Source organism: Chromobacterium sp. HL1 (assembly GCF_057418835.1).
On record NZ_CP162399.1, the window covers coordinates 1,002,389 to 1,226,765 of the forward strand.

Annotated in this window: 201 protein-coding genes, 7 tRNA genes, 3 rRNA genes, 2 pseudogenes and 3 riboswitches (2 of these 216 cut by a window edge); of the genes and pseudogenes, 120 read left to right on the forward strand and 93 right to left on the reverse strand. The window is 63.7% G+C overall.

Features of this window, described 5'->3' with window-relative positions:
* The 4 genes in view from cheZ to AB1Z25_RS04795 are tightly spaced (at most 51 nt apart) and all read right to left on the reverse strand, a layout consistent with a single transcriptional unit that may run on beyond the window.
* Positions 1-252, reverse strand: partial view of a protein phosphatase CheZ gene (gene cheZ, locus AB1Z25_RS04780; protein WP_107798333.1) — the 5' portion only. It extends 507 nt beyond the left edge of the window; only the first 252 of its 759 coding nucleotides appear in the window; it begins with the start codon at positions 250-252; its stop codon lies off the left edge, out of view.
* 45 nt (positions 253-297) lie between these two features.
* Positions 298-693, reverse strand: coding sequence for a chemotaxis response regulator CheY (gene cheY / locus AB1Z25_RS04785; protein ID WP_048410525.1), 396 nt, complete (start codon positions 691-693; stop codon positions 298-300).
* Between the two features lie 51 nt (positions 694-744).
* Positions 745-1,683: a chemotaxis protein gene (locus AB1Z25_RS04790; protein WP_107798334.1), complete on the reverse strand. Its 939-nt coding sequence runs from the start codon at positions 1,681-1,683 to the stop codon at positions 745-747.
* Positions 1,684-1,722: 39 nt separating this feature from the next.
* Positions 1,723-2,676 (reverse strand): chemotaxis protein, encoded by a 954-nt coding sequence (locus AB1Z25_RS04795; RefSeq protein WP_081546080.1) that lies wholly within the window; start codon positions 2,674-2,676, stop codon positions 1,723-1,725.
* Positions 2,677-2,855: 179 nt separating this feature from the next.
* Between AB1Z25_RS04795 and AB1Z25_RS04800 the strand changes: the two genes are divergently transcribed.
* The 10 genes from AB1Z25_RS04800 to cheD all read left to right on the forward strand — a co-directional run bounded on the left by AB1Z25_RS04800 (position 2,856) and on the right by cheD (position 13,581).
* Positions 2,856-4,013, forward strand: coding sequence for a sensor histidine kinase (locus tag AB1Z25_RS04800; protein ID WP_107798335.1), 1,158 nt, complete (start codon positions 2,856-2,858; stop codon positions 4,011-4,013).
* A gap of 40 nt (positions 4,014-4,053) precedes the next feature.
* Entirely contained in the window at positions 4,054-4,359 is a 306-nt protein-coding gene (locus AB1Z25_RS04805; protein WP_039754785.1) for an STAS domain-containing protein, read from the forward strand.
* Between the two features lie 80 nt (positions 4,360-4,439).
* Positions 4,440-5,438 carry a SpoIIE family protein phosphatase gene (locus AB1Z25_RS04810; protein ID WP_253315198.1) on the forward strand — a complete coding sequence of 333 codons (999 nt, stop codon included), beginning with the start codon at positions 4,440-4,442 and terminating at the stop codon, positions 5,436-5,438.
* 228 nt (positions 5,439-5,666) lie between these two features.
* Entirely contained in the window at positions 5,667-6,032 is a 366-nt protein-coding gene (locus AB1Z25_RS04815) for a response regulator (protein WP_043635932.1), read from the forward strand.
* Positions 6,033-6,079: 47 nt separating this feature from the next.
* Positions 6,080-8,089 carry a chemotaxis protein CheW gene (locus AB1Z25_RS04820; protein ID WP_486636699.1) on the forward strand — a complete coding sequence of 670 codons (2,010 nt, stop codon included), beginning with the start codon at positions 6,080-6,082 and terminating at the stop codon, positions 8,087-8,089.
* Positions 8,090-8,107: 18 nt separating this feature from the next.
* Positions 8,108-8,614, forward strand: a complete 507-nt coding sequence (locus tag AB1Z25_RS04825; protein WP_227107169.1) for a chemotaxis protein CheW — start codon at positions 8,108-8,110, stop codon at positions 8,612-8,614.
* Positions 8,615-8,624: 10 nt separating this feature from the next.
* Positions 8,625-10,973 carry a methyl-accepting chemotaxis protein gene (locus AB1Z25_RS04830; protein ID WP_486636700.1) on the forward strand — a complete coding sequence of 783 codons (2,349 nt, stop codon included), beginning with the start codon at positions 8,625-8,627 and terminating at the stop codon, positions 10,971-10,973.
* Between the two features lie 20 nt (positions 10,974-10,993).
* Positions 10,994-11,827: a CheR family methyltransferase gene (locus tag AB1Z25_RS04835; protein WP_227107171.1), complete on the forward strand. Its 834-nt coding sequence runs from the start codon at positions 10,994-10,996 to the stop codon at positions 11,825-11,827.
* Between the two features lie 75 nt (positions 11,828-11,902).
* Complete coding sequence (locus AB1Z25_RS04840; RefSeq protein ID WP_486636701.1) at positions 11,903-12,976, forward strand: protein-glutamate methylesterase/protein-glutamine glutaminase; 1,074 nt, start codon at positions 11,903-11,905, stop codon at positions 12,974-12,976.
* Entirely contained in the window at positions 12,973-13,581 is a 609-nt protein-coding gene (cheD, locus tag AB1Z25_RS04845; protein ID WP_107798341.1) for a chemoreceptor glutamine deamidase CheD, read from the forward strand. The genes AB1Z25_RS04840 and cheD overlap by 4 nt, the downstream gene beginning before the upstream one ends.
* Before the next feature lie 103 nt (positions 13,582-13,684).
* On the opposite strand, the gene fdxA is transcribed toward cheD, so the two are convergent.
* Positions 13,685-14,008, reverse strand: a complete 324-nt coding sequence (fdxA, locus tag AB1Z25_RS04850) for a ferredoxin FdxA (protein WP_107798342.1) — start codon at positions 14,006-14,008, stop codon at positions 13,685-13,687.
* 137 nt (positions 14,009-14,145) lie between these two features.
* Between fdxA and gluQRS the strand changes: the two genes are divergently transcribed.
* The 3 genes from gluQRS (at position 14,146) to AB1Z25_RS04865 (ending at position 17,691) form a co-directional block, all read left to right on the forward strand.
* Entirely contained in the window at positions 14,146-15,033 is an 888-nt protein-coding gene (gluQRS, locus tag AB1Z25_RS04855) for a tRNA glutamyl-Q(34) synthetase GluQRS (protein WP_486636702.1), read from the forward strand.
* Positions 15,034-15,456: 423 nt separating this feature from the next.
* The gene (locus tag AB1Z25_RS04860) at positions 15,457-16,797 is read left to right on the forward strand and encodes an amino acid permease (RefSeq protein WP_486636703.1); all 1,341 of its coding nucleotides are present in this window, start codon (positions 15,457-15,459) and stop codon (positions 16,795-16,797) included.
* 141 nt (positions 16,798-16,938) lie between these two features.
* Positions 16,939-17,691, forward strand: a complete 753-nt coding sequence (locus AB1Z25_RS04865; RefSeq protein WP_486636704.1) for a M15 family metallopeptidase — start codon at positions 16,939-16,941, stop codon at positions 17,689-17,691.
* Positions 17,692-17,734: 43 nt separating this feature from the next.
* Here AB1Z25_RS04865 and AB1Z25_RS04870 read toward each other — a convergent pair whose 3' ends face one another.
* Positions 17,735-19,417, reverse strand: a complete 1,683-nt coding sequence (locus tag AB1Z25_RS04870) for a dihydroxyacetone kinase family protein (protein ID WP_486636705.1) — start codon at positions 19,415-19,417, stop codon at positions 17,735-17,737.
* A gap of 245 nt (positions 19,418-19,662) precedes the next feature.
* A riboswitch (glycine riboswitch) is annotated at positions 19,663-19,754 on the forward strand.
* A gap of 14 nt (positions 19,755-19,768) precedes the next feature.
* Positions 19,769-19,865: riboswitch (glycine riboswitch) on the forward strand.
* A gap of 41 nt (positions 19,866-19,906) precedes the next feature.
* Here AB1Z25_RS04870 and gcvT point away from each other — a divergent pair.
* The 4 genes from gcvT to AB1Z25_RS04890 all read left to right on the forward strand — a co-directional run bounded on the left by gcvT (position 19,907) and on the right by AB1Z25_RS04890 (position 28,048).
* The gene (gcvT, locus tag AB1Z25_RS04875) at positions 19,907-20,995 is read left to right on the forward strand and encodes a glycine cleavage system aminomethyltransferase GcvT (RefSeq protein WP_227107183.1); all 1,089 of its coding nucleotides are present in this window, start codon (positions 19,907-19,909) and stop codon (positions 20,993-20,995) included.
* 73 nt (positions 20,996-21,068) lie between these two features.
* Positions 21,069-21,455 carry a glycine cleavage system protein GcvH gene (gene gcvH / locus AB1Z25_RS04880; RefSeq protein WP_107798347.1) on the forward strand — a complete coding sequence of 129 codons (387 nt, stop codon included), beginning with the start codon at positions 21,069-21,071 and terminating at the stop codon, positions 21,453-21,455.
* Positions 21,456-21,578: 123 nt separating this feature from the next.
* Positions 21,579-24,431: an aminomethyl-transferring glycine dehydrogenase gene (gene gcvP, locus AB1Z25_RS04885; RefSeq protein ID WP_107798348.1), complete on the forward strand. Its 2,853-nt coding sequence runs from the start codon at positions 21,579-21,581 to the stop codon at positions 24,429-24,431.
* Positions 24,432-24,607: 176 nt separating this feature from the next.
* On the forward strand, positions 24,608-28,048 hold the full coding sequence (locus tag AB1Z25_RS04890) for an EAL domain-containing protein (protein ID WP_486636706.1): 3,441 nt from the start codon (positions 24,608-24,610) through the stop codon (positions 28,046-28,048).
* Here the strand turns inward: AB1Z25_RS04890 and AB1Z25_RS04895 are convergent.
* The gene (locus AB1Z25_RS04895) at positions 28,029-28,805 is read right to left on the reverse strand and encodes a substrate-binding periplasmic protein (RefSeq protein WP_227107189.1); all 777 of its coding nucleotides are present in this window, start codon (positions 28,803-28,805) and stop codon (positions 28,029-28,031) included. The two genes, AB1Z25_RS04890 and AB1Z25_RS04895, sit on opposite strands and share 20 nt — an antisense overlap.
* A 187-nt stretch (positions 28,806-28,992) precedes the next feature.
* Between AB1Z25_RS04895 and AB1Z25_RS04900 the strand changes: the two genes are divergently transcribed.
* Both AB1Z25_RS04900 and AB1Z25_RS04905 read left to right on the forward strand, forming a co-directional pair.
* Positions 28,993-30,576 carry an ABC transporter substrate-binding protein gene (locus tag AB1Z25_RS04900; protein ID WP_486636707.1) on the forward strand — a complete coding sequence of 528 codons (1,584 nt, stop codon included), beginning with the start codon at positions 28,993-28,995 and terminating at the stop codon, positions 30,574-30,576.
* Positions 30,577-31,223: 647 nt separating this feature from the next.
* Positions 31,224-31,874 (forward strand): TetR/AcrR family transcriptional regulator, encoded by a 651-nt coding sequence (locus tag AB1Z25_RS04905; RefSeq protein WP_107798352.1) that lies wholly within the window; start codon positions 31,224-31,226, stop codon positions 31,872-31,874.
* Positions 31,875-32,012: 138 nt separating this feature from the next.
* Here the strand turns inward: AB1Z25_RS04905 and AB1Z25_RS04910 are convergent, their stop codons facing one another.
* Together AB1Z25_RS04910 and AB1Z25_RS04915 are read right to left on the reverse strand one after the other, a co-directional pair.
* Entirely contained in the window at positions 32,013-33,434 is a 1,422-nt protein-coding gene (locus AB1Z25_RS04910; RefSeq protein ID WP_486636708.1) for a sensor histidine kinase N-terminal domain-containing protein, read from the reverse strand.
* Complete coding sequence (locus AB1Z25_RS04915; RefSeq protein ID WP_227107195.1) at positions 33,435-34,100, reverse strand: response regulator; 666 nt, start codon at positions 34,098-34,100, stop codon at positions 33,435-33,437.
* A gap of 123 nt (positions 34,101-34,223) precedes the next feature.
* Here AB1Z25_RS04915 and AB1Z25_RS04920 point away from each other — a divergent pair, with 123 nt between their 5' ends.
* The 3 genes from AB1Z25_RS04920 to AB1Z25_RS04930 all read left to right on the forward strand — a co-directional run bounded on the left by AB1Z25_RS04920 (position 34,224) and on the right by AB1Z25_RS04930 (position 38,225).
* Positions 34,224-35,315, forward strand: a complete 1,092-nt coding sequence (locus AB1Z25_RS04920; RefSeq protein WP_107798355.1) for an ABC transporter substrate-binding protein — start codon at positions 34,224-34,226, stop codon at positions 35,313-35,315.
* A gap of 101 nt (positions 35,316-35,416) precedes the next feature.
* On the forward strand, positions 35,417-37,162 hold the full coding sequence (locus AB1Z25_RS04925; protein WP_486636709.1) for an ABC transporter permease: 1,746 nt from the start codon (positions 35,417-35,419) through the stop codon (positions 37,160-37,162).
* Positions 37,155-38,225 (forward strand): ABC transporter ATP-binding protein, encoded by a 1,071-nt coding sequence (locus AB1Z25_RS04930; RefSeq protein WP_486636710.1) that lies wholly within the window; start codon positions 37,155-37,157, stop codon positions 38,223-38,225. Before AB1Z25_RS04925 ends, AB1Z25_RS04930 begins: the two co-directional genes overlap by 8 nt.
* 294 nt (positions 38,226-38,519) lie before the next feature.
* Here the strand turns inward: AB1Z25_RS04930 and AB1Z25_RS04935 are convergent, their stop codons facing one another.
* The gene (locus AB1Z25_RS04935; RefSeq protein ID WP_486636711.1) at positions 38,520-39,662 is read right to left on the reverse strand and encodes a porin; all 1,143 of its coding nucleotides are present in this window, start codon (positions 39,660-39,662) and stop codon (positions 38,520-38,522) included.
* 677 nt (positions 39,663-40,339) lie between these two features.
* Between AB1Z25_RS04935 and AB1Z25_RS04940 the strand changes: the two genes are divergently transcribed.
* Positions 40,340-41,617, forward strand: coding sequence for an O-acetylhomoserine aminocarboxypropyltransferase/cysteine synthase family protein (locus AB1Z25_RS04940; RefSeq protein ID WP_486636712.1), 1,278 nt, complete (start codon positions 40,340-40,342; stop codon positions 41,615-41,617).
* A 47-nt stretch (positions 41,618-41,664) separates the two neighbouring features.
* On the opposite strand, the gene AB1Z25_RS04945 is transcribed toward AB1Z25_RS04940, so the two are convergent.
* From AB1Z25_RS04945 to AB1Z25_RS04955, 3 genes are read right to left on the reverse strand one after another with little or no spacing between them, the layout of a single operon-like run.
* A complete protein-coding gene (locus AB1Z25_RS04945; RefSeq protein ID WP_227107205.1) occupies positions 41,665-42,117 on the reverse strand; it encodes a BLUF domain-containing protein in 453 nt (150 codons plus the stop codon).
* Positions 42,118-42,163: 46 nt separating this feature from the next.
* Positions 42,164-43,093: a hypothetical protein gene (locus tag AB1Z25_RS04950; protein ID WP_486636713.1), complete on the reverse strand. Its 930-nt coding sequence runs from the start codon at positions 43,091-43,093 to the stop codon at positions 42,164-42,166.
* 1 nt (position 43,094) lies between these two features.
* Positions 43,095-43,667 carry a LemA family protein gene (locus tag AB1Z25_RS04955; RefSeq protein ID WP_486636714.1) on the reverse strand — a complete coding sequence of 191 codons (573 nt, stop codon included), beginning with the start codon at positions 43,665-43,667 and terminating at the stop codon, positions 43,095-43,097.
* A 129-nt stretch (positions 43,668-43,796) separates the two neighbouring features.
* On the opposite strand from AB1Z25_RS04955, the gene AB1Z25_RS04960 reads away from it, so the two are divergent.
* Positions 43,797-44,669: a Rossmann-like and DUF2520 domain-containing protein gene (locus tag AB1Z25_RS04960; protein ID WP_486636715.1), complete on the forward strand. Its 873-nt coding sequence runs from the start codon at positions 43,797-43,799 to the stop codon at positions 44,667-44,669.
* Here AB1Z25_RS04960 and pncB read toward each other — a convergent pair.
* The 3 genes from pncB to AB1Z25_RS04975 are packed head-to-tail and all read right to left on the reverse strand — an operon-like array spanning position 44,658 to position 47,156.
* Positions 44,658-45,857 (reverse strand): nicotinate phosphoribosyltransferase, encoded by a 1,200-nt coding sequence (gene pncB, locus AB1Z25_RS04965; RefSeq protein WP_486637342.1) that lies wholly within the window; start codon positions 45,855-45,857, stop codon positions 44,658-44,660. The genes AB1Z25_RS04960 and pncB overlap by 12 nt on opposite strands.
* Positions 45,858-45,873: 16 nt before the next feature.
* The gene (locus AB1Z25_RS04970; RefSeq protein ID WP_486636716.1) at positions 45,874-46,578 is read right to left on the reverse strand and encodes an SAM-dependent methyltransferase; all 705 of its coding nucleotides are present in this window, start codon (positions 46,576-46,578) and stop codon (positions 45,874-45,876) included.
* Positions 46,575-47,156: a Maf family protein gene (locus AB1Z25_RS04975; protein WP_227107222.1), complete on the reverse strand. Its 582-nt coding sequence runs from the start codon at positions 47,154-47,156 to the stop codon at positions 46,575-46,577. Before AB1Z25_RS04975 ends, AB1Z25_RS04970 begins: the two co-directional genes overlap by 4 nt.
* A gap of 107 nt (positions 47,157-47,263) precedes the next feature.
* Between AB1Z25_RS04975 and AB1Z25_RS04980 the strand changes: the two genes are divergently transcribed.
* From AB1Z25_RS04980 to AB1Z25_RS05035, 12 genes are all read left to right on the forward strand, one after another.
* Positions 47,264-47,767, forward strand: a complete 504-nt coding sequence (locus tag AB1Z25_RS04980; RefSeq protein ID WP_107798365.1) for a YceD family protein — start codon at positions 47,264-47,266, stop codon at positions 47,765-47,767.
* A 46-nt stretch (positions 47,768-47,813) separates the two neighbouring features.
* The gene (gene rpmF, locus AB1Z25_RS04985; protein ID WP_011136965.1) at positions 47,814-47,993 is read left to right on the forward strand and encodes a 50S ribosomal protein L32; all 180 of its coding nucleotides are present in this window, start codon (positions 47,814-47,816) and stop codon (positions 47,991-47,993) included.
* 57 nt (positions 47,994-48,050) lie between these two features.
* The gene (gene plsX, locus AB1Z25_RS04990) at positions 48,051-49,088 is read left to right on the forward strand and encodes a phosphate acyltransferase PlsX (RefSeq protein WP_107798366.1); all 1,038 of its coding nucleotides are present in this window, start codon (positions 48,051-48,053) and stop codon (positions 49,086-49,088) included.
* A gap of 5 nt (positions 49,089-49,093) precedes the next feature.
* Entirely contained in the window at positions 49,094-50,053 is a 960-nt protein-coding gene (locus AB1Z25_RS04995; RefSeq protein WP_107798367.1) for a beta-ketoacyl-ACP synthase III, read from the forward strand.
* A gap of 130 nt (positions 50,054-50,183) precedes the next feature.
* On the forward strand, positions 50,184-51,113 hold the full coding sequence (gene fabD, locus AB1Z25_RS05000) for an ACP S-malonyltransferase (protein WP_107798368.1): 930 nt from the start codon (positions 50,184-50,186) through the stop codon (positions 51,111-51,113).
* A 52-nt stretch (positions 51,114-51,165) separates the two neighbouring features.
* Entirely contained in the window at positions 51,166-51,903 is a 738-nt protein-coding gene (gene fabG / locus AB1Z25_RS05005; RefSeq protein ID WP_107798369.1) for a 3-oxoacyl-ACP reductase FabG, read from the forward strand.
* Positions 51,904-52,009: 106 nt separating this feature from the next.
* Positions 52,010-52,249 (forward strand): acyl carrier protein, encoded by a 240-nt coding sequence (gene acpP, locus AB1Z25_RS05010; protein ID WP_019103041.1) that lies wholly within the window; start codon positions 52,010-52,012, stop codon positions 52,247-52,249.
* A 177-nt stretch (positions 52,250-52,426) separates the two neighbouring features.
* Positions 52,427-53,668: a beta-ketoacyl-ACP synthase II gene (gene fabF / locus AB1Z25_RS05015; RefSeq protein ID WP_107798370.1), complete on the forward strand. Its 1,242-nt coding sequence runs from the start codon at positions 52,427-52,429 to the stop codon at positions 53,666-53,668.
* A gap of 126 nt (positions 53,669-53,794) precedes the next feature.
* Positions 53,795-55,087 carry an aminodeoxychorismate synthase component I gene (locus AB1Z25_RS05020; RefSeq protein WP_486636717.1) on the forward strand — a complete coding sequence of 431 codons (1,293 nt, stop codon included), beginning with the start codon at positions 53,795-53,797 and terminating at the stop codon, positions 55,085-55,087.
* Positions 55,087-55,899, forward strand: coding sequence for an aminodeoxychorismate lyase (pabC, locus tag AB1Z25_RS05025; RefSeq protein WP_474455866.1), 813 nt, complete (start codon positions 55,087-55,089; stop codon positions 55,897-55,899). Before AB1Z25_RS05020 ends, pabC begins: the two co-directional genes overlap by 1 nt.
* A 198-nt stretch (positions 55,900-56,097) precedes the next feature.
* On the forward strand, positions 56,098-57,279 hold the full coding sequence (locus AB1Z25_RS05030; RefSeq protein WP_107798373.1) for a dicarboxylate/amino acid:cation symporter: 1,182 nt from the start codon (positions 56,098-56,100) through the stop codon (positions 57,277-57,279).
* A gap of 258 nt (positions 57,280-57,537) precedes the next feature.
* Complete coding sequence (locus AB1Z25_RS05035; protein WP_107798374.1) at positions 57,538-58,410, forward strand: EAL domain-containing protein; 873 nt, start codon at positions 57,538-57,540, stop codon at positions 58,408-58,410.
* Between the two features lie 132 nt (positions 58,411-58,542).
* Here the strand turns inward: AB1Z25_RS05035 and AB1Z25_RS05040 are convergent, their stop codons facing one another.
* Positions 58,543-58,812, reverse strand: coding sequence for a DUF4936 family protein (locus AB1Z25_RS05040; RefSeq protein ID WP_486636718.1), 270 nt, complete (start codon positions 58,810-58,812; stop codon positions 58,543-58,545).
* A gap of 93 nt (positions 58,813-58,905) precedes the next feature.
* Between AB1Z25_RS05040 and AB1Z25_RS05045 the strand changes: the two genes are divergently transcribed.
* Together AB1Z25_RS05045 and AB1Z25_RS05050 are read left to right on the forward strand one after the other, a co-directional pair.
* Positions 58,906-59,808 (forward strand): prephenate dehydrogenase, encoded by a 903-nt coding sequence (locus AB1Z25_RS05045; RefSeq protein ID WP_486636719.1) that lies wholly within the window; start codon positions 58,906-58,908, stop codon positions 59,806-59,808.
* A 3-nt stretch (positions 59,809-59,811) separates the two neighbouring features.
* Positions 59,812-60,564 (forward strand): SDR family oxidoreductase, encoded by a 753-nt coding sequence (locus AB1Z25_RS05050; RefSeq protein WP_486636720.1) that lies wholly within the window; start codon positions 59,812-59,814, stop codon positions 60,562-60,564.
* Here the strand turns inward: AB1Z25_RS05050 and AB1Z25_RS05055 are convergent.
* The gene (locus tag AB1Z25_RS05055) at positions 60,548-61,450 is read right to left on the reverse strand and encodes a LysR family transcriptional regulator (RefSeq protein WP_486636721.1); all 903 of its coding nucleotides are present in this window, start codon (positions 61,448-61,450) and stop codon (positions 60,548-60,550) included. The genes AB1Z25_RS05050 and AB1Z25_RS05055 overlap by 17 nt on opposite strands.
* Positions 61,451-61,551: 101 nt before the next feature.
* Here AB1Z25_RS05055 and AB1Z25_RS05060 point away from each other — a divergent pair, with 101 nt between their 5' ends.
* Complete coding sequence (locus AB1Z25_RS05060; protein ID WP_486636722.1) at positions 61,552-62,814, forward strand: MFS transporter; 1,263 nt, start codon at positions 61,552-61,554, stop codon at positions 62,812-62,814.
* Positions 62,815-62,985: 171 nt separating this feature from the next.
* On the opposite strand, the gene mnmA is transcribed toward AB1Z25_RS05060, so the two are convergent.
* The 3 genes from mnmA to AB1Z25_RS05075 are packed head-to-tail and all read right to left on the reverse strand — an operon-like array spanning position 62,986 to position 65,088.
* Entirely contained in the window at positions 62,986-64,062 is a 1,077-nt protein-coding gene (mnmA, locus tag AB1Z25_RS05065; protein WP_107798379.1) for a tRNA 2-thiouridine(34) synthase MnmA, read from the reverse strand.
* On the reverse strand, positions 64,059-64,607 hold the full coding sequence (locus AB1Z25_RS05070; protein ID WP_486636723.1) for a hypothetical protein: 549 nt from the start codon (positions 64,605-64,607) through the stop codon (positions 64,059-64,061). Before AB1Z25_RS05070 ends, mnmA begins: the two co-directional genes overlap by 4 nt.
* Positions 64,608-64,635: 28 nt before the next feature.
* The gene (locus AB1Z25_RS05075) at positions 64,636-65,088 is read right to left on the reverse strand and encodes an NUDIX hydrolase (protein ID WP_107798381.1); all 453 of its coding nucleotides are present in this window, start codon (positions 65,086-65,088) and stop codon (positions 64,636-64,638) included.
* A gap of 107 nt (positions 65,089-65,195) precedes the next feature.
* On the opposite strand from AB1Z25_RS05075, the gene AB1Z25_RS05080 reads away from it, so the two are divergent.
* On the forward strand, positions 65,196-65,396 hold the full coding sequence (locus AB1Z25_RS05080; protein WP_019103980.1) for a bacterioferritin-associated ferredoxin: 201 nt from the start codon (positions 65,196-65,198) through the stop codon (positions 65,394-65,396).
* Between the two features lie 163 nt (positions 65,397-65,559).
* Positions 65,560-66,036: a bacterioferritin gene (bfr, locus tag AB1Z25_RS05085; protein ID WP_107798382.1), complete on the forward strand. Its 477-nt coding sequence runs from the start codon at positions 65,560-65,562 to the stop codon at positions 66,034-66,036.
* Positions 66,037-66,119: 83 nt separating this feature from the next.
* Here bfr and AB1Z25_RS05090 read toward each other — a convergent pair whose 3' ends face one another.
* On the reverse strand, positions 66,120-67,736 hold the full coding sequence (locus tag AB1Z25_RS05090) for a YdgA family protein (protein WP_107798383.1): 1,617 nt from the start codon (positions 67,734-67,736) through the stop codon (positions 66,120-66,122).
* 222 nt (positions 67,737-67,958) lie between these two features.
* Between AB1Z25_RS05090 and AB1Z25_RS05095 the strand changes: the two genes are divergently transcribed.
* The 6 genes from AB1Z25_RS05095 (at position 67,959) to AB1Z25_RS05120 (ending at position 74,624) form a co-directional block, all read left to right on the forward strand.
* The gene (locus AB1Z25_RS05095; RefSeq protein WP_107798384.1) at positions 67,959-69,140 is read left to right on the forward strand and encodes a DesA family fatty acid desaturase; all 1,182 of its coding nucleotides are present in this window, start codon (positions 67,959-67,961) and stop codon (positions 69,138-69,140) included.
* 148 nt (positions 69,141-69,288) lie between these two features.
* Positions 69,289-70,152, forward strand: coding sequence for a class I SAM-dependent methyltransferase (locus AB1Z25_RS05100; RefSeq protein WP_233246648.1), 864 nt, complete (start codon positions 69,289-69,291; stop codon positions 70,150-70,152).
* A 78-nt stretch (positions 70,153-70,230) separates the two neighbouring features.
* A complete protein-coding gene (locus AB1Z25_RS05105; RefSeq protein WP_486636724.1) occupies positions 70,231-71,607 on the forward strand; it encodes a pyridoxal-phosphate dependent enzyme in 1,377 nt (458 codons plus the stop codon).
* 59 nt (positions 71,608-71,666) lie between these two features.
* Complete coding sequence (locus tag AB1Z25_RS05110; protein ID WP_227107242.1) at positions 71,667-72,812, forward strand: trans-sulfuration enzyme family protein; 1,146 nt, start codon at positions 71,667-71,669, stop codon at positions 72,810-72,812.
* A gap of 57 nt (positions 72,813-72,869) precedes the next feature.
* Positions 72,870-73,217 carry a RidA family protein gene (locus AB1Z25_RS05115; protein WP_107798387.1) on the forward strand — a complete coding sequence of 116 codons (348 nt, stop codon included), beginning with the start codon at positions 72,870-72,872 and terminating at the stop codon, positions 73,215-73,217.
* A gap of 189 nt (positions 73,218-73,406) precedes the next feature.
* The gene (locus tag AB1Z25_RS05120; protein WP_235089705.1) at positions 73,407-74,624 is read left to right on the forward strand and encodes a M23 family metallopeptidase; all 1,218 of its coding nucleotides are present in this window, start codon (positions 73,407-73,409) and stop codon (positions 74,622-74,624) included.
* 4 nt (positions 74,625-74,628) lie between these two features.
* On the opposite strand, the gene miaA is transcribed toward AB1Z25_RS05120, so the two are convergent.
* The 4 genes from miaA to AB1Z25_RS05140 form a co-directional block, all read right to left on the reverse strand.
* Positions 74,629-75,606, reverse strand: coding sequence for a tRNA (adenosine(37)-N6)-dimethylallyltransferase MiaA (gene miaA / locus AB1Z25_RS05125; RefSeq protein WP_486636725.1), 978 nt, complete (start codon positions 75,604-75,606; stop codon positions 74,629-74,631).
* A gap of 215 nt (positions 75,607-75,821) precedes the next feature.
* Positions 75,822-76,082 (reverse strand): CBU_0592 family membrane protein, encoded by a 261-nt coding sequence (locus tag AB1Z25_RS05130; RefSeq protein WP_107798390.1) that lies wholly within the window; start codon positions 76,080-76,082, stop codon positions 75,822-75,824.
* 23 nt (positions 76,083-76,105) lie between these two features.
* On the reverse strand, positions 76,106-77,815 hold the full coding sequence (gene betA / locus AB1Z25_RS05135; protein ID WP_486636726.1) for a choline dehydrogenase: 1,710 nt from the start codon (positions 77,813-77,815) through the stop codon (positions 76,106-76,108).
* Between the two features lie 49 nt (positions 77,816-77,864).
* Positions 77,865-79,334 carry an aldehyde dehydrogenase family protein gene (locus tag AB1Z25_RS05140; RefSeq protein WP_486636727.1) on the reverse strand — a complete coding sequence of 490 codons (1,470 nt, stop codon included), beginning with the start codon at positions 79,332-79,334 and terminating at the stop codon, positions 77,865-77,867.
* Positions 79,335-79,752: 418 nt separating this feature from the next.
* On the opposite strand from AB1Z25_RS05140, the gene AB1Z25_RS05145 reads away from it, so the two are divergent.
* The 3 genes from AB1Z25_RS05145 (at position 79,753) to AB1Z25_RS05155 (ending at position 82,954) form a co-directional block, all read left to right on the forward strand.
* On the forward strand, positions 79,753-81,468 hold the full coding sequence (locus AB1Z25_RS05145; protein WP_486636728.1) for a PAS domain-containing protein: 1,716 nt from the start codon (positions 79,753-79,755) through the stop codon (positions 81,466-81,468).
* 170 nt (positions 81,469-81,638) lie between these two features.
* Positions 81,639-82,682 carry a DMT family transporter gene (locus AB1Z25_RS05150; RefSeq protein ID WP_486636729.1) on the forward strand — a complete coding sequence of 348 codons (1,044 nt, stop codon included), beginning with the start codon at positions 81,639-81,641 and terminating at the stop codon, positions 82,680-82,682.
* Positions 82,679-82,954 carry a hypothetical protein gene (locus AB1Z25_RS05155; RefSeq protein WP_486636730.1) on the forward strand — a complete coding sequence of 92 codons (276 nt, stop codon included), beginning with the start codon at positions 82,679-82,681 and terminating at the stop codon, positions 82,952-82,954. Before AB1Z25_RS05150 ends, AB1Z25_RS05155 begins: the two co-directional genes overlap by 4 nt.
* A gap of 364 nt (positions 82,955-83,318) precedes the next feature.
* Here the strand turns inward: AB1Z25_RS05155 and sbcB are convergent, their stop codons facing one another.
* The 3 genes from sbcB to AB1Z25_RS05170 all read right to left on the reverse strand — a co-directional run bounded on the left by sbcB (position 83,319) and on the right by AB1Z25_RS05170 (position 86,423).
* Positions 83,319-84,734, reverse strand: coding sequence for an exodeoxyribonuclease I (gene sbcB / locus AB1Z25_RS05160; RefSeq protein WP_486636731.1), 1,416 nt, complete (start codon positions 84,732-84,734; stop codon positions 83,319-83,321).
* A gap of 81 nt (positions 84,735-84,815) precedes the next feature.
* Positions 84,816-85,604, reverse strand: a complete 789-nt coding sequence (locus tag AB1Z25_RS05165) for an enoyl-CoA hydratase-related protein (RefSeq protein WP_486636732.1) — start codon at positions 85,602-85,604, stop codon at positions 84,816-84,818.
* A 30-nt stretch (positions 85,605-85,634) separates the two neighbouring features.
* Positions 85,635-86,423, reverse strand: coding sequence for an alpha/beta fold hydrolase (locus tag AB1Z25_RS05170; protein ID WP_107798398.1), 789 nt, complete (start codon positions 86,421-86,423; stop codon positions 85,635-85,637).
* A gap of 648 nt (positions 86,424-87,071) precedes the next feature.
* Between AB1Z25_RS05170 and AB1Z25_RS05175 the strand changes: the two genes are divergently transcribed.
* Together AB1Z25_RS05175 and AB1Z25_RS05180 are read left to right on the forward strand one after the other, a co-directional pair.
* Positions 87,072-88,250 carry an ABC transporter ATP-binding protein gene (locus AB1Z25_RS05175; protein ID WP_107798400.1) on the forward strand — a complete coding sequence of 393 codons (1,179 nt, stop codon included), beginning with the start codon at positions 87,072-87,074 and terminating at the stop codon, positions 88,248-88,250.
* Positions 88,251-88,365: 115 nt separating this feature from the next.
* Entirely contained in the window at positions 88,366-89,655 is a 1,290-nt protein-coding gene (locus AB1Z25_RS05180) for an NAD(P)/FAD-dependent oxidoreductase (RefSeq protein ID WP_486636733.1), read from the forward strand.
* A gap of 55 nt (positions 89,656-89,710) precedes the next feature.
* Here the strand turns inward: AB1Z25_RS05180 and AB1Z25_RS05185 are convergent, their stop codons facing one another.
* A complete protein-coding gene (locus AB1Z25_RS05185; RefSeq protein WP_107798402.1) occupies positions 89,711-89,962 on the reverse strand; it encodes a hypothetical protein in 252 nt (83 codons plus the stop codon).
* A 94-nt stretch (positions 89,963-90,056) separates the two neighbouring features.
* Here AB1Z25_RS05185 and AB1Z25_RS05190 point away from each other — a divergent pair, with 94 nt between their 5' ends.
* The 3 genes from AB1Z25_RS05190 (at position 90,057) to AB1Z25_RS05200 (ending at position 93,081) form a co-directional block, all read left to right on the forward strand.
* Positions 90,057-90,446, forward strand: coding sequence for a DUF1289 domain-containing protein (locus AB1Z25_RS05190; protein WP_486636734.1), 390 nt, complete (start codon positions 90,057-90,059; stop codon positions 90,444-90,446).
* A 15-nt stretch (positions 90,447-90,461) separates the two neighbouring features.
* On the forward strand, positions 90,462-91,061 hold the full coding sequence (locus AB1Z25_RS05195; RefSeq protein WP_486636735.1) for a methyltransferase domain-containing protein: 600 nt from the start codon (positions 90,462-90,464) through the stop codon (positions 91,059-91,061).
* 199 nt (positions 91,062-91,260) lie between these two features.
* Complete coding sequence (locus tag AB1Z25_RS05200) at positions 91,261-93,081, forward strand: methyl-accepting chemotaxis protein (RefSeq protein WP_486636736.1); 1,821 nt, start codon at positions 91,261-91,263, stop codon at positions 93,079-93,081.
* A gap of 65 nt (positions 93,082-93,146) precedes the next feature.
* Here the strand turns inward: AB1Z25_RS05200 and AB1Z25_RS05205 are convergent, their stop codons facing one another.
* The 6 genes from AB1Z25_RS05205 to AB1Z25_RS05230 form a co-directional block, all read right to left on the reverse strand.
* Positions 93,147-93,716, reverse strand: coding sequence for a TMEM165/GDT1 family protein (locus tag AB1Z25_RS05205; protein WP_107798406.1), 570 nt, complete (start codon positions 93,714-93,716; stop codon positions 93,147-93,149).
* 1 nt (position 93,717) lies between these two features.
* Positions 93,718-93,900: riboswitch (yybP-ykoY riboswitch) on the reverse strand.
* Positions 93,901-93,938: 38 nt separating this feature from the next.
* Positions 93,939-94,394 (reverse strand): large conductance mechanosensitive channel protein MscL, encoded by a 456-nt coding sequence (mscL, locus tag AB1Z25_RS05210; RefSeq protein WP_107798407.1) that lies wholly within the window; start codon positions 94,392-94,394, stop codon positions 93,939-93,941.
* A 74-nt stretch (positions 94,395-94,468) separates the two neighbouring features.
* Positions 94,469-95,317: a DMT family transporter gene (locus tag AB1Z25_RS05215; protein ID WP_486636737.1), complete on the reverse strand. Its 849-nt coding sequence runs from the start codon at positions 95,315-95,317 to the stop codon at positions 94,469-94,471.
* A gap of 89 nt (positions 95,318-95,406) precedes the next feature.
* Positions 95,407-95,482: transfer RNA gene (locus AB1Z25_RS05220), tRNA-Asn, on the reverse strand.
* A 27-nt stretch (positions 95,483-95,509) separates the two neighbouring features.
* A tRNA-Asn gene (locus AB1Z25_RS05225) sits at positions 95,510-95,585 on the reverse strand.
* Positions 95,586-95,619: 34 nt separating this feature from the next.
* A tRNA-Asn gene (locus AB1Z25_RS05230) sits at positions 95,620-95,695 on the reverse strand.
* A 195-nt stretch (positions 95,696-95,890) separates the two neighbouring features.
* Between AB1Z25_RS05230 and ygfZ the strand changes: the two genes are divergently transcribed.
* The 6 genes from ygfZ to rrf all read left to right on the forward strand — a co-directional run bounded on the left by ygfZ (position 95,891) and on the right by rrf (position 104,560).
* Complete coding sequence (gene ygfZ, locus AB1Z25_RS05235) at positions 95,891-96,928, forward strand: CAF17-like 4Fe-4S cluster assembly/insertion protein YgfZ (protein ID WP_486636738.1); 1,038 nt, start codon at positions 95,891-95,893, stop codon at positions 96,926-96,928.
* Positions 96,929-97,030: 102 nt separating this feature from the next.
* A complete protein-coding gene (locus AB1Z25_RS05240; protein ID WP_048414938.1) occupies positions 97,031-97,336 on the forward strand; it encodes an H-NS histone family protein in 306 nt (101 codons plus the stop codon).
* A gap of 166 nt (positions 97,337-97,502) precedes the next feature.
* Positions 97,503-99,209, forward strand: a complete 1,707-nt coding sequence (locus AB1Z25_RS05245) for a hypothetical protein (protein ID WP_107798410.1) — start codon at positions 97,503-97,505, stop codon at positions 99,207-99,209.
* A 386-nt stretch (positions 99,210-99,595) separates the two neighbouring features.
* Positions 99,596-101,131: ribosomal RNA gene (locus tag AB1Z25_RS05250) — 16S ribosomal RNA — on the forward strand.
* Positions 101,132-101,435: 304 nt separating this feature from the next.
* Positions 101,436-104,324 (forward strand): 23S ribosomal RNA (locus AB1Z25_RS05255).
* A gap of 121 nt (positions 104,325-104,445) precedes the next feature.
* Positions 104,446-104,560 (forward strand): 5S ribosomal RNA (rrf, locus tag AB1Z25_RS05260).
* The 16S, 23S and 5S rRNA genes sit together here, the layout of an rRNA operon.
* A gap of 108 nt (positions 104,561-104,668) precedes the next feature.
* Here rrf and AB1Z25_RS05265 read toward each other — a convergent pair.
* Positions 104,669-104,986 (reverse strand): hypothetical protein, encoded by a 318-nt coding sequence (locus tag AB1Z25_RS05265; RefSeq protein WP_486636739.1) that lies wholly within the window; start codon positions 104,984-104,986, stop codon positions 104,669-104,671.
* Positions 104,987-105,256: 270 nt separating this feature from the next.
* Between AB1Z25_RS05265 and AB1Z25_RS05270 the strand changes: the two genes are divergently transcribed.
* Positions 105,257-106,507: an MFS transporter gene (locus AB1Z25_RS05270; RefSeq protein ID WP_107799993.1), complete on the forward strand. Its 1,251-nt coding sequence runs from the start codon at positions 105,257-105,259 to the stop codon at positions 106,505-106,507.
* Between the two features lie 100 nt (positions 106,508-106,607).
* The gene (locus AB1Z25_RS05275) at positions 106,608-108,005 is read left to right on the forward strand and encodes a NarK family nitrate/nitrite MFS transporter (RefSeq protein ID WP_107799992.1); all 1,398 of its coding nucleotides are present in this window, start codon (positions 106,608-106,610) and stop codon (positions 108,003-108,005) included.
* Positions 108,006-108,131: 126 nt separating this feature from the next.
* On the opposite strand, the gene AB1Z25_RS05280 is transcribed toward AB1Z25_RS05275, so the two are convergent.
* Positions 108,132-109,064: a PAS domain-containing protein gene (locus AB1Z25_RS05280; RefSeq protein WP_107799991.1), complete on the reverse strand. Its 933-nt coding sequence runs from the start codon at positions 109,062-109,064 to the stop codon at positions 108,132-108,134.
* Positions 109,065-109,678: 614 nt separating this feature from the next.
* Between AB1Z25_RS05280 and AB1Z25_RS05285 the strand changes: the two genes are divergently transcribed.
* Complete coding sequence (locus tag AB1Z25_RS05285) at positions 109,679-111,007, forward strand: sodium-dependent transporter (RefSeq protein WP_235089667.1); 1,329 nt, start codon at positions 109,679-109,681, stop codon at positions 111,005-111,007.
* A 186-nt stretch (positions 111,008-111,193) separates the two neighbouring features.
* Positions 111,194-113,038, forward strand: a complete 1,845-nt coding sequence (locus AB1Z25_RS05290) for a methyl-accepting chemotaxis protein (protein WP_227107270.1) — start codon at positions 111,194-111,196, stop codon at positions 113,036-113,038.
* Here the strand turns inward: AB1Z25_RS05290 and AB1Z25_RS05295 are convergent.
* The 4 genes from AB1Z25_RS05295 to AB1Z25_RS05310 all read right to left on the reverse strand — a co-directional run bounded on the left by AB1Z25_RS05295 (position 113,035) and on the right by AB1Z25_RS05310 (position 116,940).
* Positions 113,035-114,039: an ABC transporter ATP-binding protein gene (locus AB1Z25_RS05295; RefSeq protein WP_486636740.1), complete on the reverse strand. Its 1,005-nt coding sequence runs from the start codon at positions 114,037-114,039 to the stop codon at positions 113,035-113,037. The genes AB1Z25_RS05290 and AB1Z25_RS05295 overlap by 4 nt on opposite strands.
* A 12-nt stretch (positions 114,040-114,051) precedes the next feature.
* Positions 114,052-114,870 (reverse strand): ABC transporter permease, encoded by an 819-nt coding sequence (locus tag AB1Z25_RS05300; protein ID WP_107799988.1) that lies wholly within the window; start codon positions 114,868-114,870, stop codon positions 114,052-114,054.
* Complete coding sequence (locus AB1Z25_RS05305; protein WP_107799987.1) at positions 114,867-115,778, reverse strand: ABC transporter permease; 912 nt, start codon at positions 115,776-115,778, stop codon at positions 114,867-114,869. The genes AB1Z25_RS05300 and AB1Z25_RS05305 overlap by 4 nt, the downstream gene beginning before the upstream one ends.
* A 67-nt stretch (positions 115,779-115,845) precedes the next feature.
* Complete coding sequence (locus tag AB1Z25_RS05310; RefSeq protein WP_235089663.1) at positions 115,846-116,940, reverse strand: ABC transporter substrate-binding protein; 1,095 nt, start codon at positions 116,938-116,940, stop codon at positions 115,846-115,848.
* A 209-nt stretch (positions 116,941-117,149) separates the two neighbouring features.
* Here AB1Z25_RS05310 and AB1Z25_RS05315 point away from each other — a divergent pair, with 209 nt between their 5' ends.
* Both AB1Z25_RS05315 and AB1Z25_RS05320 read left to right on the forward strand, forming a co-directional pair.
* Positions 117,150-117,884, forward strand: coding sequence for a UTRA domain-containing protein (locus AB1Z25_RS05315; protein ID WP_107799985.1), 735 nt, complete (start codon positions 117,150-117,152; stop codon positions 117,882-117,884).
* A 40-nt stretch (positions 117,885-117,924) separates the two neighbouring features.
* Positions 117,925-118,923 (forward strand): asparaginase, encoded by a 999-nt coding sequence (locus AB1Z25_RS05320; protein WP_486636741.1) that lies wholly within the window; start codon positions 117,925-117,927, stop codon positions 118,921-118,923.
* 318 nt (positions 118,924-119,241) lie between these two features.
* On the opposite strand, the gene AB1Z25_RS05325 is transcribed toward AB1Z25_RS05320, so the two are convergent.
* Positions 119,242-119,451, reverse strand: a complete 210-nt coding sequence (locus AB1Z25_RS05325; protein ID WP_227107275.1) for a hypothetical protein — start codon at positions 119,449-119,451, stop codon at positions 119,242-119,244.
* On the opposite strand from AB1Z25_RS05325, the gene AB1Z25_RS05330 reads away from it, so the two are divergent.
* The 7 genes from AB1Z25_RS05330 to AB1Z25_RS05360 all read left to right on the forward strand — a co-directional run bounded on the left by AB1Z25_RS05330 (position 119,438) and on the right by AB1Z25_RS05360 (position 124,134).
* Positions 119,438-119,977, forward strand: a complete 540-nt coding sequence (locus tag AB1Z25_RS05330) for an AAA family ATPase (protein WP_235089661.1) — start codon at positions 119,438-119,440, stop codon at positions 119,975-119,977. The genes AB1Z25_RS05325 and AB1Z25_RS05330 overlap by 14 nt on opposite strands.
* A 200-nt stretch (positions 119,978-120,177) precedes the next feature.
* On the forward strand, positions 120,178-120,393 hold the full coding sequence (locus tag AB1Z25_RS05335) for an RNA-binding S4 domain-containing protein (protein ID WP_107799982.1): 216 nt from the start codon (positions 120,178-120,180) through the stop codon (positions 120,391-120,393).
* On the forward strand, positions 120,390-120,578 hold the full coding sequence (locus AB1Z25_RS05340; protein ID WP_019101808.1) for an oxidoreductase-like domain-containing protein: 189 nt from the start codon (positions 120,390-120,392) through the stop codon (positions 120,576-120,578). Before AB1Z25_RS05335 ends, AB1Z25_RS05340 begins: the two co-directional genes overlap by 4 nt.
* 2 nt (positions 120,579-120,580) lie before the next feature.
* Entirely contained in the window at positions 120,581-121,450 is an 870-nt protein-coding gene (locus AB1Z25_RS05345) for a 3',5'-nucleoside bisphosphate phosphatase (RefSeq protein WP_486636742.1), read from the forward strand.
* Positions 121,451-121,455: 5 nt separating this feature from the next.
* The gene (locus AB1Z25_RS05350; protein WP_107799980.1) at positions 121,456-122,076 is read left to right on the forward strand and encodes an L-threonylcarbamoyladenylate synthase; all 621 of its coding nucleotides are present in this window, start codon (positions 121,456-121,458) and stop codon (positions 122,074-122,076) included.
* Positions 122,077-122,123: 47 nt separating this feature from the next.
* On the forward strand, positions 122,124-122,762 hold the full coding sequence (locus AB1Z25_RS05355; protein ID WP_107799979.1) for a site-2 protease family protein: 639 nt from the start codon (positions 122,124-122,126) through the stop codon (positions 122,760-122,762).
* Between the two features lie 175 nt (positions 122,763-122,937).
* Positions 122,938-124,134: a tryptophan--tRNA ligase gene (locus tag AB1Z25_RS05360; protein ID WP_048414603.1), complete on the forward strand. Its 1,197-nt coding sequence runs from the start codon at positions 122,938-122,940 to the stop codon at positions 124,132-124,134.
* Here the strand turns inward: AB1Z25_RS05360 and AB1Z25_RS05365 are convergent.
* The 6 genes from AB1Z25_RS05365 to AB1Z25_RS05390 form a co-directional block, all read right to left on the reverse strand.
* Positions 124,106-125,485 carry an SEL1-like repeat protein gene (locus tag AB1Z25_RS05365; protein WP_486636743.1) on the reverse strand — a complete coding sequence of 460 codons (1,380 nt, stop codon included), beginning with the start codon at positions 125,483-125,485 and terminating at the stop codon, positions 124,106-124,108. The two genes, AB1Z25_RS05360 and AB1Z25_RS05365, sit on opposite strands and share 29 nt — an antisense overlap.
* Positions 125,486-125,763: 278 nt before the next feature.
* Positions 125,764-127,110, reverse strand: coding sequence for an SEL1-like repeat protein (locus tag AB1Z25_RS05370; protein ID WP_486636744.1), 1,347 nt, complete (start codon positions 127,108-127,110; stop codon positions 125,764-125,766).
* 3 nt (positions 127,111-127,113) lie between these two features.
* Positions 127,114-129,276 (reverse strand): phospholipase D-like domain-containing protein, encoded by a 2,163-nt coding sequence (locus AB1Z25_RS05375; protein ID WP_486636745.1) that lies wholly within the window; start codon positions 129,274-129,276, stop codon positions 127,114-127,116.
* A gap of 499 nt (positions 129,277-129,775) precedes the next feature.
* Complete coding sequence (locus tag AB1Z25_RS05380) at positions 129,776-130,243, reverse strand: YbaK/EbsC family protein (protein ID WP_486636746.1); 468 nt, start codon at positions 130,241-130,243, stop codon at positions 129,776-129,778.
* A gap of 72 nt (positions 130,244-130,315) precedes the next feature.
* Positions 130,316-131,443 (reverse strand): methyl-accepting chemotaxis protein, encoded by a 1,128-nt coding sequence (locus tag AB1Z25_RS05385; protein WP_486636747.1) that lies wholly within the window; start codon positions 131,441-131,443, stop codon positions 130,316-130,318.
* Positions 131,444-131,568: 125 nt separating this feature from the next.
* Positions 131,569-132,057: a winged helix-turn-helix transcriptional regulator gene (locus AB1Z25_RS05390; RefSeq protein WP_107799975.1), complete on the reverse strand. Its 489-nt coding sequence runs from the start codon at positions 132,055-132,057 to the stop codon at positions 131,569-131,571.
* Between the two features lie 136 nt (positions 132,058-132,193).
* On the opposite strand from AB1Z25_RS05390, the gene AB1Z25_RS05395 reads away from it, so the two are divergent.
* The 4 genes from AB1Z25_RS05395 to AB1Z25_RS05410 all read left to right on the forward strand — a co-directional run bounded on the left by AB1Z25_RS05395 (position 132,194) and on the right by AB1Z25_RS05410 (position 141,688).
* Entirely contained in the window at positions 132,194-133,501 is a 1,308-nt protein-coding gene (locus AB1Z25_RS05395; RefSeq protein WP_486636748.1) for a D-amino acid dehydrogenase, read from the forward strand.
* 2 nt (positions 133,502-133,503) lie between these two features.
* On the forward strand, positions 133,504-134,571 hold the full coding sequence (gene alr / locus AB1Z25_RS05400; RefSeq protein ID WP_253315671.1) for an alanine racemase: 1,068 nt from the start codon (positions 133,504-133,506) through the stop codon (positions 134,569-134,571).
* A 322-nt stretch (positions 134,572-134,893) separates the two neighbouring features.
* Positions 134,894-136,504: a ShlB/FhaC/HecB family hemolysin secretion/activation protein gene (locus AB1Z25_RS05405; RefSeq protein WP_486636749.1), complete on the forward strand. Its 1,611-nt coding sequence runs from the start codon at positions 134,894-134,896 to the stop codon at positions 136,502-136,504.
* A gap of 246 nt (positions 136,505-136,750) precedes the next feature.
* Positions 136,751-141,688, forward strand: coding sequence for a hemagglutinin repeat-containing protein (locus AB1Z25_RS05410; RefSeq protein ID WP_486636750.1), 4,938 nt, complete (start codon positions 136,751-136,753; stop codon positions 141,686-141,688).
* Positions 141,689-141,755: 67 nt separating this feature from the next.
* Here the strand turns inward: AB1Z25_RS05410 and AB1Z25_RS05415 are convergent, their stop codons facing one another.
* The 7 genes from AB1Z25_RS05415 to AB1Z25_RS05445 all read right to left on the reverse strand — a co-directional run bounded on the left by AB1Z25_RS05415 (position 141,756) and on the right by AB1Z25_RS05445 (position 144,864).
* On the reverse strand, positions 141,756-142,616 hold the full coding sequence (locus tag AB1Z25_RS05415; RefSeq protein WP_486636751.1) for a pirin family protein: 861 nt from the start codon (positions 142,614-142,616) through the stop codon (positions 141,756-141,758).
* Between the two features lie 26 nt (positions 142,617-142,642).
* On the reverse strand, positions 142,643-143,491 hold the full coding sequence (locus AB1Z25_RS05420) for a pirin family protein (RefSeq protein ID WP_486636752.1): 849 nt from the start codon (positions 143,489-143,491) through the stop codon (positions 142,643-142,645).
* A 130-nt stretch (positions 143,492-143,621) separates the two neighbouring features.
* A complete protein-coding gene (locus AB1Z25_RS05425; protein WP_107799968.1) occupies positions 143,622-144,305 on the reverse strand; it encodes a GntR family transcriptional regulator in 684 nt (227 codons plus the stop codon).
* A 145-nt stretch (positions 144,306-144,450) separates the two neighbouring features.
* Positions 144,451-144,526 (reverse strand) — tRNA-His (locus AB1Z25_RS05430).
* 48 nt (positions 144,527-144,574) lie between these two features.
* Positions 144,575-144,650 (reverse strand) — tRNA-His (locus AB1Z25_RS05435).
* A 37-nt stretch (positions 144,651-144,687) separates the two neighbouring features.
* Positions 144,688-144,764, reverse strand: a tRNA-Arg gene (locus tag AB1Z25_RS05440).
* Positions 144,765-144,787: 23 nt separating this feature from the next.
* Positions 144,788-144,864: transfer RNA gene (locus tag AB1Z25_RS05445), tRNA-Pro, on the reverse strand.
* A 229-nt stretch (positions 144,865-145,093) separates the two neighbouring features.
* On the opposite strand from AB1Z25_RS05445, the gene folD reads away from it, so the two are divergent.
* From folD to AB1Z25_RS05460, 3 genes are all read left to right on the forward strand, one after another.
* Entirely contained in the window at positions 145,094-145,945 is an 852-nt protein-coding gene (gene folD / locus AB1Z25_RS05450; RefSeq protein WP_486636753.1) for a bifunctional methylenetetrahydrofolate dehydrogenase/methenyltetrahydrofolate cyclohydrolase FolD, read from the forward strand.
* Positions 145,946-146,107: 162 nt separating this feature from the next.
* Complete coding sequence (gene purU, locus AB1Z25_RS05455; RefSeq protein ID WP_048410466.1) at positions 146,108-146,971, forward strand: formyltetrahydrofolate deformylase; 864 nt, start codon at positions 146,108-146,110, stop codon at positions 146,969-146,971.
* A gap of 8 nt (positions 146,972-146,979) precedes the next feature.
* On the forward strand, positions 146,980-147,561 hold the full coding sequence (locus AB1Z25_RS05460; protein ID WP_107799966.1) for a hypothetical protein: 582 nt from the start codon (positions 146,980-146,982) through the stop codon (positions 147,559-147,561).
* A 79-nt stretch (positions 147,562-147,640) separates the two neighbouring features.
* Here the strand turns inward: AB1Z25_RS05460 and AB1Z25_RS05465 are convergent, their stop codons facing one another.
* The 3 genes from AB1Z25_RS05465 to AB1Z25_RS05475 form a co-directional block, all read right to left on the reverse strand.
* Positions 147,641-148,111 (reverse strand): NUDIX hydrolase, encoded by a 471-nt coding sequence (locus tag AB1Z25_RS05465; RefSeq protein ID WP_048414591.1) that lies wholly within the window; start codon positions 148,109-148,111, stop codon positions 147,641-147,643.
* Positions 148,112-148,284: 173 nt separating this feature from the next.
* Entirely contained in the window at positions 148,285-149,106 is an 822-nt protein-coding gene (locus tag AB1Z25_RS05470) for an undecaprenyl-diphosphate phosphatase (RefSeq protein ID WP_227107330.1), read from the reverse strand.
* Between the two features lie 77 nt (positions 149,107-149,183).
* A complete protein-coding gene (locus AB1Z25_RS05475; RefSeq protein WP_486636754.1) occupies positions 149,184-149,801 on the reverse strand; it encodes a UPF0149 family protein in 618 nt (205 codons plus the stop codon).
* A 153-nt stretch (positions 149,802-149,954) separates the two neighbouring features.
* On the opposite strand from AB1Z25_RS05475, the gene cysS reads away from it, so the two are divergent.
* From cysS to AB1Z25_RS05495, 4 genes are all read left to right on the forward strand, one after another.
* The gene (gene cysS, locus AB1Z25_RS05480; protein ID WP_486636755.1) at positions 149,955-151,328 is read left to right on the forward strand and encodes a cysteine--tRNA ligase; all 1,374 of its coding nucleotides are present in this window, start codon (positions 149,955-149,957) and stop codon (positions 151,326-151,328) included.
* 122 nt (positions 151,329-151,450) lie between these two features.
* Positions 151,451-151,666, forward strand: coding sequence for a 50S ribosomal protein L31 (gene rpmE / locus AB1Z25_RS05485; RefSeq protein WP_043593861.1), 216 nt, complete (start codon positions 151,451-151,453; stop codon positions 151,664-151,666).
* A gap of 134 nt (positions 151,667-151,800) precedes the next feature.
* Positions 151,801-152,727: a hypothetical protein gene (locus tag AB1Z25_RS05490; RefSeq protein ID WP_486636756.1), complete on the forward strand. Its 927-nt coding sequence runs from the start codon at positions 151,801-151,803 to the stop codon at positions 152,725-152,727.
* Between the two features lie 109 nt (positions 152,728-152,836).
* The gene (locus AB1Z25_RS05495) at positions 152,837-154,492 is read left to right on the forward strand and encodes an ArnT family glycosyltransferase (RefSeq protein ID WP_474455917.1); all 1,656 of its coding nucleotides are present in this window, start codon (positions 152,837-152,839) and stop codon (positions 154,490-154,492) included.
* Positions 154,493-154,624: 132 nt separating this feature from the next.
* Here the strand turns inward: AB1Z25_RS05495 and AB1Z25_RS05500 are convergent, their stop codons facing one another.
* The 8 genes from AB1Z25_RS05500 to AB1Z25_RS05535 all read right to left on the reverse strand — a co-directional run bounded on the left by AB1Z25_RS05500 (position 154,625) and on the right by AB1Z25_RS05535 (position 164,552).
* Positions 154,625-156,583, reverse strand: a complete 1,959-nt coding sequence (locus AB1Z25_RS05500) for an acetoacetate--CoA ligase (protein WP_486636757.1) — start codon at positions 156,581-156,583, stop codon at positions 154,625-154,627.
* A 53-nt stretch (positions 156,584-156,636) separates the two neighbouring features.
* Entirely contained in the window at positions 156,637-157,548 is a 912-nt protein-coding gene (locus AB1Z25_RS05505; protein ID WP_253315254.1) for a hydroxymethylglutaryl-CoA lyase, read from the reverse strand.
* Between the two features lie 12 nt (positions 157,549-157,560).
* The gene (locus AB1Z25_RS05510) at positions 157,561-158,073 is read right to left on the reverse strand and encodes a GyrI-like domain-containing protein (protein WP_486636758.1); all 513 of its coding nucleotides are present in this window, start codon (positions 158,071-158,073) and stop codon (positions 157,561-157,563) included.
* Between the two features lie 5 nt (positions 158,074-158,078).
* Positions 158,079-160,043, reverse strand: coding sequence for an acetyl/propionyl/methylcrotonyl-CoA carboxylase subunit alpha (locus AB1Z25_RS05515; protein ID WP_486636759.1), 1,965 nt, complete (start codon positions 160,041-160,043; stop codon positions 158,079-158,081).
* A 403-nt stretch (positions 160,044-160,446) separates the two neighbouring features.
* The gene (locus AB1Z25_RS05520; protein WP_486636760.1) at positions 160,447-161,310 is read right to left on the reverse strand and encodes an enoyl-CoA hydratase/isomerase family protein; all 864 of its coding nucleotides are present in this window, start codon (positions 161,308-161,310) and stop codon (positions 160,447-160,449) included.
* Positions 161,311-161,328: 18 nt separating this feature from the next.
* Positions 161,329-162,927, reverse strand: coding sequence for a carboxyl transferase domain-containing protein (locus tag AB1Z25_RS05525; RefSeq protein ID WP_486636761.1), 1,599 nt, complete (start codon positions 162,925-162,927; stop codon positions 161,329-161,331).
* 8 nt (positions 162,928-162,935) lie between these two features.
* A complete protein-coding gene (locus tag AB1Z25_RS05530) occupies positions 162,936-163,199 on the reverse strand; it encodes a hypothetical protein (protein ID WP_486636762.1) in 264 nt (87 codons plus the stop codon).
* A 183-nt stretch (positions 163,200-163,382) separates the two neighbouring features.
* The gene (locus AB1Z25_RS05535; protein WP_081547845.1) at positions 163,383-164,552 is read right to left on the reverse strand and encodes an isovaleryl-CoA dehydrogenase; all 1,170 of its coding nucleotides are present in this window, start codon (positions 164,550-164,552) and stop codon (positions 163,383-163,385) included.
* A gap of 140 nt (positions 164,553-164,692) precedes the next feature.
* On the opposite strand from AB1Z25_RS05535, the gene AB1Z25_RS05540 reads away from it, so the two are divergent.
* A complete protein-coding gene (locus AB1Z25_RS05540) occupies positions 164,693-165,142 on the forward strand; it encodes a YaiI/YqxD family protein (RefSeq protein WP_043593836.1) in 450 nt (149 codons plus the stop codon).
* Positions 165,143-165,516: 374 nt separating this feature from the next.
* Here AB1Z25_RS05540 and AB1Z25_RS05545 read toward each other — a convergent pair whose 3' ends face one another.
* Entirely contained in the window at positions 165,517-166,038 is a 522-nt protein-coding gene (locus tag AB1Z25_RS05545; protein ID WP_253315259.1) for a hypothetical protein, read from the reverse strand.
* 145 nt (positions 166,039-166,183) lie between these two features.
* On the opposite strand from AB1Z25_RS05545, the gene AB1Z25_RS05550 reads away from it, so the two are divergent.
* Entirely contained in the window at positions 166,184-166,402 is a 219-nt protein-coding gene (locus tag AB1Z25_RS05550; protein WP_227107349.1) for a hypothetical protein, read from the forward strand.
* A 471-nt stretch (positions 166,403-166,873) separates the two neighbouring features.
* Here the strand turns inward: AB1Z25_RS05550 and AB1Z25_RS05555 are convergent, their stop codons facing one another.
* The gene (locus tag AB1Z25_RS05555; RefSeq protein ID WP_048410450.1) at positions 166,874-168,088 is read right to left on the reverse strand and encodes an L-lactate MFS transporter; all 1,215 of its coding nucleotides are present in this window, start codon (positions 168,086-168,088) and stop codon (positions 166,874-166,876) included.
* Positions 168,089-168,298: 210 nt separating this feature from the next.
* Here AB1Z25_RS05555 and AB1Z25_RS05560 point away from each other — a divergent pair, with 210 nt between their 5' ends.
* Entirely contained in the window at positions 168,299-168,637 is a 339-nt protein-coding gene (locus AB1Z25_RS05560; RefSeq protein WP_156183892.1) for a hypothetical protein, read from the forward strand.
* Positions 168,638-168,681: 44 nt separating this feature from the next.
* On the opposite strand, the gene AB1Z25_RS05565 is transcribed toward AB1Z25_RS05560, so the two are convergent.
* From AB1Z25_RS05565 to AB1Z25_RS05575, 3 genes are all read right to left on the reverse strand, one after another.
* Complete coding sequence (locus AB1Z25_RS05565) at positions 168,682-169,410, reverse strand: LytR/AlgR family response regulator transcription factor (protein WP_048410449.1); 729 nt, start codon at positions 169,408-169,410, stop codon at positions 168,682-168,684.
* Positions 169,404-171,074: a LytS/YhcK type 5TM receptor domain-containing protein gene (locus tag AB1Z25_RS05570; RefSeq protein ID WP_486636763.1), complete on the reverse strand. Its 1,671-nt coding sequence runs from the start codon at positions 171,072-171,074 to the stop codon at positions 169,404-169,406. The genes AB1Z25_RS05565 and AB1Z25_RS05570 overlap by 7 nt, the downstream gene beginning before the upstream one ends.
* Positions 171,075-171,178: 104 nt before the next feature.
* Positions 171,179-171,691 carry a MarR family winged helix-turn-helix transcriptional regulator gene (locus AB1Z25_RS05575; protein ID WP_486636764.1) on the reverse strand — a complete coding sequence of 171 codons (513 nt, stop codon included), beginning with the start codon at positions 171,689-171,691 and terminating at the stop codon, positions 171,179-171,181.
* A 129-nt stretch (positions 171,692-171,820) separates the two neighbouring features.
* Here AB1Z25_RS05575 and AB1Z25_RS05580 point away from each other — a divergent pair, with 129 nt between their 5' ends.
* Positions 171,821-172,723, forward strand: a complete 903-nt coding sequence (locus AB1Z25_RS05580) for an EamA family transporter (protein ID WP_486637343.1) — start codon at positions 171,821-171,823, stop codon at positions 172,721-172,723.
* A 45-nt stretch (positions 172,724-172,768) separates the two neighbouring features.
* Positions 172,769-173,386, forward strand: a complete 618-nt coding sequence (locus AB1Z25_RS05585; protein WP_227107356.1) for a nitroreductase family protein — start codon at positions 172,769-172,771, stop codon at positions 173,384-173,386.
* A 119-nt stretch (positions 173,387-173,505) separates the two neighbouring features.
* Here the strand turns inward: AB1Z25_RS05585 and AB1Z25_RS05590 are convergent, their stop codons facing one another.
* Positions 173,506-173,904, reverse strand: a complete 399-nt coding sequence (locus AB1Z25_RS05590) for a MerR family transcriptional regulator (RefSeq protein ID WP_107799948.1) — start codon at positions 173,902-173,904, stop codon at positions 173,506-173,508.
* Positions 173,905-174,051: 147 nt separating this feature from the next.
* Between AB1Z25_RS05590 and AB1Z25_RS05595 the strand changes: the two genes are divergently transcribed.
* Positions 174,052-175,740 carry an AMP-binding protein gene (locus AB1Z25_RS05595; RefSeq protein WP_107799947.1) on the forward strand — a complete coding sequence of 563 codons (1,689 nt, stop codon included), beginning with the start codon at positions 174,052-174,054 and terminating at the stop codon, positions 175,738-175,740.
* A gap of 93 nt (positions 175,741-175,833) precedes the next feature.
* Positions 175,834-176,505, forward strand: a complete 672-nt coding sequence (locus tag AB1Z25_RS05600) for a UPF0149 family protein (protein WP_146176675.1) — start codon at positions 175,834-175,836, stop codon at positions 176,503-176,505.
* Positions 176,506-176,594: 89 nt separating this feature from the next.
* On the opposite strand, the gene AB1Z25_RS05605 is transcribed toward AB1Z25_RS05600, so the two are convergent.
* From AB1Z25_RS05605 to AB1Z25_RS05620, 4 genes are all read right to left on the reverse strand, one after another.
* Positions 176,595-177,017, reverse strand: a complete 423-nt coding sequence (locus AB1Z25_RS05605) for a hypothetical protein (protein WP_146176674.1) — start codon at positions 177,015-177,017, stop codon at positions 176,595-176,597.
* Between the two features lie 433 nt (positions 177,018-177,450).
* Positions 177,451-178,551 carry an N-ethylmaleimide reductase gene (nemA, locus tag AB1Z25_RS05610; protein WP_107799944.1) on the reverse strand — a complete coding sequence of 367 codons (1,101 nt, stop codon included), beginning with the start codon at positions 178,549-178,551 and terminating at the stop codon, positions 177,451-177,453.
* Positions 178,552-178,599: 48 nt separating this feature from the next.
* The gene (locus AB1Z25_RS05615; RefSeq protein ID WP_107799943.1) at positions 178,600-179,340 is read right to left on the reverse strand and encodes an NADPH-dependent oxidoreductase; all 741 of its coding nucleotides are present in this window, start codon (positions 179,338-179,340) and stop codon (positions 178,600-178,602) included.
* Positions 179,341-179,431: 91 nt separating this feature from the next.
* Complete coding sequence (locus AB1Z25_RS05620; RefSeq protein ID WP_107799942.1) at positions 179,432-180,028, reverse strand: TetR/AcrR family transcriptional regulator; 597 nt, start codon at positions 180,026-180,028, stop codon at positions 179,432-179,434.
* A gap of 346 nt (positions 180,029-180,374) precedes the next feature.
* Here AB1Z25_RS05620 and AB1Z25_RS05625 point away from each other — a divergent pair, with 346 nt between their 5' ends.
* The 8 genes from AB1Z25_RS05625 to AB1Z25_RS05660 all read left to right on the forward strand — a co-directional run bounded on the left by AB1Z25_RS05625 (position 180,375) and on the right by AB1Z25_RS05660 (position 189,621).
* Positions 180,375-181,217: a ChaN family lipoprotein gene (locus AB1Z25_RS05625; RefSeq protein ID WP_486636765.1), complete on the forward strand. Its 843-nt coding sequence runs from the start codon at positions 180,375-180,377 to the stop codon at positions 181,215-181,217.
* Between the two features lie 94 nt (positions 181,218-181,311).
* The gene (gene exbB, locus AB1Z25_RS05630) at positions 181,312-182,079 is read left to right on the forward strand and encodes a tonB-system energizer ExbB (RefSeq protein ID WP_474455937.1); all 768 of its coding nucleotides are present in this window, start codon (positions 181,312-181,314) and stop codon (positions 182,077-182,079) included.
* Positions 182,080-182,499 carry a TonB system transport protein ExbD gene (gene exbD / locus AB1Z25_RS05635; protein ID WP_235089616.1) on the forward strand — a complete coding sequence of 140 codons (420 nt, stop codon included), beginning with the start codon at positions 182,080-182,082 and terminating at the stop codon, positions 182,497-182,499.
* A 1-nt stretch (position 182,500) separates the two neighbouring features.
* Positions 182,501-183,265: an energy transducer TonB gene (locus tag AB1Z25_RS05640; protein ID WP_235089615.1), complete on the forward strand. Its 765-nt coding sequence runs from the start codon at positions 182,501-182,503 to the stop codon at positions 183,263-183,265.
* Positions 183,266-183,351: 86 nt separating this feature from the next.
* A complete protein-coding gene (locus AB1Z25_RS05645) occupies positions 183,352-185,487 on the forward strand; it encodes a S9 family peptidase (RefSeq protein WP_486636766.1) in 2,136 nt (711 codons plus the stop codon).
* A 159-nt stretch (positions 185,488-185,646) separates the two neighbouring features.
* Positions 185,647-187,902 (forward strand): TonB-dependent receptor domain-containing protein, encoded by a 2,256-nt coding sequence (locus tag AB1Z25_RS05650; protein WP_486636767.1) that lies wholly within the window; start codon positions 185,647-185,649, stop codon positions 187,900-187,902.
* A 170-nt stretch (positions 187,903-188,072) separates the two neighbouring features.
* On the forward strand, positions 188,073-188,921 hold the full coding sequence (locus AB1Z25_RS05655; RefSeq protein ID WP_486636768.1) for a 5'-nucleotidase, lipoprotein e(P4) family: 849 nt from the start codon (positions 188,073-188,075) through the stop codon (positions 188,919-188,921).
* Between the two features lie 136 nt (positions 188,922-189,057).
* Entirely contained in the window at positions 189,058-189,621 is a 564-nt protein-coding gene (locus AB1Z25_RS05660; protein WP_107799936.1) for a MarR family winged helix-turn-helix transcriptional regulator, read from the forward strand.
* 10 nt (positions 189,622-189,631) lie between these two features.
* Here the strand turns inward: AB1Z25_RS05660 and AB1Z25_RS05665 are convergent, their stop codons facing one another.
* Positions 189,632-190,111, reverse strand: coding sequence for a VOC family protein (locus tag AB1Z25_RS05665; RefSeq protein WP_486636769.1), 480 nt, complete (start codon positions 190,109-190,111; stop codon positions 189,632-189,634).
* A gap of 297 nt (positions 190,112-190,408) precedes the next feature.
* Between AB1Z25_RS05665 and pgaA the strand changes: the two genes are divergently transcribed.
* From pgaA to pgaD, 4 genes are all read left to right on the forward strand, one after another.
* Entirely contained in the window at positions 190,409-192,832 is a 2,424-nt protein-coding gene (pgaA, locus tag AB1Z25_RS05670; protein WP_486636770.1) for a poly-beta-1,6 N-acetyl-D-glucosamine export porin PgaA, read from the forward strand.
* On the forward strand, positions 192,832-194,790 hold the full coding sequence (gene pgaB / locus AB1Z25_RS05675; RefSeq protein WP_227107375.1) for a poly-beta-1,6-N-acetyl-D-glucosamine N-deacetylase PgaB: 1,959 nt from the start codon (positions 192,832-192,834) through the stop codon (positions 194,788-194,790). Before pgaA ends, pgaB begins: the two co-directional genes overlap by 1 nt.
* A gap of 67 nt (positions 194,791-194,857) precedes the next feature.
* Complete coding sequence (gene pgaC, locus AB1Z25_RS05680; protein WP_227107376.1) at positions 194,858-196,105, forward strand: poly-beta-1,6-N-acetyl-D-glucosamine synthase; 1,248 nt, start codon at positions 194,858-194,860, stop codon at positions 196,103-196,105.
* Entirely contained in the window at positions 196,102-196,575 is a 474-nt protein-coding gene (gene pgaD / locus AB1Z25_RS05685) for a poly-beta-1,6-N-acetyl-D-glucosamine biosynthesis protein PgaD (protein WP_107799932.1), read from the forward strand. The genes pgaC and pgaD overlap by 4 nt, the downstream gene beginning before the upstream one ends.
* Before the next feature lies 1 nt (position 196,576).
* On the opposite strand, the gene AB1Z25_RS05690 is transcribed toward pgaD, so the two are convergent.
* A complete protein-coding gene (locus AB1Z25_RS05690; protein ID WP_486636771.1) occupies positions 196,577-197,152 on the reverse strand; it encodes a YIP1 family protein in 576 nt (191 codons plus the stop codon).
* Between the two features lie 82 nt (positions 197,153-197,234).
* Here AB1Z25_RS05690 and AB1Z25_RS05695 point away from each other — a divergent pair, with 82 nt between their 5' ends.
* A complete protein-coding gene (locus tag AB1Z25_RS05695) occupies positions 197,235-197,657 on the forward strand; it encodes a MarR family winged helix-turn-helix transcriptional regulator (protein WP_486636772.1) in 423 nt (140 codons plus the stop codon).
* Between the two features lie 115 nt (positions 197,658-197,772).
* Here the strand turns inward: AB1Z25_RS05695 and AB1Z25_RS05700 are convergent, their stop codons facing one another.
* Together AB1Z25_RS05700 and AB1Z25_RS05705 are read right to left on the reverse strand one after the other, a co-directional pair.
* Entirely contained in the window at positions 197,773-198,525 is a 753-nt protein-coding gene (locus tag AB1Z25_RS05700; protein ID WP_486636773.1) for a substrate-binding periplasmic protein, read from the reverse strand.
* An 80-nt stretch (positions 198,526-198,605) separates the two neighbouring features.
* Positions 198,606-199,211 carry a LysE family transporter gene (locus AB1Z25_RS05705; protein ID WP_486636774.1) on the reverse strand — a complete coding sequence of 202 codons (606 nt, stop codon included), beginning with the start codon at positions 199,209-199,211 and terminating at the stop codon, positions 198,606-198,608.
* A 100-nt stretch (positions 199,212-199,311) separates the two neighbouring features.
* Here AB1Z25_RS05705 and AB1Z25_RS05710 point away from each other — a divergent pair, with 100 nt between their 5' ends.
* Positions 199,312-200,184, forward strand: coding sequence for a LysR substrate-binding domain-containing protein (locus tag AB1Z25_RS05710; protein ID WP_235089603.1), 873 nt, complete (start codon positions 199,312-199,314; stop codon positions 200,182-200,184).
* 141 nt (positions 200,185-200,325) lie between these two features.
* On the opposite strand, the gene AB1Z25_RS05715 is transcribed toward AB1Z25_RS05710, so the two are convergent.
* From AB1Z25_RS05715 to rtcR, 4 genes are all read right to left on the reverse strand, one after another.
* Positions 200,326-200,730, reverse strand: coding sequence for a hemerythrin domain-containing protein (locus AB1Z25_RS05715; RefSeq protein ID WP_227107383.1), 405 nt, complete (start codon positions 200,728-200,730; stop codon positions 200,326-200,328).
* Positions 200,727-201,818: a hypothetical protein gene (locus AB1Z25_RS05720; protein WP_486636775.1), complete on the reverse strand. Its 1,092-nt coding sequence runs from the start codon at positions 201,816-201,818 to the stop codon at positions 200,727-200,729. Before AB1Z25_RS05720 ends, AB1Z25_RS05715 begins: the two co-directional genes overlap by 4 nt.
* Positions 201,815-202,147, reverse strand: coding sequence for a metal-sulfur cluster assembly factor (locus tag AB1Z25_RS05725; RefSeq protein ID WP_107799924.1), 333 nt, complete (start codon positions 202,145-202,147; stop codon positions 201,815-201,817). The genes AB1Z25_RS05720 and AB1Z25_RS05725 overlap by 4 nt, the downstream gene beginning before the upstream one ends.
* 78 nt (positions 202,148-202,225) lie before the next feature.
* Positions 202,226-203,830, reverse strand: a complete 1,605-nt coding sequence (gene rtcR, locus AB1Z25_RS05730; protein ID WP_486636776.1) for an RNA repair transcriptional activator RtcR — start codon at positions 203,828-203,830, stop codon at positions 202,226-202,228.
* Positions 203,831-204,378: 548 nt separating this feature from the next.
* On the opposite strand from rtcR, the gene AB1Z25_RS05735 reads away from it, so the two are divergent.
* The 5 genes from AB1Z25_RS05735 (at position 204,379) to AB1Z25_RS05755 (ending at position 208,809) form a co-directional block, all read left to right on the forward strand.
* Positions 204,379-205,605, forward strand: coding sequence for an RtcB family protein (locus AB1Z25_RS05735; protein WP_486636777.1), 1,227 nt, complete (start codon positions 204,379-204,381; stop codon positions 205,603-205,605).
* Positions 205,606-205,749: 144 nt separating this feature from the next.
* The gene (locus AB1Z25_RS05740; RefSeq protein ID WP_486636778.1) at positions 205,750-206,574 is read left to right on the forward strand and encodes a nucleotidyltransferase domain-containing protein; all 825 of its coding nucleotides are present in this window, start codon (positions 205,750-205,752) and stop codon (positions 206,572-206,574) included.
* Between the two features lie 104 nt (positions 206,575-206,678).
* On the forward strand, positions 206,679-207,311 hold the full coding sequence (locus AB1Z25_RS05745) for a lytic polysaccharide monooxygenase auxiliary activity family 9 protein (RefSeq protein ID WP_107799917.1): 633 nt from the start codon (positions 206,679-206,681) through the stop codon (positions 207,309-207,311).
* Between the two features lie 67 nt (positions 207,312-207,378).
* Positions 207,379-208,485: a chitinase gene (locus AB1Z25_RS05750; RefSeq protein ID WP_486636779.1), complete on the forward strand. Its 1,107-nt coding sequence runs from the start codon at positions 207,379-207,381 to the stop codon at positions 208,483-208,485.
* A 141-nt stretch (positions 208,486-208,626) separates the two neighbouring features.
* Positions 208,627-208,809, forward strand: coding sequence for a carbohydrate-binding protein (locus AB1Z25_RS05755; RefSeq protein WP_486636780.1), 183 nt, complete (start codon positions 208,627-208,629; stop codon positions 208,807-208,809).
* 66 nt (positions 208,810-208,875) lie between these two features.
* Here AB1Z25_RS05755 and AB1Z25_RS05760 read toward each other — a convergent pair whose 3' ends face one another.
* Both AB1Z25_RS05760 and AB1Z25_RS05765 read right to left on the reverse strand, forming a co-directional pair.
* A complete protein-coding gene (locus AB1Z25_RS05760) occupies positions 208,876-209,910 on the reverse strand; it encodes an ABC transporter substrate-binding protein (RefSeq protein WP_107799915.1) in 1,035 nt (344 codons plus the stop codon).
* Positions 209,911-210,306: 396 nt separating this feature from the next.
* Positions 210,307-210,891, reverse strand: coding sequence for a cupin domain-containing protein (locus tag AB1Z25_RS05765; protein WP_486636781.1), 585 nt, complete (start codon positions 210,889-210,891; stop codon positions 210,307-210,309).
* A 138-nt stretch (positions 210,892-211,029) separates the two neighbouring features.
* On the opposite strand from AB1Z25_RS05765, the gene AB1Z25_RS05770 reads away from it, so the two are divergent.
* Positions 211,030-212,985: an oxidoreductase gene (locus AB1Z25_RS05770; RefSeq protein WP_486636782.1), complete on the forward strand. Its 1,956-nt coding sequence runs from the start codon at positions 211,030-211,032 to the stop codon at positions 212,983-212,985.
* A 6-nt stretch (positions 212,986-212,991) separates the two neighbouring features.
* On the opposite strand, the pseudogene AB1Z25_RS05775 reads toward AB1Z25_RS05770, so the two are convergent.
* Both AB1Z25_RS05775 and AB1Z25_RS05780 read right to left on the reverse strand, forming a co-directional pair.
* Positions 212,992-213,393, reverse strand: a pseudogene (locus tag AB1Z25_RS05775) (NAD(P)H-dependent oxidoreductase); the annotation flags it as partial.
* A gap of 152 nt (positions 213,394-213,545) precedes the next feature.
* Entirely contained in the window at positions 213,546-213,617 is a 72-nt protein-coding gene (locus AB1Z25_RS05780) for an NAD(P)H-dependent oxidoreductase (RefSeq protein WP_370646608.1), read from the reverse strand.
* Between the two features lie 209 nt (positions 213,618-213,826).
* On the opposite strand from AB1Z25_RS05780, the gene AB1Z25_RS05785 reads away from it, so the two are divergent.
* The 6 genes from AB1Z25_RS05785 to AB1Z25_RS05810 all read left to right on the forward strand — a co-directional run bounded on the left by AB1Z25_RS05785 (position 213,827) and on the right by AB1Z25_RS05810 (position 218,696).
* On the forward strand, positions 213,827-214,762 hold the full coding sequence (locus AB1Z25_RS05785; protein WP_107799912.1) for a LysR family transcriptional regulator: 936 nt from the start codon (positions 213,827-213,829) through the stop codon (positions 214,760-214,762).
* Positions 214,763-215,488: 726 nt separating this feature from the next.
* Positions 215,489-216,010 carry a hypothetical protein gene (locus tag AB1Z25_RS05790; RefSeq protein WP_486636783.1) on the forward strand — a complete coding sequence of 174 codons (522 nt, stop codon included), beginning with the start codon at positions 215,489-215,491 and terminating at the stop codon, positions 216,008-216,010.
* Positions 216,011-216,195: 185 nt separating this feature from the next.
* On the forward strand, positions 216,196-216,537 hold the full coding sequence (locus AB1Z25_RS05795; protein ID WP_486636784.1) for a hypothetical protein: 342 nt from the start codon (positions 216,196-216,198) through the stop codon (positions 216,535-216,537).
* A gap of 646 nt (positions 216,538-217,183) precedes the next feature.
* A complete protein-coding gene (locus AB1Z25_RS05800) occupies positions 217,184-217,660 on the forward strand; it encodes an FKBP-type peptidyl-prolyl cis-trans isomerase (protein WP_048410490.1) in 477 nt (158 codons plus the stop codon).
* 518 nt (positions 217,661-218,178) lie between these two features.
* On the forward strand, positions 218,179-218,442 hold the full coding sequence (locus AB1Z25_RS05805; RefSeq protein WP_019101444.1) for a type II toxin-antitoxin system Phd/YefM family antitoxin: 264 nt from the start codon (positions 218,179-218,181) through the stop codon (positions 218,440-218,442).
* Complete coding sequence (locus AB1Z25_RS05810) at positions 218,442-218,696, forward strand: Txe/YoeB family addiction module toxin (RefSeq protein ID WP_486636785.1); 255 nt, start codon at positions 218,442-218,444, stop codon at positions 218,694-218,696. The genes AB1Z25_RS05805 and AB1Z25_RS05810 overlap by 1 nt, the downstream gene beginning before the upstream one ends.
* Before the next feature lie 144 nt (positions 218,697-218,840).
* Here AB1Z25_RS05810 and AB1Z25_RS05815 read toward each other — a convergent pair.
* Positions 218,841-218,954 (reverse strand): annotated as a pseudogene (locus tag AB1Z25_RS05815) (ATP-binding protein); the annotation flags it as partial.
* Positions 218,955-219,055: 101 nt separating this feature from the next.
* On the opposite strand from AB1Z25_RS05815, the gene AB1Z25_RS05820 reads away from it, so the two are divergent.
* On the forward strand, positions 219,056-219,301 hold the full coding sequence (locus AB1Z25_RS05820) for an FKBP-type peptidyl-prolyl cis-trans isomerase (RefSeq protein WP_486636786.1): 246 nt from the start codon (positions 219,056-219,058) through the stop codon (positions 219,299-219,301).
* 673 nt (positions 219,302-219,974) lie between these two features.
* On the forward strand, positions 219,975-221,939 hold the full coding sequence (locus AB1Z25_RS05825; protein ID WP_486636787.1) for a hypothetical protein: 1,965 nt from the start codon (positions 219,975-219,977) through the stop codon (positions 221,937-221,939).
* Between the two features lie 165 nt (positions 221,940-222,104).
* Here AB1Z25_RS05825 and AB1Z25_RS05830 read toward each other — a convergent pair whose 3' ends face one another.
* The 3 genes from AB1Z25_RS05830 to AB1Z25_RS05840 all read right to left on the reverse strand — a co-directional run.
* A complete protein-coding gene (locus tag AB1Z25_RS05830; protein ID WP_486636788.1) occupies positions 222,105-222,767 on the reverse strand; it encodes a hypothetical protein in 663 nt (220 codons plus the stop codon).
* Between the two features lie 815 nt (positions 222,768-223,582).
* Positions 223,583-224,263, reverse strand: coding sequence for a hypothetical protein (locus tag AB1Z25_RS05835; protein ID WP_486636789.1), 681 nt, complete (start codon positions 224,261-224,263; stop codon positions 223,583-223,585).
* Positions 224,264-224,307: 44 nt separating this feature from the next.
* On the reverse strand, positions 224,308-224,377 hold the 3' portion of the coding sequence (locus AB1Z25_RS05840; protein WP_486636790.1) for a hypothetical protein. Its footprint extends 605 nt past the window's final position; 70 of the gene's 675 nt are visible here — the last part of the coding sequence; its start codon lies beyond the right edge, outside the window — the gene reads right to left on this strand; its stop codon occupies positions 224,308-224,310.

Sequence of the window (224,377 nt, forward strand, 5' to 3'; positions counted from 1 at the left end):
CGCGTCCGCCATTTTTCCCAGGGATTTGTCGTAGCCTAGATCGCGTAGCGCATCATGCATTTTGCGGGTTAACTGACCAATTTGTTCATACATCGAGGTAGGGCTGCCGGCGGCTCCGGCGGGCTGGGACGCTGCGACGGCTTCGGGCGCGGCGGCTTCAGGCGGCGCGGCCTCGCTTTGCTGCGTCGCAATGCTGTCGAACAGAGCTTCAAGATCCGGGTTGTCCCCGCTCTCCAGGATGTGATTGGACACGATAAATCCTCCTCAATACTGACGCAGACCGTTTTTTTTCGGCACTCAGGCTGGTTTATTCAGGTTTTGGAAGATCTTGTTCATTTTTTCTTCCATGGTGGCGGCAGTGAAGGGTTTCACGATGTAACCGCTGGCTCCGGCCATGGCCGCTTCGATGATGTTTTCCCGTTTGGCTTCCGCGGTGATCATCATGAAGGGCAAGTGCTTGAGCTGGGCGTCGGCGCGGACTGCCTTGAGCAGTTCGATGCCGGTCATATTGGGCATGTTCCAGTCGGAAACGATGAAGTCGAAGTGCTGGGTTTTCAGCTTATGCAGCGCAACCATGCCGTCTTCGGCTTCGTCGACGTTGGTGAATCCTAGCTCTTTCAAAAGGTTGCGCACGATTCTCCGCATGGTGGAGAAATCGTCTACGACTAGGAAGCGAATATTCTTGTCTGCCATTGAGGTGTGTCCTGATTTATCTGAAATTCATCGAGCCGCATATTGTAGCGACTACCTCTGCAGGAATGGAATCAAAGTTTCGGCCAGCACGCCGGGGTCGAACTTGGCGACATAGGCGTCCACGCCCACGCTGGAGCCCATCGCGCGGTTGGCGTTGGAGGACAGCGAGGAGTGCATCACGACCGGAATGCCGCGGAAACGCTGATCGGACTTGATCAGCTTGGTCAGCACATAGCCGTCCATTTCCGGCATTTCGGCGTCCACGAGGATGATTTTCAGGTGGTCGTGCAGGCACTCGTCCTCGCCGAAATTTCGGCCGGCCAGGGTCTGCAGCCGGTCCCAGGCTTCGCGGCCGTTGGTGGCTTGCTGAAATTTGATGCCCATCTTCTCCAGCACGCCGGTGATTTCCTTGCGGGCGACGACCGAGTCGTCGACGAAGAAGAGGTATTGGTCGTTTTCCAGCTGGGCGGTGGGCACGTCCGGCAGGCGCGGCTCGCCGACCACGCTGGCCAGGATCTGCTCCACGTCCAGGATGGACACCAGCTTGCCGTTTTCCAGTTCGGTGATCGCGGTGATCAGGTTCTGGTTGGTGCCGCTCGCCGCCATCATGTTTTCCGGCGCGCGCACCTTGTCCCAGTCCACGCGGATGATGCGGTCCACAGAGTCGACCAGGAAGGCCTGGGTGCTCTTGTTGAACTCGGTGACGATCATGGTTTCGTAGCTGCGGGTTTGATCGGCGCCGATGAACTTGCCAAGCGAGATGACCGGGATGATATTGCCGCGCAGCGACAGCACGCCTTCCACGCCAAACGGCATGTTCGGGGTTTTGGTGATGGCGGGGGTCTGCGACACCTCGCGCACTTTGAAAACGTTAATGCCGAAGGTTTCCCGCGTTCCAAGCGAAAACAGCAGAATCTCCATTTTGTTGGAACCCGCCAGTTTGGTCCTGGCGTCAACGGTTGCAAGCAAGGAGGCGTCTGTGGCTGCCATATCTGTCCCTCTCCCTTAATGCTTTTGCTTACTTGATCTTTAGTCTTTGGGTTCCAGATTCAGCATCTGGCGCAGTTTCATCGACAGCTTCTGCGGTTCGAATTTGGCGACGTAGGAATCCACGCCGACCGATTCGCCCAGCTTCTGATTCGAGGAACCGGAAAGGGAGGAGTGCATCAACACCGGAATGCCGTTGAAACGCGGATCGCTCTTGATCATCTTGGTCAGCATATAGCCGTCCATTTCCGGCATTTCCACGTCGGTCAGCACCAAGTGCAGCGAATCCGACAGCTTCTTGCCGGCCAGATCGGCCTGATTGGCCATTTTCTGCAATTCTTCCCATCCGCGCATGCCGTTGATGGCGGAGGTGTACTGGATGTTCATCACTTCCAGCGTGCGTTCGATCTGCTTGCGCGCCACGGCAGAGTCGTCGGCGAAGAAGATCCGGCGCGGTTCCTTGACCGGCTCGATGCCGAGGAAGGTGTGGCCGTCGTCGACGATGGTGGTTTCCGCCAGCACTTTTTCCACGTCCATCATCATCACCAGCGTGCCGTTGTCCAGCTCGGTCACGGCCGTCACCAGCCCGGCCATGCGGTTGGTGATCATTTCCGGCGGCACGCGCATCGCGGACCAGTCCAGACGCAGGATGGTGTCCACCGCCTCCACCAGGAAGCCCTGGGTGTGGGCGTTGTACTCGGTGACGATCATGATTTCCGGCTTGTTGCTGGTCACCACGCCGGTGTATTTGGCCAGGTCGATGACCGGCACCAGCGCGCCGCGCAGGCTGACCATGCCTTCCACCGAGGAGGGCATTTCAGGCGCGGAAGTGATTTCCGGCGTGCGCATGACCTCGCGCACCTTGAACACGTTGATCCCGAAGATTTCCTTGCGCCCCGTGCGCTGATCCTGGCCCAACGAGAACAGCAGGATTTCCAGCTTGTTGGTGCCGGCCAGTTTCGTCCTGGCGTCGATTTTTTTGAGAAGCTCTGACACAGAAACCTCCGCTGCATTCTTTTGAAGTGGCGTACTACTACCCTTTATACGCCAGATATCGGTTTTGCCCGGTTTTTTTTGCTGAGCTGCATGCCAGATAACAGCTTGGCTCAGCGATACCCATTCATTATCATACTGTTTAAGTGGTTTTTACAAATAACTCGCAAGCGATTCGGCATATGGTTTCAAGCCTCAAAGATCAGCAGCAACTGGAAGCCGCTTTCGAGCAATTCAATGCGGTGTCCGGCCAACTCATTGATGCGTATAGACAACTTGAGAGCCAGGTGACAGTTCTCAACGCGCAGCTGGACGAAGCCAATAATCAGCTGCGCAAACAGCGCGATGAGAACGCAATGCTGGCCGAGCGCCTGGGTTTGCTGCTGGAGGCGCTGCCCGCGGGCGTGGTGCAAGTCTCGGCCGAAGGTGCGGTCACGGCGGTGAATCCGGCCGCCAGCCGGATGCTAAATGGCTGTTCTGTCGGCGCTTTATGGCGGGACATGCTGGCGGGGCTGCAGCGTTCGGAACTGGACGACACCTATTGCCATCGGCATGGCGAGCCGGGTCTGGTGTTGACCATGCAATGCCAGGATCTGCCGTCTGTCGGAGGACAGATTGTGCTTATTCACGATGTATCGCGTTTGCATCAATTGACCGGAGAATTGGCGCGTCAGCAGAAGTTGGCGTCCATGGGCGGCATGGCGGCGGCATTGGCGCACCAGCTGCGCACGCCGCTGGCCACGGCGATGCTGTATACGGCCAATCTGAAGCAGGATATCCCGCGGGCGGAGGATCGCGCGCGCTTCGTCGACAAGAGCCTGGCCCGGATGCGGGCGCTGGAGAGCTTGATCCAGAACATGCTGAGTTTTGTCCGCGGCCAGGTGACGACGCTGGAGCCTTTGGATCTGGAGGGGCTGCTGGAGGATTTGCGCGCCGTCATGCAACCACAATGTCATGAAAAAGGCGTGCTTTTTGATTGCAATGTGGTGGTGTCATCTGCCATAAAGGTTTTGGTGGACCGCAAAGCGTTGCAGGGGGCCTTGGTGAATCTCTTGGAGAATGCCTGGCACTTTTCAGGAAGCGGCGATGTGGTGCGGCTATCGGTGGAGGAAGGCGAGACGGCCTTGCTGTTTCGGGTGGAGGACTCGGGTCCCGGATTCAACCCGGAGGAGCTGGAGAAGATGTTCGAGCCCTTTTTCACCACCCGCCCCGGCGGCACCGGCCTGGGCTTGGCCATCGTCAAGAAAGTGGTGGACGAACTGGGCGGGCAAGTGCGTTGTTTCAACAAGGGGGAGGGCGGGGCCTGTTTCGAGCTCAGCCTTCCGATGATGCAATCGTGATGGATGTGCCGTTTATTCAGAAGAAAGCAGAGGACGCCGCATGAGACCCATTGTCAAAGTCGAGGGCAGAGTTGGAAAGATGATCCTGATCGGGCAATTCGACTTCAACTTGCATCGGGAATTCCGGCAGGCCAGCCAGGAGCTGCTGGACAATCCGGAGGTGCAGGAGATCGAGATCGATTTCGATCAGGTGCCCTTCCTGGACAGTTCCGCGCTGGGCATGCTGTTGTTGCTGAAGGAGCGCGCGGCGGGGCAGAAGAAGAGCATGACCTTGATCAATTGCCGCGAGGCGGTGATGCAGGTGTTCGAAATCGCCTGCTTCAACAAGATGTTCACCATTAAGTAAGTTCAAGCATTGGAGCGTCTGTGCGCATCCGGGCCTGGTTGTCCGCTGATGCCGAGGCACGGGTTCGTGGCGATCCTTGGTTGTCGGCGCTGGATTGGTGGTTTTGCGGTGGCGCCGACTTCGCGGTGGGCGGCAAGCAGGATCTTTGGCTGACGAATCTGGCGGACGCTCCGGCCGAGCTGTTCGAGCAGTGGGAGGGCGACAAGCCCTTGTGGGTGTTTTCCTCGGGGCGCGCGGCGCCCTGGCTGGCCACGCCCAGTATTCATTTTCTGCGCGGCGACTTCGACGCGGACTTGCTGCGCAGCCGCCTGCTGGCCTGGCATTGGCAGCAACATGCGCTCTGCCCGCGATTGTTCGGCGCGGCGGCGTTCGACATCATCAACGGCGCCATGTCCCTGTACCGTCCGTCGGGACAGGCGTCGGGCCGCGTGTTTCCCCTGGAAGTGTCGGTCAAGCCGGTGGACGCGGTGGGCGGCGACGTGGTGCTGCGCGCGGATTTGCCGGAGCGGACCTTGCTGATTCTGGGCGACGCGTCCGGCCACGGCCAGGGTTCGGCGCTGGACGCCGCGCTGTTGGCGCTGGGCGCGTCGAGGGTGCTGCTGGAGCAGCCTCTGTCCTTGTCCGCCCTGCGGGAGCTCAACGCCTTCATGCATAGCCATGTGGCCGATGGACGCTACGTCGGCAGCGCTTTGCTGGAGATCGATTGGGCCGCCCGCATGGTGAGGCTGGTCAACGCCGGCATGCCGGACATTCTGTTGTTCCTGTCCACCAGGTTGGAACAGCGCTTTTCTTCCATGTGCAGTCCGCTGGGCCTGCGAGCCGACATCGAACCGCTGGAGCCGCTGGCGCTGCCCTGGGCGGAAGGCCAGCACTTCTTGGCGCACAGCGACGGCATGGAGGAGTCGGATCTGCCGTATCTGCTGTCGCGTTTGCTGCGCTTGTCCAGCATTTCCTCGACCGACGGTTTCGGCTATGGCCCCTTGCCGTCAATTCCGCTAGGCTTCAGCAGCCCATACAATGACGACATGTCTTCGCTGGCTTTCGCCGTGCCGTCGTCGGCGCCGCCGCGGCCGGCTTGAAGAATGTCCATTGGCCGCGTGCGCCGGTTCCGCGCGGACTCCGGCTTGAATCGGCGGGCTTTTTAGTTGATCAATCATTAATATCTGCGCGAATTTCAGCGCTTGGGCGAATCGACCGTCTCGCCGCCGCGGCGCGAGACGACGAGCGAGCAAGGTAAAGAATGGGAAACGGACCCGGCGCGGACTGCGTCGGACGAGTGGCGGGCGGTTTCCTGAAACGGGGATGTTATGCACAAAAAAATACTGACGGTTGACGATTCCGCTTCGATTCGACAGATGGTGTCGTTCACCTTGAAAAGCGCCGGCTACGAGGTGGTGGAGGCCGGAGACGGCAACGCCGGCCTGGCCAAGGCGCAGGGTGGGCAGTTCAATCTGGTGCTGACCGACCAGAACATGCCGGGCATGGACGGGCTGACCTTGATCCGCTCCTTGCGCAAGCTGCCGGCGTATACGACGACGCCTATCCTGATGTTGACCACGGAGTCCAGCGATCAGATGAAGGCGCTTGGCCGCGCGGCCGGCGCCACTGGCTGGCTGGTCAAGCCTTTTGATCCGCAGAAGCTGCTGGATGTGGTCAAGCGCGTGATCGGCTGAATCGGCTGATCTTGGGCACGGCGAGGAGCGAGCTTTTGGCAATCGACATGTCGCAGTTTCATCAAGTGTTTTTTGATGAGGCGGATGAACACTTGTCCAGCATGGAGAGCCTGCTGCTGGGCATGGACCAGTCCTGTCCGCAGCAGGAGGATTTGCATGCGGTGTTCCGCGCCGCGCATTCGATCAAGGGCGGCGCCGCCACCTTCGGTTTCGCCGATATGGCGGATCTGACCCATGTGCTCGAAGGTTTGCTGGACGAGGTGAGGCGCGGCGCGCGCGCCTTGAGTTCGGATCTGGTGGACTTGGTGCTGCGGGCCAAGGACGTGCTGTACGGGATGCTGGCGGCGCATAAGGGCAAGGGCGAGGCCGACGCGGCGCTGGCCGGCGAACTCAAGGCGCAGCTGGAGGCGCTGGCCGCCGCGCCGGCGGAGGCCGCGACGCGGCGGGCGACGCCGGAGGAGACGCGGCACTGGACGCTGTACCTGGAAATCGACGTGGTGGACGGCGTCGATATCGACGCCTTGCTGGAGTCTCTGGCCGAGCACGGGGACTTGAGCGTGGTGCAGCACGGCGAGGACGCCGACAAGCTGCCCTGGGTGGCGGTGTTCACCTCGCCGCTGGACGCCGCCGAGGTGGCGGAGTCGCTGGCCTTCGCCTTGCCGCAGGACAGCTTCCGCATCAATGTCGATCATGGGGTGGAGGAGGAGGGCAGCTTCGGGCTGTTTCTCGAGGCGGCGCCGGAGCCGGACGCTTCGGTCTGGCTGGAGGGCGACGGCTTCGGCCTGTTCGAGCCGCCGCCTGCCGAGACGGCGCCGCAGGACGAGGCGCCGGCCTTGGACCCCGACGCGGCCAAGCCGGCGGCGCGCGGCGGCGCGGTGGGCGAGAATTCGATCCGGGTCAATATCGACAAGGTGGATTTGCTGCTCAACCTGGTGGGGGAGCTGGTGATCACCCAGTCCATGCTGACGCAGTCCGGCGCGGGTCTGGACCCGGTGGCGCACGAGCGCCTGCTAGGCGGCATCGGCGCCTTGCAGCGCAACGCGCGGGAATTGCAGGAGGCGGTGATGTCCATCCGGATGACGCCGATCGCCTTCGTGTTCAACCGCTTCCCGCGCGTGGTGCGCGATCTGGCCGGCCGTCTGGGCAAGAAGGTGGAGCTCACGATGATGGGCGAGGGCACCGAGCTGGACAAGGGCTTCATCGAGAAGCTGTCCGATCCGCTGACTCACCTGGTGCGCAATAGCCTGGACCACGGCATCGAGGCCCCGGAAGCGCGGCAGGCGGCCGGCAAGGACCCGGTGGGACGGCTGACGCTGCGCGCCTTCCATCAGGGCAGCAATATCGTCATCGAAGTCAGCGATGATGGCGCCGGACTGAACCGGGAGCGGATTCTGTCCAAGGCGCGGCAAGGCGGTTTGGCGGCGCCGGCCTCGCTTTGCGACGCCGAGGTGTGGAATCTGATTTTCGAAGCCGGCTTCTCCACCGCCGCCGAGGTGACCGAAGTGTCCGGCCGCGGCGTGGGCATGGACGTGGTCAAGCGCAACATTCAGAGCATGGGCGGCCGGGTGGAGATCGACTCCATGGCCGGCATCGGCACCACCATCAGCATTCATCTGCCGCTGACGCTGGCGATCATGGACGGCATGTCGGTGCGCATCGGCGCGGAAACCTATGTGATGCCCTTGGGCGCGGTATTGGAGTCCTTGCAGCCGGCGCCGAGCGAAATCAAGACAGTGGCCGCTCGCGGCCAGGTGGTGGCCATCCGCGGCGAGTACCTGCCGATTGTGCCGCTGGGCCGGTTTTTCTCCATTCCGGACGCGAGGCGGACGCCGAGCGAGGCCATTCTGGTGATCGTGGAGGCCGGCAATAGCCGGCTGGCGCTGCTGGTGGACGACCTGATCGGCCAGCAGCAGTTCGTGGTGAAGAATCTGGAAACCAATTACCGCAAGGTGGACGGCATTTCCGGCGCCACGATCCTGGGCGACGGTCAGGTGGCCATGATCTTGGACATTGCCGCGATTGCGCGGCACAACCAGCGTATGGCGCTGGACGCATGAAACAACAAGGATAAAGAAATGGTGGCGGAACGGGATGGTCCGGGCCTGGCGCAGAGACGCTCGGGCAATGAGCTGCTGGTGTTCACGCTGGGGACGGAAGAATACGGCATCGATATTTTGAAGGTGCAGGAGATCCGCGGTTACGACGCGGTGACCCGCATCGCCAACGCGCCGGACTTCATCAAGGGCGTGGTCAATCTGCGCGGCCATATCGTGCCCATCGTGGATTTGCGCCTGAAGTTCGGCATAGGCGAACCGGTGTACAACGCGTTCACCGTGGTGATCGTGCTGAATGTGTGCGGGCGGGTCATCGGCGCGGTGGTGGACGGCGTGTCGGACGTGATTCAGCTGGAGAGCGACGCGCTGCGCGCCGCGCCGGAGTTTGGCGCGGCGGTGGACACCGCCTATATCGAAGGACTGGGCACGCTGGACGAGCGCATGATCATCGTGGTCGATATCGAGAGGCTGATGGGCAGCGAGGAAATGGCGTTGACTGACGCCGCGGCTCGAGTGCAAGCGAATTAGGGGGCGAAGCATGAACAATATGAAAGTGATCCATAGACTGATCCTGGGCTTCGGTCTGCTGATCCTGTTGCTGGCGGTGGCGATGACGCTGGCGGTCAGACAGCTGCAGGGACTGGCCGATGATCTGGTCAATATTTCCGGCGTGCATATCCCGCAGGTCAGCGCCGCGCACAAGATCGCCGCCAATGTCGACCTGGCGTCTCGGGACGTGCGCAATCTGCTGCTGAGCAAGGATGCCCAACTGATCAAGGAGTTCAACCAGCAGATCGACGAGAGCCTGGCCAATCTGACGCAGCGGATGACGGCTTTGGAGCCGAATGTCGGCAGCGCCGGGCGGCCGCTTTTCGAGGCGATGCGCTCCGACGAGGCCAGTTTCCGCTCCGAGCTGAACGTGTTCCGGCGCATGCAGGCGCAGGGGCGCGATGTGCAGGCCCGCGATTATCTGTTCGTCACCCTGCGCGACACCCAGCTCAAATACATGGCTTCGATCGACCGCTACATCGCGTTTGAAGAGAACCTGATGCGCAAGGCGGGACAGGACGCCAGCGACAACTCCCGGCAGGCCTACAAACTGCTGTTCGCCTTTACTCTGCTGGCCCTGCTCATCGGCGTCGGCTTCGGCGTCTTCATCATCCGCTCGCTGATGCGCCAACTGGGCGGGGAGCCGGCGGAACTGGTCAAAGTGATGCGGGAGTTGACCGAAGGCCAGGTGCGCTCCGAAATCAAGGTCAAACCGGGCGACCAGCACAGCCTGTTCGCGTCGATGAGCTTGCTGGCCGAGAAGGCGATCGAGAACATCCGGGTGCGCAACGCGCTGGACAACGCCTCCACCAATGTGATGATCGCCGACAACGAGCGCAACATCATCTACACCAATCACAGCGTGCTGGAGATGATGCGTCGCGCCGAGGCCGATCTGCGCAAGGCCTTGCCCAATTTCGACGCGCGCGCGCTGCTGGGCGCCAATATGGATGTTTTCCACAGCAATCCGGCGCATCAACGCGATCTGTTGGCCAATCTGAGCGCCACTTATCGCGCGCAGATCAATATAGGCACGCGCATTTTCGGCCTGGTGGCCAATCCGGTGTTCGGCACCGACGGTTCCCGTTTGGGTACGGTGGTGGAATGGAAGGACCGTACCGGGGAGGTGGAGATAGAGAAAGAGGTGGCCAGCATCATCTCCGCCGCCGCGGCCGGCGATTTCGACCGGCGCATCAATCTGGAAGGCAAGGACGGCTTTTTCCGCCAGCTGGGCGAAAGCGTCAACCAATTGCTGGCGGTGACCAGCCAGGGCCTGGGCGATATCGCCACCGTGCTGGCGGCTCTGGCCAAGGGCGATCTTACCCATGCGATCAAGGGCGATTACCAGGGCTTGTTCAGCCAGTTGCAGAACGATACCAATACCACGGTGGTGCGTTTGAAGGAAATAGTGTCCAACATCAAGGAGTCCACCGACGCGATCAACACCGCCGCGCGCGAGATCGCCTCCGGCAACGCCAATCTGTCCAGCCGCACCGAGCAGCAAGCCGCCAGCCTGGAGGAAACCGCTTCCAGCATGGAGGAAATCACCAGCACGGTGCGGCAGAACGCGGAGAACGCCAAGAAGGCCAATACGCTGGCCACCGGCGCCTCCGACATCGCCGCGCGCGGCGGCAAGGTGGTGGGCGACGTGGTGGCCACCATGAACGAGATCAACGATAGCGCGCGCAAGATCGTCGACATCATCAGCGTGATAGACGGCATCGCCTTCCAGACCAATATCCTGGCGCTCAACGCCGCGGTGGAGGCGGCGCGGGCCGGCGAGCAAGGGCGCGGCTTCGCCGTGGTGGCCAGCGAGGTGCGCAATCTGGCGCAGCGCTCCGCCGCCGCCGCCAAGGAGATCAAGGGATTGATCGGCAACTCGGTGGCCAAGGTCGAGTCCGGCTCCAAGCTGGTGGACGAGGCCGGCAGCACCATGGACGAGATCGTGATCTCCATCCGCCGCGTCGCCGACATCATGAGCGATATCTCCGCCGCGTCGATCGAGCAGAGCTCGGGCATTGAACAGGTCAATCTGGCGGTGACGCAGATGGACGAGAACACACAGAAGAACGCCGCGCTGGTGGAACAGGCCGCGGCGGCGGCGGAGTCGCTGGAAGAGCAGGCGCGCTATCTGGACGACGCGGTGCAGGTGTTCAAGTTGGGAGAACATGGCCCGCGTCTGCGGCAAGCGCCGACGCGCGTCGCGTCGGCTGCGGAGCCGGCCGCCCATGCCGGCGGCGTCAATCCGGCGCCAGCTAAGCCGGCGGGCAAGATCGTGGTGCCGGCGCGGCTGCATCCGCAGGTGGACCTGAGCGACGGCGAGTGGGAGGAGTTTTGAGGCACAGGTCCGGAGGGGCCGTGTTGGCGGGCTTGGAATTGGACATCACGTTCACGCCCGAGGATTTCCGCCGCATCCGCGACATGGTGTACCAGCGGGTCGGCATCGCCCTCAACGACAGCAAGACGCATATGGCCTACGCGCGCTTGGCCAAGCGGGTGCGGGCTTTGAGCCTGAAAAGCTTCGCCGAGTATCTGGACCGCTTGGATCAGGACGCCTTGTCGGAGGAATGGCAGAATTTCATCAACGCGCTGACCACCAATCTGACCTCGTTTTTTCGGGAGCCGCATCATTTCGACATGCTGCGCGCCCACGCCGAGCGCTGGCGCAAGCGCGGCCGGCCGTACCGGGTCTGGAGCGCGGCGTCCTCGACCGGCGAGGAGCCTTACTCCATCGCCATCACCATGGCGGAGTTGACGGAGAGCTTGCGGCCCTTCCCCTGCGAGTTGCTGGCGTCCGACATCGATACCCATGTGCTGCAACAGGCGATGCGCGGCGTGTATCTGCGCGAGCGCGTCAGCCAGTTGCCGGAGCCGCAGTTGCGCCGTTTTTTCGACAAGGGCGTAGGCGCCAATGAGGGCAAGGTGCGCCTGAAGAAACGCGTGCGCGAGGCGATGACGTTTTTCCAGATGAATCTGGTGGCAGAGGAATGGCCGCCGCTGGGGGAGTTCGACGTCATTTTCTGTCGCAATGTGCTGATCTATTTTGATAAGCCGACGCAGGCGGCCATACTCAATCATATGGCGCGGCATCTGGCTCCGGACGGGCTGCTGCTGCTGGGGCATTCGGAAAACATCCTGCACCTGAGCGACGCCTTCGTCCCCTGCGGCAAGACCAGCTACCGGCTGGCCTGATCAGGCGTTCCGTGCGTCCGGCCGTCGCGCTGCGGCGCGAGTTTATGAGCCTTGTTTATCGATCCGGGAGCGTGGATGGCGCTGGAAAAGAAAATTCGGGTAATCGTGGTGGACGACTCGGCCCTGATCCGCAATCTGCTGACCTCCATCATCGACGAAGCGCCGGACATGGAAGTGGTGGCCACCGCCTCCGATCCGCTGATCGCGCGCGAGCGCATCCGCGCGCTGGATCCGGACGTGATCACGCTGGACGTTGAAATGCCGCGGATGGACGGCCTGGAGTTCCTGCGCCGGCTGATGCGGCTGCGGCCGACGCCGGTGCTGATGATCTCCTCGCTGACGCAGCAGGGTTCGGAGGCGACGCTGACGGCGCTGGAGCTGGGCGCCATCGACTTTCTGTCCAAGCCGGCGCACGATATCGCCAGGCGCATGGGCGATTACGCTGATGAGATCCGGGACAAGATACGGGCCGCGGCCGCGGCCAGGGTGCGGGCGCCGCATCGTTTTCATCGCCCGGCCGATGTTCCGCCACCGGCGCCGCCCTTGGGCACCGGCGCGCAGCAGGCGATGTTGTTCATCGGCGCCTCCACCGGCGGCACCGAGGCGATCCGCGCGCTGCTGAGCGGCCTGCCCGCGACATGCCCGCCCATCTTGGTGGTGCAGCATATGCCCGAGCATTTCACCGCCAGTTTCGCCGCGCGCTTGAATGCCAGCTGTCCGATGCGGGTGAAGGAGGCGGAGGCGGGCGAGCCGGTGCGGCAGGGCGTGGCCTATATCGCGCCGGGCGATTGGCATATGCGGGTGCAGGCCGCCGCGGACGGTTTTCGCATCGAATTGGATCAGAGCGACAAGGTGAACCGGCACCGGCCGTCGGTGGACGCGCTGTTCGACTCCGCCGCGCGCTGCCTGGGCAAGCGCGCCATCGGCGTGATCCTGACCGGCATGGGGCGGGACGGCGCGGACGGCCTGCGCAGGATGCGCGACGCCGGCGCGGTCACCTTCGGTCAGAACGAGGCCAGTTGCGTGGTGTACGGCATGCCGCGGGAAGCGATGAAGGCCGGCGGCGTGCAACAGGAGTGGCCGCTGGACGCGCTGCCCTCCAAAATCATGGCCTGCCTGTACGGCAAGGCGGAAAAGGCGATGTTATGAAGAACGGCGCGGTGCATTTCAGCAGCCATTCGTATTTCGACAAGCATTTTCAAAGCCAGGCGGTGAAGGTGTTTCCCGGCGGCTTCTACGTCACCGGCCAGCCGCAGCTGCTGGTGACCTTGTTGGGCTCCTGCGTGGCCGTATGCATGCTGGACCGGACAGCCAATGTGGCCGGCATGAACCATTTCCTGTTGCCCGAGGGCAGCATCGAGGTGGGCGAGGGCGCGTCCGCCGCCCGTTTCGGCGTGCACGCGATGGAGTTGATGATTACCGAAATGCAGAAACTGGGCGCGATGCGCCATCGGATGGAAGCCAAGGTCTTCGGCGGCGGCAATGTGCTGGAGGGCATGTCGGTGATGAATGTGGGCGAGCGCAATCGCCGCTTCATCCACGGCTACCTGGATGCGGAAAGGATTCCCATTCTGGCCGAGGACCTGCTGGGCGACTGCGCGCGCAAAGTGTATTTCTTCACCGACAGCGGCAAGGTGCTGGTCAAGAAGCTCAAGCGCAGCCGCAGCCTGATCAGCGAGGAGACCCGCTATCGTCAGCAGGTGATGCAGCCGGAGGTGGCCGGCAAGTCCGGCGATATCGAGCTGTTTATCTGATGCGGCTCAACGTCCGCCGCGCGTCGTGAGACGCAATGCGCTTGCCTTCCTCGTTTCCAAGCGTTTCGCCCGGTCTCGCGCTTAGCGAGACCGGGCGAGCTTCTCAGCGCTCCAGGTGTTGCAGCTTGCCTTCGACCTCCGCCCAGTCCTCATGGTCCGGCAGCGGGTCCTTCTTCTCCGTGATGGTGGGCCAGAGCCTGGACAATTCGGCGTTGAGCGCGACGAAACCCTCTTGTCCCGGCGGAACGTCGTCTTCCGCGTAGATCGCGTTCACCGGGCATTCCGCCACGCATAGCGTGCAATCGATGCATTCCTCGGGGTCGATCGCCAGAAAATTGGGGCCTTCGTGAAAGCAGTCCACCGGGCAGACATCGACGCAATCGGTGTATTTGCATTTGATGCAGGCATCGGTTACAACGTAGGCCATGTTCAGCTCCTTGGTCGTCGAAAGCCGGCCGGCGCCGTTTGGCGCGGCGGCGGGGCGATGATTCGAGCGTATCAGTCAACATTATTAGCCAGAAATTCCCTTCACAACGCATTGCCGCCGTAAATTTCCTATCCGTCATGAACTCTTCTCGCTATCGCGGGCGTTTTGCCCCCAGTCCCACCGGCTTGCTGCACGCCGGCTCCTTGTGCACCGCCGTCGGCAGTTATCTGGAGGCGCGCGCGCGCGGCGGCGAGTGGCTGCTGCGGATGGAGGATCTGGACCCGCCGCGCGAGGTGGCCGGGGCCGCCGACGCCATCCTGCGCACGCTGGACGCCTATGGCTTCGAATGGGACGGCGAAGTGGTGTATCAAAGCCGTCGCCACGAGCTGTACCGTCAGGCGCTGGAGCAGTTGATCGCCTCCGGCCACGCCTATCCGTGCAATTGCACGCGCAAGGAGATCGCCAAGACCGCGCGGCGCGGCCTGGACGGTTACGTCTATCCCGGCCATTGCCGGCGGCGGCGTCCGGAAGAAGGTGGCCGCGCCTGGCGCTTGCGGGCGGCGCCCGGCGACACCGTGGTGGCGGACCGGCTGCAAGGGCCCTACCGTCAGAATCTGACGGCCGACATCGGCGATTTCGTCTTGCTGCGCGCGGACGGCTTTTGGGCCTATCAATTGGCCGTGGTGGTGGACGACGCGGAACAAGGGGTGAACGATGTGGTGCGCGGCGCCGACCTGCTGGTGTCCACGCCGCGTCAAGTGGCGGTGCAGCAGGCGCTGGGCGTGGCGACGCCGGGTTATTGTCATCTGCCGGTGCTGGTCAACGCCGCGGGGGAGAAGCTGTCCAAGCAGACGCTGGCGCCGGCGGTGGCGGCCGAGGATGCCGCCGCGGCCTTGCGCCTGGCCTTAAGCCGCCTGGGGCATGTTCCGCCGGAGGAGTGCGGCGGCCTGGCCGAGTTGTGGCAGTGGGCGCGAGCGCATTGGTCGCTGGCGCGCGTGCCGGTCGGACCGGTGTTTGCCGGCTGAATTGCGCCGTTTTATGCCAAAATTATGCGTTTGACGTCTTTTTTTCCATCCCGGCTGGCCTATATTGGCATCTGCGCACGCGCTTGTTGCGCATCATCGGCCGCGGCAAGCGGGTCGCCATCGTCTTCTCCTTGATATGCGGAAAATGCGACATGTTTTTATGTCGAATTTGTGTTCTAATGCCGCCTTTTTTTCATGCGCGCGCACTGGCGCAAAGTCCCGCTTCAGTTGACTCCGGTCAAGCGGTTTGAAGAAAGCATGCCCAGCTTGCGGGCGAGGCCCTCTATCATGGGCGCTTTTTCAGCCGTATCAGTCTGAATGCGAACGGAACTGGCCAGGCCAATTCCGCCGGCGCCATCGCATGAACGTAAACATGCGCGCGCGGCGCGCCCGTCAATCGGCAGGCCCGATGGAGACCAAGCCTTGAGCAATACCAATTTAGACAGCAAGACCAAGACCCGGGCGCTGGGCGTATGGATGTGCACCGCCTTGGTGGTGGGCAATATGATCGGCTCCGGCGTGTTCCTGCTGCCCGCGTCGCTGGCGCCGTTCGGCGGCGTGTCGATGATAGGCTGGCTGCTCACCGCCGCCGGCGCGATCTGCCTGGCCTTGGTGTTCGCCCGGCTGGCGGCCATCCTGCCCAAGGAAGGCGGGCCGTACGCCTATATTCACGAAGCCTTCGGCGGTTTCGCCGGCTTCTGGATCGCCTGGGGCTACTGGATTGCGCTGTGGGCCGGCAATGCGGCCCTGGCGGTGGCCGCCACCAGCTATATGCAGGTATTCGTTCCGGCGCTGGGCCACAATAATGTGTTGGCCGGCGTGTTCGCCATCAGCCTGATCTGGATCGTCACCTGGATCAACAGCCGCGGCGCGCGCAGTTCCGGCCTGGTGGCGGTGACGACCACCTTGCTCAAGCTGTTGCCGCTGGCCGCCGTCACCTTCATCGGCTTTTTCCACATGCAGCCGGACAATATCGTGTTCAACCCTCACGACAAGCCGCTGCTCAGTTCGGTGTCCGCCACCATGGCGCTGACCTTGTGGGCCTTCCTGGGGCTGGAATCGGCGTCGGTGCCGGCAGGCGACGTGATCGAGCCGGAAAAAAACATTCCGCGCGCCACGGTGCTGGGCACTCTGATCGCCACCGTGCTCTACATCCTGTCCACGGTGGCCTTGATGGGCTTGATGCCGCCGGCGATGCTGGCCGCCTCCCAGGCGCCCTTCGCCGACGCCGCCCGGCTGATGTGGGGCGATTGGGGCTATTATCTGGTGGGTTTCGGCGCCATCGTGTCCTGCTTCGGCGCGCTCAACGGCTGGAGCCTGATGCAGGCGCACGTGCCGGCCGCGGCCGCGCAGGACGGCCTGTTTCCCCGTCGTTTCGCCCAGATGAACCGCGAAGGCGTGCCTATTTTCGGCCTGCTGCTGTCCAGCGGGCTGGTGACGGTGCTGATGGCGATGAAGTACGCCGGCGGCGACGGCGGCGTCAAGATTTTCGAGTTCATCATTCTGCTGGCCACCGCCACCACTTTGCTGCCCTACGCCTTTTGCTCGATGGCCTTGCTCGCCATCATGCTGATGCGCCCCCAGCAGTTCCAGCGCAAGGACTTCCTGGCGCCGCTGTGCTTCGCTGGCGTGGGTTTCGCCTATTCGGTCTGGGCCTTGTACGGCTCCGGCGCCGACATCGTGATGTGGGGCATGATTCTGCTGCTGCTGGGCTTGCCGGTCTATGTCTGGCAGGTGAAGGAGCGTTACGCCGATCCTTCATGAAGGAGAGGCGGTGTCGGATCCCAAACGCGGCTCAAGCCGCGTTTTCTTTTTGCGCAAGCCTATCGTCATGAGTCAACGGGCTTGCCTATGCCGCCGGCTGGTGGCCTACTAGGGCGCTTTGCTTTCAGACCGGGAGTTGCCATGAGGATAAGCGCCGCCGATCACGCGCTCGTCGCCATCGATTTCACCTATCCGCTGCCGGACGCGCAGACGCTGGCGCGGATGCGGGCGGAGAACGCGCCCTGCGCGCTTGAGCGCGCGGACGGCCTGTTTCCGGAAAACAGCTATTACCGCGCCGGCCGCAAAGGCTGCGCCGAAGGCATGTCGGCGCGGTCCTTTGTCGCGCGCCGCTTGCGCGAGACGGCGGCGCGGCTGGCACCGGAGTACGGTTTGCTGCTGTTCGACGCCTACCGCAGCCGCGAAACCCAGGCGGATCTGTTTCAGATGGTGCTGGACGATGTGCGCGCCGCGCACCCGGACTGGGACGCGGCGGCGGTGGAGCGGCAGGCGCGACTGTTCGCCGCCCACCCGGACGACACCGCCCGTTTCGCGGTGTTGCCGCACAATTCCGGCGGCGCCGTGGACCTGGCGATCTGCCGGATGGACACGGGCGAGATCTGCGATTTCGGCACGGCCTTCGACGCGGCGGAGCCGGCGTCGCGCACCGATTTCTTCGAAGCGCCGCATGATCCGGCCCTGGGTTTTTCCTCCGAGCGCTGGCTGACGGTGCGTCACAATCGCCGCGTCTTGTTCAATCTGATGAAGCAGGCCGGTTTCAGCAATTATGCCGAGGAATGGTGGCATTACGATCTGGGCGACTGCCTGTGGGGGCAGGCGCTGGGCGTGGATTGGATCTATCCGTCGATGGAGGCCGAGCCGGAGAGGCCGGCCTGATCGCCAGGGCCGCCGCGCGGGCGCGGCGGCCCATGGCCTGGCGCTAGCCGGTCAGCGCCTTCAACCAGACCAGCGCGGCGCTGGCGCCCGCGTCCGGCACGCCCAGCGCCCGTTCGCCCAGATAGCTGGCCCGGCCCAGGCGCGGCCGCATGGAGGCGGTTGCCGCGCAGCCGCGCTCCGCCGCTGTCAGCGCCGAACGCCAGGCCGTCTCCGGAGCCTGTCCGGCGTCCAGGGCGGAGGCGAAAGCGTCGGCGGCGGGGGACAAGGCGTCCAGCATGGTGCGGTCGCCCACTTGCGCGCCGCCCAGTTCCGCGACGGCGGCGACGCCGTCCAGAAAGGCGGCCGCCCAGTCCTTCGGGGTGGGCGGGGTCGTCGTGTCCAGCCGCCGCGCCGCGCGCAGCAGGGCGGTGGAGTAGAAGGGCCCGGAGCTGCCGGCAATGGCCTGGCGCAAGGCCTGGCCGACCGCGCGCAGCGCCGTGGCGGGGTCGCTCCAGGCGCTGTCGGGCAAGGCCCGGATCGCGGCCGCGCCGCGCTGCATGCTGACGCCCAGATCGCCGTCCCCGGCCGTGCCGTCCAGTTCGGTCAACAGCGGCTCGGCGGCGTCCAGCGCGTCGGCCGCGGCCCAGGCCGCGGCGCGCAAACGGGGATCGGCCGCGGCGGCCGAGGGCGTGAAAGCGTCGCGGGGCGGCGCGGCGCGCAGCTGGCGTTGCGCCGGCAGACGGCCTGAGCCGGGCCAGGCCGGCGCCAGGGTGGTTTGATCCAGCCAGTTGAGGCGCTGATCGTCCAGCGCCATCAGGGACAAGGAGCAGCCGGGCATTTCCAGCGCGGTCATGAAGTTGCCGCTCCAGGCGCGTTCCACCTGTAGGCCGCGCAGGCGCAGATGCGCCAGCGCGGCGCGGGCGACGATGGCCAGCTCCATCGGCGGCGTGCCGCCCAGGCCGTTGACCAGCAGCGCCACCCTGTGTCCCGAACGCCAGCCGCGGTCTTGCAAGATGGCGTCCAGCAGCGTCGCGCACAAATCGGCGGCCGATGGCGTCGCCACGCGGCGCACGCCGGCTTCGCCGTGTATGCCCAGGCCCAGTTCCGCCTCCCCGCTGTCCAGTTGAAAGCCCGGGCGGCCGGTGGCCGGCACCGTGCAGGCGCCCAGGCCCACGCCCATGGTGGCCACCTGTTCCGCAGCCTGCCGCGCCGCGGCGGCGACCTCGGCCAGGCCGGCGCCGGAGGCGGCCGCCGCGCCGGCGATCTTGTGCACCAGCACCGTGCCGGCGATGCCGCGCCTGCGCGCCGGCTCCACGGTGTCGCGAAGCGCCACGTCGTCGGCCACCACCACGCTGTCGACGGCGATGCCCTCGGCGCGGGCCAGTTCCGCCGCCAGGCCGAAGTTGAGCCGGTCGCCGGTGTAGTTCTTGACGATGAGCAGCACGCCCTTGGGGCCGGCGACGGCGCGGATCGCCGCCAGCACGGTGTCTACGCTGGGCGAGGTGAACACGTCGCCCACCGCGGCGGCGTCCAGCATGCCGTGGCCGATGTAGCCGGCGTGGGCCGGTTCGTGGCCGCTGCCGCCGCCGGAAATCAGCGCCACCTTGTCGCGCAGGCCGCCGGCGGGAAGGTCCGCCCGCAGCAAGACGTTTTCTTCCTCGAGCAGCGCCAGGCCGGGCAGGGTGTCGGCCAGGCCCTCCAGCATCTCCCGCGCCACATGGCGCGGATCGTTGATCAGTTTTCGCATCGCGGTTTCCTTTCCAGATCGGATAGAGATCGTGCTTGGTCAAGATGGATGTCATCTTACGATCAGCACCGGCGCAATGGGGCGGTCATCTATTTTTTGATCGATAAGGAAATGAAATATGTTCGTAATCGATCTTAAACGAAGCAATGCCGGTTCAATGTTTTGCGGTTTCGAATATTTTAAGTCATTGTTTAAGTTGAAGATAAACACGGCTTGCCAAGCCCCGGTCCAGCAACCATAATCTGGCTCGTCATGCAGGAGAGAGTGGCCGTCCGCGCCACCGCCGAAGGCGCAAGCGCACCCGCAATCGCTCAGGCAAAAGGACTGCATCATCGGACTGGCCGCAGCCAGTTCGCCGAATCTGGAGAGCGGCATCCGCGGATGCCCACCGAAGGGGCTAACGGCCGCAAGGCCGGAAAATCTCAGGTGCAGGGACAGAGGGGTGTAGGGAATAGAGCAACACTACACGCTTTTGCTAAGGACGCACCGATGACGGCCCCGAAACGCACCCCCCTGTTTGAATCCCATATCGCCGCCGGCGCCAAGATGGTCGATTTCGCCGGCTGGGAAATGCCCATCCATTACGGCTCCCAACTCAAGGAACATGAGATCGTGCGCAGCGACGCCGGCATGTTCGACGTTTCCCATATGACGGTGCTGGACATCAGCGGCCCGGACGCCAAAGTCTGGCTGCAGCGCTTGATCGCCAACGACGTGGCCAAGCTCGGCTTCGAAGGCAAGGCGCTGTATTCCGGCATGCTCACCCCCGACGGCACCGTGGTGGACGATCTGATCGTCTATCTGACCTCCTACGGCTACCGCATGGTGATCAACGCCGGCACCACCGACAAGGACCTGGCCTGGATGGAAGGGCGCAAGGCGGATTTCGACGTGGACATCAAGGTGCGCCGCGATCTGTCCATCCTGGCGGTGCAAGGCCCGCAGGCCATCGCCAAGGTCTGCGCGGTCAAGCCCGAGCTCGCCGACGTCATCCAGGCCTTGAAGCCCTTCCAAGGCCAGCCCGCCGGCGATTGGTTCTACGCCCGCACCGGCTACACCGGCGAAGACGGCCTGGAAGTGATGCTGCCCGGCGTCGAGGCCGCGGCCTTTTTCCAGCAACTGCAGGCCGCCGGCGTGGCGCCGATAGGCCTGGGCGCGCGCGACACCCTGCGCCTGGAAGCCGGCATGAATCTCTACGGCCACGATATGGATGAAACCGTTTCCCCGCTGGAGGCCGGCATGGGCTGGACCATCGCCTGGGAACCGGCGGAGCGCGATTTCATCGGCCGCAAGGCGCTGGAGGCGCAGAAAGCCGCCGGCCTGAAAACCAGGCAAGTGGGCCTGGTGCTGGAAGGCCGCGGCGTGCTGCGCGAAGGCCTGAAAGTGGTGGTGGAAGGCGTAGGCGAGGGCGTGATCACCAGCGGCACCTTCTCGCCCACCCTCAAACACTCCATCGCGATCGCGCGCGTGCCGGCCGGCACCGGCGATACGGCGCTGGTGGACCTGCGCGGAACCTTGACCGAGGTGCGCGTGGTCAAAATGCCGTTCGTGCGCAACGGCAAAAAAGTTTTCGCCTGAGCGGCGTGCTTGGGCAGGCCGCGCGACGCGGCCGGGAATATCGTTTAAGACCTGGATTTGACTGGAGACACTCATGAGCAACATCCCCGCCGAACTCAAATACGTTGAAAGCCACGAATGGCTGCGCCTGGAAGCCGACGGCTCCGTGACCGTGGGCATTACCGAGCACGCGCAGGAACTGCTGGGCGACATCGTTTTCGTCGAATTGCCGAAAGTGGGCGCCAAGCTCGCCAAGGAAGAGCAGGCCGGCGTGGTGGAGTCGGTGAAAGCCGCTTCCGACATCTACTGTCCGATTGCCGGCGAAGTGCTGGCCATCAACGAGGAACTGGAAGCCGAACCGGAACTGGCCAACGGCGAGCCCTACGGCGCCGGCTGGTTCTTCAAGATCAAGCCGGCGGATCCGGCGGACCTGGACGCCCTGATGGACGCCGCCGCCTACGCCAAGGAAATTGGCGCCTGATGGTGAAAACCGCCTCGCAGTCCTAATCGGCCGCGAGGCGTTTTTTTCGCCCGGTTATCCAGCAACACCCGATTGGCCGCGCAAGCCGCGGCGCGGACGGCAAGCACAGAAGGTCCCGTACTCATGTCTCTCTCCGAACTTTTCAACCGCAAAGAATTCATCTCCCGCCACATCGGCCCGTCCGACGCCGAGCGCGAGCAAATGCTGGCCGCCATCGGTGTGGCCTCCATCGATGAACTGGTGGCGCAGACGCTGCCGGCCGACATTCACCTGAACCGCAAGCTGGAGCTGCCGGATCCGATGCCGGAAGCCGAGGCGCTGGCCGCGCTGAAGGCCGTCGCCGCCAAGAACGTGGTCAATAAATCCTTCATCGGCCAGGGCTATTACCCGGTGCTGACCCCGACGGTGATCCTGCGCAATCTGCTGGAAAACCCGGGCTGGTACACCGCTTACACTCCGTATCAGGCCGAGATCGCCCAGGGCCGTCTCGAAGCCTTGCTGAACTTCCAGCAAATGGTGATAGACCTGACCGGTCTGGAACTGGCCAACGCCTCCTTGCTGGACGAGGCCACCGCCGCCGCCGAGGCGATGGCGATGGCGCGCCGCGTGTCCAAGGCCAAGTCCGGCCAGTTCTTCGTAGACAGCCGCGTGCTGCCGCAAACCCTGGACGTGATGCGGACCCGCGCCAAGTACTTCGGCTTCGAGCTGGTGCAGGGCCATCCGGAAGAGGCGGGCAAGGGCGAATACTTCGGCGCCCTGTTCCAATATCCGGGCGAAGCCGGCGACCTGATCGACCTGACCCCGCACATCGCCGCGGTCAAGGCCAAGGGCGCGGTGGCGGTGGTGGCCGCCGACATCATGGCCTTGGTGGCGTTGAAATCGCCGGGCGAGATGGGCGCGGACGTGGCCATCGGCAATACCCAGCGCTTCGGCGTGCCCATGGGCTTCGGCGGCCCGCACGCCGCTTACTTCGCCTTCAAGGACGAGATGAAGCGCTCGGCGCCGGGCCGCATCATCGGCGTGTCGGTGGACGCCAAGGGCAAGACCGCGCTGCGCATGGCGCTGCAGACCCGCGAGCAGCATATCCGCCGCGAAAAGGCCAACTCCAATATCTGCACCAGCCAGGTGCTGCTGGCCAATATCGCCGGCATGTACGCGGTGTACCACGGTCCGGAAGGCGTCAAGCGCATCGCCGCCCGCATTCACCGCCTGGCGGCCATTTTCGCCCACGCGGTCAAGGCCGCCGGCGGCAAGCTGGTGTTCGACCGCTTCTTCGACACGGTGCAGGTTGAGGCGCCCAAGGCCGAGGCGGTGTATCAGGCGGCGCTGGCCGCCGGCTACAATCTGCGCCGCGCCGGCGGCAATGTGCTGGGCGTCGCCTTCCACGAGGCGGCCAGCGAGGCCGATCTGGCTCGTCTGATCGAAATCTTCACCGGCAAGAGCGCCGACATCGCCGCGCTGGACGCCGCGGCCGCCGACGCGATTCCGGCCGGACTGAAGCGCGAATCCGCCTTCATGAGCCACCCGGTGTTCAACACCCATCATAGCGAGCACGAGATGCTGCGCTATATGAAGAAGCTGGAAAGCCGCGATCTGGCGATGAATCATTCGATGATCTCGCTGGGCAGCTGCACCATGAAGCTGAACGCCACCAGCGAAATGATCCCGATCACCTGGCCGGAGTTCGCCAATATGCATCCGTTCGCCCCGCGCGAACAGACGGTGGGCTATCTGGAAATGATCGCCGGCCTGGAAACGCAGCTGCGCGCGATCACCGGTTTCGACATCATTTCGATGCAGCCCAATTCCGGCGCCCAGGGCGAGTACGCCGGCCTGCTGGCGATCAGCCGTTACCATGAGTCGCGCGGCGACGGCCAACGCAATATCTGCCTGATTCCGCGCTCCGCCCACGGCACCAACCCGGCCACCGCGCAGATGATGAATATGCAGGTGGTGGTGGTGGATTGCGACGAGGCTGGCAACGTCGACGTCGCGGATCTGAAAGCCAAGGCCGAGCAGCATTCGGCTCAGCTGGCGGCGCTGATGATCACCTATCCGTCCACCCACGGCGTGTTCGAGCAGCCTATCCGCGAAATCTGCGCGATCATCCATCAGCACGGCGGCCAAGTGTATATGGACGGCGCCAACCTCAACGCCCAGGTGGGCTTGTGCCGTCCGGCCGACATCGGCGCCGACGTGTCGCACATGAACCTGCACAAGACCTTCTGCATCCCGCACGGCGGCGGCGGCCCGGGCATGGGCCCCATTGGCCTGAAAGCGCATCTGGCGCCCTTCATCGCCAACCACGTGGTGGCCTCGGTGCCCACCGCCCAGCCGGGCCAGACCGCGGTGTCGGCGGCGCCGTTCGGCTCCGCCTCCATCCTGCCCATCTCCTATATGTATATCGCGATGATGGGCGCGGAAGGCATGAAGCAGGCCACGGAGAACGCCTTGCTGTCCGCCAACTACGTGGCGACGCGGCTGGCCGAGCATTTCCCGGTGCTGTACACCGGCGCCAACGGCCGGGTGGCTCATGAGTGCATCATCGATCTGCGTCCGCTCAAGGCCGCCAGCGGCGTGACCGAAGTGGACGTGGCCAAGCGGCTGATGGATTACGGCTTCCACGCGCCGACCATGAGCTTCCCGGTGCCGGGCACGCTGATGATTGAGCCGACCGAGTCCGAGCCCAAGGTCGAGCTGGACCGCTTCATCGCGGCGATGGCGGCTATCCGTCGGGAAATCGACCAGGTGCAGAACGGCGTGTGGCCGGCGGACAACAATCCGCTGTGCAATGCGCCGCACAGCAAGGCCGACATCGCCGGCGACTGGCAGCGTCCGTACAGCCGCGAAACCGGTCTTTTCCCGCTGGACTATGTGCTGGAAAACAAGTTCTGGCCCAGCGTCAACCGCATCGACGACGTATACGGCGACCGCAATCTGGTGTGCAGCTGCCCGTCCACCGACAGCTACGCCTGATCCGCGCAGGCGGACGCCAAACCACCCCGGCCCTGGCCGGGGTTTTTTTACGCGTTGACGCGTCGATACGGCACTGGAGTTGAGTGGATATACGACTATCATATTTAATGAGGAATATGACGGCAGTCTTGCCGCCCTTGATCCGCGAACCCCACTGATAGGAGGCTGCGTTGGCGTTGAACGCGCAGGTTGCGATTGCCGCACCGGATTTCCAGCTGCTGTTCGAACGGGCCCCCGGCCTGTATTTAGTGCTGGATACCGATTTCAACGTCATCGCCGCCAGCGATATTTACCTGCAGACGACCTTGACCCGGCGCGAGTCCATCCTGGGGCGCAATCTGTTCGACATCTTTCCGGTCAATCCCGCCGAGCCGGAAGGCGAGGGCTCGCGCAATCTGCGCATTTCTTTGCAGCGCGTGCTGGCCACCGGGGTCGAGGACAGCATGGCGATGCAGAAATACGATATCCCGCGGCCGGACGGCAGTTTCGAAGAGCGCTATTGGAGTCCGACCAACTGGCCGGTGAAGCGCGCAGACGGCAGCGTGGCCTGCATCATTCACAGCGCGCAGGACGTCAGCGAGTTCGTGCGCCTGAAACGGAGCCAGCCGCAGCAGAGTCAGCCGGCGGAATGGCGGGAAATGGACGCGGCGGCGCTAGAAGCGGAAATGGTGAACCAGCATGCGCAAATCGCCCGGGCCAACACCGATCTGAAGGAATCCAATAACGAGCTGGCCCGCTTGAATCAGCAGATGCGCGAGCTGGATCAGATGAAGACCCGCTTCTTCGCCAATGTCAGCCATGAGTTGCGCACGCCGCTGACTCTGATTCTGGGTCAGGTAGAACGCTTTCTGACAGGCCAGGCCGAGCCGGAGGAGAGCCCCAATCTGCTGATGATCCAGCGGCAGGCGCGCATGTTGCTGCAGCAGGTCAACGATTTGCTGGACGTGGCCAAGCTGGACGCGGGGGAGTTGAAGCTGCGCTACGCGCAGCTGGACCTGGCCGAGCTGGTGCGTCACGTGGCCTCATATTTTACTTCGCTGGCCAGCGACCGGCATATCGACTATCAAGTGGCGGCGCCAAAAACGGCGTCGGCGCAGGTGGACGCGATCAAATTGCAGCGCGTATTGCTGAACCTGCTGTCCAACGCCTTCAAGTTCACGCCGGACGGGGGGCGCATTCAGATTGCGCTGGAGCTGAGAGGAAGCCAGGCCGGCATCCGGGTGCAGGACAACGGGCCCGGCGTGCCGGCCGAGATGCGCGACAAGGTGTTCGAGCGCTTCGTGCAAGTGGAGGACGGCGATTACGGCCGGCACGGCGGCACCGGGCTTGGCTTGGCCATCGTCAAAGAATTCATCGAGCTGCACCATGGCAAGGTGAGCTTGTTCGCCGCGGAGGGCGGCGGCGCCTTGTTCCGCCTCAGCCTGCCTCTGTTGGCGCCGGCGGGTGCGCCGATAGAGTCGGAAGACTTGCGTCTGGACGATTTGCTGGCCGGCGGCGCGGTGCCCGCGCCCGCGTCGCCGCAGGCCGAGGGGGGCGCCGCGCCGGACAAGGGCGCCCAGGCGTTGGTGCTGCTGGTGGAGGACAACATCGATATGAGCGCCTTCATCGCCGGCGCGCTGGGCAAGCATTATCGGGTGATGACGGCGCCGGAGGGCGGCCGCGGCCTGCGTTTGGCGCAGAGCGAGCAGCCGGATCTGATCATCAGCGATCTGATGATGCCGGGAATGGGCGGAGAAGAGTTTGTGTCGGCTTTGCGCGGCAACCGTCAGACCGAGGACATCCCGGTGGTGATGCTGTCGGCGCGCGCCGACGATTCGCTGCGGCTGCGTATGCTGCAGAACAGCGTGCAGGAGTTCTTGTTCAAGCCGTTTTCGGTGGCGGAGCTGCTGGCGCGGGTGGGGCGCTTGATCGGCGAGCGCCGCCGCTCGGCGATGCGCTTGAAGCAGGCGCTGTACGCGGCGGAACAAATCGCCTGGGAGCTGGACCTGGGCGACGGGGTCTTGCACGAAGAGGGGCCGGTGGGGCGGATTTTCGGGCGGGCCGAGGATTATCGTCACGACAGTCTGGACGCCTTGCTGGCGCAAATCCATCCGGAGGATCTGGACGAGTTGCGTCGGCGTTGGCAGGCCTTGCCGGCCGAGGCCGGAGAAAGCCTGCACGAGTGTCAGTTTCGCGTCGCCCTGCCGGGGGCGGGGCAGGTCTGGATGCAGGTGAGCGCCAGCCTGTGGCGGGACGAACAGGGGCGGCCGCGGCGCGCGATGGGCTTTGCCCGCGACGTGTCCACGCTGAAGCGTTCGCAGCTCAATATCGAGTTTCTCGCCAAGCACGACAGCCTGACTCAACTGCCCAACCGCGTGCAGTTGAACGAGCGGCTGCAATGGAGCTTGAGGAATCATCGGCGCTCAGGGCGGAGTCTGTATCTGCTTTTGGTGGACCTGGACGATTTCCGCTTCATCAACGACAACCTTGGGCATGAGGTGGGGGACCGCCTGTTGCGCATCGTGGCTGAACGCTTGCGCACCTGCGTGAGCGGCCACGATCTTTTGTTCCGCATCGGCGGCGACGAATTCGTCGCCTTGGCCGAGAACGCCGCCGACGGCGCGGCCGACAGCCTGGCCGAGCAGGTGCTGGCGGCGCTGGCGGCGCCGTACCAGGACGGAGACCACCGCTATTTCCTGTCCGCCAGCATCGGCATCAGCTGCTATCCCTGCGACGCGGACACGCCGGAAGGGCTGATGCGCGATGCGGATATGGCGATGTACCGCGCCAAGTACGCGGGCAAGAACGGTTATTGCTTCTTCTCCGAGGATATGGCGGACGGCGTGCGCCAGCGCCTGCAAGTGGAGACCGGCTTGCGTCAGGCCTTGCAGCGACGGGAGCTGCGGCTGGAGTACCAGCCGCAGATGACGCTGCGCAGCCAGGACATGCTGGGGATGGAGGCGCTGTTGCGTTGGGAGCTGGACGGGCGCAAGCAGTCGCCGGCGGAGTTCATCGCCATCGCCGAAAAAACCGGCCTGATCATCGATATCGACGAGTATGTGTTTCGCAATGTCTGCAGCCAGGTGATGGCCTGGAGAGGGCAGGGTCTGCCGCCCTGGCGCGTCAGCGTCAATCTGTCGGCGCGTTTCTTCGGCTTGCCGGACGCCGTCGCGCGTTTGCGCGCGATCGCCGAGGAAAGCGGCGCGCCGCCGGAGCAACTGTGCCTGGAAATCACCGAGGGCACGCTGATGGACGCGGACAGCGCGATGAAGGCCTTGCCGACGCTCAAGCGCATGGGCTTTCACATCAGCGTGGACGACTTCGGCACCGGTTTTTCCTCGCTGTCCTATCTCAAGCGGCTGCCCATCGATGAATTGAAGATAGATCGCAGCTTCATCATGCGGCTGGACAGCGACGAGCGCGATCTGGCCATGGTGGCGGCCATCGTGTCCATGGCGGAAAGCCTGAGCCTGCAAGTGCTGGCCGAGGGCGTGGAAACCGAATCCCAGCACGCCTTGCTGCTGGCGCGCGGCTGCCATAGCGGCCAGGGCTATCTGTATTCGCGCTCCTTGCCCCCCGAGGAGCTGGTGTCCTGGTGGCGCGGCCGTTTCGAGTGTTTCACGGGGCGGGCGGATTGATGCCCGGCGCCGTTTCGCCGGGCAGCCAGCGCCGGTACAGCGCGGCGAAACTGCCGTCGCGCTTCATCTCGTCCAGCGCCTGTTGCCAGGCCTTGATCACCGCGTCCGGGGTCTGACGGGAAAAGGCGATGTAGCCGTAGGTGTGGGAAAAGGTCAGCGCCTTGCGCACTTGGGCCGGGTCGAAGCCCTGCTGGCGCAATTGATGCGGCAAGGTGGTGTTTTCGCTGACGATGACGTCGGCGCGCTTGCGCATCAACATGGTCAGCAACTGGTCCGGCGTGGCCACGGTGGCCAGGTTGGAGAAGTTCTGCGCGCTCAGCAGCTGTTGCAGATACCAGTCTCTCACCACCATGATTTGCGGCAGTTTGCGGGCGTCGTCCAGCGTTTGCAGTTTGATCGGGCTGTCGCGCCGCACAAACAGGCAGCCCAGGGTTTCGGTGACCGGGCCCACCCACTTGAACATGCGCTCCCGTTCCGGGGTGCGGTTGGTGTTGAACAGCACGGTGTTCGGCTGCTGTTGCGCTTGGCGATAGCCGCGCGCCCAAGGCACCACGGCAATGGGGTCGTGGTTGCCGACGCGGCGTTGTATCCCTTGCACCACTTCCACCACCAGGCCGGCGGCCTTGCCGTCTTGCTCGAAAGTCAGCGGTGGGTCATCCTCGGTCAGGATGTCCAGCGCAGGGCCCGGCGCCGCGCGCAGCGGCGCGGCGGCAAAGCTGGTCAAAAACAGGGCAAGCAGGCAGTGGCGGCGGTTCATGTCGATGGCGCTTTGTATTCTGGCTGTCCGCTTTGACTGTAGCGGCAATTTGCGCCGGGCTCAAACTCCATCCTTGGCCGCGTCGCGAATATGAATATGCATAATCGATGGTTTGTTTTTTTCGCTTATTCGCTTAACCTTCGTTTCTGATACCGAAGATGCCATGCAGTTTGATGAGGAAATGCCGATGAACAAGCAATTGACGCTGTTGGCCCTGGCCCTGGCGCCTACCCTGGCGCTGGCCGCGCGCCCGTTGACGGTGTGCACCGACGCCAATCCGGAAGGTTTCGACGTGGTGCAGTACAACTCCCTAGTCACCACCAACGCGTCGGCGGACGTGCTGATGAACCGCCTGGTCGAATACGATCCGGCCGCCCGCAAAGTGGTGCCGGGCCTGGCCGCGTCTTGGCAGGTCAGCGACGACGGCCTTGGTTACACCTTCAAGCTGCGGCCCAATGTGGCCTTTCACTCCACCGATTACTTCAAGCCTGGCCGCAAGCTGACGGCCGACGACGTGGTGTTCACTTTCGAACGCATGCTCAATCCGGCCCATCCTTGGTACAAGAGCGCGCCGAACGGCTATCCGCACGCGCAATCCATGCAGTTTCCCAAGCTGATCAAGGCGGTGCAGAAGGTGGATGCCAATACTGTGCGTTTCGAGCTCAACTATCCGGAAGCCACCTTCCTGTCCAGCCTGACCATGGGCTTCGCGTCCATCTATTCGGCCGAGTACGCCGGGCAGTTGCAGGCGGCCGGCCGCCAGGCGGACTTGAACGCCAAGCCAATCGGCACCGGGCCCTTCGTCTTCCGCAGCTTCCAGAAGGACGCCGTGGTGCGCTACGCGCCTAATCCGGCTTATTGGGGATCCAAGCCCAAGGTCGGCGCGCTGATTTACGCGATCACGCCGGATTCGGCTGTGCGCGCGCAGAAGCTGAGAGCCGGCGAATGCCAGCTGGCCTTGTCGCCCAAGCCGCAGGACGTGCTGGCGGCCAAGGCGGATCCCAAGCTGCGGGTTCTGCAAACGCCGGCCTTCATGACCGCCTTCGTCGCCTTCAACAGCCAGAAAAAACCGTTGAACAACCCCTTGGTGCGGCAAGCGCTCAACCTGGCTTTCGACAAGAGCTCTTATCTGAAAACGGTGTTCGACAATACCGCCACCGCGGCGGACCTGCCTTATCCGCCGAATACCTGGAGCTATAACAAGGGGGCCAAGCCCTATCCTTACGATCCGGCGCGCGCCAAGAAACTGCTGGCCCAAGCCGGTTATCCCGACGGTTTCGAAACCACGGTGTGGGTGCGGCCCAGCGGCAGCACGCTGAACCCCAATCCCAAGGCGGGCGCGGAGCTGCTGCAATCCGACCTGGCCAAGATCGGCGTCAAGGTGCAGATCAAGGTGATTGAGTGGGGGGAGCTGATCAAGCGCGCCAAGGCCGGCGAACATGAGCTATTGTTCATGGGCTGGGCCGGCGACAACGGCGACCCCGACAACTTCTTGACCCCGCAGTTTTCCTGCTCGGCGGTGCAGTCCGGCACCAATTTCGCTCGCTTCTGCGACGCCAAGCTGGACAAGCTGATCAGCGACGGCAAGAAGAGCAGCGATTTCGCCCAGCGCGCCAAGCTGTATCTGGCGGCGCAGAAGTTGATCCAGGAGCAGGCCTTGTGGCTGCCCTTGGCCCACCCCACGGCGTACGCCTTGGCGAGCAAGGATTTGAGCGCTTACGCCGTCAGTCCGTTCGGGCGGGTGGACTTTGGACGAGTGCAGTTGAATTGAGCTCGGCGGGCCGGTTGTCGACGGCCGGCCCGTCAGGCTTTGTCAGCATAAGCGAGGAAATGCCGGTTAATGTTCGAATACGAACTTGCCTGTGCATATTTCCCCGCTTTAAGTAATTCAACATCGTATTTTTGTTGAAATGTTGTTTTAGCGTATTTATTTTTTCGATTAGAAACTAGCTGCTTTCTAAGGGCGACATTGCTTGAGTGTCTGCTTGTTATCTTGAGGCGGGTCGTCAAGCAGAGAAGACCGACGGAGAGGGCGTGACGATGTCGATGACGGTCGCCGAGCATCGTCATTGCTATGGCGCGTTTTTGTTCACATCCGCGGCGATCTTGCCGCTATTTTCGCGCGTTGCGCGGACGCCACGCCGGCGGCGAGTCCATGCTGGGGGCGTCTGGCAAGACAGTAAGCCGCGCAAAATGTTCCAAATCATCAAAACTACGCAATTTAATAATAGTAATTTTAATATTTGCGACCTCTTTTTAAGAGTTATTGGGAAATAACTTTAAAAAGAACAGCATTTTTCCGGCTATCCCTAGTTGAAACTACTCACTGGCCTATTTAGCGTGCGCTCGCCCTCGCTTATGGCAAAAGTTTCGCGTATCATCAGACCTTGGTTGGGATAAACATGACATAAGAATATAATGCAAACTAGACGAACACAACAAAGTCGTAGGGAGTCCACCATTGGGAAACTGGTGGAAGCGGCCATCGAGTGTCTGCTGGAGTTTGGCTATCACGGTACCAGCGTGCAGCTGATCTGCAGCCGGGCCGGCGTCTCCCAGGGGGCCCTATTCCGCCATTTCGCCACCAAGAACGAACTGATGTTGCCGGTAGGGCGCAAGGTAGTCGACGATATTTTCGAGGCCGGCCTCAAGCTGGCGGCGGAAATGTCCAGCACGATGCCGGAGGAGGAACGGATCGTCGCGTTGATGAAGGCGCTGGTGCTGTCGCCGCGTCACATCGTGCTGATGGAACTGCTGATGGCTGCTCGCACCACCGCCGATCTGCGGGAAATCTTCCTGGCCAGTTCCAGCAACTACTTCCGCGACCGCTTCGTCGCCATGATGGCCTCGCTGTTTCCGCGTTACGCCATTTCCACCGGCTTCTTCGCCACCTTGCTGACCATGATGACCACCTTCCATGGCATGGCCTTGTACCGGATGCTGAACGAGCATCCCGAAGGCGACAAAATGCGGGAACAGTGGTTGCAGACCGCTCTGCGCAGCGAGCTGGAACGCATTCGCGCCGAAGGCGCGGACAGCCGCAATCCTTTATACCAACTGCCGTTCTAAGAAGCTGTTCAAAGTTCGCCGCAGGCTGCGAGGCGCGACGCGGGGAGCGCCGTTTCGAAACGCAGATGCGCGGCATGCGCATAGCGTTTTCTCGGCGGTTTTCGTCTCCGCTCGCGAGCCCGTGAACGGGCTCCAAGCCTATCCCCTGCCGGCCGGCGGAAACTGAAGCTTGACGCTGAGGCCGCCGCCGGCGTTGCGGCTCAACTCCACGGTCGCCCCATGCCGGTGGGCGATCTCCCTGACGATGGCCAGGCCCAGGCCGCTGCCGCTGCTGGCGGCGCCGGCGATGCGGTAAAAACGCAGCCATACCTTGTCTTGTTCCGCCTCGGCGATGCCGGGGCCGTTATCGTCGACGCGCAGCCACGGCGCCGGCAGCGCCCCGGCCGCGATCGTGATCCGCGCGTCGCCGTTGCCGGAATGATAGCGGATGGCGTTGTCCAGCAGATTGCCCAGTAATTCCCGCAGCAGACCGGCGTTGCCGCGCACCCATACCGTTTCCTCCCCTTCGTAACCCAGATCCGCGCCCTGGCCATGAGCCCAGGGCGCTTGTTCCAGTGCCCATTCCCTGACCCAGGCGGCCAGGTCCATATCGTCCAGTTCGATGGCCTGGCCGTTGTCCGGCTCCACCCGCGCCAGTTGCAATAGCTGGTGCACGCCGTGACTGGCGCTGTCCAGCGAGGCGAGCAATTTGTCCAACTGCTGGCGCAATGGGGCTTCCAGCGTCTGGCGTCGCGCCAGCTCCGCCTGCGTCCGCATCACCGCCAGCGGCGTCTTCAACTGATGGGCGGCGTCGTCGATGAAGCGGCGGCGTGCCGCCTGCAATTTATGCCAACGCACGCCCTGCTGATTCAGCGCGTCCACCAAGGGCGTCAACTCGGTGGGCAGCTCGCGGCTGGGCAGGGGGCTAAGATCGGTTTCCTTGCGCGCCACCACATTGCGCGACAAGCGGCGCAAGGGCCGCAGGCTATGGCCGACCGCCAGCAGCACGATGGCGAGCATGATGACGCCGAGCAGCGCCTCCTGCGCCAGGGAGCCGATGAGCAGGGTGCGTGCCAGCTGCTCCCTGGACTCCGGGGTTTCCGCCACCTGTATCCACACGTCCTGGCTGCGCAGCGTGCTCATGTCGCGCACCGACAGCCTCAAGGTGAGCAAGCGCAGCGTTTCGCCGTGGTAGGAAATGTCCATGTAATCGGGCTGGTAGCGGATGGTCTCGCGCCGGCGCGGAGGCGGTAGCGGCAGATCGTCGTAACCGGTGAGCAGCGCGCCGTCCGAGCGGCTGACGCGGTAGAACACCTTGCCGGAGGCGTTGGACTCGAACATTTGCAAGGCGAAATAGGGTATGTCCACGCTGACGGCGCCGTCGTGGGCGGCGACGCCGTCGGCGATGGCGCGGCCGGAGCTGAGCAGCATGCGGTCGAAGGCTGTGTTGGCCGCCTGCAAGGCGCGGTCGTAAGTCATCCAGCCGTCCAGCGCCAACATCAGCAGCAGCGGAACGGACAGGCCGAGCAGCAATTGCTTGCGCAAGCTGGCGGGTTTGAGGCGGGAGAGGGCGAGTCGCATTTACGGTGTGGTCAATAGATAGCCCAGCCCGCGCAAGGTGACGATGGAAACCGGCTGGCCGGCCAGCTTCTTGCGCAAGCGGTGCACATAGATTTCGATGGCTTCGGCGCTGCCGCTTTCGTCCAGGCCGAAAATCTTTTCCGACAGCTGGCTTTTGCCTATGGCCTTGCCGCCTTGCAGCATCAGCACTTCCAGCACCGCGTGCTCGCGCGGCGTCAGGTGCAGCGCGTCGCCGCTCAGCTGAAACTGGCGGCCGACGCTGTCGTAGCTGAGGGGGCCTAATTCCAGCAGCGGGCTTTCGCGGCCGTGGCTGCGGCGGATCAGCGCGCGCACCCGCGCTTCCAGTTCGTTGAGGTCGAAGGGCTTGGCCAGATAGTCGTCGGCGCCCAGGTCCAGCCCGCGCACTCGTTCTTCCACCGAGCCGTGCGCGGTCAGGATCAGCACCGGCAGCGTTTGCTTGCGGGCGCGCAGCCGGCGCAGCACCTCCCAGCCGTTGAGCTTGGGCAGGTCCAAGTCCAGGATGGCCAGCGCGTAATCCTGGGTGCGCAGCACATGATCGGCGTCGCTGCCGTTGAGCATGCAGTCCACGGCGAAACCGGCCTGGCGCAAGGCCTGGGCCAGTGATTCGGACAGGGCCGGATTGTCTTCCACCAAGAGCAGGCGCATGGTTGGGTCACTGAAAGCGGATTGAAAGCTTTACTCTAATATCATGGCTGGGGAAGCGAAGCCAATAGAGCTGCGCGATTCGAAAGATGTCGCGAACATCTTCATCTACCTAGGAGCAACACCATGAATAGAGTCAGAAGCTTGTCCGCGCTGTGCTGTGCGCTGGGTTCCGCCGCCGCCTGGGCGGCCGTGCCCGCCGGCTATCCCGCCAGTTATCAGAATCTGGTGGACGCCGCCGTCAAGGAGGGCAAGGTGGTGGTGTATTCGGCCACCGACAGCGCCGCGGCGCGGCCCCTGATCAAGGATTTCCAGGCCTTGTACCCCGGCGTCAAGGTGGAATACCACGATATGAACAGCACCGAGATCTACAATCGCTTCATCAGCGAGAACGCCGCCAGCAGCGCCAGCGCCGACGTGGTGTGGAGCTCGGCGATGGATCTGCAAGTGAAGTTCGTCAATGACGGCTACGCCGCCAGCTACGCTTCGCCGGAGGCGGCCAATCTGCCGTCCTGGGCGCATTATCAGCAGCAGGCCTACGGCACCACTTACGAGCCGGTGGCCATCGTCTACAACAAGCGCTTGCTGAAGCCGGAGGACATCCCGCAGACCCGCGCCGATCTGGTGCGCATCCTCAAGGCGAATCCGGCTCGCTTCAAGGGCAAGGTCACCACGTACGATGTGGAGAAGTCCGGCGTCGGCTTCAACTTCCTGACCCAGGACGTCCGCCATAACGCCAACGGCGCCTGGGAACTGGCGCGCGCGCTCGGCGCCAGCGGCGTCAAGCTGCAAACCTCCACCGGCGCGATGATGGAGCGGATTTCCTCGGGCGAAAACCTGATCGGCTACAACATCCTCGGTTCCTACGCTTACGCCAAGGCGAAGAAGGACCCGGCCATCGGCTATGTCTATCCCAAGGATTACACCCAGGTGGTCAGCCGGCTGGCCATCATCTCCAAGAAGGCGCGCAATCCCGGCGCTGCGCGGCTGTGGCTGGACTATTTGCTGTCCAAGCGCGGCCAGAGCGTGCTGGCCAACCAGTCCGAGCTGTTCTCGCTGCGCAGCGACGTGAGCGGCGCGGCTTCCATCGCCGCCTTGAACCAGCAATTGGGCGGCAGCGCCAAGCCCATCCAGGTGGGCACCGGCCTGCTGGTCTATCTGGACCAGGCCAAGCGGCTGGATTTCATGCGTCAGTGGCAGCAGGCGCTGAAGAAATAGCGTCCCCTTCCGGCCGTCGCGGCCGACGTTTCCAATGACTCAATCAGCCGTCCGCCGCGCGCGGACGGCGCAGAGGCCTGCGCGCAGGCCTGGGAGCAAGCATGAATTCCTCGATTAATCCGACCGCCCCCGCCGCGGCCGCCCAGCCCCGTGCGCGCGGCGGCTGGCCGCGCTGGAGCGCCGCCAGCCGCTGGCTGGTCTTGGGCGCGCTGGCCTTGCTGGTGCTGGCCCCGCTATCGCTGGTGGTCTATCAAAGCCTGCTGGATCAGCCCTTCTTCATGGTGGACAAGAATGTGGGGCTGACCGCCTACCGCTTTGTGTTCGCCGATCCCGATTTCTGGTCCGCGCTGGGCAACTCGCTGGTGATCGCGGCCGGCATGGCGCTGATCGCCATTCCGCTGGGCGGGGTGCTGGCCTTCTTGATGGCGCGCACCGATTTGCCCGGCCGGCGTTGGCTGGAGCCCTTGTTGCTGACGCCGGTGTTCGTGTCGCCGATGGTATTGGCCTTCGGCTACGTGGTGGCGGCCGGACCGGTGGGGTTTTACTCCCTGTGGTTCAAGCAGTGGTTCGGCGTGGAAGAGGTGCCGTGGAATATTTATTCCCTGCTCAGCATCGCGGTGGTGGCGGGGCTGACCCATGTGCCGCATGTCTATCTGTACGCGTCGGCGGCGCTGCGCAATTTGGGGTCGGACGTGGAAGAGGCCGCGCGGGTGGCCGGGGCCGGTCCTTTTCGCGTGGCGCGCGACGTCAGCCTGCCGATGGTAATGCCCTCCATGCTGTTCGCCGGCGTGCTGGTGGTCTTTCTGGGGTTTGAAGTCTTCGGCTTGCCGCTGGTGTTGGGCGACCCGGAGGGCCATCTGGTGTTGGCCACTTATCTGTACAAGCTGACCAATAAACTCGGCGTGCCGTCCTATCATCTGATGGCGGCGGTGGCGGTGTGCCTGATCGCCATCACCTTCCCGCTGGTCCTGTTGCAGCGCCGCTTATTGCGCAGCGCTCAGCGTTTCGTCGCGCTCAAGGGCAAGGCCGGCCGTCAGCATCCGCTGTCGCTGGGACCGTGGCGCTATCTGGCGCTGGCCATCGTGCTGCTGTGGCTGTTCCTCACCATGGTGGTGCCGATTTCCGGCATCGCGCTGCGCTCGGTGGTCAGCCATTGGGGCGAGGGCGTGTCCTTGCTGGAGACCTTGACGCTGGATCATTACGCCTTGGTGTTCGAGGAGGACAACATCGTCCGCGCCATCGTCAACACCCTGGGCGTGGGCATCATCGGCGGCGCGCTGGCGGTGGGCTTTTATACCCTGGTCGGTTTCGCCGGACATCGCCGCAATGATTGGGGCGCTCGTCTGTTGGACTATCTGGTACTGCTGCCGCGCGCGGTGCCGGGCATCCTGGCTGGCCTGGCCTTCCTGTGGGTGTTCCTGTTCGTGCCCGGCCTGCAGGGCGCCAAGAACAGCATGCTGTCGATCTGGCTGGCTTACACCGTGGTCTGGCTGGCCTATGGCATGCGTCTGGTGCAGAGCGCCCTGCTGCAAGTGGGGCCGGAGCTGGAAGAGGCCGCCCGCACCGCCGGGGCCAGCCAGCGGCGGACCAGTCTGGACGTGACCTTGCCCTTGATCCGTTTCGGCCTGCTGTCCAGCTGGTTGCTGATCTTCATGATTTTCGAGCGGGAGTATTCGACCGCGGTGTATTTGCTGTCGCCGGGCACCGAAGTGATCGGCTCCTTGCTGGTGTCCTTGTGGGCCACCGGCGCGGTGGACCAGGTGGCGGCCTTGTCGGTGATCAATATTCTGATGGTGGGCGCCGGCTTGGCGCTGGCCTTGCGTCTGGGAGTGAAACTGCATGACTAAGCTGAGCGTGCGCGATCTGCATCTGAATTATGAGCAGAATCCTATTTTGAAGGGTGTTTCCTTTGATCTGGCCGCCGGCCAGGTGGTGTCCTTGCTTGGCGCTTCCGGCAGCGGCAAAACCACTTTGCTGCGCGCCATCGCCGGGCTGGAACAGCCATCGGCCGGGCAAATCCTGCTGGACGGCCGCCCCTTGTACGATGCGTCCGCCGGTTGCAACCTGGCGGTGGAGCAGCGTTCTCTGGGCCTGGTGTTCCAGTCTTACGCCCTGTGGCCGCACCGCACCGTGGCGCAGAACGTCGGCTATGGCTTGAAGCTGCGCCAGACCCCGACGGCGGAGATCGCCGCGAGGGTGAGGCAGATCCTGGACAAGCTGGGGCTGGGGCATTTGGCCGAGCGCTATCCGCATCAATTGTCCGGCGGTCAGCAGCAGCGCGTGGCCATCGCCCGCGCGCTGGTCTACAACCCGCCGGTAATTCTGCTGGACGAGCCCTTGTCCAATCTGGACGCCAAGCTGCGCGAAGAGGCGCGCGCCTGGTTGCGCGAACTGATCGTGTCGATGAACCTGTCCGCCTTGTGCGTCACCCATGACCAGGGCGAGGCGATGGCGATGTCGGACCAGATTTTGTTGTTGAAGAACGGCCGCATCGAACAGGCCGGCAGTCCTACCGACTTGTATTCCGCGCCGGCTTCCCTTTATACCGCGCAATTCATGGGCGCCAACAATACCTTGCGGGCCAAGGTGGCGGCCAGGAACGGCGACAACGTGACCTTGCAGGGCGAGGGCTGGCAGCTGCGCGCCACCGCGAGGCAGACGCTGGAGGTGGGGCAGCAGGCCGAGGCGGTGATCCGCTTGGAGCGGCTGAGGGTGCAAGACGAGCCCGGCGGCAACAGCTTGCCGGCGCGGCTGATCGCATCGATGTATCTGGGGGATCGCTGGGAATACCTGTTGCAGCACGGCGACCTGCGCTTGCGCGCCTTTGGGCAGCAGGCCAAGCCTAACGGCGAGTGCTGGGCGGAGTTTGGCTTGGAGGATACCTGGGCGTTCGAGGCCGCTTCGGCCTGAGAGGTTCTGTGTGCTTGTTCGGTCGGGGGCAAGCTTGGCTTGCCCTTTTTCATGGCCGCCTGTTTGGGGGGAGTTGAAACCCTGCCAGGTGGGCTTCACCAGTTGTTGAGCAGAGTTGAGATTAGGGGCGGAGTTGTGGTCCCGGTTCGGTTTGGTATGGCGTTTTAGACTGTGTGCCTTTGGCCACCATTGTTTAGTCTGATGGTGAATAGAACGTCTAAGCAATGAAAAAGGCCCGCTTGCGCGGGCCTTTTTCTCATTCATGTTCGTAGGTTCTTGCGTCGAACCAACAAATTAGAATGCGTGGATCATGTTCAGGCCGAAAGCCTTCAGATCCTTGTTGTAGTCGGCTGCGCCGCCTTTAACGTCGAGCTGACCGTATTGCGCGCCGAAGGTGGTGCGCTTGGAGATCGCGTAGTCAACGCCCAGCACGTACTGGTTGTAGCTGGTGTCGCTCAGCTTCACGCCGCCAACTTCAACCTTATCGCCGTGGGCGTAGGTGAATTTCGGAGTGAAAGCGCCGATGGTGTAGGCGGTGGTCAGAGCGTATTCGCGGGTCTTAACTTTGGCGTTGGTTTGTACGTTAGCCAGTTCAGCAACGTTAACACCGCCAGCTACCAGATTACCCCAAGTGCCGCCAACGATGTCCAGACCGCCTTTTTGCTGCTGATAGCCGAAAGCAACCAGCAGGTTGTTGGCGTTGTAGCCAACTTCCAGGCGATGCTTATCGTTAGAGGTGCTGTTTACGCCGAAGCCCACTTGACCTGCAGCCACTTCGCCGTAGCCTTTGTATGCGCCGGTGGTGGCGTCATAACGGATAGCTTGGGAAGAGGTTGCTTTGCTTTCATGGATGTAGGCGTATTTGCCGAAGAAGCCGCTGTTTTCGTAGCCCAGGCCAACGATTGCGGTTTCACGAGCTTGGGTGTTGGCGCTCTTGTCTTCTTTGGTGCCGTATTGCAGAGCGGCGCTGAAGCCAGCGATGCTCGGCAGGTCGTAACGCACGGAGTTCTTCAGACGGGTGCCGTCGCGGGTGAACACGCCCAGGCCCAGCGCGTCGCTGCCGTATTCCCAGCTGTCAACGATGCCCATGTCGCTGTCCAGGAAGTTGGACACGTTACCCAGACGCAGGGTGCCCAGATCGCTCTGCAGGCCTACGAAGGAGTTACGGCTAGCGAAAGTGCCGCTGCTGGAACCGGTGCGGGATTGGCCGTCGATGCCAAAACCAGTTTCAACTTGCCAGATAGCCTTCAGACCATTGCCCAGGTCTTCCTTGCCTTTGAAGCCGATACGGGAACCCAGGTCGTCGATGTTGGTTTGCTTGGTGGAACCATTGTCAACGTATTCAACGCCGCCTTTGATTTTGCCGTAGATGGTCACGTCAGCGAAAGCTGCAGCCGGCAGAGTAGCTACCAGCAGGGCGATCAGACTCTTTTTCATGGTCAAGTCATCCTTTTATATGGGTTTAGGAATGTGAGCAAATGCTATTGGCTAAGTTGTGTAAATGCAACTTTTCGGTAAATGCGGTGTTGCAAATCAACAACCAATTGTTGCTTTGTGTGTGTGGTTTTACATGGGAATGTCTGGCTAAGCCAATGAAATAAAGGGGTAAATCATGAGATCGACTCATTGCGTGCGGGTGTTGTAAAAATGCACTTGTTGGCCGAAAGCCTGATGCCATAAGGATATGGACGGGAAGGGGAAGGGTGGAGTGATTCAGGGCGATGCAAAAAAATAAGCCCGCGGAGGGCGGGCTCAAAAATCAACGTGACTTGAAGAGAATTCACGATGCCGCAAGACGCACATCAGAATGAATTCACAATCGAATCATAATAGAAAGCGATGTCTATGTAAATAGGCTGAGGCTGGGCTATTCGCTTGAAGTTTCGCTAATGGGCGTGAGTGCTAACTTGTTGTTTGTAAAATATATTTTGTTTTGTTTTGTCTGTTTTGAACCTATGCGAGGTTTACGGTCTGGACGTGCGTCCGCATAGATTGTTTGGTTTTCCGGTTTTAGATTTAGCTTCTTTCGCTGGCTTCGCTTCCCGGTTAAGGTAGGCGAGTGGCATAGAGGAGCGCTGCGCGACTCGCCTTATATAGAAGGAAGGACTGACGAGATGAAACTGGAAACCCTGGCGGTGCATGCCGGCTATGCGCCGGATCCGACGACCAAGGCGGTGGCGGTGCCCTTGTACCAAACCACCAGCTACGCTTTCGACAGCACCCAGCATGGGGCGGATCTGTTCGACCTCAAGGTGCAGGGCAATATCTACACCCGCATCATGAACCCGACCACCGATGTGCTGGAGAAGCGGGTGGCGGCTTTGGAGGGCGGGATAGGCGCGCTGGCGGTGGCTTCCGGCATGGCGGCGATCACGTACGCGATACAAACCATCGCCGAGGCCGGCGACAACATCATCGCCACCAGCACCTTGTATGGCGGCACGTACAATCTGTTCGCCCACACGCTGCCGCAGCTGGGCATCGAGGTGCGCTTCGTCAGCCATCGCCATCCGGAGCGGATCGGCGACATGGCGGACGCGCGCACCAAGGCGGTGTTTTGCGAATCCATCGGCAATCCGCTGGGCAATGTGGTCGACTTCGCCGCCTTCGCCGATCACGCTCATCGTCACGGTTTGCCGCTGATCGTCGACAACACGGTGCCGTCTCCTTATCTATGCCGGCCCTTCGAGCACGGCGCCGATATCGTGGTGCATAGTCTGACCAAGTATCTGGGCGGACACGGCAATAGCATAGGCGGTGCAATTGTCGACAGCGGGCGCTTTCCCTGGGCCGAGCACGCTGAGCGCTTCGCGCGCTTGAACACGCCCGACGTCAGCTACCACGGCGTCAACTATGTGGAGGCATTGGGCGCGGCGGCCTATATCGCGCGGGCGCGAGTGGTGCCCTTGCGCAATATGGGCGCGGCGCTGGCGCCGTTCAACGCCTTTCTTATTTTGCAGGGCATCGAGACGTTGGCGCTGCGCATGGACCGCATCTGCGTCAACGCGCTGCGCGTGGCCCAGCATCTGCGCGCGCACCCGGCGGTGGAGTGGGTCGAGTACGCCGGCCTGGAGGATCACCCGGACCATGCTCTGGCGCGACGTTACTTCGGCGGCCGGGCTTCCGGCGTGCTGTCCTTCGGCATCCGCGGCGGTGCGGCGGCCGGCGGGTGCTTCATCGACGCTTTGCAACTGGTGACCCGGCTGGTGAATATCGGCGACGCCAAATCGCTGGCCTGCCACCCGGCCACCACCACCCACCGCCAACTGTCGGCCGATGAGCAACTGCGCGCCGGCGTGCGCCCGGAAATGGTGCGTTTGTCGATAGGCATCGAGCATATCGACGACATCCTGGCCGATATCGACCAGGCGCTGGCCGCGGCGAAACCTTGAGCGGGTCAGGCTCGCCGACGAGGAAGCGCACTCATATATGGATAAGCTCAGCCGCGGCGCAGCACTTGCGGATTCATGCCGTTGGGCAGGTGATGATGCCATTTGCCGTCGAGAAAGCTTTGGATCACATGCTGGACCTTGCCGTGCAGGGTCCAGCCGGCGTCTCGGGCGATGGCTGAGGCGGACAGAGGCTTGCCGTCGGCCTGCGGCGCCGGGGCAAGGTATTCCAGCGGGTGATTGGCCAGCATGGGGTGGTCGATCTCCTCGCGCGACAACAGGGTCAGCTGATGGTGCTGCGGGTCGTGCGCGATGCGTTGATAGAGCGCGTCGATGGCGTCTTCCGGGCCTTCCAGGATTTGCAGGAAGTCGTCGTTCAGCATCAGCAGCACGCTGACGATGTCCTGGCTCCGGTTGTAGTCGCGGAAACGGCGAATGCGGTTCTGCATGGCTTCGGCGGAAACCGGGTGATGGGCTGCGCTGCTGTAGATCAGGCGGATCATCTGCGCTCCTGCCGTGTGGCGAGTGCTTTCGCTTCAGTATAGCGCTTTAGAATCGAGCCAGCTTGAGCCAGCCCAATAAGCAGGCCAGCGCCACGGCGGCGTGAAGCCAGGCGCGGCGGCGGAACAGTCGGGCGCTTTGCCGCGGAGACAGGGGGGTGAGGATCAAGGGCGCGTCTTGATCGTCTCCCTGCAGCAATAAGGACGCCGGCTGTCGCGCGAGCTCCTGCTGCAGAGCGACGACTTCGCGCTGCGCCGCCGCGCGCGCCAGCGACCATTCTTGCTCGCTGAGCTGCCCGTCTCCGTCCAGATCGAAGCGGCGCAGCAGGGCTTGTCTGTCGTTTTTCCATTCGGCCAGTTTGGCGCCGATATCCAGGCGAAGGTCCAGCGCGCTGGCGCGCGCGTCCAGCCGTCGCAGCCGGCCGCGTACATAGATGGCGTCGCCTTCGTCTATCCATTCCTCTATCAGCAACATGCCGTCCTCATGCCAGCGACGCCGGCGGCGGGCGACCACTTGGGCGCCGCCGGGGAGAATGGTGGCTTCCGCGTCGCCGTCCACCAGAAGGAAGCTGTCGTCGCTGCTGACTTCCGGCGGGTTGGCGCGGGTCGCCAGCCGGTTGGAGCGTTGCATGGCCCAGGTCAGCCAGTCCTCCCAGTCCAGTTTGCCGCGCTCGTCTATGCGCCAGCAGCGGTACCAGGCGCAGCGTCGGCCGCTCAAGGGGCTGTAATTGGGCGCGTTCGGATGGCAGCGGGCCTGGCCGCATAATTCGACTTGGCCCAAGGCCGCGCTGGCCAGTCTAGATGTCGGAGTGTCCGCCACCTGGCGGTAATGGCGGTAATTCAGACGCCAGCCTATCAGCCCGACTACCGCCGCGATCAGCAGACCATGGCGGGCCTCGCCGCCAAGCAGCCATGAGGAGGCGGCAAGCAGGTACAGGGCCAAGCCCAGGCCCGGCAGCAGGGAGGCGAGCGCCGGCATGTCAGTTGCGCGCGAACAGCGCTTTCATGTCCACGTCGCGGGTTTCCGCGGCGGCGAAGCGCAGCGGCCGGGCCGGCGGGAAATGAAACAGGCGGGCCAGCAGCACGTCGGGGAACTGCTCGATGCGGGCGTTGTGGAGTTTGACCGCCTCGTTGTACAGTTCGCGGCGATCGGCCAGCGCCTCCTCCAACTGGGTGATGCGCGCGCTCAATTGCGCGAACTGCTGGTCGGCCTGCAGCGCAGGATACGCCTCGGCCACCGCGTATAGCTGGCCGATCAGGCCGTGCAAGCGTCCTTCGGCCGCGCCGAGGGCCTCCGGATCCCGCGCTCGGGCGGAGTCGGCCACCGCGCTGCGGGCGGCCATCACTTGCGTCAGGGTTTCTTGTTCGAACTGGGCGTATTGCCGGCATACTTCGACCAGCTTGGGCAATTCGTCGTGGCGTTGTTTGAGGATGACGTCGATATTGGCCCAGCTTTGCGTTAGCTGGTGCTTCAAATTGATCAGTGCGTTGTATAGCGTGATCAAGTAGAAGAGGACGACGGCGATGAGGCCGAGGAAAACGGCGAGCTTCATGATGGGGTCTCTCCGGGACAGGCGTCGCCGATGCGCGGCGTCCATGTCGGCATTATCGTGCAAGGCTGTTTTTTTGTCTGCGCCCGGATTCGCGCACGCGCGGGCGGCTTGAGGTTTTCGGGAGGAAGCGTGATTCGGATCAACATCATAGGCGCGGGGCGTCTGGGCAAGACCTTGGCGGCACTGGCGCGGCGTTCCGGCCGCTACCGGGTGCAGGACGTGATGACGCGCGGCGCGGATTCCGCCGCCGCCGCCTGCGCCTTCATCGGCACGGGGCGTCCGGTGATCGCATGGGCGGAGTTGGCCGCCGCCGATCTGTACCTGCTGGCGGTGCCGGACGCGGCGATCGCCGACTGCGCTTTGCGGCTGGCGGAGACGGAGGTGCCGGCCGGCGCGGTGGTGTTTCACGCCAGCGGCGTCAGCGGGTCCGAACTGTTGCGGCCGGCGGCGGCGCGCGGCGCGCATGTCGGCAGCCTGCATCCGGCCTTTTCCTTCGCCGATCCGGCCATCGCGCTTGAGGGGTTTTCCGACGTGCTGTGCGCGCTGGAGGGCGACGCCGAAGCGTGCCTTGTCTTGAGGGAATTGGCGCAGGCCATAGGCGGGCGGCCGTTTCAATTGGCCGAGGGCGGCAAACCGGCCTATCACGCGGCCTTGTCGGTGGCGTCCAATTATCTGGTGACGCTGACTGCCATCGCGCGGCGGCTGGCCGGCCAGGGCGGGGTGCCCGAGGCGCTGCTGACGCCTTTGCTGGGCGGTCTGATGCGACAAACGCTGGACAATGCCTTGGCGCTGGGGCCGCAGGCGGCTTTGACCGGGCCCATCGCGCGCGGCGACGCCTCGACGGTGGCCCTGCATTTGCAGGCAATGGACGATGCCGATTTGCGCGCCGCCTACCAGGCCTTGGGCCGGCAGACGGTGGCGCTGGCCGGCGAGCGCCTGTCCGAGCAGGCGCGCCGGCAAGTGCTGAGCGCGCTGGCGCCCGCGGAGGGCTCAGGCAGCTAGCGCCACCTTGAACACCTGGCGCAGATAGGCGAGGAAGGTCTCGTCGCTGCACATGGTCTTGCCGGGGCTGTCGGACAGCTTGGCCACCGGCTGGCCGTTGCAGCTGACCAGCTTGAGCACGATTTGCAGCGGCTCCAGTCCCATGTCGTTGGTGAAATGAGTGCCGATGCCGAAGCTGACCTGGATCTGCGGGCTGAAATGGCGGTGCAGGTCCAGCGCGCTGTCCACGCTCAGGCCGTCGCTGAAGGTCAGCATCTTGGTGGCGGGGTCGATGCGCAGCTTGCGGTAATGCGCGATCGCCTTTTCGCCCCATTGATAGGGATCGCCGCTGTCGTGGCGCAGACCGTCGAACAGCTTGGCGAAGTAGAGGTCGAAGTCCGCCAGGAAGGCGTCCATGCCCACCACGTCGGTCAGCGCGATGCCGAGGTCGCCGCGGTATTCCTGCACCCAGGATTCCAGCGCCGCTTTCTGGAAGTCGCGCAGCCGCACGCCCAGCGCCTGGAAGGCCTGGAAGAACTCGTGGGCCATGGTGCCTATCGGAGTGATGCCCAGCTTCCAGGCCAGGTAAACATTGCTGGTGCCACGGAAAATGTCCGGCAAGGCGGTGTTCAGGCGCTCCACCACATGCTGCTGCCAGTCCCGGCTGAAACGGCGGCGGGTGCCGAAATCGGCGATCAGCAAGGGAAAGCGCTGCTGCGCGGCCTCGCTGTCGCGGAAGCGTTCCAGCACGGCGATTTTCGCTTCCAGCCGGCGCAGGCCCTCGGTGCGGACCTCCGCCGAGTCCAGACGGCGGAAATACAATTCGTTGACGATGGCGAGCACGAAGATTTCAAAAAACATTGCCTGAACCAACGGGCCCTTGATGCGGATCGCCAGCTCCCCGTCCTCGCAGGACACGGTGATGAAGCGCCGCTGCAGGTGGAACAATTCCAGGTAATCGACGAAATCGCTTTTGATGAAGCGCAGGGTGCGCAGATAGGCCAGCTCTTCCTGGGTGAAGTGTAGCTGGCACAGCCAGTCCAATTGCGCTTCCAGCTCTTTCTTCAGCTGGGTCAAGGGCATGTCCGGGCGGTTGCGGCATTTGAACTCGTACTCGCCATGCGAGGCCGGGAACTGGTGCAGCACCACTTGCAGCATGGTGAACTTGTAAAGGTCGGTGTCCAGCAGAGAATGGATCAGCGGCGGAATCTTGGCCATGGCGGGCTCAGGCGGCGTGAATGATGAAAATGGCCGGGCGCTTGTGCAGGTCCGGCGCGTCCTTGGGCCAGTCCTTGATCCGTCGGCTGACGATGGTCTGGCTCGGCAAGGTCAGATCGCAGGCCACCGCCAGCCGGGTGGCCGGGGACAGCGTGTCGCGCAATTGCTGCAGCAGCGCGTTGTTGCGGTACGGCGTTTCGATGAAGACCTGGGTCTCGTTGCGCTGGCGCGAACGCAGCTCCAGCTCCTTGACGATTTTTGCCTTGTCGGCGGCGTCCACCGGCAGGTAGCCGTGGAAGGCGAAGCACTGGCCGTTGGCGCCGCTGGCCATCAGAGCCAGCAGGATGGAGGACGGGCCGATCAAGGGCTCCACCCGCAAGCCGCGCTCATGCGCCAGCGCCACCAGTTGCGCGCCGGGGTCCGCCACCGCCGGGCAGCCGGCTTCGGAGATCAAGCCCAGATCGTGGCCATCCAGCAGCGGTTGCAGCAAGGCGGCGACGTCGGCGGCCGGGGTGTGTTCGTTCAGCGTGCTCATGGCGAGTTCGCGGATGGGCGCGCTGACGCCCAGCGCCTTCAGGTGTTTGCGCGCGGTTTTTTCGGCTTCCACCACGAAACGGGTCAGGTGCAGCACTTTGGCGCGCTCGGCTTCGGGCAGCCAGGCGATGGATTCGTCGCCCAAGGGGGCGGGGATCAGGAACAGGGTGCCGCTCATCGCAAAATCTCCACGCCTTCATCGGCCAGCATCGTAATCAGTTTGAACAGAGGCACGCCGATCAGCGCATTGGGATCGTCGGACTCCACGCGCTCCAGCAGCGCGCCGCCCAGGCCCTCGCTCTTGGCGCTGCCGGCGCAGTGCAGCGCGTCCGGCTCGCGTTCCAGGTAGTTGCGGATCTGCGCTTCGCTCAGCGCGCGCAGGGTGACGCGGGTGATGCCCACCGCTTCTTGCAGCCGGCGCTCGGCGCTGTTGTACAAGGCCAGCGCCGAATGAAACACCACGGTGCGGCCGCTCATCCATTGCAGCATCTTGACGCCGTTCTCGAACGATCCTGGCTTGCCGATCTGCTGTCCGTCAAGCAAGGCCACTTGATCGGAGCCTATGATCAGCGCTTGCGGATGCTTGTCCGCCAGCGATTGCGCCTTGGTGCGGGCCAGCCGGACTGCGGTTTCCAGCGCGGTTTCGCCCGGCAGCGGGGTTTCGTCGCACACCGGCGGTTCGGCGTGGAAGGGCAGGCCCAGGCGGGCGATGATTTCTTGGCGGTAGCGGGAGGTGGAGGCCAGTACGATCTGCATGATGTGGACGTCGCTTGTTGCGGAGCCGGGGCGGCCTGGCGGCGCGCGCGGAGGGCTCCTTGTTTCTTTTGACAAATCAGGGGAATGGATTGTACCATGCGAGGTTTATGTCTAAACCGATTTTGATCGATCCGCTCAAGTTCGCCCGGGAAGGGCGTTCGCAGGCCGGCAAACTGCCGGTTGGCGAGCTGGATGAGCGCGTGCACAGCGACCTGTCCGACACCTCCGGGAACGTGGAATACGCCCTGGACGGTTTTCGCGACAGCTTGAACCGTTTGTCGCTGCGTCTTCATTTGTCCGGGGAACTCAAAGTGACCTGCCAGCGCTGCATGGAAAGCATGCCGTACAGCCTGGACACCGATTCGGTGGTCACCTTGTTTACCGATCCGGACAAGCTGGAAGAGGCTTGCGAGCAGGACGAGGAGCTGGACGCTATCATCGCCGAGCCGGAACTGAACCTGACGGCGTTGATCGAAGACGAAATCATTATGGGCTTGCCGCTGTCGCCGAAACACGACGACTGCGGCAGGGAAACTCTCTCGCTCGCCAAGGCTGACAAGCCCAATCCGTTTGCGGTGCTGGCGGCGCTTAAGAGACCCAAGTCCGAGTAAAACCCGGATTCGAACCGAATCTACTTGAATTTCTTAGGAGTCGACCATGGCTGTTCAACAGAACAAAAAGTCCCCGTCCAAGCGCGGCATGCATCGTGCACACGATTTTCTGACCGCTCCGGCTCTGGCAGTTGAAGCCAGCACCGGCGAAGCGCACCTGCGCCACCACATCAGCCCGAACGGTTTCTACCGCGGCCGCAAAGTTGTGAAGACCAAGGGCGAGTAATCTCCCCGTTTTCCTACTTTCCCCACTGATTAGGCAGCACTATTACCGCACTCGTTGATGACTATCACCGTCGCGGTTGATGCAATGGGCGGTGACGTTGGCCTCAAGGTTACCGTCCCTGCATCGATCCAATTCCTGCAGAACCATCCCGACACCCGTTTGATTCTTGTTGGCGACCAAGCAGCCCTAGAGGCTGAACTGGCCGCGCATCAAGGCGTCGCGCGTGAACGCATCCGCATCCAGCACGCCACCCAAGTGGTGGGCATGGATGAGGCGCCTCAGCTCGCCTTGAAGAACAAGAAAGATTCGTCGATGCGGGTGGCCATTAATCTGGTCAAAGAAGGCGAGGCTCAGGCCGCCGTGTCCGCCGGCAACACCGGCGCGCTGATGGCGACCGCGCGTTTCGTACTCAAGACCATTCCCGGCATCGACCGTCCCGCCATCGCCAAAATGCTGCCCACCGTCAAGGGCTCGTCTTGCGTGTTGGATTTGGGCGCCAACGTCGATTGCACCCCAGAACAACTGTTGCAGTTCGGCATCATGGGATCCGAACTGGTGGTGTGCCTCAGCGGCAACGCCAGCCCCAGCGTCGGCCTGCTGAACATCGGTTCGGAAGACATCAAGGGCAACGACAATATCAAGAAGACCGCCGAACTGCTGCGCCAGTCCGAACTCAATTTCCACGGCAACGTGGAGGGCGACGACATCTGTAAAGGCACGGTGGATGTGGTAGTCTGCGACGGTTTTACCGGCAATGTGGCTTTGAAGACAGCTGAGGGGCTGGCTCACATGTTTGCCGTGTTCCTGCGCGAAGAGTTTGGCCGCAGCTGGTGGACGCGTTTGTGCGCGCTGGCCGCGCTGCCGGTGCTCAAACTGTTCAAGAGGCGCATCGATCCCCGCCGCTACAACGGCGCCAGCTTGCTGGGGCTGCGCGGCATCGTGGTGAAAAGCCACGGCGGGACCGACGTCACAGGATTCCGTTACGCGCTGGAGCAGGCTTGCGAGGAAGCCGGTTCCGACGTGATTGGTCACATCGCCGACCGGATTGCGCACCAATTAAACAATCTCAAGCAGTCCGAGGCGGAAGCGAACTGACAACCATGGGCTATTCCCGCATTCTAGGCACCGGCAGCTTTCTGCCCGAGCAGGTGCTCACCAATGCGCAGTTGGCCGAACGCGTGGATACCAGCGACGAGTGGATAGTCTCTCGCACCGGCATCCACGCGCGCCATATTGCCGCAGAGGAACACAAAACCAGCGATCTCGCGCTCAAGGCGGCGGAAGCCGCGATACAGAGCGCGGGCATCGACAAGCACGAGATCGATCTGATCATCGTGGCCACCACCACTCCCGATATGGTCTTTCCCAGCACCGCCTGTCTGTTGCAGGAAAAGCTGGGCATTCCCGGCTGCGCGGCGTTCGACGTGCAGGCGGTGTGCGCCGGCTTCATGTTCGCGCTGGTGACCGCCAACAACTACATCAAGAGCGGCATGGCCCGCCGCGCTCTGGTGGTGGGCGCGGAAATCATGTCGCGGGTGCTGGACTGGGACGACCGCCGCACCTGCGTGCTGTTCGGCGACGGCGCCGGCGCGGTGATTCTCGGCGACTCCGAGGAGCCGGGCATCCTGCACGCCAAGCTGGCGGCGGACGGCCGCTACAAGGACATTCTCAACACTCCGGCCCAGATTTCCGGCGGCAAGATTCAGGGCATGCCCTATCTGCACATGGACGGCCCGGCGGTGTTCAAATTCGCGGTCAAAGCCCTGTCCGACATCGCGGCCAAGACGCTGGCGGAAGCCGGCGTCGACAAGAGCGAAGTGGACTGGCTGGTGCCGCATCAGGCCAATCTGCGCATCATAGAATCCACCGCCAAGCATCTGGGCTTGCCGATGGAACGCGTGATCGTCACATTGCCGCAACAGGGCAATACCTCCGCCGCATCGATTCCGCTGGCCTTGGACTGCGCGGTGCGCGACGGCCGCATTCGTCCAGGCCAGACCGTATTGCTGGAAGGCATAGGCGGCGGTTTCGCCTGGGGCGCTGTATTGTTGAAGATCTGACCCGAAACATTGGCGCGCAAGCCGCCGACGGCTGACCGTGAGGTCACTAGCCTCAGCGATATTTGATCGTTAGGCTTGGCAGACGTCGCCGGTTTGCGTCATTCTTGCGTCGAATTCTCTGGAGTCGACTATGGCGTTTGCTTTTCTGTTCCCGGGCCAAGGCTCGCAAAGCTTGAAAATGATGGACGGCTTTGCCGATCTGCCCGTGGTGAAACACACTTTTGACGAAGCATCGGACGCCTTGAGCGTCGACCTGTGGGCGATGCTGCAGGCGGACTCGGCCGACGAGATCAACGCCACCGTCAATACCCAGCCCATCATGCTGGCCGCCGGCTACGCCACTTATCTGGCCTGGCAGGAGTTGAACGGCCGTCAGCCGACGCTGGTGGCAGGCCACAGCCTGGGCGAATACACCGCCCTGGTGGCGGCGGCGGCCTTGCCCTTCGCCGAAGCGGTGAAACTGGTGCGCCTGCGCGCCGAGGCGATGCAGTCCGCGGTGCCGGTGGGCGTCGGCGCGATGGCCGCCATCCTGAACCTGTCCGACGAGGACATCCGCGCCGCCTGCGCGGAAGCGGCTCAGGGCGAAGTGGTGGAAGCGGTCAATTTCAATTCGCCGGGCCAGGTGGTGATCGCCGGCCATAAGGGCGCGGTGGAGCGGGCCATGGAGCAGTGCAAGGCCCGCGGTGCCAAGCGCGCGCTGCCCTTGCCGGTGTCGGTGCCCTCGCATTGCGCGTTGATGCGGCCCGCGGCGGAGCAACTGGCCGCGGCGCTGGCGCAAGCGGATATCGGCGCGCCGGCCATTCCGGTGCTGCACAACGCCGACGTCGCCAGCTACAACGAGCCGGCGCAGATCCGCGACGCGCTGACCCGTCAGCTGTACATGCCGGTGCGCTGGACCGAAACCATCCAGAAGCTGGCCGCCGACGGCGTGACGCAGATGGCGGAATGCGGGCCGGGCAGAGTGCTGGCCGGCTTGGCCAAGCGCATCGACGGCAACATCAAATGCCTGGCGCTGACCGATGTGGCGGCGCTGGAAGCCGCTCGCGGCGAACTGAACTGAATGCAATGCGGCCGCGTCAAGGCGGGGCCGGAATAACGATAAGGAGACTGCAATGAGCCTGCAAGGCAAAGTGGCATTGGTCACCGGCGCATCGCGCGGCATCGGCGCGGCGATCGCCGCGGCGCTGGCGGCCGAAGGCGCCGTGGTGATCGGTACCGCGACCAGCGAGGCCGGCGCAGCGAGCATCCACGAGCGCCTGTCCGCACAGGGCGGCGCCGGCCGGGTGTTGAATGTGACCGAGGCCGGCGCGATCGACGCGCTGGTCGAATCCATCGAAAAAGAATTCGGCGCGATCGCCATCCTGGTCAATAATGCCGGCATCACCCGCGACGGCTTGCTGATGCGGATGAAGGACGAGGACTGGGACGACATCATGGACACCAATCTGAAATCGGTGTTCAAGGCGTCCAAGGCCGTGTTGCGCGGCATGATGAAGGCGCGCTTCGGCCGCATCGTCAATATCGCTTCGGTGGTGGGCGTGTCCGGCAACCCGGGCCAGACCAATTATTCGGCGGCCAAGGCCGGCATCATCGGCTTCACCAAGTCGATGGCGCGCGAGGTGGGCAGCCGCAACATCACCGTCAACTGCGTGGCCCCCGGCTTCATCGACACCGATATGACCCGCGCGCTGCCGGAAGCGCAACGCGCGGCGCTGGTCGAGCAGATCGCCCTGGGCCGCCTGGGCGACGCCAAGGATATCGCCGACGCCACCGCTTTTTTGGCGTCGGATCGCGCTGGCTATATCACCGGCCAGACGCTGCATGTCAACGGCGGCATGTTGATGCCGTGAACGAGCTTGCGGCCCGCCTGGAGATTTAGGTAGGCTGCTCTAATTTTTTTTTGTAGAATACCGGGGTTTTGTTATCCCGAATCAGAAAGGTCAAGGGTTTAAACAAATGGAAAACATCGAAGCGCGCGTTAAGAAGATCGTTGCCGAACAACTGGGCGTGAACGAAGCCGAAGTGAAAATCGAATCTTCGTTCGTGGACGATCTGGGCGCCGACTCCCTCGACACCGTTGAGCTGGTAATGGCTCTGGAAGAAGAGTTCGAGTGCGAAATTCCGGATGAAGAGGCCGAGAAGATCACCACCGTTCAGCAAGCCGTCGACTACGTCACTGCCCACCTGAACAAGTAATTCCTTCCCTTTCGAGGGGTATTAGGACCTCTGCCCGGAGCCTTCTGGTCTCTTCGCAGAGGTCTTTTGCCAAGAGGATGCCAAACGCGCGTTTGATCCCTGCCAAACCGTAGGGCATCGCAATGCGTGGACGGTCTCGTGGGGAGACTGCCCTCCCATCTCTCACGGAGATTCTTCGTGTCAAAACGCAGAGTTGTAGTAACCGGCCTGGGCCATGTGTCCCCGGTCGGCAATGATGTCGCCACCGGCTGGGCCAATTTGCTGGCCGGCAACAGCGGCATCGCCAAGATTACCCGTTTCGACGCCAGCGACATGGCTTGCCAGATCGCAGGCGAAGTGAAGGGCTTTGAGATCAGCGACTATATCTCGCCGAAGGAAGCCCGCCGCAACGACTTGTTCATCCACTACGGCATCGCCGCGGCGCTGCAAGCGGTGGCGGACGCGGGCCTGGACGACGTGCCGGGCCTGGACAAGACCCGGGTCGGCGTCAACATCGGTTCCGGCATCGGCGGCCTGCCGCTGATCGAGGAAACCGGCGTGGCCTTGATGGAGGGCGGTCCGCGCAAGATCGGCCCCTTCTTCATCCCGGGCTCGCTGATCAATCTGATCGCCGGCCAGGTGTCCATCCTGAAAGGCTATCAGGGTCCGTCCTACGGCATCGTGTCCGCCTGCACCACCGGCGCGCACTGCATCGGCGACGCGGCTAGGCTGATCCAGTACGGCGACGCCGACGTGATGGTGGCCGGCGGGGCGGAAGGCGCGGTTTCGCGCTTGGGCATCGGCGGTTTCGCCGCGATGAAGGCCTTGTCCACGCGCAACGACGATCCGGCCACGGCTTCCCGTCCCTGGGACAAGGGCCGCGACGGCTTCGTGATGGGCGAGGGCGCCGGCGTGCTGGTGCTGGAAGACTATGAGCACGCGGTCAAACGCGGCGCCAAGATCTACGCCGAGCTGATCGGCTTCGGTATGAGCTCGGACGCTCACCACATCACGGCGCCGAGCGCGGAAGGCCCGGCGCGCGGCGTGAGCAACGCGCTGCGCGACGCCGGCATCAACGCCGACCAGGTGCAGTACGTGAACGCTCACGGCACGTCCACGCCCCTGGGCGACGCCAATGAAACCACGGCGATCAAGCTGGCGTTTGGCGACCACGCCAAGAAGCTGGTGGTCAACTCCACCAAGTCGATGACCGGCCACTTGCTGGGCGGCGCCGGCGGCGTGGAGGCGATCTACACCATTCTGGCGGTGCACAACCAGGTTTCGCCGCCCACCATCAACCTGAACGATCAGGATGTGGAGGCCGGCTGCGATCTGGATTACGTGGCCAATACCGCGCGCGAGATGAAGATAGACATCGGCATCTCCAACTCCTTCGGTTTTGGCGGCACCAACGGCACGCTGGTGTTCAAGCGCGTCTGATCGTCGTCTTGTCGATTGACAGTCCGAACCGCTGCGCTACACTCGCAGCGGTTTTTCTTTGTTTTCACGCCGCCCGGGTCAAAGCGGGCGGCAAGCTGCGCCGGGCTGCCGGCCCGGGACTTCTCGATGTTCACTCAGAAACTGGATTTTGCGCCGGACCTGCTGGCGATGCATGCGGCGGATCCGCAAACCTTTCCGTATTTGATGATGTCCTCCGGCGACGCCGGCTGGGACTTGCTGCTGCTGGAAGACGGCCGCGAGCTGTTTTACGCCGGCGAGGGCGGCGATTTTCTGCGCCGCCTGGCCGAGTTCAAGCCGCAGCCGGTCGATAACCGTCATCAACTGCCTTTCGTCGGCGGGCATTTCCTTTACCTGGGCTACGATCTGCTGTCCGAATTCGAGCCCAGCGTGGCCGATGCGCTGCCGGACAGCTTTCCGCTGGCGGCGCTGGCGCGCACCCCGGCCGCGGTGCTGGTGGATCGCCGCGAGGCTTGCGGCTGGATCGTGGCGGAAAGCGCGGAGCTGTGGCAGCGGGCGCTGAGCCTGGCCCAGGCGGCGCCGGTCTTCGAGCCCTGTCCGGTGGCGTTGCGGGGCTTGGAGGAAGACCCGCCGCAGTGGTACACCGACGCGGTCGTCCGCCTCAAGCGCTACATCTACGAAGGCGATGTGTTCCAGGTGAATATTTCGCGCGGCTGGCGCGCCGAACTGGAAGCCGGCGTCGCCGCGGCCGATCTCTTCGCCGCGCTGCGCCGCGCCAACCCGGCGCCGTTCTCGGCCTTGGCGGATTTCGGCGGCGCGCAGATCGTCAGCTCCTCGCCGGAGCGGCTGGTGCGGGTGCGCGACGGCTGGGCGGAAACGCGGCCCATCGCCGGCACCCATCCGCGCTCGCCGGACCCGACGGAAGACGCCGCCTTGAAGCAGCGGCTGATTTCCAGCGTCAAGGAGCGGGCCGAGCATGTGATGCTGATCGATCTGGAGCGCAACGACCTGGGCCGCATCTGCCAGCCCGGCAGCGTGGAGGTCAACGAACTGATGGCGGTGGCCAGTTACGCCTATGTCCACCATATCGAATCCAATGTCCGCGGCCGCCTGCGTCCCGGCGTCGGCCCGGCGGAAACGCTGCGCGCCTTGTTTCCCGGCGGCACCATCACCGGCTGTCCCAAGGTGCGCACCATGCAAATCATCCGCGAACTGGAAAACAGCGCGCGCCGCGCCTATACCGGCAGCCTGGGCTATCTCAACCGCGACGGCAGCATGGACCTGAACATCCTGATCCGCACCTTCATGCAGGAGGGGAGCGCGCTGCGCTTCCGCGCCGGCGGCGGCATCGTCGCCGACTCCGATCCGGAACGCGAACTGCAGGAAACCCGCCACAAGGCGCGCGGCCTGCTGCGGGCGCTGGGCGTGGAGCAGGCCTGATGGCGATGCTGATCAACGGCGGGCCCGGCGAGCGGATCGCCGCGGCGGACCGCGGCCTGGCCTACGGCGACGGCGTGTTCCGCACGCTGGAGCTGCTGAACGGCCGGCCGCGCTTGTGGGCCTGGCAGTACGCGCGCCTGTGCGAGGACGCGCGCCGGCTGCGCCTGCCTCCGCCCGAAGAAGCGCTGTTGCTGGCCGAACTGGCCGCGGCGGCGGACGGCCTGCCGCGCGCGGCGGCCAAGATCGTGCTGACCCGCGGCGAAGGCGCGCGCGGATACGCGACGCCGGAGGCGCCGTCTTGCACCCGCATCGTCAGCGCCGCGCCCTGGAACGGCTATCCGCCGGAGCGCGCCGAACAGGGCGTGACGGCGCGCTGGTGCGAAACCCGCTTGGCCTTGCAGCCGGCGCTGGCCGGCATCAAGCATCTGAACCGGCTGGAGAACGTGCTGGCGCGCTCGGAATGGCGAGATACCGCCATCGCCGAAGGCCTGATGCTGGATATGGAAGGCTGGGTGGCGGAGGGCACGATGAGCAATGTCTATCTGCTGGAAGGCGAGGCCATCGTCACGCCAAGGCTGGACCGTTGCGGCGTGAACGGCGCGGTGCGGGATTGGTTGACCGCGCATTGTTTGGATATCGGACGCTCTTTTACTGAAACGCGACTTTCCGCCCCGCGCTTGATTGACGCCGATGCGGTGTTTCTCTCCAATAGCCTGATGGGTATCTGGCAGATTACCCGCCTGGGCGAGCGTAGCTGGACGCCTCATCCGCTATTGAGCGCCCTGCGACACAGCCTGTCGCTTCAAGCCTGAGGCCAGGCGCCGGGAGGGCAGTTCCCGGCCCGCATACAGGTCTGCCCGGACCGCGTCCGTTCTCTTGTCCATGCCGCCCTCGACGGGCGGATCTCCATTCTTCCGACTGGCGCGCCGTGTCCGGACCGGGCATGGCGGCAAGCGCACGCGCGGATCGCGAACAACATTAGACCAAAGACCAAGCTCAGAGAGGTTGCCGTGAAATTGATTCTTAAACTACTGGCCGGCATGGCGGTTGGCCTGGCGCTGGGACTATGGGCCCCGGACGGCCCGCTGGCCCTGCTGATGACTTTCAAAGCCCTGTTCGGGCAGTTCATCGGCTTCATGATTCCGCTGATCATCGTGTTCTACATCATGAGCGGCATCGCCGCGCTGGAGTCCAACTCCGGCAAGATGCTGGGCTGGACCGTGGGGCTGGCTTACTGCTCCACCATTCTGTCCGGGCTGGCGGCTTTCGCCGTCGCCTCCGGCGTTTTGCCGTCCTTGATCGCTCAGGGCGTGCACGCCACCGACAAGCCGGCGGCGATCAAGGCCTTGTTCACGCTGGAGATCAAGCCGCTGTTCGATGTGATGACCGCGCTGATGCTGGCCTTCGTGTTCGGCCTCGGCATCGCCGTCACCCGCGCGCTGCGCCTCAAGGAGGTGGTGGATCAGGGCAAGGACATCGTCGAACTGGTCTTGGCCAAGGTGCTGATTCCGCTGCTGCCGGCCTATATCGCCTGCGTCTTCGCCGAGATGGCGGCCGACGGTTCGGTGTTTTCCACGCTGAAGACCTTCGGCGTGGTGCTGGTGCTGGCCATCGCCATGCACTGGATCTGGCTGACCCTGCTGTACACGGTGACTGGCCTCGCCAGCGGCCGCAATCCCTGGTCCTTGATCCGCAATATGTTGCCGGCCTACCTGACCGCGCTGGGCACCATGTCGTCGGCGGCGACGATTCCGGTGGCGCTGCGCTCGGCCAAGCAGATGAAGGTGTCCGGCCCGGTGGCGGATTTCGTGATGCCCTTGTGCGCCACCATCCATCTGTGCGGCTCCACCATCACCCTGGTCACCTGCGCCACCGCGGTGATGCTGATGACGGCCGGCCTGGACGTGCCGAGCTGGGACGTGATGTTCCCCTTCATCCTGCTCCTGGGCGTGACCATGGTGGCGGCGCCGGGCGCGCCGGGCGGCGCGGTGATGTCGGCGCTGGGCATTCTGGCCAGCATGCTGCACTTCCCCGAGGCCAGCCTGGCCTTGATGATCGCGCTCTACCTGGCTCAGGACAGCTTCGGCACCGCCTGCAACGTTACCGGCGACGGCGTGATCGCGCTGTGGCTGGATCGCATCATGGGCCGGCCGGCGGAAGCGGAAGGCAAGCCGGCTTCTCAGCAGGCCTAAATCCAAGTCATAGATTTATGTGAACTATACAACGAGCATTTAATTATTTTTAGAGATAAAGAGAGCCATGTATATTAAGCGGGTCTTTCTGGCGCAGTAGAGCGCTGGCGGCTTTTGGCGGCTTTGTCGTCAAAGGCAGCCTCTTACTGTTTGTCGGTTCAACAGAACCGCATGCAGGTTTCTCTCGTATCCTGTTTGGGCCGAACGATGTTCGGCCTTTTTTCTTGTTTGTTTTCTTGGCGCATGCCGGGAGGCGCAATGTCGGCGATGGCGGAGTGTGAGGTAGCGGTTCTGGACCTGGGCGCGCGGCAGGCGCGGGCGGCGTTGCCGCGTCTGAATCAGATGCTGGCGCGGCATGGCTTCGAGGCGGAGCCGCTGGCCTGGCGCGAAGAGCGCGTGCGCGGCCGGCATGAGGACTGGCGCTTCCGCAGCGTCTTCCAGCCGGTGTACCGCTTGCAGGACGGGGAGCCCAAGCTGTGGTCGGTGGAGGCGCTGGCGCGGGTGTCGGACCGCTTTGGCGGCCAGCTGATTCCCACCGTGCTGTTCGCCGCGGAAACCACGCCGCGCCGCACCGTGTACGTGGACCGGCAACTGCGCTGCCTGCACCTGCTCAATTTTCTGCTGCAATCGCCGCCGCCGGGCCTGGTGCTGTCGCTCAACGTCAATGCCCAGCATCTGGTGAACGTCAGCGAGGCGCACGGGCAATTCTTCGCCGAGGCCTTGCAACTGCTGGGGGTGGAGCCGCGCCATGTCTGCCTGGAAATCGTGGAGGACGCGGTCAGCGATCCGGTGCGGCTGCACGGCGCGGTGCAGCGCTACCGCGATCTGGGCTTTTTGATCTCTCTGGACGACTTTGGCCAGGGCGCGTCCAATCTGGAGCGGGTGTGGCTGCTGGAGCCGGATTACGTCAAGCTGGACAAGGTGCTGATGCGGCGCGCGCTGATGCGGCCGGCGCTGCGCGACAAGCTGGCCGAGCTGGTGGCCATCCTGAAGCTGCACGGCGCCAAGGTGGTGGGCGAGGGCATTGAAAGCGAGATGCAGCTGGACATTGCTCGCGCCGCCGGCTGCGATTTCGTCCAGGGCTTTCACTTGGCGCGGCCGACGGACAGCCTCAGCTGGCCAATTTCTTAGAACCTGTGTACGAGCTCGCGAGCTAAGGCGAAAACGGCAGAGAAAGCGGAGTGTACATGCGGTACATGAGCATTTCGAAGCGCTGCTCGCCGTGTAAGGTCTCACGACGCGCGGCAGATCATAAGCCGGTTCTTAATCCAGCGGCTGAAACCACTCCTCATGGCGGCTCAGCGCCGCCAGACCGCATTCGGCGCTGACATCCAGCCAGAGACGGCGGAAAGCGTCGGCGTCGGCAATCCCTTCATACACTTCCATCCAGGTGCCGGCGTCGTCGCGGCGGCGCAGCAGGCGGCCGGCGACGCCGGCGCGGGCCAGGAGGCCGGCTTGCAGCGCATGCAAGCGCGCAAGCAACGCCGTCTTGTCCGCATCGACCTTGAAATAGCAATAAAAACTGTAGCGCATCGTATGTCCTAAGCAGGGCGCGCGGGATCGCGTCGCAACGGAGTGGTTGTCAGCCGACATTAGGCAGGTATGATAGCCGTTCTAGGTTCCGCCATGGATAGAGGAGAAGCGGTGCAGCAAGGGATGGATACCCTGGTGGTGGTGGGCGTCGGTTTGATCGGCGGCTCTTTCGCCTTGTCGCTGAAGCGCGCCGGGATGGCGCGGCATGTGATCGGCGTCGGCCGCACCCGGGAAAACCTGGAGCGGGCCTTGGAACTGGGCGTGGTGGACGAGATCAGCCAGGACTTGGCCGCCGTGGCCGAACGCGCCGATCTGGTGCTGTTGGCCTCGCCGGTGGGGCAGATGGGCGCGCTGATGGCGGCGATGGCGCCGAAGCTGCGGTCGGAGACCATCGTCACCGATGCCGGCAGCACCAAGGGCGACGTGGTGGAGTTGTACCGACGGCATTTGCCGAGCCAACTGGCGTATTGCGTGCCGGCGCATCCCATCGCGGGTTCCGATCTGTCCGGCGCCGCCGCCGCGCAGTACGGCCTGTACGAAAACCGCAAGGTGGTGTTGACGCCGCTGCCGGAAACGCAGCCGCAAGCCGCGGAGCGGGTGGCGGCGCTATGGCGCGCCTGCGGCGCGGACATCCACAGCATGACGGCGGAGGAGCACGACGCGGTGTTCGCCACCGTCAGCCACCTGCCGCACTTGCTGGCTTTCGCCTATGTGGACATGGTGGCGGGCAAGGCCGACGCCGAGCGTTGCTTCGATTTCGCCGCCACCGGTTTTCGCGATTTCACCCGCATCGCCGGCAGCCATCCGGAAATGTGGACCGACATCAGCCTGGCCAACCGCGACGCGCTGCTGCAGGAGCTGGACCGCTACCGCGCCGGGCTGGACCAACTGCGCCAGATGCTGGACGCCGGCGACGGCGAGCGGCTGGCGGAGCGTTTCGGCGCGGCGCGCGGCGCGCGCACGCGCTGGCATCAGCAATTCATGCGCAAGGCTTGATCCATGAATGAGGGCAAGGTGGTGCTGATCACCGGCGCTTCGCGTGGCATAGGCGCGGCGACGGCGCGGCTGGCGGCGGCGGAGGGCTGGCGCGTGGCCGTCAATTACCGCCGCGACCGGGCCGGAGCGGAGGCTGTGGCGGCCGAGTTGCGGCATGCGGGCGCGGACGCCGAGGCGTTTTGCGCCGATGTCTCGCTCGAGGCTGACATCGTCGGCTTGTTCGACGCGGTGGCGGGCCGCTACGGCCGCCTGGACGCTCTGGTCAACAATGCCGGCGTCACCGCGCCGATAGGCCGGTTGGAGGATTACTCGGCGCAGCGGGTGGAGCAGGTGTTGCGCAGCAATGTGCTGGGCCCCATTCTCTGCTGCCGCGAGGCGGTGCGCCGGATGTCCACCCGTCATGGCGGCGTTGGCGGAGCCATCGTCAACGTTTCTTCCGCAGCGTCGCGGCTGGGCTCGGCCGGCGAGTATGTCGATTACGCCGCCAGCAAGGGCGCCGTCGACACCCTAACTCTGGGCCTGGCGCGGGAAGTGGCCGCCGAAGGCATCCGCGTCAACGCGGTGCGCCCGGGCCTGATCCACACCGGCATTCATGCCGCCAGCGGCGAGCCGGGCAGGGTGGAGCGCCTGGCCAGCAGCGTGCCGATGGGGCGCGGCGGCGCGGCCGAGGAGGTGGCGGCCGCCATCGTCTGGCTGTTGTCCGACGCCAGCTCTTTTTGCACCGGCAGCCTGCTGGACGTCAGCGGGGGGCGTTGAGCCAGCGCTCGCGCATCAAGTTCAGAAACTGGCTGACCAGCGGCGAGTCTTCGTCCAGCCGCGTGGCCAAGCCCATCGCCAGATATGCGCCCTCGTCCAGCAACGGCACATAGCGCACGCCGGGAAGCCGCACGCATTCCAGCGGCGAGGGCAGGATGGCGATGCCGAGTCCGGCGGCCACCAGGCCGATCTGCGTGATCGCCTCGCCGGCCTCCTGCCGCGGCCGCCAGTCCATGCCTTGCCGGCTCGCCAGCTCGCGCAGCACCGTGTTCAAGCCGGTGCCGGCCTCCTGCGGGTAGCCGATCAGACTTTCCCCGCGCAATTGCTCCAAGCGCAGCGCCGGCAGGCCGGCCAGCGGATGCTCGGCGCTGATCACCACCCGCAGCGCGTCTCGCTGCAACTCCACCACCGCGATGTCCGCCATCGGCTCCAGGCCGTTGAAGCGAACGAAGCCGATATCCAGCCGCCGTTGCTGCAAAGCCTGGTACTGGTCGGTGGTGAACATCTCGCGTAATTTGAGGCCGACCTCCGGGAAACGCAGACGATAGTCGTGCAGGCCGGCGTGCAGAATGGGGGACAGCGGCAGAGACGAAGTGAAGCCTATGCTCAATTCGCCTATCTCGCCGCGCGCGGCGCGTCTGGCTTCCGCCGCGGCCAGTTCCGCGTCGGCCAGAATGCGCTGGGCCCGGCTCAGGAATTGGCGGCCGGCCTCGGTCAGCTCCACCTTGCGCTGGTGGCGGCGCAGCAACCGCACGCCCAGCTCGGCCTCCAAGGCCTGGATCTGCTGGCTGAGCGGAGGCTGGCCGATATGCAGGCGCAGGGCGGCGCGGGTGAAATGCAGCTCTTCGGCAACGGCGACGAAGTAGCGTAGATGGCGTAGTTCCATAATTGATATTTTAAAAGTATCAAATGATGGTTAAATATATATTGGACTGCGCTTTCGGCCAAGACTAAGCTCAAAGCCATATTTCGCATTGAAAGCTTTTCATGTCCGCAGATTCTTCGTCACCCTGCCTAGGCGCCGTCGTACCGCCGCCGTCCGCCGCCCCTCTTCCGCCGGTCAAGCTGCACGCCGGCACCGCGGAATTCCGCGCCACCGCGCGCGCCATGTTCGTCGGCGGCTATTGCACTTTCGCCATGCTCTACGGCGCACAGCCGCTGATGCCGATGTTCGCGGAGGATTTCTCCTTGTCGCCGGCCGCCTCCAGCGGCGTGGTCTCGCTGGCCACCGGCAGCCTGGCCCTGAGCCTGATTCCCGCCGGCCTGCTGGCGGATCGCCTGGGCCGCCGCCCCTTGATGAACGCGGCGCTGGCGCTGGGCGCGCTGCTGATGCTGTTGTCGGCGCTGGCGGACAGCTTTCAGCATCTGCTGTGGCTGCGCGCGGCTTTCGGCGTGGCGCTGGCCGGCCTGCCGGCGGTGGCGATGACGTATCTGAGCGAGGAGGTGGACGCGAAATCCCTGGGCCACTCGATGGGCTTGTACATCGCCGGCAATGCCTTGGGCGGAATGAGCGGCCGTTTCATCGCCTCCTTGCTGGCGGATCATTTCGGTTGGCGCTGGGCCTTGCTGGCCTTGGCCTTGCTGGGCACGGCCGGCGCCTGGCTGTTTTGGCGCAATCTGCCGCCTTCCCGGCATTTCCAGCCGCGTCGGCATGATCTGGGCCGCATGTGGCGGGAAGCCAAGGCCCTGTTCCAAGACGCGGGTCTGCCTTACTTGTTCATCAGCGCCTTTCTGTTGTCCGGTTGTTTCGTCAGCTTGTACAACTACCTGGGTTTCCGTCTGCTGGCCGCGCCCTTCAATATGAGCCAGAGCCTGCTGGGGCTGGTGTTTTCGCTGTATATCGTCGGCGTCTGGTCATCGGCCTGGGTCGGCAAGCTGTCGGATCGCCTGGGCCGGCGCAATATGCTGTGGCTGATGGTGCTGGCCATGCTCTTGGGGCTGGCGCTGACCTTGAGCGATCACATCGTCCTGCTGGTGGCCGGCATCGCCTTGTTCACCTTCGGGTTTTTCGCCGGTCATTCGGTAGCCAGCAGCTGGGTGGGTTTGCGGGCGCGTCAGGGGAGGGCGCTGGCTTCGGCCATTTACTTGAGCGCCTACTATCTGGGCTCCAGTCTGGTGGGGTCTTTGTCCGGGCTGATGTGGGGCCGCGGCGCTTGGCAGGGCGTGGCCGCGGTCTTGGGGGCAAGCCTGGCGGCGATGCTGGCGATCAGCCTGGGCCTGAGGCGGTTGCAGCCCTTGCCGCAACCTTGAGCTTGAAAGAAAAAAGCCCTGCGGTTTGGCGCGGGGCTTTTTCATCGCATCGTCGGCGCTCAGCGGACTTTGAACCGCTTCTTAGAGCCTGTTTACGATCTGGCGAGCTAGGACGAGACAAGACGGTTTCAACGCCGTATCGCCGACGCGTAGCAGATCGTAAACAGGTTCTTATTGGATAATGCCGCCGCCCAGGCAGACGTCGCCGTCGTACAGCACCGCGGACTGGCCGGGGGTGACCGCCCATTGCTTGTCGCGGAACGTCAGCGTGGCCTGGCCGTCGACGATGGCGGACAGATTGCAGCCGGCGTCCGCCATGCGGTAGCGGTTCTTGGCCGCGTATTCGCCGGCCGCCGGCGGCGCCGGCAGCGTCCAGCTCAGGTCGGCCATCGCCAGCGTCGGCTTCAGCAGCAGCGGGTGGTCATGGCCTTGTACCACGATCAGCTTGTTGCCGGGGATGTCCTTGCCGGCGACGAACCACGGTTCTCCGGTGCCCTCGCGCGCGCCGCCTATATTCAGTCCCTTGCGCTGGCCCAGGGTGTAATACATCAGGCCGATATGCTCGCCCACCACCTTGCCGTCCGGCAGCATCATCTCGCCGGGCTGGGTGGGCAGATAACGCTGCAGGAAGTCGCGGAACGGACGTTCGCCGATGAAGCAGATGCCGGTGGAGTCTTTCTTGGCCGCGGTGGGCAGGCCGGCTTCCTCGGCCAGCTTGCGCACCTCGGTCTTGCGGATGTCGCCGAGCGGGAAGATGGACTTGGCCAATTGATGCTGCTGCAAACGGTAGAGGAAGTAACTCTGATCCTTGGTGTGGTCCACCGCCTTCATCAGATAGTGGGTGCCGTCCTTTTCCAGCTTGCGCGCGTAGTGGCCGGTGGCGATGCAGTCGGCGCCCAGTTCCATCGCGTAGTCGAGAAAGGCCTTGAATTTGATTTCGGCGTTGCACAACACGTCGGGATTGGGCGTGCGGCCGGCGGAGTATTCCTTCAAGAAGTAGGAGAACACGCGGTCCTTGTACTCCTTGGCGAAGTTGACGATCTCCATGTCGATGCCGACGATGTCGGCCACGCTCATCGCGTCCAGCGCGTCCTGCTTGATCGAGCAGTATTCGTCGTCGTTGTCGTCTTCCCAGTTCTGCATGAAGACGCCGATCACCTCGTGCCCCTGCTGCTTCAGCAGCGAGGCGGTCACCGAGGAGTCCACGCCGCCGGACATGCCGACGACAATTCTTTTCTTACCCGTCACGGGGAATATCCTTCCATCCAAATATCGAGGGCAAGCACCATCGGGGCTTGCCCAAAGTCCTTGAACCAGCTGTCCACCGCCCAATCCTGGCCGGAGAGCAGGTCGCGCAGCACCGCGGTGTAATGCAGGTCGAGCAGGCGCGGCGCGCGCCAGGCCGGTTTGCCCACCGTGTGGTATTGCAGCCAGCCGTGATCCTGCAGATAAGTGAGGAAGGCGGTGACATTGCTGCTGTGGTCCACGCAGTCCATGCGGCCTTCGGCGGGCCCGTCGCGGAAATTGCCGCCCTTGTCCTGCCAAATGGGCAGCGTGCGCGCGGCGATGTGATAAAGCGCGGTGACGGCGTCGCTGACGGCGGAACGTTCGGTTTCCGGGCTGTTTGCGGCGGACAGGCGAGCGGCGAGCCAGGCGTCGGCTTCGGCGGAGATGTCTACGTAGGCATGTCTGGAACAGCCGTAATGGTAGCAGATATTGATGGCGCTGGCTTGTGCCGCCCATGGGACGCCGGCCAGCAGAGCCAATAGGAAAGACAATGATCTCAAGGACATGCCGGCTCCGGGCGGTGGGCTTGGGCGGTCAGCGGCCCAGATGATGGATCAGCGCCAGGGGGTGGCGTTTGCCGGCGCGATAGTCGTCCAGGCATTGCTGCACCACCGGGCTGCGATGCTGGGCGCGCAGCGAGACGATGTCCTCGTGGCTCAGCCATTGCGCGGACAGGATGCCGTCGTCCAGCCGCGGATAGTCCTCGCGGCGCAAGGGGTGGCCGTAGAAGGCGAAGCGCAGATAGGTGATGTCGCTGTTGGGCCGGTCCACCAGATAAATGCCCACCAGGCCCAAGGGCCGGAAGTGCCAGCCGGTTTCCTCCAGCACTTCGCGTTTCACCGCGTCCTCCAGCGTTTCGCCGTATTCCAGATGACCGGCGGGCTGGTTGAAGCAGATGCCGTCGCTGGTCACCTCTTCCACCATCAGGTAGCGCCCGTCCAGCTCAATGACTGCCGCAACTGTCGCATTTGGTTTCCACTGCGTCATAGTCTGCGCTTTCTTGTTGACAATGATTCTTGTTTGAATCTATATTCTTGATAACGATTCTCGATTACTTTAACTCAATCCCGTCTTCATTCACCACCGGAACTGCCATGTACGTTTGCCTCTGCCACGCTGTAACTGACAAGCAAATCCGCGAAGCGGTACACAACGGGGCAACCCGCATGTGCGATCTGAGCCGCGAGCTTGGGGTGGCGACCGATTGCGGCAAGTGCGCCTGCATGGCTAACCAACTTCGCAAGGAGGCTGTCCACGCGCTTGGTCCGGCTTCGACCGCGCGCAGCGCCGCTTAATTCCTGCCCCCGTCTGTTGCTTAGTCTCGGCCAAGGCTGGACGAACTGCAAATCCCCCACGCACCGCGTCAAGCGGGGCGAAGTCCTTTATTTTGGCTGTGATAACTTGAGACTGGCGCGCGCTATGTCATAATGGAAGAATCATTTCTTCCCGGAGAGCGCGATGCAAGGCGATAAAAAAGTTATCAAGTATCTGAACCAGATCCTCAAGAACGAACTGACCGCGATCAACCAGTACTTTCTGCATGCCCGCATGTACAAGAACTGGGGCTTGAAGAAGCTGAACGAGCACGAGTATCACGAGTCCATCGACGAGATGAAGCACGCCGACGCGCTGATCGAGCGCGTGCTGTTCCTGGAAGGGCTGCCGAATCTGCAGGACCTGGGCAAGTTGCATATCGGCGAGAATCCGAAGGAAATGCTGGAGTGCGACCTGAAACTGGAAATGGACGCGCTGCCGCTGTTGCGCGAAGCCATCGCCTACTGTGAAAGCGCCAAGGACTACGTGACCCGCGACTTGCTGGAAGACATTCTGGAGAGCGAGGAAGAGCACGTGGACTGGCTGGAGACGCAGTTGGGCCTGATCGAAAGCGTGGGCCTGCAGAATTATCTGCAAAGCCAGATGCACGACGACGATTAAGCGTCGCAAGGTTTCGACCGGGTCGGAAAAGAAAAAGGGCTGTCGTATGACAGCCCTTTTTGCGTGCGGCGTCGACCGCCGTCTTACTTCTTCTTGTCGGCGCTCTTGTCCGTATGCTTGTCGGAGCCGGGCTGGGAGGCGTCGCGCGGCGCTTCCGCCTCGATCTCCTCCCAGGGCAGGGCCACCTTCTTCTTATTGATGGTCAGCACGCCGCCGCCGTAGTTGAGTTCGGTGTTGATCTGGCCTTTGTCCTCAACGATGTACTGCTCGCTCTTCCACTGCGCCAATTGGCTGTCCAGCAGGTTTTTGGCCAGGTCTTCCACTTCCTTCATATTGGGCTGGTCTTCGGCGCTCTGATCGACGGTGAACAGCGTGCGCGCCTGGGCGATCACCAGGTCTTCCAGCGTCTGGCGCGGCAGGCTGAGCTTGGCGTCCACTTCGAAGCGTCTGATGAACTGCGCGGCGTCGTTGAGATCCGCGGCTTGCAGGCCCTTGACGCCCAGGCTGCCCTCCAGCTTGGCTTCGCCGTTGGGCATCTTCAGGTAGAACTCGTTGATCACCACTTTGGGATCGTTCTGCAGCAGCGGAATCCCGTTCTTCTTGATGGTGTCGATGTATTGCTTGCGCAGCAGCGCCGGGTCTACGCCTTCAAACGGAATCTGGCCGATGGCCTGATCCAGTTTGACCAGGGTCGGGCCGTGCAGATGGTTGGCCGAGATGTCCAGGCGCATCGGACCGTAGCGGTGGTCGTTGAAGTTGAACTCGGCGAAGTTGAGTTTGCCGCGGGTGTTGACGTAGTCGTCCTGCTCGCTGGTGACGATCTGATAGCGGAAGTCCTTCAGCGTCACCGCGGACGGCTTGAATTCGCCGGACGGATTGATGAACTCGCCGACGCGCACGCGGGTCATCAGGTAGACCAGCTCGTTCAGCTTGATGCTGTAGGGCACGCTTTCGCGGGAGTTGAGCCGGACATTGCCCACGGTCAGTTCGCTGGTGCCCAGCTTGACCCCGGTGTTGCCGGGGCGGATGTCGGAGACGTAGCGCACGCCGTCGAAGGCCACGGTTCCCTTGCTGGCGGCTTCCAGCAGGAAGCCGGGCGACAGCGCCTCGCTCTTGTATTCCTTATAACCGTTGGCGTAGTCGAGCTTCAGGTCGAAGCCCTTCCATTTCATCTTTACGCCGGACAGCGCTTCTTCATAGTCGAAGGCCGGCACCTTGACGTCCAGTTCGCCGCCGCCGCCGAAGCCCAGACGGTTGAAGATGGTGATGGGTTCCTTGTCGCCGAAGAAGCTGGCCAGCGTCTTGCGGGTGGAGTCGCTCATCGCGAACTCGGTGCGCACCAGCGCGCGGCCGGGCCGGAAGTCGAAATCGCCGATGCCGGGGAGGGGGCCGTGTTTGACGTGGTTGGTGAACTTGATGGTGGCGTTCAGCAGCGGCTTCACATTGTCGGGCAGCATGTTTTCATACGGGCCGGACAAATGGCGGTTGAACACCAGTTCGGTGGTTTCCGTGGAGGAGAACCAGCCGCGTTGGTAGCTGTGGGATTTGACTTTGAACAGCGGCAGGTCGGCCAGCATCTTGTGCTGTTCCTGCAAGGTCTGCTCCGCCTTGACGCCGGCCCACAGGGTCGCGCCTCCATACAGAACGAACAGGCCACCGAGGGTGGCGCCGGCAATGATCAGACGACGATTTGGCAACACTAGCGCTTTTTCTTAACTAGGATGGAATGAGGCCCTATGGTACACCATCGTCCACCGCTTGCGTTACTGCCGGCGCGTGAACCGGAGGGCGTCGGCGGGGTCCAAGTTGGGCGTTTGCGGCGGCGGGTTGCCGGCGCAAGCGCAAAACGGTCTGACATCGGCGGGCCGCTTGTATAGAATAGAGTCTTTCTTCTAGATTGCTTTACGAGGCGCGATTAGTACATGAATTGGATAAACGGCGTGCTTGACCTCCCCTGGTGGGGCTATATCGTGGTCGCTTTGGCGCTGACCCACGTCACCATCGCATCGGTCACCATCTTTCTGCATCGTCACCAAGCGCACCGCGCGCTCGATCTGCATCCCATCCCCAGCCATTTCTTCCGCTTCTGGCTGTGGCTGACCACCGGCATGGTCACCAAGCAATGGGCCGCCATCCATCGCAAACACCACGCCAAGTGCGAGACCGCGGACGATCCGCACAGCCCTCAGGTCTTGGGCATCAAGAAGGTCCTGTGGGAGGGCGCGGAACTGTACCGCGGCGCTTGCAAGGATCAAGCCATCATGGACAAGTTCGGCCACGGCACGCCGGACGATTGGCTGGAACGCAATGTCTACACCCGCCACAGCGCCAAGGGCATCGTGCTGATGCTGCTGATCAATCTGGTCTTGTTCGGGCCGGCTGGCCTGACGATCTGGGCGGTGCAGATGATCTGGATTCCGTTCTGGGCGGCCGGGGTGATCAACGGCATCGGCCACTTCTGGGGCTATCGCAATTTCGAGAACGAGGACGCGTCCACCAATATCTTCCCTTGGGGCATTCTGGTGGGCGGCGAAGAGCTGCACAACAACCACCATACCTTCGGCACCTCGGCCAAGCTGTCGTATAAATGGTACGAGTTCGACATCGGCTGGATGTATATCCGCATCCTGGAAATCCTGGGCCTGGCCAAGGTGCGCAAGGTGGCGCCGCGGCTGGCCGAGGACGCTTCGCGTCCGCAACTGGACCTGGAACATCTGCAGGCCATCATCTCTAATCGTTACGCCATCGCTTCCCGCTATGCGCGCGAGTTGAAAGAGGTGTACCGCAGCGAGCTGGACAAGATCAATCTGCCGGACTTTTCCGGCAGCAAGCTGAGCGGCAAGATGAAGGTGTGGCTGAAGCAGGACGCCAAGGACACGCCGGAAACCGAGCGCATGCAGTTGGCCACCTTGCTGGAGCACAGCCAGGTGCTGGCCACCGTGTATTCGATGCGCCAGGAGCTGACCCGCCTGTGGGAGCGTTCCACGCTGAGCCGCGAGCAACTGCTCAAGGAACTGCAGGACTGGTGCACCCGCGCCGAGGCCTCCGGCATCGCCGCCTTGCAGCGCTTCTCGATCAGCCTGCGTCAGGCGGCCATGGTTTAAGCCTGTCCGACTCGATGAAAACCCGCGGCGCGCCGCGGGTTTTTTTGCGTCCGCGCAGGCTTGTGGCGGGGTGGATAGACTCGTTTTTTATATGAAAATAAGAAATAAAATTTATATTTGTAATAATAATTGGAAATATAATGTGACCATGTTGATGCAACTCTGCGAGATGGACATGGCCACATTGCAACTGACCGACGGGGCGAGCGAGCTGCCCTATATTCATGGTTTCTCCGCCGCCGAACAGGCGCGCCTGGTGCGCCAGGCGCGCTTCTCCGAGTCCGTGGTCTACCGGGACATCGATTTCTCCGGCGTCGGCCAGCTGCTGGAGGTGGGGTGCGGGGTGGGCGCGCAGACCGAGATCCTGTTGCGGCGTTATCCGGACCTGGAGGTCACCGGCGTCGACTTCAGCCAGCGTCAGCTGGCGGTGGCGCGTCAGCGTTTGCAGGGCAGCCCCTGGCAGGACCGCGCCCGGCTGCTGCATATGGACGCCGAGGATCTGGATTTCCAGCCAGCCAGTTTCGACGCCGCCTTTCTGTGCTGGGTGCTGGAGCATGTCTTGTCGCCGGAACGGGTGTTGGCCGAAGTGCGGCGCGTGCTGAAGCCGGGGGCGCGGCTGTACGCCACCGAGGCGATGAACGCGTCCTTCTTTCTATCGCCTTATTCCTCGAACCTGCAGCAGTACTGGCTGGCTTTCAATGACCATCAACTGGCGGTGGGCGGCGATCCCTTCGTCGGCGCCAAGCTGGGCAATATGCTGCTGCGCCTGGGCTTTCGCCATGTGGAGACCCAGGTCAAGACCTGGCATCTGGACAGCCGCGATCCGCATCGTCGCCAGCAAGTGCTGGATTACTGGACCGAGCTCTTGCTGTCGGCCGCGGATCAGCTGATCGAGGCGAAACGGGTGGACGCCGCGCTGGTGGCGGCGATGACGCGGGAACTGCGCCAATTGCGCAGCAATCCGGAACTGGTGTTTTTCTATAGTTTTCTGCAAGCCACCGCCGTGGTGTGAAGCGGAATTTTTTTATTTTCGATATAACTACAAGTTGTTAAAAACAATATTTATATGCGGTAGCTAGGAGATTTCAATATGCAAGACCAATCCGTTTTGTCCTTGATCGGCAATACGCCGCTGGTGAAGGTGACGCATCTGGACACCGGCCTGTGCGAGCTGTATCTGAAACTGGAAAGCCACAATCCGGGCGGCTCGATCAAGGATAGGGTGGCGCTGTCCATGATTGCCGCGGCCGAGCGCGAAGGCAAGCTGAAGCCGGGCGGCACCATCGTCGAGGCCACCGCCGGCAACACCGGCCTGGGGCTGGCGCTGGTGGCTTCGCAAAAAGGCTATCGGCTGGTGTTGGTGGTGCCGGACAAAATGAGCCGGGAGAAGATTCTGCATCTGCAGGCGCTGGGCGCGGAAGTGGTGTTGACCCGCTCCGACGTGGGCAAGGGGCATCCGGAGTATTACCAGGACCTGGCCGCGCGCATCGCCAAGGAAACGCCGGACGCTTACTACATCGACCAATTCAACAACCCGGCCAATCCGCTGGCGCATGAAACCGGCACCGGTCCGGAAATCTGGGAGCAGACGCGCCATGAACTGGACGCGGTGGTGGTGGGCGTGGGCTCCAGCGGCACGCTGACCGGGCTGACGCATTTCTTCAGCCGGGAGGCGCCGCGGGTGGAAATCGTGCTGGCGGACCCGGTGGGCTCGGTGCTGGCGGATCATGTCGAGACCGGACGCCACGGCGAGGCCGGCAGCTGGCTGATCGAAGGCATAGGCGAGGACTTCATCCCGCCGCAAACCGACTTCAGCCTGGTCAAGCGCGCCTACCGCATCAGCGATCAGGAAAGCTTCGACAGCGCCCGCCTGCTGCTGAGCCGGGAAGGCATTCTGGCGGGCTCCTCCTCCGGCGCGCTGCTGGCGGCGGCCTTGCGTTATTGCCGCGCCCAGACCGAGCCCAAGCGCGTGGTGACGCTGGTTTGCGACAGCGGCAACAAGTATCTGTCCAAGATGTACAACGACGATTGGCTGGTGGACAACGGCCTGGTGGAGCTGCCGCGGCTGGGCGATCTGACCGATCTGATCGTGCGCCGCCACGCCGACGGCAGCACCGTCTCTTGCCACCCGGACGAGCCCTTGAACGTGGTCTATCAGCGCATGCGCCTGCACGATGTGTCGCAGTTGCCGGTGCTGGCCGACGATAAGGTGGTCGGCATCCTGGACGAATGGGACTTGCTGCTGTCGGTGCACGGCGAGCCGGAAAACTTCCGCCAGAACGTGCGCAGCGCGATGACCAGCGAGGTGCGGACCCTGTCGCCGCGCGCTTCGCTGCAAGACCTGCTGCATATTTTCAATGACGGCCACGTTGCCCTGATGGTGGACGGCGAGCGCTATCTGGGCCTGATCACCCAGGCCGATCTGCTGGCCTTCTGGCGCCGTCAGCCGCGCTCGCGCGCCGTCTAGCTCCTCCTCATCCCGGCCGGTCCAAGCGGGGCCGGCCACCCGCATTGCGAGAAAACGCCATGACTGATTTCAATACTTTGTCCATCACCGCCGGTCTGCATCAAGACGCCTTCGGCGCGGTGATTCCGCCCATTTACGCCACCTCCACCTACCGGCAGCACGCGCCGGGCGAGCACAGCGGCTACGAGTATTCCCGCTCGCAGAACCCGACGCGCGAGGCCTTGGAGCGGGCCTTGGCGGAGCTGGAGGACGGCGCGCGCGGCTACGCCTTCCCTTCCGGCCTGGCGGCCATCGCCACGGTGCTGGAGCTGCTGCCGGCCGGCAGCCACCTGATCGCGGTCAACGATCTGTACGGCGGCACTTACCGATTGTTCGAACAGGTGCGCAAGCAAAGCGCGCAGCTGGAGATCAGCTATGTGGCGTCGGAAGACCTTGCCGCCTTGCAGGCGGCGATCCGGCCGAATACCCGGATGATCTGGGTGGAAACCCCGTCCAATCCGCTGAACCAACTGGTGGACCTGGCGGCGGTGGCCGATCTGGGGCGGCGGCACGGCCTGATCACGGTGGCGGACAACACCTTCGCCTCGCCGGTGGTGCAGCGCCCGCTGGCCTTCGGTTTCGACATCGTCGTGCATTCCGCCACCAAATACCTGAACGGTCATTCCGATGTGATCGCCGGCGCGGCGGTGGTCAGCCGCCGGCGGCCGGAGCTGGCCGAGCAACTGGCCTTCCTGCACAACGCGGTGGGCGCGGTGCTGGACCCGTTCGCCAGTTTCCTGGTGCTGCGCGGCCTGCGCACGCTGGCCTTGCGGGTGGAGCGCCACAATAGCAACGCGCTGGCGGTGGCGCGTTGGCTGGAAACCCAGCCGCAGGTGGAGCGGGTCTTGTATCCGGGCCTGTCCAGCCATCCGCAACATGAGCTGGCGCGCAGCCAGATGCGGGGTTACGGCGGGGTGGTGTCCTTTTATCTGAAAGGCGACGCCGAAGAAACGCGGCGGGTGCTGGCGCGGCTGAAGCTGTTCACGCTGGCGGAGAGCCTGGGCGGGGTGGAGAGCCTGGTCTGCCTGCCGGCGGCGATGACGCATGCGTCGATTCCGCTTGAACGTCGGCGCGAGCTGGGCATCGCCGACAACCTGATCCGCTTGTCGGTGGGCATCGAAGGCGAGGCGGCGCTGATCGAGGACTTGCGCCAGGCATGGCAATAGCCGGCGCGGCCGGGTTAGAATCTTCGTCTTGTTCCGACTCACCCAAGGGGAATCCGCATGAGCATTTATCGTCACAAGCAGGGCGCGCGTCTGGCAGAAGCCGTGGTCACCAACGGCCTGATCTTCCTGGCCGGCCAGGTGCCGGAAAACACCGAGGCCGACGCCAAGGCGCAAACTGAAAACGTGCTGGGCCAGATCGACGCGCTGTTGGCGGAGCTGGATTCGGACAAGAGCAAGATCGTCGACGTCACCATCTTCCTGGCCAGCCTGGCCGATTACGACGCGATGAACGCCGCCTGGGACGCCTGGGTGCCGGCCGGCCATGTGCCGGCGCGCGCCACGGTGGAGGCCAAACTGGCCAACCCGGCCTGGAAGGTGGAAATCAAGCTGGTGGCCGCGCGCTGACATCGCCTCGCCGCCGCTACCGCCCACGTCCTGCGACGTGGGCTTTTTTTATCGATTTTTGCCGGCTGTCTGCTGAGCCAAAGGCCAGCAGGAAATAAGGATGGGGCTTTCTATAACCCTATGGTTTGCGGCGCAATGCTATTGGCATTGCGTCGCTTTGGTTTTTCCCAACCAGGAATGGAGCCAGAAATGAAACAAGCAGCTCTGATGATGGCCGTATTGGCGGCCTTGGCCGGCGGCGCGCAGGCGGAATCAAAGCAGCCGGACCCCTTATTGCGCCAGGCGGCGGTCAAGGCCTTGCAGCCCATGCTGCCGCTGGCCAAGGGGGAGATGCTGGACATGCTGGTGGAGGTCAACCGCGACAGCGCCGACGGCGGCTGGGTGCTGGGATCGGTGACCCAGCCGCTGCCGACGATGACCACGATCGCGGCGATGGATCATGTGCCGGTGTCCAGGCTGTTCCTGGCGCGCCGCGACGCGCAGGGCTGGACGCTGGAACTGGAAGGCAGCCCGGGCTTCGCCGCGATGCTGAGCCTGGCGCCGGCCGATTGGCTCAACGCGGACGAGCGCCGCGCCTGGGGCAGCCAGTCGGCCAGGCCGGGCTTGCCGTTCGCGCCCAACGCCACCGGTCTGGGCCTGCCGTGGCGGCAAGGCGCGGCCTGGCGCATGACCGGCGGCCCGCACGGCTATAGCGGGGAAAGCCAGCCTTACGATTCCATCGACTTCGCCGGCGGCGACGGCAGGGTGTTGGCGCCGCAGGCCGGGGTGATCTACAAGAGCTGCGTGCGCGGCGGCAGCGGCCTGGTCAAGCTGGTGCACGACAATGGCTTCTCGTCCACTTACTACCATATGATCAATCTGAACACGCTGGCGGACGGGACGCGGGTCAATCCGGGCGCGTATCTCGGCACCATAGGCAATGGCCTGCCGTGCGGCGGCAGCACCACCGGCCCGCACGTGCATTTCTCCCTCTTGTATCAGGGCCGGGCCGAGCCGGTGAACGGCAAGCTGTTCGGCGGCTGGCAGTTCTTCGCCGGCAACCGCGCCTATCAGGGCTATGCCTTGCGCAACGGGACGCGGGTCAATGTCGGCGGCCTGCTGAACAATTACGGCGGCGGAGGCGCGCCGGCCGGCGCCAGCGGCGTGGCGACGCCGGCGAAGGGCGAGGGAAGGGTGAACCTGCGCAGCGCGCCCAGCCTGAGCGCCGGCATCACCGGCGCGGTCAGCCGCGGCGACAGCGTCGCCTTGCAGTGCCATGTGCGCGCCGAGGCGGTGGAGGGGGTGTGGGGCCGCACCGATGTGTGGAACCGCACCCGCGGCGGCGACTGGATCAGCGACGGCTTCCTGGACACCGGCAGCAACGGGCCGGTGGTGCCGCTGTGCGCGTCGGCCAGCCGGCCCTGGTGAGCGATTAATACACGCCGTCGAAACGCAGGCCGGCGGGCAGGGGCTCGCCGGCCTGGAAGGCGGCGACGGCGGCGCCCAGCTGTTCGGCCAGGCCGTCCCGCTGGGCGTTGACCGGCACCAGGTCCAGACTGCGCATCCAGGTCAGCTGGCGCTTGGCCAGCTGGCGGGTGGCGGCGACGCCTTTGTCGATGAAGGTTTGCTTGTCGCCGACGCCGTCCAGGTATTCCCAGGCCTGGCGATAACCGACGCAGCGCATCGACGGCAGCTCCAGCGTCAGCGCCGGATAGGCGGCGCGCAAACGCCGCACTTCGGCCAGGAAATCCTGTTCCAGCATCAGTTCGAAACGCTGCGCGATGCGTTGGTGCAGCCAGCCTCGTTCCGCCGGCACCAGGCCCAGCGACAGCAGGCGAAAATCCGCCGCGGCTTCCTTGCCGCGCGCCAGCAGCCGCGACATCGGCTCGCCGCTGAGCAGGCAGACTTCCAGCGCGCGGTGAATGCGCTGCGAATCATTGGGATTGAGGCGGGCGGCGGTGTCCGGGTCCAGCTGCGCCAGCCGCGCGTGCATCGCCGGCCAGCCGGCCTGGGCCGCGTCGGCGTCCAGCTGAGCGCGCAGCGCCGCGTCGGCGCGCGGCAGGTCGGACAAGCCCTCCAGCAAGGCCTTGTAATACAGCATGGTGCCGCCCACCAGCAGCGGCAGCCGGCCGCGGCCGTTGATCTCGCGGATCAGCCGGTTGGCGTCGGCGTGGAACTGGGCGGCGGAATAGCTTTGCAGCGGGCTGATGATGTCGATCAGATGGTGCGGGCATTGCGCCATTTCCGCCGCGCTGGGCTTGGCGGTGCCGATGTCCATGTCGCGATAGACCAGCGCGGAGTCGACGCTGATGATCTCCACCGGAAAATGGCGGGCCAGCTCCAGCGCCAGGCCGGTTTTGCCGGAGGCGGTGGGGCCCATCAGCAGGATGGCGTGCGGGGTATCGTTCATGGGCGGGTCTTGCGGTTCAATCGACGGATTGTCGCATAAGCGGCCCATGGGCGGACAGTGCCGCCCAGGACACGCAAGGTGTCGACGATGGGCTGCGCGTCGACGGGATGGCGTGGGCATGGGCCTTGGAACCGTCTGCAAAATGCCCGTGCGCCATGTGTGGCTTCCGCGTTTCCCGCCGCAAGGCCTGGTCTCGCTAGAGGGTAAACACGCGCTCAGGCCCCGGATTCGGGCGCCGGCAGCGCCCGGCGGCGGCTGGCGCGCCACCAGCCGCCCAGGGTGATCAGAAACCACATGCACTGATTGACGAAGGACGCCAGGTTGAAGTGGTTGGACAGCGAAATCAGGATGCAGACCGGCCCGATCAGGTTCAAGGCGAAGTAGCGAGGGTCCGAGGTGCGCAGGCCCAATAGCTGGTTGCCCAAGTAGGCGCCCAGATAGCTGATGACGCCGATCAGGCCGATGAGGTCGTACATATGGGCTCCTTGGGCCGTGGCGTTTACAAGGGGGCGGTTTGCGCCGCGGCCGTTTCGGCGACGGCGTCTCGATCCCCGCCGGCCTGGTAGAACGGCGCGTTCGAGCGCGGCAGCGGCGGCAGTTGGCGGATCAGGTCGGCGATCTTTTCCGCCATCATGATGGTGGGCGCGTTCAGATTGCCGGTGACGATGCGCGGCATGATGGACGCGTCCACCACGCGCAGGCCGGTCAGGCCGTGCACGCGGCCCTGATGATCCACCACCGCCGTCGGATCGGCGGCGCTGCCCATCTTGCAGGTACCGGACGGGTGCAGCGCGGTTTCGGCGTGGGTTTTGACGAAGCGGTCGATCTCGCTGTCGCTGGCGACCTTGTCGCCCGGCTGGATTTCCCGGCCGCGGAAGGCGGAAAGCGCGCGCTGGCCGACAATCTCGCGCGTCAGCCGCACCGCGGCGCGGAACTCCCGCCAGTCGGTGTCGTGCGCCATATAGTTGAATTGCAGCAGCGGCTTGTCGCGCGGGTCGCGGCTGGCCAGCTTGACGTGGCCGACGCTGGGCGAGCGCATCGAGCCGACGTGGCATTGGAAGCCGTGCATCTTGACAGCGTGGCTGCCGTCGTAATTCACCGCCAGCGGCAGGAAGTGGTATTGCAGATTGGGGAAGGCGAAGCGTTCGTCGCTGCGGATGAAGCCGCCGGCCTCGAAGTGATTGCTGGCGCCCGGGCCGCTGCCGTTCAGATACCACTGAGCGCCGATGCGGGCCTTGTTCCACCAGCGCAAGGACGGGTATAGCGACACCGGACGCAGGCATTCGTACTGCAGATACATTTCCAGGTGGTCCTGCAGATTGGCGCCCACGCCGGGCAGGTGGGCGACCACGCCGATGTCGTGTCGGCCGAGTTCGGCGGCGTCGCCGACGCCGGAGCGCAACAGCAACTGCGGCGAGGCGATCGCGCCGTTGCAGACGATGACTTCGCGCAGGGCGCGAACGCGATGGCTGCGGCCGCCCTGCAGGTATTGCACGCCGACGGCGCGCGCGCCGTCGAACAGGATGCGGTCCGCCAGCGCGCGGGTCCGCACGGAGAAATTGGCGCGGTCGCGAGCGGCGTCCAGATAGGCCAGCGACACGCTGCAGCGCCGCCCCTGGGCGGTGGTGGTGCGGTCCATGGGGCCGAAGCCTTCCTGACGATAGCCGTTCAGATCGTCGGTGCGGGCGTAGCCGGCTTGTTCGCCGGCCTGGATGAAGGCTTCGAACAAGGGGCTGATGCCGGCCTTGGGCGTGGTGACGTGCAGCGGCCCGTCGCCGCCGTGGTAGTCGTTTGCGCCCTTGTCGTAGCTTTCCGCCTTGCGGAAATAGGGCAGGCAGTCGGCGTAGCTCCAGTCGCCCAGCCCGGGCAACTCGGCCCAGCCCTGGTAGTCCAGCGCGTTGCCGCGGATATAGACCATGCCGTTGATCAGCGAGGAGCCGCCCAGGCCCTTGCCGCGCGCCTGGGCCATGCGGCGTCCGCCCATATGCGGCTCAGGCTCGGTCAGATAGGCCCAGTTATAGGTGCGGCCTTGCAAGGGGTAGGCGAGGGCCGCCGGCATCTGGGTGCGCCAGTCCAGACGCCAGTCCGGGCCGCCGGCTTCCAGCAGCAGCACCTTGACGCCGCTGTCTTCGCTCAGCCGCGCCGCCAGCACGCCGCCGGCGGAGCCGGCGCCGACGATGATGTAGTCGAATTCCTGAGTGGTGCTCATCTTGATTCTCCTTATCGGTGAACGAAGGCGGTACCGGGTGAATGGACCCTCAGGCGCCAAACCACCCCATCGGCTTGGGCGCCAGATTGATGTAGCTGTGCTTGAGCTCGGTGTACTCGTCCAGACCGATGCGCGACAGCTCGCGGCCGATGCCGCTGGATTTGAAGCCGCCCCAGGGGGCTTCGGGGAAATAGGGGTGGTAGTCGTTGACCCAGACGGTGCCGAAGCGCAGCGCGCGGCTCATGCGGTTGGCGCGGGCCAGATCCCGCGTCCACACCGCCGCCGCCAGGCCGTAGGGCGTGTCGTTGGCCAGCCGCAGCGCCTCGGCCTCGTCGCGGAAGCGCTCCACGGTGATGACCGGGCCGAAAATCTCCTCTTTGGCGATGCGCATGTCGGCGTGGACGTCGACCAGCAGCGTGGGCTGCAGCCAATAGCCTTTGCGATAGCGTTCGCCGTCCGGGCGGCCGCCGCCGTAGACCAGGCGGGCGCCTTCCTCCACGCCGGCGGAGATCAGGCTCAGGATCTTGTCGTGCTGCTGGGCGGACTGCACCGGCCCCATCTGAGTGTCCGGCTGCTGGCCGGGGCCGACGACGATGTGCGGCAGCCGTTCCGCCAGCCGGTTCACGAAGTCGTCGTGAATCTCGTTTTGCAGCAGCAGCCGCGAACCGGCCGAGCAGACCTGGCCGGCGTGGAAGAAGGCGGCGTTCAGCGCGTAGTCGACGGCGGCGTCGAGGTCGGCGTCGGCGCAGACGATGTTGGGGTTCTTGCCGCCCAGCTCCAGGCCGATGCGTTTGAAGTTGGCGCTGGCGGCGCGCATGATGCTGGCCCCCGCCTGAGCGCCGCCGGTGAAGGACAGCAGATCCACGTCGGGATGCTCCGCCAGTTCGGCGCCGGCCTCGGCGCCGCCGCTGACCAGATTGAACACGCCCGGCGGCAAATCCAGCTCGGTCAGCAGCTGGGTGAAGCGCCAGCTGCTGAGCGGGGTCAGGCTGCTGGGCTTGAGCACGACGCAATTGCCGGCGCCCAGCGCCGGCGCGATCTTCCAGGCCGCTTGCAGCAAGGGGTAGTTCCATGGGGTGATCAGGCCGCAGACGCCCACCGGCTCGTGCAGGGTGCGGCTGATCACCTGCTCGGGCGCCGGGTTGACCTGGCCGTTCTCGGTGGCTACCAGACCGGCGAAATAGCGGAAGGTGGCGGCGATGTCGCCCATATCGGTGCGGCTCTCGCTCAGGGTTTTGCCGGTGTTCAGCGTCTCCAGCTCGGCGAGGCGCTCGCTGTCGCGCTCCACCAGTTGGGCGATGTCCAGCAGTAGGCGGCTGCGTTGGCGCTGGGTGACGAGCCGCCAGGGGCCGTGATCAAACGCCGCGCGGGCGGCGGCGATGGCGGCCTGCGCATCGGCGCGGCCGCCGTCCGCGGCGACCGCGATCTCGCTTTCATCGCAGGGATTGAGAATCTGACGGGTTTGCCCCTTGGCGGCGTCGCGCCATTGGCCATCGATGAAGAGCTGGGTAGAGATCATGGCAGCCTCACGCAAGAGATGAAATTAACCATTGGTAAATAAATTTACCTTTGGTTTAATTGTAGTGTCGATTCGGCGCGGCCGGCAATCCGTAATCGGCTATGGCAATGATGGATGTATTGAGTTTGGCTATGCCGGCGAGGTTCAAGCCGGGCCGGAGGCCGGCCTGGCTTGCTTGGCTGTCGGGCTTTTGCTTTGCTTCGGGATTTTTCCGGCCTGAGTTAACATGGCCGGCTGACAGCCGCAGGCTGTGGCGCGCGCGCATCGGCGCGCCGAATTCGCATTCAATTACCCAGGAGGCGCGGCCGTCGCCGCGACCAGTTGCGTGTCGTCAAATCAAGTTAGCCAAACCCTTGTTCCCGTCGGGGATGAAACCTTCGCCACCCGCCTGAAGGAGGTGCTGGGGCGCAAGCGCGTCATGCTTAAACAGGTGGCGGAAGCCCTGGGCGTATCGTCTGCCGCCGTGCACAAATGGACGCGCGGCGGGGAAATCGAATATCGCAAACTGCGGGTGTTGGCGGATTTTCTGGGCGTGAACTGGATCTGGCTGCGCTACGGCGAGCAGGCGGTGCTGGATCTGGCGACGGCGACGACGACGGATGCGCAATTGACCGAGATCCGCCGCAAGCATCTGGCGGAGATCATGGAAAGCGAAGCGCGGATGAAGTTCGCGCAGAAGGTGTCCGGCATCGTCACCTGGGAGTGGAACATCCTGAGCGACGCGGTGGCTTACTCCGCCAACGCCGAGCACTTGTTTGGCCGCCCGGTGCGCCTGCTGTCCGATTTCTGGCTGGCGCTGGATCCGGCCGACGCGCCGGCCTTGCGCGCCAAACTGGAGGCGTGCCTGAACTCCGGCGCGGCTTACGAGGCCGAGTTCCGCGTGCGCTGGCCGGCGGGCGACACGAGATGGATCGCCTCGCGCGCCACCTGCGTGCTGGACGCCGACCGCCGTCCGGTGAAGATGATAGGCGTCAGCTTCGACATCACCCAGCGTTGCCTGGCCGAGCAGGCCTTGCGTCAGAACCAGGCCATCCTGGACAAGGCGCAGTCCATCGCCCATTTGGGCAGTTGGTTCTGGGATGTGCGCAAGGACGACTGCATCTGGTCGGATGAGGCTTACCGGATTTTCGGCTGGCAGCCGCAGGCCTTCAAGGTGACGATGGAGCGTTACTTCGCCGCGATGGCGCCGGAGGACCGGGATCGCATCGATCGGGCCATCCGGCGGGCGATCGATGAGCGCCAGCCTTATTGCGTGGAGTACAGCATCCTGCTGCCGGACGGCCGCCGCCGCCAGATTCATGAGGAGGGCGAGGTTCTATACGGGGAAGGGCGGGCGGAGGCCATGATAGGCGCGGCTCAGGACGTCACCGACAGCCGGCAAGCCGCGGTGGCCTATAGCGAAAGCGAGGAGCGTTTCCGCGAGGTCTTCGAGCAGGCGGCGCTGGGCCTGGCGCATCTGGGCCTGGATGGTCGATGGCTCAAGGTGAATCGCCGTCTGGCCGAGATGACGGGCTACGCGCCGTGGGAGATGGAGGGGATGAGCTTCCAGCAACTGACCCACCCCGACGACCTGGAGGACAATCTGCTGCGGCTGGATCAGCTGCTGAGCGGAGAGGTCGCCAGTTTTTCGCTGGAGAAACGCTTGCTGCGCAAACAGGGCGGCCATGTCTGGGTGAACGTCAGCGCCTCGCTGAGCCGTCACCCGGTGAGCGGCGAGCCCTGGCATTTGATCGCCGCGGTGGAGGAGGTGGCCGCGCGGCGCGAGGCGCGCCGCGCGCAGGAGGAGGCCCGGTTGCGCAGCGAATTGGCGCTGCAGTCCATCGGCATGGCCAGTTGGGAATGGGATCTGGGCGCCGGGCGGCTGCGCTTGTCGCCGCAGGCCGCGCGGCTATTGTTCGGCGAGGCTTTGGAGGAGACGACGGAGCAGCGCTTTCTGGACGGTTTGCGCATCGCCTCGCGGCAGGGATGGCTGGACAGCCTGGAGGCGATTTTCAATATTTCCAGCCGCGCGCAGCTGGATGTGTCGTGGCACGGCGAGGGCGGCAAGACTTTGCCGCTGGTCTTGTCGCTGGTGGCGCAGCGCGGGAGCGACGGCGCGCTCAGCCGCCTGATCGGCGCTTTGGGCGCGCGCTGATCTCGGCCGCGGCCGGGTGTGGACTAATTGACTGTTGGTGAAAAAATTAACTTATGGTAATTTTTGGCCCTCGTCTGGCAAGGCAGATGGATTTCGTCTTGTTGCGTTCGAACCCAGAATAGGCGCCGCTGGAAGCTTGGGCGGCGTCCGACAACAGGAGCTGACGCGCTATGAACAGCATGCACAGACAGCGGTATCTTCGCCGCCGAACCCGCTGGGGTTATGGCTGGGCCTTGTGGGCGGCGGTGTTGTGGGGCGCATGGTATGTGCCCGGCGCCGCGGTGTGGCACGAGGCGCCGCTGGCCGGGCTGACGCGGGGGCGGCCCGAGTGGTTTCTGATGGCGGCCGCGGTGTTGACGGCCTTTCACGCCTGCCTGGTGGCGGCGTTTCAATTGTTGTGGCTGGCGGCCTTGGGCAAGCTGGCCGACTTCTTCCGCACGCTATGGCGCTTCGGTGGCATTTCCAAGTGGTATTTCCTGGCCGCGGTCTTGGGCGGCCTGATGGCCAATTTCGGCTCATATCTGGCGATGGGTTATGTGGGCGCGGTGTTCGCCGCGGTGGCGGGCCTGTTGTATCCGGTGGTGGGCGCGGCCTTGGCGCGTTTGTGGTACCGCGAGCGGATAGACCGGCGCGCGGCGCTGGGCATCGCGGTCATCGTGCTGGGCGGAGCGGCGATTTACGCGCCGGGCCTGCTTGGGGACCTGAGCGGCGACGGCGACGCGCGCTGGCTGGGCTATCTGGGCGGCGCGCTGGCGGCGCTGGGCTGGGGACTGGAGGGCGCCATCGTCGGACGGGCGATGGATGTGACCGATCCCGATTGCGGGGTGGCGATCCGCTATCTGGCCGAGGCCCTGTATTGGCTGCTGCTGATTCTGCCGGCGCTGGCCTGGCTGACGCCCTTGCCGGTGTATGCGCTGGCCGGCGAGCTGTGGTCGTGGCGGCCTATGCTCTATCTGGCGGTGGGCGGGCTCAGTTTCGCTTTCTGCGCCGTGGCCTGGTACAAATCCTTTCCCTTGATCGGCGTTGGGCGCGGCCAGGCGATCGGCGCTTTCTACGCGCTGTTCGCCACCTTGTTCACCGCCGCGTTCACTTTGAATTTTCCCGAGTGGCATTTTCTGATTGGCTTGGCCCTGGTGATTCTGGGCGGCTTCGTCATGGTGTCGGACAGCGAGCGCCATCCCGGCGCGGTGCGCAATGTGGAGGGCAGGGCGTGAAGGTGCACATCAAGGGTTTTATCCTGCAGGCTTTGGCCAGGCAGCCGGGCTTGTGGGACGTGGATCTGGCCCGGCGCATTTGCCGGGAGTACCACAAACCGGAAGACGCCTACTGGCTGGGCATGGTGAGGGCCTGCCTGGCGGATTTGAGCGCCAGCGGTCTGGTGGTGGCCTTATGCGAGCGTTGGCAGGAGGAGGGCGCGCGCCTGCTGTTCAATTATCGGGTCAGCGAGTTCGGGCTGGAGCGCATGCGGCAGACCGGTTTGGTCTAGATGCCCGCGCAAAGCCTCGCGAGCAAGAGCGAGACAAGACGATAACGGCTAGAAGGCGGAATGTACTCGTGGCGCATGAGCATGTCGAAGACGGGTTCAAGGCCCCGTTCTAGCCATCTCGCCGACGCGCGGCAGACATTGAACCGCTTTTAAGGAGAAGGGCATGTCCGACTATTGGGGTTATGAAGGCGCATCCACGCTGGCGATGGTTGTGATTGTGGGTTTGAGTCTGGCGGCTTTATTCGTCGCCAGGCGTTATGTGAGAACGTTATAGCTCTGAAGGCAGGCCCTGCGCCGCGCGCGCATTCCGTTTTCTCCGCCGCAAGGGCTTGTCCCGCCCTTGCTCTCAGGCTTTGAACCGACTTTACAGTTGCGCGGCGTAGGCTTCCAGCTGCGCCAGCACGTCTTGCGCTTTTTCGCTCAGCTCGCCGGCGCGGGCTTCCTCCAGTTCCTGGCGGAATTGCTGGACATCGCGGCCGGGTCCGCCGTTGAGCTTGGCTTGACGCCATGTCTGCCAGCGTTCTTGCTCTTCGCCGGACAGGGAGCGCGGGAAGTTGCGCGCGCGGTAGCGGAACAAGAGTTCGGCCAGCTGCGGGTCTTCGAAGAAGGCCATCTCGCCGGTCAACTGGTCGGCCGACATGCGGCGCAGCTTGGTCAGCACTTTGCGATCGTTGTTGGAGACGAAGCCGCCGTAGAGATTTTCGTCGACGTCGCGCGGCTCGCCGGTTTCGCGCTTATACACCTTGCGCCAGACCGGGCTCAGATCCGGCAGCGCGCCGGCGTAGTCGGCGTGGCGCTGAACCTGCTCCATGTCCACGCCCCAGTGCGCGGCGCGCTCCGGGCTCAACACCTTGAGGTTGGCGACCACGAACGGCGATTTATTGATGTGCACGGTTTTGAGCGGCAAACGCTGCACGCCTTCCGGCAAATCTTCGCTGCGGGTGTACAAGCGCTCTCGGATGGCGTCCGGGCCCAGGCCTTGCAGTTCGCGAGGGTCGTGGGCCAAGTCCCAGACAATCACCTCGTTGGCGTTGTAGGGGTGGGCCGCCAGCGGCCAGACCACGGCCATATTGCCGCGCTCGGCGCCGTACATGCCGGAAACGTGCAACACGGGTTTGGGCGCGTGGAGGCTGAGCTGGACCTTGACCGCGTCTTTCTTGCGCAGCGACAGATAGAAGTCGAACAGCTTGGGCTGGTGTTGTTTGATCAGGCGCGCCAGCGCGATGGTGGCGCGCACGTCGGAGAGGGCGTCGTGGGCGGCTTCGTGCGCCAGGCCGTTGGCGGCGCTCAAATGCTCCAGTTTGAAGCTGGGGCGTCCATCCTCGTGCTGCGGCCATTGGATGCCGTCCGGGCGCAGCGCGAAGGTGGCGCGGACCAGGTCCAGCAGATCCCAGCGGCCGCATTGGTTCTGCCATTCGCGCGCATAGGGGTCCATCAGATTGCGCCAGAACAGGAAGCGGGTGACTTCGTCGTCGAAGCGGATAGAGTTGTAGCCGACGCCTATAGTGCCCGGCGTCGCCAGCTCGCGTTCGATCACGCCGGCGAATTCGTGCTCGGCCACGCCGTGCTGCAAACACCATTGCGGGGTGATGCCGGTCAGCAGGCAGGCCACCGGAGATGGCAGGTAATCGGGCGCGGGCCGGGCGTAGAGCATGACCGGTTCGCCGATTTCATTCAGCTCGGCGTCGGTGCGGATGCCGGCGAACTGCGAGGGGCGATCCTGGCGCGGCACGGCGCCGAAGGTTTCGTAATCGTGCCAGAAGAAGCTGTGGTTGGACATGGCGGCAACAATGCGGTGAAGTTGGCCGCATTGTCGCACCCATGGCGCGGCAGGGCCAGCCGCGCCGTTCCCCGCCGCTTGTTAATCCATCCACGAGGGCTTGCGCGTTTCCAGCATGGCCTGAACGCCCTCGCGGCCTTCCTCGCTCAGACGGATGGCGACAATGCGCTGGATGCAGATTTCCATGCCGTCCTCTCCGACGCCCAGGCCGGCGATGTCGGCCAGCAGCCGCTTGGCTTCCAGCATCGCCGCCGGGCTGTTGATCAGCAGATGGTTGATCAGGAAGTCCACCGCCATGTCGAGCTCATCGCTTTCCACCACCTGATGCACCAGCCCCAGGCGTTTGGCCTTGCCGGCGTTGAAACGCTCCGCGGTCATGAAGTAGCGGCGCGTCGAGCGCTCGCCGATGGCGCGGACCATATAGGGCGCCACCAGCGCGGGGATCACGCCCAGCTTGACGTCGGAGAAGCTGAACAGCGCTTCGGAGCTGGCGATGGACACGTCGCAGCAGGCGACCAGCCCCGCGCCCAGACCGAAGGCGGAGCCCTGTATCTTGGCGATGGTGGGCTTGGGCAAGGTGTCCAGCGTGCGCAGCAGCTTGGCCAGCAGGCGGGCGTGGCGCTCCAGTTCCTCGCGGCCGAAACCGGCCATCCGTCGCATCCAGTCAATATCATGGCCGGCGGAAAAGCTGATGCCGCTGCCGGTCAGCACCACGGCGCGCACGCTAGCGTCTTCGGCCAGGGTTTCCAGCATCGCGGTCAGCAGGCCGACGCTGCTGTCGTCCAGCGCGTTCAGCAGTTCCGCGCGGTTGAGGGTGATGGTGGCGATTCCATTTGAATCAACGGCAAGCAAAACGGACTCGGCGGTCATTCGGTTCTCCTTGTTCTGATGATGGCCGTTTCAGCCGTGGCCAAAACGGATAATGCTGCGGACAAAGGCGTCCGCGGCCTCGATGTGCAATACATGGCCGGTGCCCGGCAGAATTTCCAGCTGCGCGCCGGGCAGCCGTTCGCGCAATAGTTCGGCTTGATACAAGGGCGTCAGGCGGTCTTCGTCGCCAACCAGTATATGGCAGGGCATGCTCAGCTCGTGCAGCCAGGTGCGCGCGTCGTGCTCGGTGACGCCGGCGATCAGACGTATCACCGCGTCCCAGTCCACCATGCCGGCGATCAGCTTCATATCGTCGAGCATGGCGGCGTTGCTGGCGAGAAATCGGCTGGAAAACAGCCAGGGCACGCTGACCGCGTAACGCAAATCCAGCCCGCCGCTGCGGTTGGCCGCAATCCAGCTGTCGCTGATATGGTTGTTGACGCTGTCGGCCCAGGCCAGCGTGGCGGCCAGCAGCAGCCGCGACACGCGCTCGGGATGACGATGGGCGAAGTGCTGCGCCACCATGCCGCCGTAAGACAAGCCGGTGAGATAGACCTCCGCAATGCCCAAATGATTCAACAGACCGGCGGCGAGGTCGGCTTGTTCGCTGAGCGGATATTTGTCGCCGCCGGGGCGGTCGCTTTGGCCTTGGCCGAGAAAGTCGAAGCGCAATAGCTGGAAGTGCGGTTCCAGCTGCGGCTGCAGCAGGGCCCAGGCGGCGGTGGACATGGTGATGCCGTTGAATAGCGCCAGAACTTGGGCGCCCTGTCCGCTGAGTTCGTAATAGACCTTGTGTCCGGCGATTTCGGCATAGGGCATGGCGGTATTCCTTTGGTCAGGCGTTGCGCGGCGTCAACATGCATGCTTCATTCTAGAGCGCGTCGGCGTTTGCGGGGCAATTTGCTGGCGACGCGGACGCGTGGCGAGGACGCGGCGCCGCGCGCGCCGGTCTGCCTGCGGTGGAAAAGGGTAAAGTGTTTGACGAATTAAACAATGATGGTGGGGTTTTCGCCGCCGGCGTCTTAGGCAAAAGGGCCGGGTTTTCGGGTTTGACCGGCCAGCCTGGGTGAGGCGCGCGCGCCACAGAGGCGATAAATTTTCGAGAGCGTTTGCACTAGATATTGTCAAATTTATTAAACGTGGCATAGGCTTCTGTTCAAGACTAAAACGACAAGGGCGCTCGCCGTCGTCGCGGCCGCCGGGCCGTGTCCGCATTAAGCGCCGTACAGAGGAGACATCATGTTGGCAATAGGCACGGCGGTGGCGGCATGGCCACGCGCTCTCGCGGCGGGACCGCCGGCCGGCGCGGGACGCCGGACGGATTCTTGAACCCATGCGCGCGGGCCCTGGCCGGCGCGATCATCCAGCAAGGCATTCGATTGCCGCCGCGCCGCCTCGAGACGAGGCCCGCGCGGCGGACGCAGCCGGCCCGCGCCGCTGCGGAATTGCAATAGAGGGAACGACTCAATGACGCAAGCTATTGCCGCCAAACCGGCCCAGGCCGCTTTTTCCGCCCACAACGCCCAGGCCGCCGGAACCCAGGCCGACGCCGACAAGGCTTATCTGCGCATTGCCGGCGTACTGAAAAAGTTCGGCGATCATGTCGCGGTGGATCATGTGGATCTGGATATCCGCAGAAATGAAATCTTCGCCCTGCTAGGCAGCTCCGGCTGCGGCAAGTCCACCTTGCTGCGCATGCTGGCGGGCATGGAGACGCCGACTTCTGGCCGCATCATCCTGGACGGGGAGGACATGCAGGGCCTGCAGCCGTACGAGCGGCCGGTGAACATGATGTTCCAGAGCTACGCCTTGTTTCCGCACATGACGGTGGAGCAGAACGTGGCGTTTGGCCTGAAACAGGACAAGGTGCCGCGCGAGGAGATCGCGGAGCGGGTGGGCAAGATGCTAGATCTGGTGCAGATGCGCAAGTACGCCAACCGCAAGCCGCATCAATTGTCCGGCGGCCAGCAGCAGCGGGTGGCGCTGGCGCGCAGCCTGGTCAAGCGGCCCAAGCTCTTGCTGCTGGACGAACCTCTGGGCGCTCTGGACAAGAAGCTGCGCCAGCAGACCCAGCTGGAGCTGGTCAATACCATCGAACAGGTGGGCGTGACCTGCATCATGGTGACCCATGATCAGGAAGAGGCGATGACCATGGCCAGCCGCATCGGCATCATGAGCGAAGGCTCCTTGTTGCAGGTGGGCACCCCGTCCGAAATTTACGATTACCCCAGCTGTCGCTTCACCGCGGAATTCATCGGCGAGAGCAATATTTTCGAGGGCGCGGTGGTGGTGGACGAGCCGGACCTGGTCGAAGTGCGCTCGCCGGAGCTGGGCGGGGACATCCGCATCGACCACGGGATTACCGGCCCCAAGGGCATGCACGTCTGGGCCAGCATTCGGCCGGAAGACGTGAGGCTGGACATCAAGCCGTTGCCGGCGGGCCCCAATGTCGCCGCCGGCGTGGTGGAGGACATCGCCTATCTGGGCAGTTATTCCATCTATCACGTGAAACTGGCCAGCGGCAAGGTCGTCAAATCAGTGGTGCCGTCTTCGCGCTGGTATGATGCGGGCGAAACTGCGCCGACCTGGGGAGATCCGGTCTTCGTCAGTTGGCGCCAGGATGTACCGGTGGTGTTGACGCGCTAGCGCCCACGCACGCGCCGCAGCGGATGCCGCATGGCATCCGCTTTTTCTTCTCTTTCCCGAGGCGTTTGGTCCGCCCGGCTTTGGCCGCCATTCCTGTTTTCATTGAGAGGTCTTCATGCTTAGCTTTGCCCATCAGGCTCACGCTCCATCCTATTACGCCGCCACCGCTCTGCCCTGGGAGCCCGGGGCGGCGCTGGAAGGCGTCGTCGACTGCGATGTCTGCGTGGTGGGCGGCGGGCTGGCGGGCTTGTCGGCGGCGCTGAATCTGCGCGAGCGCGGATTCTCCGTGGCGCTGCTGGAGGGCGCGCAAATCGGCTTCGGCGCCTCGGGGCGCAACGGCGGACAGGTGATTTCCGGATTCGCTTGCGGCGTCGACACGCTGCGCGCGCAATTGGGCGACAGCCTGGCCAAGCAGATGTGGGACATGTCGGTGGAGGCGGTGGACATCATCGAGCAACGGGTGCGCCGCCACGGCATCGATTGCGATTGGCGGCGCGGCTATGTCAGCGTGGCGGTCAAGCCGCGGCATATGCAGGAGTTGGAGGACTGGCAGCGAGAGGCGGCGCAGGCCTATGACTATGGCGGCATGCAGCTGTGGGACCGGGACGAACTCAGGACCCGGCTGGCCAGCGATCGCTACCAGGGCGGGCTGTACGACCCGCGCTCCGGCCATCTGCACCCATTGAACTACACGCTGGGCCTGGCCCGCGCCGCGCGCGAGGCGGGGGTGGCCATTTACGAGCAAAGCCCGGCGCTGCGTCTGAAGCGGGGGGCGCGGCCGCAAGTGGCGACGGATCGGGGCGTGGTCAATTGCGACCAGCTGGTGTTGGCCTGCAATTCCTACATCGGCGCGCTGGTGCCTGAGCTGGAACGGCGTATCATGCCGGCCGGCACTTATGTGATCGCCACCGAGCCCTTGGGGAAGGAGCGGGCCGAGGCCTTGATCGCCAACGATATGGCGGTGTGCGACACCAATTTCGTGCTGGATTACTATCGCCTGTCCGCCGACCACCGCTTATTGTTCGGCGGCAAGGTCAGTTATTCCGGACGCGAGCCGGCCCATTTGGCCGACGGCATGCGCAGCGATATGCTGCGGGTGTTTCCGCAGCTGGCCGACGTCAAGATCGACTATGCCTGGGGCGGTTTTTGCGACATCACGGTGAACCGCGCCCCTGACTTTGGCCGTTTGGACGGCAATGTCTATTATCTGCAAGGCTTTTCCGGGCACGGCGTCAACATCACCGGCCTGGCCGGCAAAGTGGCGGCGGAGGCGGTGGCCGGAGACGCTTCGCGCTTCGACCTGTTCGCCAAGATTCGTCATAATCCCTTCCCCGGCGGCAAATGGCTGCGCACGCCGGCCTTGGTGCTGGGCATGGCTTATTTCCGGATGCGGGATTATTTATAAGCGGGCGCCGCCGCGCCGCGGACCCTGGGCAGCCTTCGCGCTGCCTTTTTATTTTTCAGGTGGGGTCCAGATAATCGTAGCCGCCCCAATCCAACGCGTAGGCGGTATGGTTGTCCGCAGTGCGGACGGGTTTGAGCAAGCCGTTTTGCTGCATGTAGACTAGGTGCTCGTGAACGTCGGCCGCGCTGTATTCGCCGCCGGATTCGCGCGAGAGCGCCTGAAACAGTTTGTGTTCGTCCAGATACTGGATGTGCATGGTCTGCAGCAGGCGTAAGGTGCGGAAAATCAAGGTTTCATTGCGGGTCATGACAGCGGATATTTTATTTTTATGACTATTCATTTATCTGACACTTTAGTTTGGCGCGTCAAGAAATATGACATTATTGTTTCAAGGGCGGGGCATGACGCCGGAGCGCCCTGATTCGCCTTGCATCGCCGTGTGTTCCACCGCGGTGGGCGACGATATCTGCCGCGGCTGCGCGCGCAGCTTCGACGAGATCTCGCAGTGGTGCTTCATGGACGCGGAGGAGCGGGAGCGGGTGTGGTTGCAGCTGCCGCTGCGTCAGCGCGGATTGAAGATCGCCGCGGTGTTCTCCTGCCTGCCGGAGCTTCATCAGGGCGAGGACGGGGGCGAGTGGATGAGCGTGCCCTGCCTGCCCTTGTGGTTCCGCATGGAGGGGAACTGCCTGCGTTGGCTGCGGGCGGGAGAGCCGGCGTGTCAGCGCGATTGCGCCGGCTGGAGTCCGGCGCAGGTGGCCGCCTTTTTGCGCGAGCAGGCGGGCGTTGAATAGAACGAGGGGAAGGCGATGGCGCAGGACAGTTCTTTGACCGAGTTTTGGGATGTGCGTTATCGCGACGGCGTGACGCCTTGGGAGGGCGCGCGGCTGAGTCCGGAGGCCCTGGCGTTTTTCCAAGCTCAGCCTGCCAGTCGAATCTTGCTGCCCGGCTGCGGCAGCGCTGGAGACTTGCCTCTGTTGCTGGACTGCGGCCATCAGGTGCTGGCCGTCGATTTCAGCGCGCAGGCGGTGGAGATCGCTCGCGCGCAGTGGCCGCAGGCGGCCGCCCATATTCGGCAGGCGGACTTTTTCGCCGTTGAGGAAACGCCGTCTTTCGACATGGTGTTCGAGCGGGCCTTTCTCTGCGCGTTGCCGCCCCGCCTGCATGCCCGCTATGCGGAAAAGATGGCGCGCTTATTGCGCCCCGGCGGCGCGCTGCTTGGAGTGTTCTTTATCGCGGACACGCCGCGCGGCCCGCCGTTCGGCTTGGGCATGCCGGCCTTGAGCGCTTTGCTGGAGCCGGCTTTCGTGTTGGAGAGTTGCGCGCCGCAGGCGGAGGGCGTGCCGGTGTTTGGCGGTCGGGAGTGCTGGATGGTGTGGAGAAGGCAACACGGAAACGGGGATTTGTAATACATTGACATGGCCTATTTGATGATAATCAATAGTCAGCCAACTATTCCAAAAACAAGGCCGCTATCGCTTAGCATGGCTGACTGAAGTCAATAAACAACAATAATTCTAGATAACAGCGACGGGCGGGCCCGAAGCGCCGGAGGGCGCGGGGCCGGCACCAGCCGCTGAACGGGATTGCGGAGCAAGAGGAGAAGTCATGCAGTGGTTCTGGCGCGTGTATACCCTGGTGGAAAAGACTTTCTGGGATACGTTGACCAAGAAATTGTGCAGTTTCTTTTTCATCAGCGTGTTTCAGCTGGGCATGGTGGCTTATGTTTATTATGTGCTGGAAAACATACGGAGTTCGCTGAAAGGGCAGGTCGCTTCGCCCCAGGTGTTGGCCGGCATCGAGTCCAGCATCGACGGCGCGCTGTTTTGGACGATGGCGCTGTGGGCGGTCAGCGTCGCTTTCATCGCCTTCATGGTCTGGTATCTGCGCTTTCTCATCGTCAGACCGCTGAAAATGATTATCCGGATTTTCAATGAAATCGGCGCCGGCGAGGGGGATCTGTCCAGAGACATTCCCACCATCACCCATGACGAAATCCGCGAATTGTCGCTGTCGTATAACCGTTTCCTGCTGAAAATGCGCGAGATCATCAGCAATGTGCGGCTGATGACGGTGCGGATCGCGATGGATTCGGCGCGCACCCGCAAGAACGTGGTCGAATCGCTGGAGGGCGCGCGCAAGCAGGATCAGCTGGCGACGCAGGTCCGGGCCGCCAGCGATCAGAGCACCGAGGGCGTGGGCCAGGTCACTGAGCAAACCCAGGCGATCTCGTCCACCACGCTGGCCAATCTGGATGTGGCGCGGGAGTCCTACGCCGAACTCAAATCCGTGGCGGAGAGCATCTACGGCATCAACCAGAAAGTGGGGCATTTCAATCACACGGTGGATGATCTGAGTCAGCGCTCCTCCAGCATCAAGACTATTGTCGATCTGATCAAGGACGTGTCGGACCAGACCAATCTGCTGGCCTTGAACGCCGCGATAGAGGCGGCGCGGGCCGGCGAGAGCGGACGCGGTTTCGCCGTGGTGGCCGATGAGGTGCGCAAACTGGCCGAGCGAGTCAAAAAGGCCACCGACGAGATTTCGCATAATATCGACGGCATGTTGGGGCTGGTGTCGGAAACCCAGGTGGAAACCGCGCAGATCACCGAGGACACCAAGTCGGCGCGGGAGATCGTCTCCAAGGCGTCCGACCATTTCAGCAAGATGATGGGAGACTTCGAAACCACGGCGAGCAGTCTCAGCCAGATCGCCGCCACCATGTCGGAGTTCGTCGCCTCCAATGGCCAGGTCAATCTGCATGTGGCGGAAATCCACGAACTGGGCCATCAGGTGACGGACCGTCTGAACCATACCGAAGACTCGGCCACCAAGTTGTCCGGCGCGGCGGAGCAGGTGCAGCAACTGGTGGCGCGCTTCATTCTGGGCGAGGGCGAGTTCGACCAGATCATGCAAACGGCCCGCGAGGCGCGGGATGAATTGCAAACCATGATGGCCGCGCAACTGGCCGCGGGCGTGGCGCTGTTCGATCAGAATTACCAGCCCATCGCCGGCGCCAAGCCGGCCAAGTTCCGCACTCAGTACGACGCCAAGCTGGAAAAACTGATGCAGCCGGTGTACGACCGCGCCGCCAAGTCCGTGCCCGGCGGCGTGTTCTGCCTGGCGGTGGACACCAACGGCTACGCGCCGACCCACAATAGCTGGTATAGCCAGCCCTTGAGCGGAGATGCGGCCAAGGACCTGATCAACAGCCGCGACAAGCGCAAGTTCGCCGATGCCGCCGGTTTGCGGGCCGCGCGCAGCACGCAGTCTTTCCTGCTGCAGACGTATACCCGCGACACCGGGGAGGTGCTGTCGGAAGTGGTGCTGCCCATCATGTTGTCCGGCAAGCATTGGGGCGGCTTTCGCCTGGGCTTCAACCCGGAGCAGCTGTTGGAGGCGCTTGGGCGCGGAGCCGCTCGGACTTGAAGCGGGGCAGGTCGGCAGGAAAGCAAAACGGAGGCCGCGGCCTCCGTTTTGTTTTGAGCGTTGCCTCAGATCTGCAACGGGCTTAGCAGGGTGATAATGCCCAGGCCGGCGAACAAGAGCGCGGCAACGGTGTGCACCAGCTTTTGCGGCAGCTTCTTCGCGGCCACCTCGCCCAAGAGCACCGCGGGCACATTGGCCAGCATCATGCCCAGCGTCGTGCCGGCCACCACCAACAGCAAGGCCTCGGGAAAGCGCGCGGACAGCGCGACGGTGGCCAGCTGCGTCTTGTCGCCCATTTCCGCGATAAAGAAAGCGATACAGGTGGTGCCGAACACGCCGAAGCGCTCCATGAGCCGGCTGTCTTCATCCAGCTTGTCCGGAATCAGCATCCAGCCCGCCATGGCGAGAAAGGAAAGACCCAAGCCCCAACGCATGAAGTCCGGTCCTATCTTGCTCATCAGCCAGTGACCCACCGCGGCGGCGGCGAAATGATTGAGCAAGGTGGCGACGAAGATGCCCAGAACGATGGGCATGGGTTTGCGGTAGCGGCCGGCCAGCATCAGGGCGAGCAATTGGGTTTTGTCGCCGATTTCAGCCAAAGCGACGATGCCGGTGGAAATAAGGAAGGCTTCCATGAAAACTCCGGGGGCTGCGCATACGCCATGACAAGCCCGCGCCGCAGCCCCGCGTTGCGCAGACATGTCATGGGTCTTGCCAAACGGAAGTTTTCGTCGCATGCGCCATGGCCGCGATGGCCAAGCCTGTTGACGCATGCCGGCGCTGAAAACCGCGCCGAGGCTACTCCCCCAGAACCAGCCGATTCTAAATCAGTTGGCGTAGCGGGGCAATCTCCGCTCTTAGAGTTGAGACGTGCACTGCGGGCATCGAGAAGCTTTTTCCGGAATGCTGGACACGCAGAACGGGCATTCCTTGGTGGCGGGGGCCGGTGCGGCGGCCGGTTCTTCGCGCTTCAGCCGATTGATGGCCTTGACCAGCATGAAGATGGCGAAAGCCACGATGGTGAAGCTGACCATGGCATTGATGAACAGACCGATATTCAGCGTGACGGCGCCGGCCTGTTTGGCCGCGGCCACGGACACATAAGGCCCAAGCTGTTTGCTGCCTTCTTTTAGCACGAAGAACATATTGGAGAAATCGACGTTGCCGATCAACAGGCCGATTGGGGGCATGATCACATCGTCGACCAGCGATTTGACGATGGCGCCGAAAGCGCCGCCGATGACGACGCCGACCGCCAGATCGATGACATTGCCTTTCATGGCAAATTCTTTGAATTCTTTAATAATGGACATGGTTGGCCTCTGTTTAAATAGCGTTAAGCATTATAGGACATTCGGTCGCCGTCGCTCCACCGCGGGTCTTTCTATCAGGCGGCTGAGCGTGAGCGGACGGGCAGGCTGCCAAGCAAGGCGCCGCCAAGAATGAGCACGATGGCGGTCAGAGCGACGGCGTTCAATTGACCCTGGCCGCTGCCTATCAGCAGCAAGGTGGACAGCAGCGGCGTGGCGTAGGACAGGGAGCCGATCTGCCTGGGGTCGCCTTCCTTCAGCGCGCGGTCCCATAGAAAGAAGGCGCCGCCCATCGGCCCGATGCCGAGCAGGATCAGGGCCAGCCATTGGCCGGCGCTGGGGGCGACGCTGGGTTCGAACAGGGCGTGACACAGCAAGGAGAGCAGGCCGGACAGCAGGCAGAAGCCGCCCACCGCGCTATTGGGAAAGCTGGGCAGCCTGCGGGTCAGCAGGCTGAAGGTGGACCACACCACGGCGGCGGCGATGGCGAGCAGATAACCGGCGAGATGGCTGCTGGACAAGGCGAGCTTGCCCCCGCTGACGATCAGCGCTGCGCCGCTGAAGCCCAGCGCACCGGCCAGGATGTGGCGGCCATGCAGCACGGTGCCCGGCACCAAGATGGGGGAGAGCATGACGATCAGCAGCGGCCACAGGTAATTCAGCAGATTGGCTTCCATCGCCGGCGCGTGCCGAAACGCGAAGAACAGCAGGAAGTGATAGCCGAACAAGCCGTAGATCCCCACCAGCAGGGTGGGCGCCGGGACTTTCCAGTCGCGGTAATGGCGCAGGCTGAGCAGGCTGCCGATCAGCAGGCAGACGCCGACGACGAAGAAAGGGGGGAGCGAGCGTGTTTGAGCGCCAAGCGCGGCCAGAGAGGCCCAGAGCAGGATGGCGCCCCCGGCAAAGGCAATCGGTCTGGAAATCATTATTATTCCAATGGGGAGGGTGGGCCGATTGTAAAACGGAAGCGAAAATGGAAAAAGCCACAATCCAGAGATTGTGGCTTTTGAAATTTTGGCTCCCCGAGCAGGGCTCGAACCTGCGACCTGCGGATTAACAGTCCGTCGCTCTACCAACTGAGCTATCAGGGATCATAATGCGGTGATGCGGGCTTGTTTTGGCTCCCCGAGCAGGGCTCGAACCTGCGACCTGCGGATTAACAGTCCGTCGCTCTACCAACTGAGCTATCAGGGAATGGAAAACAAGCAATTCTCAAACTGGGCCGGAGTGGCTCCCCGAGCAGGGCTCGAACCTGCGACCTGCGGATTAACAGTCCGTCGCTCTACCAACTGAGCTATCAGGGATTTGAGTGAGGGCGAACTATAGCTTCAGCCTGTCGGGCTGTCAACACTTGCGCGGCTGAAAATCGCTTGCGTCCGTCGGGCGGCTTGGACGCGGCGTTGACGCCCGCAATTCACCGCTGGCGAAGGGAGGCGGCGGCGCGTTAAAATTTCGTTTGTTGACAATGCGGGAATAGCCGCGTTTTTGAGGTGGGTTAAATGAATCTGGACGGTAAGCTCAGGCTGGATGCGCGCGCGGAGCGGGCAAATAAAGATGCGGCGGAAATGAATGTTCATTTGCGGCAGTTGGAGTCTTTGCGCGCAGGCGCCGCAATATCGGTTCTGGATAAGCATAAAATCATCCAGGTGGCGGGAGAGGACGCGGAGGCCTTTTTGCAAGGGCAGCTTTCCAGCGATGTGCGGGAGTTGTCGGACGAAAGCCATGCCCAGTACAGCAGTTACTCTTCAGCCAAAGGGCGAATGCTGGCCAGCTTCCTGGTTTGGCGGAGCGACGGCGTTTATTGCCTGGCGGTGTCGGCGGATCTGGCCGAATACGTGGCCAAGCGCCTGAGCATGTTTGTCTTGCGCTCCAAGGTGAAGGTATCCATTGCGGATAATCTGACCTTGATTGGCCTTGCGGGCGCGACGGCGCTGAATACGCTGGCCATTGAGCCGGCATTGGCGGCAAGCGTTGGGCCGCGTGAAATGATTCGAGTGGAATTGGGCCTGTTGATAGGCCTGCCCGGGGCGGGCTGGGTGCTGGCGGTGGATGAAGCCGGCGCAGAGCAGCTTGGCGCAAGGCTGACGGAGGCGGCGAGCCTGGTGTCCTCCAGCGTTTGGGACTGGCGGGATATTGACGCGGGCATCCCTTGGGTCAGCCTGGCGACTCAGGAGCAGTTTGTGCCGCAAATGGCGAATATGGAATTGATTGGCGGGGTAAGCTTTAAGAAAGGCTGTTACCCGGGGCAGGAAATCGTCGCCAGGTCGCAGTATTTGGGGAAAATGAAGCGCCGCATGTTCAAAGTGGCATTTAAACAGCCGCTCGCCATCGGTGCCAAACTCTATAGCCCGTCCGTGGCGGGGCAGTCGATTGGCATGGTGGCTGCGGTTTGCCAAGTGGCGCCGGATCAATATGAAGGCTTGGCCGTGGTTCAATTTCAAGCCTGGGAAGAAGGTATTTACGCTGACGAGGCGTACACAATAAGGCTTCAACAACTGGAGCTGCCCTATTCCTTGAATGAGGGGGCTGAGAATTAATTGATAATTTCTGTTTTGTTTCCTTGACTTGAGTGGAAAGGCTTGGCTACATTATCATCTGTAACGCACCACTACTCTTACAATATATTTGGGAACATGCTAATGGAACTGTCGAAATTGGATTTTACTCAGCTGGTGGCTCTGCGCGCCGATGTCGAAGCTGAAATCAAGCGCCGCGAAAGCGAAGAAAAGTCCAAAGCCAAGAAACAAATCATTGAACTTGCTCGCGCTTATGGTCTGAGCGTGGAGGAAGTGCTGGGCAAAACCGGCGGCGTGCGCAAGCCGGTGGAAGCCAAGTATCGTCACCCGGCCAGCCCGGAACTGACTTGGACCGGCCGCGGCCGTAAGCCGGTGTGGGTACAAGAGTGGATCTCCAGCGGCAAAGCCCTGGACGCTCTGGCTATCTAAGCAAACTGCGGGTTTGCAATGAATTTCGAAAGCGCCTGTCATGGGCGCTTTTTCTTTGTCCGACGGCCAGCGGGCCGGCTTGCGGCTTGCTATAAATGGATGTAGCGTTCAAGCTGTTTCGCGTAGTGATTGAAATGTGCTGACATTGTCTTGAGAGTGGGCGGCTATGCTGGATTTTTTTTCAAGAGGGGCTAAAGGTCGCTCCGACCCGTTGGCCAGCGCGGAAGCGGCCAGGGAGTTCGTGGCGGCTTTGAAGAAGGAGCATGGGGCGGCCGCGCATGAGCGCGTGGTGGCCTTGCTGTCGCCATTGGAGTTGGATTGGCACAATATCTCGGTGGATCGCGTCGAAGCGCTGCTGGCGCTCAATCAAGAGACCGAATCGCTGCACGAAAACCTCTGCGCGCAATACTTGCTGAATACGCGCATGCCCAAGGCGCTGGAAGCGCAATTGCGAAGCCAGATACTGGCGTACGGCAAATGCTTCATCGATAGTTATCAGCATGTGCTGACGGTCGACGCCGATTCCGTTGAAGGCGCCAAGGTGCTGACGCTGCTGCCCATCGTGCTGTCGCGGATGATGTTCTATCTTGGCGAGCATGCGCGTTGGCATTGGGTTCGAAGCTTTAATCCGGAAGAGGCGTTTTGGCTGGGGGTCAACCAGCTATATTGGTTCGCCGAGCATCATGGTTGCGATTCCGTGCCGGTGTTTCTGTTCGGCGATGGTCAGCCTGCGACGACGGTTCAGGATCAATTCCTCATCTTGCATATGCTCGCCGTGCTGACCGGGGGCAATCTCAGCGCCAGGCAATTGCACTTCGCCTATCAATTGCTGCAAGTGCTTAGCAACCGTATGTCATTAACCCGGGCTTGCGCGGAACATTCGAGTTTTGTGGTCTCTTTAAAAGGACCGCATCCCGCGGCAAGAGCGTCGGGCGGCCTGGTGGACGAAGCCGCGCGCTACTGGGGGACAACGGATCTGGTCGAAATCCTGCATGGCTGGAGCATTGTATTGGACGCCGGCAGAGTGCCGCCTGAAATTAAACGCATGATGGAACCGGGCATAGACGCGAATACCTTGCGCGCTTTGATGCGGGAGTGGGCCCCCCAGCAAATGCGTTTTGAAAGGGCGGAGCGGGTGCCCGTTTCCGGGCAGAGCATAGAAGTGGCGTATCGCCTGCCCGTGCTGCACCGTTTGATTCGGGTCGTGGACGAGGCCAAGCAAACAGGCGCGCTGGAAGACGGTAATTTCGATGATGCGGCCAATATCCGTATTTATGGCTTCGTTACCACCAGGAAGCGGGACAAGGGCGCGCCGATGCCTGGGCTTGCCTTGGGCGGGGAGGCTGTTTCTCAGCCGGCAAAAGAAGAGTTTTCGCGCTGGGAAGTCGACAACGTCAGCCAAACCGGACTGGGTGTGACTTTGGGGGCGATGGGGAACGAATGGGTGGGCCTGGGCGCCTTGATCGGTTTTCGCGAGAAATCGGTGGATGGATGGAGTCTGGGCGTGGTGCGCCGAGTGAAGCGTAATTCGGCGGATCAGATCTACCTCGGGGTTGAAACCCTGAGTAGAAGACCAGTGGCGGCTTCGCTGCGGCCAACCGATGTGAGGCTGATCGATCCCACGCTGCCGCCTGAACAGGTTTGGCTGGCCGGGCATATCGCCTTGTTCGTGCCATGCCAGCGCTCGGGCAAGGTAGTGAACGCCTTATTGCTGCCGTTATCCTTATATGTGTTGGGCAAGGAATTCTACATGACGGCCAAGGGCAAGCATTTCCAGCTCTCTCTGGGCAAGGTGATGGATAAGGGCAGCGATTGGTGCTTGATCGAGGTGGAATTGGTCCAGGCTTTGGAAAAGTTGCCGGTTATGCCGTGACTTTCCATCATTAAAGGTGAGATTGAGAACGGGCCGAAGCTAAGCTTCGGCCCGTTTTTCATGGTTCGGCGGGGTGGTTGAGGCGTGTCGGCAAATACCCCTTTCGGATATTGCTTGCCGCATCAAGGGTTTGGCCTGCGGGACCCGCTTTTGTTGAGGTTTTTCTCGCAAAAGGTGTTGACGGGTTTAGGGGGCTGACGTATAGTTCGCCTCCTCAGCAGACAACGCAGCGGCGGAAACGAAACGCAGCGACCTGCACCGATCTTTAACAGAACGAATAACCGATAGGTGTAAGTGCTCGGTCGATGACCAAACACTTGCACTGCAAGACGAGAAATGTCTCGATGTTTCTTTGATCTTGCGTGCCAGAAAATTTGCTTGGAATTGAACTGAAGAGTTTGATCCTGGCTCAGATTGAACGCTGGCGGCATGCTTTACACATGCAAGTCGAACGGTAACAGGGTGCTTGCACCGCTGACGAGTGGCGAACGGGTGAGTAATGCATCGGAATGTACCGTGTAATGGGGGATAGCTCGGCGAAAGCCGGATTAATACCGCATACGCCCTGAGGGGGAAAGTGGGGGACCGAAAGGCCTCACGTTATACGAGCAGCCGATGTCTGATTAGCTAGTTGGTGAGGTAAAGGCTCACCAAGGCGTCGATCAGTAGCGGGTCTGAGAGGATGATCCGCCACACTGGGACTGAGACACGGCCCAGACTCCTACGGGAGGCAGCAGTGGGGAATTTTGGACAATGGGCGCAAGCCTGATCCAGCCATGCCGCGTGTCTGAAGAAGGCCTTCGGGTTGTAAAGGACTTTTGTCCGGGAGCAAATCCTAGTGGTTAATAACCGCTGGGTCTGAGAGTACCGGAAGAATAAGCACCGGCTAACTACGTGCCAGCAGCCGCGGTAATACGTAGGGTGCAAGCGTTAATCGGAATTACTGGGCGTAAAGCGTGCGCAGGCGGTTGTGCAAGTCTGATGTGAAAGCCCCGGGCTTAACCTGGGAACGGCATTGGAGACTGCACGACTAGAGTGCGTCAGAGGGGGGTAGAATTCCGCGTGTAGCAGTGAAATGCGTAGAGATGCGGAGGAATACCGATGGCGAAGGCAGCCCCCTGGGATGACACTGACGCTCATGCACGAAAGCGTGGGGAGCAAACAGGATTAGATACCCTGGTAGTCCACGCCCTAAACGATGTCAACTAGCTGTTGGGGGTTTGAATCCTTGGTAGCGTAGCTAACGCGAGAAGTTGACCGCCTGGGGAGTACGGCCGCAAGGTTAAAACTCAAAGGAATTGACGGGGACCCGCACAAGCGGTGGATGATGTGGATTAATTCGATGCAACGCGAAAAACCTTACCTGGTCTTGACATGTAACGAACGCCGCAGAGATGTGGCGGTGCCCGAAAGGGAGCGTTAACACAGGTGCTGCATGGCTGTCGTCAGCTCGTGTCGTGAGATGTTGGGTTAAGTCCCGCAACGAGCGCAACCCTTGCCATTAGTTGCCATCATTAAGTTGGGCACTCTAATGGGACTGCCGGTGACAAACCGGAGGAAGGTGGGGATGACGTCAAGTCCTCATGGCCCTTATGACCAGGGCTTCACACGTCATACAATGGTCGGTACAGAGGGTCGCGAAGCCGCGAGGTGGAGCCAATCTCATAAAACCGATCGTAGTCCGGATCGCACTCTGCAACTCGAGTGCGTGAAGTCGGAATCGCTAGTAATCGCAGATCAGCATGCTGCGGTGAATACGTTCCCGGGTCTTGTACACACCGCCCGTCACACCATGGGAGTGAGTTTCACCAGAAGTGGGTAGGCTAACCGTAAGGAGGCCGCTTACCACGGTGGGATTCATGACTGGGGTGAAGTCGTAACAAGGTAGCCGTAGGGGAACCTGCGGCTGGATCACCTCCTTTCTAGAGAAGGTTGTTGATCGAGTACTTACAGCCTATCGGTTATTCGCGAGTTTGAGTCTCGCGATCAGAGTGCTTGGATGAGTACTGTGATCGCGTTGTTTGAACGCACTGATCTTTAACAAACTGAAGAAGCCGAATATATAAAGACGGCGAGAAGGAAGCGTAGAGTTAACTCTTTACGTGGACGGATCGTCATCTTGGGTATTTGATTGTATCTAGGCTACGTCGCCATATCAAAAGGGGCGGTGTAGTCGTCGCACAAACACACTTGTTGTTTTGGTGATCTAGGTTACTGAAATGATAGGGTCAAGCGACTAAGTGCATCTGGTGGATGCCTTGGCGATCATAGGCGAAGAAGGACGTGTAAGCCTGCGAAAAGCGCGGGGGAGCTGGCAATAGAGCTTTGATCCCGCGATGTCCGAATGGGGAAACCCCTCCGCAAGGAGATCCCAGACTGAATCCATAGGTCTGAGGAGGCGAACGCAGCGAACTGAAACATCTAAGTAGCTGCAGGAAAAGAAATCAACCGAGATTCCGTTAGTAGTGGCGAGCGAACGCGGAAGAGCCTGTACGTGTTATGGATTGTGTTAGTGGAAGGTTCATGGAAAGGACCGCCATAGTGGGTGATAGCCCCGTACACGAAAACGCATTCCAAGGACTAGGCGTACGATAAGTAGGGCGGGACACGAGAAATCCTGTCTGAAGATGGGGGGACCATCCTCCAAGGCTAAATACTCATGATCGACCGATAGTGAACCAGTACCGTGAGGGAAAGGCGAAAAGAACCCCGGGAGGGGAGTGAAATAGAACCTGAAACCGGATGCATACAAACAGTGGGAGCGGACTTGTTCCGTGACTGCGTACCTTTTGTATAATGGGTCAGCGACTTACGTTCAGTAGCGAGCTTAACCGAATAGGGGAGGCGTAGGGAAACCGAGTCCGAATAGGGCGCTTTAGTTGCTGGGCGTAGACCCGAAACCGAGTGATCTATCCATGGCCAGGATGAAGGTGCGGTAACACGCACTGGAGGTCCGAACCCACTAGTGTTGCAAAACTAGGGGATGAGCTGTGGATAGGGGTGAAAGGCTAAACAAACTCGGAGATAGCTGGTTCTCCCCGAAAACTATTTAGGTAGTGCCTCATGTATCACTTCCGGGGGTAAAGCACTGTTATGGCTAGGGGGTCATTGCGATTTACCAAACCATGGCAAACTCTGAATACCGGAAAGTGCGAGCATGGGAGACAGACGGTGGGTGCTAACGTCCATCGTCAAGAGGGAAACAACCCAGACCGCCAGCTAAGGTCCCAAATGATCAGTTAAGTGGTAAACGAGGTGGGAAGGCATAGACAGCCAGGATGTTGGCTTAGAAGCAGCCATCATTTAAAGAAAGCGTAATAGCTCACTGGTCGAGTCGTCCTGCGCGGAAGATGTAACGGGGCTCAAACTGATAACCGAAGCTGCGGATTTGCACGTAAGTGCAGATGGTAGGGGAGCGTTCTGTAGGTCTGTGAAGGTGTCTCGTAAGGGATGCTGGAGATATCAGAAGTGCGAATGCTGACATGAGTAGCGATAAAGCGGGTGAAAAGCCCGCTCGCCGAAAGCCCAAGGTTTCCTACGCAACGTTCATCGGCGTAGGGTGAGTCGGCCCCTAAGGCGAGGCTGAAAAGCGTAGTCGATGGGAAACGGGTTAAAATTCCCGTACTTTTATGCAGTGCGATGTGGGGACGGAGAAGGTTAGGTCATCAGACTGTTGGAATAGTCTGTTTAAGCCGGTAGGCTGGGGTGGTAGGCAAATCCGCCGCCCCTTAAGGCCGAGACGTGATGACGAGGGTCTACGGACCTGAAGTGACTGATACCACGCTTCCAGGAAAAGCCACTAAGCTTCAGCTGCATAAGAACCGTACCGCAAACCGACACAGGTGGGCAGGATGAGAATTCTAAGGCGCTTGAGAGAACTCAGGAGAAGGAACTCGGCAAATTGATACCGTAACTTCGGGAGAAGGTATGCCTCTTAGAGTGAATCCCCTGCGGGAGGAGCTTTGAGAGGTCGCAGAGAATCGGTGGCTGCGACTGTTTAACAAAAACACAGCACTGTGCCAACACGAAAGTGGACGTATACGGTGTGACGCCTGCCCGGTGCTGGAAGGTTAAGTGATGGGGTGCAAGCTCTTGATCGAAGCCCCAGTAAACGGCGGCCGTAACTATAACGGTCCTAAGGTAGCGAAATTCCTTGTCGGGTAAGTTCCGACCCGCACGAATGGCGTAACGATGGCCACACTGTCTCCTCCTGAGACTCAGCGAAGTTGAAGTGTTTGTGAAGATGCAATCTCCCCGCTGCTAGACGGAAAGACCCCGTGAACCTTTACTGTAGCTTTGCATTGGACTTTGAACAGACTTGTGTAGGATAGGTGGGAGGCTATGAAGTGGGAACGCTAGTTCTCATGGAGCCGTCCTTGAAATACCACCCTGGTGTGTTTGAGGTTCTAACCTTGGTCCGTGATCCGGATTGGGGACAGTGCATGGTAGGCAGTTTGACTGGGGCGGTCTCCTCCCAAAGTGTAACGGAGGAGTTCGAAGGTTACCTAGGTACGGTCGGAAATCGTGCTGATAGTGCAATGGCAAAAGGTAGCTTAACTGCGAGACCGACAAGTCGAGCAGGTGCGAAAGCAGGACATAGTGATCCGGTGGTTCTGAATGGAAGGGCCATCGCTCAACGGATAAAAGGTACTCCGGGGATAACAGGCTGATACCGCCCAAGAGTTCACATCGACGGCGGTGTTTGGCACCTCGATGTCGGCTCATCACATCCTGGGGCTGTAGCCGGTCCCAAGGGTATGGCTGTTCGCCATTTAAAGTGGTACGTGAGCTGGGTTCAAAACGTCGTGAGACAGTTTGGTCCCTATCTGCAGTGGGCGTTGGAAGTTTGACGGGGGCTGCTCCTAGTACGAGAGGACCGGAGTGGACGCACCTCTGGTGTACCGGTTGTGACGCCAGTCGCATTGCCGGGTAGCTAAGTGCGGAAGAGATAACCGCTGAAAGCATCTAAGCGGGAAACTCGCCTGAAGATGAGACTTCCCTGAGGGCTTGACCCTCCTGAAGAGTCGTTCGAGACCAGGACGTTGATAGGTCGGGTGTGGAAGCGCTGTGAGGCGTTAAGCTAACCGATACTAATTGCTCGTGAGGCTTGATCCTATCATTTGAGTGGCTTGGGAAACTGAGCGACGAGATAGTGTTGTGCGACACAATTGAATACCGAATATATGTGGGGTGGTGTAGACCATCCCAGGCTTCTTCAAGTTTGTACCAGTTTATGTCTGGTGGCCATAGCGAGGTGGTCCCACGCCTTCCCATCCCGAACAGGACCGTGAAACGCCTTAGCGCCGATGATAGTGTGGCATTCGCCATGTGAAAGTAGGACACCGCCAGACGCCCCATTGCAAAGCCCAGCTCACACGAGCTGGGCTTTATGCATTGTGCTGTTGAACGGCGATACAGAAGCCTCCCCAAAGGGAGGCTTTGTTGCGTCCGCTGTCCGCTTACTTTTTGAGTTTGGAGGCTTTGCTCGCCGCCGGTTTGACTGCAGGGGCTTCCTGCGCTTTCGCCTGTCTGTCCGGTGCGATCTCGGTCAGCAACTGCTCCAGCAGCTTGCTGCGAGAGGCGATGTGATGGTCGAAGCGCCAGTCTTTCAGCAGGTCGATGGCGACGTCGAAGTAGCGCATGTCGATATCGTAGAGCAGGCTGAGGTCGAAAGAGCGGCCCATTTCCAGTGCGGTCGCCAGTTCCTTGAGCACTTGCATTTGCTGCGGGTCATGTCCTTCTTCGATGAAACGGCGAATCTTCTTGGCAGCATTCATGGGGGAGGCTCCCTTGTTGGCAATGCGCCTATCTTAGCCAATGTCGCCGGGGCTGTAACTTGCATTGGCGCAAAGCTGGACGGCTACGCCGCCTTCCCTCCCTTCTGCGGCGTCGCCGCTGTCCTGAATACCACCCAAAAGAACTATTTCGATTAGATCGTTTTTCCTCGGTCTTGCCCACGTCTGGCGAATGGGTTTCCCGGCGCGCGAGCAGTATGGTGTGAGTATGGAGTTGGACTGACCGGCCGCCAGGCCGCTGAGGGAGGAAAGATGACATCCGCGGCGTACAAGCAGTATTCAGTGCTGGCCGTCAGCACTTTTGCTTTCACCGTCTGTTTCATGGTGTGGATGATGATGGGCGTGGTGGGCATTCCGGTGAAGCAGCAACTGGGGCTGAACGAGACCGAGTTCGGCATTCTGGTGGCGATGCCGGTGTTGTCGGGTTCGCTGGTGCGGGTGCCCTTGGGGATCTGGACCGACCGCTATGGCGGCCGCATCGTTTTGTTCTGCCTGATGCTGAGCGCGGTGCTGCCGATTTATCTGATGGAGTTCGCCTCCCAGTATTGGCATTTCTTGCTGATTGGGCTGTTCATCGGCTTGGCGGGCGGCAGTTTTTCGGTGGGCACGCCCTATGTGGCGCGCTGGTTCGACGCGCGGCATCAGGGTATGGCGATGGGCGTGTTCGGCGCGGGCAATTCCGGCGCGGCGGTGAATAAATTCGTGGCGCCGGCCTTGATCGCGCTGGGCGGCTGGACGCTGGTGCCTCAGGTGTACGCCGGGGTGATGCTGGCTGCGGCGCTGTTGTTTTGGTTTTGCAGTTATCACAATCCGGCGCACTTGAGCGGAGGGAGCCAGCGTTTCGTCGATCAACTGCGGGTGATGCGCGATCCCCGGGTTTGGCGCTACTCGCAGTATTACTCGGTGGTGTTTGGCGGCTATGTCGGCTTGTCGCTGTGGCTGACCAAGTATTTTGTCGGCGAGTACGGCTTTGATATGAAAACCGCGGCTTTTCTCGCCGCCTGTTTTTCCTTGCCGGGCGGCGTACTGCGCGCGATCGGCGGCTGGATGTCGGATCGCTTCGGCGCGTACCGGACCACCTGGTGGGTGATGTGGGTGTTATGGGTGTGCTTCTTCGTCTTGTCCTATCCGCAGACCGAGATGGTGGTGGCCACCGTCAAGGGACCGTGGAGCCTGCATATCGGTTTGAACTCGGTGCTGTTCACCGCGGTGTTGTTCATCGCCGGCGTGGCGATGGCGGTGGGCAAGGCTTCGGTGTTCAAGTTCATCGCCAATGATTTTCCCGACAATATCGGCGCGGTGTCCGGCGTGGTGGGCCTGGCCGGCGGACTGGCCGGTTTCGTGTTGCCGATTCTGTTCGGCGCGCTGGTGGACCTCGCCGGGGTGCGTTCCAGCTGTTTCATGCTGCTGTACGGCACGGTCTGCGTCAGCCTGGTCTGGATGCATTACTCGTTCAAGCCGGTGGCCGCGGAGCGTTTGCGTCTGGCCACCGCCAGTCGTTGAGTTTGAGTTGCATGGCGGCGCCTTGACGCGCGCCGCCTTTAAAAGATTGTCAAATAGCGCTGGTCTGGCCATGACTCGGGCCGGCGGGGAGGGTTGAGTCATGTCTTATGTCATCAAACGGTGGGAGCCGGAAAGCGCCGAGTTCTGGCAACAAGAAGGCCAGAGCATTGCGCGGCGCAATTTGTGGATTTCGATTCCGTGTCTGACGCTGGCTTTCGTCATTTCGGTATTGTGGAGCGTAGTGACCTTGAACCTGCCGAACGCGGGTTTCAATTACACCAAGGATCAGCTGTTTTTGCTGACGGCGCTGCCGGCGCTGTCCGGCGCGACCTTGCGCATTTTTTATTCCTTCATGCCGTCCATTGTGGGCGGGCGCAAATGGACGACCTTGTCCACCGCCTCGCTGTTGATTCCGGCGATATGGCTGGGCTTTGCGGTGCAGGATCCCACGACGTCTTATCCGGTGATGCTGGCGATCGCCTTGCTGTGCGGGCTGGGCAGCGGCAATTTCGCCAGCTCCATGGCCAATATCGCTTACTTTTTCCCCAAGGCGCAGAAGGGCGCGGCCAACGGCTTGAACGCGGGTTTCGGCAACCTCGGCGTGTCCTTGGCCCAGTTCGTGATTCCGCTGGTGGTGACCGGCGGCATGTTCGGCGCCTTCGGCGGCGATGCGCAGCATTATGTCAAGGATGGGGTGGAAAAGAGCTTGTGGCTGCAGAACGCCGGCTTCGTCTGGGTGCCGTTCATTGTTTTGGCCACGGCGGCGGCCTGGTTCGGCATGAACGACCTGGCGGACGCCAAGGCCTCGTTCACAGAGCAGGCGGTGATTTTCCGCCGCAAGCATAATTGGCTGATGTGCTGGCTGTACATCGGCACTTTCGGCAGCTTCATCGGTTTTGCCGGCGCTTTCGCCTTGTTGACCAAGACGCAGTTTCCGGAGGTGCCGGTGGCCAAGTTCGCCTTTATCGGCCCCTTGCTCGGCGCCCTGGTGCGCCCGATAGGCGGCGTGATCTCGGATAAGCTCGGCGGCGCGCGGGTGACCATGTGGGTGTTCGCGGTGATGGCCTTGGCGGTGGTGGGGGTGTTGCACTTCCTGCCGGCGCATGACGCGGCCGGGCAGTTGAGCGGCGGCAGCTTTGCCGGCTTCTTCGCCATGTTCCTCTTGCTGTTCACCATGGCTGGCGTGGGCAATGGTTCGACTTACCGAATGATTCCGACCATCTTCACCACCGGGCGGCTGCGCGCGGCGGCCGGTCGCGGCGAAGACGCGCGCAAGCAGGCCGAGGCGGACGGGGTCAAGGAGTCGGCCGCGGCTGGCGGCTTCATCAGCGCCATTGGCGCTTACGGCGGCTATTTCATTCCGCAGAGCTTTGGTGCGTCCATGAAGGCGACCGGCGGCGCGGAGCCGGCGCTGTTGTGCTTCATTGTTTTCTATATCAGCTGCATCGCCTTGTGCTGGTGGTTCTATGCGCGCAAGAACGCGGAAGTGAGTTGCTGACAGGCTAAACGGCCGATGGAAACGAAACCGGCGAGGCGTCAAGACGATGCCTCGCCGGTTTGTCTTTATATAGGGCTGAAGCCGTTTGGCTGGGGCGCGGCGCTCCTGCCCGGTCGGGAAGGTGCTTCAGGGCAGTTTGACGATGTAGTTGGGACCGCCTTCCCGCGCTTTTTGCAGCGCTTCGTTTAAGCGTTCCAGCATGGGTTTGGGCGTGTTTTCGCTGCCGCGCAGAGCGCTCAGCCCGACGCAGGCGGCCGCCTTGCGCTCTTCTCCCTGGTAGACGAAGCTGAGCTGGCGCAGCGATTTGATCAGCCTGCGCGCCAGTTCGTTGGCGCCGCTTACGCCGGTGTTGGGCAGCAGAATGATGAAGGCGTCGTCTTCGCGCTGGGCCACCAGATCGCTGTCGCGCGTGCTTTGCAGGCACAGGCTGCCGGCCAGGCGCAGCAAGTGGCGGTGCGCCGAGCCCTCGTCAAGCTCCGGCATCGGTTCGGGCACGTTCATCAGGCTGAGGATCAGGCCGGAGACGGCGCCGCCGTAGCGGCGCGCGCGGCCGGTTTCGGCATGGGCGGCGGAGAGCAGGCGGTGCATGCCGGCCACGCCGGTCAATTTGTCGTCGTCGGCTTGCTTGTCTTCCGCGCGCAGGCTTTTCATCAGGCTGATCGAGCGCTCCACCAGATTGCGCTCAAAATCCAGCAACTGGCTCATGACCTTGGTTTCCGTCCGGTCGCTGAAGCTGTAGACCAGCATGAGCGCGCCTTCCAGCTCCACCTCGCGCAGCGACATCTGCACCTCGAAGCGGCGTCCGCCGCTGGCTTGCAAGGAGAGCGAGCGGTTGTAGATCATGCTGGTGCGGCGCAGTTCGCCGGCCAGCAGTTCGCTGTCCGCGGGGTCCGGCAGAAAGCGGGAGAAGGGCTGGCCAATCAGATCGCCGTGCGGAGTGGCCAGCAGGATGGCGGCCAACTGGTTGGCGCTGACGATCTGGCCGTCTGCGGGAAGCGCGATGATCAAGGCGCCCTGTACGGTGTCGATCAGCGATTGGAAGGCTTGCAGTATCGCCATAGGGGCTCTCCGTAAGTCGCGTGAGGCCGGCGAGTTCGCTCCTGGCGTGGCCAGGCGCGTAGCAGTGGGGCCGCTGGTCTTAAAGCGGCTGACAAACTCCAGGCGCCGCGTGGCATCGGCTCGCCGTCTTGCTTGCGCTGTCCGGCCGGCGCGCCTTGCTTGCCGCGTGGAACTGTTTTTTGTCCGCCGCTCTAAGTGTATTCCCTGAGTACAGATATTTCATGCTCAACTTAATTGAGAGTGGATTGTCATGCCCATCTTTGCCGGGAAATGTCCGTACTTGCGCTGGGAGTCGGAATTAATTGCCTGCGTACGCTGGAAATTGCCATCAATCATGGTAAATTCGTGTTTGTACGCAAAATACACTAGCGAGAACCGTAGCCCGTCGCCACCCCTGACGCGGCTTTCGGCCCGCCCACACGGCGGTTTTCTCTCCCTTGCCCGGCTTGCCGGGTCCCTTCCGTTCGCTCCCGGGCTTCATGATCTGGCCTGGCGCGAGCCGCGCCTTACCGGCGCAAAACAGCACCTTTGCCGCTGCGGCGATCGCGTTTGGGCGCGGGCGTCGATCTCGGCGATTCAAGAACAAATATTCGGACAAAGAAGCAGACTGCATCATGGCAAGATCACAATGGGGCTCGCGCCTCGGTTTCATCCTCGCTGCCGCCGGCTCGGCCATTGGGCTGGGGGCGATCTGGAAATTTCCCTATGTCGCCGCCACCAATGGCGGCGGCGCCTTCCTGTTTATTTACCTGGGCATTTGCCTGACGCTGGGCCTGGCCCTGATGCTGGCCGAGATGGCTTTGGGGCGCGCGTCCAAGGCCGGCGCAGTCGGCGCTTTCCGGCAGTTGGCCGGCGGCGGCTGGCCCGTCATTGGTTATATGAGCGTCTTGGTGTGTTTCCTGATCCTGTCCTTCTACAGCGTGGTGGGCGGCTGGACCATCGCCTACATCGTCAAGGCGCTGGGCGGCGGCATCATGACGTCGGACGCCAAGACTCTGGGCGCCATCTTCAGCGGCTTCATCAGCGATCCGCTGGAGCCCATCGCCTACCATGCCGGCTTCGCCTTGCTGACGGTGTGGGTGGTGGCCGGCGGCGTGCAGAAGGGCATTGAAAACCTGTCCAAGTTCCTGATGCCGGCCTTGTTCGTGCTGATGCTGGTGCTGATCGCACGCGGCCTGACGCTGCCGGGCGCCTGGGAAGGCGTGAAGTATTTCGTGGCGCCGGATTTCTCCAAGGTCAGCAGCGCCATGCTGGTGGACGCCTTGGGGCTGGCCTTCTTTTCGCTGTCGCTGGGCCTGGGCATCATGATCACCTACGGTTCTTACGTCAGCAAAGAGTCCAATCTGCTGGGTTCGGCCCTATGGGTGATCGCCTTGACGGTGGCTACCTGCTTCCTGGCCGGCCTGATGGTGCTGCCGGCGGTGTTCGCCTTCGGCTTCGATCCGTCGGCGGGTCCGGGCCTGACCTTCATCACCATGCCGGCGGTGTTCGCCCACCTGCCGCTGGGGCAGGTGTTCGCGGTGATGTTCTTCTGCCTGCTGCTGCTGGCGGCGCTGACGTCTTCGGTGTCCTTGCTGGAGGTGGTGACCAGCTTCGCGATGGACGAGTTCGGCCTCAAGCGCACGCAATCCGCCTGGGTGATGACGCTGGGCATTTTCCTGCTGGGCATTCCCGCTTCGCTGTCGCTGGGCGTGTGGAGCGATTACCTGCTGTTCGGCATGAGCTTTTTCGATTTTCTGGATTACCTCACTTCCAAGCTGCTGATGCCGGTGGGCGAGCTGTTGCTGGCCTTGTTCGTGGGCTGGAAGGCTTGGCCTGTGGTGCGCCGCGAGTTGAGCGGCGACGGCGCCGGCCGCGGCATGCGCCTGATGCGCGGCTTCTGCATGGCGATGGCGCCGGCCTTGATAGGCTGGATCATGATCGCCAGCCTGCGCGCGGCCTGATCGCCGCCGCCCCGCAACCCGCCGCTTTCGCGGCGGGTTTTTCTTTGCGCGCGCGTCCTGCCTGTGCGCGTCTCATGCCACTGTGCTTGCCTTGTCCAGCCATTGCCTATAGTTAGAGCGGTTGGCCGCTGCGTCAGGGTTGGGCTCCGGCGGTCCTTGGTCCATGGCTTGCGAACAGGATACCCGATGCACTTCCGTCTGAAGCTGGTGCACAAGCTGGCCTTGTTGATCGCTCCGCTGGTGCTGCTCTTGCTGTGCGGGGCCTTGTGGTTTGCCTTTACGCAGTGGCGGACGGTACAGGCTTTGCAGCGCGACCAGGCGCTGGTGGACGATGTGCAGCAAGTGGGGGCGCTGATTCACGCCTTGCAGATCGAGCGCGGCCTGAGCAACCGCTATCTGAACGAGCATAAGCCGATGCCGGCCGCCTTGCCGCGGCAAAAGGCGCAGGCCGACGCGTTGTTGACCCGCTTGCGCCAGCCGCCGGGCGACGAGTTGTCGCGCAAGGCCGGCCTGTTTCTTTCCCAGCAACTGCCGGCGGCGGAGCTGCTCTCGACCTTGCGCCGCGATGTGGCGCAGCGCCATATTTCGCCGCTGCCGGCGTTTGAACGCTACACCGAAATCATCGAGCGGCTCTCCAAGGTCATCACCCTGTTCTATTCGCAAAGCGAGGACGTGCGCGCCTTGGTGCAGCAATGGTCCGCCTTGCATTGCCAGACGGAGTACACCGGCCGCGCCCGCGGCTTGATCGGCGGAGTGCTGGCGGTGGGCAGTTTCAATATCAACGAGTTCCGCCTGGCCAGCGGCATGGTGTCGCAGGAGGCGCTGTGCCGCAGCCTGTACCGGCAGAACGACGGCGACGAACGTCTGCTGGCCCAGGCGATGGACGCGAGCGGGGCGTACGAGTCGCTGCGCGACGCGGTGCTGGCGCGCGGCCCGGGCGCGATGCAGAGCTTGTCCAGCGAAGAGTGGTTCGACGTGGCCAGCCGGCGCATCGACGCTTTGCTGGAAGTGCAGAACGCGGTGTTGATCCGGATCCGCGACGCGCTGGCGGCGCAGCAGTCCGCCGCGCGCTGGCAAAGCTGGCTGGCGTTGGCGGTGTTGGCCGGGGTGTTGCTGCCCATCGCCGCCGCGCTGCTGCTGGCGCGCAGCATCCTGCGGACCTTGGGCGCGGAGCCGGACGAGGTGGCGCAGGGCATGCGGGAGCTGGCCGGCGGTCAACTGGACTTCCGGCTGCGGCTGGCTTCGTCTGACGACAACAGCCTGGCCGCGCACATCCGCCAGATGGGGCGGAAGCTGAGCGGGGTGATTCTGCAGGTGCAGCAGGACGCGGACGCGGTGGCCAACGCCTCGCTGCAATTGAACAGCGCATCGCAGGGCCTGTCCGACAGCGCCTGCCGCACTTCTTCCGACATCGAGCAAACCAGCCACGCGGTGGACGAGATCGCCGGGCAGATGTTCGCGATGGCTCGCGACGCCAGTCGCAGCGGCGATGTCGCCAGCGAAGCCGCGCGTCAGGCCGAGGAGGGCAGGCGGGTTGTCGGCGAAACCATAGAGGCGATGCATGTGATCGCCCAGCGTACCGACATCATCGACGACATCGCCTATCAGACCAATTTGCTGGCGCTCAACGCCGCCATCGAGGCGGCGCGCGCCGGCGAGCTGGGCCGCGGCTTCGCCGTGGTGGCGGACGAGGTGCGTAAGCTGGCGATGCGCAGCCAGACCGCGGCCAAGGAGATCGGCCAGGTGGCGGCCGGCAGCGTGAGGCTGGCGGAAGAGGCCGGCAAGAGCCTGAGCGCCATCGTCGAATCCAGCCAGCAAACCCGGCAGCTGGTGCGGGACATCTCCAAGGAGGCCGTGGCCCAGGCGCAGCACGTGGGCGGCATCAATCAGGTGATGCAGGGCCTGAGCCAGCTGTCCCAGGGCAACGCCGCCGCCAGCGAGCAATTGTCGGCGGCGGCGCAGGAAGTGTCGCAGCGGGCCGGCAGCCTGCGCCGGCAAATGGCCTATTTCCGGCGGCCGACCGACGTTTAGCGCACTTCGCGCATATCGTCGCGCTGGACGCGCAGCCGCACAGGCGCGCCGTCGGCCAGCAAATCCGCCGGGTTGCGGTTCAGCCGGTCCACCTGCAGCAGCGCGCCGGCGCTTTCCACCTGATAACGGACGACATTGCCCAGCAACTGGCGCTGCTTCACCACCGCCGGCAGGCTGTCCGTTTCCGCGCTGTCGCCGGGCAGCAATTGAATGGACTCCGGGCGGATCGCCAGATGGCCCTGGATGTCCAGGCCGAACAGCGCCCGGCTGTCGCCGGCGGACAGCAGATTGTAATTGCCCATGAAGCGGGCGACGAACTCGGTGGCCGGCTGGGTGTAGATGGTTTCGGCGGCGCCCTCCTGCTCCACCTTGCCCTGATTCATCACGAAGATGCGGTCGGACAGGGTCAGCGCTTCTTCCTGGTCGTGGGTCACGAAAATAGTGGTCAGTCCCAGCCGGCGCTGAATGTCGCGGATCTGCTCGCGCAGATTCTTGCGGATGCGCGCGTCCAGCGCAGACAGCGGCTCGTCCAGCAGCAGAATGCGCGGCTCCACCACCAGCGCGCGCGCCAGCGCCACCCGCTGGCGTTGGCCGCCGGAGAGCTGATGCGGGTAGTGTCCCTCCTTGCCGGACAGCTCCACCAGCGCCAGCGCGTCCGCCACCTTGCGGCGGATGTCGGCGGCCGGCCGCTTCTGCATCTTCAAGCCGAAGGCGATGTTTTCGCCGGCGTTCATATTGGGAAACAGCGCATAGCTCTGAAACACCATGCCGATGCCGCGTTTTTGCGGCGCGCAGGCGGTGATGTCCTCGCCCTGCAGGCGGATGGCGCCGCCGCTGGGGGTTTCGAAGCCGGCGATCATGCGCAGCACCGTGGTTTTGCCGCAGCCGGACGGGCCGAGGAAGGTGACGAACTCGCCGGCCTCCACCCGCATATTGAAGTCGTGCACTACCGTGTGCTGGCCGTAGCGCTTGTTGAGGTGCCGGATGTCCAGGTATGCCATATGGGGTCTCTCTTATTCTGTCGCCGTCGCCTCGCGCAGCGCGCGACGGTGACGGCCGGCCACCTGCAGCAGGCCCATGGCCGCCCAGGTGATCAAAAAGGCGATGATGGCCAGCGCCGCCGGCTCGTAGGCGCGGTTGGCGCCGATCAATTGCAGATAAGGGCCGAAGGCCGGCCGCGCCAGCAAGCTGGCCATGGTGAATTCGCCGATGACGATGGCGAAGGTCAGAAAAGCGCCGGACAGCAGCGCGGATTGGATATTGGGGAAGATCACCCGCAGCAGAATCACCCGCCAGCCGCCGCCCAGGCTTTGCGCCGCCTCGGCCAGCGAACGCACGTCGATGGCGGACAGGCCGGCGTCGATGGAACGGTATAGATAGGGCAGGGCCAGCGTCACATAGCTGCAGACCAGCAAGAGATCGGTGCCGCGCTCGCTGCCGGTCAGGGGCAGCCAGGCGTCGCTGCCGAACAGGCGCAGATAGCCGAACACGATGACGATGGCCGGAATCACCAGCGGCAGCAAGGTGATGAACTCCACCAGCGGACGCAGCCGCGGCAGGCGGAGCTGGATCCAGAAGGCGGTGGGCGCCACCAGCAGGAGGCCGATGACGATGGTGAACACGGCCATCAGCGCGGAATAGGCGAAGCTTTGCTGAAAGCCGGGGTCTTGCAGCACCAGCTTGTAGGCTTCGAAGCTATAGCCTTCGCGCAGCATCTTCAGGCTGAATTCGAAGGTGGCCAACAAGGGCAGCAAGAAGTACAGGCCGCCGGCGACGACGGCGATCCAGGCGCCCAGGCGCGACGACGGTTTGTGGACAGGCTGGCGTTTCATGCCCGGCTCCTTTCCGCGCGGCCGCGCAGCCAGATGTAGGCGGCGTTGGACAGGCCGGTCACCACGATCATGCCCAAGGCCAGCGCGTAGCCCAGGTTCTGGTCGTGCAGCACATCGCCGCGGATTTGCGCGTACAGCAGGATGGTGACGATGTTGAGCGAGCTGCCGGTCAGCGCGTAGGCGGTGGCCACCGCGCCGAAGGCGTTGGCGAACAGCAGCAGCGCCGCGCCCAGGATGCTGGGCCACAGCACCGGCAGCGCGATGCGGCTCCAGTAGGCGAAGGCGGAACCGCCCAGGCTGTCGCAGGCCTCGCGCCATTCGGTTTTAAGGCCATCTATGGCCGGGCTGACGATCAGCACCATCAGCGGAATCTGGAAATACAGATAGGTCAGCGTCAGGCCGCTGAAGCTGAGAATGCTGAAGCCGCCGGCGTAGAGATCGAAGTCCAGATAGCGGCGCAGCAACACCGTCACCAGGCCCATGCGGCCCAGCGTGGCCAGGAAGGCGAAGGCCAGCGGCACGCCGGCGAAGTTGGACGCCACGCCGGAAAAGGTGGCCAGCGTCGGGCGGATCCAGTCCGGCAGCCGGCCGCGGATCGCCGCCAGGGCCAGCAACAGGCCGAAGGCCGCGCCCAAGAGCGCGGAGGCGGCGCTGATCTGCAGGCTGATCTTGTAGGCGTCGAGAATCGCCGGCTCGAACAGCCGGGCGATATTGTTCAGCGTGAAATGGCCGTCGGCGTCCTGGAAGGCGCCCAGCAGCAGTCGGGCGGTGGGCAGCAGCAGGAAGAGCAGCGCAAACAGGAAGAACGGCGCCACGCCCAGCCAGGACAGCGAGACGAAGCCGCCGCCGGCGCGGCGCGGCGACGCCGGGCCGGAACGGCCGGCGAGAGAGTCGGAAGATGCGGACATGAGGGCGTGTTTCCAAAGAGAGCCCGCGCGCGGCGACAGTGCCGCGCGCCAAGGGGATAAGGCCGGCTTACTTGACGTTGCTGCCCACCACGCCGTCCCACTGCTTGGTGATCACCGCCTTGTAAGCCTCTTGCTGTTCCAGCGTGGGGAACAGGGCCTTCTTATAGGCGGCGGCGTCCGGCATCCGGCTCAGCAAGTCCTGCGGGATTTTCTTGCGCGCGGCCAGATCGTTGAAGCGGGTGGGGTGGCAATAGCCCTTGAGCCAGGCCAGTTGGCCTTCGTCGGAGAACAGGTATTCCTGCCACAGCTTGGCGGCGTTGGGGTGCGGCGCGTAAGCGCTGATGCCCTGGGCGTAAACGCCGGCCACCACGCCGCTCTTGGGCACCACCACTTCCACCTTGGGGTTGCCCTTCAAGGTGTCGCGGTCGGCCAGCGCGTTGTAGTCCCAGCGGATCACGATGGGGGTGCTGCCCTGGGCCAGCGAAGCCGCCTTGCCGATCACCGGCACGAAATTGCCGCTCTTGTTCAACTGCGCGAAAAACTTGAGGCCGGCGTCGGCGGCCTTGGCCACATTGCCCTTGGACTGGGACAGGCCGGCGGCGAACACGCCCTGGATCGCCTGGTTGGCGGCGCGCGGGTCGCCGGCCAGCGCCACCGCGTTCTTGTACTCCGGCTTCAGCAGGTCGCTCCAGTCGGTCGGCGTTTTGGCGACCAGATCCTTGTTCACCTCGAAGGCCAGCACGCCGTAGTAATCGCCGTACCAATAGCCGTCCTTGTCCTTGACGCTGTCCGGAATGGTTTTCCAGTTGGAGACTTTGTACGGCTGCAACAGGCCGGCGGCCTTGGCTTGCGGGCCGAAGGACAAGCCCACGTCGATCACGTCCGGCGCCTGCGGGCCCTTATTGCTCTTGTTGGCCTTGATCGCCTCCAGTTCGTCGGCGGAGCCGGCGTCCGGATTGAGTTCGTTCACCTTGATGCCGTACTTGGCTTTGAAGCCGGCGATCACGCCGCCGTAGCCGCACCAGTCGTGGGGCAGGGCGATCACGTTCAGCTCGCCCTCTTTCTTGGCGGCCTGGATCAGCGCGCTCAGATTATCGGCGAAAGCGGTGTTGGCCAGCAGGGCCAGCGCGCCCAGAACGGCGCAGCGCAACGGTGTATTCATGGCATCCATCCCTTTGGACTAGGTCAAATAAAAGCGATGCTGATGGTATTCCGTGTAGATGACATTCCGGTTTAGCTCGCATGGCAGTTTGATTGCATGTCGGTGACAAATCGGCGCAAGGCCGGCCGGCGGCGCTGGCGGCCAGTCATTTCCTTGTCATTTTTTCTTGGTAAAAAGCCGGCGGAGACCTGATTGCTGGACTAGTCCTGATGCCTGAATCGAAACCGCTTTCCCAGGCCGCGCGCATCCGCGCCGCCTTATTGCAGCAAATCGACGGCGGCCTGCTGCGGCCGGGCGGCCGCCTGCCGTCGGAGCGCGCGCTGGCGGAGTTGTTCGCCACCACCCGCATCACCTTGAAGGAGGCCTTGGGCGTGCTGGAGGCCGAAGGGCGGGTCTACCGAGAAGAACGGCGCGGCTGGTTTCTCGCGTTTCCGCGGCTGGAATACGCGCCGCTTTACGGCAACCATTTCCAGCGCATGGCCGACGCCCAGCAGCGCGCGGCGGAAACCCGGCTCTTGAGCGTGGAAACCGTGCTGGCCTCGCCCGAGCTGTGCCGGGCGCTGGCCGTGCCGCCGCTCAGCTCCTTGTGGAAAATCTGCCGTCAACGCAGCCTGGACGGCCGGGTGGCGCTATACGTGGAGCACTTCCTGAGACCGGAGCGCTTCCCGGACATCCAGGAGCTGGATTTGAGTCAATCGCTGACCGGTTTGTACCGCCGCCATTACGGCATCGAATACGCGGCGGCGGCTTTCGACATCCTGCCGGCGGCGGCGCAAGGCCGCGTGGCGCAAGCGCTGATGCTGGCCGAGGGCAGCCCCGTTCTGCTGGTGCGCCGGATCAATCGAGACGCCGCCGGCGAGACGCTGGACTGCGATTACGAGTACTGGCGGCACGACGCGGTGCGTCTGCGCGTGGACAGTCCTGCCGCGGTCGCGGCGAATTGAGCTACTATCGCGGCATTGGACACTGTTTGCAGGAGATCGCATGAGCCGCGTTTTAGTGTTGTACACCGGTGGCACCATAGGCATGACCGAAACCCCGGACGGCCTGGCGCCGTCTCCAGGCCTGTTGCCCGGCCTGCTGGAGCGTTTCCGCCGGCCCGGCCTGGATTTCGACGTGGTCGAGTTCGACGAGTTGATCGACTCCTCCGCCATCGAGCCGCGCCACTGGAACCGCATCATCGCCGCGCTGGCCGAGCGTTACGGCGACTACGACGGCTTCGTCGTCATCCACGGCACCGACACCATGGCTTATACCGCCGGCGTGCTGGCCTTCGCTCTGCGCGGGCTGGGCAAGCCGGTGGTGCTGACCGGCGCGCAGCTGCCGCTGCTGCACCCGCGCTCCGACGGCTGGAATAATGTCGCCGACGCGCTGGAGGCGGCCTGCCAGCCTGAGCTGTGCGAAGTCGTCATCGCCTTCGACCGCCTGCTGCTGCGCGGCAGCCGCGCCCGCAAGCTGGATGTGGAGCATTTCGCCGGCTTCGGCTCGCCCAACGCCGAACCGCTGGCCCGCTTCGCCATCCATCCGCACTGGAACAAGGCCGCCTGGTTGCCGGGGCAGGGCGAATTCCAGCCCAAGGCGCTGCGCGAAGACCTGAACATCGCCTGCCTGTTCCTGAGTCCGGGGCAGGGCGCGGCGCTGGCCGGCCGCCTGATGGCGGACCCGATGTTGGACGCGGCGGTGCTGATGAGCTACGGCAGCGGCAACGCGCCGGCCGATCCGGCGCTGCTGGACGGGGTGAAGGCCCTGACCGCGCGCGGCGGCGCCGTGCTCAACATCACCCAGGCGCCGCGCGGCGCGGTGGAGGTGGGCGCTTACGCCGCCAGCCAGCCGCTGGCGCGTGCCGGCGCGGTGGCCGGGGCGGACCTGACGCCGGAAGCGGCGCTGGCCAAGCTGCACGTGCTGCTGTCCGCCGGTCTTAGCGGACAGCAACTGGCGGCGCAATTGGCTAAGCCCTTGCGCGGCGAGATGAACGCGCATTAAGACGCCGTGCGCGACCCGGGCTGCTCATTTTTTGAGCGGCCTTTTTTTGTGCCGGTTTTTCAGAGTCTTGCCGCGCTTGTCCACAACTCGCCCACACGGCTTTGCACCTTGGGTGTGGGCAAACGGGAAAATGGGCGCGACGGGGCCGGGCCGGCGATGGACGGCGTGCGGCGCATGCCGTCGTCTTGAGTTTGCGCTGATTTTTGCTTAAAAAATAAGCAAAAGAAAATGCGCTTGGCGGAACAAGGACTTGGCGGCTTTATCCACAATTGTCCCACATGGCTTTTCACGCTGGATGTGGGTAATCCATCGGTCTGCCTATTTTTTGATCTTCACGGTCAAATCCATTTTGCGGCAAGGGCTTAGCTTCCTTGTCCACAGCTGGCGCACAGGGCTGTCCCCTTTGCTTGTTGAGAACAGCGGCCCGGCTGTTGATAGCGCGGCAAGCGGCGTATAATTGACCGCTTTTCCGTATTTTGAGAGCAGCCGGATGTCAGAAGGCGCGGCGCGGCCGTTGAAGATCGCCATCGTGGGGCCGGAGTCCTGCGGCAAGACCACGCTGGCGCGCGCGCTGGCGGCGGCGCTGAACGAGGCGGGCATCGCCGCCGCCTGGGTGCCGGAATACGCGCGCGATTATTTCGCCGCGCGGCCGTACCGCTCCACGCCGGAAATCATAGAGGAAGTGGCGCGTGGACAGTTGGCGGCGGAACAGTCCTTGGCCGGCGGCGTCCAAGTTTTGTTGTGCGACACCACCGCCTTGAATTGCAAGATCTGGAGCGAAGTGGCGCACGGGCATTGCAGCCCCGGCTTGCTCGCGCTGTGTCGGCCCGGCGATTACGCCTTGACCCTGCTGGCCGAGCCGGACATCCCCTGGGAGCCGGACCCGCTGCGCAGCCACCCGACCCAGCGCGATTGGCTGTTCGGCCTCTACCGGCAGGCGCTGCAAGACGCGGGCGTTGACGCGACGCGGGTGAGCGGCGCGCATGAAAGGCGCATGGCTCAGGCGCGGGCGGCGTTGGCCGCCCTCTGGCCGGGCGAGTTGCCTAAATTTTGAGCGCAAAGAATAAAGCGCTGGAAATTCAGCAAATTGCCGCAATTATCCACAACAGGCCCACAAGCTTGTCCTGCCATGGCGTGGATAGTTGTCGGCGATAGATTAAAAAATAAGCGACAGTAAAAAGGCGTGAAAAATGAAGGCGCTGCGGTTCTTGTCCACAGCCCGCTCACAGCCCTGTCCCAATCGAGTGTGCAAAAATGAACGAAACCTTTGAATTGAGCGGCGAATACATCGCCTTGTGCGACCTGCTGAAAATCTGCAATGTCTGCGATTCCGGCGGCGCCGCCAAACATTTCATCGCCGAAGGCAATGTGCGAGTGGACGGCCAGGAGGAACTGCGCAAGACCTGCAAGATCCGCGCCGGCCAGCAGGTCAGCGGCGAAGGCTTTTCCATCCGCGTCGTGGCGGCATGAACGACGACGACTTCGACCCGCCGCCGGAAGCGCCCGAGCCCCCGCCGGACGACGCTTGCTGCGGCAGCGGCTGCGACCCGTGCATCTGGGACAGCTATAACGCCTTGATGACGGAATACCGCGCCAAACTGGCCGCCTGGGAGTTGCGCGAAGCCGCGCGCCAGGCCGCCGCCAACGGACAATAAGCATGGCCAGCATCGATCTGCATTTCCACTCCCACGCCTCCGACGGCGCTTTGCCGCCGGAGCAGGTGATCGCGCGCGCCGCCGAGCGCGAAGCCACCCTGGTGGCGCTGACCGACCACGACTGCACCCACGGCCTGGCCGCGGCGCGGGCCGAGGCGGCGCGTCAGGGCCTGGCCTTCCTCAACGGCGTCGAAGTCTCGGTTACCTGGGGCAAGCACACCGTGCACATCGTCGGCCTGGGAATAGACCCGGACCAGCCGACCTTGGCCGCCGGCCTGCAATCCATCCGCGACGGACGCGTCAACCGCGCGCGGCAGATGTCGGACGAACTGGTCAAGGTGGGCATTCAGGGCGCGTTCGACGGCGCGATGGCCTTGTGCGACAACCCGGAAATGATAGGCCGCACCCACTTCGCCCGCTTCCTGGTCAATAGCGGCCAGGTCAAGGACGTGCGCACCGTGTTCCGCAAATTCCTGACGCCGGGCAAGCCCGGCTACGTGGCGCACGAATGGGCCGGCCTGGAAGACGCGGTGGGCTGGATTCTGGCCGGCGGCGGCGAGGCGGTGATCGCCCATCCCGGTCGCTACGATATGGGCCGCAACCTGATCGAGCGGCTGATCAACGATTTCAAGCAGGCCGGCGGCCGCGGCATCGAAGTGGCCAGCGGCAGCCACAGCCTGGACGATATGCACAAGTTCGCCTTGCTGGCGGACCGCCACGAACTGTACTCCAGCGCCGGCAGCGATTTCCACGCTCCAGGCGAGGGCGGCCGCGACGTCGGCAGCACCGACGACCTGCCGCCGATCTGCAAACCCATCTGGGACGCGCTGGCCGCGCGCATCATCCGGCCGGCGGACCCGGCACAAGGCTGACCCACATGGCACAGTTTTTCATGATCCATCCGGACAATCCGCAAGCGCGGCTGGTGCGCGAAGCGGTGAAAATCCTGCGCGAGGGCGGGGTGGTGGTCTATCCCACCGACTCCTGTTACGCCTTGGGCTGCATGCTGGGCGACAAGCCGGCGATGGAGCGCATCCTGGAGATCCGCCAGCTGGACCTGCGTCACCACCTGACCCTGGTCTGCCACAATCTGTCGGAGCTGGCCAATTACGCCAAGGTGGACAACAGCCAGTTCCGCATGTTGAAGGCCGCCACCCCCGGCAGCTACACCTTCATCCTGCAAGCCACCCGCGAAGTGCCGCGCCGCACCCTGCACCCCAAGCGCTCCACCATCGGGCTGCGGGTGCCGGACCACAAGGTGGCGCTGGCCCTGCTGGAAGAGCTGGGCGAACCCATCCTGTCCTGTACCCTGATGCTGCCCGGCGACGAGGAACCGCTGACCGACCCGTATGAAATCCGCGAGCGGCTGGAGCACGCGGTGGACGCGGTGATAGACGGCGGCTGGTGCGGCACCGAGCCCACCACCGTGATCGACATGACCGAGGGCGTGGAGCTGCTGCGTCGCGGCAAGGGCGACCCGTCGCCGTTTGGCCTATAAACTCCGCTTTTGCCTCCCGACACCGTTTTCAACCCACAAGAGACATCATGGGCGACATTAACCTGATCCAGAAAATCACCATTTACGCGCTGCCGGTGCTGTTCGCCATCACCCTGCACGAGGCCGCCCACGCTTACGCCGCGCGCCGTTTCGGCGACAGCACAGCCTATATGATGGGGCGGATGACGCTGAACCCGCTCAAGCACATCGACCCGATCGGCACCGTGCTGCTGCCCTTGCTGTCGGTGACGCTGGGCGGCTTCATCTTTGGCTGGGCCAAGCCGGTGCCGGTCAACTTCGGCGCGCTGCGCAAGCCGCGCGAGCACGGCCGCCTGGTGGCCGCCGCCGGGCCCGCCTCCAATCTGCTGATGATGCTGATGTGGGTGCTGCTGTTCAAACTGGCCATCGGCATGGATACCAGCTACAGCGAGCCGCTGGCGCTGATGAGCCAGGCCGGCATCGGCATCAATATCTCGCTGATGCTGCTCAATCTGCTGCCCATCCTGCCGCTGGACGGCGGCCGCATCGTGGAGAGCTTTCTGCCGCCCGGCATGGCCTGGAAGTACGCCAAGCTGGAGCCTTACGGCATGTGGGTGCTGCTGGCCTTGATCTTCACCGGCCTGCTGACCACCATTTTGCGGCCGTTCTACGGCCTGATGTACGGCCTGGTGCGCGCCCTGATCTAAGAGTGTGTTTACGATCTTGCGAGTGAGAGCGAGACAAGGCGTACACCCCGTGTAACACTCCACGACGCGCAGCAGATCGTAAACCGACTCTGAAGCGCCCGGCTCACCCCCATCCTGACGCGCCGGACTTCGTTTCCGGCGCGGTCGCGCTTATTTTCTGAAACGGAATTCAAACATGTTCGCCAACCGCATTCTCTCCGGCATGCGCCCCACCGGCAGCCTGCACCTTGGCCACTACCACGGCGTGATCAAGAACTGGGTGCAGCTGCAAAGCACTCACGACTGCTACTTCATGGTGGCGGACTGGCATGCGCTGACCACCAATTACGACGACGTCTCCATCATCGGCAAGAGCGTGTGGGACATGGTGATAGACTGGCTGGCCGCCGGCGTGGACCCGGAACAGGCCACCGTCTTCATCCAGTCCAAAGTGCCGCAGCACGCGGAACTGCACCTGGCGCTGTCCATGGTGACCCCGCTGTCCTGGCTGGAGCGCGTGCCCACCTACAAGGACCAGATCGAAAAACTGTCCACCAAGGACCTGGGCACTTACGGCTTCCTCGGCTACCCGCTGCTGCAGGCCGCCGACATCCTGATCTATAAGGCCGGCCTGGTGCCGGTGGGCGAAGACCAGGTGCCGCACATCGAACTGACCCGCGAAGTGGCGCGCCGCTTCAATAACCTGTTTGGCCGCGAACCCAACTTCGAAGAACTGGCCCGCGCCGCGGTGAAGAAGATAGGCAAGGCCGGCAAGGAGTTCGACCGCCTGCGCACCGCCTATCTGCAAGACGGCAACGCCGAAGCCTTGGCCGGCGCGCGCGAAATCCTGGCCGCCAGCCAGAATCTGGGCGCGGCGGACCGCGAGCGGCTGTTCGGCTGGCTGGAGAACAAGGGCAAGAGCATTCTGGCCGAATGCGAGGCGATGCTGACCGAGGCGTCCAAGATGCCGGGCCTGGACGGTCAGAAGATGTCCAAGTCCTACGGCAACACCATCACCATGCGCGAAGACCCGGCCACCGTCACCAAAAAAGTGCGGGCGATGCCGACCGATCCGGCCCGCGTGCGCCGCACCGATCCGGGCAGCCCGGACAAATGCCCGGTATGGCAGCTGCACCAGGTGTACAGCGACGCCGATACCCGCGAATGGGTGAAGCAGGGCTGTACCAGCGCCGGCATCGGTTGCCTGGACTGCAAGCAACCGGTGATAGACGGCGTACTCCGCGAACAGCAGCCGATGTTTGAACGCGCCGAGCAGTATCTGAGCAATCCCAAGCTGGTCAAGGAAGTGGTGGCCGCCGGCAACGCCAAGGCCGAGCAAGTGGCGCGCGCCACCATGCAGGACGTCAAGGAAGCGATGGGGTTGGGCTACTGAGCGCCTTCGTCTGGATGGATGCGAAACGCCCGGCTTGCCGGGCGTTTTTACGACCCGCTCTGAGCCTATCCAGCGTCGAGGCCTGGCGGTTTTGATAACGCACCAGCTCCCACTCCACCTCGGTGGGCCGGTAGACCTTCCATTCCTTGCTCAGCCATTGCTGCCACCATGGCAGCGGGAAGGCGACGTCGAGCAAGGGCAGCGGCTGGCCGGCGGTGCAGTAACTGGTGGGGTGGGTGCTGCCCCAGGGCACGCAGCCCTTGGGCGGCCGGGGCCGCCAGTGGGCATTGACATTGGGCACGTCGCCGCTGCGGCGCAGCGCGCCGATGGGCAGCGCGCCGGCGAAGGGCGGGGTCAGCTCGGCCCGTTCGCGGGCGGCTTTGGCCTCGGCTTCAGCGGCGGCCTTGCGTTTGGGGTCGAACAGGCCGGTGGCGGGGTCGAGCTGCTTGGCTTCGGCCAGCTGCTGGATCAGTTCTTCGCTGGGCTGAGCCGGCCCCGGCCCGCGCCAGGCTTTCAACCATTGGAAGCCGCCGTCCCTGGGCGGCAAGGGGGCCGGAGGCAGCGGCACGATCTGGTCGACTTCTTCTACCGTGGGTTGCAGATAGGAGTAGTCGTAGAGGAGTTTCCAAATTAAACGATAACGGCGACTGCGCTCAGGGTCCAACTTCAGCGCCATATAATACATGCCGTCGTCGGGAGGCGGGGTTTTGAAGCCATTTTCTAAAAAGCTGGCCGCACCTGAGCTCCCTGCTTTGACACCGAGCTGATAGGCCTGCAATGCTGGAGAGTATTGTTTTAGCGCACTTTGTCGAATCCCCAATGTTTTTGCCGCGTTGGCATGTCCTTGCTCTGCAGCACATTGCCACATCTTTACTGCGATATCAGGAGCTTTGTCGTAGGGGCTGAGTAGCTCGGCGACATAGAACTGCGCCTCGGGATTGCCCAAATCGGCGGCCTTGCGGAAATAGCGTAGCGCCAGCTCGCGGTCGCGCTTGATATTGCCGTAGCCGCGGCTGGTGTAGTAGGCGAGCTTGTAATAGCCGGGGGCGGGGCTCAGGTCCATCAGCTTGTCGTTCAGCGCCAGCACTTCGCGGAAGCCGCCGGCGAAGTCGCCGTCGGTCAGACCATTCTGCAAATTGATATTGGCTTTGACGTGACCATGGGCGGCGGCGATGCGGTAGAGCCGCTGCACTTGCCGCGTGATGTCGGGCTGGCGCTTGAGTAGATTGTGCTTTTGCAGATGGCGGGCGTAGAGGAAGAGCTGATCCGCTTCCGGCGTCGGCGCCGGCAGTTGCTGGTGGACGCAGCGGAAGGCCAAGGCCTCTTGCTGTTTGGGGCTGAGGGTGCTCATGCGGGGCTCCTGGGCCAGGGCCGGGGCGGCGATGCACATGACTAAAACCTCGCGCCACGACATCCGCAGAAAAAGACGAAACATCGCAAGATCCTTATTTGCCACGGAAACACACGGAAAGACACGGAAAAAAACAGTAGGTCTTGTTCGTGGGGTTCGTGGCAAAGACATCATGAACCTTGGCCACGACATTCACGCAACGGCACGCAAGCTACGTTTGTCTCCGAGATGTGGGGTTTTTCCGTATGCTGCCGTGGCTAAATCGGTTTTCACCCCGCTCAAGCCTCGGGCGGCAGTTGGTAGCGCACCAGCTCCCATTCCACCGCGGTGGGCCGGTAGACCTTCCACTCCTTGCTCAGCCATTGCTGCCACCACGGCAGCGGGAAGGCGACGTCGAGTAAGGGCAGCGGCTGGCCGGCGGTGCAGTAGCTGGTGGGATGGGTGCTGCCCCAGGGCACGCAGCCCTTGGGCGGCCGCGGCCGCCAGTGGGCGTTGACATTGGGCACGTCGCCGCTGCGGCGCAGCGCGCCGATGGGCAGCGCGCCGGCGAAGGGCGGGGTCAGCTCGGCCCGTTCGCGGGCGGCTTTGGCCTCGGCTTCGGCGGCGGCCTTGCGCTTGGGATCGAACAGGCCGGTGGCGGGGTCGAGCTGCTTGGCTTCGGCCAGCTGCTGGATCAGTTCTTCGCTGGGCTGAGCCGGCCCCGGCCCGCGGAAGGCTTTCAACCATTGGAAGCCGCCGTCCCAGGGCGGCAAGGGGGCCGGCGGCAGCGGCACGATCTGGTCGACTTCTTCTACCGTGGGTTGCAGGTAGGAGTAGTCGTAGAGGAATTTGCCGATTTGCTGGTAGCGACGCTTGCGCTCGGGGTCTTGGGTTAGGCCAAGGTAATACATTCGGCTATTCGGTGGGGGAGCATTGAAGCCTTTTTCCAAGAAGCCGGCAGAGAGGTAACTACCGGCTTTAACGCCGAGTTGGTGAGCCTGTAATGCAAAGGAGTATTTTTTAAGATTACTTTGCCGAATGCCTAAGGTTGAAGCCGCTTTAGCATGGCCTTGTTCGGCGGCACATTGCCACATATTCACTGCAATATCAGGAGCTTTGTCGTAGGGGCTGAGTAGCTCGGCGACATAGAACTGCGCCTCGGGATTACCCAGATCGGCGGCTTTGCGGAAATAGCGCAGCGCCAGCTCGCGGTCGCGCTTGATATTGCCGTAGCCGCGGCTGGTGTAGTAGGCGAGGTTGTAATAGCCGGGGGCGGGGCTCAGGTCCATCAGCTTGTCGTTCAGCGCCAGCACTTCGCGGAAGCCGCCGGCGAAGTCGCCGTCGGTCAGGCCATTCTGCAAATTGATATTGGCTTTGACGTGGCCATGGGCGGCGGCGATGCGGTAGAGCCGCTGCGCTTGCCGCGTGACGTCGGGCTGGCGTTTGAGCAGATTGTGCTTTTGTAGATGGCGGGCGTAGAGGAAGAGCTGATCCGCGTCCGGCGTCGGCGCCGGCAGTTGCTGGTGGACGCAGCGGAAGGCCAAGGCCTCTTGCTGTTTGGGGCTGAGGGTGCTCATGAGGGTGTCCTTGGCAAGGGCCGGGGCTGCTATGGAGGCGAGGATGGTGATCAGCAGGAGGGCGCGCATGGCTTAGTCCAGATTGGACAGCTTGTCGCTATCGCGGCGGAATTCGGTTAGGGAAGCAATCGGCGATAAACCTAATCGTTTTTGGTCTTTATTCTTTTCAAGAAGCTCTTCCCAATTCTTAAAAGCATTCGGCATCTGCTCATCAAACGGCAGACTAGTGTCTTCTAAGCCCATCACCTCTCCAGTTTCCGGGTCGCGGGTGTGCAAGGACCACAGCTCGCGGCGCAGTCCGGCGCTGATGTCGCCGCGTTCGTGGCAGATGTTCAGCTCGCTGTCGACGCGCATGCTGCGGGTGTTGATATTGGCCGAGCCCAGGGTCATGAACACGTCGTTGATGATCATCAGCTTGCTGTGGATGTAGACAAAGGGCCAGTCATAGCCTTGGCCGGCGGCGGCGGGGCGGTCGGCCTCGCGCTGGTTGCGGCGCATCATGGCTTCCCAGCCGGCGGCGTCCAGCGCGTCGGGCGCCACCAGCGTGCAGACGTGGATGCGCAGGCCGGGGATGTCGCGCGGGCGGATCGGGTTGCGCGATTCCGGATCGGCGGGGTCGGCCTGTTCGCGCCGCGCCCGGTTCAGGCGTTCGCGCAGTTCGTCGTAGCTTTGTCCCGGCGGCGGGGTCTGGCCGGCGCGCTCGGCGGCGGCGGCGCGCTCGCAGGCGCGCTCCAGCTGCTGGATTTCCTGGCTGTCGCTCACTTCGTCGATCTTGGCCTGGCGGGCTTCTTCCAGTTGCGCGGCCAGGTCGGCGGCGCTCTGGCCGGGCGGCAGGGTCTGTCCGGCGCGTTCGGCCTGGCGGGCGGCTTCCAGCCGTTGTTCCAGCTGCTCCAGCTGCTTGGTGCGGGCGATGGCGGGCAGGGTGTCGGCGCGGCCGAGCGCGTCCAGCATGCGGTAGGTGTTGACGCCGCCGCGGCCCATGCCGTCGTCGCTGGCGTTGGTGACCACGAACAGGTGTAGCTGGCCGTGCTGGGTGCAGTCGCGGCCGCACTCGGTCTGGGTCCGCACATTTTTGAGGATGCGCTCGGCCAGCACCGGCCAGCGGAAGTACTGGTTCTCGATATAGATGTATTGGGTGGCGTTGCCGACGGTGTGCAGATACAGCGTTTCGATGTCCTGGACGTTTTCCTGGGGCTGGGTGCGCAGGATCTGGGCCATCACGCTGTTGGCGGTGGGCAGCTTTTGTTGGCGGAAGACGCGCTCCAGGCACTCGCCGACGGTTTGGGCGTCGCGCTCGCCGAGCAAATCCTCGCCGGTTTCCTTCTGCCAGGCCTGGGCGAAGTTGAGATGCAGGTATTCGAGGATGGGGCCGCTGAGCTGGCAGGAAAGGTCCTGCATCGGATAGGCCCCGTTGCGGCCGCGGTTATGGGGCTGGCGCTGCCGGCTGTGGGCGTCGTTGTCCCAGTAGCCGTCCAGCATATTGTGGCCCATGACGAAGCCGATGGCGGCGGTGTCGTCCTCATAGTCGACCAGCACCATTTTTTGGTGGTGGGACGGGACGCCGGCCATGACGAGGCGGCTGCTGAGGCCGAGGTCGCGGTCCAGGGTGTTGCTATCGTCGTCCAGCGCCTTGAGGTCGGCGCGGCTGACGTTCTTGAAGATCTTGATGCGGTCCTTGAGGCTGAAGCCGCGGCCGACGAAGCGCAGCGGCAGCGCGGGCTGCTTGCGGTCGTAGGCGCGGAACCAGGCGCGGTCGACCTGGAGCTGGGCGTCGTACTCTTGCTGTGCCTGTCTTTGCTCATCGGGATCGAGTTCGGTGCTTTGGCGGCGGTCCATGATGGCGATGGGGTTCTTGCCGGGCATATTGGCTTCGCCGACGGCGCCGGTGACGCTGATGCCGAAGGGTTCGAGGGTCCATCCCAGCACGCGGACCTGAACGCCGGCGCGGGCTTTTTGTTCGAGCAGGGCGCCGATGGCGGGCGCGCTGCCGACGCGGACGAAGCGCATGGAGGGCTGGAAGCCCCAGCAAATGATGTCGACGGAGCGTTGCGCGTTGGCGATGGCCTGGTGGACGGCGGCGAAGGCGCGCTCGCCGTTGACGAGCGGGGTGTAGTTGGCGAAGTCGGGCGGGTATTCGGTGCCGCAGATGAACCAGCTGGCGTGGGCCTGCACGGTGCGGCCGTCCTTGAATCGCATCGGGATGGTGTCCACCGGGGGGATATAGGTGGTGCTCATGTCGGGTCCCCCTTGCCTGGGGCGGCGGAGCCACCGCTCAGGGTTTGGTAATGGTCGCGGAAGTTTTGCGTGGCGCGGCTGATGGCGGAGTTAGAGCTGAGGCTGGCGACGACTCCTAAGGCGACGTCTGATTGAGGCTTTCTTGGGCGGGAGAGGATTTGCGGCGGCATGACGCGGCTCCATGCGTGCAACATAAAGTGCATACATTAAGCAGATGGGTGAAAAATACGCTATAGGAATATTCCTAAAATGCCTTTGCATGCCGGTGCGGCTTGTTCTTGGGGGGCAAAAAGGGGCTTAAGCATGCTGGTCTGGCGCGGCAAGGCTAAGCCGGGCCGCCCCGGCGGTGGGAAAGTTTGAGCCGTTGTTTGGCGCCAAACAACGGCTTTTGGCATGGGCTCAAAGCCTGTAGGCGATCCTGCGAGCAGAGAAAAAAACGCTGAGAATCTGTTCAAAGTCTGCTGCGCTTCATGACGCGCAGCGGAATGTAAATCGCTTCCTAGGCAAAAGCCTGGCACACATCCACCCAGTCGGCCTGGGTGATGTGGTGCAGCTGCTGCGGCGACAGCCGCACCGCGCTGTGGACGGCGCCGGCGGCCGGCAGCACTTCGTCGTAGGCTTGCAGCGACACATCCAGATAGACCGGCAGATCGGTGGCGAGGCCAAACGGGCAGACGCCGCCCACCGGGTGGCCGGTGATGGCCTCCACCTCGTCCGGCGGCAGCATCTTGCCCTTGCCGAAGGCGTCCTTGAACTTGCGGTTGTCGATGCGGGCGTCGCCGCGCGCCACCAGGATCACGTCGCGGCCGTCGTTCAGGCGGAAGGCCAGGGTCTTGGCGATGCGGCCGGGCTCCACGTCGTGGGCGGCGGCGGCTTCCGCCACGGTGGCGGTGCTGACTTCCAGCTCTATGATGGGAATGTCCAGCTGACGGGCGGCGAAAAACGCCTGGACGGACGCTAAGCTCATGTCTGGCCTCGAAGCGAAGGGTGGAGCGTTTCATTATTCCGCCCCATCCTTTGCTTGTGAAGCGTTTTTACTTCAGTCCTGCCGGGTGATGTCGCTGAGCTTATCGGCGATATCCTGCGAGGTGGCGGCCTGTTCTTCCGAGGCGTTGGCGATTTCCACCACGAAATTGCGCATGGTGTTGATCTCGCCGACGATGGTTTGCAAGGCGCCCTCGGCGCGCTGGAAATCGTTTTCCGTGGTTTGCACCTGTTCGCGGCCCTGTTCGATGGCGCGCACGTTTTGCTGCACCTCGCCCTGGATCGCGCGGATCATGTCGCCGATTTCCTGCGTGGCCTTGGTGGTGCGTTCGGCCAGCTTGCGCACTTCGTCCGCCACCACGGCGAAGCCGCGGCCCATCTCGCCGGCGCGCGCCGCCTCGATCGCCGCGTTCAAGGCCAGGAGGTTGGTCTGATCGGCGATGTCCTTGATCACGTTGACGATGTGGCCGATGGCTTCCGAGCGCTGGCCCAGCGAGACCAGGCTGTCCGCGGTCTGGCGCACCATGGCGCCCACCTGCTGCATGCCCTGATTGGTGTCGCTGACGATGGCCATGCTCTTTTTGGCCTCGCCCAGCATCAGCTCTGAGGATTCGGAGGCGGCGGCGGTTTGCACCGCCACGTTCTGGATGGTGGCGCTCATCGCCTGCATGTTTTCGGACAACTCGTTGATGCGGATCTCCAGGAAGTCGCGGCGCTGATTGCCCTGGTCCTGCAATTGCTGGGCGAGCATTTCGGCGGAGACGTCCTGAAAGCTGGCCATGAAGCACAGCAGTTGATCGGGGTGGGCGGAGTCCCAGATCGGAAACACCTTGGTCTTGAACATGACTTCGCCCACCGGAATCATCGCGATATGCTGGTCTATCTTGCGGCTGGCCAGGTCGGCCAGGATGCGGCGGTTGTACTCCGGATCGCGGTGGAATTGGTGGATGCTGTGGCCGTGGGCGTGGTTGACGTCGACGCCGGCGCGGAATTTCTGGTTCATCATTTCTCGATGCCGGCTCAGGATGTCGCGCGCGGTCTTGTTCATATAGAAGATCGCATTGTCGCGGCTGGTGTCGCACAGCATGATCAGATTGTCCGCGTGGTCCAGCACGCTTTCCAGTTGGCGCACCTGCCGCGCCGCGTCCGCGGTCTTGTCGACCGCCTTCATGAAGCCGAACATCCTCATCTCCCGCCTAGGTAGTTTTACGCTAGCAACAGCTGCTTGTGGTTTGGCTGAGGCGGGAGGGGAATGCAAGCCTTTTTTGATTTAAATCAAAGGCAAGAGTGTGATTTTAAACGGCTAATTTATTCTCCCAGCGGCAGAAGCAAGGTCTCCTTGACCTCTTCCATCACCACATAGCTTTTGGACTCCTTGGCCGAGGGCAGTTGCAGCAGGATGTCGCCCAGCAGCTTGCGGTACATCGACATGTCCGGGATGCGGGCCTTGATCAGGTAGTCGAATTCGCCGGAGACCAGGTGGCATTCCAGTATTTCCGGGATGCGCATGATTTCGCGGCGGAAGGCGTCGAAGATATTGCCGGATTTGGCTTCCAGCTTGATTTCCACGAACACCAGCAGCGCCGCGCCCATCGCGTGCGGATTGAGCCGGGCGTAATAGCCTTCGATGATGCCGTCGCGCTCCATCCGCCGTACCCGCTCGGTGCACGGCGTGGTGGAAAGTCCCACCTTTTCAGAGAGTTCCGTCATCGAGATGCGACCGTTTTTCTGCAACAGGCGCAGGATTTTCAGATCGGTTTTATCCAGCGCTTTGTCGCCGCTTGAACTTTTCTTCATGTTTTCACTATGTCTATGAAAGTTTGCAGTTTAAAAATCTGTAGTCTGACGCTACTTTGGTGAAAAAACCCAGTGTTTCATTAATATACTACGCAAAATCACTATAGCCATGTAGTGCTGCAAACGGAGAGAGAAAATGAAGGTGATCGTGCTGGGCGGCGGTGTTCTGGGCGTGTCCACGGCTTGGTATCTGGCCAAGGCGGGCTGCGATGTGACGGTGCTGGAGCGCCAGGAAGGCGTGGCTTTGGAAACCAGTTTCGGCAACGCCGGCCAGATTTCCCCCGGATACTCCACGCCCTGGGCCGCGCCGGGCATTCCGCTGAAGGCGGCCAAATGGCTGTTCCAGCGCCACGCGCCGCTGGCGGTGAAGCCGGACGGCAGCCTGTACCAGCTGGAGTGGATCGCCAAGATGCTGGCCAACTGCAATGAAGACGCTTACGCGGTGAACAAGAGCCGGATGATGCGTCTGGCCGAATACAGCCGCGACAAGATGAAAGAGCTGCGCGCCGAAACCGGCATCGGCTACGAGGCGCGCCAGGGCGGCACGCTGCAGCTGTTCCGCAGCCAGGCCCAGGTGGACGGCGTCAGCAAGGATATCGCCGTGCTCAAGGAGTGCGGCGTGGATTTCAAAGTGCTGGACCGGGACGGCTGCGCCGAGGTGGAGCCGGCGTTGGCCAGCGTCAAGCACAAGCTGACCGGCGGCCTGCAACTGCCCAACGACGAAACCGGCGATTGCAATCTGTTCACCGCCCGCCTGGCCGAGATGGCGCACGCCAAGGGCGTTGAGTTCCGCTTCGGCGTAAGCGTGGACGGCATCGAGAGCGACGGCAAGCGCATCACCGGTGTCCGCGTCGGCGACGATTTGCTGACCGCCGATCATTATGTGGTGGCGATGGGCAGCTTCTCCCGCGACATGGTCAAGACGCTGGGCATTGATATTCCGGTTTACCCGGTCAAGGGCTATTCGCTGACCGTGCCGATCACCAATCCGGCCGGCGCGCCGGTGTCCACGGTGCTGGACGAAACTTACAAGGTGGCGATCACCCGCTTCGACGACCGCATCCGCGTCGGCGGCATGGCCGAGTTGTCAGGCTACGATCTGTCGCTGAACCCGCGCCGCCGCGAAACGCTGGAAATGGTGGTGGGCGATCTGTACCCGAACGGCGGCGACATCCCGGCCGCCAGCTTCTGGACCGGTCTGCGGCCGATGACGCCGGACGGCACGCCCATCGTCGGCGGCACCCGCTTCGCCAATCTGTCGCTGAACACCGGCCACGGCACCTTGGGCTGGACCATGGGCGCCGGCTCCGGCAAGGTGCTGGCCGACATCATCACCGGCGCCAAGCCGGAGATCAGCCTGGACGGCCTGTCCATGCAGCGCTACGCCAAACAGGGCGAAACCCTGGTGGTGCCGGCCGCCGGGCCGGCCGTGGCGGGCGCCTGAGCATGCGGCCGCTGATCGCCACCATCCGCACCCAATACCTGCGCGACAACTATCTGCTGGCCAAGCGCCAGCACGGCGGGCGGGTATTGGCGGTGCTGAAGGCCAACGGCTACGGCCACGACGCGGCGCGTTGCGCTCAGGCGCTGGCTGATGTCGCCGACGGTTTCGCCGTCGCCTGTCTTGAGGAGGCGCTGCACCTGCGCGCCGCCGGCGTGAGCGCGCCCATCCTGCTGCTGGAAGGCGTGTTCGAGGCGGCCGAGCTGGCCGAAGTCGAGCGCCACCGGCTGTGGCTGGTGGTGCAGAGCGAAGAACAGCTGCGCATGCTGGAAGAGGCCCAGCCGGCCGCGCCGTTCCGCGTCTGGCTGATGCTGGACAGCGGCATGCACCGCGAGGGCTTTTTGCCGCGGCATTACCGCGCGGCCTGGGAGCGCTTGCAGGCCAGCGGCAAGGCGGAGAGCATCGTCAAGATGACCCACTTCGCCCGCGCCGACGAGCCGACGGTGCCGATGACCCTGGCGCAGATCGAAAGCTTCGACGCCGCCACCGCCGGCCTGCCGGGGGAGGAGAGCGTGGCCAATTCCGCCGGCATCCTGTGTCACCCGCGTTCGCGGCGCGACTGGGGCCGCGCCGGCATCCTGCTTTACGGCGCCAGCCCGCTGCCGGCGGGCTTCCCGCAGGGCGATGAGCTGAAACCGGTGATGCGGCTGAGCAGCCGCATCTTCGGCGTGCGCGAGCTGGCCGCCGGCGAGCCTATCGGCTACGGCAACAACTTCGTCACCGAACGGCCGACCCGGGTGGGCCTGATCGCCGGCGGCTACGCCGACGGCTATCCGCGGCTGGCGTCCAGCGGCAGCCCGGTGGCGGTGGACGGCCGCCGTTCGCGCATCATCGGCCGGGTGTCCATGGACATGATCACCGTGGACCTGAGCGACTTGCCCGCCGCCGGCATCGGCAGCGAGGTGGAGTTGTGGGGCGACGCGGTGTCGGTCAACGAGGTGGCCGCCGCCGCCGGCAGCATCGCCTATGAATTGCTGTGCAATATCAAGCGCGCCCACTTTGTGTTCGAATAAGTTTTTTCTGATCTTCTGAAAGATATTTCAGAATCAAACGACTAAGCGGAAAGCCCGGCCATTGGCCGGGTTTTTTTATTCGTATTGAATTTTATGTTGCGCTAAGGCCGCAAGGCTGGCATCAAGTCTGGGTAATAGTGTCATTATTTGATAATTATTCTCATTAGTCTGGACGCGTCATGGAATTTCTGTTTTCCTTTATTTAAAAATAGTTACGAATCCGATGATGATTAAATATAAAAAACCATCTCCAGCTCGGCTCTGGCGGATGGCGGGGATCGTTTGTTGGGGCGTGGCGGCGCAGGCCGCGGAAGTGCCCGGCATGTCTGGCAGCATGCATCAGCAAATGGAAAACGATTCGCGGCGCCTGTTGCAGGACAACAGCCGCCGTTTCGACGCCATCATTCAGCAGCAGCGGCTGCGGCAGATGCAGCCGGACAGCAATATGATGCGGAGGCCGCAAGCGGCCGATATGAGCGAGCTGGACTGCCTGCGCGTCAAGGGCGTGCGTCTGGCCGGCATCAAGCTGTTGAGCCGCAAGGAAGTGGCCTCGCTGGGCGAACTGGCCAGCGACTGCCTGAACAATGAAGAGTTGAACCGCTTCAGCCGCGGCTTGACCCAGCTCTATCTGAAGAAGGGCTATATCGCCGCGCGTGTGGCGGCCGAAGGGCCGGACGAGCAGGGCGTGCTGACCTTGCGCGTGCACGAAGGGCGGGTGGAGAAGATCGTCAGCGACGACCGGCGCAGCAATCCGGCCACCTTGTTTCCCGGCGTGGTCGGCCGGCCGCTGAACATCCACGACGCCGATCAGGGCCTGGATCAGGCCAACCGCCTGCCGTCCAGCAAGGCGACGCTGGACATCCTGCCCGGCGAAACCGTGGGCGGCTCCATTCTGAGCCTGCGCAACAATAAGGACGCGCCCTGGCGTTTGAACTTCAACGCCGACAACACCGGCCGCGACAGCACCGGCCGGGTGCAGGCCGGCGTGGGCCTGTCCTGGGACAGCCCGCTGGGTCTGTCCGATTTCGTCAGCGTGTCGGCGCAACGCACCAGCAACGACAACGCGGTGCGGCACAGCCGCAGCGAATCGCTGTTTTACTCCCTGCCTTACGGCTATTGGACGTTCAGCGCCTTCGCCAGCCGCGCCGATTATCTGAACCCGCTGCAATTGCAGCGCAACGCGGTGAATTTGTCCGGCCGCACCGCCCAGAGCGGCCTGCGCGTGGACCGGGTGCTGAGCCGCGGCCAGAACCAGACCACCTCGCTGACGGCGCAACTGACGCATAAACGGGTGCGCAATTACTTTCTCGACAGCGAGATCGAGATCACCAGCCCCACGCTGAGCGTGGCCGAGCTGGGCCTGTCCCGGCTGCAATTGCTCAGCGGCGGCGTGTTGATCGCGGACGCCGGCGTGCAGCGCGGCACGCGCTGGCTGGGCGCCAGCGCGCCGGATCCGCGCGCGCCGGACGGACCCAATCCGCAGTTCACCAAGTGGAAGGCTTCGCTGAACTGGTTTCAAAGCCTGGGCCTGCCCGGCGGACCGTATCAGCTCAATAGCGCGCTGACCGGCCAGACCAGCCGCGATTATCTGCCCGGCGTCGAGCAGATGGACGTGTCCGACGCCAGCGCGGTGCGCGGTTTCCGCCGCAACACCCTGGCCGGGGAAACCGCCTGGTCCTGGCGCAATACCTTGTCGCGCCGCTTTGAGCTGGCCGGCGTCGGCGTGACGCCGCGTATCGGTCTGGACGGCGGCCGGGTGTTGCCGCATCGCTCGGTCCAGCAATGGCAGAGCATTGCCGGCGCCAGCCTGGGCCTGGCTTTCAGCTACCGCAAGGCCAGCCTGGACCTGGAATACAGCCGGCCCTTGTACAAGCCCGCCGGCTGGCAGCAGGAAGGCCATCAGCTGTTCGCCAAGCTGGCGCTGTCCTGGTGATGCTTTTGGCATTTATTTTTTATCGTGAATATTTTTTGAAAGAAATTAGCTGCGAAAGCGACTAAGCGATATTGGCAGTATTTCATTTGAATTGATTTAAAAAGAGACGTAGATTCGAAATCAAACGTATGTTTCATTGTGGGCGGATCCGGCTGGCAGGCTGGAGAGGCCCACGGAACATGGGGCGTTTGGATAGACGGTTTTGGACCGGATCTGCTTGTTCTCTGAATGAACGGGACTCAAATCATGAAGAAAAAAATAAATTTCGGCTTATCGGTAACGGGGAAAGTGGCCGCGGCGCTGACTCTGGCGTTTTGGGCGGTGGAAGCCGCGATGGCGGCCGGCATCGTCGCCGGCGGCAACGGCGCGCAGCCGCAGGTGAGCAACGCCGCCAACGGCGCGGCGGTGGTCAATATCGTGGCGCCCAGCGCCGCGGGCCTGTCGCATAACCAATACCAGGATTTCAACGTCGGCAAGCCCGGCGCGGTGTTCAACAACTCCGCCGCCGGCGGCCAATCGCAGCTGGCCGGCCAGTTGGGCGCCAACGCCTTGCTGGGCGGGCGCGAAGCCAGCGTGATCTTGAACGAAGTGATCAGCCGCAACCCGTCCTTGCTGTTGGGCAAGCAGGAAGTGTTCGGCAAGGCCGCCGACTATGTGCTGGCCAACCCCAACGGCATCACCTGCAGCGGCTGCGGCTTCATCAACACCCCGCGCGCATCGTTGCTGGTGGGCAACGCCAATATCGAAAACGGCGCCATCGCCTCCTTGCAGGCGGCGATGAACGGCAACGCGCTCAGCGTCAACGGCGCCGGTCTGAGCGGCGTCAATGTGCTGGACCTGATCGCGCCGCGCATCGATGTGCGCGGCAATGTCGCCGCGCGCGAGCAACTCAATGTCCGCGCCGGCTTCAACCTGGTGGACTACCAGGGCCAGGACGCCAAGGTGTTGCGCAGCGATAAGGCGCCGGAAGGCGTGGGCTCGCTGGACAGCGTGTTCCTGGGCGCGATGCAGGCCGGCCGCATCAATATCATCAGTACCGCCGACGGCGCCGGCGTCAATGTGGGCGGCAGCCTGAACGGCGCGCAGGAAGTGTCGGTGGACGCGCGCCAGGGCAAACTGGCGCTGGAAGGCGCGCAGATCCGCGCCAGCGAAGGCAAGGTGGCTCTGGCCGCGCGCCAGATCGACAGCCGCGGCCGGGCGGAAACCTCCACCACCCAAGACAGCGGCCACGACGAGAGCTGGTTTATCTGGAAAACCGGTGAAAGCAATACCGCCAGCAATGGCAGCGATACCCGCATCAAGCGCAGCGTCATCAGCGCGCGCGACGATGTGAGCCTCAGCGCCGGCGACGCGGCGACCTTGGCCGCCACCGACATCAATGGCCGCAATGTGGCGCTCAGCGGCAAGGATTTGACGCTGGACAGCCAAGTGGCGGACAGCGCGTCCAGCAACAGCAATCACGCCTGGAAAAACTCCTGGGCCTATAACCGCGACCAAAGCGAAACCAGCCAGCGTCAGGAAGGCGTGCGCATCCGCGCCGAGCAGGACGCCACGCTGACCGCGGCGGCGACGGCGGCGGACAACCAGGCGGTGGACGGCGCGCAGCCGCGCGGCCAGATCGCCATCCGCGGCGGCAGCGTCAGCGCCGGCCAGGACATCCGCTTGCAGGCCGACGGCGGCGTGAAGCTGAGCGGCGTGACGGAAACCGATACCCGCAGCGATAGGGGCAATCGCAAGAACGACGGCGCCAGCCTGGAAACCGGCTCTTGGGACCATGCTTCCAGCGAGCAACGCCTGGCGCAAAGCCAGTTGCGCGCCGGCCGCGATCTGGATATCCGCGCCAGCGGCGACATCGACGCCAAGGCGGCCAAGCTGGCCGCCGGCCGCGACGCCTCCCTGGACGCGGGCGGCGCGCTCGGCCTGGGCGTGCAGCAGACGACGAACCAGAACAGCCAGCGCAACGACCAGGTGTACTGGGGCGGCATCGGCGGCGGCGGCAACCGCGACAACGGCAAGACCGATACCGTCAACACCGGCAGCGATCTGACCGCCGGCGGCAAGCTGACGCTGCGCGGCGACAGCGTGGCCATCGCCGGCAGCCGCGCCCGCGGCGAGCGGGACGCGGTGGCGATCAGCCGCAACGGCGACATCAGCATCGACAGCGTGGTCAACCAATCGCAAACCCGCACCGATCAGCGCAGCGGCACCGCCTTCAACATCACCAAGAGCAGCAGCAAGGGCAATGCCAGCCAGCAGCAGGCGGTCAACGCCGAGCTGAAGTCCGACACCAATCTGAGCATCCAGTCCGCCAAGGACGTGGCGATCAGCGGCAGCCAGGTGCGCGCCGGCGGCGAATTGAACGTGGCCGCCAACGGCGACATCAAGGTGGCGGCGTCGCAGACCCGCGATAAGGTAGAGAGCAAGGACACCGAGCTGGCGCTGCGCGGCGTCGGCGAGATCACCGGCGACAAGCAGTACCGCGGCGGCGTGCGCATCGAGCACAGCAGCAGCAGCGTGGACCGCGACGCGACCCAGAACCAGGCGGCGACGCTGTCCGGCGACAAGGTGGCGCTCAATGCCCAGGGCGATCTGACCGTGACCGGCTCCAAGCTGAACGCCGGCGCCGGCGGCGCGGCCCTCAGCGGCCAGAACGTCAGCCTGAACGCGGCGCAGGACACGGTGAAGGAAAGCAAGAGCAGCAGCGTCACCGGCGGCGGCCTCTATATCGACGCCGGCCTGGACAAGACCGGGGTGGCACTGGGCGTGGACCAGAAGAACAGCCGCAGCCAGTCCGACAGCAGCACGGCCCAGGTCAGCGCGATCAACTCCAAGGGCGGGGTCAGCATCGTCGCCGGCAACGGCGACGGCGACATCCGCAACCAGGGCACCCAGGTCAAGGCTGATGGCGACATCAAGCTGGCCGGCGGCCGCATCGACAACCAGGCGGCCAACAGTACCCAGAAAACCACCTCCGACAGCAGTCATTGGGGCGTGGAAGTGGGCGTCAACGCCGATTACAGCGGCGTGACCCGTCCGCTGGTGGCGGCCGGCGAGAAGGTGGCCAAGGGCGATGTGATCGGCGCGGCCGGCGCCGCCGGCGATCTGGGCGCGGCCAATCTGGGCGTGGATGTCGGCGTCAAGGCCGGCGTCGGCTCGGAGACCCGCCAATCCAGCACCGCGCAGGCCAGCAGCCTGAACGGCGGCAATATCAAGGTGGACGCCAAGGCCGGGATCAGCGATCAAGGCACCCAGTATCAGGCCGGCAACACGGTGGAGATCAAGGCGGACAGCCATCAGTTCAGCGCCGCGGCCAATACCCAGAGCCAGAGCGGCAGCAAGACCGAGGCCGATGTCGGCGTGCGCGTCTACACCACCACCGGCGAGGATGTGAACGTCAAGGCGTCCGGCAGCGGCAGCACGGTGACGAGCGCCTCGTCCAGCTCCACCGCGGTCACCGGCGGCATCCGCGCCGGCAACGGCGTCAAGGTGGACGTGGACAATAACGCCGCTTACCAGGGCGTGGCCATCGCCGGCGGCAAGGGCGCAGCCAGCGTCAACGCCGGCGGCGACCTGAGCTTCAGCCAGGCCAACAACAGCAGCAGCAGCGAGCAGCGCACCGTGGGCGGCAAGGCCAATCTGGCCATCACCACCAGCCCGATCGAGGGCGGCGGCAAGAATGTCGGCGGCAGCGGCGCGGTGGCGGTGAACGTGGACAAGCAGCAAGCCAAGTCCAGCACCGCCGTGACCGGCGGCGTGGACGCCGACGCCGGCGTGAGCTTGACTGCCGGCGGCAAGCTGGGTCTGCAGGGCGATAAGATCGCCAGCCGCGGCGACGTGACGCTGCAGGGCGACAAGGTGGAGTTCAAGGCCGCCGAATCCAGCGCCGACAAGTCCGGCAGCCAGTGGGGCTTCGATCTCAAGGCCGGCGGCAGCCAGAGCAATGGCCAGGAGAAGGCGAGCAAGGGCTTCAATGTGGGCGCCGGCGGCAATTACGCCAGCACCGACGAGTCCAGCCGCAGCCAGGCCGGCGGCAGCGTGGTCAGCGGCGGCAAAGCCAGCATAGCGGCCGGCAGCGGCGGCATCCGCCTGAGCGGCACCCAGGTGCAGGGCGACAGCGCCAAGCTGGACAGCCAGGGCGATATCCGCCTGGAGTCGGCGCAGTCCAGCAGCCAACGCAACAGCTGGAGCGTGGCCGGCAATATCGGCGGCGGCAACAAGGCCAGCAGCGACAAGGAAAACGGCCAGATCAAGCCTGACAGCACCAAGAACGTGCATGACATCAAGGCCGGCCTGGAGGTGAAGGTGGATCAGCAGGACAAGCTGAGCAACGCCAACGCCGCCGTGACCGCCAAGCAGCAAGTGGAACTGAACGCCGAAGGCAACGCCACTCTGGCCGGCGCCAATGTCAGCGGCAAGACCGTCACTGGCCAGGTGGGCGGCAAGCTGGCGCTGGAGAGCCGTCAGGATCGCGACAACAGCGTGAAGGTGGACGTGGCGCTGGGCGTCAACAGCTCCAACGGCAAGGAGGCCAGCCTGGTCGATCAGGCCGCCGACAAGGCCGGTCCGCTGAAGGACAAGGTGAAAGAGAAGGGCGCCGAACTGGTCAACGCCGCGTCCGACAAGGTGAAGGAGAAGTACGACAGCCTGGCCTTCAACAAGGGCCTGAAGGAAGACACCACCAATGCGGTGAGCTTCAACGCCAACAGCGAAACCGTCACCCTGCCCGAGCAGCCGACTTCCGGCCCGGCCAAGTCCGGCACGCTGGACACGCTGGCGCGCAAAGGCGGCAATACGCTGAAGGACAAGCTGCTGAACGCCCAGGACAAGGGCACCGAGCTGAAGGCCGACGTGGACGTCAGCGTCAAGCGCGACAACTCGGTGGGCGCCGTCACCGGCATCGCCGGCGCCGACGGCGTGACCCTGCAAGTGGGCGGCAAGACCCAGCTGACCGGCGCGACCGTGTCGTCCGCCAACGGCAAGGTGAACCTGGGCGATTCCAAGGTGGAAACCGCCGACATCGCCACCGAGCGCTACAAGGGCGGCGGCGGGGTCAAGCTGAACAGCACCCCGTCCGGCATCCTGAAGCAGGCGGTCAGCGACGTGACTTCCGGCAAGGCGCCGCTGATCCGCGCCGAGCATGAGAATACGCCGACCGTGGTGAAAGGCGGCATCCAGAGCAAGTAAGACGCTTGATGCAAGCGAAAACCCCCGTCGGGCAACCGGCGGGGGTTTTGTTTTTAGCCGGCCGCTCTCACAAGGGAATGAACTCGGTCTCGCCCGGCACCATCGGGAAACGCTGGGCGATCCAGTCCGCGCGCGCCTGGGCCAGCCGCTCGCGGCGGCTGGACACGAAGTTCCAGTCCAGATAGCGCGGGCTGGCCGGCGGCGTGCCGCCCAGCAGCATCACCCGGCTGTCGCGCCGCGCGATCAGTTCGCCGCCCTGGCCGGTTCGCAGCAGGCCCAATTCGTTGGCGTTCAGCGCGGCGCCGTCCACGTCCAGCTCGCCGGCGGCGACATAGGCGGCCAGTTCGTCCACGCCTTGCGGCAGCGACAAGCGCGCGCCGGCCGGCATGGCGGCGCTGGCGTAGAACACCGGCAGCGGATAGGCGACCGGCGAGCGACGGTCCCAGCCAGCGCCGATTAGCAGGTTCAGTTCCACCCCGTCCTGGTTCCAGTGGGGCAAGTCCTCGGCCGGGTAATGGGCGAAGGCCGGCTCGCATTCCTCCAGTTCATCCGGCAGCGCCAGCCACAGCTGCATGCCTTCCACCGCCACGCCTTGCTGGCGGATGTCGGCCGGCACCCGCTCGGAGTGGGTGATGCCGCTGCCGGCGGTCATCAGGTTGACCGCGCCGGGCGCGATGCGCTGCACCGTGCCCAGGCTGTCGCGATGCATCATCGCGCCGGAAAACAGATAGGTGACGGTGGCCAGGCCGATGTGCGGATGCGGCCGCACATCGCCGGCGCTGCCTTCGGCGGCGAAACGGGCCGGGCCCATGTGATCGAGAAACACAAAGGGGCCGACGCGGCGCGCCTGACGAGTGGGCAACAGCCGGCGCACCGGAAAGCCGATGTCGCGGTCCAGGCTGGCGATGGTTTGGGTAAGCAGCGGCATGGCGGCTCCAGCTTAGGGTTTGAGGGTCAGAAGCGGCCGTCGCGAAAATCGGCTATGGCTTCTTCCACTTGTTCGCGCGTATTCATCACGAAGGGGCCCCATTGCGCGATGGGTTCGCCCAAGGGCTTGCCGGCAATCAGCAGCAAGCGGCTGTCGGCCGCGGCGCGGAGGCTGACGCCGTCGCTGTCGGCGCGGTTGTCCAGCACCGCCATCTGTCTTTCCTTGACGCCGCGCTGTTGCGCGCCGACGGCGATCTCGCCCTGGTAAACATAGAGGAAGGCGTTGTGGCCGGCGGGGATTTCCAGTGTCTCTTCGCTGCCGGCGTCCAGACGCAGGTCCAGGTACAGCGGTTCGGTGGCTTCGCGTTCCACCGCGCCGGCCTGGCCGCGCCAGTGGCCGGCGATCAGGCGGGCCTCGCCTTGGGCCGACGCAGACGGAATCTCGGCGGCGGGGATGTCGCGATACCACGGCGCGCACAGCTTGCGCTCCGCCGGCAGGTTCAGCCACAGCTGGAAGCCGTGCATCAGGCCATCCTCTTGTTCCGGCAGTTCGGAATGCACGATGCCGCGGCCGGCGGTCATCCATTGCACGCCGCCGGGGCCGAGCAGGCCTTCGTTACCGGTATTGTCGCGGTGGCGCATGCGGCCGGCCAGCATATAGGTGATGGTTTCGAAGCCGCGGTGCGGATGGCTGGGAAAGCCGGCGATATAGTCGTCGGGATTGTCGGAGCGGAATTCGTCCAGCATCAGGAAAGGGTCCAGCCGCCTTTGCAGATCGGAGCCGAGCACGCGCAGCAGGCGCACGCCTGCGCCGTCCGACACCGCCTGGCCGTTGACCAGGCCTTCCGCTTCCCGGCTGATGAATGGGTGTTGCATGGCCATGTCTCCCTGTGGGGCCGGACTGGCGTCCGGCGGTTTACATGGCCGGATTATTGCGCGCCGCCGACGCGCTTGATAGTGCAAAGAATTGCGCGTCAGATTCAAAAAATCTGAACGCGCAGCGGCCTCAACTCAGGGCGGCTTGCTGGCTCTGTCCGCGCAGATAGTCTTCCAGCGCGTGGCCGGCGGACAGGATGTGGAAGCGGATGAATTCCGCCGCCTCGTCGGCCTTGCCCTGGCGGGACAGCTCCAGCAGCTTGCTGTGCTCCTCGTGCGCCCGCTCCATGGTGCGGGTGAACAGGATCTGCATCCGGGTGTAGCGGTCGGTCTTGTTGTGCAGCTGCTCGATCAGCGCCAGCGTGTTGGGCCGCTTGGCGGCGCGGTACAAGGCCAGGTGGAAGCGGGAGTTCAATTCCCCCCAGTGGCGCACGTCGTTGTTGCGCAGCGCTTGTTCGAATTCGCGCAGGGTTTGCTGGGCCAGATCGTGATCGGCCTTGGTGTGACAGGGGATGGCGGCTTTGAGCACCGAACCTTCCAGCATCGCGCGGATTTCCAGCAGCTCCAGCACGTCTTCCAGCGACAGCTTGGACACCAGCGCGCCCTTGTGGTCGATGATCTGGATCAGGCCTTCGGCTTCCAGCTGGCGCAGCGCCTCGCGCACCGGCACCCGGCTGACGCCGTATTCATTGGACAGCGCCTCTTGGCGCAGTTGTTGGCCATCGGCGAACTCCCCGGAGAGAATGCGCTGGCGCAGGGATTCGGTTACGGCACTGGTGAGCGTCTGGCGCTTGATCGGCTGCATGGTGGTCATGGTGGTGGGTGTCGTCGTCAGTCAAGCGGTGTCATGCAAATGTATTCGATTATACGGAGCTTGAACTGTCAGACAAGGCCCAAAACTGACCTTATGAGTCGCTAAAATGAAAAAACCCGGCGTTTGGCCGGGTTTTTTTAAGATTTGGGGTGGATGATGGGGCTCGAACCCACGACAACAGGAATCACAATCCTGGACTCTACCAACTGAGCTACATCCACCGCCGAAAGCGGTGAGCCGACGCCATGAGGCGGCAACTTGAAATAGGGTGGGGTGGATGATGGGGCTCGAACCCACGACAACAGGAATCACAATCCTGGACTCTACCAACTGAGCTACATCCACCACTGAAAAACAAGCACTGCATTGTACCACAATTACTTGGCGCGCCCGACAGGACTCGAACCTGTAACCCCCGGCTTAGAAGGCCGGTGCTCTATCCGGTTGAGCTACGGGCGCTCGGTCGGGCTTCGCCTTACTGCTGGTCGGGGCGGCGGGATTCGAACTCGCGACCCCCTGATCCCAAATCAGGTGCGCTACCAGGCTGCGCTACGCCCCGACGACAGAGACCGCAACTATACGGATGGCGATTTGGGCTGTCAACACCTGTTTGTAATTAAATTGCGGCCGGCCAGGGGCGCGATATTGGCCGGGTGGTGGGCTGGGCGGCACTTCCCTTTATTTATCTTGATCTTAAGTAAGTTTTGTTGCGCAGCGGCATTTCGGAAGCGGCTGAAAAATGCGAGAATATGCGCCTTCTTTTTCAGCCTCTATTATGGAACCGGCCCATGGCAGCACAACTGATTGACGGCAAAGCGGTAGCGGAAAAACTGATCGCCAAGGTGGGCGAGGGCGTGCAGGCGCGCCTGGCCGCGGGCAAGCGCGCCCCGGCGTTGGCGGTGATCCTGGTGGGCGAGGACCCGGCGTCCGCGGTCTACGTGGGCAGCAAGAAGCGCTCCTGCGAGAAAGCCGGCATCCGTTCGCTGGCCTATGATCTGCCGGCCGATACCAGCCAACAGACGCTGCTGGACATCATCGACCGCTTGAACGCGGACGCGGAGGTGGACGGCATCCTGGTGCAGCTGCCGCTGCCCAAGCAGATCGACCCGCAGGCGGTGATCGAGCGCATCGATCCGAAAAAGGATGTCGACGGCTTCCATCCCTATAATATGGGCCGGCTGGCGATCAAGATGCCGCTGCTGCGTCCCTGCACCCCGCGCGGCGTGATGACGCTGCTGGAAGAGTACGGCATCGATCCCAAAGGCAAGAAAGCGGTGATCGTCGGCGCGTCCAATATCGTCGGCCGTCCGCAGGCGCTGGAAATGCTGCTGGCGCGCGCCACGGTGACGGTGTGCCACAGCGCCACCGCCGATCTGGCCGCCGAAGTGGCCGCCGCCGACATCGTGGTGGCTGCGGTGGGCATCCCCAACTTCGTCAAGGGCGAGTGGGTCAAGCCGGGCGCGGTGGTGATCGACGTGGGCATCAACCGTCTGGACAGCGGCAAGCTGTGCGGCGACGTGGAGTTCGCCGCGGCGGCCGAGCGCGCCGGCTTCATCACCCCGGTGCCGGGCGGCGTCGGCCCGATGACGGTGGCCACCTTGCTGCAGAACACTCTGGATTCCGCCAATATGCACGCTTGAACGGTGCGCCGTTCAGCCCAAAACGCCATCGCCGCTTCCGCGGCGGCGGCGTTTTTGTTTTATCGGCGCGCGATAGGGCCGGCGCTTGCAAACAAAGCGAGACGCTGGCGGCCCGGCTATCGTAAAATCGACGGTTTTAGTTAGCAGTAAGCAAATCCGATCATGAGTCAAGACAAGCAATCGGCCACGCTGTTGATCAGCGCGCCGGACAAGAAGGGCCTGGTGGCGGCCATCGCCAACTTCCTGATGACCTACAACGCCAACATCATGCACGCGGACCAGCATCAGGACACCAGCGAAAACCTGTTCCTGATGCGGGTGCAGTGGGATGTGGACGGCTTCACCCTGCCGATGGAGAACTTCGCCGCCGCCTTCCAGCCGATTGCCGACGAACACGCGATGAACTGGAAGGTGTCGCTGTCCACCCGCAAGCCGCGGATGGCCATCTTCGTGTCCCAGTACGAGCACTGCCTGGTGGACCTGATGCACCGCTGGCGCATCGGCGAGCTGGACTGCGAGATCCCGCTGGTGATTTCCAATCACGAAACCTGCCGCCGGCTGGTGGAGTTCAACGGCATTCCCTTCCATGTGATCAAGGTCACCAAGGACAATAAGGAAGAGGCCGAGGCCGAGCAGTTCCGCCTGCTGGAAGAGGCCGGCGTGGACTTCATCGTGCTGGCTCGCTATATGCAGATCCTGTCCCAGGGTTTCGTCGAGCGCTATCCGGACCGGGTGATCAACATCCATCACAGCTTCCTGCCGGCATTCGACGGCGCCAAGCCTTATCACCGCGCGTTTGCGCGCGGGGTGAAGCTGATCGGCGCCACCAGCCACTACGTGACCGAGGATCTGGACGAGGGCCCGATCATCGAGCAGGAAGTCACCCGCATTTCTCACCGCGACGAAGTGGACGACCTGATCCAGAAAGGCCGCGACCTGGAAAAAGTGGTGTTGTCGCGCGCCGTGCGCTGGCATATGGATAACCGCGTGCTGTCCTATAACAACAAGACGGTAGTCTTTGACTGAGAGCGGACATGCGCCTGCTGATTGACGATGTGGTGGATTTGCTGCGCTTCCGGGTCAAGCCCCTGGGCGAGTATCAGTATCCGCGCTGGCAGACCCTGCTGTTTCTGATCGCGCTGGGTCTGGTGGCCAGCGCCGACACCGCAGAGCTGGGCAACAACCTGACCGGCCGCATGCTGTTCATGGTGTTGTTCACGCTGGCGGAAACCCTGTGTTTCGCCGGCTTCATCGGCCTATGGCTGCGTTTTGCCAAGTGGGACGGCCATGGTTCACTGTTCGGCCTGGTGGCGGTGGCCAGCGGCCTGCAGTTCGTGGAACCGCTGACCAGTTGGCTGCCGGACGACGCGGCGCTGGCGGTCAACGGGGTGTTGTCCATCTTCGGCATTCTGGTGTTGGTCAACGCGCTGGCCGTGGTGTCGGGCATTCACCGGCTGCGGGTGGCGCTGGGAGTGTTGTTGTTCGCGCCGGTGGCCATGGTCTTGCTGGCCGGGGCCTTGTCGCTGGGTTCGGCGGCGGGCTGGGTGGATTTGCCCGCCGGCGTGGCCGACGCCGCGCGTGGAGCGGAGAGCTCGGCGCCCGCAAGCGGCATCTGAGCCGCGGGCTGAAAAAAGAACAGGACATGCCGAGGCATGTCCTGTTTTGCATGGAGGGCGCGTGGACGGGCCGGCGCGCTCAATCCACCTTGGCGATGTAGCGGGCCAGGCCCAGCAGCGCGCGCAGCGCGTCGCCCTTGGCGGTGACTTCGCCGCGCAGCCGCGCGTAGCGGCGCAGGATGGCGCGGCCCTCTATGAACAGGTCCATGTCGGTGTCCGGCGAGGACACCAAGGCGATGCGTTCGATTTCCCCCTGCGGGCGCGGCTGGCCCTGCGCGATGCACAGGTAGACCTTGTGCGCGTTGAACGGGGTGATGTGATCGAACAGATACAGCATGGAGTTGATGCGCAAGCCGGTTTCTTCCCGCACTTCGCGGATCAGCGCCTGGGAGCGCAGTTCGCCGCGGGCGGCCTTGCCGCCGGGAAGATTGTAGCGGCCGCCTTTGGCCGCGGTGACCAGCACGCCGTCGGGCAGTTCGATAATAGCGGTTGCGCGCCTGGCCAGGTCCGCCGGCAGGCGCTCGTTTCTTTTTTCTTCCAAAACACTCATTCTTCAAAAAATTAGTTAGGGCCACCGGCGAGAGTGGCCCTGGATATTATTTTTCCATTCTAAAGCACTAGACCGATCAGTCCAATAAGCTGTGCTCAAAATTTACTCATATATCTGATTTGAATGAAATAAATCGCGCCGCCATTCAAATTGAAATCATGCGGTTTCGGCGCTCAAAGCAGTTTGGCCAATAAACCGCCCAGACCCACCAGCAGGCAGTAGTAGCCAAACGGGCGCAGCGACTCGATTTCGCTTTTCTTGAAGTAGCGCATCAGGAAGGCTGTGCTGGCGTAAGCGCAGGCGCCGGACAGCAGGCCGCAGGCCAGCAGCAGTCCTGCGGAAACCTGGCTGTGCGCCAGCTTGGGCACTTCCAGCACGCCGGCGGCGGCGATGATGGGAGTGGCCAGCAGGAAGGAGAAGCGCGCGGACGAGGCGTAGTCCAGGCCATGGGCGAGGCCGGTCACCAGGGTGGCGCCGGAGCGGGAGAAGCCGGGCAGCAGGGCCAGGGCCTGGCCCGCGCCTATCTTGATCGCGCCGGAGAAGCTGAGCCGCTCCAGGTCCAGATGGGCTTGCTTCCGTTTCAGGCGGTCGCCCCACAGCAGGAGCAAGCCGTTCAGGCTGAGGAAGATCAGCACCGCGGTGGTGCTGGTGAACAGCGCGCGCAGCTGTTTTTCCAGCAGCAGGCCCAGCAAGCCGGCGGGGATGGTGCCGGCGATCAACAGCCACATCAGCCGGGCGTCCGGATTGGAGGCCTTGCCGCCGGCCTTGAGGAAGCCGCCTGTCAGTTGCAGCCAGTCGCGGCGGAAGTACAGCAGCAGCGCGGCGGCGGTGCCCAGGTGCAGCACCACCATGAAGGGCAGGAAATCCGGGCTCATGCGGTTGATGGACCAATGCAGCCAGTCCGGTATCAGCACGCCGTGGCCCAGGCTGCTGACGGGAAAGAGTTCGCTGACGCCCTGGATGACGGCGAACAGCAGGGCTTCGATAGGGTTCATGGCGGGTCCTGTGGCGGTGGGAGGCGGCTTGCGCCGGCCTGCTTATCAACGCCGCCGCCGCGGACCGGTTGACCGGCTCAGTTGCGCTGCCGGCGTTCCAGCGCTTGTTCCTCCTCTTCCAGCCGCCGGCGAATGGCGGAGAAGAAGCGGTGGATGCCATGCACGGATTCGGACAGCTCGGCCAGGCATTGTTGGCGCCGCTCGGGCGTCAGCGCGGGCATTTGCACTTCCGGGTCCGGATTGCGCTCGAAAGCCAGGGTCAGGATGGGCTCCAGCAGCGGCGCCTGCTCCGGATCGTCGAACAGCAGGCCCCAGTCCTCGTTCAGCAATTGCATGCCTTCGGAAAAGCCTTCGGCCCAGTCGTTGCCTCGGATCTCGCCGGCGGCGTCCGCTTCCAGCCAGGGTTGGAAGGCATCGTTCTCGCGCAGCGCGGCGGAGACGTCCAGCCAATGCCCCATCAGCAGTTTGGCGAACTGTTCCAGCGCCTTGTCGCTGGGAAAGGCGGCATCGTCGTCGAAGGCGTCGCCGATGATGGCGGGCAGGCATTCTGTCGGCTTGATCGGTTCCGGGCCGCAGAGCAGGGCGGCGAAGAAGCCGTCCAGATGTTCCAGATTCATGCCTTGCTGCGGCAGGAAGCGGTTCAGGGTGGCGGCCAGGCGTTGGTAGTCGGCGTCGGAAAGCGGGGTATGGCTCATGGCGGACCAGGGCTAGGGAGAAAAGCCCATTATCCGCCATCTGGCGGCCCAGCGCACCGCCGGCCGCGCGGCGCGTCGCAATCACGATGCGGAGGGCTTGACGGCTCTGTTACAATCGTTCTTTTTTGACCCAACCTCCAATAGGTTTCCATCATGTTGACCGTGTATAACACCCTGACCCGCCAGAAAGAAGAGTTCAAACCCATCGAGCCCGGCAAGGTGTGTATGTACGTGTGCGGCATGACGGTCTACGACCTCTGTCATATCGGACACGCGCGCATGTTGGCGGCCTTCGACGTGATCTATCGCTGGCTGGACGCGTCCGGCTACGACGTCACCTATGTGCGCAATATCACCGATATCGAGGACAAGATCATCAAGCGCGCCGCCGAGCGCGGCATTCTGCCGCAGCAGTTGGTGGAAGAGACCATCGCCGACATGCGCCAGGACGCCGCCGCGCTGAGCCTGTTGCCGCCGACGTTCGAGCCGCGCGCCACCCAGCATGTGCCGGGCATGGTGGCCATGATCGAAAAGCTGATCGCCAACGGAAAGGCCTACGCCGCCGACAACGGCGATGTGTATTACGCGGTGCGCGAGTTCGAGGGCTACGGCAAATTGTCCGGCCGCACCCTGGACAAGCTGCGCGCCGGCGAACGGGTGGAAGTGGACCCGCACAAGCGCGATCCGCTGGACTTCGTGCTGTGGAAAGCGGCCAAGCCGGGCGAGCCGTCCTGGGACAGCCCGTGGGGCGCGGGGCGTCCGGGCTGGCATATCGAGTGCTCGGTGATGAGCTGTCATCATCTGGGCGAGCAGTTCGACATCCACGGCGGCGGTGAGGATCTGCAATTCCCGCACCATGAGAACGAAATCGCCCAGTCCGAGGGCGCCCATGGCCACCAGTACGTTAATTACTGGCTGCACAACGGCTTCATCAATGTCGACGGCGAGAAAATGTCCAAATCGCTGGGCAATTTCTTCACCATCCGCGACGTGCTGGGCCATTTCGACGGCGAGGTGATCCGCTTCTTCATCGTGCGTAGTCATTACCGCAGCCCGGTGAACTACACCGACAGCATCCTGGTCGACGCCAAGCACGGCCTGACCCGGCTCTATACCGCCTTGCGCGGCCTGGAGCTGCCGGCCTCCGCCGGCATAGACTGGAAGGACCCGTTCGCCGCGCGCTTCCAGACCGCGATGAACGACGATTTCAACACCTCGGAAGCGGTGGCGGTGTTGTTCGAGCTGGCCGGCGAAGTCAACAAGAGCCGCGATCCGCGTCAGGCGCGCCTGCTGAAGGACCTGGGCGGCGTGCTGGGCCTGCTGCAGCGCGACCCGGAAGACTTCCTCAAGGGCGGCGCCGGCGACGAGGAGTTGTCGGCCGAGGCGGTGGAAGCCTTGATTCAGGCGCGCAAGGATGCGCGCGCCGGCAAGAACTGGGCGGAGTCCGACCGCATTCGCGATGAGTTGACCGCCAAGGGCATCGTGCTGGAAGACAGCGCCCAGGGCACGGTCTGGCGCCGCGCCTGAGCCGCAGGGGCCGCCGTTGACAGTGGATTTGGCACTTGTCAAGCGGCGGCAAAGCGCGGATAATCGATAGTTTCGCAAGCAGTACAGGCAAATCCCCTGTACCCGATTTGAAAGGAAGACACATGAAAACCGATATTCACCCGACTTACAAAGACCTGACCGTTACCTGCTCCTGCGGTAGCCAGTTCGTGACCAAGTCCACCATGTCCAAGGACGCGTTCGGCATTGAAGTTTGCTCCAACTGCCACCCGTTCTACACCGGCAAGCAAAAGATCGTCGACACCGCCGGTCGCGTTGACAAGTTCAACCAAAAGTTCGGCGGCTTCTTCAAGCGCTAAGCGCCGAGGATACGTTGGACACCCAGAAAAAGGCAGCTCAGGCTGCCTTTTTTCTATGATTCCGGCGCGGCGGCGGCAGGGTTTGGCAGATTCCGGCCGGCGGCGCGCGTACCTATATCTGCAAGGTTGAGGCCATGGCGATCCACATCGTTTACCTGTCCCACGGCGGCAAGAAATACTACGACCAGACCCGCTTTTCCGTGTTGAGCCTGTTGCATTTGCTGCTGAAGCAGCAGCGGCAGGACGTGAAGATCATGGTGTACACCGACGCGCCGGACAGCGTGCCCGCGCATCCCCTGGTCCGCACCGAGACCCTGAGCCGGGCGCAGTTGCAGGCGTATCGCGGCCAGTTCGACTATGTGCACCGCATCAAGCTGGAAGTGATGCTGAAGGCGGCGCGCGAACTGGGCACCGCCGTCTTGTACGTGGACTGCGACACCCGCTGGCTGCGCGTGCCGGACGAGCTGTTCGCCCAGCTGGAAGCAGGCAACGCCAGCTGCATGCACGTCAACGAAGGCGTGTTCGGCCCCGGCTTCTTCCCCGATTATCTGACCGCGGTGGACAAGCACGGCGCCGAGCTGCGCAAGATGGGCGTGGCCGACGTCCAGGGCCTGGCGATGTGGAACGCCGGCGTGGTCGGCGCTTCCGCCGGCATGGTGCCCTTCTTTGAAACCGCCTTGCGCATCAACGACTTCCTGCTGCCGCGCGTGGAAGCGCGCAACTGGACCGAGCAGCTGGCCTGGTCGCTGGTGGCCTGCGACGGCCGTCAGCCGCTGGCGCTGGGGGATGCGCTGCATCATTACTGGAACTACAGTTACGAGGCGCCGCTCTACCTGGCTGAAGTGTTCGCCGGCATGGCGCCGGACTGGGACGTGGCGCGCCAGGCCCAGTACTGCGGTGAATTCGCCTGGGACGAGGCTAGGCTGAAGACGATACAGGCCGATCCCGATCACAAGCGCCAGCGCCGCCGCAACAAGTTGCGCAACTCCATCGCCAAGCGCAAGGTGGATTGGCGCATTCTGATCGCTCGCTTGCGCGGCGCTTTGCCGTCGGCTGATTGAAAGGGGCCTCGAACAATCGTCGCGAGCGGTTCGAGAGCAAGGCGCGCCGCAGCGCTCGGGCCGCGCGGTAGATCTTTCGAGCTCCCCTGAAACTGTTTGAACGAGACTCATGCTCACTTATTCGGAACAATCCCAAACCCTGGCCAAGCCCACGGAAAAACCGTGGATTCTGCTGCTGCTGTGCTTTGTCTGGCTGTGGCCGGGCATCTTGGGCCACGATCCGTGGAAGCCGGACGAGCCCTTCGTGCTGGCGGCGGTGCAGGGCATGCTGGACACCGGCAACTGGCTGCTGCCCACGGTGCAAGGCGCGCCCTATCTGGATAGCCCGCCGCTGTATTACTGGGTGGCGGCCTTCATGGTCAAGCTGCTGTCTCCCTGGCTGCTGGCGGCGCACGACGCCGCGCGGCTGGCCACGCCCTTGTTCATGGCGCTGGCCTTGCTGCTGGCCGGCATGGCCGGCCGCGATCTGATCGGCCGTCGTCACGGCCGCAGCGTGGTGATGGTGCTGATAGGCTGCGTCGGCCTGGTGGAAACCGGCCATCAGCTGACCTCGGTGGTGGCCGGTTTCGCCGGCTTCGCCGCCGCCTTCTACGCGCTGTCGCTGACCCTGCGTTCGCCCGGTCTGGCCGGCGCCTTGCTGGGCGCGGCCAGCGCGGCCATCTTCCTCAGCGCCAGCCTGATGGAGCTCTTGCTGCTGTGGATGGTGGTCTTGCTGCTGCCGGCCTTCTCCGCCTGGCGCAGCAAGCAATACGCGATCACCGTGTTGCTGGCCTTGCTGATCGCCGCGCCCACCTCCCTGGTGTGGCCGCTGGCGCTGGCCAAGAGCCATCCGGACGCGTTCAATCTGTGGTGGAACGAGTACTCGCTGGGCCAGCTCAACGGTTTTGGCCGGGTGCAGCTGTTCCACGACTTCGGCTACTACAGCCTGAACGCCCTGTGGTTTGCCTTCCCGGCCTGGCCGTTGGCCGCCTGGACCTTGTACCGCAACCGGGAACGGCTGGACCAGGCGCGCTTGCAACTGCCGCTGATGTTCTTCGCCGTGGTGTTGATCCTGCTGACCTTGTCCAGCCGTCCCAATATGACTTACGCGATGCCGCTGCTGCTGCCGCTGTCCTTGCTGGCGGCGGTGGAGCTGGACAATCTCAAGCGCGGCGCGGCGGCCTTCCTCAACTGGTTCGGCCTGATGACCTTCGGCTTCTTCGCTATCCTGGTGTGGGCCGGCTGGGCGGCGATGAACTTCGGCTGGCCGCGGGGCCTGGCCGGGCGAGCCCAGTATTTCAGCCCGTATTATCAGGAGCACGTCTCCAGCCTGGCCGCGGTGTGCGCGGTGATCGCCACCCTGGTATGGCTGTGGGCGCTGACGCGCAAGCATTTGCGCGGCCGCCAGGCCATCAGCAACTGGGCGGCGGGCCTGACCCTGCTGTGGGGTCTGGGCATGACCTTGTGGCTGCCGTGGTTCGACGCCGCCAAGAGCTACCGTCCGGTGGTGGAGCGGATGATGAAGGCGCTGCCGGCCAACGCCGCCTGCGTGGCGACCGAGAGCCGCAATCAGCTGGCGCTGATCAGCTGGCGCTATTACGCCGGCCTGGACCTGGTGTCCTATCCGGCGGGCAACGCCTCGCCCTGCGACTACCAGCTGGTGGTGCGCTCTGAGGACGAGGGCATCGCCGAGCCGGGCTGGGAAGTGCTGTGGTACGGCTCCCGGCCGCGCGAGCAGAATATGATGTTCGCGCTATTGCGGCGCATTCATCCGCATGAGCAATAAGAGCGGCGAGCAAACCCCCTGACGCTGCGTGGCGCGCCTTGCCCCAGCGGTAAAACCGGGTTTTGTTAAGCAGGCTAAAAACCCCCGCATTCATCAATCAATGCGGGGGTTTTTCATGGGCCGCGCGTGGGCTCAGCTTTGCAGTTCGTCCAGGTTCTCGAACAGCTTCAGCGCTTCCGGATTGGCCAGCGCGGTGAGGTTGCTGACCGGCTGGCCGTGGATCACGTTCTTCACCGCCAGCTCGACGATCTTGCCGCTGATGGTCTTGGGGATGTCGGCGACGGCGATGATCTTGGCCGGCACGTGGCGGGGGCTGGCGCCGGTCTTGATCTGCGCCTTGATCCGCTGCTGCAGGTCTTCGTCCAGCCGCGCGCCGGCGCGCAGGCGCACGAACAGCAGCACGCGCTCGTCGTCCTGCCACTGCTGGCCGACGGCGATGCTTTCCAGCACCTCGTCGAAAGCCTCCACCTGGCGATAGATCTCCGCGGTGCCGATGCGCACGCCGCCGGGATTGAGCACCGCGTCGGAACGGCCGTAGATGATCATGCCGTCGTGGGCGGTGAGTTCGGCGTAGTCGCCGTGGCACCAGATATTGTCGAAACGGCCGAAATAGGCCTGGCGGTATTTGCCGCCGTCGGGATCGTTCCAGAAGCCCACCGGCATCGACGGGAAGGGCCGGGTGCACACCAGCTCGCCTTTTTCGCCGCGTACCGGCCGGCCGTACTCGTTGTAGATGTCCACCGCCATGCCCAGGCCGCGGCATTGCAGCTCGCCGCGGTAGACCGGCAGGCTGGCGCAACCCAGCGCGAAGCAGGACACGATGTCGGTGCCGCCGGACACCGAGGCCAGATTGATGTCGGTCTTGATGTTGGCGTAAACCCAGTCAAAGCTTTCCGCCACCAGCGGCGAACCGGTGGAGAACACCGCGCGCAGCGAATCCAGCTTCCATTCCCGGACCGGCGCGATGCCGCTCTTGCGCAGGCCATCTATGTATTTGGCCGAGGTGCCGAAGTGAGTGAAGCGCTGCCGCTCGGCGTAGTCCCACAGCGTGCGGCCTTCGCCGACGAAGGGCGAGCCGTCGAACAGCATCAGCGCCGCGCCGGAAGCCAGGCCGGAAACCAGCCAGTTCCACATCATCCAGCCGCAGGTGGTGAAGTAGAACAGGCGGTCGCCGTGATGGACGTCGCCGTGCAGCTGCTGTTCCTTCAGATGCTGCAGCAAGGTGCCGCCGGCGCCGTGGACGATGCACTTGGGCTTGCCGGTGGTGCCGCTGGAATACAGGATGAACAGCGGGTGCCGGAAGGGCAGCCGTTCAAAGCTCAGCGCTTGCGCTTGATACGCGGCGGTGAAGTCCGTCAGGGTGATGGCCTTGGGCACGTTTTCCGCGAACACGCCGGTTTCGCCCAGATAGGGCACCACGATGATTTGCCGCACCGAGGGCAGCGCCTCGGCCAGCGCCGCCATCTTGGCGCGGATGTCCACCGCCTTGCCGGCGTACCAATAACCGTCCGGGCAGAACAGCAGCTTGGGCTCGGTCTGGCCGAAGCGCTCCACCGCGCCGTCCGCGCCGAAGTCCGGCGAACAGCTGGTCCACACCGCGCCCAGGCTGTTGGCGGCCAGCATCGCGGCGATGGTTTCCGGCATATTGGGCATGAAGCCCGCCACGCGGTCGCCGGCCTGAATGCCGGCGCCGCGCATCGCTTGTTGCAGCAGCGACACCTGGGCGCGCAGCTCGCGCCAGCTCCAGCGCCGTTGCAGCTTGTCCTCGCCCCAGAACACCAGCGCGTCGCCGTCGTCGTCGCGGCGCAGCAGGTTTTCGGCATAGCTCAGCCGCGCCTCCGGGAAGAAGCGGGCGGTCAGCATATTGTCGCCGTCGCTCAGCGCGGTGGCGCCCTTGTCGCCGATCACGCCGCAGTAATCCCAGACCAAGGACCAGAAGCGGGCCGGGTCGGCCACGCTGGCGCGCCACAGTTCGGCGTAGCCGTTCAGTTTGCGGTCGTAGGACAGTTCGGCCAGCTTGGCGAAGGCGGTCAGGTGGGCGCCGGCCAGGCGGCCGGCGGAGGGGGTCCAGATGGGCGTGTCGGGGGTCATGCTTTCTCCTGATATTTTCTCCGCGCGCCGGCCCATGGACGGGCGGCGGCTTGTTATTGCTCCGGCCTGGCGCGGCGCTTGTCGCCGACGGCGTGCGCCAGCTTGGAGGCCGGCAGCTTGCCCAGCGCGCCGGCGATGAACCAGGCCGTGTCCACCAGCGCGGCCAGGTCGACGCCGGTGTCGAAGCCTTCGCCCTGCAGCAGATAGACCACGTCCTCGGTGGCGACGTTGCCGGAAGCTCCCTGAGCATAAGGGCAGCCGCCCAGACCGGCAACCGAAGAATCGAATGTCATCATTCCTGCGCGCAAACACGCATGAATATTGCTGATGGCCATGCCGTAAGTGTCGTGGAAGTGGCCGGCCAGCTGCGACATTGGCACAGTCTTGCTCACCGCTTCCAGCATCGCCAGCACGCTGGACGGCGTGCCCACGCCTATGGTGTCGCCCAGAGAAATCTCGTAGCAGCCCATGTCCAGCAGCCGCGCGGCCACCTCCGCCACCTTGGCCGGCGCGATGCGGCCCTCGTAGGGACAGCCCGCCACGCAGGACACATAGCCGCGCACCGGCACGCCGGCCGCCTGCGCGCGCGCCATCACCGGCGCGAAGCGCTGCAGGCTTTCGGCGATGCTGGCGTTGATATTGCGTTGGCTGAAGCTTTCGCTGGCGGCGCCGAACACGGCGATTTCGCGCGCGCCGGCCGCCAGCGCCGCGTCCAGTCCCTGCTCATTGGGCACCAGCACCGGGTGGGACACCGGCCCGGCTAGGTCCAGGCCGGCCAGCACCTCGGCGCTGCCGGCCATCTGCGGCACCCATTTGGGCGAGACGAAGGCGCCGGCTTCTATGGTGCGCAGGCCGCTGGCGGCCAGGCGGCGGATCAGCTCCAGCTTGACGGCGGTGCTCACCGGCTGTTTTTCGTTTTGCAGCCCGTCGCGCGGACCCACTTCCACTATCTTCACTTGCGGCACTTCGGCTCTCCGTTAGCGGCGGCGCGGCTGCACCGGGATGTAAATGTCCATCTGGCGTTGCGGCAGCCCCGGCGCGCAGCGGCCGTCGTAACGCTCGAAGGAGCCCAGCGGCGCTTGCTCCCATTGCTTGGAGGCCGGCAGCCAGTCTTGCATGATGTAGCGCCAGGCCGCCTGGATCGCCTGGCCGAACTCGGCGTCGCTGCCGGCCGGCTGGGTGGTGAACACCGCGCACTTGGTCGGCGGCGTGCTGAGCCGCGCGCAGCCGGGCGGCAGCGGCAAGGGCTGCGCGCACTCCATCCCTATCATATAGCCGAAGCGACCGCTGTCCGGGTCGAAGTCGTGGATCAGCCCGTATTCCGCGGCGTCGGCGCGGCCCAGCGCCGCCAGCAGCGGCTGGCGCAGCGTGGCCGCGTATTCGCCCCAGAATTCGGGAATCTGGCGCAGATTGTCGCCGTTCTCCATCCGGGTGGCGATGCTGTAGCCGGCCAGATTCAGGCCGGGATGATTGATGATGATGGGGTCCATAGGTGTCACTCCGCTTCGAAGTCGACCAACTCGTCGCCGTCGTTGACCTGCTCGCCGGTGCCGAAATAGAAAGCCTTGACCACGCCGTCCGCCGGCGCGGGGATGGTGTGCTCCATCTTCATCGCCTCCAGGATCAGCAGCGGGTCGCCCTTGTTGAGTTTGACGCCGGTGGCGGCCAGCAGGGCGACGATGCGGCCCGGCATCGGCGCTTTCAAATGGGTTTCGCCGTGAACCTCCTCGGCGGCCACCGCCAGCGGGTCCAGCCACTGCGCTTCCAGCCGGCTGCCGGCGGCGAACAACACCCGTTGCGGGCCGCTGCGGGCGACGACGGCTTCGAGTTGTTGATCGCCCAGCCGCGCGCGCAGCGTTCCGCCGTCCAGGCGGCCGCTGGCGGAGAACAGCCTGCCGGCGGCGATCTCGCAGCCGTCGCCCAGATGGCGCAGCGTTACCGGATAGTCCTGGCCGGCGATGTGGAACACGAGCTTGCGGCTGAGCGCGCCGTTGAGCCGCCAGCCGGCGGCCACCGGGAAGCCGCCGGGCGCGGCCAGCGCCTCGGCCAGCGCCAGCAGCGCCAATTGCTCCGCGTCCGGCGCGGCGGGCGGCGGCAGCAGCGCGTCGTGGTGACGGGCGATCAGGCCGGTGTCCACCTGGCCGCCGGCGAAGCTGGCATGCTGGACGATGCGGCGCAGGAAGGGGATGTTGGTGGTGACGCCGGCCACCTGGTAATCGGCCAGCGCCGCGTCCAGCCGTTGCAGCGCCTGGCGGCGGTCCTCGCCCCAGACAATCAGCTTGGCGATCATCGGGTCGTAGAAGGGCGAGATGCTGTCGCCGGCGACGACGCCGGTGTCGATGCGCACGACGGCGGATTCCGCCGGCGCGCGCAGGTGGTAGAGGGTGCCGGTGGCGGGCAGGAAGCCCTTGTCCGGGTCTTCGGCGTAGATGCGCGCCTCGATGGCGTGGCCGCTGATGCTGAGCTGTTCCTGGGCCAGCGGCAGCGGCTGGCCGCTGGCGACGGCCAGTTGCCAGGCCACCAGATCCTGGCCGGTGATCATCTCGGTGACCGGGTGCTCCACTTGCAGCCGGGTGTTCATTTCCATGAAGAAGAAGCGGCCGGGGCGGCCGTCGGCCTGCACTTCCATGATGAATTCCACGGTGCCGGCGCCGACATAGCCCACCGCGCGGGCGGCGGCGCAGGCGGCTTCGCCCATCGCTTCGCGGGTGGCCGGCGGCAAGTCCGGCGCCGGCGCTTCCTCCAGCACTTTCTGGTGGCGGCGCTGCACCGAGCAATCGCGCTCGAACAGATACACGCATTGGCCGTGACTGTCGGCGAATACCTGGATTTCCACATGGCGCGAGCGCGGCAGGTATTTCTCCACCAGCACCTTGTCGTCGCCGAAGCTGGCGCGCGCCTCGCGCTGGCAGGAGGCCAGCGCCGCTTCGAAGTCGGCGGAGGCTTCCACGATGCGCATGCCCTTGCCGCCGCCGCCGGCGCTGGCCTTGATCAGCACCGGGTAGCCGATGGCGTCCGCCTGGCCGCGCAGGAAGTCCGGCTCCTGGCGCTCGCCGTGATAGCCGGGCACCAGCGGCACCCGGGCTTGCTCCATCAGCGCCTTGGCCGCGGATTTGCTGCCCATCGCGGCGATGGCGGAGGCGGGCGGGCCGATGAAGGCGATGCCGGCGGCCTCGCAGGCGGCGGCGAAGTCCTCGTTCTCGGACAGAAAGCCGTAGCCGGGGTGGATGGCTTGCGCGCCGCTGCGGCGGGCGATGTCCAGGATCAAGTCCCCGCGCAGATAGGAGTCCGCCGCCGGGGCCGGGCCCAGCCGGTAGGCCTCGTCGGCCAGCTTGACGAAGCGGGCGTCGGCGTCGGCGTCGGAATGGACGGCGACGGTGGCGACGCCGAGCGCGCGCGCGGTCTTGATCACGCGGCAGGCGATTTCACCGCGGTTGGCGATGAGTATTTTATTGAACATGGTGCTCTTTCATGGTCGGCCCTCTCCCCCAGCCCCTCTCCCGCGAGGGGAGAGGGGAGTGATCAAGCGTTGTTGCCGTTTCAATAGCCGAATCTCGTTCGGTCAAAGTCACTTGTCAACGTCGCCACCCAAAGCCCCTCTCTCGCGAGGGGGAGAGGGGAGTGATCAAGCGTTGTTGCCGTTTCAACCGCCGAATCTCGTTCGGTCAAAGTCACTTGTCGACGTCGCCACCCAAAGCCTCTCTCCCGTGAGGGGGAGAGATCAAGCGTTGTTGCCGTTTCAACCGCCGAATCTCGTTCGGTCAAAGTCACTTGTCGACGTCGCCACCCAAAGCCTCTCTCCCGTGAGGGGGAGAGATCAAGCGTTGTTGCCGTTTCAACCGCCGAATCTCGTTTGGTCAAAGTCACTTGTCGACGTCGCCACCCAAAGCCCCTCTCCCCTTGTGGGAGAGGGGTTGGGGAGAGGGGGCGTCCAGGCCTGCTTCCAGCCAGTTCGGCGCGCGTTTTTCGAAGAAGGCAGCCAGGCCCTCGCGCGCCTCGGCGCCGGCGCGCACGCTGGCGATCTGGCCGGCGGTGTCCTCCAGCAATTGATCGTCCCAGGGCGAGCCCTCGCGCAGCATGGCCAGCAAGTCCTTGGCCGAGGACAGCGCCTGCGGCGCGCCCTGGGCCATCGCCTCGGCGATGTCGGCCACGCGCGCGTCCAGCGCCTCCGCCGGCACCAGCTCGTGCACCAGGCCGATGCGCAGCGCGGTGGCGGCGTCGATGCGCTCGGCGGACAGGAAATAACGCCGCGCCTGACGCCAGCCTATCGCGTCGGCCACATAGGGACCGATGGTGGCCGGCACCAGGCCCAGCCTCACCTCGGTCAGGCCGAACTTGGCGGCCTCGGTGGCGATGGCCACATCGCAGACCGCCGCCAGGCCGGTGCCGCCGGCCAGCGCCGCGCCGTGGATGCGGGCGATCACCGGCTTCTTGCTGCGGTAGATGCTCTTGAGCATGGCCGCCAGCCGCTGCGCGTCGGCCAGGTTCTGCTCCTCGCCGTAGCCGGCGGCGCGGCGCATCCAGTCCAGGTCCGCGCCGGCGGAAAAGCTCTTGCCGCGGCCGGCCAGCACGATGGCGCGGCAGTCCGCCTGCAACTGCAAATGGGTGAAGGCGGCGGTCAGCTCGGCGATCAGGGTTTCGTTCATCGCATTGTGAACGTCCGGCCGGTTCATCCAGATCGTCGCGGTCTTGCCGCTGTGTTCGATTTCAAGCGTGGAGTAACTCATCTGCGTCACCTTTGGCCGTCACATCCGGAACACGCCGAAGCGGGTGCTTTCCACTGGCGCGGACAGCGCCGCTTCCAGCGCCAGGCTCAGCACCTCGCGGGTTTGCGCCGGGTCTATCACCCCATCGTCCCACAAGCGCGCGCTGGCGTAATAGGGGTGGCCCTGGCGTTCGTACTGCTCGCGCACCGGCGCTTTCAGCGCTTCTTCCTGCTCGGCGCCGAAGGCGTCGCCCAGTTGTTCCTTCTTCACCTGGGCCAGCACGCCGGCCGCCTGCTCGCCGCCCATCACCGAGATGCGGCTATTCGGCCACATCCACAGGAAGCGCGGAGAATAAGCGCGGCCGCACATGCCGTAATTGCCGGCGCCGAAGCTGCCGCCTATCAGCACGGTGAACTTGGGCACGCGGGCGCAGGCCACGGCGGTGACCAGTTTGGCGCCGTCCTTGGCGATGCCGCCGTTCTCGTACTTCTTGCCCACCATGAAGCCGGTGATGTTTTGCAGGAACAGCAGCGGAATGCCGCGCTGGCAGCACAGCTCGACGAAGTGCGCGCCCTTGAGCGCGGACTCGGAGAACAGGATGCCGTTGTTGGCGATGATGCCGACGCGGTAGCCGTTCAGCCGGGCGAAGCCGGTGATCAGGGTGGCGCCGTAGTTCTGCTTGAACTCGTCGAACTCGGAATCATCCACCAGCCGGGCGATGATCTCGCGCACGTCGAAGGGTTTTTTCGGGTCCGCCGGGATCACGCCGTAGATTTCCTCGGCCGCGTAGCGCGGCGGGCGCGGCTCGGCGCGGTCCAGCTCGCCCTGCTTGCGCCAGTTGAGGCCGGACACGATGCGGCGGGCGATGGACAGCGCGTGGGCGTCGTTCTGCGCCAGGTGGTCGGCCACGCCGGACACGCGGGCGTGCACATCGCCGCCGCCCAGTTCCTCCGCCGTCACCACCTCGCCGGTGGCCGCCTTCACCAGCGGCGGGCCGCCCAGGAAGATGGTGCCTTGTTCCTTGACGATGACGGTTTCGTCCGACATCGCCGGCACATACGCGCCGCCGGCGGTGCAACTGCCCATCACCACCGCGATCTGCGGAATGCCGGCGGCGGACAGATTGGCCTGGTTGTAGAAGATGCGGCCGAAGTGCTCGCGGTCCGGGAACACCTCGTCCTGCAAGGGCAGGAAGGCGCCGCCGGAATCCACCAGATAGACGCAGGGCAGGCGGTTGTCGCGCGCAATCTCCTGGGCGCGCAGATGCTTCTTCACCGTCATCGGGTAATAAGTGCCGCCCTTGACCGTGGCGTCGTTGGCGATGATCAGGCAATCCACGCCGGCGACGCGGCCGATGCCGCTGATCAGGCCGGCGCCGGGCGCGTCGTCGTCGTACATGCCGAAGGCGGCCAGCTGGGACAGCTCCAGAAAGGGCGCGCCGGGGTCCAGCAGCAGATCAATGCGCTCGCGCGGCAGCAGCTTGCCGCGGGCGGCGTGCTTGGCGCGCGCCTTGTCGCCGCCGCCCAGCGCGGCCTTGGCCACCTTGTCGCGCAGATCGGTCACCAGCGCGCGCATCTTGTCGGCGTTGGCCTGGAAATCCGCCGCGCGCGGCGAGAGTTTGGATTCGAGGATGGGCATGGCTATCTCTATTCTTCTTTATCCAAGGATTGACCAATAGCAGCAGCTTCTAGCGATGTGAATTCTTCAATGTCAAAAATGCAGTGAAGAAAGTTTGGGGCGCCTGATTCGGTGGACAGGGCTTGGATGGAACGATCTTCCAATGCCGCAATGACTTGCTTGCCGGTTTGCCGTTGAAAGCTGGTGCCTGAAGACAGGATGGCCAAGCCGTCGCGCTCAACCTCATCGGCCAGTGCTTGAATATCAAAAGGCGCTGTATGTACTTGCTTCATTTGGTCAATTCCATGTTTCTACAGGCAACTGAGCTCGGCCGCAGATGAGGTCAGTCCTGGCCAAGCGGAAGCGTATGGCGGCATGGCTGGATACATCGCCCGAGACCAGGCGCGCCGCCGCAGATAGCACATACGGTCCGGCCAGGCGGCGCAACGCGGCATCAGGCACTGTATCCGCCGCGATTACCGGGTTTCCGCCATCAGTTCGCGGCCTATCAGCCAGCGGCGGATTTCGCTGGTGCCGGCGCCGATCTCGTACAGCTTGGCGTCGCGCAGCAGGCGGCCGGTGGCGTATTCATTGATATAGCCGTTGCCGCCCAGGCACTGGATGGCGTCCAGCGCCATCTGAGTGGCGCCCTCCGCCGCGTACAGGATGGCGCCGGCGGCGTCCTTGCGGGTCTGGCGGCCGGTTTCGCCGCGGTCCAGCGCCTGGCCCACCGCGTAGACATAGGCGCGGCTGGCGGACAGCTTGACGTACATGTCCGCCAGCTTGCCCTGCATCAGCTGGAAATCGCCGATGGCCTGACCAAACTGCTTGCGGTCGTTCAGGTAAGGCACGGTGATGTCCATGCAGGCCTGCATGATGCCCAGCGGGCCGGCGGCCAGCACCGCGCGCTCATAGTCCAGGCCGCTCATCAGCACCTTGACGCCGTTGCCTTCGCCGCCCAGCACATTGGCGTCCGGCACGAAACAGTTGTCGAAGAACATGGGGTAGGTGTTGGAGCCGCGCATGCCCAGCTTGTCCAGCTTGCTGCCGTGGCTGAAGCCGGCGAAGCCGCGCTCCACGATGAAGGCGGTGATGCCCTTGGCGCCGGCGCTGACGTCGGTCTTGGCGTACACCACCATCACGTCCGCGTCGCCGCCGTTGGTGATCCACATCTTGCTGCCGTTGAGCAGGTAGCCGCCGTCGGCCTTGTCGGCCTTCAGCTTCATGCTGACCACGTCGGAGCCGGCGTTGGGCTCGGACATCGCCAGCGCGCCGACATGCTCGCCGGACACCAGCTTGGGCAGCAGCCGGCGTTTTTGTTCGTCATTGCCGTTCTTGTGGATCTGGTTGACGCAGAGATTGGAGTGCGCGCCGTAGGACAGGCCCACCGAGGCGGAGGCGCGGCTGATTTCCTCCATGGCGATCATATGAGCCAGATAGCCCATCTGGGTGCCGCCGTACTGCTCGTCCACCGTCATGCCCAGCAGGCCCAGATCGCCGAACTTGCGCCACAGATCGGCCGGGAACAGGTTGTCGCGGTCGATGTCGGCGGCGCGCGGGGCGATTTCGCTTTGGGCGAAGTCGCGCGCGGTTTCGCGCAACATATCGTAGGTGTCGCCAAAGGCGAAGCGCAGGCTGCTGTACATGGTTTCTCTCCTCTGATGGGCGCGCGTGATTCGCGTGATATGCTCTATCATTACTTACGTTTACGTAAGCGTCAACATGGCAACGACGGAAACCAGCGCGAAACCGTTATCATGGCCGGGTTTGCATGCAGAGAACAGACATGACGATATGGGTGGACGCGGACGCCTGTCCCAAGGTGATCCGCGAAACATTGTGCCGGGCGGCGCAGCGCACCGGCGTGGAGCTGGTGTTCGTCGCCAATCAGCTATTGACGGTGCCGAAAGCGCCCAACATCCGCGCCTTGCAAGTGCCCAAGGGTTTTGACGTGGCCGACAACGAGATTGTCCGCCGCATCGCGGCGAACGATCTCTTGATCACCGGCGACATTCCCTTGGCGTCCGAGGCCTTGGGCAAGGGTGCGCAGGCGCTGAACTGGCGCGGCGATGTGTATTCGCCGGACACCATCGCCGCGCAGCTGACGATGCGGGATTTCATGGACACGCTGCGCGCCAGCGGCGTGCAGACCGAAGGCCCGCCGCCCTTGAGCCAGGCGGACCGCCAGGCTTTCGCCCGGCAGTTGGATATCTGGCTGGCGAAGCGGCGGGGCTGAGGCGAGCTTGGCGCTCCGTTTTTTGGGCAGCTTTACAAACGTATTTGCGATATTGAATCCGCTGCGCGGATGATGATTTTGATTGCCGGGGCTGCCCGGCGGGCAGGAAGGGGAATTTGCTCGGCCAAATTCCCCTTCACCCCAAAGGCCGCCCTGCAAGCCTGGCCTGCGGCTTCCCGCCGGTTCCCGTCAGGCCCGAGGCGCGGCTGAACTCGCGATTTGCTAACGTCAAATCGCTCAAACAGGGCAGCCGCTTAAGACCTCGGGCCTGCCACCCGTCGGCAGGCTTGAAGGGAGTTGGGGCGCATCGAATACGCGGTCTCCTCCGTATCTAACACTGCCGAACCCGTGGTTAAAAAATCGTGAACACGGCCTTAGCCCTTCTTCTTGCGCCGTGGCTTCCTCTGCAAGGTGTTCAATTCGTCCAGGCTGAGATGGAAGCGTTGCATCGCCTCCACATGCTTCGGCAGGTCGACCTGTTGCACTCCCAAGTTCAGCAGTATCTCCAGATAGTTGAAGAAGCTTTTGCACATGCTGCGGCGGTGGCCGCGCTCGCTGAAATCCATGTCGTTAGTGATGCGGAACAGCAGTCCGCGCCCGGAATGCTGGCGGTTGAGCTTCAGCAACTGCGCCAGATGGGCGGCGTACTGGCGACCCAAGGCGCAGGCTTCGAACTCATTCTTGGCCTCGGCCGGCTGCCAGTAATGCGGATAGGTACGGCCTTTGATGCGGCGGATGAAGGGCAGGCTGAGGTCTTTGGCGTGGGGGCCGGCAAACCGGTAGCGGGAACGCGGCCCTAGCGGCGGGAGTGGAGAGGCGTCCTGATGGATGTCTTGGGTTTCAGCAGAGGACGGAGAGAGTTCGATGCCTAGCACCGGACGGACAGGCTTTACCATTTGCAACCTCCTGAGCAGAAGGGCCATGCCGCAAGGCGGCAGGGCGGGCACATGACAAGAGTTGGCCTACCGGTGATATGTCGTACAAAGCCGGCGCGCCCTCGAGGGGCGCCACTTGCCATGGCCCGCCCGAATAGGCAAAGCAATGGCAGCGGATACGCTGTGGAAACAGCGCATCCGCGACGACATTTCAATTCAGGAGGCCAATCCCGAGCGCCGCGATTGTTGCGGCGCGGGGGCTATTGTTGGGGAGGAGCGGGAGGGCGTCAAGCCGACGAAGTCTAGCAAAGAAAAGGACCGCCGAAATCAAACTCTGCGCAGCCTAATGCCGAATGGACAAGCTCTACCCTTTGTAAGCTCTTGAGCAGAAGGGCCATGCAGCAAAGAGGTAGGGCGGGCACATGACAAGAGTTAGTCTACCGGTGAGTCACTGCAAAAGCCGGCGCGCCCGTGAGGGCGCCACTTGCCACGGCCCGTCCGCATAGGCAAAGCAATGGCAACAGATGCGCTGTGGAAACAGCGCATCTGTTGCAGTGATTCGTATTGGGGAGACTAAACCCGAGCGCCGCGATTACTGCGGCGCGGGGGCTATTGTTTGGGGAGGCGCGGGAGGGCGTCAAGCCGGCAGGGTCCGGTAAGGTGGATCGCCACCATCATCTTGCGTGGCGCAGTGGGGTTCCGCGTGGGTATCGCTACGCTCCTCCCACCCTACGCGCGGCCGCTCGTCATGGGTAGGGTGGGTGGAGCCGCAGGCGATACCCACCAGCGACAGCCACCAAGCTCCCCAAACAACAACGCCCCCAAAACGGGGGCGTTGCGGCGAGTGGCGCGGGAATCAGGCCTTGCCCAGGTGCGGCTCGGCTTCGAACTCCGCTTCTTTGCTGCTGCCCGGCTGACGTATGGTCAGCGAGAACAGCAGCGCGACGATCAACAGCGCCAGGATCAGATGGAAGGTGGCCAGGAAGCCGCCGAACAGCGAAGCGACGATGGAGCCGACGATGCTGCCGATGCCGAAGCCCAGATAGATCACGCCGTAGTTCTTGGTCAGGTTGTTGAGGCCGAAGAAATCGCTGACCAGCGAGGGGTAGACGGTGATGGTGCCGCCGAAGCTGAAGGCGACGCAGGCGATGGCCAGGAAGAACAGGGTGGCGTTCAGGGGCACGAACAGCAGGGTCAGCATGCCGGCCAGCGCGGCAATCTGGGCGATGGTGATCACCCGGATGCGCGGCATCTTGTCGGAGAGAATGCCCAGCACCAGGCGGCCGGACAGATTGGCCACCGCGATCACCGCGACGGCGTTGGCGGCGGTCAGCGCCGGCAGGTGCACATAGCTTTCGCCGATGTCCTTGGCCACGCCGATCACGTACAGGCCGCTCATGCACACGGTCAGGAACATCAGCGCCAGCATCCAGTACTGCGGTTGGCGCATCGCCTCGGCCAGGGTGTAGTCATGGCTGGCGTTCTGCTGCGCGGCGGCTTGCTGCTGCGGCGCGTCGCGCATCAGCAGGCTGCCGGCCACCACCATGGCCATGGCGATCAGGCCCCACAGCTCAAAGGTGGTTTCCAGGCTGAAGCGGGCTAGCAGCGCCAGATTGATGTATTTGAAGCCCAGGCTGCCCAGGCCGTAAGCGCCGATGGCGCAGGCGGATACCAGGCCCTTACGCTCCGGAAACCATTTGACGCAGTTGGACAGCGTCAGCAGGTAGCCGGCGCCGTCGGCCAGGCCCACCAGCACGCCGGCGCACAGATAGAGCATGACCAGATTATTGGCTTGGGCGGTGAGGAAGAAGCCCAGGCCCAGCATCAGGCCGGCGCCCAGGGTGACGCGCTGCACGCCGAAGCGTTCTTGCAGTTTGCCGGCCAGCGAGGAGGCCACCGCCAGCGCCAGGCTGAGCAGGCCGAAGGCGAAAGCCACCTGGCTGACCGGCTCGGACAGCTTGGCGGAGAGTTGGGCGTTGAACAGGCTCCAGGTGTAGACGGAGCCCAAAGCGAATTGGGTGAGGACGGTGCCGGCCAGGGTACGGTAGCGGATGGAGTTTGAGGCGTTCATGGCGCTGCTCGCTTAAAGTCATTACTGTTGGTGTGACTATAAGCCTGTGCTTATGTAGGGGGCGCGGCGGCGGCATGAGATGCAGGCGGCGCGGAATGAAGTGCAGACGGCGGCGAACCAGTTGCAGGCCCTGAAAATGGCGCGCGTGGGCGCTTGGCATTTACGCTACGATGCTGGCTTGCCAATGGAATTGGCGGGGAGAGTGGTTGGGTGGACTTTCAGTTTGAGTTTGATGGCAATGGCGTAGACGAGGGGCTGCCTTTGCTCTATTTGTGGGAAATCGGCGGTCTGCGTTATATCGGGAAAGCGAGTAGGGGAAGCCGACGACCATTGAAGCATTACTCGAGAAATGTACGTCGCTTATTGGCCGGCCTGCCATACCGGCGAAGTAAGCCGGAGGGCTTTAGAAACGTGCATCGAGCATTGCATGCCGCAGTATTGCAGTCGCTGCCGATCAAGCTGGTGTTGTTGAAGAATGTTGAATTGGCGCGGATCAATGAAGAAGAGCAGGTGGCAATTCGACAGTACGGCTGTGAATTGAATCAGTAGTCGCCGCCGGCAGCCCTATTGGGCTGCTTTGGCTGTCTTGTTTTTCAAAGATGCATCAACTGCCGGAAAGCCTTGATATTGCTGCGGCTGACCGGAATCTCGGCTTTCAGGTCGTACAGCTTGATGATGTAGGTGCTGTTGAGCCAGGGCGCGATTTCGCGGATTTTGTGGATGTTGACGCAGTAGGAGCGGTGGCAGCGGAAGAAGCTGTCGGCCGGCAGGCGGGCGACGAATTCGCTGATGCTCATCGACATCACGTAGCGGTCGTGCGCGGTGTAGACCAGGGTGACTTTCTCGTCGGCCTCGGCGTAGTAGATCTGCTCGCAGGGGGTGACGATGATGCTGTCGCCCTTGACCAGGTTGACGGTGCGGCTGGCGGCCGGGGCTTCGGCAGGCGCGGCGGCGGCTGGCGGCGTTTGCGCTTCCAGCTTGGCCAGCAGATTGATGATGCGGGCCTCGTTGTAGGGCTTCAGGATGTAGTCGAAAGCCTCCACTTCAAACGCTTCCACCGCGAACTCCTTGTAAGCGGTGACGAAGACGATGCGCGGCGGCCGCGACGATTTGTGCAGGTTCTTGGCCAGCAGCAGGCCGTCAATCGACGGGATGTTGATGTCCAGGAACACCACGTCCACTTCGTGTTCCTGTAGGAATTTGAACGCTTCCAGCCCGTCCTCCACGCTGGCGACGATGTCGATGCGGCTGTGCTCGCGGATCAAATAGGCCAGCTCTTCGCGCGCCAGGTATTCGTCTTCCACGATCAGGGCTTTCAGCATGTCGGCTCCTCGGCGGCGGGCAGGTCGAAACAAACGGCGGTGCCGGGCTCCAGCCGGGTCAGCCGCAAGCCCTCGCCGTATAGCAGCTTGAGCCGCTGGTTGACGTTGCTCAGGCCGATGCTGCGGCTGGACAGCGTGCCGGCGGCCACGCCGTCCAGCACTTCCTGGCTGACGCCGTAGCCGGTGTCGCGCACGCAGACATGGACCTTGCCGCCGTCGCGCTTGACCGCGATGCTGACCCGTCCCGGCTCCTTGCGCGGCTGGATGCCGTGCAGGATGGCGTTTTCCACCAGCGGCTGCAACAGCAGGCTGGGGATGCGCACGTGCACGTCGTCGATGTCGAAGTCCACCGTCAGCTTGGCGCCGAAGCGCGCCTGTTCTATCGCCACGTAGTCGCGCACTTGCTGCAGTTCTTCCTGGATGTCGATCAGCCGGTCGCCCAGCGACAGGTTGTAGCGCAGGTAGTCCGCCAGGTTGGCGATCAGTTGGCGCGCCTGCTGTGGCTGGATGCGGATCAGCGAGGAGATGGCGTTCAGGGCGTTGAACAGGAAATGCGGGTTGATCTTGCTTTGCAGCGCGCTGAATTCCGCCTTGCGCGCCATTTCTTCCAGCTGCTTGACCCGCGACACTTCCATCTGGGTGGAGATCAGTTGGGACAGGCCCACCGCCACTTCGCGCAGCGGCGTGCTGATGCCGTGGCTCTTGCGGTAGAAGATTTTCAGGGTGCCGCTGACGCCGGCCTTTTCGCGCAGCGGGATGATGATGACGGAGTGGAAGTCCGCCAGGTGGTATTGCTGCAGGTTGTTCTCGATGATGATCTGGTCGCCGGCGATGGCCTGGCGGGTGATGGCGCCGATGGCGGAGTGCTCGTCCATCTCGTAGTAGTCCTTGCCCAGGCCGACATAGGCCAGCACGTCCGAGGTATTGGTGATGGCCACCGCGTCGGCGTCCAGCTGGTCGCGGATCACGGTGCAGACCTGGACCATGGCGTCGCGGTCCAGGTTCTGGAAATAGGGCAGGGTGCGGTTGGCGATGGTCAGCGCCAGCTTGGCCTGGCGCGCGGCCAGCAGTTCTTTTTCGTCGTTCAGGTCTTGCACCAGCTTGATGATCAGGCCGACGCAGACGGTGCCGACAATCATCGGGAAGGCGATGTGGCTGACGATGGGCATGCCCACCGCCGGCTCGGTCAAGAGCAGGATCAGGCCCATGGTCAGCCCTTCGCACAGCATGCCGGCCAGGATGCCGTACAGCCACAGCCGCCCCCGGTCGGCGCGGCAGTGTATCCAGGTGGCCAGCAGGCCGGCGCAGACGCTGGAGATCAGGCAGGGCAGCGAGGTGTAGCCGTTGATGTCGATCAGGTAGCGGTGCAGGCCGGAGACGATGCCGGCCGGTATCCCCACCCAGGGGCCGAACAGGATGCCGCCGGACAGGATGGCGATGATGCGCACATTGACCAGAGAGCCGTCCACCGGAATGCCGGTATAGGTGCTGAACACGGCGAACAGGCAGAACAGCAGCGATACCGCCGCCAGTTCGGCCGGGCTGTGGTCCTGTTTGCGCAACAGGTGTTGAAACGGGCGGGTGCGGGTGAGGAAGAACAGCGCCATCAACATCAGCGCCGCCCGTTCGAACACCGCCAGCAGCATGGCTTGGTTTTCTATCATGGCGTCGGGAGTGGGGCGGCCGCGCCCGCTCGGGCCGGCCTCAAGCCCTGATTTTAAGCCATGCGGCGCGCTTTGGCCGCAGGCGGGCGCAGATTAGGCGGGCGTCATGCCGCAGGAGGCTCCAAGGCCGCCAGCAACTCCGCCAGCTTGCGGTCCAGCGCGTCCTGGCTGCGCTGGTTGAGGCCGGACAGGATGGCGTGCTCGTTGGCCACGTGGGCGGTGACGGCGCGGTCTATCAGTTCCAGCCCGCTCTCGGTCAAGCGCACCAGGGTGCTGCGCGCGTCCTCGGCGCAGGCGGCGCGTTCGATCCAGCCCTTGCTTTCCAGCACTTTCAGCCGGTGGGTCATGGTGCCGGAGCTGATCATCAGCGAGGAGAACAGCGCGGTGGGCGCCAGGCTGTGCGGCGCGCCGGCGCGTCTGAGCGTGGCCAGCACGTCGAACTCCCAGCCGCTGAGGCAGAATTGCTCGAAAGTGGCGTCCAGCCTGTGCTGCAGCAGCACGGAGCAGCGGCGCAGCCGGCCGATCAGGCCCATCGGCGCCACGTCCAGGTCCGGCCGTTCCCGGTGCCATTGCGCCAGGATGGCGTCCACGGCGTCGCCGGCGTTCTGTTGCGTCATGCGCATTCCTTTATCTTGAATTCAAGATTTTATTTGTCTTGAATTCAAGGCAATGTTATCTTGAATTCAAGTCAGTTTTCGATGCGATTATAAGCGATTGCGAAAGGAATGCCCATGTCTGCGCGCCTGATGGCCTCCCGTTGGAGCGATGTGTTGTTGACCGCGCTGGCTCCGGCGATCTGGGGCTCCACCTATATTGTCACCACCCAGCTGCTGCCGCCGGACCGGCCGTTCACCGCCGCCTTGCTGCGGGTGTTGCCGGCCGGCTTGTTGTTGATCCTGGCCGGCCGCCACCTGCCGCGGCGCGGCGAGTGGGGTCGGCTGCTGGTCTTGTCCGCCTTGAATATCTGCGTGTTCCAGGCGCTGCTGTTCGTGGCCGCCTACCGTTTGCCGGGCGGCCTGGCCGCGGTGCTGGGCGCCACCCAGCCGCTGCTGGTGATGGGCCTGGCCTGGGGGCTGGACGGCCGCAGCCCGGCGCGGACGGCCGCCTGGGCCGGCATCGCCGGGGTGGCGGGCATGGCGGCCTTGCTGTTGTCGCCGGGCGCGGTCTGGGACGGCGTCGGCATGTTGGCGGCGCTGGGCGGCGCGGTGGCGATGGCCAGCGGCACTTATCTGACCCGGCGCTGGCGGCCGAGCGCGCCGCTCGCCGCCTTGACCGGCTGGCAACTGGCCCTGGGCGGGCTGATGCTGGCGCCGCTGGCCTGGGCGCTGGACCCGGCCTTGCCGGCGCTGGGCGCGACGCAGTGGCTGGGGTACGGCTATCTCTGCCTGTTCGGCGCCTTGCTGGCCTATTTATTGTGGTTTCGCGGGCTGGCGCGGCTGTCGCCGGTGGCGGTGTCCTCGCTGGGCCTGCTCAGCCCGCTGACGGCGGTGCTGTTGGGCTGGCTGTTGCTGGGGCAGGCCTTGGGGCCGCTGCAGCTGGCCGGCCTGGCCACGGTGCTGGCCAGCGTGCTGGCGGTGCAGCGCAGCATGGCCGCGCCGCCGCCGGCGGACAAGCAGATCATGGCCGGCGCGGCGCGCGCGCGGTCTTGAGCGGTAATGGAATCAATCAGCAGCAATCAGATAAGGAGTCTGTTCATGAAGAGCGCTTTGCAAACCCTGCTGGACCAGCGTGTGTCGGCCAATCACTTCGATCCCTCCCATGTGTTGGCGGACGCGGAGATCGAGCAGTTGCTGAACGCCGCCACCCGCGCGCCGTCGGCCTATCATTTGCAGAACTGGAAGTTCGTCGCGGTGCGCAGCGCCGAGGCCAAGCGCCGTTTGCAGGCGGCCAGCTACGGCCAGCAAAAAGTGGCGGACGCGGCGGTGACCTTCATCTGCTGCGGCACGCTGAACGCGCATCGCGGGCTGGAGGCGTCGCTGCGGCCGGCGGTGGACGCGGGCATTCTGCCGCCGGAGGTCGGCGACAGCTGGCTGCGCGCGGCGGAGAACGCCCACCGGGACGACGCGCGCGCGCAGCGCGACGAGGCGATCCGTTCCGCCTCATTGGCGACGATGGTGCTGCTGCTGGCGGCGGAGGAACGCGGCCTGGCCAGTTGCGCGATGGGCGGTTTCGACGCGGCCGCGGTGGCGCGGGAGTTTGGTCTGGGCGCGGACGAGTTGCCGGTGATGCTGGTGACGGTGGGGCGGGCGGCGGCCGGCAATTGGCCGCAGAAGCCGCGTCGGCCGGTGGCCGAGGTGATGGTGTGGGCTTGATGGCCTGCTTGATCGTGAACTGGTTTTGAGAGCCAGCTCAATGTCCGCGTGGTGCATGAGCATTTTGAGCTCGGTTCCAACGCGGTATCGTCGACGCGCAGCAGATCGTAAACAGGTTCTCAGGCGCTGCGCGCGGCCGGCGGCTGCGCCAGCACCGTGCGGCAGTGGCTTTCCAGGCGGGTGATTTCTTCCAGCACCGCGTCGATGTCTCGGCGCTGTTCTTCCAGCAGGCGGCGGCGTTCCAGCACCAGGTCCAGCAGTTTTTGCGACTGGCTGGCCTCGTCGTGGGCCTGCTCGTACAGGTCCAGGATTTCGCGGATGTCGGACAAGGACAGGCCGATGCGCTTGCCGCGCAGGATCAGCTTGAGCCGGGCGCGGTCGCGGCGGTTGAACACCCGCTGGCGGCCGTCGCGCTGCGGTTCTATCAGGCCCTGTTCCTCGTAGAAGCGGATGGTGCGCAGGGTGACGTCGAAGTCGCGCGCCAGGTCGGAGATGCTGAAGAATTCGGGTTCGGTCATGGTGTGTTCCAAGGCAAGCGGCGATTGTAGCTTTTTTTTAACGCGTTCTCAGCCCTAGCATGATTTACGTTTACGTAATCGTCAACTTGTGGGATGAATGAAAAAAACAAAAGCGATGCGTACCGTCCACCAGGAGAGAGAGATTCGATGACCTTGCCCAGCTATGTCCACGGCGCCAGCCCGCAAGCCTTGATCGGCCAGACCATAGGCCAGTTGTTCGACCAGACCTGCCGCGAGCACGGCCGCCGCGAAGCGCTGGTGGTGCGCCATCAGCAGATACGCTGGAGTTACGAGGAATTGCGCGAGCAGGTGGACCGGCTGGCCTGCGGCCTGATCCGGCTGGGACTCAAGCCCGGCGACCGCATCGGCATCTGGTCGCAGAACAACGCGGAATGGGTGTTGACTCAGTTCGCCACCGCCAAGGCCGGCCTGATCATGGTCAACATCAATCCGGCCTATCGCCGCTCCGAGCTGGAATACGCGCTGAGCAAGGTGGGCTGCCGCGCATTGATTCTGTCGCCCAGCTTCAAGAGCAGCGACTACCTGGCGATGGCGGCGGATCTGCTGCCGGAGCTGGCCGCCAGCGAGCCGGGCCGGCTCAAGTCCGCCGCCATGCCGCAGCTGGAAATCGTCATCCGTCTGGGGCGGCAGCGCACGCCGGGCATGTTTAATTTCGCCGATCTGATGGCCGCGCCGTCGGCCGAGGAGAAAGCCGGGTTGCAGCGCTTGGGCGAGACGCTGCAGTTTGACGACGTGATCAATATCCAGTTCACCTCCGGCACCACCGGCAGCCCCAAGGGCGCCACCCTGACCCATCACAATATCCTGAACAACGCTTACTTCGCCGGCGCGGCGATGGCCTTCGGCCCGGACGACCGGCTGTGCATCCCGGTGCCGCTTTATCATTGCTTCGGCATGGTGCTGGGCACCTTGCTGTGCCTGAGCCACGGCGCGGCCATGGTGTTTCCGGCGGAGAGCTTCGACGCGCAGGAGGTGTTGCGCACGGTGCAGGAGGAGGGCTGCACCGGCCTGCACGGGGTGCCGACGATGTTCATCTCGGTGCTGGATCGGCCGGACTTCTCCGATTACGACGTGTCCACGTTGCGCACCGGCATCATGGCCGGCAGCCCGTGTCCGATCGAGGTGATGAAGCGGGTGACCAGCCAGCTCAATATGAGCCAGGTGACCATAGGCTACGGCATGACCGAGACCAGCCCGCTGAGCTTCCAGAGCGCCACCGACACGCCGTTGGACAAGCGCGTGGCCACGGTGGGGCGCATCCATCCGCACGTGGAGGTGAAGATCGTGGACGTGGAAGGCCGCATCACGCCGCGCGGTCAGAGCGGCGAGTTGTGCACGCGCGGTTATTCGGTGATGCCCGGTTATTGGGGCGACCCGGCCAAGACCGCGGAGGCGATAGACGCCGCCGGCTGGATGCGCACCGGCGATTTGGCGGAGATGGACGCGGACGGTTACGTCAACATCGTCGGCCGGGTCAAGGACATGGTGATCCGCGGCGGCGAGAACATCTATCCGCGCGAGGTGGAGGAGTTTCTCTACCGCCATCCCAAGATTCAGGACGTGCAGGTGATCGGGGTGCCGGACGAGCGCTTCGGCGAGGAGTTGTGCGCGTGGATCCGGCTGCGCGACGGCGAAAGCGCCGACGCCGACGATATCCGTGCTTTTTGCCAGGGGCAGATCGCGCATTACAAGATTCCGCGTTACATCGAATTCGTCGATAGTTTCCCGATGACCATCACCGGCAAGATTCAGAAATTCGTCATGCGGGAGAAGATGAAGGAGAAGTTGGGTCTGGCGGACGGCAAAACCGCCTGACCCGTCTCAAACAATGGGAGCAAAAGCCCCGGCTTGCCGGGGCTTTTTGGCTTACAATGCCGCCAGACTGATCTTTAAGCTGAGGAATCCATCATGACTACCGTATTCAACGACGCCGATCTGCTGCGTCTGGAAAACCTGCTGACCCCCTTGTCCGCCAGCGGCAGCACCATGCGCCCGGACGAAGTGCAGGGCTTTTTCGCCGCGCTGGCGTGCGGTCCGGACGCGGTGGACGCCGATTTCTGGCTGGAAGAAGTGCTGGGCGACGCGCCGGCCTTTGAAAACGCGGACGACGCGGCGGAACTGAAAACCCTGCTGCAGAAGCTGTACGACGCCACCGCCGCCGCGCTGGCGGCCGGCGACGAGCTGGATCTGATCCTGTACGCGGAAGACGACAGCGACAGCGACGAGCCGGACTACTGGCCGTGGGCCAACGCCTTCCTCTACGCGCTGGACGTGGTGGACACCGATTGGTTCGAAGTGGCCGACGAGGACGAGGGCTTTGAAAGCCTGATGATGCCGATGCTGGTGTTGGGCGGCGCTTTCGAGCAGGAAGACGGCGAAGACCTGCTGACCTTCAGCGACGAAGAAGTGGAAGGCTACAAGGAAGAAATGCTGGAAGCGCTGGCCGCGGTCCACACCTACTGGCGCGCCAAGGAACAGGCGCCCAGCACCGTGCGCCGCGAAGGCGACAAAGTGGGTCGCAACGACGTCTGCCCGTGCGGCAGCGGCAAGAAGTACAAGGCCTGCTGCGGCCGCAACTGATTGTCCCGCGCGTTGCGCCGGGCGTTAAAAAAAGGAAGCCGGGAGGCTTCCTTTTTTCATGCCGGCGCGCTTGGCGCTTGCTGAAATTGTTAAGTACCGGCCGCGGCGGCGGGCTTTAGCGCGCGTTCCGCGGCCTCCCGGGCGTTGAGCCGGTCGATGTAATCGAATACGTCCAGCAGCGAGGTGGTCAGCGCCAGCACTTGCTCAAGCAGGCTGAAGAAGCCTTCCCAATAGCCTTTGGCGGCGCTGTCGTCGCTAAAGTCTATGTCCGCGGCGATTTGGGCGAGCAGGTTTCGCAGCCCGTCGTCGGGATTGTCCTGCAGATACTTGATGAAATGTCCTGCGAATTCGCGGCCCAGCAAATGCGCGGCGTGTTGGTCGTCTATGGGCGGAACTTGCCAGCAATGAACGCCGCGCCGGTTGGACGCGTTGGCTGCAAACGGCAATTCCGCGCGGGACGTCGGGTCCGGGTCTGGACGGTAATGGCGGCGGGATGGGGTTTTGATCGACATGATCACCTCCGTGTAGCGGTTTTTCATTGCCACCCCCACGGCCAAGCGGAGGTGGCAGACCGAACAGGGTTGGCCGACCGGACTACACGACTCCGGCACACCCGCTAAGGTGTCCCCACCCGGCCCGCCATTGTGAGCGCGCACGAGTGCAGCGATCCAAACGCAAAGCTCAAGCGCTTGTTCGCAGTGTAGTTCGCCGGACGGCCAAGTCCGGTGCCGCGAGGAACGGCACGGCAGCGATTGTGCACAGTTGCCCGCTGCCCGGTCAAGGCGCAGGCCGGGCGTTAAAAGCCCGTCAATGCTCGCTTACGCGGCCGGTATCGGCCGCGGGCGGAAAATAGCCGGCCGGCAAGCCCGGATGGGTGCGGCCATGAAAAAGCGGCGCGCTCCCTTGGGGGGAGGCGCGCCGCGTGCCTGGCGGTGAGCGGCAGGCTTAGCCGTTCAGCGCCGGGTAGTCGGTGTAACCGCGCGCGTCGCCGCCGTAGAAGGTGGCCAGGTCCGGCGGGTTCAGCGGCGCGCCGCTTTGCAGGCGCTCGGCCAGGTCCGGGTTGGCGATATAGCTGCGGCCGAAGGCGGCGGCGTCGATATAGCCTTGGCGGATCAGGGTTTCCGCCTTTTCCGCGGTGTAGGCGCCGGCGCCTATGATCACGCCCGGATAACGCTGGCGCAGCGCCTGGCGGAAGCCCTCGTCCAGCACCGGGCCGCCGGCCCAGTCCGGTTCCGAGATGTGCAGGAAGGCCAGTTTGCGCTTGGCCAGTTCCTCGGCCAGATAGAGCGCCATCTCCAGCTGATCGGTATTGCTGATGCCGTTGAAAACGCCCAGCGGCGAGATGCGGATGCCCACGTGCTCGGCGTCCCATTCCGACACCACCGCGTCCACCACCTCCAGCAGGAAGCGCGCGCGATTGGCCACGCTGCCGCCGTATTCGTCGGTGCGGACATTGGCTTGCGGCGACAGGAACTGGTCCAGCAGATAGCCGTGGGCGCCGTGGATTTCCACCAGGTCGAAGCCGGCGCGGCGCGCGTTGTCGGTGGCGCGGCGATAGTCTTCCAGGATGTCGGCCAGCTCGGACACTTCCAGCGCGCGCGGGGTGTCGCACTGCTCGCGCACCAGGCTGCCGTCCGCGGCGCGGATATTGGTGCGGCTGTCGGCCTGGATCGCCGACGGCGCCACCGGCGCTTCGCCGTCCGGTTGCAAGGAGCGGTGGGAAATGCGGCCGGTGTGCCACAGTTGCAGCGCGGTCAGGCCGCCCTTGGCGTGCACCGCGGCGTTGACCTTGGTCCAGGCCGCCACTTGCGCTTCGCTGTAGATGCCCGGCGCGCCGGCGTAGCCCTTGGCGGTGGGGGAGATGTGGGTGCCTTCCGCCACGATCAGGCCGGCGCCGGCGCGCTGGGCGTAATAGGTTTCCGCCAGCGCGGTGGGCACGTCGCCCGGCTCGGTGTTGCGCAGCCGGGTCAGCGGCGCCATCGCCACGCGGTTTTTCAGGGTCACGGCGCCTACGCGCAGCGGGGTGAACAGTTTGTCGGCTTGCATTGCGATGTCCTTGGCTCTATTTAAGCGGGGAAAAGTGGGCGGGCGCGATCACAGATCGAAACCGAAACCCTGTTTGCGCGCCACCGGCGCGACCTGCGGGAAATACACGTTGCGGTAATACTGCGCGGTGTTGGCGGACCAGGGCTGGCCGTCGGCGCGCTGAATGCTCTTCCAGTAATCCATGATGGACGCGTCGTACTGCGCGATCATAGCCGGCAGTTCCGCCGCCTGGTAGCGTTCGCGGTGCACAAAGCTGGCGCGCGGCAGCCGCGGCTTGACCGCGCTGTCCTGATCGGCGTAGCCCAGCACCACGCCCACCAGCGGGAAGGTCAGTTCCGGCAGCTCCAGCAGTTCCACCATGGCTTGCGGGTCGCGGCGGATGCCGCCGATGGGCACCACGCTCAGGCCGGCGGAACGGGCCGCGGTCATGAGGTTGCCCAGGGCGATGCCGGCGTCCACCGCGCCGACGGCGAAGGCTTCCACGCTGTTGTGGATCACTTGCTCGGCGCCGGCTTTTTCCACGCCGATCCGGGTTTTGTAGAAGTCGGGAACAATGGCGACGAAGACCGGCGCCTGGGCGATCCACGGTTGGCCGCCGGCGATTTCGGCGATTTTTTGGCGACGCTCCGCGTCCTGCACCACCACCAGCGACACCTGCTGGCCGTTGATGGAGGTGGGGCCTTTCCAGGCGGCGTCCAGCACCGCGTCCAGCACCTCGGCGGGAATGGGTTTGTCCTGGTAGCTGCGCACGCTGCGGTGCTCTTGCATTAGTTCCAGTGTCGAGTTCATGCTTGGGACTCCTTCAAGTAGACCAGTCGTATAGTTTTAATGTCAAAATAACCCGCTCCGGGGAGCGGGGGAGGGCGCGGCCTCGCCTTGGTTAGGGCGCGCGCAGAATTTGTTGCGTGTGCGCCATCGCCGCCAACAGCGGCGCGCGCGAATGTTGAGTCTTGAACAGCAGCGCGCTGCCCACCCACAGGCTGTACAGCGCGCTGGCGGTCTCGTCCGGCAGCAGGTCCGCGTCCAGCGAGCCTTCCTGCTGGCCGCGGCGGATGCAGGCGGCCAGATTGCGCACCACGAAACCCATGCCTTCCGCCAGCGCCTCGCGCATCGGCTCGGACAGGTCGGAGACCTCGGCGGCCAGCTTCACCGCCAGGCAACAGCGCTGCGGCTGATCGCAACGGTGGGTTTCCAGCCAGCCGTCGAAATAATGCAGCAGGCAATCGCGGGCGCTGCCGGCGTCCTTGGACAGAAAGCTCACCAGTCTGCCGTCGTATTTCTCAAAATAACGACGCAGCAGTTCCACGCCATAGCCTTCCTTGCTGCGGAAGTAATGGTAGAACGAACCCTTGGGCACCCCGGCCGCGCCGAGGATTTCCGCCAGGCCCACGGCGGAGAAGCTCTTGCCGAGGATGATGGCTTCGCCGGTGGCCAGCAGGTGTTCGCGAGTGTCTGAAAACTGGTTGGGACGTGACATGGGCTGAAGTCTACTAGACCGGTCGTCTAGTTTCAAGAAATTTTTCAATCCTTGGGAGAGGCGCGCGCTGGCGACAAGGGCGAGGCCGGCGAATCAGGCGGGCTTGGCATGCTTTTAGCATGGTAAATATTGATAATAAGAATCAATTGCAACTACAATGCCGGGTTTTACGCTAAGCGCCTGTTCATGATCCCGCGAGTAAGAGCGAGACAAGGCGAAAACGAGCGAAAAGCGGAAGGTACGCGTGGCATATGAGTATTTTGAGCGGGTGCTCACCGTGCAACGCTGCACGAAGCGCAGCAGATTTTTGAACAGGTTCTAAGCCGACGATGCGAGAGGAAACCCTATGAAGTCAATCTGGAAGCTGCTGGCCATCGTCCTGCTGAGCGGCTGCGCGGCCCTGTCTCAGGAGGCCGAACCGGCCGGGGACCCGCCCGGCCGCATTGTGGACCTGCGCAGCGGCGAAGTTTTGCAGCCGGCACAATTGTTGCAGCGGCTGGCCCCGGCGCCGCGGCTGCTGGTGGGGGAAAAGCACGACAACCGCGAGCACCACCGCATCGAACGCTGGCTGGCGACGGAACTGGCGGCGCAGCGGCCGCAGGGCAGCGTGCTGCTGGAAATGCTGACCCCGTCGCAGCAGGCCAAGGTGGAACAGGCGCAGGCCCGGCTGCGCGCCGGCCAGCCGCTGTCCGGCGCCGCGCTCGCCCAGGCGGTGGATTGGCTGCCGGGCTGGCCGTGGCCCTTGTACGGCAAACTGGCCGAGCATGTGATGCGCGCGCCTTATCCGGTGCTGGCGGCCAATCTGGACAGGAACGAGATGCAGGCGGTGTACCGCAGCCAGGTGCAATTGCCGGGCCAGGCGTCCACGCGGCCTGAGGTGCGCGCCAAGCTGAGCGAACTGATCCGCGAGGAGCACGGCGGGGAGGTCAAGGCCGAACATCTGGCTTCGATGCTGGCGGTGCAGCAGGCGCGGGACCGGCGCATGGCGGAACGGCTGCTGGCCGCGCCGGCGCCGGCCTTGCTGATTGCCGGCGCCTACCATGCCGCCGCCGACATCGGCGTGCCGCTGCATGTGCGCGATTTGCAGCCGCAAACGCCGTTGCGGGTGCTGATCCTGGCGGAAGAGGGCATGAAGCTGGACGCGCGCCAGGGCGATTACGTCTGGTTCGCGGCGCCGGCCCGGCCTTGAGCGCGGTTGCGCTGCGCTTATATATTGATAATGATTCTCATTACGTATAACATTCTCAACTCGAACAAATAAAACTTCGCTTGGATTTCCGATGATGAACACCATGAAACGAGCGGCGACAGGCTGCGCGCTGGCAGGCGCGTGCTGGCCGCTGACGGCGCTGGCGGAAGCCGGCGCGGCCATGCCGGCCGACCTGAGCGCGCTGGGCATGTACCGCGCCGCCGACCCGGTTGTGAAGACCGTGATCCTGGGCCTGCTGCTGGCGGCGCTGGCCTGCTGGGTGGTGCTGCTGGTCAAGGGCGCGGCGCTGTGGCGCGCCGACCGCGCCACCGGCCGCGCGCTCAGCCTGCTGGGCGAGGCCGCCACGCTGAGCGAGGCCCGCGCCGGCTGCGCCGCGTTGCCGGCGCACGAGCCGGCCCGCGGCTTGCTGGCCGAAGCCGACGCCGAGCTGCGCTTGTCCTCGCCCGGCGCGCCGCGCGACAGCGTGCAGGCGCGGGCGGGCTTCCGGCTGGAGCAATGGCAGGCGGAGCAGGGGCGGCGCTTGGCCGCCGGCATCGGCCTGCTGGCCACCATAGGCGCGGTGGCGCCCTTCGTCGGCCTGTTCGGCACGGTGTGGGGCATCATGAACAGCTTCGTCGGCATCGCCCGCAGCGGCAGCAGCTCCTTGGCCACCGTGGCCCCGGGCATCGCCGAGGCCTTGCTCGCCACCGCCGTCGGCCTGGTGGCCGCCATCCCCGCCGTGGTGATCTACAATCTGTTCAGCCGCGCGCTGGCCCGGCACAAAGGCCGCAGCCAGCAGGCGGCCGGCCTGGCGCTCTTGCTGCTTAGCCGCGAGCTGGACGTCCGCGCGGAGAGCGCTTGAATGGCCGGCGGTTTTCCCAGCAGTCAGGACGAGGGCCTGGCGGAGCTGTCCGATATCAACGTCACCCCCTTCATCGACGTGATGCTGGTGTTGCTGATCATCTTCATGGTGGTGGCGCCGCTGTCCACCGTGGACACCCGGATCGAACTGCCGGCCTCCAGCGCGCGCCAGCAGCCGCGGCCGGACAAGCCGCTCTACCTGTCGATGAATCAGGACCGCTCGCTGCAACTGGGCAAGCAGCCGGTGACGCTGGCGGAGCTGGCCGCGCGACTGGACCGCGACAGCGGCGGCCGTCGCGACACCCCGCTGTTTTTCCAGGCAGATCGTCAGGCGCGCTACGAAGACGTGATGGCGGTGATGGACGCTTTGCGCGAGGCCGGCTATCTGAGCGTCGGCCTGGTCGCCCGCGAGGGCGGCTGAGATGGCCGTCGCCGCATGGGACCGTCCGCCGCTGCCGCTGGCCAGCTGGGGCAACGCCTGTCTGCTGACGCTGGGGGCGCCGCTGTTGGCGCTGCGCCTATACCTGTCCGTGGCCGAGCCGGTTCCGGCCCCGGCCGCGCCGGCCGCCGTGATGCGGGTGTGGGCCGCGGAGGTCAGCGCCGAGCCGTCCAGCCGTCCGCTGCCCACCGGCGCGCAGCAAAGCCTGGCCGCCGCCGCCAGCCGGCCCAAGGCCGAGCGCCGTCCGGAGCGGCTGCCCAAGCTGGCCGAGGCGGAAGCGCCGCGCCTGTTGGCGGCGCGGCAAAGCCGGGAACAGCCCGCGGACAAGGCGGAGGCGCGGGACAGCGAGCAGGCCTCGCAATCCGCGCCGGCCGCCAGCAGCGCCGCGCCGCGGGCCGACGCCGGGGAGGTCGCCGCCGCGCCGTTCAATAGCGAGGGCGCGGCGCGCGCGCTGAAGCAGAGCTGGGAGGGACGGGTGCAAAGCCATCTGGCGCGTTTCCGCCGCTATCCGGAAGACGCCAGCCGCCGCCGCCGCGACGGGGTGGTCAAGATGAGCTTCGTCGTCGACGCCGACGGCCGGGTCTTGTCCAGCCAGCAATTGGCCGGCTCCGGCACCGCCTCGCTGGACCGCGAGGCCGCCGCCATGCTGCAGCGCGCCCAGCCCTTGCCGGCGCCGCCGGCGGATCTGCTCAAGGGCGGCCGGGTCAGCGTCAGCCTGCCGATGCGCTTCGAGCTGAGCGAATCTTAAGCCCGGTTCCGCTCCCGTCCTGTAGCGCCTATCCATCCGGTTTTTCGCGTCGCCGCCGGCGGCGCGCATCCTGAATCGAGGTTCGCATGAAGTTGAATTCCCATCTGTCCGCGGCGGCGCTGGCCGGCGTCTTGCTGGCGTTCGCGCCGGCCGCGTCCGCGGACGCGCCGCCGCAGGCCGAACGCCGGCCGCAAAAGTTGGAAGCGCACGGCGATGTGCGCGTCGACGACTACGCCTGGCTGCGCGACGACAGCCGCAGCCGGCCGGACGTGCTGGCCCATCTGGAAGCGGAAAACCGCTACGCCGAAGCCCAGCTGGCGGCCGCCGAGCCGTTGCGCCGCACGCTGTTGGCCGAGATGCGGGCGCGCATCGGCGAGCGCGACAGCTCGCCGCCCTTTGTCGACGGCGGCTGGCGCTATCGCGAAAGCTATGCGCCGGGCGGCCAGCAGCCGCGGCTGGAGCGTCAGCCCGCCGCCGGCGGCCGCTGGCAGTTGCTGCTGGACGGGACCGAACGCGCCGCCGGCCAGCGTTACTACCGCTTGGGCGCCTGGAGCGTGGCCGCCGGCCGGCCGATGCTGGCGGCGGCGGAAGACCTGGGCGCGCGCGGCGCCTCGCGGCTGTCGCTGCGCGATCTGTCCAGCGGCCGCTGGCTGCCGGAAACGCTGGAGCAGGCGTCCGGCAGCCTGCAGTGGAGCACAGACGGCGGCAGCCTGTTCTACGTCAAGCTGCACCCGCAAACCTTGCGTCCCTACCAGCTCTACCGCCATCGCCCCGGCCAGCCGCAGAGCCGGGACGCGCTGGTTTACCAGGAAGACGACGAGGCCTTCTCGCTGAACCTGTCCAATACCGCCTCGCGCCGCTATCTGCAATTGATCGCCAGCAGCGCCGACAGCTCGGAAACCTGGCTGCTGGACGCGCATGCGCCGGACGCGCCGCCGCGGCGTTTCGCCGCGCGCCGGCCGGGCCGAGAATACTATCTGGATCACTACCGCGACCGCTTCTACCTGCGTTCCAACCACGAGGGCGGACGCTTCGGCCTGTACCGCGCGGCGGCGGCGGGCGCGGATTGGGAGGCGGTGCTGCCGCCCGACCCCAAGCGCGAGCTGGACAGCTTCCAGCTGTTCCGCCGCTATCTGGTGGTTAAGGAGCGCGCGGACGGGCTGACCCGCATCCGCCGCATCGCCTGGCGGGGCGGCGAGGAGCGCAGCCTGGCTTTCCCGGACCCGAGCTACCGCGCCTGGCTGGCCTACAACCCGGACCCGGACAGCGGCCGCCTGCGTTACGGCTATTCCTCGATGAGCACGCCGACCTCCACCTATGAGTGGGACATGGCCGGCGGCGGCAGCCGCCTGTTGCAGCGCAAGGCGATCGCCGGCTATCGGGCCGGGGACTATCGCAGCGAGCGGGTCTGGCTGACGATGCGCGACGGCGCGCGCGCGCCGGTGTCCTTGGTCTACCGCAAATCCTTGTTCCGCAAAGGCGGCAATCCCTTGCTGGCCTATGGCTACGGCGCTTACGGCACCAGCATGGACGCCGCCTTCGGCAGCCAGCAGCTCAGCCTGCTGGACCGCGGCTTCGTCTTCGCCATCGTCCACGTGCGCGGCGGCGGGGAACTGGGCGAGGACTGGCACCGCCAGGGCAGGCTGGAACGCAAGATCAACAGCTTCAACGATTTCGTGGACGCCGGCCGCGGCCTGCTGCGCCAGGGCTACGCCGCGCCCGGCCGCTTGTACGCGATGGGCGGCAGCGCCGGCGGCCTGCTGGTGGCCGCGGCGATGAACCAGGCGCCGGAGCTGTTCCGCGCGGTGGTGGCGCAAGTGCCCTTCGTCGACGTGCTCTCCACCATGCAGGACCCGACGCTGCCGCTGACCACGGGCGAGTACGGCGAGTGGGGCAATCCGGAACGGGCCGAGGCCTACCGCTGGATCAAGGCTTACAGTCCTTATGACAATGTGGCCGCGCGACGCTACCCGCATCTGCTGGTCAGCGCCGGCCTGCACGACGGCCAGGTGCCGTACTGGGAGCCGGCCAAATGGGTGGCCAAGCTGCGCGAGCGGCAATGGCCGGGCCAGCGCCTGTTGCTGTTCACCGACATGACGGCCGGTCATCGCGGCCAGTCCGGCCGCTTGAACCGGCTGGAGGCGGCGGCGCGCGATTACGCCTTCCTGCTGACGGTGGACGCCGAGCCGCCGTCCCCGTCCGCGGCGCAAGCCGGAAGCTAATCTTGATCCCCGTCGCCGGCCGCGCCGGCGGCGGGCTGGAGCCCGTCACCATGTCCATTTCGTCCCCCGCCTGGCCGCCTGGCCCGCGGCTCTCCTGTTCCAAGCCGTCCGTTTTCGCGCCTGACGCGGCGGACGGCGATCACTGTGGAGAGTTTGCTTGTGAAAAAGAAAATGATGGCCCGGCTGGTCGGCGCCGCGCTGGCGGTGGCAGCCGCTCCGGCCAGCGCGGCGGAGAACGCCGCCGGGCAGGGGAATGTTGAGTTCAAACCTTTGGTGGTGTCCGGAGACGCGCTGAGCGACGAGCAGCGCGCGCTGGAGAAACCCGGCGCGGTCAGCAGCCGCGGTGAAAACACCAAGCTGCAATCGCTGGACAGCATCCTGCGCGGGATTCCCGGCACCTATACCCAGATCGACCCCGGCCAGGGCGCGGTCAGCGTCAATATCCGCGGCCTGAGCGGCCTGGGCCGGGTCAACACCATGATAGACGGCGTCAGCCAGAACTATTACGGTTCGGCGCCGTCCTCCTTGAGCCACGGCGCAGCGCCGTCAAGTTCCTTCGGCGCGCTGATCGATCCCAACTTCATCGTCGGCGTCGACGTCACGCGCGGCACCGGCGGCGGCGCCAGCGGCGTCAACGCGCTGGCGGGCAGCGCCAACTTCCGCACTCTGGGCGTGGAAGACGTGATCTTCGACGGCCAACAGCAGGGCGCGCGCCTGAAGTACAGCGTGGGCAGCAACGGCCTGGGCCGCAGCGGCATGGCAGCCGGTGCGGCGCGGACGGAACTGGCGCCCGGCGTGCGCTTCGGCCTGCTGGGGGCGATCAGCAGCAGCTCGATAGGCGGCAATTATCGCAACGCCCAGGGCGTGGACAGCGAGGCCTTCGGCTTCGGCTACGACGAGCACTTCACCCAGAACCCGCAGTCGCAGATGCTTAAAGCCAATCTGCGCGTGGGCGATATCCACGAGGCGGAACTGTCCGCGCGGCGCTATCGCAACAACTTCGTGCGCCGCGACATCCAGAGCGACGACTTCTACCTGAAGTACAACTACACCCCGCATTCGGAATGGCTGGACTTTTCCGTGCTGGCCAGCCACGGCCGCGGCCGCCAGGCCTATCAGCGCGGTTCCCTGTTCAGCTTCTACAACAGCAGCACGGACAACATCGGCGACGCGCTGGAAGCGCGCAACAGCAGCCGTTTCAGCCTGGCCGGCGGCGACGCCACGCTGAGCGTCGGCGGCAAGTGGATGCGCAACCGCTTCACCCGCAATGTGAACAGCATGGTGCAAAGCACTGACGACAATCCGGACGCCAACCAGCAGGCGATAGAAAACAATATATTCGCGCCGGCCGGCCGCCAGGAAATCCGCAGCCTGTTCACCGGCCTGGAGTTCCGCCGCGGCATTTACACGCTGCAGGCTGATCTCAACTACAGCCGCTTCGCGCTCAGCGGCCATAAACCGGCTTGCGATCCGCGTGTGGAATGCTTCCCGCAAGGCGCGGCCGACATCAAGCTGGAAGAAAGCGCGTTCAACCCCTCGCTCTTGCTGTCCGCCGAGATCAAACCCTGGTTCCAGCCCTTCGCCAGCTATGCGCGCACCATGCGCGGGCCGAATCCGCAAGAGGTCTTCTTCGCCAATTCCGGCGGCCAGTCGATGAACCCCTTCCTGAAAAGCGAACGCGCCGAAACCTACCAATTGGGCGTGACGTCGATGTTCCACGGCCTGCTGAGCGAGCGCGACACCCTGCGCACCAAGGCGCTGTTCTACCGCAGCCGCATCGCCGACTACATCTCCAGCCAGGCCTTCAATGTGTGCAAGGGCGGACGCAAGTGCACGCTGGACGAGTTTTGGTCCAATGGCTCCGACGACTACAACGACGGCATGACCATCTACACCAATTCGCTGACCCCGGTGCGCACCCGCGGTTTCGAGCTGGAGGCGGACTACGACGCCGGCTTCGTCTACGCGCGGCTGTCTTACAGCCGCGAGCACACCAGTCAGCCGACCTCCTTCGCCAGCGGCATGTTCTCCGTCGGCAATGTCAGCGAGCTGCCGGACGAGTACTACACGCTGGATCTGGGCAGCCGCTGGCTGGAGCGCAAGCTGGAAGTGGGCGCGCTGTTCAAGCGCGACGGCGCCAACCGCCGGCTGTCGCCGGACCAGTTGCAGGACGACAGTACCAGCGCCTATCTCAAGGAGGAGCAGAAGGCCAATCCGGTCATCATCGACCTCTACGCCAGCTATCGCGTCAACAAGCAATGGCTGATCCGCGCCGGCGTGCGCAACCTGGCCAACCGCAGCTACTCCGAGCCGCTGAACACCTTGAATTCGCTTCCGTCGCAGTCGCCCGACATCTCGCCCAACAGCACGGCGCGCGGCCGCAGTTATATGCTGGCCACCGAACTGCGCTTTTAAGAAGCTGTGTACGATCTGCTGCGCGTCGGCGGTACGGTGTTGAAAACGCCTTGTCTCGCCTGAGCTCGCGAGATCATAAACAGGTTCAAAGCCAGGTCGTCTCAGGGTAGATTGTCCAGGTTCCGGCATGACCGGAACCTGGACAAGACCAAACGACAAAGGAGATCTCCATGAACAAGCTCAGCCGCGCGGCCATCGCCGCCTTGTGCGCGCTCAGCGTAGGACACGGCGCGCAGGCCGCCGAGGCCGACAATCGCAACGGCCCGTCCGGCAACGGCGGCAATAATCTGCTGATCGCCGCCGCGGCCTGGAAGCAGACCGCGGCGGAATACCGCGCGCTCTACCATCAGGCTTTCAATCTGGCGCGGATGCGGCTGGATCAGGCGCTGGCGGCGCGCAAGCCCGGCGACAAACCGCTGGCGGTGATCACCGACATCGACGACACCGTGCTCAACGCCGTCAATTACTGGGGCTATCTGATCCAGCAGGACCGGGATTTCTTCGACGACGCGATCTGGGACAAATGGATTCCGGAAAACAAGCTGACCGCCACGCCCGGCGCGCTGGACTTCTTCAACTACGCCCAATCCCAGGGCGTGGAAGTGTTCTACGTCAGCAGCCGCGATCAGGGCGACAAGACCTATGAATACGCGCTGGGCAATCTGCGGGCCGCCGGTTTTCCCTTCGTCGACGAAAAGCACGTGACCATTCTGCGCGACAGCTCCAACAAGGAGCCGCGGCAGAAGGAGATCGCCGCCCAATACCATGTGGTGGCGATGTTGGGCGACAATCTCAATGATTTTCAGCGCAAATACTATGTGAAGGATGTGGACGAGCGCGCGCGCTTGATGGAGGAGGACCGCGAGCTGTTCGGCCGCAAATTCATCCTGATGCCCAATCCCACCGACGGCCACTGGATGCGGGCGATCTTCGGCGACTCCGAGCCGCCGGCCTCGGACCGCAACCGCGAGATTTTCAAGAAGGCGGCCAGCAAGTCCGCCTGGAAGCCGGCGCCCTGAGCGGCCGGGCCCGGCGGGCGTTTGCGTCGCGCCGGGCCGGCCACTATGATAGCCGCGGGAGCGCCGCGCGCTGCCCTCGCTTCCGCGGCCGGCAAGGCCCGCCGCGGGTTTGATTCCTCCTCAATGTCTTGAAGCCATGTCCGCCGACGCCACCGCCCCTCTTTCCCCGTCCGATTCTTCCGCCGCGCGCGAACTGGAGCCGGCCATCGCCCCTCATTTGCAATTGCTGGCGCATAGCGCCGGCGAGGAGGTGAGCCGGACCCGCGCCGGGCTCGGCCTGCTGCTGCTGTGGCTGAGCGACGACGTGCTGGGCGCGGTGAACGCGGATTTGCAGGCCTTGGACGTGACCGAGAGCAAGCTGAACGTATTGATGCTGTTTTCGCTGCAAGAGCAGGGCTGGTGGCGGAACGGGCCGCTGACCCCGTCGGCGATCGCCGATTATCTGGGCGTGACCCGCTCCACCGTCACCGGCCAGCTGGACTGGCTGGAACGGCGCGGCCTGCTGCAACGGCAACTGCGCGACGAAGACCGCCGCAGCCTGGGGCTGAGCCTGACCGAGGCCGGCCGGGAACTGCTGAGACAGGCGCTGCCGGGCTTCTGGCGCGCCTGCCAGCGCCTGACCGAGGCGCTGGACGAGAGCGAATGCGCGGCGCTTTGGCCTTTGCTCGCCAAAGTGTGGTGCCGGCTGAAAGCAGACTGAGGCCGCTTTCTCAGCGCGGCGCGCTGGGCTGAGCGCCGGACGCCGCCAAGGCGTCCGCGCGGGCGCGGTCGCTGGCCTTGCAGCGGCAATGGCCGATCTGGTGCAGCTCTATCAGGTGGCCGGCCGGATCGCGCAGGAACAACTGAGTCAATTCCGGCGCGGCGACGTTGGCCTGCCGCCAGTGGGCGATGCCTTGCCGCAGCAATTCCGCCTCCGCCTGGGCGATGTCCCGCACCGCCAGCGCCACATGATTGTCCACCGGATCCTGACCCGCGCCCTGAGCGTACGGCGACACGCCGTCGTTGCCCAGCAGATGGATCTGGCAGTCGTTGCCCAGGTCCAGGAAAAACCCGGGCACCCCGGGGATGTGCCAGCGGCCGGCGTCGGCGTCTAGGCCCAGGACGTCGCGGTAAAACGCGCCCATGGCCTCAACCAGGCTCAGAGGCATGCGCAAGCCATGATGGTGCAATTCCAATACTTCGATAGCCATTAGTGTGCTTCCTTAAGTGGAGGGTGACGATAGAGGCGGCCGCCTGTCGCTATATAGTACGTTATACGTACTATACGTCAAGCGTATTTTAAGCGGGACAGACGGAAACCTCAGCCAAGCCAGCAAGCCGCGCGCCAACGGCTATATTGCCTTCATGCAATGCGGGTAGTTTTTCATGCGGATTATTTTAAATAACAAATTTAAATAGAAAAAAAATTTGCTATCTAATTGGATGGAATCTAATATCTGTTTAATGACTTGTAACTTGATGTTGAGACAGACCTTGACGGGCCAAGCATGACGCGAAATCTATTCACCAGCCTGGCGGCTGGTTTGTTGTTGGCCGGCGGCGCGGCGGGAGCGGAAACGCCGGTCTGGAAACAGCCGGAGTACGCGGCGGCCATCGTCCAGGCCCGGGCGGGGCAGACCGCGCCGGCGCTGGCGCTATTGGAGCGGGAGCGCGCGCGCGGACCGCTGCCCGCGCCCTTGCTGGACGATTATCTGACCCTGCTGTGCTGGAGCGGACGCGGCGCGGAGGCCCTGCGGCTGCTGCCCGGACATGAGGCCGAGATGTCGGCGGACACCCTGGCGCGCTTGGCGCGAGCGGCGCGCGATCAGCGCGACGCGGCGGAAGCGACGCGGCTGTACCGCGTGTTGCTGGCGCGTCAGCCCGCGGCCGGCTATCGCGCCGGCCTGGCCATGGCCCAGGCCGAAGCCGGACAGGCCGCCGCCGCGCTGGCCACGCTGGACGCCGCGCCGCCCGGCGCGCCGGCCGACGAACTGGAGCTGAGCCGCGCGCGCGCTTACGTCCTGCTGCAAAGCGGGGACCTGACCCAGGCGCTGGATTATCTGATCCGCGCGCGGACGCGCTTTCCCGGAGACCCGGAACTGGAACGCAGCTATCTGGGCTGCCTGTTGCGCCTGGGCGCGCCATGGCAGGCGGACCAGGCGTCCGTTGCGGATCCCCGGCTGGCTTTGCAGATCGATTTCGACCGCGCGGCGACCTTGAGCCGTTGGGGACGCATTCAGGAAAGCCAGGACAGCGGGCCGGGCCGGCACGCGCAAACCGACGCGGCGCTGAAGCTCAATCAGGACATCGCGGCGCGGCCGGAAGCCGCGCGGCCGCCGTTCGCCGCGCTGGCGGCGGACGACCGCGTGCAAATGCTGCAGCAGCGCGGCCTGTCGGCGCAGGCCGTCGCCCTGGACCGGCAGAGCGCCGGCCAGGCGTGGTCGCCGTACGCCCGCGCGGCCTTGGCCGACGCCTATCTCAACCAGCGCCAGCCGCTGCGCGCCGAGGAACTGTACCGCTCGGCGCTGCGCGACGCGCCGCAGGCGGACGAGGCCTTGGATTGGCGCATCGGCCTGGTCTACGCCCTGCTGGAGTCCGGCCAGCACGCAGCCTGCCGCCGGGAACTGACCGCCTTGCAAGCCGCCACGCCCCGGCAGAAGACCGAGCGCGCCAGCGGCCGACGCGTGTTCAATCCGGCGTTTCAGCGCGTGGCCTTGCTGGACGCGATGGTCACCGCCTATCAGGAGGACACCCGCGGCGGCTGGGAGCGGATGGAAGCCCTGCTGGACGAGGCGTCGTTCAATCCGGAGCTGCGGCAGAACCAGGGCAGCCTGGCCCTGATGCGCGGCTGGCCGCGGAGGGCGCGCGGCGTGTTCACCCGGCTGGGCGTGGACGAACCGGACCAGCCGGAAGCGGCGGCGACCGGCTTGGCCGGCGCGGCGCTGGACTTGCAGGAGCTGGACGAGGCGGACCGCCAGCTGCTGAGGCTGAACGAACTGGACGTGGACAACGCCGGCGTGCGCCAGTTGCGGGAGCGCGCCCGGCTGGAACGGCGGCCGGAGCTGGTGCTGGAAGGGAAGAAGGATTTGAGCGGCGGCCAGGGCGCGGGCGAGCAGAACGCCTGGGAGAGCTCGGCGCGCTTGTATTCGTCGCCGTTCGGCCACTGGCGCTTGTTCGGCCTGCATCAGCTGCAACGCGCCAGTTATGTGAACGAGACGGCGTCGGCCCGTTACGAGGCGCTGGGCATGGGCGCGGAATGGCGGGGCGAGCAGGGGCGAGGCGAATTCGGCCTGACCGGCCAGATCGACGGCGGACGGCGCGGCGGCGCTTTCGCCGGCTACGACTGGACGCCGGACGACTATTGGACGCTGGGCGCGCGCTTTGAATTGAACAGCGCCGAAGCGCCGTTGAAAGGCCGCCTGGACGATGTGCGCGGCAACCGGACCCAGCTGAGCCTGCAGTACCGCGCCGACGACTACCGCAGCTACGCCTTGCAAGCCGAGGCCCTGTCCTTGTCCGACGGCAATCTGCGCCGCGCGGTGTCCGCCAACTGGGACCAGCGCTGGGTCAGCGGACCGCGCTACAAACTCAACACCATTTTGACGCTGGCGGCCAGCGCCAACGACGCGGTGACGTCCGCCCGCTATTTCAATCCGCGCGCCGACGGCGAGGCCTCGGTGACGGCGATGCAGGAATGGAAGCTGTGGGGCGAATACGAAACCACCTGGCATCAGCGCCTGGGGCTGACGCTGGGCACTTACACCCAGCGCGACTTCGGCGCCGGCGGCGTGTGGGGGCTGCTGTTGGAACAGGAGTGGCGCTGGGGCAGCCGCGGCAGCCTGCGTTACGGCTTCACCCGGGTGCGCCACCCCTATGACGGCAAGGCGGAAACCGGCAACAAGGTTTATCTCAATCTGGATTGGCGCTTCTGATGAAAATGAAACAATGGCTGGCGGCCCTGACGACGGCCTGCCTGTTGTGGACCGGCTGGGCGCAAGCGGCGGCCGGGCGCTTGGTGATTCTGTGCTACCACGAGGTGGACAAGACCGACAGCGGCGCCTCGGACCCGTTCGCGGTGGACGCCCGCGCGCTGGTGAAGCAAATGGAGTGGATGCGCGGCCAGGGCTACAGCTTCGTCAGCCTGCAACAGGTGCTGGACGACCGTGCCGGCGGCAAGCCCTTGCCGGACAAGGCGGTGCTGCTGACTTTCGACGACGGCTACCGCAGCGTGTACACCAATGTCTATCCGGTGCTGAAGCTGTTCCGGGCGCCGGCCGTGATCGCGCTGGTGGGCAGCTGGCTGGAAGCGCCCGAGGGCAGCCAGGTCAGCTACGGCGACGGCGTGGCGGGGCGGAGCAAATTCCTGAGCTGGGCGCAGATCCGCGAAATGCGGGCCAGCGGCCTGGTGGAAGTGGCCAGCCACAGCTACGCCTCGCATCTGGGCGTATTGGCCAATCCCCAGGGCAATCTGGAACCGGCGCTGACCGCCCGCGCCTTCCGCGCCGGCGGCTATGAAAGCGAATCGGCCTATCTGGCGCGCATCCGCGACGATTTGCGCCGCAACAGCGCGCTGCTCAAGGCGCGGCTGGGCGTGGCGCCCAGGGCGATGGTATGGCCCTACGGCAGCTACTCGCCGCAAGCGGCGGGGGTGGCGGCGCAGGAGGGCATGCCGGTGACCATGGGGCTGGGCGCGGGCATCAACGTCCGCGACACCCCGCTGTCCTCGCTGCGCCGGGTGTTGCTGGACGCCAATATGGATCTGGGCGATCTGGCTTATCAATTCAAGCAGCTCAACGGCTGGCCGGACGGCGTCCGGCCGGAACCCAGCCGCATCATGCACGTGGACCTGGACTACATCTACGATCCCGATCCCAAACGCCAGGACGAAAACCTGGGCCGGCTGCTGGACCGGGTCAAGGCCATGGGCGCGAGCACCGTTTACCTGCAGGCCTTCGCCGATCCCGACGGCGACGGCGTGGCGCAGGCGCTGTATTTCCCCAACCGCCACCTGCCGATGCGCGCGGACCTGTTCAACCGCGCCGCCTGGCAATTGCAGACCCGGGCCAATGTCAGGGTCTACGCCTGGATGCCCTTATTGGGCTTCGCGCTGCCGGCCGGCCATCCGCTGGCCGGCGAGCGGGTGCTGGCGGAGCAGGGCGGCGGCGCTCAGGCCAAGGTGCAGGGCTATGCGCGGCTGACCCCGTATTCGCCGCCGGTGCGCCAACTGATCCGCGAGATTTACGAAGACCTGGCGCGCAGCTCGCGTTTCAGCGGCCTGCTGTTCCACGACGACGCCACCCTGTCCGACTTCGAAGACGCCGGCCCGGCGGCGCGGCAGGCGCGGCAAGGGCGGGGCCTGGCCGCCAGCGTGGCCGACGTGCGCGCGGACCCGGAGCAGATGGCGCGCTGGACGCGCGACAAAACCGCCTTGCTGGACGATTTCAGCATGGAGCTGGCGGCCGTGGTGCGCCAATACCAGCCGGATTTGCGCACCGCGCGCAATCTCTACGCCGAGGTGGTGCTCAATCCGGAGTCGGAAACCTGGTTCGCCCAGTCCTTCGACAGCGCGCTGAGCCGCTACGACCGGGTGGCGGTGATGGCGATGCCCTATATGGAAAACGCGGCCCAGCCCAAGGCCTGGTTGCGGCGGCTGTTCGACAAGGTGGCGGCCAAACCCGGCGCGCTGGAAAAAACCGTGTTCGAACTGCAGGCCGTCGATTGGCGCAGCCGCAAGCCGATTCCCACCGCGGAGCTGGCGGCCACGGTGCGCGAACTCAACACCCTGGGCGCGCGGCACATCGCCTACTACCCGGACGACCTGTTCCAGGACCAGCCCAGGCTGAAGACGTTCAAGCGAGTGTTTTCGCTGACGGCGAGGCCGGAAGAATGAAGGCCGGCGGCGGGAGACCGCATGGACGATTGATGACCCGTCGCATCAAGGGGCGAGGAGAAGTGTTGTGAACCTGGCATTGATACTGCTGCTGGCATATGCCTTTTTTTATCCGTTGTTCATGGCTTATCTGTGGATGGTGGGGGCGGTGCATTACTACCTCCACTACGAAAGAAAAGATCCGCCGCTCAATCAGCCGCCGGCGCTGGACTATCCGCCGCTGAGCGTGGTGGTGCCCTGCTACAACGAGGAAGACAATGTGCGCGAGACTTTGGCCTACGCGCTGGCGCTGGACTATCCGGACTTCGAAGTGATCGCGGTCAACGACGGCAGCCGGGACGCCACCGGCGCCATCCTGGACGAACTGGCCGCCGCCCATCCGCGGCTGCGGGTGGTGCACCAGGCCACCAACCAGGGCAAGGCGGTGGGGCTCAACACCGCGCTGGCGCTGGCGCGCCACGAATACCTGCTGTGCATAGACGGCGACGCGCTGCTGGACCCGTACGCGGGCAAATGGCTGATGCGCCATTTCCTGACTTCGCCGCGCGTGGGCGCGGTCACCGGCAACCCGCGCATCCGCAACCGCACCACCCTGCTGGGACGGCTGCAGGTGGGCGAATTCACCGCCATCATCGGCCTGATCAAGCGCGCGCAGCGCACTTACGGCCGATTGTTTACCGTCTCCGGCGTGATCACCGCCTTCCGCAAGACCGCGGTTTACCAGGCGGGCTACTGGAGCGAGGACATGCTGACCGAGGACATCGACATCAGCTGGAAACTTCAGCTCAAGCACTGGAACGTGCGCTTCGAACCGCGCGCGCTGGTGTGGATTCTGATGCCGGAAACCCTGCGCGGGCTGTGGAAACAGCGGCTGCGCTGGGCCAAGGGCGGCACCCAGGCGCTGATGCGCAACGCCTGGGTGCTGCGCACCTGGCGCCACCGCCACATGTGGCCGGTGTATTCCGAGTACTTCCTCAGCGTGGTGTGGTCCTACACCATGGCCGGCATCATCGTCTATTGGCTGCTGAGCCTGGTGTTGGGCGACTGGCTGCCCCAGATGGGCACGCCGTTGATTCCGCGCTGGCACGGCATGGTGCTGGGCGGCACCTGCATGCTGCAATTCATGATCAGCAAGATGATGGACAGCCAGTACGACGCCAAGCTGGGCAAGAACTACTACTGGATGGTGTGGTATCCGCTGGTTTACTGGCTGCTCAACGTCTGCACCACCATCGTGGCCTTCCCGCAGGCGGTGTTCCGCAAAAAGGGCAAGCGCGCGCGCTGGGTCAGCCCGGACCGGGGGGTGAGGGCATGAGCCGGCTGGGAGACGGCCTGATCATCCAGGCCGCGCACAATATGAGCGCCTTGCAGCGGCTGCTGTCCTGGCTGATGACCCTGGCGTGCTGGCTGGCGTGGATCTATCTGTGGCTGCCGGCCCTGGCCTATGTCGGCTACCTGATCTGGGGCCGGGACGTGTTGCCGGCGGCGCTGCGCGCGCAGGACGCGCCGGAGCACCTGGGCAGGCTGCGCGATTACGGCTTCGAAATCGCGCTGATCGGGCTATGCCTGCTGCTGTGGTCGCGCATCAACTACTGGCGCTTCGCCGGCAAGCAGAAACGCAGCCCGATCCCCAACGTCACCCTGGAAAAACTGGCGGAAGACCTGGGCGTGTCTCCGGACGAGCTGCGCGAGGGCCAGGCCGCCAAGGTGGCGGTGGTCCATCATTGCGGCGAGGGCGGCATCGCCCGCATCGAAACCGTGACGCGGCTGCCGCCGCCCGGCTGAGTCACCAGCCGCCGAACAAGGGCAGCAGCACCAAGGCCAGCAACAGCGCCCAGGCGGCCGCGCCGGCGCACAGCGCGCTGTACGCGAAGTGCTGCGACTCCACCTCTTCCTCCAGCCCCAGCATGGCCGGCGCGCCGTGGTAGAGCAGGGCGAAGGCCGCGGCCAGGCCCAGCAGCGCGCCCAGCAGATTGAAGGCGAGATCCGGCGCCAGCAAGGCCAGGCTGGACAGCCACAGCGGCACCGCCGCGCCGGCCGCCAGCAAGAAGCAATTCTTGAAGCTCGCGGCCAGCTTGTGGCTGGCGGCCAGCGTTTGCAGCGTCCAGGCCATCAGCGGCACGGTGGCCAGTTCGGCGACGAAGAACAGCGCGGCGGCGGCCAGCCAGCGCTCCATGCCGGCGTCGGGCGCGTAAAGCCTGCCGTGGGCCAGGCCGGCGTAGCAAATCATCAAGGCGGGCAGCAGCGAGAACGGCAGCACCAGCTTCCACATCAGGCGGCGCGGCGACGGCGCGCGCCCGCGCAACTCGTCCCAGCCGCCGTGGCTGGAAAACAGCATCTTCGGATAATGGCTCAGTTTCATGGCGAAGCTCCTTGAGGACGGGACTGGCATGGCGGGCGGAACATACTCTCAATATGTATCATGATGTGATATAAATTCAAGCATGAATCCCTTTCCAGACTCCCCCATCCTGAGCAAGGCGGATTTTGAACGCCTGTCCGAATTCCGCCATCAACTGCGCGTGTTCCTGCGGTTCAGCGAAGACGCCTGCCGCGGCCACGGCCTGACGCCGCTGCAATATCAACTGCTCTTGCACGTGCAAGGCTATCCGGGCCGCGACTGGGCCACCGTGGGCGAACTGGCCGAGCGGCTGCAATCCCACCACCACGGCGTGGTGGCGCTGGTCAGCCGCTGCGAGGAGCTGGGCCTGGTGCAGCGCCGGCCCGGCCGCGAGGATCGGCGGCAGGTGGAAATCCACCTGACCGAGGCCGGACGCAATCAGGCGCAGGCGCTGGCCGCGCTGCACCGCGACGAAATCCGTCTGCTGCGCGACAAGCTTGCGCCGCCGGGCTTCGACCCGACTTAGATCCGGCTTAGACCCGCTAACAAAACCCCTGATCCTGCGTTGTCCGGGTACTGTAGCTTCGCAGAAACTTCGTTTTCTGCGTCGGCGCGTCTCTGCGAGGTTTTGTTCGCGGCTCTCAATCGCCCAGATAGCGCCGGCGCAGCAGCCGCAGCCGGCCGTCGGCGGCGAGGCGGTTCAAGGCCTGCTGCAAACGCCGGGCGCGCTGGGGCGGCGCGGCCGGGTTGAGAGCGAACCAGTATTGGCCGCCGCCGTCCAGCAAATAGGCCGGCGCCGCCGTGCGCGGCGGCAGCTTCAGCTTGTCCAGATGCCAGCGCATCGCCCAGTCCAGCATCGCCACCAGATCGACGCGATCCAGCAGCAGCTTGTTCAGATTGGCCGCGTCGTCCTGGCCGGCGTCCAGCCCTTCGCGCCGTGGGTCCAGCGCCGCCAGCCGGTTGAAGGCGGCGGAGCCGGCCAGCGCCCCCACGCGATAGCGCCGCGCGTCCGCCGCGCCGCTCAGACGGATGTCGCGGCGGGCGGACAGCCGGTACAGGAAGACGCGGCGCGGGCCTATCGGCCCCACCCACTGGAATTGGGTTTCCCGCTCCGGCGTGCGCACCATGGCGAACAACAGCGCGTCCGGCGTTTTTCGCACCGTGGCGTAAGCGCGCAGCCAGGGCTGCACCTCGATTGCCAGGCTAAGCCCGGCTTCCGCCGCGACCAGGCGCAAAACCTCGGCGGCATAGCCCTTGACCTTGCCGTTTTCCACATAGCTGAGCGGCGGCAGGTCCTCGGTATAGGCCTTGATGTCGGCCGCCGCCGCCGTCAGCGCCCAGCATGCGCCGAGCGCCGCCAGCAGCGGGCGGAGGAGAGTCCCCGGTATGACCATTTCTTGTCCGTTATGCGTGATGGTTCACAGCATGGCAGTTTGCCAGACAAAAGGGCCGGTTTGATGACAAATGGGCGGTTTCAGCGCAGCGCCAGCGCGGCGCCCAGGCCGATCAAGGCGCAGCCTATGACGCGGTTCAAGCCGCGCTGACGGCGCAACATGCCGGCGTGCAGCCGCGGCTGGGTGAACAGCAAGGCCACCAGCGCGAACCAGGCCAGATGGGCGGCGGAGATGAACAGGCCGTAGCCCGCGCGCAACGACAGCGGCGTGTCCGCGTTGACCGCCTGGCTGAACAGGCTGAGCACGAACAGCGAAGTCTTGGGGTTGAGCGCATTGCACAGCAGGCCGGCGCGCAGCGCGGCCCAGGCGCTCTGCCGGCCGCCCCTATCCGCGGGGCAGGCGCTCAGTGGCGGCTGGACGAAGGTGCGGTAGCCGATGTAGAGCAGATAGGCGGCGCCCAGCAGCTTGAAGCCGGCCAGCAGCCAGGGTGTGCGGCTGAGCAGCAGACTGACGCCCAGCAGCGCGCACAGCACGTGGAATTGCACGCCCAAAGCGATGCCGAAAGCGCCCAGCAGACCGTGGCCGCGTCCGTATTGCAGGCTGTTGCGGGTGATGACGGCGAAGTCGGCGCCGGGGCTGATCACGGCGAGCAGGGTCAGCAGGGCTACGGTCAGGAGTTCGTTCATCGCGACAAGGCTTTCAAAGGGAGACGCGGCGATTGTCGCGGGCTTGGCGCGCGGGGAAAATCGATTTATTGTCCTTGCATTGCGTGAGGAAAAATCACAGATGAGCTATCGCATTCCGGCCTTGACCGCCGTTCGCGCCTTTGAAGCCGCCGCCCGCCACGGCAGCTTCGTCAAAGCCGCCGCCGAGCTGTGCGTGACCCACGGCGCGGTCAGCCGCCAAGTCAAGCAATTGGAGGAAGGGCTGGGCGTGGCCCTGTTCGAGCGGCGCAACCGGGCGGTGTTTCTGACCGCGGCCGGCGAGAGCTTCCGCCAAAGCTGCGCCGAGGCGCTGCGCGTGCTGGAGCAGGGTGCGGCCCGCGCGCAAAGGCAGGCGGACGCGCCCTTGCGGCTGTCCTGCGAACCCACCATCGCGATGCGCTGGCTGATTCCGCGCTTGCCGGCCTTCCAGGCCGAACATCCCGACATCGAGCTGCTGCTGTCCGCCGCCGGCGGGAAAGTCGATTTTTCCTCACAGAGAATCGACCTGGCGCTGCGCCGCGACGACAGCGGCTGGAACCTGGGCGACCACGTGGCCGAAGTGGCGCGGGAACGGATGGGACCGGTGTGCGCGCCAGCGCGGCTGCAGGCCGCGGGCGGAGACTGGCGCGCCTTGCCCCTGCTGCACGCGGACAGCCGGCCAGAAGCGTGGAGCCGCTGGCTGGCGGCGCAGGGAGAGGCGGCGGCGGGGGAGGCCGGACGCTTCGAGCATTTTTACCTCAGCCTGCAGGCGGCCGAGGCCGGTTTGGGGCTGGCCATCGCCTCGCTCTATATGGCGGCGGACGCGCTGGCGTTGGGCCAATTGACGGCGCCGGCCGGTTTTCGCGAGGACGGCTCCAACTATGTGCTGCTGTCGTCGCGGCCCTTCGACGGCGACCCGCGCCGGCGGGCGGTGCTGGATTGGTTGCGCCGGCAGATGGCGCGGAATCTGACTTAAGAACGTGTTTACGATCTCGTGTGCTCAGGGGAGACAAGGCGTTGCGGCGGAGAAAGCGGAATGTACGCGTGGCACATGAGCATTTCGAAAGGGTGCTCACCGTGTCACGCTCCACGACGCGCAGCAGATCGTAAACCGGTTCTAAGAGCTGAGCGGATCGCCGGCCGGGAGACCCGCCTGAAAGCGTTCGAACAGCTCGCGCTCCTCGAAGCGCACATGGTCTTGCAGCAGCTCGGCGAAGCGCGCCAGCGTCGTCGCTTGCGGCGCGGCCAATTCCGCGATCAGCGCGCGCAGCCGGCGGTGTTCGTCCAAGGCCCGGGCGGCCAGCGCCGCGTGTTCCGTCTGCGCCAGCCGCGGCAGCAGCGTCGCTTCTTCTTCCGCGAAATGCGGCTCCAGCGCCTCCGCGCTCCAGGCGCGCAGCGCGGCGGCCAGCTGGGTTTGCCGCTCCGGATCGCCGGATTCGACGGCCAGCCGGGCCTGGCGCGCCATTTTCAAGGCGTGGTGGTGTTCGCGGGACAATTCCAGCAGCGCGGGGTGTCGCTTCATGAGGTGGCTTCTTTCTGGCCTGGCTTCGCCGGCGCGCGGCCGCGCCGCAGGCTGCTCAGCAGCAGGATGATGAAAAACAGCAGGGTCAGCGCATTGAGCAGGCCGGCCGCGCGCCGCCAGGCGAAAGCGCCGTCCAGCATGCCGTACAGCCGCAGCAGCAAGGACAGGTGCAGGGCCACCAAGGGCGCGTAGAACAGCGGGCGGTAAGGCAGTTTCAGCCGCGTCAGCGCCGGAATGATGATGGGCGCGTGGCCGAACACCATGGAAAACACAAAGCCCAGGCCCACCGCGTGCAAGGCCGCGTCGCGCCAGGGATGGCCGGGCAGCAGCGCGCCGGCCAGGCCCAATGCGCCGGCGACGGCCAGCCAGCCGTAGCCGCAGAGCAGGGCGACGGCGATATAGCGGGTCAGCCCGCGCTGGCGCGCATTGCGCCGGGCGATGTCGTGGCGCAGCAGCCAGACGGCCAGCGCCAGCAAGGCCGCCGCGTACAGCCGCAGACCGGCGTCCGGCCGCCACAGGGACAGGACCGCGCCGCCGCCCAGCGTCAGCGCCGCCAGAGCGAAGCCGCGCCGGGCCGCGGAAGACAGCGGCAGCAAGCGGGTCAGTTCCAGCCGTTCGCCGGCAATGGTCAGGATCAGGAAGGCCAGCCACCAGGGCACGGCCGTCTGCTGATCGCCGCCCAGCTGCCAGGCCAGCGCGCCGATCAGCCAGCACAGCGCGGCGGCGGCTAGGGTCAGGGTGAAGGCGGCGGCCTGACGCCGCAGCACCTGGACGCTGCCGGCCAGCAAGACGGCGGCGGCCAGCGTTTGCAGCCACTGCGCCGCCGGCGGCGGCAGGCCGGCGATCAGGCACAGACCGGACAAGCCCGCGGCCGCCGGCGCCAGCAAGGCCCAGCCGCGGTTCAAGGCCACCGCCCGCTCCAGGCTGATCACGCCGCCGAAGAAGGCGCCTATCATCAGCGCGCCGTGCCAGCCGGCCAGCGCCGCGGCGGCGGCCGGCACGGCCCAGCCCAGGCGCGCCAGACCGGCCAGCGCGCCGCAGAGCAGGGCCAGCGCGGCCAGGCCCAGCCAGGGCAGCCGGGCCTTCATGCCTGCCAGCCGAAATGGCGGCGGCTGTCCTCGCTCATTCTTTCCGGCGACCAGGCCGGCTCCCACACCAGATTGACGTGGATGCGGCGCTGCGGCGGCAGGCCGTGGGTGAGCGCGAACTCCACCTCGTCCAGAATCATTTCGCCCATCGGACAGGCGGGCGAGGTCATGGTCATCTCGATCAACAGCTGTTCCGCTTGCGGATCGATGCGATAGACCAGGCCGAGGTCGATGATGTTGACGCCGATTTCCGGGTCTATGACCTGGCGCAGCAAGCTGCGCGCCAAGTCCACTTCCTGTTGCTGTTCGGCTGAGAGCGGGTCCGGCATGGTGGTCGCCTTTAAAGGTATATGTTTATTACACCTTATGGATGCTACGCCGGCGGCGGGGAGCGGGCAATAGCCCGTTCAGCCTAAATCGCGGCGGCGCACTCGCTCCCAATCCAGGCCGAAGCGCGCCAGATACTTGCGCAGCCGGTCCGCGTCGTTGGGCTGGGCCTTGAGCTGGCGCGAGGCGGCGAACAGCCGGCGGCCGGCTTCGGACAGCGTGGCGGCGTCGCGACAGACGCGCAGCACGCCTTCCAGCTGCATGCGGTCGAACAGGTCCAGCTGCGCCAGCCGCTCCGGGTCCAGCGCCGCCAGCGCCTCGTCCCTAGCCTCGTCCTGCGTCTCGTCTTGCCAACCGTGACGCAGCCGCGCGATCTCCTCGCTGACGCCGTCCTCGTCGATGCGGCCGGCGTCGGCCAGCGTGGCCATGCGCGTCACCGAGGCGGACAGCTCGCGGAAATTGCCCTGCCAGCGCGCCTGCGGCGAGGCGGCGAAGGCGAGGTAGGCGCGGCGCGCCTCGGCGTTGAAGCGGGCGCGCAGGCCGTGCTGCTCGGCGTGGCGCGCCAGCTCGAATTCCAGATTGGGTTCGATGTCCTCGCGGCGCTCGGCCAGGCCGGGCAGATCGAAGCTCCACAGATTGATGCGCGCGTACAGATCCTCGCGGAAGCGGCCGGCGCGCACCCATTGGCGCAAGTCCCGCACCGTGCCGCAGATCAGCTGGAAATTGCTGTGCACCTCGCAATCGCCGCCAAAAGGGAAGAAGCGCTTCTCCTCTATGGCCTTGAGCAGCATCGCCTGCTCGTCCAGGCCCAGCTCGCCTATCTCGTCCAGAAACAACATGCCGCCGTCCGCGCTGCGCAACAGGCCGGCGCGCTCGCCGTGCGCGCCGGTGAACGCGCCCTTCACATGGCCGAACAGCGCGGACATCGCGCTGTCGCCGCGCAGGGTGGCGCAATTGACCTCGACAAAGCGGCCGTCCAGCCGGTGACGCGTCTTTTTCAGCTGGTAGAGCCGGCGCGCCAGCTGGCTCTTGCCGGCGCCGGTGGGGCCGCTGAGCAGGATGGGCGCGTCGGAGCGCACCGCCACCCGCTCGATCTGCTCGATCATGCGGTTGAAGCGCGTGTTGCGGGTGGCGATGCCGGACTTGAGAAAGGACACGGTGTCGTCGCTCTCCTGACGGAAACGTTGCGCGATCTGGTCGTAGCGCGACAGATCCAGGTCGATGAGGCTGACCTCGCCGGCCAGGCGCTGGCCCTGGCGCGCCGGCGAACTTTGCAGCAGCCGCGCTGGCAGGTGGCGGGATTCGGTGAGCAGAAACCAGCAAATCTGCGCCACATGCGTGCCGGTGGTGATATGAACCAGGTAATCCTCGTGCTCGGTGTCGAAGGCGTAGCGCGCGGCGAAGTCGTGCAAGGCCGCGTACATCTCCTCGAAATCCCACGGGTCTTGCAGATTGACCGGATGCAGCCGCACCTCGGTGCCCGGCGACACCGCGGCGATATCCTGCGCCGTCAGTTGCGCCAGCCGCGCATGATGGTTGTCGTGCAGCAACTCCAGCCGCCGCAGCGGCATGTCGGGCTGCGCGCAAATGCCCACCGAGGGCCGCCATTTCTTCCAGCGCTCGGCGCCGTGGCCGCGCCGGTCCAGCACCGTGCCCAGGAAACCAATCGCCACTCTATCGTGCATATATTATCTATTTGGATAATTGAATAGACTATTTTATCAAAAAAGACTTGATGACGGTTTTGCCGAAACCGACGGCGCGGACCTGGGTGGGAGGATTGTTATTGTTAAATCAATGGCTTGAATGTTTAATTTCAAGTTGTCATGAAGCTGGCACGATTCTGGCAATACGCGGAACGGGCGCGGCGGCGCAAGCCTGCCCGCACCTTGGGGCGAAGCGCGCCGGCGGCGCGCTAAGAACCTGTTCACGATCTGCTGCGCTTCGTGAAGCGTTGCACGGTGAGCACAAGCTCAAAAATGCTCATGTACCACGAGTACATTCCGCTTTTCCGCTTGTTTTCGCCTTGCCTCGCTCTTGCTCGCGAGATCGTGAACAGGTTCTAAGACCCGCTAACAGAACCCCTGATCCTGCGTTGCGCCTCCTTGTCGCACGACTGGTGCTGTCGCTTCGCAGACACTTCGTTTTCTGCGTCGGCGCGCCTTGGCTCAGGTCGGCTGCGCGGTTTTGTTAGCGGCTCTAAAAACAGATATGCACAAAGAAAGACAAGAATATGACCGTGAATCCCTATCAAACCCTGCTGGCGGCCAACGGCGCGCCCATCAAGATGTGGACGCAAGGCGTGCCTGTGGAAGACGCCGCGCGTCAGCAACTGTTGCAAACCGCGCAACTGCCCTTCATCTTCCGGCACCTGGCGGTGATGCCGGACGTGCATCTGGGCAAGGGCTCTACCATAGGCAGCGTGATCCCCACGGTGGGCGCCGTCATTCCGGCGGCGGTGGGCGTGGACATCGGCTGCGGCATGATGGCGGCGCGCACCACCTTGAGCGCCGCGGACCTGCCGGACCAGCTGGGCGGCTTGCGGAGCGCCATTGAAGCCGCGGTGCCGCACGGCCGCAGCGCCTCCCGCTCCGGCCGCGACAAAGGCGCTTGGCAGCGGCCGCCGGCCGGCGTGGACGCCGCCTGGGCGCGGCTGCTGCCGGGTTTCGACGTCATCACGGCCAAATATCCCAAGCTGGCGAAAACCAATAACCACCTTCACCTGGGCACGCTGGGTACCGGCAATCACTTTGTCGAAGTGTGCCTGGACGAGGCGGACCGGGTCTGGTTCATGTTGCACTCCGGTTCTCGCGGCGTGGGCAACGCCATCGGCAATCTGTTCATCGAACTGGCCCAGGCGGACATGCGCGGGCATATCGCCAATCTGCCGCACCGCGAGCTGGCCTATTTCGAAGAAGGCAGCCGTCACTTCGACGACTACGTGGAAGCGGTGGGCTGGGCCCAGGACTACGCGCGCCAAAACCGCCTGTTGATGATGCGCCAGGCGGTGGACGCCGCCCACGGCGTGATAAGCAAGCCCTTCGACGCCGAAGTGGAAGCGGTGAACTGCCACCACAACTACGTGCAGCGCGAGACCCACTTTGGCCGCGAAGTGCTGGTGACGCGCAAGGGCGCGGTGGCCGCCCACAAGGGGCAACTGGGCATCATTCCCGGCTCCATGGGCGCCAAGAGCTTCATTGTGCGCGGCCTGGGCAATGAGGAAGCCTTCTGTTCCTGCAGCCACGGCGCCGGGCGCGCGATGAGCCGCTCCGAAGCCAAGCGCCGCTTCGACCTGGAAGACCAGCGCCGCGCCACCGCCCATGTGGAATGCCGCAAGGACGCCGAGGTGATTGATGAAATCCCGATGGCTTACAAGGACATCGACGCGGTGATGGCGGCGCAGTCCAGCCTGGTGGAGGTGGTGCACACCTTGCGCCAGGTGGTGTGCGTGAAAGGATGAGCGGCGGTTCATGATCGGGCGCGCGGCGGGGCGGGCCAGCGCGGGAGCGGTTTTTAAGCTTCTTTGCTAGCCGTCCGGCCTGCGCGCGGCGGACATTGAACAGCAGCTAAAGCAAGCCCCTAGGCAGGGCTGGAGACAAAGATAATGCGAGAATTTTTATTTCAACATCCGCTGGAAGACGCGATGCGCGAGCGGGTGCGGCGCGAACTGGACGCGCTGGAAGGACGGCACCGGGTGCGAGTGCTTTACGCCTGTGAATCCGGCAGCCGCGCCTGGGGTTTTCCGTCGCCGGACAGCGATTACGACGTGCGCTTCATCTACGTGCACGAGCCGGAATGGTATTTGCGCGTGATGCCGCAGCGCGACGTGATCGAACTGCCGATCAACGATGAGCTGGACATCAGCGGCTGGGAGCTGCGCAAGGCGCTGCGCCTGCTGCAAGGCTCCAACCCCACGCTGTGCGAATGGCTGCAATCGCCGCTGGTGTACCGGGCGGACCCGCAGGCGCTGCGGCTGCTGCGCGGTCTGGCGCCGGACTTCCGCTCGGACCTCAAATGCCGTTGGCACTACCTGGCGATGGCGCGCAAAAACTTCGACGCCCACCTGCAGGGCGACAGCGTGTGCCTGAAAAAATACTTGTACGTGCTGAGAGCCCTGCTGGCGGTGCGCTGGCTGGACGCCGGCCGCGGCATGCCGCCGACGCGTTTCGCCCAACTGGCCGCCGGCACCGTCGACGACACCGAACTGGCCGCTGAGATCAACCGCCTGCTGGCGGTGAAGATCGCCTGCGGCGAGACCATGCGCGGACCGCGCCGCCCGCGGATCCACGCTTTCATCGAGCGGCAGCTGGCGGCGGCGGAACCGGCGCCGGCCCTGGCGCGGCCCAGCGGCGACAACGCGCGGCTGGACCAAGCCTTGTGGCGGCTGGCCAGGCCGCTAGACCATGAGCTGAAATTGGTGTCCAGCTGAAAGGACAGCATTGCGTATTCCATCGGGATAATAAGATGTGGGCGGCGGGCGGTCCGGACTTGCGCCGGACGCCGCCGTCCTGACATCAACCCGGGGGTATCCTGATGAGCTACACCAATGTCGAATCCAGGCCTGGCCAACAGCCGCGCCATGGCCAAGTGTTCAAGCCGGAATCGCGCGGCCAGTTCTGCGTGGACGGCGTCAACGCCCAATGCCCGCTGCAAAGCTGGCAGGTCAACGGCCTGGAAGGCGGCAAATTCTTCCCCGCCGGCGCGGGCGGCCTGCGCGACCCGCTGGCGCCGGACGACGTGGCCAATGTGGCCCCGCCGGCGGACGGCAAGATCGCCAGCGCCGGCCAGGCCTTCGCCGCGGTGCTGGACGAGCAGAGCGCCGAGCGTTGGCACAAGCACCCGGTCAAATCCGGTCAGGCGCAGGAATTCCATTGGAGCTATCACGCCGTCCACCTGACCCGGCGCTGGAACTACTTCATCACCAAGCCCGGCTGGAATCCCAATCAGCCGCTGAGCCGCGCCCAGTTCGAGTCCGAGCCTTTCTATAAAGTGGAACTGACCGCCCAGCCTTACTGGTCCCACGGCGCCGAACTGATGCCGCCGGACCCCACCATCCACAACGTCAGGCTGCCGGAGCGCCAGGGCTATCACGTGGTGCTGGCGGTCTGGGAAGTGGCCGACACCGGCAACGCCTTTTATCAGGTGATCGATTTCGACTTCAGCTGATCGACGCGCATCGCGCAAGGCGCGGCGGCCTGGGCCGCCGCTGTCGTCTCCATGAAAGGAAGGGCAGATGAATCAATTCGCCAAGCCGGAACGGCGCGCGCTGAGCGACGACGCCTCATTGATGCCGGAGATCGCGGGTAACTTCTTGATGGGCTTCTGGCACAACTGGCCGTCGGAGCCGGGCAACGGCTACCAGCGCGGCCAGTCCGCGGACCTGCCGCTGGCGGAAACCCCGGCCGACTACAATATCGTGGCGGTGGCCTTCATGAAGGGCGCCGGCATTCCCACTTTCAAACCCTACAATCTGAGCGATCAGGCCTTCCGCGAACAAGTGGGCGAACTCAATCGCCAGGGGCGGGCGGTGCTGATCTCGCTGGGCGGCGCGGACGCCCACATCGAACTGCATGCCGGGCAAGAGCAAGCGCTGGCCGACGAAATCATCCGCCTGGTGGAAACCTACGGCTTCGACGGCCTGGACATCGATCTGGAGCAAAGCGCCATCGCCGCCGCAGACAACAGCGCGGTGATCCCGGCCGCGCTCAAGCGAGTCAAAGACCGTTACGCCGCCGAGGGCCGCGGCTTCATCATCAGCATGGCGCCGGAATTCCCCTACCTGAAAACCGGGGACAAATACGCGCCTTACCTCGCCGCGCTGGACGGCTATTACGACTTCATCGCCCCGCAGTACTACAACCAGGGCGGCGACGGCGTCTGGGTGGACGAGCTGAACGCCTGGCTGTCTCAGGACAACCAGGAGCAAAAAGAAGACTTTCTTTATTACCTGACCGATAGCCTGATCAACGGCAGCCGCGGCTTCCTGCGCATTCCGGCGGACAAGTTCGCCATCGGCCTGCCGGCCAACAACGACGCCGCCGCCACCGGCTATGTGGCGGACCCCGGCGCGGTTTACCGCGCCTTCAGCCGCCTGGCCGCCGACGGCAATCCCATCCGCGGCTTGATGACCTGGTCGGTCAACTGGGACGCCGGACGCGACGCCGGCGGCCGGCCGTACGACTGGGGCTTTGTCCGCGACTACGCCGAACTGATCCACGGCGAAAGCGGCGGCAACCGGCCGGGCGCGCCGCAAAACCTCAAGGTGGACAGCCGCAGCGACACCGCCATCAGCCTGAGCTGGGACGCCTCCCAGGGCGGCGAACAGCCGGTGGCGCATTAACAGCTGCACCGCGACGGCCAGCCGGCGGGGGAGACCAGCGCGCTCAACTACCTGGACAGCGGCCTGCGGCCCGGCACCGCCTACCGTTATTTCGTCACAGCGCTGGACGCCGCCGGCCACGTCTCCGGCCCCAGCAACAGCGTGAGCGCCAGCACCGGCGGCGGCGGGCCGGAGCCGGAGTTTCCGGAGTGGTTGAACGAGCACGACTACCAGGTGGACGACGGCGTCAGCTACCAGGGCCAGCTTTACCGCTGCCTGCAAGCGCACCGCTCCAACCCCGGGTGGACGCCGGACGTGGCCTTCACCCTGTGGCGGCTGGCCTGAGCCTAGCCTGGCGGCCCGCCGCGGCGGCGGCGGGCTGATTAAAGCTTGCGGGATGAGCGGCGCCGCTTACGGCCGCTTGGCCGCCCAACTGGCGAAGCGCTGCTCCAGCGCCTCGCCGTGATCGGTCCAGAAGGCGGCGTCCATCGCCAGCGAGCCGGCCATATTGGCCGGGTGGCTGGGCAGCTCGGACTGAACCGCCGCCGGCAATAGGCTGAGCGCTTTGCGGTTGCTGGGGCCGTAGGGCATCTGCTCCGAATACAGCTTTTGCTGCTCCGGCCGGCTGGCGAAGGCGATGAACTTCAGCGCCTCGTCCTTGTTGGGCGAGCCCTTGGGAATGGCCCAGTAGCTGAACTCGCTGATATTGTTGCGCCACACCATGCGCAGCTTGCGGCCCTCGCGCCGCGCCAGGCTGATGCGGCCGTTGTAGGAAGAACTCATCACCACGTCGCCGGACAGCAGGTATTGCGGCGGCTGCGCGCCGCTTTCCCACCACTGGATATAGGGCTTGAGCTGATCCAGCTTGCGAAAAGCGCGGTCCACCCCGGCCGGCGTGGCCAAGGTTTTGTAAACCTCGGCCGGCGGCACGCCGTCCGCCAATAGCGCGATCTCCAGCGTGTAGGGCGCGCCGCGGCGCAATGCCCGCTTGCCCGGAAAACGCTTCACATCCCAGAAATCGCGCCAGCTTTGCGGCGCGGTTTTCAGCTTGTCCTCGTTGTAAGCCAGCACCATGGAGGCCAGGAACATGCCGATGGCGCAAGGCTGGGCCGCGCCGGGCACAAAGTCCGCCTTGTCGCCTATCCGCCGGTAATCCAGCCTCTCCAGCAAGCCCTCCTCACAGCCGCGCCCCTGCGCCGCGGCGTCCACCTCCACCGCGTCCCAGCGCGAGCGGCCGGTGGCCGCCATCGCCTTGATCTTGGCGAACTCTCCGTTCCAGGCGTCCGCGACGATGCGCACGCCGCTTTGACGTTGATAGGGCGCGTAATAGGCGCGCGATTGCGCCGCCTGGTTCTCGCCGCCGTAGGACACCACCACCAGTTGGTTGGCGGAGGCGACGCCGCCGGCCAGCAGGCAGGCGGCGATGCTCAGATGCGTCAATTTCATGATCGGTCTCCTCTGATGCTGCGTGGCCGGCTTATCCGCGCCGGCCGGGACAGTCTAGGAAGCGATCAAAAAACTGTAAAATTTATTTTGATTTTATTAAAAAACTGTTGCGGCATCGGCAGGCTTTGAGCGGGCCGGGCGCTGCGCAAGCCCGCGCGGGAAAAAACGAAAGCCGCTGAGGGAGCGGCTTTGCTTGGGGGGCATTTCGACGCGGTACTCGCCGTGCAACGCTTCACGACGCGCAGCAGATCGCAAACAGGCTCTTCAAAGTCTCGCGAGCAAGAGCGAGACAAGGCGAAAACGAGCGAAAAAGCGGAATGTACACGTGCTACATGAGCATTCTGAAGATGGTTTCAACGCCGTATCGCTGAAGCGCAGCAGACTTTGGCCTGGTTCTCAGAAGCTGGGCGGAGTAATCACCCATATCACGATGGTCTCGCCGTTGCCCGGATTGCGGTAGCGATGCGGCTCGCTGCTGGAATAGGCGAAGCTGTCGCCCTGTTCCAGATGAAACTGGCGCTCGCCCACAAACAGCTCCAGCGAGCCCTTGAGCACAAAGCCGGCTTCCTCGCCGTTATGGCTGTAGCCCTCGTCGCAACTGGCGCCGGGCGGGATCAGGCAATGGATCATCTCCAATTGGCGCTGGTTCTTGGGCGTCAGCAAATGGTCGACGAAACCGCTCTGGTAATCCAGCCGCGGCCGCTGATCGCGGCGCACGATGTAGTCCTTCTCGTCCTCGGCCTGCTCGGCTGCGCCGTTGAAAAACCACTGCACCGTCACACCCAGGCTGCGGGCGATATTCACCAGCGCGTTGATGGACGGTTGGGCCAGCTCGCGTTCGATCAGGCTGATGTGGCCCACGGACAGGCCGCTGGTTTCGGCCAGCCGGCTCAGCGTCAGGCCCTGGCGTTTGCGCAGTTGTCGGATGCGGGCGCCCAGCTGCAGCGGGGCGGCGGCGGCGGATGTTGCGTTTTTGCTCACGATGAAATCCTGTGCCGCGGCGTGTGTTCGCGGTTCTGACTTGTATTTTATTAAAAAAATTTGCAATAAATTTTAATTTAAGCAAAATCAAACTGCCATAGAGCTGGCGTCCGCCAAACCCGATCAAAGGTCCACGCGATGAGCACCTTGTTCCCCTTGCTGTTCTCCCCGCTGCGCATCGGCCCGGCGCTGCTGAAGAATCGTATCATGTCCACCGGCCACGACACCGTGCTGCCGGTGGACGGCCGGGTCAGCCCGGCGCTGGTGGCCTACCACCGGGCGCGGGCGCGCGGCGGCGTCGGCCTGATCGTGCTGCAAGTCTCGGGCGTCCACGAAACCGCGCACTACACCTCGCACGCCCTGATGGCCACCGACGACAGCTGCGTGCCCGGCTACCGGCAACTGGCCGAGGCCGTGCACGCCGAAGGCTGCAAGCTGTTCGCCCAGCTGTTCCATCCCGGCCGCGAAATCATGGAAAGCGCCGACGGCCTGCTGAGCGTGGCCTACGCGCCTTCGGCGACCCCCAGCGAGCGCTTCCACGTGCAGCCGCGCGCGCTGAGCCGCGAAATGATAGATGAAATCATCGCCGGCTACGGCGCGGCCGCAAGGCGGCTGCGCGCCGCCGGCGTGGACGGCGCCGAGATCGTCGCCAGCCACGGCTATCTGCCGGCGCAATTCCTCAACCCCCAAGTCAACCGCCGTGAAGACGGCTATGGCGGCGACGACGCCGGCCGGCTGCGCTTCCTGCGCGAAGCGGTGGCCGCCGCCCGCGCCGGCGGCGGGCCGGGCTTTGTGGTGGGCCTGCGCATCTCCGCCGGCGAGGAAGAAGGCGAGGGCATGGACGCCGAGCGGGCGCTGGCGGCGACGCGGGCGCTGGAGAGCGAACTGGACTACGTCAGCCTGGTGGCCGGCAGCTCCGCCACCCTGGGCGCGGCCATCCACATCGCGCCGCCGATGGCGTTGCCGGCCGCCTACCTGGCGGCGCAAGCGGCGCGCTTCAAACGCGCGCTCAGCATCCCGGTGCTGCTGGCCGGTCGCATCAACCAGCCGCAGGAGGCCGAACAACTATTGGCCGGCGGCCAGGCCGACGGCTGCGGCATGACCCGCGCGCTGATCTGCGATCCGGAACTGCCAGCCAAGGCCGAACAGGGCCGGCATGAGGACATCCGCGCCTGCATAGGCTGCAATCAAGCCTGCATCGGCCGCTTCCACCGCGGCCTGTCCATCTCCTGCATCCAACACCCGCAAAGCGGCCGCGAACTGGAATACGGCGAACTGCGGCCGGCCGCCGCGCCGCGGCGAGTGCTGGTGGCCGGCGGCGGTCCGGCGGGCATGAAGGCGGCGGTGATCGCGGCGCAGCGCGGCCATCAGGTCAGCCTGTACGAAGCCGGCCCGCAACTGGGCGGCCAGGCTCTGCTGGCGCAACTGCTGCCCGGCCGCGCGGAATTTGGCGGCCTGATCACCAATCTGGAACGGGAACTGCAACTGGCCGGCGTGGAAGTGAGGCGCAACGTCAGGGTGGACCGCGAACTGGTGCGGCGGCTGGCCCCGGACGCGGTAGTGGTGGCCACCGGCGCGCGGCCGCGCTGGCCGGCGCTGGAAGGCGGCGGCGCCATGCCAGTGCTGGACGCCTGGCAAGTGCTGCGCGGCGAAGCGGTGCGGGGCGGCAAGGTGCTGGTGGCGGACTGGCGTTGCGACTGGATCGGCCCCGGCATTGCGCTGCGGCTGGCCGCCGCCGGCCACCAGGTGAGGCTGGCGGTCAACGGCACCCATGCCGGCGAAGCGCTGCAAATGTATGTGCGAGACCACCTGGCCGGGCAACTGCAGCGCGCCGGCGTGACGGTAACGCCGTACGCGCGGCTGTACGGCCACGACGACGACAGCGTGTATCTGCTGCACACCGCCAGCGAGGAAGCCATGGTGGAAAGCGACGTGGACTGCCTGGTGCTGTGTCAGGGCCACCAGGCCGAGGATGGTTTGTTGGAAGAGCTGAGCGGCTGCGGGGCCGAGCTGCACGCGATAGGCGATTGCCTGGCGCCGCGCACCGCGGAAGAAGCCATCTATGAAGGCATGCGGCTGGGCTGGCGTTTGTAGCTGTCGTCAGCCGGCGATATGCACCGTCAGGCCGCTGGCGTCGGCGGCCACCTGTTCGCCCAAAGTGTGGCCGTCCGGGTAATCACCGCCATTCTGGCGGCGGAAGGGGATTGGCGGCTCATCGAATACCCCAAGCAGTCGCCGCCGCCAGGCGTCCTTGGCTGCGTCCAGCCCAGCGCCGGACAGGCGGTTGGCGTCGTAGACCGCATGGGTGGGCAGCACCTCCATGCCGGGGTAGAACAGGCAGCCATGTGTCACCGGAAACAACAGTTGTTCCAGCGGCCCGTTGATGCCGCGCGGGCCGTAGTCCCGCTCCGGCCCGCCCACCATCGCGGCCAGCATCGCGCGTTTGCCGCTCAGCGCGCCGTCGCCGTAGCGCCAGCGGTTGTCCTCGTTGCGGTAGCCATAGGCGAAGCCGTAAAAACCTGTTTACGATCTTGCGAGCTAAGGCGAGACAAGGCGAAAACGGCTGAAGAAGCGGAATGTACATGTTGTACATGAGCATTCTGAAGACGTTTTCAACGCCGTATCGCCAACGCGCAGCTGATCGTGAACAGGTTTTAAGCGTAGACTCGGTCAATCCAACCTTTATGCAAGGCGGGCAGGGCGTACCACCATAGCGGAAACAGCATGATCAACAATCCATCGCCAGCCGCTTGCGCTGCTTTGCCGCGCCAGCGCGGCGAATTGGGCGGTCAGCGACGCCGGGTCCGGGTGGGCGTGGATGATGAGAGCTTGTCGGTTCATGCGGCCTCCAAGAGTTTCACGGTGGAAAGCCGCCAGTCTGACGCGCGGTCAACTATTCGTGAAATCACGGTTTTTATTGCTTACTATTCATCAGATGGATACCAAACGACTCGACCTCAATCTGCTGGTAACGCTGGAAGCCTTGCTGGTGGAACAGAACGTGACGCGCGCGGCCGCGCGGCTGAGCTTGAGCCAGCCGGCGGTGAGCGCGCAATTGAACCGCCTGCGCGAGTTGTTTGACGACCCGCTGCTGGTGGCCGTCCACCGCGGCATGTATCCCACGGCCAAGGCGCTGGAAATGTTCGAGCCCTTGCGCAAGGCGCTCAACGAAGTGCGCGCCACCGTGGCCGGACATCAGGATTTTGAGCCGGCCAGCGCGGACCTGACCGTGGCCATCGCCTGCACCGATTACCTGCAAGCCGCGCTGCTGATCCCGCTGGCGCGGGAACTGCGCAAAAGCGCGCCCGGCGTGAGGGTGGCGGTGCGCGCGCTGGACCTGCACCGGCTGGAAGCGCAACTGGAGCAGGGCGATCTGGACCTGGCGCTGCTGACCCCGCCGGCCGCCCCGTCCAAGCTGCAAAGCTGCCGTCTGTTCGACGAACACTATGTGCTGATAGGCCGCCGCGACCACCCCACCCTGAAAGAAGGGCTGAGCGTGGAAGAATACGCGGCCTTGGACCACGTCATCGTGTCCTTGGACGGCAACGGCTTCTTCACCCCGGTGGACCGCACGCTGGCGGCGCTGGGCCTGCGCCGCAACGTGGCCTTGTCCGCCGCGTCCTTCCTGTTTGTGCCGGAAATGGTGGCCCAGTCCGACTTTGTCGCGCTGGTGCCGCAGCGCCTGGTGCAAGACCGCGGCGACGCGCTAAAACAAGTGGAGTTTCCGCTACCCACCGAAAGCTTTGAAGTGGGCATGGCCTGGCATGACCGCACCCAGCAGCACCCCGGCCATCGCTGGATGCGGGACTTCATCATCACCCTGGTCAATGCTCAGGCGGGGTTGGCGGCGGATGCGGTGCCTCTCTCTTAGACCCGCTAACCAAACCCCTAATCCTACGTTGCGCCTCCTTGCCGTACGACTTGTACGGCCTGCGTCGGCGCGCCTTGGCTCAGGTTCTCTGCGAGGTGTTGTTAGCGGCTCTTAGAACCGGTTTACGATCTGCTGCGCGTCGTGAGACGTGGCACGGTGAGTACCGCTTCGCAATGCTCATGTACCGCGCGTACATTCCATTTTCTCAGCCGCAACGCCTTGTCTCGCCTTAGCTCGCGAGATCGTAAACACGTTCTTAGAACCGGTTACGTTCCGCTGCGCTAATGGCTTGTTCCTGCCGGGGCTGGCGGCTGGTGGGTATCGCCTGCGGCTCCACCCACCCTACCCATGACGAGCGGCCGCGCGTAGGGTGGGTGGAGCGTAGCGATACCCACGCGGAACCCCGCTGCGCCGCACAAGATGATGGCGGCGATCCACCTTACCGGACCCCGCCGGCTTGACGCCCTCCCACTCCTCCTCAACAATAGCCCCCGCGCCGCAGCAATCGCGGCGCTCGGGATTAGCCTCCCGCTTATGAGTTCTTACTGCGGATGCGCTGTTTCCACAGCGTATCCGCTGCCATTGCTTTGCCTATTCGGGCGGGCCATGGCAAGTGGCGCCCTCGCGGGCGCGCCGGCTTTCGTAAGAACTCACCGGTAGGCTAACTCTTGTCATGTGCCCGCCCTGCCGCCTTGCGGCCGGGCCCTTCTGCTCAGGAGGTTGCAAATGGTAAAGCTAGTCCGTCCGGTGCTAGGCATCGAAATCTCTCCGTCCGCTACTGAAACCCAAGACGTCCATCAGGATGCCTCTCCACTCCCGCCGCTAGGGCCGCGCTCCCGCTACCGGTTTGCCGGTCCCCACGCCAAAGACCTCAGCCTGCCCTTCATCCGCCGCGTCAAAGGCCGCACCTATCCGCATTACTGGCAGCCGGCCGAGGCCAAGGATGAATGTGAAGCCCGCGCCTTGGGCCATCAGTACGCCGCCCATCTGGCGCAGATGCTGAAACTCAACCGCCAGCACTCCGCGCGCGGCCTGTTGTTCCGCATCGCCAGCGATATGGATTACAGCCAACGCGGCCACCGCCGCCGCATGTGCAAGAGCTTTTTCAACTATCTGGAGTTGTTGTTGAATCTGGGGGTGGAACAGGTGGACCTGCCGCGGCATGTGGAGGCGGTGAACCGCCTCCATCTCAGCCTGGACGAGTTGGAGGCCTTGCCGCGTAAGTTGGGGCGGAAGAAGAGGGGGTAAGTCTTCCGGTGTTAAAAAGGGGCCCCTGATGAGATCGATTGGGGGCCCTTCTGTACTCCGCGTTCTCTCAGAGTGTTGAAGTGCTTTCTTTGGCCGTGGATATAATGATGGGTTTTTGAAAGCGAGTTCGGTCTCAAGGTTTTTGATTTACGTTTCCATAAATTCAATAGAACCGTAGAGAAAGAGTGATATCCAAAGAAATGAAAAAATCCTTGATTATTAACTTGATTGTGGCTGCTATTGCTGTTGCTGCGACCTCCATCTATTTTATGCGTCAGGCTCCCAGCTTTTGGGGGGAGCATCTGGAGCTGCAAAAATTTGAGATTGTGAGCGCTACGCCGACTGAGGTGTACGAATCTTCTGAGCTAAGCAAGGCAAGCTTTAAGGTGAAGAAGGGAGATCAATGCTTTTATATAAAAGAAGGTAGCTTTTCTTTTGGTGAAGTAACGGCGGATATGGCATGGTATAAAAAATTGATTATCATCTGCCCGGAAAAAGGTATTGGCTGGATTGAGAATGGGAAGTGATGGACGACCTCTCCTCTTATCTAGCGGTATTAGCAGATAGTGACCTATTTGGTACATTGGCTTTGATCTGCTTGGGCGTTTTCTTGTGTGGTCTTTCCCGAAGGATGCGAGAGTCCAAGCAGTATGTCTGGCTGGCGATGGGCTGTTTGCTGTTCATGCCGCTGTTACATGTTGTTGGAACGTACTTCATGAATACTGGGCGGTATTGATTTTATTGAGTTATTGTTGCACTCCAGATGGTCATCTGGGATACGACCACTATCTGAGAACCTGTTTACGACCTGCTGCGCGTCGGTGATACGGCGTTGAAAACAACTTCGAAATGCTCATGTACCATGTGTACACTCCGCTTTCTCAGCTGTTTTCGCCTTGTCTCACCTTAGTTCGCGAGATCGTAAACACGTTCTGAGAGGCCGTGTGCTGTGATGCTGGCGCATTGGAAGCCTTGCCATGGAAGCCGCCGCGCAAGAATAAGGGTGGAGCCGGGGAGGGTGGCCGGCTCCGAGTGAGGAGTTGGCTGCTGGGGACGGGGAGGGCTTCTCCTGAAAGCAGCCGCATCCGTATCCAGCAAACCGGGGTGTTTCGGTTGACACTCCCTCGCTGAACTGAGACCCTTCTCGCTTCCATTTTTTTGCTATTGCCCGCCATGAAAATCACCGCCAACACCGCCGTTACCCTGCGCATGAAAGTCACCGACAGCCAGGGCCTGGTTTACGACGATGGCAAGAAGCCCGTCTCCTACCTGCACGGCGATTACGACAACCTGTTCGCCAAGCTGGAAGCCGCGCTGGAAGGCCAGGAATCGGGTTTTCAAACCACGCTGGAACTGGCTACCGAAGACACCTTCGGTGAACGCGACGAAGCCCTGGTCACCACCATGCCCAAGTCGGACTTCCCGCCCGGCGTGAAGGTGGGCGGCCAAATCCAGCGCATTGGCCCGGATGGCGAGCCGCGTTATTACTTCGTCACCAAGATCAAAGGCCCCACCGTCTTGCTGGACGGCAACCACCCGCTATGCGGCAAAGCCCTGCGCTTTGTCGTCAAAGTGGTGGACGTGCGCGCGGCCACGGCTGAGGAAATCGCTCACCAGCATGTGCACGGCGAGCACGGGCATCAGCACTGATTTCCCCGCTTCATTCAGACAAAGCCCTCCCCATTGGGGGAGGGCTTTGTTTTGTCTGGACCCCACCTAATTATTTGGCGTTGCTTATCGGCAGGGCGGCAGTTTTCGGACTGCGGCCCGCAGGCTCTGACCTATTCGGAGATGGAGGCGTGGGCACATGTCACCCGGCGGCGGCGCACTGGGAGGTAGGCCTTGCTTCGGCGTCTGGATATTGCGTACCTATTCATCCAAGCGATGGATGAAGGCGAGTTTATGCAAGATGTTCTTGAAGACGGCGAGGCCGCGGGCCTTGATTGAGAATGCTTAGAACGTGTTTACGATCTCGCGAGTTAGAGCGAGACAAGGCGTTGCGGCTGAGAAAGCGGAATGTACATACGGTACATGAGCATTTCGAAGATGGTTTCAACGCCGTATCGCCGACGCGCAGCAGATCGTAAACACGTTCTTAGTGCGTGAACCATGTCGCCTGAGTTGTGCTATGATTTGTACAATCATTGTCGATTTGAGCGAGGAACACCGTGAAAGCGCTTACCTACAGCCACACCCGCCAGCACCTGGCCGAAGTCATGCGTCAAGTGAACGAAGACCGGGCGCCGGTGATCGTCACCACCCAGCGCGGTGAACCGGTGGTGATCATGTCGCTGGCCGACTACAACGCGCTGGAAGAAACTGCCTACCTGACGCGCTCTCCTGAAAATGCCAAGCGTCTGGCCGATGCGGCGGCAAGGTTTCACAGCGGGGCGGCCAAAGAGAGAACGCTTCTCGAAGACGAGGGCGAGTAATGCAGATCAAGTTTGATGACAACGCATGGGAGGATTACCTCTACTGGCAGCAGAGCAGCAAGCCTACCCTCAAGCGCATCAACGCTCTGATCAAGGACATCCAGCGCAACCCGTTTGAGGGGATCGGCAAGCCTGAGCCGCTTAAGCACCAGTTTGCTGGCTTCTGGTCGCGCCGCATCGATGGTGAGCATCGGCTGGTCTACGCTGTCCAGAGCAACGTTCTGACCATCTTGCAGTGCCGCTACCACTACTAAGGCCCGCTAACAAAACCGCGCAGCGTACCTGAGCCAAGGCGCGCCGACGCAGGCAGTACACGTAGTACGACAAGTGTCAACGACAGTCGAAATCTGACCCACTTTACCGGTAAATCGACAGTTCAAATCTGACCCACCCGGGGCTCATTGAGCAGCCTGTTTCTGCACTGCTCCCGCTTTTCTCTTGTCCTTCAGTCGATAGCTTTCGCCGGTCATGCTCACGATGTGTGCGTGGTGCAGCAGGCGGTCGAGCACGGCACACAGTGCGCGGCTACTTTCGTCTCGCAGGATGCCGCCGGCTTGACGCCCTCCCGCTCCTCGACACCTTCGGCGCGCGCGACGAAGCCCTGGTCACTACCATGCCCAAGGCGGACTTCCCGCCCGGCGTGAAGGTCGGCGGCCAAATCCAGCGCATCGGCCCGGATGGCGAACCGCGCTACTACTTCGTCACCAAGATCAAAGGGCCCACCGTCTTGCTGGACGGCAAGCACCCGCTGTGCGGCAAAACCCTGCGTTTCGCCGTCAAGGTTGTGGACGTGCGCGCGGCAACGGCCGAGGAAATCGCTCACCAGCATGTGCATGGCGAGCACGGGCATCAGCACTGATTTCCCCTCCTCACATAAGCAAAGCCCTCCACTCACAGGAGGGTTTTGTTTTGTCTGGGGCCTGGTGGTTGGGGGAGGTGATTGGCTGCTGATATGCGTAGGAGATGAATAGAGCAGGGGGGGAGCTAGCTGTCAAAAGTGGTGGGTCTAGGCCAATTTGTTGAGCGCCTCTAACTCGGCCTTAGCGGTCATTAATGCTCATGCGCTAGCATGACTGCTATCTGCCCAAAGCGGCACTGAATCCACGTTGCGATCCTACATGTGCAAACATCTCCCGGCGCATCACCCAGACAGGTTTCGCCAGGATCAGGCCAATTCGCTCCATAGTCACAGCCATCCCTGCTCAGCATTAGGCAGAGGGGGGGTACTCTCCATGATGTTATCCCTTCTGAGCGGTGGACTCCGTATCGAGCAGCGCAATAGTCGACCAACAAGTCCTTAGCATTACCAAACTCAATGTCCTCCTCCAAAAATCGCATCGCGATTGAGGAATACATTACTCTCTCGATTGAAGCGTCAACCTAGATTTTATACATTCATTGCATTGATACCCAAATGACATCTATAGTACATTTCTATTTGTTGCGCAGTGGAAACTACCGCGTCATAGAACTCCAAAAACGCCCCACACCAGAACCGGTAAATATAATATTCAACTTGAGCGGACATCAAAATGGAAAGCCCTTTAATCAATCTTGCCCTCCTGGAAACGTTAAAGTACGAAAAATTCAAAGATGAAATAGATCTATTCCTTCCCTTTATTGCAGTCACTATTCAAGAAATCGGAAAACCTACAGTAGAGATCATTGACATTCAATCGAAACTGTCCGAGCTATTCGGTTTTCGCCCTCCCTTGTCGGCTATAAAAGTATTAGTGAGTAGAGCCAAAAGTAAAGGGCTGTTGATTCGTGAAAACCATGCCTTTATTCCTCGGGCAGAAAAAATAAAAGAGTGGTCAAATGGTTACGAAGAAAAGAAGCAGGATATTAGAGTCTCCCTTAACTACTTAAAGAAGTCACTAACAGAATTTGCCCAAAATCGCTTTCAAAAAAATTTGATCCTGAGTGAAGCCGAAAACTTGATATTCAAGTTCATTGAGGAAAATGTATCTGCCACTATTAGGAGCAGAGCCTATAGAAAAGCGGAGCTTGATGAGAGCATAAAGAATGCCGATCATATTATCGCCTCTTTCATCGGGCACATCCACCGTAAAGAGCCCGACCTACTAGAACACTTCGACAGATGCGTTAAAGGCATGCTTCTGGCGAAGTACCTTTATTTCGCAGACCAGCTTACCAATAAAAAGACTTTCGAGAAAATATCGGTGTATTTAGATTCTCCACTGGTTATCGGCCTGCTGGGATTCAACGGCTCGCTCAAAAAACAAGCCAACGAAGAGTTAATTGAACTCTTAAAATCACTCAAGATAAATATCTGTATTTTCGATAAAACTCTCGATGAGATTGAAAGGCTGCTATCAGCCTGGAAACACGACTTCGAAAGAAAAACATTTCAAAGATTCAACACCAAGACATTAGAACTATTACGCTCTCAAGGGTACGATGCTGTTCGCTTTGACACCGAAATCAAAATCTTACGCCAAACCATCGAAAAAAAAGGAATTACGATAAAATATGGATTTTCGGTTAAAGGAAGATATCAATGTGACGAGATGGCCCTCGAAAAAGCAATTGCCGAAAATTTCCACAAAGATAAAGACCTAGAGCACGATACGATCTGCATTTCTCGTGTTCATAATATGCGTGAAAACCGACACATTCAGGATTTGGGTGCAGAATTCTCAGTATTTGTAACTGGAAATATAGGACTTGCAAAACATGCCAATGGGTTTTTGAGCCGAGCCAATTACAGCAGCGCGATTCCTGTCGTTGTTTCTGAGCAGTGGCTTACCATCATGTTTTGGTTGAAAAATCCAAACCTTTCAAACAAACTACCCACTGACCAAGTAATAGCAACTGCATACAGTCTTCTCTACACGGATGACAAGTTCTGGGCCGCTTTCTTAGAGCGCTTAGAGTCTATTGCCAAGCGAGGTGATATCTCAGAAGAAGACTTTATCTTGGTGCGTTGGGACTCTGATCTTCTGAACGCAGTCCATGACGTCTCAGTAAATGTTGGTGAAGACTTTTCTGAAGAGGATGTCTTCGACATCGTAGAAGGCATTAAACGAAAATATACCCAAAAATCTAAACAAGAAATTAAAGAACTGCTCAAGCAGAAAGATGAAGAGTTGGCACGTATACAAGATGAAGCGAACCAAAAACTAAGTACGGCACTCTCTGCCACGAATGACTTGACCAAGCGCCACTCTGCGCTTACAAAAAAAGTTGAAGACCTGGCAGGTGGAATTGCAGTCACGTTGTCCTCCGTCTTTTGCTTAGCACTTCTTGCCTCATTAGTTATCACAGGCATAAAGACTCTTCCCGCAGATCTGCTCCCCAACTATATTAAGAACACATCCCTTCCTCCTGTACTGACTGCTGCAATAATAATAATCACTACTGTATGGGGGGTCTTGAGCTGGACTTTCGGACTTGATATAAGGAAAGTTAATCACGCAATGAAGGATTGGATTTCAAATCGGATCTTGAACTACTTCACAAATTCACAGGATTGAAATTTCCGAAAGTCTGAATTTTTTACAGCGAAGTGATTGCAGCCAATCTACTACGTTCGACCCGAAGTGGAACTTGGTGAACTGGAAAATAGAACATTTAGGAACGTATAAACAATCTGACTATTTGGGTTTTTTCAGCGAGCAAGGCTAACTACCTATTTATACCTATACACCTTCCAGCTCCATGAACCAAAAACTACCAAATTTCGACCAATTGAATTGATACGATTTCCGTAGGTTGATTGAAATTTGCTTCCCACCAATAGGGACTGCCAGATTGGCACCTGATATTGAATGATTATCGGAAATGTCGTACGTCCAACACTTGCCGCTCTTTTTCTTAGGGTTAACAAACCGTTCTAGGTCATTCATTACCAATGCAACGCCACGGTTTGCGATGCCTGAAGAAACATATTTCTCAAGAATGCCGAGGTCTTCGTAAACATCCTTCATAAATATGTCATGTGTACCTCGAGGGCCACCGGATGATGCGATAGCGCGATAGCATTTAAGTTCAATTGCAATCAGCGACTTGCCGAGTGCAGACTCACCTTTCAGTAGAATATCAATCTCGCTTGTCCCCGACGTAGTCCTCACACCTGTCTCTAATTCAATTTCTGCAACCTCATCACCTGAATGTGAAGTAAGCGGGATTAATTGGCGGAGAATATAAGCGTACTGAAGTTGCATTGATGCTTCTTTATTGACCAGTATAGTTTTTCCACCTACTTTGCGAGCGAATATTTCCCATGCGGCCGATACTGCGTATCTCAACCGCTCTTCATATGTTGGTGCAGCGATGAAGCTAGGCATGGTGCTTCGTTGCATCGCGTGCCTCCCATCGGAGCACCGCTTCGATACGGCGACGGTATGCCGTATCAACCTGCCTCGGTGTGAAACGAACGTAGCATTCTGCAGCTTCACGCTGCGGGCCTGTGAGTGTGTCGAGGTACTGCACAATCTGCTCGGCCGAAGGCATTGTTTCGGAACCCTTGAACTTTGGCGGTAGATTGGTCCAAATGACGTGAGCTATGTCGTGGGCACCAGCCCATTCAGCGAGTCCGGGAATCAGCGAGGGCGATGGCTGACCAGCGGACCAAGTTCCGATATGTTTGTCCTCGTTCTTCTCCGGGATTCCCTCACGCTTGCGAAGATTTGTTTTTGCGCTAGCCAGGTCAGTTGTGTCCATCACCGCCCACAAGGAACGAACGAGGTTTGGGGTCTGAACCAGAATAAGGGTAATTCGCCCATCCGTTGATTGCCTCGCGAACTCAACATGAATGAGCGGTCCATCATCAGACCACTGACGCTGAATTGCGAGTTCTCGCGGGTCCCAGACTAGGGAGCCCCAACCAAGGCAAGCGATGGTAGTCAATGCATTTCCTTTAGTTCCGAACAGTTAATAAACAGACTAATGAGGCCTCCTACGAAAAAGGAGACCGCAGTCAAGCATCTATCCAGTCTGCATTTTAATCAAGATGATGGTCCGCTTAGCGGGAATATGAACGAAGGATGGCTATAGGGACGAGTATCTATATGTCCGCTCTTGGCCGATAGCAGTCATGCCAGTACAAACACATGGCCAGCTGCTTTGGCCGAATAGCCGAACAACAGCATGCCCCACCATAAACCTCCCCTCCCAATCACCCCCCCGCCGCCACCTTCTCCAAACTCGGCAAGGTATGGGTATACAACTTGGCCAAGTCCTTGGGGTTGGAGATGGTTTCAAAGTGCTCCATCTTGATGGCCAGGAATTGCCCCTTGCTGCCATTGCGCACTTCGCCCACTTCCATCGCTTTCAGCGCGCTGATCCAGTACCAGTTCTGGCCCATGTTTTCCTTATCGCAATAGGCGTACCACAGTGGCAGGCGGAACAGCCGCTCGAAGGTGAGCGCTTTTTTGAGTTCTTCTTCCAGGCTGAGGGTGAGTTCGCCGCACCATGGGGTGTAGTTCTTGGCGTCGATGGCGATCATGCCCAGCGAGGGCAGCAGGAGCAGGAAGTCCGGCCGCTTGGCTGCGCCTTGAAATAGCGAGGCGAAGCTGTCCTTGTTCTGGCAAATGCCCACATAGGCCAGTTTGTGCTGGTTGAACCAGGCGTTCAGCGCTTTCTCGCCCTCCTGGCCTTTTTCCTCCGCCGTGTTGGGAGCGGCCTGGGTTATGGCGGGCGGCGGATTAGGCGCGGGCGCTTGCGTTGGAACTGGGGTAGCGGCTTGGATAGGCGCCGTTGTTTGCGGCGGCGTGGGCACGGGGTTGGGCGTTGGGGCCGTCATTGTGGATGGTTTCAGTGAAAGAGTTTTTCTGATGCTTGCGAGCGAAAAGGCCATGGCGTCTGCTCAGATTGGGTTGGCTGGGCGGGGGTGGAAGCGATTCATCCCGCTTGCCTCGCCTGGTCCGCCTGATACGCCGCTTCACGGTCGCTGAACAGGCCCAGGCGCACC

Excerpts from the sequence above, each read along its gene's own strand:
- cheY (WP_048410525.1), bottom strand. The coding sequence starts at position 693 with ATGGCAGACAAGAATATTCGCTTCCTAGTCGTAGACGATTTCTCCACC.
- AB1Z25_RS04790 (WP_107798334.1), bottom strand. The coding sequence starts at position 1,683 with ATGGCAGCCACAGACGCCTCCTTGCTTGCAACCGTTGACGCCAGGACC.
- AB1Z25_RS04800 (WP_107798335.1), top strand. The coding sequence starts at position 2,856 with ATGGTTTCAAGCCTCAAAGATCAGCAGCAACTGGAAGCCGCTTTCGAG.
- AB1Z25_RS04805 (WP_039754785.1), top strand. The coding sequence starts at position 4,054 with ATGAGACCCATTGTCAAAGTCGAGGGCAGAGTTGGAAAGATGATCCTG.
- AB1Z25_RS04815 (WP_043635932.1), top strand. The coding sequence starts at position 5,667 with ATGCACAAAAAAATACTGACGGTTGACGATTCCGCTTCGATTCGACAG.
- AB1Z25_RS04820 (WP_486636699.1), top strand. The coding sequence starts at position 6,080 with ATGTCGCAGTTTCATCAAGTGTTTTTTGATGAGGCGGATGAACACTTG.
- AB1Z25_RS04825 (WP_227107169.1), top strand. The coding sequence starts at position 8,108 with ATGGTGGCGGAACGGGATGGTCCGGGCCTGGCGCAGAGACGCTCGGGC.
- AB1Z25_RS04830 (WP_486636700.1), top strand. The coding sequence starts at position 8,625 with ATGAACAATATGAAAGTGATCCATAGACTGATCCTGGGCTTCGGTCTG.
- AB1Z25_RS04840 (WP_486636701.1), top strand. The coding sequence starts at position 11,903 with ATGGCGCTGGAAAAGAAAATTCGGGTAATCGTGGTGGACGACTCGGCC.
- cheD (WP_107798341.1), top strand. The coding sequence starts at position 12,973 with ATGAAGAACGGCGCGGTGCATTTCAGCAGCCATTCGTATTTCGACAAG.
- fdxA (WP_107798342.1), bottom strand. The coding sequence starts at position 14,008 with ATGGCCTACGTTGTAACCGATGCCTGCATCAAATGCAAATACACCGAT.
- gluQRS (WP_486636702.1), top strand. The coding sequence starts at position 14,146 with ATGAACTCTTCTCGCTATCGCGGGCGTTTTGCCCCCAGTCCCACCGGC.
- AB1Z25_RS04865 (WP_486636704.1), top strand. The coding sequence starts at position 16,939 with ATGAGGATAAGCGCCGCCGATCACGCGCTCGTCGCCATCGATTTCACC.
- AB1Z25_RS04870 (WP_486636705.1), bottom strand. The coding sequence starts at position 19,417 with ATGCGAAAACTGATCAACGATCCGCGCCATGTGGCGCGGGAGATGCTG.
- gcvT (WP_227107183.1), top strand. The coding sequence starts at position 19,907 with ATGACGGCCCCGAAACGCACCCCCCTGTTTGAATCCCATATCGCCGCC.
- gcvH (WP_107798347.1), top strand. The coding sequence starts at position 21,069 with ATGAGCAACATCCCCGCCGAACTCAAATACGTTGAAAGCCACGAATGG.
- gcvP (WP_107798348.1), top strand. The coding sequence starts at position 21,579 with ATGTCTCTCTCCGAACTTTTCAACCGCAAAGAATTCATCTCCCGCCAC.
- AB1Z25_RS04895 (WP_227107189.1), bottom strand. The coding sequence starts at position 28,805 with ATGAACCGCCGCCACTGCCTGCTTGCCCTGTTTTTGACCAGCTTTGCC.
- AB1Z25_RS04900 (WP_486636707.1), top strand. The coding sequence starts at position 28,993 with ATGAACAAGCAATTGACGCTGTTGGCCCTGGCCCTGGCGCCTACCCTG.
- AB1Z25_RS04905 (WP_107798352.1), top strand. The coding sequence starts at position 31,224 with ATGCAAACTAGACGAACACAACAAAGTCGTAGGGAGTCCACCATTGGG.
- AB1Z25_RS04910 (WP_486636708.1), bottom strand. The coding sequence starts at position 33,434 with ATGCGACTCGCCCTCTCCCGCCTCAAACCCGCCAGCTTGCGCAAGCAA.
- AB1Z25_RS04915 (WP_227107195.1), bottom strand. The coding sequence starts at position 34,100 with ATGCGCCTGCTCTTGGTGGAAGACAATCCGGCCCTGTCCGAATCACTG.
- AB1Z25_RS04920 (WP_107798355.1), top strand. The coding sequence starts at position 34,224 with ATGAATAGAGTCAGAAGCTTGTCCGCGCTGTGCTGTGCGCTGGGTTCC.
- AB1Z25_RS04925 (WP_486636709.1), top strand. The coding sequence starts at position 35,417 with ATGAATTCCTCGATTAATCCGACCGCCCCCGCCGCGGCCGCCCAGCCC.
- AB1Z25_RS04930 (WP_486636710.1), top strand. The coding sequence starts at position 37,155 with ATGACTAAGCTGAGCGTGCGCGATCTGCATCTGAATTATGAGCAGAAT.
- AB1Z25_RS04935 (WP_486636711.1), bottom strand. The coding sequence starts at position 39,662 with ATGAAAAAGAGTCTGATCGCCCTGCTGGTAGCTACTCTGCCGGCTGCA.
- AB1Z25_RS04940 (WP_486636712.1), top strand. The coding sequence starts at position 40,340 with ATGAAACTGGAAACCCTGGCGGTGCATGCCGGCTATGCGCCGGATCCG.
- AB1Z25_RS04945 (WP_227107205.1), bottom strand. The coding sequence starts at position 42,117 with ATGATCCGCCTGATCTACAGCAGCGCAGCCCATCACCCGGTTTCCGCC.
- AB1Z25_RS04950 (WP_486636713.1), bottom strand. The coding sequence starts at position 43,093 with ATGCCGGCGCTCGCCTCCCTGCTGCCGGGCCTGGGCTTGGCCCTGTAC.
- AB1Z25_RS04955 (WP_486636714.1), bottom strand. The coding sequence starts at position 43,667 with ATGAAGCTCGCCGTTTTCCTCGGCCTCATCGCCGTCGTCCTCTTCTAC.
- AB1Z25_RS04970 (WP_486636716.1), bottom strand. The coding sequence starts at position 46,578 with ATGAGCGGCACCCTGTTCCTGATCCCCGCCCCCTTGGGCGACGAATCC.
- AB1Z25_RS04975 (WP_227107222.1), bottom strand. The coding sequence starts at position 47,156 with ATGCAGATCGTACTGGCCTCCACCTCCCGCTACCGCCAAGAAATCATC.
- AB1Z25_RS04980 (WP_107798365.1), top strand. The coding sequence starts at position 47,264 with ATGTCTAAACCGATTTTGATCGATCCGCTCAAGTTCGCCCGGGAAGGG.
- rpmF (WP_011136965.1), top strand. The coding sequence starts at position 47,814 with ATGGCTGTTCAACAGAACAAAAAGTCCCCGTCCAAGCGCGGCATGCAT.
- plsX (WP_107798366.1), top strand. The coding sequence starts at position 48,051 with ATGACTATCACCGTCGCGGTTGATGCAATGGGCGGTGACGTTGGCCTC.
- AB1Z25_RS04995 (WP_107798367.1), top strand. The coding sequence starts at position 49,094 with ATGGGCTATTCCCGCATTCTAGGCACCGGCAGCTTTCTGCCCGAGCAG.
- fabD (WP_107798368.1), top strand. The coding sequence starts at position 50,184 with ATGGCGTTTGCTTTTCTGTTCCCGGGCCAAGGCTCGCAAAGCTTGAAA.
- fabG (WP_107798369.1), top strand. The coding sequence starts at position 51,166 with ATGAGCCTGCAAGGCAAAGTGGCATTGGTCACCGGCGCATCGCGCGGC.
- acpP (WP_019103041.1), top strand. The coding sequence starts at position 52,010 with ATGGAAAACATCGAAGCGCGCGTTAAGAAGATCGTTGCCGAACAACTG.
- AB1Z25_RS05020 (WP_486636717.1), top strand. The coding sequence starts at position 53,795 with ATGTTCACTCAGAAACTGGATTTTGCGCCGGACCTGCTGGCGATGCAT.
- pabC (WP_474455866.1), top strand. The coding sequence starts at position 55,087 with ATGGCGATGCTGATCAACGGCGGGCCCGGCGAGCGGATCGCCGCGGCG.
- AB1Z25_RS05035 (WP_107798374.1), top strand. The coding sequence starts at position 57,538 with ATGTCGGCGATGGCGGAGTGTGAGGTAGCGGTTCTGGACCTGGGCGCG.
- AB1Z25_RS05040 (WP_486636718.1), bottom strand. The coding sequence starts at position 58,812 with ATGCGCTACAGTTTTTATTGCTATTTCAAGGTCGATGCGGACAAGACG.
- AB1Z25_RS05045 (WP_486636719.1), top strand. The coding sequence starts at position 58,906 with ATGGATAGAGGAGAAGCGGTGCAGCAAGGGATGGATACCCTGGTGGTG.
- AB1Z25_RS05050 (WP_486636720.1), top strand. The coding sequence starts at position 59,812 with ATGAATGAGGGCAAGGTGGTGCTGATCACCGGCGCTTCGCGTGGCATA.
- AB1Z25_RS05055 (WP_486636721.1), bottom strand. The coding sequence starts at position 61,450 with ATGGAACTACGCCATCTACGCTACTTCGTCGCCGTTGCCGAAGAGCTG.
- AB1Z25_RS05060 (WP_486636722.1), top strand. The coding sequence starts at position 61,552 with ATGTCCGCAGATTCTTCGTCACCCTGCCTAGGCGCCGTCGTACCGCCG.
- AB1Z25_RS05070 (WP_486636723.1), bottom strand. The coding sequence starts at position 64,607 with ATGTCCTTGAGATCATTGTCTTTCCTATTGGCTCTGCTGGCCGGCGTC.
- AB1Z25_RS05075 (WP_107798381.1), bottom strand. The coding sequence starts at position 65,088 with ATGACGCAGTGGAAACCAAATGCGACAGTTGCGGCAGTCATTGAGCTG.
- AB1Z25_RS05080 (WP_019103980.1), top strand. The coding sequence starts at position 65,196 with ATGTACGTTTGCCTCTGCCACGCTGTAACTGACAAGCAAATCCGCGAA.
- bfr (WP_107798382.1), top strand. The coding sequence starts at position 65,560 with ATGCAAGGCGATAAAAAAGTTATCAAGTATCTGAACCAGATCCTCAAG.
- AB1Z25_RS05095 (WP_107798384.1), top strand. The coding sequence starts at position 67,959 with ATGAATTGGATAAACGGCGTGCTTGACCTCCCCTGGTGGGGCTATATC.
- AB1Z25_RS05100 (WP_233246648.1), top strand. The coding sequence starts at position 69,289 with ATGTTGATGCAACTCTGCGAGATGGACATGGCCACATTGCAACTGACC.
- AB1Z25_RS05105 (WP_486636724.1), top strand. The coding sequence starts at position 70,231 with ATGCAAGACCAATCCGTTTTGTCCTTGATCGGCAATACGCCGCTGGTG.
- AB1Z25_RS05110 (WP_227107242.1), top strand. The coding sequence starts at position 71,667 with ATGACTGATTTCAATACTTTGTCCATCACCGCCGGTCTGCATCAAGAC.
- AB1Z25_RS05115 (WP_107798387.1), top strand. The coding sequence starts at position 72,870 with ATGAGCATTTATCGTCACAAGCAGGGCGCGCGTCTGGCAGAAGCCGTG.
- AB1Z25_RS05120 (WP_235089705.1), top strand. The coding sequence starts at position 73,407 with ATGAAACAAGCAGCTCTGATGATGGCCGTATTGGCGGCCTTGGCCGGC.
- miaA (WP_486636725.1), bottom strand. The coding sequence starts at position 75,606 with ATGAACGATACCCCGCACGCCATCCTGCTGATGGGCCCCACCGCCTCC.
- AB1Z25_RS05130 (WP_107798390.1), bottom strand. The coding sequence starts at position 76,082 with ATGTACGACCTCATCGGCCTGATCGGCGTCATCAGCTATCTGGGCGCC.
- betA (WP_486636726.1), bottom strand. The coding sequence starts at position 77,815 with ATGAGCACCACTCAGGAATTCGACTACATCATCGTCGGCGCCGGCTCC.
- AB1Z25_RS05140 (WP_486636727.1), bottom strand. The coding sequence starts at position 79,334 with ATGATCTCTACCCAGCTCTTCATCGATGGCCAATGGCGCGACGCCGCC.
- AB1Z25_RS05145 (WP_486636728.1), top strand. The coding sequence starts at position 79,753 with ATGCTTAAACAGGTGGCGGAAGCCCTGGGCGTATCGTCTGCCGCCGTG.
- AB1Z25_RS05150 (WP_486636729.1), top strand. The coding sequence starts at position 81,639 with ATGAACAGCATGCACAGACAGCGGTATCTTCGCCGCCGAACCCGCTGG.
- sbcB (WP_486636731.1), bottom strand. The coding sequence starts at position 84,734 with ATGTCCAACCACAGCTTCTTCTGGCACGATTACGAAACCTTCGGCGCC.
- AB1Z25_RS05165 (WP_486636732.1), bottom strand. The coding sequence starts at position 85,604 with ATGACCGCCGAGTCCGTTTTGCTTGCCGTTGATTCAAATGGAATCGCC.
- AB1Z25_RS05170 (WP_107798398.1), bottom strand. The coding sequence starts at position 86,423 with ATGCCCTATGCCGAAATCGCCGGACACAAGGTCTATTACGAACTCAGC.
- AB1Z25_RS05175 (WP_107798400.1), top strand. The coding sequence starts at position 87,072 with ATGACGCAAGCTATTGCCGCCAAACCGGCCCAGGCCGCTTTTTCCGCC.
- AB1Z25_RS05180 (WP_486636733.1), top strand. The coding sequence starts at position 88,366 with ATGCTTAGCTTTGCCCATCAGGCTCACGCTCCATCCTATTACGCCGCC.
- AB1Z25_RS05185 (WP_107798402.1), bottom strand. The coding sequence starts at position 89,962 with ATGACCCGCAATGAAACCTTGATTTTCCGCACCTTACGCCTGCTGCAG.
- AB1Z25_RS05190 (WP_486636734.1), top strand. The coding sequence starts at position 90,057 with ATGACGCCGGAGCGCCCTGATTCGCCTTGCATCGCCGTGTGTTCCACC.
- AB1Z25_RS05195 (WP_486636735.1), top strand. The coding sequence starts at position 90,462 with ATGGCGCAGGACAGTTCTTTGACCGAGTTTTGGGATGTGCGTTATCGC.
- AB1Z25_RS05200 (WP_486636736.1), top strand. The coding sequence starts at position 91,261 with ATGCAGTGGTTCTGGCGCGTGTATACCCTGGTGGAAAAGACTTTCTGG.
- AB1Z25_RS05205 (WP_107798406.1), bottom strand. The coding sequence starts at position 93,716 with ATGGAAGCCTTCCTTATTTCCACCGGCATCGTCGCTTTGGCTGAAATC.
- mscL (WP_107798407.1), bottom strand. The coding sequence starts at position 94,394 with ATGTCCATTATTAAAGAATTCAAAGAATTTGCCATGAAAGGCAATGTC.
- AB1Z25_RS05215 (WP_486636737.1), bottom strand. The coding sequence starts at position 95,317 with ATGATTTCCAGACCGATTGCCTTTGCCGGGGGCGCCATCCTGCTCTGG.
- ygfZ (WP_486636738.1), top strand. The coding sequence starts at position 95,891 with ATGAATCTGGACGGTAAGCTCAGGCTGGATGCGCGCGCGGAGCGGGCA.
- AB1Z25_RS05240 (WP_048414938.1), top strand. The coding sequence starts at position 97,031 with ATGGAACTGTCGAAATTGGATTTTACTCAGCTGGTGGCTCTGCGCGCC.
- AB1Z25_RS05245 (WP_107798410.1), top strand. The coding sequence starts at position 97,503 with ATGCTGGATTTTTTTTCAAGAGGGGCTAAAGGTCGCTCCGACCCGTTG.
- AB1Z25_RS05265 (WP_486636739.1), bottom strand. The coding sequence starts at position 104,986 with ATGAATGCTGCCAAGAAGATTCGCCGTTTCATCGAAGAAGGACATGAC.
- AB1Z25_RS05270 (WP_107799993.1), top strand. The coding sequence starts at position 105,257 with ATGACATCCGCGGCGTACAAGCAGTATTCAGTGCTGGCCGTCAGCACT.
- AB1Z25_RS05275 (WP_107799992.1), top strand. The coding sequence starts at position 106,608 with ATGTCTTATGTCATCAAACGGTGGGAGCCGGAAAGCGCCGAGTTCTGG.
- AB1Z25_RS05280 (WP_107799991.1), bottom strand. The coding sequence starts at position 109,064 with ATGGCGATACTGCAAGCCTTCCAATCGCTGATCGACACCGTACAGGGC.
- AB1Z25_RS05285 (WP_235089667.1), top strand. The coding sequence starts at position 109,679 with ATGGCAAGATCACAATGGGGCTCGCGCCTCGGTTTCATCCTCGCTGCC.
- AB1Z25_RS05290 (WP_227107270.1), top strand. The coding sequence starts at position 111,194 with ATGCACTTCCGTCTGAAGCTGGTGCACAAGCTGGCCTTGTTGATCGCT.
- AB1Z25_RS05295 (WP_486636740.1), bottom strand. The coding sequence starts at position 114,039 with ATGGCATACCTGGACATCCGGCACCTCAACAAGCGCTACGGCCAGCAC.
- AB1Z25_RS05300 (WP_107799988.1), bottom strand. The coding sequence starts at position 114,870 with ATGAAACGCCAGCCTGTCCACAAACCGTCGTCGCGCCTGGGCGCCTGG.
- AB1Z25_RS05305 (WP_107799987.1), bottom strand. The coding sequence starts at position 115,778 with ATGTCCGCATCTTCCGACTCTCTCGCCGGCCGTTCCGGCCCGGCGTCG.
- AB1Z25_RS05310 (WP_235089663.1), bottom strand. The coding sequence starts at position 116,940 with ATGAATACACCGTTGCGCTGCGCCGTTCTGGGCGCGCTGGCCCTGCTG.
- AB1Z25_RS05315 (WP_107799985.1), top strand. The coding sequence starts at position 117,150 with ATGCCTGAATCGAAACCGCTTTCCCAGGCCGCGCGCATCCGCGCCGCC.
- AB1Z25_RS05320 (WP_486636741.1), top strand. The coding sequence starts at position 117,925 with ATGAGCCGCGTTTTAGTGTTGTACACCGGTGGCACCATAGGCATGACC.
- AB1Z25_RS05325 (WP_227107275.1), bottom strand. The coding sequence starts at position 119,451 with ATGGCGATCTTCAACGGCCGCGCCGCGCCTTCTGACATCCGGCTGCTC.
- AB1Z25_RS05335 (WP_107799982.1), top strand. The coding sequence starts at position 120,178 with ATGAACGAAACCTTTGAATTGAGCGGCGAATACATCGCCTTGTGCGAC.
- AB1Z25_RS05340 (WP_019101808.1), top strand. The coding sequence starts at position 120,390 with ATGAACGACGACGACTTCGACCCGCCGCCGGAAGCGCCCGAGCCCCCG.
- AB1Z25_RS05345 (WP_486636742.1), top strand. The coding sequence starts at position 120,581 with ATGGCCAGCATCGATCTGCATTTCCACTCCCACGCCTCCGACGGCGCT.
- AB1Z25_RS05350 (WP_107799980.1), top strand. The coding sequence starts at position 121,456 with ATGGCACAGTTTTTCATGATCCATCCGGACAATCCGCAAGCGCGGCTG.
- AB1Z25_RS05355 (WP_107799979.1), top strand. The coding sequence starts at position 122,124 with ATGGGCGACATTAACCTGATCCAGAAAATCACCATTTACGCGCTGCCG.
- AB1Z25_RS05360 (WP_048414603.1), top strand. The coding sequence starts at position 122,938 with ATGTTCGCCAACCGCATTCTCTCCGGCATGCGCCCCACCGGCAGCCTG.
- AB1Z25_RS05365 (WP_486636743.1), bottom strand. The coding sequence starts at position 125,485 with ATGAGCACCCTCAGCCCCAAACAGCAAGAGGCCTTGGCCTTCCGCTGC.
- AB1Z25_RS05370 (WP_486636744.1), bottom strand. The coding sequence starts at position 127,110 with ATGCGCGCCCTCCTGCTGATCACCATCCTCGCCTCCATAGCAGCCCCG.
- AB1Z25_RS05375 (WP_486636745.1), bottom strand. The coding sequence starts at position 129,276 with ATGAGCACCACCTATATCCCCCCGGTGGACACCATCCCGATGCGATTC.
- AB1Z25_RS05380 (WP_486636746.1), bottom strand. The coding sequence starts at position 130,243 with ATGAGCTTAGCGTCCGTCCAGGCGTTTTTCGCCGCCCGTCAGCTGGAC.
- AB1Z25_RS05385 (WP_486636747.1), bottom strand. The coding sequence starts at position 131,443 with ATGTTCGGCTTCATGAAGGCGGTCGACAAGACCGCGGACGCGGCGCGG.
- AB1Z25_RS05390 (WP_107799975.1), bottom strand. The coding sequence starts at position 132,057 with ATGAAGAAAAGTTCAAGCGGCGACAAAGCGCTGGATAAAACCGATCTG.
- AB1Z25_RS05395 (WP_486636748.1), top strand. The coding sequence starts at position 132,194 with ATGAAGGTGATCGTGCTGGGCGGCGGTGTTCTGGGCGTGTCCACGGCT.
- alr (WP_253315671.1), top strand. The coding sequence starts at position 133,504 with ATGCGGCCGCTGATCGCCACCATCCGCACCCAATACCTGCGCGACAAC.
- AB1Z25_RS05405 (WP_486636749.1), top strand. The coding sequence starts at position 134,894 with ATGTCTGGCAGCATGCATCAGCAAATGGAAAACGATTCGCGGCGCCTG.
- AB1Z25_RS05410 (WP_486636750.1), top strand. The coding sequence starts at position 136,751 with ATGAAGAAAAAAATAAATTTCGGCTTATCGGTAACGGGGAAAGTGGCC.
- AB1Z25_RS05415 (WP_486636751.1), bottom strand. The coding sequence starts at position 142,616 with ATGCCGCTGCTTACCCAAACCATCGCCAGCCTGGACCGCGACATCGGC.
- AB1Z25_RS05420 (WP_486636752.1), bottom strand. The coding sequence starts at position 143,491 with ATGCAACACCCATTCATCAGCCGGGAAGCGGAAGGCCTGGTCAACGGC.
- AB1Z25_RS05425 (WP_107799968.1), bottom strand. The coding sequence starts at position 144,305 with ATGACCACCATGCAGCCGATCAAGCGCCAGACGCTCACCAGTGCCGTA.
- folD (WP_486636753.1), top strand. The coding sequence starts at position 145,094 with ATGGCAGCACAACTGATTGACGGCAAAGCGGTAGCGGAAAAACTGATC.
- purU (WP_048410466.1), top strand. The coding sequence starts at position 146,108 with ATGAGTCAAGACAAGCAATCGGCCACGCTGTTGATCAGCGCGCCGGAC.
- AB1Z25_RS05460 (WP_107799966.1), top strand. The coding sequence starts at position 146,980 with ATGCGCCTGCTGATTGACGATGTGGTGGATTTGCTGCGCTTCCGGGTC.
- AB1Z25_RS05465 (WP_048414591.1), bottom strand. The coding sequence starts at position 148,111 with ATGAGTGTTTTGGAAGAAAAAAGAAACGAGCGCCTGCCGGCGGACCTG.
- AB1Z25_RS05470 (WP_227107330.1), bottom strand. The coding sequence starts at position 149,106 with ATGAACCCTATCGAAGCCCTGCTGTTCGCCGTCATCCAGGGCGTCAGC.
- AB1Z25_RS05475 (WP_486636754.1), bottom strand. The coding sequence starts at position 149,801 with ATGAGCCATACCCCGCTTTCCGACGCCGACTACCAACGCCTGGCCGCC.
- cysS (WP_486636755.1), top strand. The coding sequence starts at position 149,955 with ATGTTGACCGTGTATAACACCCTGACCCGCCAGAAAGAAGAGTTCAAA.
- rpmE (WP_043593861.1), top strand. The coding sequence starts at position 151,451 with ATGAAAACCGATATTCACCCGACTTACAAAGACCTGACCGTTACCTGC.
- AB1Z25_RS05490 (WP_486636756.1), top strand. The coding sequence starts at position 151,801 with ATGGCGATCCACATCGTTTACCTGTCCCACGGCGGCAAGAAATACTAC.
- AB1Z25_RS05495 (WP_474455917.1), top strand. The coding sequence starts at position 152,837 with ATGCTCACTTATTCGGAACAATCCCAAACCCTGGCCAAGCCCACGGAA.
- AB1Z25_RS05500 (WP_486636757.1), bottom strand. The coding sequence starts at position 156,583 with ATGACCCCCGACACGCCCATCTGGACCCCCTCCGCCGGCCGCCTGGCC.
- AB1Z25_RS05510 (WP_486636758.1), bottom strand. The coding sequence starts at position 158,073 with ATGGACCCCATCATCATCAATCATCCCGGCCTGAATCTGGCCGGCTAC.
- AB1Z25_RS05515 (WP_486636759.1), bottom strand. The coding sequence starts at position 160,043 with ATGTTCAATAAAATACTCATCGCCAACCGCGGTGAAATCGCCTGCCGC.
- AB1Z25_RS05520 (WP_486636760.1), bottom strand. The coding sequence starts at position 161,310 with ATGAGTTACTCCACGCTTGAAATCGAACACAGCGGCAAGACCGCGACG.
- AB1Z25_RS05525 (WP_486636761.1), bottom strand. The coding sequence starts at position 162,927 with ATGCCCATCCTCGAATCCAAACTCTCGCCGCGCGCGGCGGATTTCCAG.
- AB1Z25_RS05530 (WP_486636762.1), bottom strand. The coding sequence starts at position 163,199 with ATGAAGCAAGTACATACAGCGCCTTTTGATATTCAAGCACTGGCCGAT.
- AB1Z25_RS05535 (WP_081547845.1), bottom strand. The coding sequence starts at position 164,552 with ATGTACAGCAGCCTGCGCTTCGCCTTTGGCGACACCTACGATATGTTG.
- AB1Z25_RS05540 (WP_043593836.1), top strand. The coding sequence starts at position 164,693 with ATGACGATATGGGTGGACGCGGACGCCTGTCCCAAGGTGATCCGCGAA.
- AB1Z25_RS05545 (WP_253315259.1), bottom strand. The coding sequence starts at position 166,038 with ATGGTAAAGCCTGTCCGTCCGGTGCTAGGCATCGAACTCTCTCCGTCC.
- AB1Z25_RS05550 (WP_227107349.1), top strand. The coding sequence starts at position 166,184 with ATGGCAGCGGATACGCTGTGGAAACAGCGCATCCGCGACGACATTTCA.
- AB1Z25_RS05555 (WP_048410450.1), bottom strand. The coding sequence starts at position 168,088 with ATGAACGCCTCAAACTCCATCCGCTACCGTACCCTGGCCGGCACCGTC.
- AB1Z25_RS05565 (WP_048410449.1), bottom strand. The coding sequence starts at position 169,410 with ATGCTGAAAGCCCTGATCGTGGAAGACGAATACCTGGCGCGCGAAGAG.
- AB1Z25_RS05570 (WP_486636763.1), bottom strand. The coding sequence starts at position 171,074 with ATGATAGAAAACCAAGCCATGCTGCTGGCGGTGTTCGAACGGGCGGCG.
- AB1Z25_RS05575 (WP_486636764.1), bottom strand. The coding sequence starts at position 171,691 with ATGACGCAACAGAACGCCGGCGACGCCGTGGACGCCATCCTGGCGCAA.
- AB1Z25_RS05580 (WP_486637343.1), top strand. The coding sequence starts at position 171,821 with ATGGCCTCCCGTTGGAGCGATGTGTTGTTGACCGCGCTGGCTCCGGCG.
- AB1Z25_RS05585 (WP_227107356.1), top strand. The coding sequence starts at position 172,769 with ATGAAGAGCGCTTTGCAAACCCTGCTGGACCAGCGTGTGTCGGCCAAT.
- AB1Z25_RS05590 (WP_107799948.1), bottom strand. The coding sequence starts at position 173,904 with ATGACCGAACCCGAATTCTTCAGCATCTCCGACCTGGCGCGCGACTTC.
- AB1Z25_RS05595 (WP_107799947.1), top strand. The coding sequence starts at position 174,052 with ATGACCTTGCCCAGCTATGTCCACGGCGCCAGCCCGCAAGCCTTGATC.
- AB1Z25_RS05600 (WP_146176675.1), top strand. The coding sequence starts at position 175,834 with ATGACTACCGTATTCAACGACGCCGATCTGCTGCGTCTGGAAAACCTG.
- AB1Z25_RS05605 (WP_146176674.1), bottom strand. The coding sequence starts at position 177,017 with ATGTCGATCAAAACCCCATCCCGCCGCCATTACCGTCCAGACCCGGAC.
- nemA (WP_107799944.1), bottom strand. The coding sequence starts at position 178,551 with ATGCAAGCCGACAAACTGTTCACCCCGCTGCGCGTAGGCGCCGTGACC.
- AB1Z25_RS05615 (WP_107799943.1), bottom strand. The coding sequence starts at position 179,340 with ATGAACTCGACACTGGAACTAATGCAAGAGCACCGCAGCGTGCGCAGC.
- AB1Z25_RS05620 (WP_107799942.1), bottom strand. The coding sequence starts at position 180,028 with ATGTCACGTCCCAACCAGTTTTCAGACACTCGCGAACACCTGCTGGCC.
- AB1Z25_RS05625 (WP_486636765.1), top strand. The coding sequence starts at position 180,375 with ATGAAGTCAATCTGGAAGCTGCTGGCCATCGTCCTGCTGAGCGGCTGC.
- exbB (WP_474455937.1), top strand. The coding sequence starts at position 181,312 with ATGAACACCATGAAACGAGCGGCGACAGGCTGCGCGCTGGCAGGCGCG.
- exbD (WP_235089616.1), top strand. The coding sequence starts at position 182,080 with ATGGCCGGCGGTTTTCCCAGCAGTCAGGACGAGGGCCTGGCGGAGCTG.
- AB1Z25_RS05640 (WP_235089615.1), top strand. The coding sequence starts at position 182,501 with ATGGCCGTCGCCGCATGGGACCGTCCGCCGCTGCCGCTGGCCAGCTGG.
- AB1Z25_RS05645 (WP_486636766.1), top strand. The coding sequence starts at position 183,352 with ATGAAGTTGAATTCCCATCTGTCCGCGGCGGCGCTGGCCGGCGTCTTG.
- AB1Z25_RS05655 (WP_486636768.1), top strand. The coding sequence starts at position 188,073 with ATGAACAAGCTCAGCCGCGCGGCCATCGCCGCCTTGTGCGCGCTCAGC.
- AB1Z25_RS05660 (WP_107799936.1), top strand. The coding sequence starts at position 189,058 with ATGTCCGCCGACGCCACCGCCCCTCTTTCCCCGTCCGATTCTTCCGCC.
- AB1Z25_RS05665 (WP_486636769.1), bottom strand. The coding sequence starts at position 190,111 with ATGGCTATCGAAGTATTGGAATTGCACCATCATGGCTTGCGCATGCCT.
- pgaA (WP_486636770.1), top strand. The coding sequence starts at position 190,409 with ATGACGCGAAATCTATTCACCAGCCTGGCGGCTGGTTTGTTGTTGGCC.
- pgaB (WP_227107375.1), top strand. The coding sequence starts at position 192,832 with ATGAAAATGAAACAATGGCTGGCGGCCCTGACGACGGCCTGCCTGTTG.
- pgaD (WP_107799932.1), top strand. The coding sequence starts at position 196,102 with ATGAGCCGGCTGGGAGACGGCCTGATCATCCAGGCCGCGCACAATATG.
- AB1Z25_RS05690 (WP_486636771.1), bottom strand. The coding sequence starts at position 197,152 with ATGAAACTGAGCCATTATCCGAAGATGCTGTTTTCCAGCCACGGCGGC.
- AB1Z25_RS05695 (WP_486636772.1), top strand. The coding sequence starts at position 197,235 with ATGAATCCCTTTCCAGACTCCCCCATCCTGAGCAAGGCGGATTTTGAA.
- AB1Z25_RS05700 (WP_486636773.1), bottom strand. The coding sequence starts at position 198,525 with ATGGTCATACCGGGGACTCTCCTCCGCCCGCTGCTGGCGGCGCTCGGC.
- AB1Z25_RS05705 (WP_486636774.1), bottom strand. The coding sequence starts at position 199,211 with ATGAACGAACTCCTGACCGTAGCCCTGCTGACCCTGCTCGCCGTGATC.
- AB1Z25_RS05710 (WP_235089603.1), top strand. The coding sequence starts at position 199,312 with ATGAGCTATCGCATTCCGGCCTTGACCGCCGTTCGCGCCTTTGAAGCC.
- AB1Z25_RS05715 (WP_227107383.1), bottom strand. The coding sequence starts at position 200,730 with ATGAAGCGACACCCCGCGCTGCTGGAATTGTCCCGCGAACACCACCAC.
- AB1Z25_RS05720 (WP_486636775.1), bottom strand. The coding sequence starts at position 201,818 with ATGAAGGCCCGGCTGCCCTGGCTGGGCCTGGCCGCGCTGGCCCTGCTC.
- AB1Z25_RS05725 (WP_107799924.1), bottom strand. The coding sequence starts at position 202,147 with ATGCCGGACCCGCTCTCAGCCGAACAGCAACAGGAAGTGGACTTGGCG.
- rtcR (WP_486636776.1), bottom strand. The coding sequence starts at position 203,830 with ATGCACGATAGAGTGGCGATTGGTTTCCTGGGCACGGTGCTGGACCGG.
- AB1Z25_RS05735 (WP_486636777.1), top strand. The coding sequence starts at position 204,379 with ATGACCGTGAATCCCTATCAAACCCTGCTGGCGGCCAACGGCGCGCCC.
- AB1Z25_RS05740 (WP_486636778.1), top strand. The coding sequence starts at position 205,750 with ATGCGAGAATTTTTATTTCAACATCCGCTGGAAGACGCGATGCGCGAG.
- AB1Z25_RS05745 (WP_107799917.1), top strand. The coding sequence starts at position 206,679 with ATGAGCTACACCAATGTCGAATCCAGGCCTGGCCAACAGCCGCGCCAT.
- AB1Z25_RS05750 (WP_486636779.1), top strand. The coding sequence starts at position 207,379 with ATGAATCAATTCGCCAAGCCGGAACGGCGCGCGCTGAGCGACGACGCC.
- AB1Z25_RS05760 (WP_107799915.1), bottom strand. The coding sequence starts at position 209,910 with ATGAAATTGACGCATCTGAGCATCGCCGCCTGCCTGCTGGCCGGCGGC.
- AB1Z25_RS05770 (WP_486636782.1), top strand. The coding sequence starts at position 211,030 with ATGAGCACCTTGTTCCCCTTGCTGTTCTCCCCGCTGCGCATCGGCCCG.
- AB1Z25_RS05785 (WP_107799912.1), top strand. The coding sequence starts at position 213,827 with ATGGATACCAAACGACTCGACCTCAATCTGCTGGTAACGCTGGAAGCC.
- AB1Z25_RS05790 (WP_486636783.1), top strand. The coding sequence starts at position 215,489 with ATGGTAAAGCTAGTCCGTCCGGTGCTAGGCATCGAAATCTCTCCGTCC.
- AB1Z25_RS05800 (WP_048410490.1), top strand. The coding sequence starts at position 217,184 with ATGAAAATCACCGCCAACACCGCCGTTACCCTGCGCATGAAAGTCACC.
- AB1Z25_RS05810 (WP_486636785.1), top strand. The coding sequence starts at position 218,442 with ATGCAGATCAAGTTTGATGACAACGCATGGGAGGATTACCTCTACTGG.
- AB1Z25_RS05820 (WP_486636786.1), top strand. The coding sequence starts at position 219,056 with ATGCCCAAGGCGGACTTCCCGCCCGGCGTGAAGGTCGGCGGCCAAATC.
- AB1Z25_RS05825 (WP_486636787.1), top strand. The coding sequence starts at position 219,975 with ATGGAAAGCCCTTTAATCAATCTTGCCCTCCTGGAAACGTTAAAGTAC.
- AB1Z25_RS05830 (WP_486636788.1), bottom strand. The coding sequence starts at position 222,767 with ATGCAACGAAGCACCATGCCTAGCTTCATCGCTGCACCAACATATGAA.
- AB1Z25_RS05835 (WP_486636789.1), bottom strand. The coding sequence starts at position 224,263 with ATGGCCTTTTCGCTCGCAAGCATCAGAAAAACTCTTTCACTGAAACCA.